Origin of the sequence: Anaeromyxobacter paludicola (genome assembly GCF_023169965.1) — a bacterium.
Classification (GTDB): domain Bacteria; phylum Myxococcota; class Myxococcia; order Myxococcales; family Anaeromyxobacteraceae; genus Anaeromyxobacter_B; species Anaeromyxobacter_B paludicola.
Genome location: NZ_AP025592.1, coordinates 787,413 through 1,011,909, shown reverse-complemented (window position 1 = coordinate 1,011,909; position 224,497 = coordinate 787,413). Strand labels below are relative to the sequence as shown.

Annotated in this window: 218 protein-coding genes and 8 tRNA genes (2 of these 226 only partly in view); 174 read left to right on the top strand and 52 right to left on the bottom strand. The window is 73.7% G+C overall.

What is annotated here, in order from left to right:
• Together clpX and AMPC_RS04705 are read left to right on the top strand one after the other, a co-directional pair.
• Positions 1-969 carry the 3' portion of an ATP-dependent Clp protease ATP-binding subunit ClpX gene (gene clpX, locus AMPC_RS04710; protein ID WP_248344738.1) on the top strand. The gene continues 312 nt to the left of window position 1, outside the view, so 969 of the gene's 1,281 nt are visible here — the last part of the coding sequence; its start codon lies beyond the left edge, outside the window; it ends in the stop codon at positions 967-969.
• Positions 970-1,108: 139 nt separating this feature from the next.
• On the top strand, positions 1,109-2,410 hold the full coding sequence (locus tag AMPC_RS04705) for a DUF6600 domain-containing protein (protein ID WP_248344737.1): 1,302 nt from the start codon (positions 1,109-1,111) through the stop codon (positions 2,408-2,410).
• 127 nt (positions 2,411-2,537) lie between these two features.
• Here AMPC_RS04705 and AMPC_RS04700 read toward each other — a convergent pair whose 3' ends face one another.
• The 3 genes from AMPC_RS04700 to AMPC_RS04690 form a co-directional block, all read right to left on the bottom strand.
• Positions 2,538-3,131 (bottom strand): hypothetical protein, encoded by a 594-nt coding sequence (locus tag AMPC_RS04700; protein ID WP_248344736.1) that lies wholly within the window; start codon positions 3,129-3,131, stop codon positions 2,538-2,540.
• Positions 3,132-3,229: 98 nt separating this feature from the next.
• Positions 3,230-3,826: an outer membrane protein gene (locus tag AMPC_RS04695; protein ID WP_248344735.1), complete on the bottom strand. Its 597-nt coding sequence runs from the start codon at positions 3,824-3,826 to the stop codon at positions 3,230-3,232.
• Positions 3,827-3,915: 89 nt separating this feature from the next.
• Positions 3,916-5,463 carry an Hsp70 family protein gene (locus AMPC_RS04690; RefSeq protein ID WP_248346402.1) on the bottom strand — a complete coding sequence of 516 codons (1,548 nt, stop codon included), beginning with the start codon at positions 5,461-5,463 and terminating at the stop codon, positions 3,916-3,918.
• Positions 5,464-5,558: 95 nt separating this feature from the next.
• Between AMPC_RS04690 and AMPC_RS04685 the strand changes: the two genes are divergently transcribed.
• A complete protein-coding gene (locus AMPC_RS04685) occupies positions 5,559-6,425 on the top strand; it encodes a S1C family serine protease (RefSeq protein ID WP_248344734.1) in 867 nt (288 codons plus the stop codon).
• Between the two features lie 11 nt (positions 6,426-6,436).
• On the opposite strand, the gene AMPC_RS04680 is transcribed toward AMPC_RS04685, so the two are convergent.
• On the bottom strand, positions 6,437-7,003 hold the full coding sequence (locus AMPC_RS04680) for a hypothetical protein (protein WP_248344733.1): 567 nt from the start codon (positions 7,001-7,003) through the stop codon (positions 6,437-6,439).
• 138 nt (positions 7,004-7,141) lie between these two features.
• Here AMPC_RS04680 and AMPC_RS04675 point away from each other — a divergent pair, with 138 nt between their 5' ends.
• Positions 7,142-7,624, top strand: a complete 483-nt coding sequence (locus tag AMPC_RS04675) for a deoxycytidylate deaminase (protein ID WP_248344732.1) — start codon at positions 7,142-7,144, stop codon at positions 7,622-7,624.
• Here the strand turns inward: AMPC_RS04675 and AMPC_RS04670 are convergent.
• Positions 7,614-8,969: a CapA family protein gene (locus tag AMPC_RS04670; RefSeq protein ID WP_248344730.1), complete on the bottom strand. Its 1,356-nt coding sequence runs from the start codon at positions 8,967-8,969 to the stop codon at positions 7,614-7,616. The genes AMPC_RS04675 and AMPC_RS04670 overlap by 11 nt on opposite strands.
• 118 nt (positions 8,970-9,087) lie before the next feature.
• Here AMPC_RS04670 and AMPC_RS04665 point away from each other — a divergent pair, with 118 nt between their 5' ends.
• Together AMPC_RS04665 and AMPC_RS04660 are read left to right on the top strand one after the other, a co-directional pair.
• Positions 9,088-9,735, top strand: a complete 648-nt coding sequence (locus tag AMPC_RS04665; RefSeq protein WP_248344728.1) for a histidine kinase dimerization/phospho-acceptor domain-containing protein — start codon at positions 9,088-9,090, stop codon at positions 9,733-9,735.
• Entirely contained in the window at positions 9,732-11,150 is a 1,419-nt protein-coding gene (locus AMPC_RS04660) for a sigma-54-dependent transcriptional regulator (RefSeq protein WP_248344727.1), read from the top strand. Before AMPC_RS04665 ends, AMPC_RS04660 begins: the two co-directional genes overlap by 4 nt.
• Before the next feature lie 74 nt (positions 11,151-11,224).
• On the opposite strand, the gene AMPC_RS04655 is transcribed toward AMPC_RS04660, so the two are convergent.
• Positions 11,225-13,027: a diguanylate cyclase gene (locus AMPC_RS04655; RefSeq protein ID WP_248344726.1), complete on the bottom strand. Its 1,803-nt coding sequence runs from the start codon at positions 13,025-13,027 to the stop codon at positions 11,225-11,227.
• Between the two features lie 183 nt (positions 13,028-13,210).
• On the opposite strand from AMPC_RS04655, the gene uxx1 reads away from it, so the two are divergent.
• Positions 13,211-13,426: a UXX-star selenoprotein family 1 gene (gene uxx1 / locus AMPC_RS04650; RefSeq protein ID WP_318654315.1), complete on the top strand. Its 216-nt coding sequence runs from the start codon at positions 13,211-13,213 to the stop codon at positions 13,424-13,426.
• A gap of 82 nt (positions 13,427-13,508) precedes the next feature.
• Here uxx1 and AMPC_RS04645 read toward each other — a convergent pair whose 3' ends face one another.
• Together AMPC_RS04645 and AMPC_RS04640 are read right to left on the bottom strand one after the other, a co-directional pair.
• Positions 13,509-14,231 carry a tetratricopeptide repeat protein gene (locus AMPC_RS04645; protein ID WP_248344724.1) on the bottom strand — a complete coding sequence of 241 codons (723 nt, stop codon included), beginning with the start codon at positions 14,229-14,231 and terminating at the stop codon, positions 13,509-13,511.
• Between the two features lie 65 nt (positions 14,232-14,296).
• A tRNA-Leu gene (locus AMPC_RS04640) sits at positions 14,297-14,380 on the bottom strand.
• Between the two features lie 129 nt (positions 14,381-14,509).
• Here AMPC_RS04640 and AMPC_RS04635 point away from each other — a divergent pair.
• Genes AMPC_RS04635 through AMPC_RS04625 form a run of 3 tightly spaced genes read left to right on the top strand, consistent with a single transcriptional unit; the run spans position 14,510 to position 17,674 of the window.
• Positions 14,510-14,881, top strand: coding sequence for a hypothetical protein (locus AMPC_RS04635; protein ID WP_248344723.1), 372 nt, complete (start codon positions 14,510-14,512; stop codon positions 14,879-14,881).
• 19 nt (positions 14,882-14,900) lie between these two features.
• Entirely contained in the window at positions 14,901-16,115 is a 1,215-nt protein-coding gene (locus tag AMPC_RS04630) for a periplasmic substrate-binding domain-containing protein (protein WP_248344722.1), read from the top strand.
• Entirely contained in the window at positions 16,112-17,674 is a 1,563-nt protein-coding gene (locus AMPC_RS04625; RefSeq protein WP_248344720.1) for a sensor histidine kinase, read from the top strand. The genes AMPC_RS04630 and AMPC_RS04625 overlap by 4 nt, the downstream gene beginning before the upstream one ends.
• On the opposite strand, the gene AMPC_RS04620 is transcribed toward AMPC_RS04625, so the two are convergent.
• Positions 17,675-17,893 (bottom strand): FmdB family zinc ribbon protein, encoded by a 219-nt coding sequence (locus AMPC_RS04620; RefSeq protein WP_248344718.1) that lies wholly within the window; start codon positions 17,891-17,893, stop codon positions 17,675-17,677.
• A 23-nt stretch (positions 17,894-17,916) separates the two neighbouring features.
• Entirely contained in the window at positions 17,917-19,311 is a 1,395-nt protein-coding gene (locus tag AMPC_RS04615; RefSeq protein WP_248344717.1) for a Fis family transcriptional regulator, read from the bottom strand.
• Positions 19,312-19,401: 90 nt separating this feature from the next.
• Here AMPC_RS04615 and AMPC_RS04610 point away from each other — a divergent pair, with 90 nt between their 5' ends.
• The 11 genes from AMPC_RS04610 to AMPC_RS04560 all read left to right on the top strand — a co-directional run bounded on the left by AMPC_RS04610 (position 19,402) and on the right by AMPC_RS04560 (position 29,388).
• Positions 19,402-20,022, top strand: a complete 621-nt coding sequence (locus AMPC_RS04610; protein ID WP_248344716.1) for a HEAT repeat domain-containing protein — start codon at positions 19,402-19,404, stop codon at positions 20,020-20,022.
• 86 nt (positions 20,023-20,108) lie between these two features.
• On the top strand, positions 20,109-20,609 hold the full coding sequence (locus tag AMPC_RS04605; protein WP_404800629.1) for a Fur family transcriptional regulator: 501 nt from the start codon (positions 20,109-20,111) through the stop codon (positions 20,607-20,609).
• On the top strand, positions 20,606-22,663 hold the full coding sequence (gene feoB / locus AMPC_RS04600) for a ferrous iron transport protein B (protein ID WP_248344714.1): 2,058 nt from the start codon (positions 20,606-20,608) through the stop codon (positions 22,661-22,663). Before AMPC_RS04605 ends, feoB begins: the two co-directional genes overlap by 4 nt.
• Positions 22,663-22,878 carry a hypothetical protein gene (locus AMPC_RS04595; protein WP_248344713.1) on the top strand — a complete coding sequence of 72 codons (216 nt, stop codon included), beginning with the start codon at positions 22,663-22,665 and terminating at the stop codon, positions 22,876-22,878. The genes feoB and AMPC_RS04595 overlap by 1 nt, the downstream gene beginning before the upstream one ends.
• Positions 22,879-22,880: 2 nt before the next feature.
• Positions 22,881-23,543, top strand: a complete 663-nt coding sequence (locus AMPC_RS04590; RefSeq protein WP_248346400.1) for a metal-dependent transcriptional regulator — start codon at positions 22,881-22,883, stop codon at positions 23,541-23,543.
• A 107-nt stretch (positions 23,544-23,650) separates the two neighbouring features.
• Positions 23,651-24,385, top strand: coding sequence for a hypothetical protein (locus tag AMPC_RS04585; RefSeq protein WP_248344712.1), 735 nt, complete (start codon positions 23,651-23,653; stop codon positions 24,383-24,385).
• A gap of 61 nt (positions 24,386-24,446) precedes the next feature.
• On the top strand, positions 24,447-24,737 hold the full coding sequence (locus tag AMPC_RS04580) for a c-type cytochrome (protein ID WP_248344711.1): 291 nt from the start codon (positions 24,447-24,449) through the stop codon (positions 24,735-24,737).
• A gap of 66 nt (positions 24,738-24,803) precedes the next feature.
• Positions 24,804-25,097, top strand: a complete 294-nt coding sequence (locus AMPC_RS04575) for an FtsB family cell division protein (protein WP_248344709.1) — start codon at positions 24,804-24,806, stop codon at positions 25,095-25,097.
• Positions 25,094-27,433, top strand: a complete 2,340-nt coding sequence (locus AMPC_RS04570; protein ID WP_248344707.1) for a sensor domain-containing diguanylate cyclase — start codon at positions 25,094-25,096, stop codon at positions 27,431-27,433. Before AMPC_RS04575 ends, AMPC_RS04570 begins: the two co-directional genes overlap by 4 nt.
• Positions 27,434-27,523: 90 nt before the next feature.
• On the top strand, positions 27,524-28,846 hold the full coding sequence (locus AMPC_RS04565) for a PhoH family protein (protein ID WP_248344705.1): 1,323 nt from the start codon (positions 27,524-27,526) through the stop codon (positions 28,844-28,846).
• Between the two features lie 251 nt (positions 28,847-29,097).
• Positions 29,098-29,388 carry a DUF493 domain-containing protein gene (locus AMPC_RS04560; protein ID WP_248344703.1) on the top strand — a complete coding sequence of 97 codons (291 nt, stop codon included), beginning with the start codon at positions 29,098-29,100 and terminating at the stop codon, positions 29,386-29,388.
• Between the two features lie 15 nt (positions 29,389-29,403).
• Here the strand turns inward: AMPC_RS04560 and AMPC_RS04555 are convergent, their stop codons facing one another.
• Positions 29,404-30,468 (bottom strand): diacylglycerol/lipid kinase family protein, encoded by a 1,065-nt coding sequence (locus AMPC_RS04555; protein ID WP_248344701.1) that lies wholly within the window; start codon positions 30,466-30,468, stop codon positions 29,404-29,406.
• A gap of 261 nt (positions 30,469-30,729) precedes the next feature.
• Here AMPC_RS04555 and dnaK point away from each other — a divergent pair, with 261 nt between their 5' ends.
• From dnaK to AMPC_RS20460, 23 genes are all read left to right on the top strand, one after another.
• Positions 30,730-32,637, top strand: a complete 1,908-nt coding sequence (dnaK, locus tag AMPC_RS04550; protein ID WP_248344699.1) for a molecular chaperone DnaK — start codon at positions 30,730-30,732, stop codon at positions 32,635-32,637.
• 209 nt (positions 32,638-32,846) lie between these two features.
• The gene (locus tag AMPC_RS04545; protein WP_248344697.1) at positions 32,847-33,761 is read left to right on the top strand and encodes an ATP-grasp domain-containing protein; all 915 of its coding nucleotides are present in this window, start codon (positions 32,847-32,849) and stop codon (positions 33,759-33,761) included.
• Positions 33,762-33,818: 57 nt separating this feature from the next.
• Positions 33,819-34,244 (top strand): hypothetical protein, encoded by a 426-nt coding sequence (locus AMPC_RS04540; protein WP_248344695.1) that lies wholly within the window; start codon positions 33,819-33,821, stop codon positions 34,242-34,244.
• Positions 34,245-34,264: 20 nt separating this feature from the next.
• Positions 34,265-35,008, top strand: coding sequence for a 23S rRNA (guanosine(2251)-2'-O)-methyltransferase RlmB (rlmB, locus tag AMPC_RS04535; protein WP_248344693.1), 744 nt, complete (start codon positions 34,265-34,267; stop codon positions 35,006-35,008).
• 105 nt (positions 35,009-35,113) lie between these two features.
• A tRNA-Thr gene (locus tag AMPC_RS04530) sits at positions 35,114-35,189 on the top strand.
• A 37-nt stretch (positions 35,190-35,226) separates the two neighbouring features.
• Positions 35,227-35,309: transfer RNA gene (locus AMPC_RS04525), tRNA-Tyr, on the top strand.
• A gap of 52 nt (positions 35,310-35,361) precedes the next feature.
• Positions 35,362-35,437 (top strand) — tRNA-Gly (locus AMPC_RS04520).
• 29 nt (positions 35,438-35,466) lie between these two features.
• A tRNA-Thr gene (locus AMPC_RS04515) sits at positions 35,467-35,542 on the top strand.
• A gap of 43 nt (positions 35,543-35,585) precedes the next feature.
• Positions 35,586-36,776 carry an elongation factor Tu gene (gene tuf / locus AMPC_RS04510; protein WP_248344263.1) on the top strand — a complete coding sequence of 397 codons (1,191 nt, stop codon included), beginning with the start codon at positions 35,586-35,588 and terminating at the stop codon, positions 36,774-36,776.
• 48 nt (positions 36,777-36,824) lie between these two features.
• Positions 36,825-36,980 (top strand): 50S ribosomal protein L33, encoded by a 156-nt coding sequence (gene rpmG, locus AMPC_RS04505; protein WP_248344692.1) that lies wholly within the window; start codon positions 36,825-36,827, stop codon positions 36,978-36,980.
• A 37-nt stretch (positions 36,981-37,017) separates the two neighbouring features.
• Positions 37,018-37,093 (top strand) — tRNA-Trp (locus AMPC_RS04500).
• Positions 37,094-37,227: 134 nt separating this feature from the next.
• Positions 37,228-37,626, top strand: coding sequence for a preprotein translocase subunit SecE (gene secE / locus AMPC_RS04495; RefSeq protein WP_248344691.1), 399 nt, complete (start codon positions 37,228-37,230; stop codon positions 37,624-37,626).
• 135 nt (positions 37,627-37,761) lie between these two features.
• The gene (gene nusG, locus AMPC_RS04490; protein ID WP_248344690.1) at positions 37,762-38,340 is read left to right on the top strand and encodes a transcription termination/antitermination protein NusG; all 579 of its coding nucleotides are present in this window, start codon (positions 37,762-37,764) and stop codon (positions 38,338-38,340) included.
• A 128-nt stretch (positions 38,341-38,468) separates the two neighbouring features.
• Positions 38,469-38,915 carry a 50S ribosomal protein L11 gene (gene rplK / locus AMPC_RS04485; protein ID WP_248344689.1) on the top strand — a complete coding sequence of 149 codons (447 nt, stop codon included), beginning with the start codon at positions 38,469-38,471 and terminating at the stop codon, positions 38,913-38,915.
• 19 nt (positions 38,916-38,934) lie between these two features.
• Complete coding sequence (gene rplA / locus AMPC_RS04480; RefSeq protein WP_248344688.1) at positions 38,935-39,639, top strand: 50S ribosomal protein L1; 705 nt, start codon at positions 38,935-38,937, stop codon at positions 39,637-39,639.
• A gap of 274 nt (positions 39,640-39,913) precedes the next feature.
• Positions 39,914-40,438 (top strand): 50S ribosomal protein L10, encoded by a 525-nt coding sequence (rplJ, locus tag AMPC_RS04475; RefSeq protein WP_248344686.1) that lies wholly within the window; start codon positions 39,914-39,916, stop codon positions 40,436-40,438.
• An 87-nt stretch (positions 40,439-40,525) separates the two neighbouring features.
• Positions 40,526-40,900 carry a 50S ribosomal protein L7/L12 gene (gene rplL / locus AMPC_RS04470; RefSeq protein WP_248344684.1) on the top strand — a complete coding sequence of 125 codons (375 nt, stop codon included), beginning with the start codon at positions 40,526-40,528 and terminating at the stop codon, positions 40,898-40,900.
• Between the two features lie 222 nt (positions 40,901-41,122).
• On the top strand, positions 41,123-45,376 hold the full coding sequence (gene rpoB, locus AMPC_RS04465; RefSeq protein ID WP_248344682.1) for a DNA-directed RNA polymerase subunit beta: 4,254 nt from the start codon (positions 41,123-41,125) through the stop codon (positions 45,374-45,376).
• A gap of 63 nt (positions 45,377-45,439) precedes the next feature.
• Positions 45,440-49,600 (top strand): DNA-directed RNA polymerase subunit beta', encoded by a 4,161-nt coding sequence (rpoC, locus tag AMPC_RS04460; protein ID WP_248344680.1) that lies wholly within the window; start codon positions 45,440-45,442, stop codon positions 49,598-49,600.
• Positions 49,601-50,040: 440 nt separating this feature from the next.
• Entirely contained in the window at positions 50,041-50,769 is a 729-nt protein-coding gene (locus AMPC_RS04455; RefSeq protein ID WP_248344679.1) for a sigma-70 family RNA polymerase sigma factor, read from the top strand.
• Between the two features lie 204 nt (positions 50,770-50,973).
• Positions 50,974-51,576 (top strand): FliH/SctL family protein, encoded by a 603-nt coding sequence (locus AMPC_RS04450; protein WP_248344678.1) that lies wholly within the window; start codon positions 50,974-50,976, stop codon positions 51,574-51,576.
• A gap of 52 nt (positions 51,577-51,628) precedes the next feature.
• A complete protein-coding gene (locus AMPC_RS04445; RefSeq protein ID WP_248344677.1) occupies positions 51,629-52,939 on the top strand; it encodes a FliI/YscN family ATPase in 1,311 nt (436 codons plus the stop codon).
• Positions 52,936-53,316 (top strand): hypothetical protein, encoded by a 381-nt coding sequence (locus tag AMPC_RS20460; protein WP_263009632.1) that lies wholly within the window; start codon positions 52,936-52,938, stop codon positions 53,314-53,316. Before AMPC_RS04445 ends, AMPC_RS20460 begins: the two co-directional genes overlap by 4 nt.
• 41 nt (positions 53,317-53,357) lie before the next feature.
• Here AMPC_RS20460 and AMPC_RS04435 read toward each other — a convergent pair whose 3' ends face one another.
• Together AMPC_RS04435 and AMPC_RS04430 are read right to left on the bottom strand one after the other, a co-directional pair.
• On the bottom strand, positions 53,358-53,849 hold the full coding sequence (locus AMPC_RS04435) for a hypothetical protein (RefSeq protein WP_248344676.1): 492 nt from the start codon (positions 53,847-53,849) through the stop codon (positions 53,358-53,360).
• 45 nt (positions 53,850-53,894) lie between these two features.
• Positions 53,895-54,707, bottom strand: coding sequence for a lysophospholipid acyltransferase family protein (locus AMPC_RS04430; protein ID WP_248344674.1), 813 nt, complete (start codon positions 54,705-54,707; stop codon positions 53,895-53,897).
• A gap of 51 nt (positions 54,708-54,758) precedes the next feature.
• On the opposite strand from AMPC_RS04430, the gene AMPC_RS04425 reads away from it, so the two are divergent.
• A complete protein-coding gene (locus tag AMPC_RS04425; protein WP_248344672.1) occupies positions 54,759-55,628 on the top strand; it encodes a ribonuclease D in 870 nt (289 codons plus the stop codon).
• Here the strand turns inward: AMPC_RS04425 and AMPC_RS04420 are convergent.
• Positions 55,625-57,859, bottom strand: a complete 2,235-nt coding sequence (locus tag AMPC_RS04420; RefSeq protein ID WP_248344669.1) for a transglycosylase SLT domain-containing protein — start codon at positions 57,857-57,859, stop codon at positions 55,625-55,627. The two genes, AMPC_RS04425 and AMPC_RS04420, sit on opposite strands and share 4 nt — an antisense overlap.
• 246 nt (positions 57,860-58,105) lie before the next feature.
• On the opposite strand from AMPC_RS04420, the gene AMPC_RS04415 reads away from it, so the two are divergent.
• Positions 58,106-58,327, top strand: coding sequence for a hypothetical protein (locus AMPC_RS04415; RefSeq protein ID WP_404800628.1), 222 nt, complete (start codon positions 58,106-58,108; stop codon positions 58,325-58,327).
• Here AMPC_RS04415 and AMPC_RS04410 read toward each other — a convergent pair whose 3' ends face one another.
• Complete coding sequence (locus tag AMPC_RS04410) at positions 58,328-59,446, bottom strand: CAP domain-containing protein (RefSeq protein WP_248344663.1); 1,119 nt, start codon at positions 59,444-59,446, stop codon at positions 58,328-58,330.
• On the bottom strand, positions 59,443-59,742 hold the full coding sequence (locus tag AMPC_RS04405; RefSeq protein ID WP_248344661.1) for a DciA family protein: 300 nt from the start codon (positions 59,740-59,742) through the stop codon (positions 59,443-59,445). The genes AMPC_RS04410 and AMPC_RS04405 overlap by 4 nt, the downstream gene beginning before the upstream one ends.
• Positions 59,743-59,889: 147 nt before the next feature.
• Here AMPC_RS04405 and trxA point away from each other — a divergent pair, with 147 nt between their 5' ends.
• Positions 59,890-60,267 carry a thioredoxin gene (gene trxA / locus AMPC_RS04400; RefSeq protein ID WP_248344658.1) on the top strand — a complete coding sequence of 126 codons (378 nt, stop codon included), beginning with the start codon at positions 59,890-59,892 and terminating at the stop codon, positions 60,265-60,267.
• 142 nt (positions 60,268-60,409) lie between these two features.
• Here the strand turns inward: trxA and AMPC_RS04395 are convergent, their stop codons facing one another.
• Positions 60,410-61,087 carry a hypothetical protein gene (locus AMPC_RS04395; protein ID WP_248344655.1) on the bottom strand — a complete coding sequence of 226 codons (678 nt, stop codon included), beginning with the start codon at positions 61,085-61,087 and terminating at the stop codon, positions 60,410-60,412.
• Positions 61,088-61,328: 241 nt separating this feature from the next.
• On the opposite strand from AMPC_RS04395, the gene AMPC_RS04390 reads away from it, so the two are divergent.
• From AMPC_RS04390 to AMPC_RS04375, 4 genes are all read left to right on the top strand, one after another.
• A complete protein-coding gene (locus AMPC_RS04390) occupies positions 61,329-62,003 on the top strand; it encodes an ImuA family protein (protein WP_248344652.1) in 675 nt (224 codons plus the stop codon).
• Positions 61,993-63,561 (top strand): Y-family DNA polymerase, encoded by a 1,569-nt coding sequence (locus AMPC_RS04385; protein WP_248344649.1) that lies wholly within the window; start codon positions 61,993-61,995, stop codon positions 63,559-63,561. Before AMPC_RS04390 ends, AMPC_RS04385 begins: the two co-directional genes overlap by 11 nt.
• The gene (locus AMPC_RS04380; protein ID WP_248344647.1) at positions 63,561-66,779 is read left to right on the top strand and encodes an error-prone DNA polymerase; all 3,219 of its coding nucleotides are present in this window, start codon (positions 63,561-63,563) and stop codon (positions 66,777-66,779) included. The genes AMPC_RS04385 and AMPC_RS04380 overlap by 1 nt, the downstream gene beginning before the upstream one ends.
• Before the next feature lie 89 nt (positions 66,780-66,868).
• Positions 66,869-67,228: a cupredoxin domain-containing protein gene (locus tag AMPC_RS04375; RefSeq protein ID WP_248344644.1), complete on the top strand. Its 360-nt coding sequence runs from the start codon at positions 66,869-66,871 to the stop codon at positions 67,226-67,228.
• A gap of 281 nt (positions 67,229-67,509) precedes the next feature.
• On the opposite strand, the gene AMPC_RS04370 is transcribed toward AMPC_RS04375, so the two are convergent.
• Positions 67,510-70,290, bottom strand: a complete 2,781-nt coding sequence (locus tag AMPC_RS04370; RefSeq protein WP_248344641.1) for a vitamin B12-dependent ribonucleotide reductase — start codon at positions 70,288-70,290, stop codon at positions 67,510-67,512.
• Positions 70,291-70,755: 465 nt separating this feature from the next.
• Here AMPC_RS04370 and lepA point away from each other — a divergent pair, with 465 nt between their 5' ends.
• From lepA to AMPC_RS04275, 19 genes are all read left to right on the top strand, one after another.
• Positions 70,756-72,561 carry a translation elongation factor 4 gene (gene lepA / locus AMPC_RS04365; protein ID WP_248344639.1) on the top strand — a complete coding sequence of 602 codons (1,806 nt, stop codon included), beginning with the start codon at positions 70,756-70,758 and terminating at the stop codon, positions 72,559-72,561.
• A gap of 7 nt (positions 72,562-72,568) precedes the next feature.
• Positions 72,569-73,606, top strand: coding sequence for a signal peptidase I (gene lepB, locus AMPC_RS04360; protein WP_248344637.1), 1,038 nt, complete (start codon positions 72,569-72,571; stop codon positions 73,604-73,606).
• 19 nt (positions 73,607-73,625) lie between these two features.
• On the top strand, positions 73,626-74,093 hold the full coding sequence (locus tag AMPC_RS04355; protein WP_248344635.1) for a hypothetical protein: 468 nt from the start codon (positions 73,626-73,628) through the stop codon (positions 74,091-74,093).
• Between the two features lie 3 nt (positions 74,094-74,096).
• Entirely contained in the window at positions 74,097-74,627 is a 531-nt protein-coding gene (gene pyrR / locus AMPC_RS04350; RefSeq protein WP_248344633.1) for a bifunctional pyr operon transcriptional regulator/uracil phosphoribosyltransferase PyrR, read from the top strand.
• A complete protein-coding gene (locus AMPC_RS04345; protein ID WP_248344631.1) occupies positions 74,624-75,583 on the top strand; it encodes an aspartate carbamoyltransferase catalytic subunit in 960 nt (319 codons plus the stop codon). Before pyrR ends, AMPC_RS04345 begins: the two co-directional genes overlap by 4 nt.
• Entirely contained in the window at positions 75,580-76,890 is a 1,311-nt protein-coding gene (locus tag AMPC_RS04340; protein WP_248344629.1) for a dihydroorotase, read from the top strand. Before AMPC_RS04345 ends, AMPC_RS04340 begins: the two co-directional genes overlap by 4 nt.
• Complete coding sequence (gene carA, locus AMPC_RS04335; RefSeq protein WP_248344627.1) at positions 76,887-78,002, top strand: glutamine-hydrolyzing carbamoyl-phosphate synthase small subunit; 1,116 nt, start codon at positions 76,887-76,889, stop codon at positions 78,000-78,002. Before AMPC_RS04340 ends, carA begins: the two co-directional genes overlap by 4 nt.
• Complete coding sequence (locus tag AMPC_RS04330; RefSeq protein WP_248344625.1) at positions 77,999-78,664, top strand: hypothetical protein; 666 nt, start codon at positions 77,999-78,001, stop codon at positions 78,662-78,664. The genes carA and AMPC_RS04330 overlap by 4 nt, the downstream gene beginning before the upstream one ends.
• Positions 78,665-78,673: 9 nt before the next feature.
• Positions 78,674-79,783: a PAS domain-containing sensor histidine kinase gene (locus AMPC_RS04325; RefSeq protein WP_248344622.1), complete on the top strand. Its 1,110-nt coding sequence runs from the start codon at positions 78,674-78,676 to the stop codon at positions 79,781-79,783.
• Positions 79,780-80,430, top strand: a complete 651-nt coding sequence (locus tag AMPC_RS04320) for a carbohydrate deacetylase (protein ID WP_248344620.1) — start codon at positions 79,780-79,782, stop codon at positions 80,428-80,430. The genes AMPC_RS04325 and AMPC_RS04320 overlap by 4 nt, the downstream gene beginning before the upstream one ends.
• 162 nt (positions 80,431-80,592) lie before the next feature.
• Positions 80,593-81,906, top strand: coding sequence for an NADP-dependent isocitrate dehydrogenase (gene icd / locus AMPC_RS04315; RefSeq protein WP_248344617.1), 1,314 nt, complete (start codon positions 80,593-80,595; stop codon positions 81,904-81,906).
• 30 nt (positions 81,907-81,936) lie between these two features.
• Complete coding sequence (gene mdh / locus AMPC_RS04310; protein WP_248344614.1) at positions 81,937-82,872, top strand: malate dehydrogenase; 936 nt, start codon at positions 81,937-81,939, stop codon at positions 82,870-82,872.
• An 83-nt stretch (positions 82,873-82,955) separates the two neighbouring features.
• Positions 82,956-84,122, top strand: a complete 1,167-nt coding sequence (gene sucC, locus AMPC_RS04305) for an ADP-forming succinate--CoA ligase subunit beta (protein WP_248344612.1) — start codon at positions 82,956-82,958, stop codon at positions 84,120-84,122.
• Positions 84,123-84,139: 17 nt separating this feature from the next.
• Positions 84,140-85,165: a succinate--CoA ligase subunit alpha gene (gene sucD / locus AMPC_RS04300; RefSeq protein WP_248344611.1), complete on the top strand. Its 1,026-nt coding sequence runs from the start codon at positions 84,140-84,142 to the stop codon at positions 85,163-85,165.
• 34 nt (positions 85,166-85,199) lie between these two features.
• Positions 85,200-85,637, top strand: coding sequence for a nucleoside-diphosphate kinase (ndk, locus tag AMPC_RS04295; protein WP_248344610.1), 438 nt, complete (start codon positions 85,200-85,202; stop codon positions 85,635-85,637).
• A 140-nt stretch (positions 85,638-85,777) separates the two neighbouring features.
• Positions 85,778-87,115 carry a hemolysin family protein gene (locus AMPC_RS04290; RefSeq protein WP_248344609.1) on the top strand — a complete coding sequence of 446 codons (1,338 nt, stop codon included), beginning with the start codon at positions 85,778-85,780 and terminating at the stop codon, positions 87,113-87,115.
• Between the two features lie 14 nt (positions 87,116-87,129).
• On the top strand, positions 87,130-88,218 hold the full coding sequence (gene rlmN, locus AMPC_RS04285) for a 23S rRNA (adenine(2503)-C(2))-methyltransferase RlmN (protein WP_248346398.1): 1,089 nt from the start codon (positions 87,130-87,132) through the stop codon (positions 88,216-88,218).
• A gap of 77 nt (positions 88,219-88,295) precedes the next feature.
• Positions 88,296-89,231, top strand: a complete 936-nt coding sequence (locus tag AMPC_RS04280) for a PfkB family carbohydrate kinase (protein ID WP_248344608.1) — start codon at positions 88,296-88,298, stop codon at positions 89,229-89,231.
• A gap of 9 nt (positions 89,232-89,240) precedes the next feature.
• A complete protein-coding gene (locus tag AMPC_RS04275) occupies positions 89,241-89,975 on the top strand; it encodes a metallophosphoesterase family protein (RefSeq protein WP_248344607.1) in 735 nt (244 codons plus the stop codon).
• A gap of 3 nt (positions 89,976-89,978) precedes the next feature.
• Here AMPC_RS04275 and AMPC_RS04270 read toward each other — a convergent pair whose 3' ends face one another.
• Positions 89,979-92,216, bottom strand: a complete 2,238-nt coding sequence (locus tag AMPC_RS04270; RefSeq protein WP_248344606.1) for an outer membrane protein assembly factor BamB family protein — start codon at positions 92,214-92,216, stop codon at positions 89,979-89,981.
• 81 nt (positions 92,217-92,297) lie between these two features.
• On the opposite strand from AMPC_RS04270, the gene AMPC_RS04265 reads away from it, so the two are divergent.
• The 7 genes from AMPC_RS04265 (at position 92,298) to AMPC_RS04235 (ending at position 98,910) form a co-directional block, all read left to right on the top strand.
• A complete protein-coding gene (locus AMPC_RS04265) occupies positions 92,298-94,079 on the top strand; it encodes an HTH domain-containing protein (RefSeq protein WP_248344604.1) in 1,782 nt (593 codons plus the stop codon).
• Between the two features lie 184 nt (positions 94,080-94,263).
• The gene (locus tag AMPC_RS04260; protein WP_248344601.1) at positions 94,264-95,154 is read left to right on the top strand and encodes a HEAT repeat domain-containing protein; all 891 of its coding nucleotides are present in this window, start codon (positions 94,264-94,266) and stop codon (positions 95,152-95,154) included.
• 85 nt (positions 95,155-95,239) lie between these two features.
• Positions 95,240-96,550, top strand: coding sequence for a homoserine dehydrogenase (locus AMPC_RS04255; RefSeq protein WP_248344598.1), 1,311 nt, complete (start codon positions 95,240-95,242; stop codon positions 96,548-96,550).
• An 11-nt stretch (positions 96,551-96,561) separates the two neighbouring features.
• Complete coding sequence (locus AMPC_RS04250; protein WP_248344597.1) at positions 96,562-96,969, top strand: acyl-CoA thioesterase; 408 nt, start codon at positions 96,562-96,564, stop codon at positions 96,967-96,969.
• A 24-nt stretch (positions 96,970-96,993) separates the two neighbouring features.
• Positions 96,994-97,959, top strand: coding sequence for a class II fructose-bisphosphatase (glpX, locus tag AMPC_RS04245; protein ID WP_248344594.1), 966 nt, complete (start codon positions 96,994-96,996; stop codon positions 97,957-97,959).
• Between the two features lie 6 nt (positions 97,960-97,965).
• On the top strand, positions 97,966-98,409 hold the full coding sequence (locus AMPC_RS04240) for a type II toxin-antitoxin system RatA family toxin (RefSeq protein WP_248344592.1): 444 nt from the start codon (positions 97,966-97,968) through the stop codon (positions 98,407-98,409).
• 318 nt (positions 98,410-98,727) lie between these two features.
• Positions 98,728-98,910 carry a hypothetical protein gene (locus AMPC_RS04235; protein ID WP_248344590.1) on the top strand — a complete coding sequence of 61 codons (183 nt, stop codon included), beginning with the start codon at positions 98,728-98,730 and terminating at the stop codon, positions 98,908-98,910.
• Positions 98,911-98,957: 47 nt separating this feature from the next.
• Here AMPC_RS04235 and AMPC_RS04230 read toward each other — a convergent pair whose 3' ends face one another.
• The gene (locus tag AMPC_RS04230; protein ID WP_248344587.1) at positions 98,958-99,809 is read right to left on the bottom strand and encodes an SDR family NAD(P)-dependent oxidoreductase; all 852 of its coding nucleotides are present in this window, start codon (positions 99,807-99,809) and stop codon (positions 98,958-98,960) included.
• A gap of 157 nt (positions 99,810-99,966) precedes the next feature.
• On the opposite strand from AMPC_RS04230, the gene eno reads away from it, so the two are divergent.
• The 3 genes from eno to AMPC_RS04215 all read left to right on the top strand — a co-directional run bounded on the left by eno (position 99,967) and on the right by AMPC_RS04215 (position 103,135).
• The gene (gene eno / locus AMPC_RS04225; protein WP_248344586.1) at positions 99,967-101,262 is read left to right on the top strand and encodes a phosphopyruvate hydratase; all 1,296 of its coding nucleotides are present in this window, start codon (positions 99,967-99,969) and stop codon (positions 101,260-101,262) included.
• Positions 101,263-101,377: 115 nt separating this feature from the next.
• Positions 101,378-102,766 carry a phosphomethylpyrimidine synthase ThiC gene (gene thiC, locus AMPC_RS04220; protein ID WP_248344584.1) on the top strand — a complete coding sequence of 463 codons (1,389 nt, stop codon included), beginning with the start codon at positions 101,378-101,380 and terminating at the stop codon, positions 102,764-102,766.
• Positions 102,767-102,853: 87 nt separating this feature from the next.
• Positions 102,854-103,135, top strand: a complete 282-nt coding sequence (locus AMPC_RS04215) for a rhodanese-like domain-containing protein (protein ID WP_248344582.1) — start codon at positions 102,854-102,856, stop codon at positions 103,133-103,135.
• A 150-nt stretch (positions 103,136-103,285) separates the two neighbouring features.
• Here the strand turns inward: AMPC_RS04215 and AMPC_RS04210 are convergent, their stop codons facing one another.
• Entirely contained in the window at positions 103,286-104,359 is a 1,074-nt protein-coding gene (locus AMPC_RS04210) for an HD domain-containing phosphohydrolase (RefSeq protein ID WP_248344580.1), read from the bottom strand.
• A 211-nt stretch (positions 104,360-104,570) separates the two neighbouring features.
• Between AMPC_RS04210 and lipA the strand changes: the two genes are divergently transcribed.
• The 12 genes from lipA (at position 104,571) to AMPC_RS04150 (ending at position 119,376) form a co-directional block, all read left to right on the top strand.
• Positions 104,571-105,464: a lipoyl synthase gene (lipA, locus tag AMPC_RS04205; RefSeq protein WP_404800664.1), complete on the top strand. Its 894-nt coding sequence runs from the start codon at positions 104,571-104,573 to the stop codon at positions 105,462-105,464.
• 29 nt (positions 105,465-105,493) lie between these two features.
• Positions 105,494-106,720, top strand: a complete 1,227-nt coding sequence (locus AMPC_RS04200; RefSeq protein ID WP_248344577.1) for a thiamine pyrophosphate-dependent dehydrogenase E1 component subunit alpha — start codon at positions 105,494-105,496, stop codon at positions 106,718-106,720.
• Positions 106,721-106,724: 4 nt separating this feature from the next.
• A complete protein-coding gene (locus tag AMPC_RS04195; protein ID WP_248344575.1) occupies positions 106,725-107,699 on the top strand; it encodes an alpha-ketoacid dehydrogenase subunit beta in 975 nt (324 codons plus the stop codon).
• A 32-nt stretch (positions 107,700-107,731) separates the two neighbouring features.
• Positions 107,732-109,060 (top strand): dihydrolipoamide acetyltransferase family protein, encoded by a 1,329-nt coding sequence (locus AMPC_RS04190; RefSeq protein ID WP_248344573.1) that lies wholly within the window; start codon positions 107,732-107,734, stop codon positions 109,058-109,060.
• A gap of 8 nt (positions 109,061-109,068) precedes the next feature.
• Positions 109,069-110,205: a thiamine pyrophosphate-dependent dehydrogenase E1 component subunit alpha gene (locus AMPC_RS04185; protein WP_248344571.1), complete on the top strand. Its 1,137-nt coding sequence runs from the start codon at positions 109,069-109,071 to the stop codon at positions 110,203-110,205.
• 25 nt (positions 110,206-110,230) lie between these two features.
• Entirely contained in the window at positions 110,231-111,679 is a 1,449-nt protein-coding gene (lpdA, locus tag AMPC_RS04180) for a dihydrolipoyl dehydrogenase (protein ID WP_248344569.1), read from the top strand.
• The gene (gene lipB, locus AMPC_RS04175) at positions 111,676-112,761 is read left to right on the top strand and encodes a lipoyl(octanoyl) transferase LipB (protein ID WP_248344568.1); all 1,086 of its coding nucleotides are present in this window, start codon (positions 111,676-111,678) and stop codon (positions 112,759-112,761) included. Before lpdA ends, lipB begins: the two co-directional genes overlap by 4 nt.
• Before the next feature lie 82 nt (positions 112,762-112,843).
• Positions 112,844-114,232, top strand: coding sequence for an aspartate kinase (locus tag AMPC_RS04170; protein WP_248344567.1), 1,389 nt, complete (start codon positions 112,844-112,846; stop codon positions 114,230-114,232).
• Between the two features lie 106 nt (positions 114,233-114,338).
• Positions 114,339-114,779, top strand: coding sequence for a ComEA family DNA-binding protein (locus AMPC_RS04165; protein ID WP_248344566.1), 441 nt, complete (start codon positions 114,339-114,341; stop codon positions 114,777-114,779).
• Between the two features lie 63 nt (positions 114,780-114,842).
• Positions 114,843-116,303: a zinc-ribbon domain-containing protein gene (locus AMPC_RS04160; protein ID WP_248344565.1), complete on the top strand. Its 1,461-nt coding sequence runs from the start codon at positions 114,843-114,845 to the stop codon at positions 116,301-116,303.
• Between the two features lie 141 nt (positions 116,304-116,444).
• Positions 116,445-117,626: a glycosyltransferase family 2 protein gene (locus tag AMPC_RS04155; protein WP_248344562.1), complete on the top strand. Its 1,182-nt coding sequence runs from the start codon at positions 116,445-116,447 to the stop codon at positions 117,624-117,626.
• A gap of 31 nt (positions 117,627-117,657) precedes the next feature.
• On the top strand, positions 117,658-119,376 hold the full coding sequence (locus tag AMPC_RS04150; RefSeq protein WP_248344559.1) for an amidohydrolase: 1,719 nt from the start codon (positions 117,658-117,660) through the stop codon (positions 119,374-119,376).
• Positions 119,377-119,435: 59 nt separating this feature from the next.
• Here the strand turns inward: AMPC_RS04150 and AMPC_RS04145 are convergent, their stop codons facing one another.
• Positions 119,436-120,095 (bottom strand): C40 family peptidase, encoded by a 660-nt coding sequence (locus tag AMPC_RS04145; protein WP_248344557.1) that lies wholly within the window; start codon positions 120,093-120,095, stop codon positions 119,436-119,438.
• A 99-nt stretch (positions 120,096-120,194) separates the two neighbouring features.
• On the opposite strand from AMPC_RS04145, the gene AMPC_RS04140 reads away from it, so the two are divergent.
• From AMPC_RS04140 to pheA, 6 genes are all read left to right on the top strand, one after another.
• The gene (locus tag AMPC_RS04140) at positions 120,195-122,324 is read left to right on the top strand and encodes an ATP-dependent helicase (RefSeq protein WP_248344554.1); all 2,130 of its coding nucleotides are present in this window, start codon (positions 120,195-120,197) and stop codon (positions 122,322-122,324) included.
• Positions 122,321-123,937 carry an Hsp70 family protein gene (locus tag AMPC_RS04135; RefSeq protein ID WP_248344552.1) on the top strand — a complete coding sequence of 539 codons (1,617 nt, stop codon included), beginning with the start codon at positions 122,321-122,323 and terminating at the stop codon, positions 123,935-123,937. Before AMPC_RS04140 ends, AMPC_RS04135 begins: the two co-directional genes overlap by 4 nt.
• A complete protein-coding gene (locus AMPC_RS04130) occupies positions 123,934-124,368 on the top strand; it encodes an SCP2 sterol-binding domain-containing protein (RefSeq protein WP_248344550.1) in 435 nt (144 codons plus the stop codon). The genes AMPC_RS04135 and AMPC_RS04130 overlap by 4 nt, the downstream gene beginning before the upstream one ends.
• Entirely contained in the window at positions 124,365-124,646 is a 282-nt protein-coding gene (locus AMPC_RS04125) for a hypothetical protein (protein ID WP_248344548.1), read from the top strand. Before AMPC_RS04130 ends, AMPC_RS04125 begins: the two co-directional genes overlap by 4 nt.
• Positions 124,647-124,718: 72 nt before the next feature.
• Positions 124,719-124,790 (top strand) — tRNA-Val (locus AMPC_RS04120).
• A 91-nt stretch (positions 124,791-124,881) separates the two neighbouring features.
• Positions 124,882-125,715: a prephenate dehydratase gene (pheA, locus tag AMPC_RS04115; RefSeq protein WP_248344546.1), complete on the top strand. Its 834-nt coding sequence runs from the start codon at positions 124,882-124,884 to the stop codon at positions 125,713-125,715.
• A 9-nt stretch (positions 125,716-125,724) separates the two neighbouring features.
• Here pheA and AMPC_RS04110 read toward each other — a convergent pair whose 3' ends face one another.
• Positions 125,725-126,525, bottom strand: a complete 801-nt coding sequence (locus AMPC_RS04110; protein WP_248344544.1) for a homocysteine S-methyltransferase family protein — start codon at positions 126,523-126,525, stop codon at positions 125,725-125,727.
• A gap of 78 nt (positions 126,526-126,603) precedes the next feature.
• Between AMPC_RS04110 and AMPC_RS04105 the strand changes: the two genes are divergently transcribed.
• The 5 genes from AMPC_RS04105 (at position 126,604) to AMPC_RS04085 (ending at position 131,746) form a co-directional block, all read left to right on the top strand.
• Positions 126,604-126,993: a (deoxy)nucleoside triphosphate pyrophosphohydrolase gene (locus AMPC_RS04105; RefSeq protein ID WP_248344541.1), complete on the top strand. Its 390-nt coding sequence runs from the start codon at positions 126,604-126,606 to the stop codon at positions 126,991-126,993.
• A 148-nt stretch (positions 126,994-127,141) separates the two neighbouring features.
• A complete protein-coding gene (gene ftsH / locus AMPC_RS04100) occupies positions 127,142-129,193 on the top strand; it encodes an ATP-dependent zinc metalloprotease FtsH (protein WP_404800627.1) in 2,052 nt (683 codons plus the stop codon).
• Complete coding sequence (locus AMPC_RS04095; RefSeq protein WP_248344540.1) at positions 129,190-129,411, top strand: RNA polymerase sigma factor region1.1 domain-containing protein; 222 nt, start codon at positions 129,190-129,192, stop codon at positions 129,409-129,411. The genes ftsH and AMPC_RS04095 overlap by 4 nt, the downstream gene beginning before the upstream one ends.
• Before the next feature lie 66 nt (positions 129,412-129,477).
• On the top strand, positions 129,478-130,050 hold the full coding sequence (locus AMPC_RS04090; RefSeq protein ID WP_248344539.1) for a nucleotide exchange factor GrpE: 573 nt from the start codon (positions 129,478-129,480) through the stop codon (positions 130,048-130,050).
• 115 nt (positions 130,051-130,165) lie between these two features.
• Complete coding sequence (locus AMPC_RS04085) at positions 130,166-131,746, top strand: trypsin-like peptidase domain-containing protein (protein WP_248344538.1); 1,581 nt, start codon at positions 130,166-130,168, stop codon at positions 131,744-131,746.
• Between the two features lie 51 nt (positions 131,747-131,797).
• Here AMPC_RS04085 and AMPC_RS04080 read toward each other — a convergent pair whose 3' ends face one another.
• Positions 131,798-133,318: a Glu/Leu/Phe/Val family dehydrogenase gene (locus AMPC_RS04080; protein WP_248344537.1), complete on the bottom strand. Its 1,521-nt coding sequence runs from the start codon at positions 133,316-133,318 to the stop codon at positions 131,798-131,800.
• A 225-nt stretch (positions 133,319-133,543) separates the two neighbouring features.
• A complete protein-coding gene (locus AMPC_RS04075) occupies positions 133,544-133,855 on the bottom strand; it encodes a hypothetical protein (protein ID WP_248344536.1) in 312 nt (103 codons plus the stop codon).
• Between the two features lie 108 nt (positions 133,856-133,963).
• On the opposite strand from AMPC_RS04075, the gene AMPC_RS04070 reads away from it, so the two are divergent.
• Positions 133,964-134,039: transfer RNA gene (locus AMPC_RS04070), tRNA-Thr, on the top strand.
• 104 nt (positions 134,040-134,143) lie between these two features.
• Here the strand turns inward: AMPC_RS04070 and AMPC_RS04065 are convergent.
• Positions 134,144-134,950: a hypothetical protein gene (locus AMPC_RS04065; protein WP_248344535.1), complete on the bottom strand. Its 807-nt coding sequence runs from the start codon at positions 134,948-134,950 to the stop codon at positions 134,144-134,146.
• 110 nt (positions 134,951-135,060) lie between these two features.
• Here AMPC_RS04065 and AMPC_RS04060 point away from each other — a divergent pair, with 110 nt between their 5' ends.
• Positions 135,061-136,098 (top strand): glycoside hydrolase family 16 protein, encoded by a 1,038-nt coding sequence (locus tag AMPC_RS04060; protein ID WP_248344533.1) that lies wholly within the window; start codon positions 135,061-135,063, stop codon positions 136,096-136,098.
• A gap of 9 nt (positions 136,099-136,107) precedes the next feature.
• Here the strand turns inward: AMPC_RS04060 and AMPC_RS04055 are convergent, their stop codons facing one another.
• Genes AMPC_RS04055 through AMPC_RS04040 form a run of 4 tightly spaced genes read right to left on the bottom strand, consistent with a single transcriptional unit; the run spans position 136,108 to position 139,676 of the window.
• A complete protein-coding gene (locus tag AMPC_RS04055; RefSeq protein ID WP_248344532.1) occupies positions 136,108-136,764 on the bottom strand; it encodes a DsbA family protein in 657 nt (218 codons plus the stop codon).
• On the bottom strand, positions 136,761-138,326 hold the full coding sequence (locus tag AMPC_RS04050; RefSeq protein ID WP_248344531.1) for a hypothetical protein: 1,566 nt from the start codon (positions 138,324-138,326) through the stop codon (positions 136,761-136,763). The genes AMPC_RS04055 and AMPC_RS04050 overlap by 4 nt, the downstream gene beginning before the upstream one ends.
• The gene (locus AMPC_RS04045) at positions 138,323-138,739 is read right to left on the bottom strand and encodes a cyclic nucleotide-binding domain-containing protein (RefSeq protein WP_248344529.1); all 417 of its coding nucleotides are present in this window, start codon (positions 138,737-138,739) and stop codon (positions 138,323-138,325) included. The genes AMPC_RS04050 and AMPC_RS04045 overlap by 4 nt, the downstream gene beginning before the upstream one ends.
• 40 nt (positions 138,740-138,779) lie before the next feature.
• Positions 138,780-139,676: an alpha/beta fold hydrolase gene (locus tag AMPC_RS04040; RefSeq protein WP_248344527.1), complete on the bottom strand. Its 897-nt coding sequence runs from the start codon at positions 139,674-139,676 to the stop codon at positions 138,780-138,782.
• Between the two features lie 212 nt (positions 139,677-139,888).
• Here AMPC_RS04040 and AMPC_RS04035 point away from each other — a divergent pair, with 212 nt between their 5' ends.
• From AMPC_RS04035 to AMPC_RS03975, 13 genes are all read left to right on the top strand, one after another.
• Entirely contained in the window at positions 139,889-140,743 is an 855-nt protein-coding gene (locus AMPC_RS04035; RefSeq protein WP_248344525.1) for a cation diffusion facilitator family transporter, read from the top strand.
• Between the two features lie 167 nt (positions 140,744-140,910).
• On the top strand, positions 140,911-141,447 hold the full coding sequence (gene rsmD, locus AMPC_RS04030) for a 16S rRNA (guanine(966)-N(2))-methyltransferase RsmD (RefSeq protein ID WP_248344523.1): 537 nt from the start codon (positions 140,911-140,913) through the stop codon (positions 141,445-141,447).
• 17 nt (positions 141,448-141,464) lie between these two features.
• On the top strand, positions 141,465-141,968 hold the full coding sequence (gene coaD, locus AMPC_RS04025) for a pantetheine-phosphate adenylyltransferase (RefSeq protein ID WP_248344521.1): 504 nt from the start codon (positions 141,465-141,467) through the stop codon (positions 141,966-141,968).
• Positions 141,969-142,094: 126 nt separating this feature from the next.
• A complete protein-coding gene (locus tag AMPC_RS04020) occupies positions 142,095-143,294 on the top strand; it encodes a pyridoxal phosphate-dependent aminotransferase (protein WP_248344519.1) in 1,200 nt (399 codons plus the stop codon).
• 78 nt (positions 143,295-143,372) lie between these two features.
• Entirely contained in the window at positions 143,373-146,630 is a 3,258-nt protein-coding gene (carB, locus tag AMPC_RS04015; protein ID WP_248344516.1) for a carbamoyl-phosphate synthase large subunit, read from the top strand.
• 107 nt (positions 146,631-146,737) lie between these two features.
• On the top strand, positions 146,738-147,244 hold the full coding sequence (greA, locus tag AMPC_RS04010; protein ID WP_248344514.1) for a transcription elongation factor GreA: 507 nt from the start codon (positions 146,738-146,740) through the stop codon (positions 147,242-147,244).
• Between the two features lie 76 nt (positions 147,245-147,320).
• Complete coding sequence (gene recG / locus AMPC_RS04005) at positions 147,321-150,056, top strand: ATP-dependent DNA helicase RecG (RefSeq protein WP_248344513.1); 2,736 nt, start codon at positions 147,321-147,323, stop codon at positions 150,054-150,056.
• Positions 150,057-150,120: 64 nt separating this feature from the next.
• Positions 150,121-150,768, top strand: a complete 648-nt coding sequence (locus AMPC_RS04000; RefSeq protein ID WP_248344512.1) for a protein-L-isoaspartate(D-aspartate) O-methyltransferase — start codon at positions 150,121-150,123, stop codon at positions 150,766-150,768.
• 9 nt (positions 150,769-150,777) lie between these two features.
• Entirely contained in the window at positions 150,778-151,320 is a 543-nt protein-coding gene (locus tag AMPC_RS03995; protein ID WP_248344510.1) for a hypothetical protein, read from the top strand.
• Between the two features lie 118 nt (positions 151,321-151,438).
• On the top strand, positions 151,439-152,797 hold the full coding sequence (thrC, locus tag AMPC_RS03990; protein ID WP_248344509.1) for a threonine synthase: 1,359 nt from the start codon (positions 151,439-151,441) through the stop codon (positions 152,795-152,797).
• 12 nt (positions 152,798-152,809) lie between these two features.
• Positions 152,810-153,175, top strand: coding sequence for a hypothetical protein (locus AMPC_RS03985; protein ID WP_248344508.1), 366 nt, complete (start codon positions 152,810-152,812; stop codon positions 153,173-153,175).
• Positions 153,172-153,816, top strand: a complete 645-nt coding sequence (gene tmk, locus AMPC_RS03980; RefSeq protein WP_248344507.1) for a dTMP kinase — start codon at positions 153,172-153,174, stop codon at positions 153,814-153,816. The genes AMPC_RS03985 and tmk overlap by 4 nt, the downstream gene beginning before the upstream one ends.
• Before the next feature lie 33 nt (positions 153,817-153,849).
• Positions 153,850-154,599 (top strand): competence/damage-inducible protein A, encoded by a 750-nt coding sequence (locus tag AMPC_RS03975; protein WP_248344504.1) that lies wholly within the window; start codon positions 153,850-153,852, stop codon positions 154,597-154,599.
• Position 154,600: 1 nt separating this feature from the next.
• On the opposite strand, the gene AMPC_RS03970 is transcribed toward AMPC_RS03975, so the two are convergent.
• Positions 154,601-154,810, bottom strand: coding sequence for a hypothetical protein (locus AMPC_RS03970; RefSeq protein WP_248344501.1), 210 nt, complete (start codon positions 154,808-154,810; stop codon positions 154,601-154,603).
• A gap of 60 nt (positions 154,811-154,870) precedes the next feature.
• On the opposite strand from AMPC_RS03970, the gene AMPC_RS03965 reads away from it, so the two are divergent.
• A complete protein-coding gene (locus tag AMPC_RS03965; RefSeq protein WP_248344499.1) occupies positions 154,871-155,719 on the top strand; it encodes a hypothetical protein in 849 nt (282 codons plus the stop codon).
• 23 nt (positions 155,720-155,742) lie between these two features.
• Here AMPC_RS03965 and AMPC_RS03960 read toward each other — a convergent pair whose 3' ends face one another.
• Complete coding sequence (locus AMPC_RS03960; RefSeq protein ID WP_248344497.1) at positions 155,743-156,144, bottom strand: hypothetical protein; 402 nt, start codon at positions 156,142-156,144, stop codon at positions 155,743-155,745.
• A 183-nt stretch (positions 156,145-156,327) separates the two neighbouring features.
• On the opposite strand from AMPC_RS03960, the gene AMPC_RS03955 reads away from it, so the two are divergent.
• Positions 156,328-157,263, top strand: coding sequence for an acyl-CoA desaturase (locus tag AMPC_RS03955; RefSeq protein ID WP_248344496.1), 936 nt, complete (start codon positions 156,328-156,330; stop codon positions 157,261-157,263).
• Positions 157,264-157,354: 91 nt separating this feature from the next.
• Positions 157,355-158,737: a hypothetical protein gene (locus AMPC_RS03950; RefSeq protein ID WP_248344495.1), complete on the top strand. Its 1,383-nt coding sequence runs from the start codon at positions 157,355-157,357 to the stop codon at positions 158,735-158,737.
• A 17-nt stretch (positions 158,738-158,754) separates the two neighbouring features.
• Here AMPC_RS03950 and AMPC_RS03945 read toward each other — a convergent pair whose 3' ends face one another.
• Positions 158,755-160,053: a lysophospholipid acyltransferase family protein gene (locus AMPC_RS03945; protein ID WP_248344494.1), complete on the bottom strand. Its 1,299-nt coding sequence runs from the start codon at positions 160,051-160,053 to the stop codon at positions 158,755-158,757.
• Between the two features lie 91 nt (positions 160,054-160,144).
• Here AMPC_RS03945 and mutL point away from each other — a divergent pair, with 91 nt between their 5' ends.
• Positions 160,145-161,971, top strand: a complete 1,827-nt coding sequence (gene mutL, locus AMPC_RS03940) for a DNA mismatch repair endonuclease MutL (protein ID WP_248344493.1) — start codon at positions 160,145-160,147, stop codon at positions 161,969-161,971.
• 671 nt (positions 161,972-162,642) lie between these two features.
• Positions 162,643-163,164: a hypothetical protein gene (locus tag AMPC_RS03935; protein WP_248344492.1), complete on the top strand. Its 522-nt coding sequence runs from the start codon at positions 162,643-162,645 to the stop codon at positions 163,162-163,164.
• 181 nt (positions 163,165-163,345) lie between these two features.
• On the opposite strand, the gene AMPC_RS03930 is transcribed toward AMPC_RS03935, so the two are convergent.
• From AMPC_RS03930 to lon, 6 genes are all read right to left on the bottom strand, one after another.
• Positions 163,346-163,930 (bottom strand): hypothetical protein, encoded by a 585-nt coding sequence (locus tag AMPC_RS03930; RefSeq protein WP_248344491.1) that lies wholly within the window; start codon positions 163,928-163,930, stop codon positions 163,346-163,348.
• On the bottom strand, positions 163,927-165,738 hold the full coding sequence (locus AMPC_RS03925; protein WP_248344489.1) for a sigma 54-interacting transcriptional regulator: 1,812 nt from the start codon (positions 165,736-165,738) through the stop codon (positions 163,927-163,929). The genes AMPC_RS03930 and AMPC_RS03925 overlap by 4 nt, the downstream gene beginning before the upstream one ends.
• Before the next feature lie 8 nt (positions 165,739-165,746).
• Positions 165,747-166,598, bottom strand: coding sequence for a tetratricopeptide repeat protein (locus AMPC_RS03920; RefSeq protein ID WP_248344486.1), 852 nt, complete (start codon positions 166,596-166,598; stop codon positions 165,747-165,749).
• Positions 166,595-168,376, bottom strand: a complete 1,782-nt coding sequence (locus AMPC_RS03915) for a serine/threonine-protein kinase (RefSeq protein ID WP_248344484.1) — start codon at positions 168,374-168,376, stop codon at positions 166,595-166,597. The genes AMPC_RS03920 and AMPC_RS03915 overlap by 4 nt, the downstream gene beginning before the upstream one ends.
• Positions 168,377-168,500: 124 nt before the next feature.
• On the bottom strand, positions 168,501-169,568 hold the full coding sequence (locus AMPC_RS03910; RefSeq protein WP_248344483.1) for an NAD-dependent epimerase/dehydratase family protein: 1,068 nt from the start codon (positions 169,566-169,568) through the stop codon (positions 168,501-168,503).
• Positions 169,569-169,653: 85 nt separating this feature from the next.
• Positions 169,654-172,143 carry an endopeptidase La gene (lon, locus tag AMPC_RS03905; protein WP_248344482.1) on the bottom strand — a complete coding sequence of 830 codons (2,490 nt, stop codon included), beginning with the start codon at positions 172,141-172,143 and terminating at the stop codon, positions 169,654-169,656.
• Between the two features lie 515 nt (positions 172,144-172,658).
• Between lon and AMPC_RS03900 the strand changes: the two genes are divergently transcribed.
• The gene (locus AMPC_RS03900; protein ID WP_248344481.1) at positions 172,659-173,966 is read left to right on the top strand and encodes a hypothetical protein; all 1,308 of its coding nucleotides are present in this window, start codon (positions 172,659-172,661) and stop codon (positions 173,964-173,966) included.
• Between the two features lie 25 nt (positions 173,967-173,991).
• On the opposite strand, the gene AMPC_RS03895 is transcribed toward AMPC_RS03900, so the two are convergent.
• From AMPC_RS03895 to AMPC_RS03885, 3 genes are all read right to left on the bottom strand, one after another.
• Complete coding sequence (locus AMPC_RS03895) at positions 173,992-174,210, bottom strand: hypothetical protein (RefSeq protein ID WP_248344480.1); 219 nt, start codon at positions 174,208-174,210, stop codon at positions 173,992-173,994.
• A 68-nt stretch (positions 174,211-174,278) separates the two neighbouring features.
• Positions 174,279-174,968 (bottom strand): transcriptional repressor LexA, encoded by a 690-nt coding sequence (gene lexA, locus AMPC_RS03890; RefSeq protein ID WP_248344479.1) that lies wholly within the window; start codon positions 174,966-174,968, stop codon positions 174,279-174,281.
• Between the two features lie 55 nt (positions 174,969-175,023).
• Positions 175,024-176,754 (bottom strand): ABC1 kinase family protein, encoded by a 1,731-nt coding sequence (locus tag AMPC_RS03885; protein ID WP_248344477.1) that lies wholly within the window; start codon positions 176,752-176,754, stop codon positions 175,024-175,026.
• Between the two features lie 72 nt (positions 176,755-176,826).
• On the opposite strand from AMPC_RS03885, the gene mutS reads away from it, so the two are divergent.
• Entirely contained in the window at positions 176,827-179,469 is a 2,643-nt protein-coding gene (gene mutS / locus AMPC_RS03880) for a DNA mismatch repair protein MutS (RefSeq protein WP_248344475.1), read from the top strand.
• 140 nt (positions 179,470-179,609) lie between these two features.
• Here mutS and AMPC_RS03875 read toward each other — a convergent pair whose 3' ends face one another.
• Entirely contained in the window at positions 179,610-179,882 is a 273-nt protein-coding gene (locus AMPC_RS03875) for a cytochrome c3 family protein (RefSeq protein ID WP_248344472.1), read from the bottom strand.
• A 356-nt stretch (positions 179,883-180,238) separates the two neighbouring features.
• On the opposite strand from AMPC_RS03875, the gene AMPC_RS03870 reads away from it, so the two are divergent.
• The 12 genes from AMPC_RS03870 (at position 180,239) to AMPC_RS03815 (ending at position 193,061) form a co-directional block, all read left to right on the top strand.
• Positions 180,239-181,648, top strand: a complete 1,410-nt coding sequence (locus tag AMPC_RS03870) for an N-acetylmuramoyl-L-alanine amidase family protein (protein ID WP_248344470.1) — start codon at positions 180,239-180,241, stop codon at positions 181,646-181,648.
• A 103-nt stretch (positions 181,649-181,751) separates the two neighbouring features.
• Positions 181,752-184,520: a [protein-PII] uridylyltransferase gene (glnD, locus tag AMPC_RS03865; protein WP_248344469.1), complete on the top strand. Its 2,769-nt coding sequence runs from the start codon at positions 181,752-181,754 to the stop codon at positions 184,518-184,520.
• 211 nt (positions 184,521-184,731) lie between these two features.
• The gene (locus tag AMPC_RS03860; protein ID WP_248344468.1) at positions 184,732-185,649 is read left to right on the top strand and encodes a RimK family alpha-L-glutamate ligase; all 918 of its coding nucleotides are present in this window, start codon (positions 184,732-184,734) and stop codon (positions 185,647-185,649) included.
• On the top strand, positions 185,642-186,025 hold the full coding sequence (locus tag AMPC_RS03855) for a general stress protein B (RefSeq protein WP_248344467.1): 384 nt from the start codon (positions 185,642-185,644) through the stop codon (positions 186,023-186,025). The genes AMPC_RS03860 and AMPC_RS03855 overlap by 8 nt, the downstream gene beginning before the upstream one ends.
• A gap of 67 nt (positions 186,026-186,092) precedes the next feature.
• Positions 186,093-186,299 (top strand): hypothetical protein, encoded by a 207-nt coding sequence (locus AMPC_RS20555; protein WP_248344466.1) that lies wholly within the window; start codon positions 186,093-186,095, stop codon positions 186,297-186,299.
• 103 nt (positions 186,300-186,402) lie between these two features.
• Positions 186,403-187,026, top strand: a complete 624-nt coding sequence (locus AMPC_RS03845; protein WP_248344465.1) for an L-threonylcarbamoyladenylate synthase — start codon at positions 186,403-186,405, stop codon at positions 187,024-187,026.
• Between the two features lie 94 nt (positions 187,027-187,120).
• Positions 187,121-188,017 carry a site-specific tyrosine recombinase XerD gene (gene xerD / locus AMPC_RS03840; protein WP_248344464.1) on the top strand — a complete coding sequence of 299 codons (897 nt, stop codon included), beginning with the start codon at positions 187,121-187,123 and terminating at the stop codon, positions 188,015-188,017.
• A gap of 123 nt (positions 188,018-188,140) precedes the next feature.
• The gene (locus AMPC_RS03835; RefSeq protein WP_248344462.1) at positions 188,141-188,785 is read left to right on the top strand and encodes a site-2 protease family protein; all 645 of its coding nucleotides are present in this window, start codon (positions 188,141-188,143) and stop codon (positions 188,783-188,785) included.
• A gap of 11 nt (positions 188,786-188,796) precedes the next feature.
• Positions 188,797-189,789 carry a tryptophan--tRNA ligase gene (gene trpS, locus AMPC_RS03830; RefSeq protein ID WP_248344460.1) on the top strand — a complete coding sequence of 331 codons (993 nt, stop codon included), beginning with the start codon at positions 188,797-188,799 and terminating at the stop codon, positions 189,787-189,789.
• Positions 189,790-189,858: 69 nt separating this feature from the next.
• A complete protein-coding gene (locus tag AMPC_RS03825) occupies positions 189,859-190,719 on the top strand; it encodes a segregation and condensation protein A (protein WP_248344457.1) in 861 nt (286 codons plus the stop codon).
• Between the two features lie 14 nt (positions 190,720-190,733).
• Positions 190,734-191,903 carry an SMC-Scp complex subunit ScpB gene (scpB, locus tag AMPC_RS03820; RefSeq protein ID WP_248344454.1) on the top strand — a complete coding sequence of 390 codons (1,170 nt, stop codon included), beginning with the start codon at positions 190,734-190,736 and terminating at the stop codon, positions 191,901-191,903.
• The gene (locus AMPC_RS03815; RefSeq protein ID WP_248344452.1) at positions 191,904-193,061 is read left to right on the top strand and encodes a pseudouridine synthase; all 1,158 of its coding nucleotides are present in this window, start codon (positions 191,904-191,906) and stop codon (positions 193,059-193,061) included.
• 63 nt (positions 193,062-193,124) lie between these two features.
• Here AMPC_RS03815 and AMPC_RS03810 read toward each other — a convergent pair whose 3' ends face one another.
• The 4 genes from AMPC_RS03810 to AMPC_RS03795 are packed head-to-tail and all read right to left on the bottom strand — an operon-like array spanning position 193,125 to position 197,081.
• Positions 193,125-194,594 carry an STN domain-containing protein gene (locus AMPC_RS03810; protein WP_248344450.1) on the bottom strand — a complete coding sequence of 490 codons (1,470 nt, stop codon included), beginning with the start codon at positions 194,592-194,594 and terminating at the stop codon, positions 193,125-193,127.
• A 9-nt stretch (positions 194,595-194,603) separates the two neighbouring features.
• Positions 194,604-195,125, bottom strand: coding sequence for an anti-sigma factor (locus AMPC_RS03805; RefSeq protein WP_248344448.1), 522 nt, complete (start codon positions 195,123-195,125; stop codon positions 194,604-194,606).
• Entirely contained in the window at positions 195,122-195,790 is a 669-nt protein-coding gene (locus AMPC_RS03800; protein WP_248344446.1) for an RNA polymerase sigma factor, read from the bottom strand. The genes AMPC_RS03805 and AMPC_RS03800 overlap by 4 nt, the downstream gene beginning before the upstream one ends.
• 52 nt (positions 195,791-195,842) lie before the next feature.
• A complete protein-coding gene (locus tag AMPC_RS03795) occupies positions 195,843-197,081 on the bottom strand; it encodes an ArsB/NhaD family transporter (protein ID WP_248344444.1) in 1,239 nt (412 codons plus the stop codon).
• A gap of 108 nt (positions 197,082-197,189) precedes the next feature.
• Here AMPC_RS03795 and rtcA point away from each other — a divergent pair, with 108 nt between their 5' ends.
• From rtcA to AMPC_RS03620, 36 genes are all read left to right on the top strand, one after another.
• Positions 197,190-198,281 carry an RNA 3'-terminal phosphate cyclase gene (gene rtcA, locus AMPC_RS03790; RefSeq protein WP_248344441.1) on the top strand — a complete coding sequence of 364 codons (1,092 nt, stop codon included), beginning with the start codon at positions 197,190-197,192 and terminating at the stop codon, positions 198,279-198,281.
• A gap of 10 nt (positions 198,282-198,291) precedes the next feature.
• Complete coding sequence (locus AMPC_RS03785; RefSeq protein ID WP_248344439.1) at positions 198,292-199,377, top strand: Mrp/NBP35 family ATP-binding protein; 1,086 nt, start codon at positions 198,292-198,294, stop codon at positions 199,375-199,377.
• A 22-nt stretch (positions 199,378-199,399) separates the two neighbouring features.
• The gene (locus tag AMPC_RS03780; protein ID WP_248344436.1) at positions 199,400-199,852 is read left to right on the top strand and encodes a hypothetical protein; all 453 of its coding nucleotides are present in this window, start codon (positions 199,400-199,402) and stop codon (positions 199,850-199,852) included.
• Complete coding sequence (locus AMPC_RS03775; protein ID WP_248344434.1) at positions 199,849-200,193, top strand: hypothetical protein; 345 nt, start codon at positions 199,849-199,851, stop codon at positions 200,191-200,193. The genes AMPC_RS03780 and AMPC_RS03775 overlap by 4 nt, the downstream gene beginning before the upstream one ends.
• Positions 200,194-200,355: 162 nt before the next feature.
• Positions 200,356-201,210, top strand: coding sequence for a 3-hydroxyacyl-CoA dehydrogenase family protein (locus AMPC_RS03770; RefSeq protein WP_248344432.1), 855 nt, complete (start codon positions 200,356-200,358; stop codon positions 201,208-201,210).
• A gap of 4 nt (positions 201,211-201,214) precedes the next feature.
• Complete coding sequence (locus AMPC_RS03765; RefSeq protein ID WP_248344431.1) at positions 201,215-202,006, top strand: enoyl-CoA hydratase-related protein; 792 nt, start codon at positions 201,215-201,217, stop codon at positions 202,004-202,006.
• A gap of 12 nt (positions 202,007-202,018) precedes the next feature.
• On the top strand, positions 202,019-203,161 hold the full coding sequence (locus AMPC_RS03760; RefSeq protein WP_248344430.1) for an acyl-CoA dehydrogenase: 1,143 nt from the start codon (positions 202,019-202,021) through the stop codon (positions 203,159-203,161).
• A gap of 8 nt (positions 203,162-203,169) precedes the next feature.
• Complete coding sequence (locus AMPC_RS03755) at positions 203,170-204,312, top strand: acyl-CoA dehydrogenase family protein (RefSeq protein ID WP_248344429.1); 1,143 nt, start codon at positions 203,170-203,172, stop codon at positions 204,310-204,312.
• 55 nt (positions 204,313-204,367) lie between these two features.
• The gene (locus tag AMPC_RS03750; protein ID WP_248344428.1) at positions 204,368-204,868 is read left to right on the top strand and encodes a helix-turn-helix domain-containing protein; all 501 of its coding nucleotides are present in this window, start codon (positions 204,368-204,370) and stop codon (positions 204,866-204,868) included.
• Positions 204,869-205,338: 470 nt separating this feature from the next.
• Positions 205,339-205,806, top strand: a complete 468-nt coding sequence (locus AMPC_RS03745) for a hypothetical protein (protein ID WP_248344426.1) — start codon at positions 205,339-205,341, stop codon at positions 205,804-205,806.
• The gene (locus tag AMPC_RS03740) at positions 205,803-205,997 is read left to right on the top strand and encodes a hypothetical protein (RefSeq protein WP_248344424.1); all 195 of its coding nucleotides are present in this window, start codon (positions 205,803-205,805) and stop codon (positions 205,995-205,997) included. Before AMPC_RS03745 ends, AMPC_RS03740 begins: the two co-directional genes overlap by 4 nt.
• Positions 205,994-206,314 carry a hypothetical protein gene (locus tag AMPC_RS03735; protein WP_248344422.1) on the top strand — a complete coding sequence of 107 codons (321 nt, stop codon included), beginning with the start codon at positions 205,994-205,996 and terminating at the stop codon, positions 206,312-206,314. The genes AMPC_RS03740 and AMPC_RS03735 overlap by 4 nt, the downstream gene beginning before the upstream one ends.
• Positions 206,311-206,547 carry a hypothetical protein gene (locus AMPC_RS03730; protein ID WP_248344420.1) on the top strand — a complete coding sequence of 79 codons (237 nt, stop codon included), beginning with the start codon at positions 206,311-206,313 and terminating at the stop codon, positions 206,545-206,547. The genes AMPC_RS03735 and AMPC_RS03730 overlap by 4 nt, the downstream gene beginning before the upstream one ends.
• On the top strand, positions 206,544-206,747 hold the full coding sequence (locus AMPC_RS03725; protein WP_248344419.1) for a hypothetical protein: 204 nt from the start codon (positions 206,544-206,546) through the stop codon (positions 206,745-206,747). Before AMPC_RS03730 ends, AMPC_RS03725 begins: the two co-directional genes overlap by 4 nt.
• A complete protein-coding gene (locus AMPC_RS03720) occupies positions 206,744-208,060 on the top strand; it encodes a hypothetical protein (protein ID WP_248344417.1) in 1,317 nt (438 codons plus the stop codon). Before AMPC_RS03725 ends, AMPC_RS03720 begins: the two co-directional genes overlap by 4 nt.
• Positions 208,057-208,356, top strand: coding sequence for a hypothetical protein (locus AMPC_RS03715; protein ID WP_248344415.1), 300 nt, complete (start codon positions 208,057-208,059; stop codon positions 208,354-208,356). The genes AMPC_RS03720 and AMPC_RS03715 overlap by 4 nt, the downstream gene beginning before the upstream one ends.
• Complete coding sequence (locus AMPC_RS03710) at positions 208,353-208,604, top strand: hypothetical protein (protein WP_248344413.1); 252 nt, start codon at positions 208,353-208,355, stop codon at positions 208,602-208,604. The genes AMPC_RS03715 and AMPC_RS03710 overlap by 4 nt, the downstream gene beginning before the upstream one ends.
• Before the next feature lie 121 nt (positions 208,605-208,725).
• A complete protein-coding gene (locus AMPC_RS03705; protein WP_248346425.1) occupies positions 208,726-209,001 on the top strand; it encodes a hypothetical protein in 276 nt (91 codons plus the stop codon).
• Positions 209,002-209,149: 148 nt separating this feature from the next.
• A complete protein-coding gene (locus AMPC_RS03700; protein ID WP_248346423.1) occupies positions 209,150-209,452 on the top strand; it encodes a hypothetical protein in 303 nt (100 codons plus the stop codon).
• Positions 209,449-210,027 (top strand): hypothetical protein, encoded by a 579-nt coding sequence (locus AMPC_RS03695; RefSeq protein ID WP_248344412.1) that lies wholly within the window; start codon positions 209,449-209,451, stop codon positions 210,025-210,027. Before AMPC_RS03700 ends, AMPC_RS03695 begins: the two co-directional genes overlap by 4 nt.
• A 46-nt stretch (positions 210,028-210,073) precedes the next feature.
• Complete coding sequence (locus AMPC_RS03690; RefSeq protein WP_248344411.1) at positions 210,074-210,223, top strand: hypothetical protein; 150 nt, start codon at positions 210,074-210,076, stop codon at positions 210,221-210,223.
• 97 nt (positions 210,224-210,320) lie between these two features.
• Positions 210,321-210,449 (top strand): hypothetical protein, encoded by a 129-nt coding sequence (locus AMPC_RS20415; protein WP_256466119.1) that lies wholly within the window; start codon positions 210,321-210,323, stop codon positions 210,447-210,449.
• A gap of 11 nt (positions 210,450-210,460) precedes the next feature.
• Positions 210,461-211,579 (top strand): hypothetical protein, encoded by a 1,119-nt coding sequence (locus AMPC_RS03685; protein WP_248344410.1) that lies wholly within the window; start codon positions 210,461-210,463, stop codon positions 211,577-211,579.
• A 3-nt stretch (positions 211,580-211,582) separates the two neighbouring features.
• The gene (locus AMPC_RS03680) at positions 211,583-211,792 is read left to right on the top strand and encodes a hypothetical protein (protein ID WP_248344409.1); all 210 of its coding nucleotides are present in this window, start codon (positions 211,583-211,585) and stop codon (positions 211,790-211,792) included.
• 4 nt (positions 211,793-211,796) lie between these two features.
• Entirely contained in the window at positions 211,797-212,291 is a 495-nt protein-coding gene (locus AMPC_RS03675) for a hypothetical protein (RefSeq protein WP_248344408.1), read from the top strand.
• Positions 212,292-212,421: 130 nt separating this feature from the next.
• Positions 212,422-213,009, top strand: coding sequence for a lysozyme family protein (locus AMPC_RS03670; RefSeq protein WP_248344407.1), 588 nt, complete (start codon positions 212,422-212,424; stop codon positions 213,007-213,009).
• 3 nt (positions 213,010-213,012) lie between these two features.
• On the top strand, positions 213,013-213,900 hold the full coding sequence (locus AMPC_RS03665; protein ID WP_248344406.1) for a hypothetical protein: 888 nt from the start codon (positions 213,013-213,015) through the stop codon (positions 213,898-213,900).
• Positions 213,900-215,567, top strand: a complete 1,668-nt coding sequence (locus AMPC_RS03660; RefSeq protein WP_248344405.1) for a hypothetical protein — start codon at positions 213,900-213,902, stop codon at positions 215,565-215,567. The genes AMPC_RS03665 and AMPC_RS03660 overlap by 1 nt, the downstream gene beginning before the upstream one ends.
• Positions 215,567-215,749 (top strand): hypothetical protein, encoded by a 183-nt coding sequence (locus tag AMPC_RS03655; RefSeq protein WP_248344404.1) that lies wholly within the window; start codon positions 215,567-215,569, stop codon positions 215,747-215,749. Before AMPC_RS03660 ends, AMPC_RS03655 begins: the two co-directional genes overlap by 1 nt.
• An 18-nt stretch (positions 215,750-215,767) precedes the next feature.
• Positions 215,768-215,977: a hypothetical protein gene (locus AMPC_RS03650; protein WP_248344403.1), complete on the top strand. Its 210-nt coding sequence runs from the start codon at positions 215,768-215,770 to the stop codon at positions 215,975-215,977.
• A gap of 2 nt (positions 215,978-215,979) precedes the next feature.
• Positions 215,980-216,255: a hypothetical protein gene (locus AMPC_RS03645; protein WP_248344402.1), complete on the top strand. Its 276-nt coding sequence runs from the start codon at positions 215,980-215,982 to the stop codon at positions 216,253-216,255.
• Positions 216,256-216,264: 9 nt separating this feature from the next.
• Positions 216,265-216,828, top strand: a complete 564-nt coding sequence (locus AMPC_RS03640; RefSeq protein WP_248344401.1) for a hypothetical protein — start codon at positions 216,265-216,267, stop codon at positions 216,826-216,828.
• A gap of 9 nt (positions 216,829-216,837) precedes the next feature.
• Positions 216,838-217,233, top strand: a complete 396-nt coding sequence (locus AMPC_RS03635; RefSeq protein ID WP_248344400.1) for a hypothetical protein — start codon at positions 216,838-216,840, stop codon at positions 217,231-217,233.
• A 526-nt stretch (positions 217,234-217,759) separates the two neighbouring features.
• Positions 217,760-218,554 carry an SDR family NAD(P)-dependent oxidoreductase gene (locus AMPC_RS03630; RefSeq protein ID WP_248344399.1) on the top strand — a complete coding sequence of 265 codons (795 nt, stop codon included), beginning with the start codon at positions 217,760-217,762 and terminating at the stop codon, positions 218,552-218,554.
• Positions 218,555-218,576: 22 nt separating this feature from the next.
• On the top strand, positions 218,577-219,143 hold the full coding sequence (locus AMPC_RS03625; protein WP_248344398.1) for a hypothetical protein: 567 nt from the start codon (positions 218,577-218,579) through the stop codon (positions 219,141-219,143).
• Positions 219,140-220,141 (top strand): AraC family transcriptional regulator, encoded by a 1,002-nt coding sequence (locus AMPC_RS03620; protein ID WP_248344397.1) that lies wholly within the window; start codon positions 219,140-219,142, stop codon positions 220,139-220,141. Before AMPC_RS03625 ends, AMPC_RS03620 begins: the two co-directional genes overlap by 4 nt.
• 271 nt (positions 220,142-220,412) lie before the next feature.
• On the opposite strand, the gene AMPC_RS03615 is transcribed toward AMPC_RS03620, so the two are convergent.
• Complete coding sequence (locus tag AMPC_RS03615; protein WP_248344396.1) at positions 220,413-221,090, bottom strand: hypothetical protein; 678 nt, start codon at positions 221,088-221,090, stop codon at positions 220,413-220,415.
• Between the two features lie 185 nt (positions 221,091-221,275).
• Between AMPC_RS03615 and AMPC_RS03610 the strand changes: the two genes are divergently transcribed.
• A complete protein-coding gene (locus AMPC_RS03610) occupies positions 221,276-221,893 on the top strand; it encodes a hypothetical protein (RefSeq protein ID WP_248344395.1) in 618 nt (205 codons plus the stop codon).
• Positions 221,894-222,001: 108 nt separating this feature from the next.
• On the opposite strand, the gene AMPC_RS03605 is transcribed toward AMPC_RS03610, so the two are convergent.
• From AMPC_RS03605 to der, 4 genes are all read right to left on the bottom strand, one after another.
• A complete protein-coding gene (locus AMPC_RS03605) occupies positions 222,002-222,403 on the bottom strand; it encodes a (deoxy)nucleoside triphosphate pyrophosphohydrolase (RefSeq protein WP_248344394.1) in 402 nt (133 codons plus the stop codon).
• The gene (locus AMPC_RS03600; protein WP_248344393.1) at positions 222,400-223,494 is read right to left on the bottom strand and encodes an outer membrane protein assembly factor BamB family protein; all 1,095 of its coding nucleotides are present in this window, start codon (positions 223,492-223,494) and stop codon (positions 222,400-222,402) included. The genes AMPC_RS03605 and AMPC_RS03600 overlap by 4 nt, the downstream gene beginning before the upstream one ends.
• Positions 223,495-224,223, bottom strand: a complete 729-nt coding sequence (locus AMPC_RS03595; protein ID WP_248344392.1) for a tetratricopeptide repeat protein — start codon at positions 224,221-224,223, stop codon at positions 223,495-223,497.
• Between the two features lie 61 nt (positions 224,224-224,284).
• Positions 224,285-224,497: the 3' portion of a ribosome biogenesis GTPase Der gene (gene der, locus AMPC_RS03590; RefSeq protein WP_248344391.1), read on the bottom strand. The gene runs 1,236 nt beyond the window's last position; the window shows 213 of its 1,449 coding nt (coding positions 1,237-1,449); its start codon lies beyond the right edge, outside the window; the stop codon is at positions 224,285-224,287.

Below are 224,497 nucleotides of genomic sequence, written 5' to 3'. Positions count from 1 at the left end.
CAGCGGCCGGGCCAGAAGCCGGGGCAGGACGACGTCGAGCTGCAGAAGTCGAACATCCTGCTCATCGGGCCCACGGGCTCGGGCAAGACCCTGCTCGCCCAGTCGCTCGCGCGCTTCCTGAACGTCCCGTTCACCATCGCCGACGCCACCAGCCTCACCGAGGCGGGCTACGTCGGCGAGGACGTCGAGAACATCATCCAGAACCTGCTCCACAACGCCGACTACGACGTGGAGAAGGCGGCGCGCGGCATCGTCTACATCGACGAGATCGACAAGATCGCGCGCAAGGGTGACACGCCGTCGCCGACCCGCGACGTGGGCGGGGAGGGGGTCCAGCAGGCGCTCCTCAAGATCATCGAGGGCACCCGGGCCAACGTCACGCCGCGCGGCGGCAAGAAGTACAACCAGCAGGAGTACATCCAGGTCGACACGAGCAACGTGCTCTTCATCGTCGGCGGGGCCTTCTGCGGGATCGAGCAGGCGATCCGCCGCCGGGTGGGCGTGCGGGGCCTCGGCTTCGGCGCCAAGATCGACAAGAAGGAGGACGTGTCGCTCGGCGAGCTGCTCGCCAAGGTCGAGCCGACCGACCTGGTGAAGTTCGGGATGATCCCCGAGTTCGTCGGGCGCGTGCCGGTCATCGCCACGCTGGCGGATCTCTCCGAGGACGACCTCGTCACCATCCTCACCCAGCCCAAGAACGCCCTCACGAAGCAGTACGTGAAGCTGTTCGAGATGGAGAAGGTGAAGCTCTCCTTCACCAAGGAGGCGCTGCGCGCCTCGGCCCGCGAGGCGATGCGCCGCAAGTCGGGCGCCCGCGGCCTGCGCGCCATCCTCGAGCAGGCGATGCTCGACATCATGTACGACGTCCCCTACCGGGAGGGCGTGAAGGAGTGCAAGGTGACCGAGGGCGTCATCCTGAACAAGGAGCCGCCGCTGCTCTCCTTCGAGAAGGAGAAGAAGCTCGCCTGACACACCGTGCCGCCGAGCAACGCCCGAAGGCCTGGAAACCCCAGGCCTTTCGCGTTTCTGGACCCGGCACCCCGCTTGCTTTAGTGCAGGTGTGAAGCTTCGGGGAGCCTCCGCCGTCCCCGAAGCGAGGAGGTCCATCATGTTCCGGCATCTGGCCGTCGTCGCCGCCCTCGCCGCCCTGGCCGTCCCCCGCTGGGCACGGGCCCAGAGCGACGAGTATCCGTACCCGCAGGGTGAGGAGTACGGCGACTACCAGGGCGAGGTCGAGTACCCGCAGGCCCCGCCCCCGCCGTCCGACCCGCAGGTGGACGTCCACGTGGACATGTCCACGCCGGGCGCCTCGATCGGCTTCGAGACCTTCCACGACGGCCTCGCGCCCTACGGCGAGTGGGTGTCGGTGGGGGCGTACGGCCGGGTCTGGCGGCCCCTCCGCGTCGCCGCCGGCTGGCGGCCGTACTACTACGGCCGCTGGGAGTGGACCAACGAGGGCTGGTTCTGGCAGTCGGAGGAGCCCTGGGGCTGGGCCGCCTACCACTACGGGCGCTGGGCCTATGACGGCTACTACGGCTGGGTCTGGGTGCCCGGCTACCAGTGGGCGCCGGCCTGGGTGACCTGGCGGTTCGGCGCCGACGCGATCGGCTGGGCGCCGCTGTCCCCGGGCTTCTCGGTCTACGTGACCAACTACCCCGCGTACTACAGCTACTGGACCTTCGTGCCGTGCGGACGCTTCGCCGGCTACCCGGTCTACAGCGCGGCGTACGCGCCCTCCTACGTCCCCCGCTGGTTCCACGCCACCCGGCCCGCGCCGCCGCGCAGCGCGCAGTTCGGCGCGCCCGCGCCGGCCTGGGGCGGCCCCGGGCACCGCTTCGTCGAGCAGCGGGTCGGGCACGCCATCGCCCCGGCTCGGCTGGTCGGGGTGGCGAGCCCTGGCCACATGGCCGGCGTCGCCCGCCCGGGCGTCGTCCCCGTCTACCGTCCGGAGGCGCGCGCGGCGCCGGTACGGCCCGGCGCCCCCGGCTCCTCCTTCGCGCCGCAGCGCCCGGGGAGCGCCGCGCCGGTCGCCCCGGCGCGCCCGGCGCCGGCCCAGCCCTGGACCGGTCGCCCCTCGCAGCCGCCCGGCCAGGTCGCGCCGAACCGCGCGTCGCCGTCCGCGGCGCAGCCGGTGCCCGCGCCTGGCCGGCCCCAGGGCACCATCGCGCCCCGCGGGGACGGCAACCGGCCGGCCGCCATCGCCCCGCCGCGCGCCGTCCCGGCGCCCCAGGGCGTCGCGCCGCGCGGCCCCTCGGCGGGCGCGAGCCGCGCGCCGGGCGGTGGGCCGGGCTTCGCCGCGCCGCGCGCTCCGGGCGGCCCGGCCGCCTCGGCTCCGCGCGGCGGTGGCAGCGGCGGCAGCGGCCACGCGAACGGCGGGGGAGCTCACGCGGCCCCGCCGCGTCACGACTGAGGCCTCTCCCGGGCGGCCAGCCCGGTGAGAGGCGTCTCCGGGCGCCCTCCCTCCTCGCCCGGAAAACGGAGCGGCCGCTCGTCCAGCGAGGACGGGCGGCCGCTCTCTCACTTCTCGCGACGAAGCGCTAGCTCTTGAACTGCAGCCCGATCGCCACGTTCATGATCGTGTGCGAGCCGCTCTTCAGGTAGATGTTGAAGCCGAGCGGCTCCACGAGCAGGTTCACCTTGTTCGAGAGCGCGTAGGTGCCGCCGAAGCCGAAGCGGAGCACGCCGGCGAGGCTGTTGTCGCCACCGCCCGTGAGCAGCGCCAGCCCGAGCCCGGTCTCGCCGTAGAGCTTGAGCCTCGGCCCGATGGGCGTCGAGAGGCGCGCCTCGGGGACGAGCTCGAAGATCGAGATCGGGTCCACGTAGGTGAACGAGAAGCGGCCGCCGGCGTCGAGGTCGAGCTTGGGGGCGATCTCGCCGAAGGCGTAGAGCGCCTCGACGCCCATCTTCGGGCCGGAGCTCAGACCGTCGTCGGAGAGGGGGATGGCGAGCTCGAGGCGGGGGGCGATCTGCCAGTAGTCGGAGCCGGCCGCGCGGTGGGCGCCAGCGCCGGAGCCGGCGTAGAGGTCGGGGGTGGCCCGCAGGTCGTAGTCGCCGGCGAACGCCGGTCCAGCGAGGAGGCAGGCGGCGGCGAGGATCGGCAGCCGCAGGGCGCGAGACAGGAACGTGTGCAAGGGGGTCTCCAGGCAGACGAGGATGGACGGGGCGGCCCGAGCGGGCCGTCGGCTTCGCTCAGCATTCTACTAACGACCGCGGGGCGCTGGCAGGACTTCTACATCTTCCACTGGACGCCGACGGTCGGGATCGCGATGTGCGTTCCGAGCCCGCTCTTGGCGTTGATCCAGAAGCCCACCTCGCCGAGGAGGTTCAGGTTCGGGCCGAGGGCGTAGATCACGCCGGGCGCGATGAGGAGGTCGAACATGAGGCCGCTGTCCGAGACCGATCCGGCCCCGACGTCCACGCTCCAGTGGTAGTAGCCGAAGCCGAGCCCGGCCTCGCCGTAGACGGAGAGCCGCGGATCGAGCGCGTAGCTCAGGCGTCCCACGCCCAGCGCGTCGAGGGTCCAGAGGCTGGCGTCGCCGCCGTTGTAGGTGAAGGCGAGCCGGGGGCCGACGTCGAGCCGCAGGTTGGGGGCGATCTCGCCGATGCCGTACATGCCCTCGCCGATCAGGCGCGGGCCGACGTTGCTCCCGCTGGCCGTCGGGATGTCGATGGCGCCGAGCACGCCCCAGGCCATCGCGCCGGGGGCGAGGGTGGTGTCGCCGCCGGTGGCGGCCGGGGCGCGCGCGCCGGCGACGGCGGGGAGGAGGAGGAGGCCGGCCAGGAACGCCGGGCCGAGACGCTTCGCGAAGGGGGCGAGGAGGTTCATGGGGCGGGAGACTCTTCCGTCGCGCCCGGTCCTTCAAGCGCGACGGCGGGGGCTCCCCGTTCGAGGCCCCCCGTCGAGGCCGCGCGCCATCAACTCTCGGTGACGCGGACCGTGGTCCGCATCTGCTTCCCGGTGTCGAGGTCGCGCGCGCTCACCGTGAGGATGCCCTCCACGCTCACCTCGAACAGGATCTCGAGCCGGACCTGGCCCGCCGGGCTGGGGCGGACGCCGCCGAAGGTGAACTCGCCGAGGAGGTCGTTCCGGACGGCCTCGGGGTGGTCGCCCTGGTAGATGCGCACCGAGAGCTCGCGCTGGCCGTCGAGCGAGCTGGTCGCGGGGATCGCCTTCGCGTTCGGGATCGGCGCGTTGCGCGGCAGCACCGTCCGCATCGCCCCGCCGGCCGCCTCGATGCCGATCGCCATGGGGATGACGTCGAGGAGCTGCAGCTTGAGATCGCTGTCGTCCTGGAGCGACCAGGCGTAGAGCGCCGCCCCGATGGCGACCGCCTCGTCGGGGTGGACGCCCTTCGACGGCGGGCGCCCGAACCAGTCCCCGAGCATGCGCTGGATGAGCGGCATCCGGGTCTGGCCGCCGACGAGCAGGACCTCGTCCACGTCGTGGGGGGCGAGGCCGGCGTCGCGCATCACGCGCTCCACCATCCGGAGCGCGCGCTCGACGAGCGGGAAGGTGAGCCGCTCGAGCTCGCGCCGGCCGAGCCGCTGCTCCAGGCTGACCGGCCGCCCGTCGTCGGTCATGGTGACGAAGGGGATCGAGAAGGGCACCTCGCTGCGGCTCGAGAGGTCGATCTTGCTCCGCTCGGCGAGGTCGCGGATCCGCTGCATCGCCACCGGGTCCTGCGTGAGGTCGAGCCCGTGCTCGGCGCGGAAGCGCTCCAGCACCTGGCCCACGATGGCGTCGTCGAAGTCGAGGCCGCCGAGGAAGATGTCGCCCCCGGTCGCCTTCACCTCGAACACCCGGTCGCGGATCTCGATGATGGAGACGTCGAACGTGCCGCCGCCGAGGTCGAACACCAGCACCCGCTCCCGGAGCCGGCGGCCGATGCCGTAGGCGAGGGCCGCCGCGGTGGGCTCGTTGATGATCCGCACCACCTCGAGCCCGATGAGCCGGCCGGCGGCCTTCACCGCCTGCCGCTGGCGGTCGGTGAAGTAGGCCGGCACCGTCACCACCGCGCGGGCCACGCGGAAGCCGAGGAAGTCCGAGGCGACGTCGCGGATCTTGGCGAGGATCCGCGCGCTCACCTCCTGCACCTGGAAGCGCTGGCCCTGGCAGGCGAGCGCCACCTCCTCGCCGGGGCCGGGCACCACCCGGAACGCCACCGAGCGCTGCACGCCCGCGACCACCTCGTCGTGCGGCGAGCGGCCGATCAGCCGCTTGGTCGCGTAGAGGGTGTTGCGCGGGTTGAGCTGCCACTGCCGCTTGGCCTCGTGGCCGACGAGCTCGTGCCCCTTCTCGTCGATGGCGAAGACCGACGGCACGATCCCGTCCCCGCTCCGCTGCGGGACGATCTTCACCTGCCCGCCCGGCATCACCACGGCGCCGCAGGAGTTGGTGGTCCCGAGGTCGATCCCGAGGATGGTGTCCGGCCGGAGGCGGTCCACCGGCGGATCGTACCGCATCGACCCCGGGCGGGACATCACCCCCTCGACGGGGTGCCGCCTCGGTGAGCGTCCGGCGCTGGAATACCGCGCGGGGCCCATTCCTTGTCCGTGGCGTGACCACGCTCCGACCCAAGCTCGTCCGTATCGCCGCCGGTCTGGGGACCGCGCTGGCGCTCGCCGCGGCCGGCACCCACCTCGCCTCCGCCCAGGGCCGGGGGAACCCCCGCTCCGCCACGGTCCAGAAGGTCTTCCCCGCCGCGCTGCGCATCCAGCTCGTCGGCGCCTCGGGGAAGGTGGTCCGGAGCGCCTCCGGGATCGCCTTCGCCCGCGAGGGCGGGGAGACCTACGTCCTCACCAACGCCCACGTGGTGGACCCGTCCCCTGCCTGGAGCGAGCCGGTGAAGGTCCGGGTCCTCGCCGCCGGCCGCGCGAAGCCGCTCGAGGCGCGCGTGGTGGCGCGGGGCAAGGTGCCGGAGGTGGACCTGGCCGTGCTCGAGGTGGACGACGGCGCGCTCGCGACGGCAGAGCTCGCGGGCGACGACGGCCTCGAGCTCGGCGACGACCTCGTCGTCATCGGCGCGCCCTTCGGGAAGGGGCTCTCGGTCGCCGCGGGGATCGTGTCGCAGGTCGAGTACGACTTCCCCGAGGGCGCCGGCGCGCCCCGGATCCCGCGCACGCTCAAGACCGACGCCGCCATCGGCTACGGCAGCTCCGGCGGCGGCGTGTTCGAGGTGCCGAGCGGGCGGCTGGTGGGGCTCGTCGAGGGCTACCGGACGGCGCGCGTCGCCTTCGGCCAGAAGGACGAGTACGCCTTCGACGTGCCCATGCCGGGCGAGACCTTCGTCGCGCCCGCGGCCAAGATCCGGCGCTTCCTGTCCGAGCGGGGCCTCGCGAAGCTGCTCCTGCCGGGCGGGCCGGCCGAGGCGTCGGCCCGCGCCGAGCCGAAGCGCGCGGCGCCGCCGCCCGCGAGCGGCTCCTAGCGGAGCGCTCGCTAGCCGCCGCTCTTCGGTCCCGGCGTGGTGCGGCCGGGGCCGGGCTGCTCCGGCCCGCCCGCGGACGGCGGGGTCGCGCCGGAGTCGGGCGGCGCCGCGCCCTCGTCGCCGTCCTCCGCGGCGGGCGGGGTGGCCGGGCCGGAGGGAGGGGGCTTCACCTCGAGCGCGGCGCGGCCGGGCTGCACGCCGCGCGCGTGGACCTCCACCCAGAACGCGGTGCGCTCGGGATCCGCGTAGCAGGCGCGCACCGGGAGCCCGGCGGACAGGCTGCGCAGCGTGCCCATCCGCTTCTCGAGGAAGACGCCGGTGTTCCGGTCCACCTGGAGCTCCACCGGTCCCGAGGGGGCGTCCACTATGAACCGGCCGCGGGCGAGGTCCACGGCGGCGATCTTTCCGGAGACGGTGAGCACGCCGCCGCCGGGCGCGGCGGCCCGCTCGGCGCCGCCGGTCGCGGGGAGGGCGGCGGCCCCCTCGACGTCGGCCGGCGCGTCCTCGGGGGTCGCGAGGGCTGGCGCCGCGAGCGCCGCGAGGAGGAGGGCGGCGAGCTCCAGCGGGTGACGGATCATGGCTCGAGCTCCTCGGAAGGCGACGCCGGGGCGGCCGCGCCGCCGGGCGAGGGGGGTGGAAGGATCGCGTTCCCGCCGGCGCCGCCTTGGGCGCGGGCCGGGATCGGGTTAGCATGCCGCCCTTCGCGGAGGGCAGCAATGGATCGACGCGCCAGCTGGGACGAGTACTTCATGAACATCGCGCGGGTGGTGGCCACCCGGGCCACCTGCGACCGCAAGCACGTGGGCGCGGTGGTGGTGAGGGATCGCACCATCCTCTCCACCGGCTACAACGGGTCCATCCGCGGCCTGCCGCACTGCTCCGAGGTGGGGCACATGATGGAGGACGGCCACTGCGTGGCGACGGTGCACGCCGAGGCGAACGCCATCATCCAGGCCGCCAAGAACGGCGCGTCGATCGACGGGTTCACCATCTACACCACCGCCTCCCCGTGCTGGCCCTGCTTCAAGCTCATCGCCAACTCCGGCTGCAGGCGGATCGTGTTCGGCGAGTTCTACCGGGACCACCGGATCTTCGAGTACGCCCAGAAGCTCGGGATCGAGCTCTGCGAGCTCCAGGTGCCGGAGAAGCCCGATCTGCAGCCCGAGGACACCGGCCGGGCCCGCCCGGTCAGCGGGTAGCCGCGGCCGACTCGGGGGGCGGCGGGGCCACCTCGCGGGCCAGCTCCTCCCCGAGCGTCGCCAGGATCTCGGCCCGGCGGGCGGCGTAGGCGGCCTCCCGCCGGCGCAGCTTCACCCACGCCGGGCGCTCCGGCGCCGGCAGCGGCTCCGGGAAGCGCGCCAGCTCGGCCCGCACCTCGGCGAGCGCGCGGTCGAGCGCGACGACGCGGATCGTGGGGCGGGCCTCCGGGTGGCGCTTCCGGTCGAGCTCGACCGTGTCGTTCTCCGTCCAGAGCGGCACGTAGTCCACGCCGGCGAGCTCCACCAGCTCCACCCCGCGGCCGTAGTCGCGCCGGGCGAGCCGGACCCGCAGGAGGGCGCCCTCGCGCGGCGCGGCCACCGCGTCGGGCGTCACGCCGGGCACGAAGTTCCGCGACTGGTTCGAGACGAAGTTCCCGAGCGAGTAGGCGATGGCCGCGACGCGCCCGTCCTCGCGCCGGTAGAGCTCGAGCGGCTGCAGCACGTGGGGGTGGTGGCCGAGGACCACGAGCGCGCCGGCGTCGGCCAGCCGGTGCGCCAGCGCCACCTCCGCCTCCCGCGGCTGGCCGGTGTACTCCACGCCCCAGTGGATCGAGACCACCACGGCGTCGCTCCGGGCGGCGGCCTCGCGCACCGCGGCGACGGCGCGCTCGGGGTCGAGGAGCGAGGCCTTCACGCACGGCCCCTCGCGGCGCGCCGGGCAGTCGTTGCCCGACTGGTTGAAGAACTGCGCGAAGCCGAGGAAGGCCACCCGGAGGCCGTTCAGCTCGACGAGGCGCGGCCCGGCCTCGTGCGGGGCCGGCCCGGCCCCGACGAAGGGCATCCCCAGCCGATCGAGCTCGGCCACCGTCTCGAGGAACCCGTCCCGCCCCTGGTCGAAGATGTGGTTGTTGGCCACGCTCACGAGCTTCACCCCGGCCGCGCCCAGGGCTCGGACCGCGGCCGGCGGCGCGTTGAAGACGAAGCTGCGGGCGCCGGTGCCGGTGCGCGGGGCGACCGGGGTCTCGAGGTTCGCGAAGGTGAGGTCGTTCGAGCGCAGCAGGTCGGCGACCGGCGCCCAGAGGAAGCCGTAGTCGCCGCCGTGGGCCGCCGCGGTCTCCTTGACCGCGGCGTGCATGAGCACGTCCCCGACGGCGCCAATGGTGGCCTCGGCGGTCGTCCGCACGCCGGGGGCGGCGGGCGGGAGCGGCCGGACCGGGGGGAGCGCGGGGAGCGCCGCCGGCTCGACCCGCGGCGCTGCGCCGGTGGGCTCGGCCGGGCTGGCCTGCGGCGAGTCGGCCCGGGCCGGGACGACCCCGGCGAGGGAGAGGCACAGGGCGAGCCACACGGCGGGCGCCCGGCGCGCTGCCCGGCACAGGGTCGCGGAATAGCGGCGGTTTTGCCCTTTTGGGGTGAAAATTCTACCGTGCATGGCGGAGGGGACGCGGTAAAACCTACCAGACATTATGGCCGAGGATGCTGCCACGCTCGAAGGACTCCACGTCGAGGCGCTCACGCGACTCGCGGGGGGCGTCGCACACGACGTGAAGAACCCGCTCAACGCCATGGCGCTGCAGCTCGCGCTCCTGGGCGACAAGGTGGCGGGCGGCGGCGACGGCGTGGCGCAGGCCTGCGCCCAGAACCTCGCCTCCCTGAAGACGCAGATCGGGCGGGTGGACGAGGTGATGCGGCGCTTCCTCTCGGTCGCGGATCCGTCCGCGGAGGGAAACTGGCTCGACCTGGCGGCCTACGCGCCCGACGCCGTCACGCTCTTCGGGCACGAGGCGCGCCGCCGCGGCGTGGAGCTGCGGTGCGAGGCGCCGTCCATGCCCCTGCGCGCGCGCTGCGCCCCGTCCGCCGGCGCGCGGCTCGTGCTGGCGCTGCTGCTCGAGGCGGTCTCGAGCTGCCCGCCGGGGAGCAGGATCCTGCTCAGCGCCTCCGCCGCGGGGGGAGAGGTGCGGGTGGCGCTGACGCGGCCCGCCGGCGGGAGCTTCCCGGGGCTCCTCGACGCGGTTCGCGCCGGCGCGGAGCAGCTCGGGGGCCGGCTCACGGTGACGGCGGAGGGGGACGTCGCCACCCGGGTGCTCAGCCTGCTGGGTGAGAGGACCACATGAACTACCGGCTCCTCATCGTGGACGACGAGAACGACAGCCGGGAGGCGCTCGCCGAGCTCGCGCAGCGCTGGGGCTACGACGTGCAGACCGCCTCCGACGGCACGGAGGCCCTCCGGCGCGCCATCGAGTGGCACCCCGACGTGATCCTCACCGATCTCGTCATGCCCAACATGGATGGGCTCTGGCTGCTGCGCGCGCTGCGGGCCGAGCTGCCCGACTGCCCGGTGGTGCTCCTCACCGGGCGCGGCACCATCCAGACGGCGGTGCAGGCGATCAAGGAAGGGGCCTACGAGTTCATCGAGAAGCCGCTCGAGGTCTCCCGGCTCCGCATCGTGCTCGACCGCGCGCTCGAGAAGAAGGAGACGATGCGCGAGGTCCAGCTGCTCCGGCGGCGCCTCGCCGCGCTCGCGCCCGGCACCGACATGATCGGCTCCGGGCCCGCGATGCAGCGGGTCTTCGAGCTCGTGAAGAAGGTGTCGCCCTCGAACGCCAGCGTGGTCATCGGCGGCGAGAGCGGCACGGGCAAGGAGGTGCTGGCGCGCGCCGTCCACAGCCTCTCGCCGCGCAAGGACAAGCCCTTCGTGGCCCTCAACTGCTCCGCCATCCCCGCCACGCTCATCGAGTCCGAGCTGTTCGGGTACGAGCGCGGCGCCTTCACCGGCGCCGACCAGCGCCGGCTCGGCAACTTCGAGCTCGCCCACGGCGGGACGCTCTTCCTCGACGAGGTGGGCGAGCTGCCGCTCGAGATGCAGGGCAAGTTCCTCCGCGTGCTCGAGGAGCGGAAGTTCCGCCGGCTCGGCGGCAAGGCCGAGGTCGAGGTGGACGTGCGGGTCATCTGCGCGAGCAACCGCGATCTGAAGGACGAGATCCGCAAGGGGCGCTTCCGCGAGGACCTCTACTTCCGCCTCCACGTCTTCACCATCGTGCTCCCGCCGCTGCGGGAGCGGCGCGAGGACATCCCCATCCTCGTCCAGCACTTCATCGAGAAGTTCAACGGTGAGACCGGCAAGCACGTGCAGGGGGTGTCCGCGCAGGCGATGGAGACGCTCCAGAGCTACGCCTGGCCCGGCAACATCCGCGAGCTGCGCAACACGGTCGAGCGGGCCATGATCCTCGTGGACCACGACCTCATCGGCGAGGAGCACCTCCCGCCGGACATGCGCCCCTCGCGCCCCGAGGCGGCGGCGCTCCGCGTGCCGGTGGGCATCCCGCTGCGCGACGTGGAGAAGGAGTACATCCTCGCCTCGCTGCAGCGGAACGGGGGCAACAAGGCCCGCACCGCGGAGGTGCTCGGGATCAGCGAGAAGACGCTCTACAACAAGCTGAACCGCTACGCCGCGAGCGCGCGCGACCGCGCCGGCGAGGGCTCCGAGCCGGGCGACGGCCACGGGGCCGCGGCGGGCGCGAAGCTCTGAGGCACGCCCCGGACCGACCCGGGCTCCCAGGTCGCCGAGGGCGCCGCGGCCGGGGCGGGGCCACGCCGGGATGCTCAGTGGGGCGCGGCGACGTCGGCCTCGGGCGGGGAGGGGTGCCCGTGCACCGCCACGCCGCCTCGGCCGGTCCGCTTCGCCTGGTAGAGCGCCGCGTCGGCCCGGCGGACGAGGTCCTCGCCGCTGCCCTCGCCGCCCTCCTCCAGCGAGGCCACGCCGAAGGAGGCCCGCAGCGGGACCGCGTGCCCCTCGAGGTCGAGCACCGTCGCGAGCAGGCGCGAGCGGACGCGCTCGGCGAAGACCCGGGCCTCGGCCGCGCCGGTGTGGGGGAGGAGGACCACGAACTCGTCGCCGCCGTAGCGCGCGCCGAAGTCGGTCTCGCGCAGCTCGGTCCGGATCGCCTCGGCCATCGAGGCGATGGCGCGGTCGCCGGCGGCGTGGCCGAGCGTGTCGTTCACCGGCTTCAGGTCGTCCATGTCGATCATCACGCACGAGACCGGCCCGTAGGCGCGGCGGGCCCGCTTCAGCTCCTCGGCCAGCTGGGTGCGGAAGGCGCGCCGGTTGGGCAGCCCGGTGAGGGGATCGGTCTGCGCCAGCTCGCGCAGCTGCCGCTGCCGCCGGGTGAGCCGCAGGGTCCGGTCGATCCGGGCCTTGAGCTCGCGCTCGGAGAAGGGCTTCTGCAGGAAGTCCACCGCGCCGAGGTCGAGGCTGCCGGCGCGGGTGAGGTCGTCGCCGCGCCCGGAGACCAGGATCACCGGCACCTCCGCGGTGCGGGGATCGGTCCGGAGCGCCGCCAGCGCGGCGAACCCGTCCATGCGCGGCATGAACACGTCCATGAGGACGAGGTCCGGCAGGTCGGCGCGACAGCGGGCCAGGCCCTGCTCGCCGTCCTCGGCGCTCTCGACGTCGTAGCCGCTCTCGAGCAGGAGCTCCAGCGCCGCGCGGGCGTCGGGGTCGTCCTCGACCACCAGGATCCGCGCGCGCTCGCCGTCGCGCGGCCGCGCCCGGCCGGGCGGCGGCGCCTCCGGCAGATCCACCCGGACCGCTTCCGGGTGGAGGGGATCGCCGTCCACCTCGAGCGTCCCGCCGTGCAGCTCCACGACGGCGCGGGCGAGCGCGAGCCCCAGGCCCCCGATCCGGGCGAGCAGGCGGACGGGGGCGCCGGCGGGCGGCGGCTCCCCGGCGCGCTGCGGCCGGCGCGCGCCCGAGGGGGCCGGGGTGACGTGGGGCTGCCGCGCGGCCGCGAGGGTGACCCGCGCGCCCGCCGGGAGGGGCGACACGGCGAGCTCGAGGACCGCCCCGGGGCGGGCCTGCTCGACGGCGCGGGCGAGCAGGGTCCCGAGCGCCTCCCGCAGCCGCAGGGCGTCGAGGGAGAGCGGCACCGGATGGGCCGGCAGCTCGGGCGCGAGCCGCACCTCCCGCTCGCGCGCCAGCGGCTCCACGAGCGCGCACGCGCCCTGCGCGACCTCCCGCAGATCGGCGGGGGCGCGCTCGATCGGCTCGGCGCCGGAGTCGAGCGCGCGCAGGGCGAGGAGGTCGTCGGCGAGATGGAGCAGCTGCCGGGACTCCCGCGCGATCGCCTCGATGGCCTCCGCCTGCGGGGGCGCGAGCGGCCCGGCGGCGCCCTGCAGGAGCGCCCGGGCGTGCAGCAGGAGCTGGTCGGCGGGGCCGCGCAGGTCGCGCGCGCAGGTGGCGAGGATCTCCTCGCGCCGCTCCGCGGCCTCGCGGAGCCGGCGGTTGGCGTCGATCATCTGGGCGCAGTCGGCCTGGCTCCGGGCGAGATCCTCGCGCAGGGCCCGCGCGCCGGCGTCGCCGTCGCCGCGGTGGCCGTCGCCCCGGCTCCCTTCCTCGCCTCGCTGCATCGAACCCCCCGCCGCGTCGAGGCGCGGCGACCCCGAGGCCACGTTACAGCGGCGCGCAGGGCCGCATCCAGACGCCGCGGTGGGACTGCCCCACGCGAGTCGGCGCCGGCGTCCTTGCCTCTCGAGACGCCCGATCCGACAATGGTGGCCGAACGGGGGATGTGCCAATCCCTGGAGGAACGGATGCCCGCCAAGGTCGAGATCTTCGGTAAGGACACCTGACCCTACACCAACGCCGCCCGTGTGGACTTCGGCAAGCGAGGGATCGGGTTCGAGTACCACGACGTGCGCAAGGACGCCGAGGCGATGCGGCGCTTCCTCGACTATTCGCTGGGCGACCGGCGCGTCCCGCTCATCGTGGAGGACGGCCGGGTGACGCTCGGCTTCGGCGGCACCTGACACGTCTGACCGGGTCCCCGGCGGGGACCCCGACGCTCACGGACGAGGGCAGGGCGGCCGGCGGGGCGGCCGGTCGCTGGCCTCAGTGCCGCTGGTACATCTGCCGCCGGAAGCCGCGCGGCGGCGGCCCCATCACGGTGGGCGGCGCCTCGAGGTGGAGCGCGAACCACTCCTGCCCGTAGGTCTTCCCGAGCTTGAGCCGCTTCCCGTTGGCCAGCGATTGCTGCGCCGACTTGAGCTTCTCGTCGCTGGGATTGGCCGCCACGCCGCGGCCGATGACCTTCACCGCGTCGGCGTGCCGGCCGGCCTTCTCGAGGCACCAGGCCCAGGCCGCCCAGAGCAGGCCCTCCTTCTTGGAGACCTTGGTCGCCTCCTCGAAGACCTGCTCCATCCCGGCGAGGTCGTTCCGGCGGAAGCGCGAGACGGCCCGCATGGCCTGCGCGAGCCAGTGGCGCGAGAAGCTCTTCTCGAGGTGCGGCGCCGCCTCGTCGAAGCTCTTCTGGACGTAGAGCAGCACGCCGATCTGCGAGTGGAGCTGCGAGGCGACCAGGAACTGCCAGGGGGCGAGCGCGAAGCCGCCCTTGAGGAGGGCGATCGCCTTCTCGGGGCGCTGCGCCTGCACCTCGCGCTGCATGCCCTCGAAGAGCGCCTCGAGCTGCTTCTGGGAGCGGCGGGCGAGCACGATGTAGGCGGCGACGGCGGTGATGAGCCCGGGGACGACGGCGGCGACCCAGCTGCCGAAGCCGAGCCGCACCGCGGCCGTGACCACCACTCCGACCGCCAGGCTGATCAGCAGGTTGTACATTCGACCTTCTCCGGAGTTGGGGCCGGTACCGATACACAACCGGCTCGCCCCGCTGCAAGTGAAATTGGCCCTCCCCGGGCTCGAACCGGGACGGGGGGTTGCCCCACTCGATTTTGAGTCGAGCGCGTCTACCGTTCCGCCAGAGGGCCGCTCGGGCTGGAGCGCGCAGCCTAGCAGAAAATAATTTCAAATTGCAGGCCGAAACGAACAATGGTAATGCCAACTCAATCATCGAGATTAACCACGCAAAAGAGTTGTCCTCGCGTGAAGGAGCGAACATGCCTCGCGAAGCCGCCCAGCAGACGATCGACGACGTCGTCCGAGCCGCCATGGAGGGCGTCGTGAAGCGGGCGTCCAAGGCCATCGCCAAGGCCGTCGCGACCATGGCCGCCGAGCGCCTCGACAAGGAGCTCCAGGACGGGATCGCCCGGGCCCGCGGCGGCGCCCGCGGCCGGGCCGCCAGGCCGGCGCCGTCCCGCGGCGCGCGCCCCCGCGTGGAGATCACGCGCTGGGTGGCGGATCGCCGGGCCCGCCGGGTGCCCAAGTTCGTCATCGAGTCGACCAATCTCAAGACCAAGAAGGCCATCGTCGCCAAGTACGGCGAGGGCGTGGCCTTCGAGAAGGGCAAGCCGCTCCCCAAGCCCAAGTAGGACCGCCCGGAGGACGCGCGTGCGGCTCCTGCCCGTGCTCCTCCTGCTGGCGGGATGCCGCGCGGCCCCCGCGGCCCCCCCGTTCACGCTGCGCTTCGCCGTGCCCGGGGTGGTCGGGACCTTCGGGCCGGCGTCGGCCGAGGGGGTCGCCGCGCTGGCGCGCGACCTCGCCTTCGAGCCGCTGCTGCGCCCCGACCCGTCCGGCCACGCCTCGGAGGTGCTCGCCTCCTGGGCTCGCGCCGGCGACGGGCTGCGGGTCGTCCTCCTGCCCGGGGTCCGGCTCGCCGATGGCGCGCACGCCACCCGCGACGACCTCGCCGAGAGCCTCCGGGCCGCCGGCTTCCAGGTGCGGATCGACGGTGACGAGGTGTTCCTCTCGTCGCGGCGCGGCGCCGTGGCGCCGGGCGACCTCTACCACGTCGGGCTCGGGCGCCGCACCGCGGACGGGTGGATCGGCTCGCGCCCGTTCCGGCTCGCCGCCGCCGGCCCCGGCGAGCTCCTGCTCGAGCGGGTCCGCCCGGCGCAGGGGCGGGTGGAGCGCGTGCGGCTCCTCGCGTTCCCCGACGCGCGCACCGCCTTCGTGCAGCTCCTGCGCGGCGAGGCCGACGCGATGATCGGGCTCGACGACCGCATGGCCCAGCTGGTCGAGGGCGTGGGGCGGCTCCAGCTGGTCCGCGGCGAGTCGCCACTCGGGCTCGCGGTGGTCTTCGGGCCGAGGCTCGGGGCGGCCGAGCGGCGGGCGCTCGCGGCCTGGCTGCCGCGCGGGGAGCTGGCCGCGGCGGCGCACGAGGGCTGCGCGCCGCTGGCGAGCGGCGGGGGCGCGCTCCCGCCGGGACGCCGGCTCGACGTGGTCTCCGCCACCCTCGATCCGTCCGGGACGCTGGCCGGGCTGGCCCTGCGGCGCGCCCTCGGGAGCCGGGGCGGCGCCTACCGGCGCGCCGAGGGCGGCGAGCGGGTCGAGGCGGAGGGCGGCTTCGACCTGCTCGTCGCGAGCGTGCTCGTCTGGCCGGAGGAGGCGGCGCTGCGGCAGTGGCGCGCGCGCCCCTCGGCGCGGGTCACCCCGGGCACCGGCGGCGACGCGGACGAGGTGGCCCGGGCGATCGCGGAGGACCCGCCGCTCGTCCCGCTCTGCCGGCGCCGGCGGCTCGCCGCGGTGGACTCGCGCGTGCGCAACCCGAGGCTGGGCGACTGGGACGTCCTCGGCCGGCTGCCGGAGTGGGAGGTGACCCGATGACCCGCGGCGTGACCGCGGCCCGCCTCGCGGGCATGATCGCGGTGACCGGCATCGTCCCCATCCTCCTCCTCGGAGGGATCGCCATCGAGGTGCTGCGCCAGAGCGGCGAGCGCGAGGTGGAGGAGCAGCTCCGCGCGGTCGCCGACCAGGCCGCGGCGCGGATCGACGACCACCTCGAGGGCGTGCTCGAGACGCTGCGGGCGGTGGCGGGCGCCGTCGGCAGCGAGGAGGACGCCGCGCGGCGGCTCGAGGAGGTGCGGCTCGAGGCGCCCAGCCTGCGGCGGGTCTTGCTGGTCGGCCCCGATCACCCCGCCGACCTCGCCGCCATCCGGCTCACGGGCGACCAGGTGGACGCGGCGCGCGCGGGCGTGGAGCAGGTGTCCGGGTTCCACCTGGAGAGCGATCTCAGCCCGGCCCTCGACGCCTGCGTGCCGGCGCGCCGGCTGCGGGGGCACGCGGTCTGCGCCCACGTGGACCTCCTCGAGCTCTGGAGCTACGTGCAGTCGATCCGGGTCGGCCAGTCGGGCTGGGCCCTCGCGTTCGAGCGCGACGGCCGGCTCATCGCCTCGGGCCTGGGCGCGCTGCGCGGGGCGGTGCTCACCGGGCACCGGGTGGCCGAGTCGGTGGCGGCCGCGCGGGCCGCGCGCGATCCCGCGGCGGCGCCGGTGCGGTTCGAGGGCGGCGCCGGCGAGGACGTGCTCGCCGGCTGGGCCCGCATCGAGCGGCTCGGCTGGACGGTGGTGGTCGAGCGCCCGGCGCGCGAGGCGCTCCGGCCGGTGCGGCGCGCGCGCCTGCTGCTCGCCGGCATCTCGGCCTTCGCCCTGGCGCTCTCGATCGCCATCGGGACCCGCGAGTCGCGCCGGATCCTGGGAGAGCTGGCGGCGGAGGAGCGGTGGCGCACCGCCGGCCGGATCGCCACCGGCGTCACCCACGACATGAACCACCGGCTGGTGGCGCTGCAGCACGCCGCCAAGCTGGCCGAGCGCGGCGATCCGGCGGTGCTGCCCCGGCTCGGCGACCTGCTGCGCATCGAGGTGGGCGCGCTGCGGGGGCTGGTGGACGACTTCGCCGACCTCTCGCGCGAGGGGATCGCGGTCGAGCTGCGGCCGGTCGAGCTCGGCGAGCTGCTCCGGAGCGTGGCGCTCACCGCCGAGGGGTACGCCGAGCACATGGGCGTGCAGGTGGTGGTCGAGGCGGCCGGGGCGCAGCGGATCGAGGCGGACCGCCACCTGCTCGAGCGCGCGCTCCTGAACCTCGTCACCAACGCCATCGAGGCGAGCCCGCGCGGGGGCGAGGTGCGGCTCGTCGCCGAGGTGCACGGCGGGCGGGCCCTGCTCGAGGTGCGCGACCGCGGGGTGGGCATCGCGCCGCAGCGGCTGGCGAGCCTCTTCGACGCCTTCTCCTCGACCAAGGGGAGCGGGACCCACCTCGGGCTCGGGCTCGCCAGCGCGAAGCGGGTGGCGGCCGCGCACGGGGGCGCCGTGCGGGTGGCGAGCCGGCTCGGGGAGGGCTCGACCTTCACCCTGGACCTGCCGGCGGCCGGCGCCGCGCCGGCCTGATCAGTCCGGCTTCTTCTTCTTCGCGTCGGCCCCGGCGCTCGACGCGTAGAGGTCCTTGTACCAGCCGCCGCCCTTGAGCTGGAAGGCGCTGCGGGACACGAGCTTCGCCATCCGCTTGCTGCCGCACTCGGGGCACTTCGCGGGCGGCGGGTCGGTCACCTTCTGCATCTGCTCGGTGACGTTGCCGCACGCTTCACAGAGAAACTCGTAGATGGGCACGGTCGCGGGTCCTCGTCGAGTCTCTAGCGCGGGCGGCGCGGGCCCGCCGGGCGGCCGGGGCGGGCTCCGCCGGGGCGGGGTGGGCCGGAGCGCGTCCCGGGCGCGCCCGGGCGCGCGGAGGGGCCGGACGGGCGCGGCGGGCCGCGCCGCGGGGCTGCGGCGTCGGAGCGGGTGGCGGGCGGGCGCGCGGCGCCGCCGGCGCGAGGTGAGCTCGGGCGGGGGCCGCCGGCGCGGGGCGAGCTCGGCCGGGGGCCGGAGCGGGGCGAGGACGGAGCGGCGCGGCCGGCGGGCCGGGACGAGGACGGGCCAGCGCCGCCGGGACGTGGCGACCGCGGCCTGGGCGCCGGCGCGGGATCGACCTCGTGCCCCTCGCCGGTGCGGGTGCGCGGGCCCGCCGGGCGGGCCTCGCCGACCGAGAGCTGGAAGCGGCGCGCCAGCGACTCGGCGGCGACGCGCGGGACGGAGAGGCTGCGCGCGAGCGCCGGCAACAGGAACCGGGCCGGGGTGGAGGCGCGCAGCGCCCGGAGGTGCTCGGGCAGGCGCGCCCGCAGGTCGGAGAGGACCGCCGGGAGCACGCCCAGCTCCGCGAGCCGCTCCTCGTCGGCCAGCAGCAGGTGGACGCGCTCGGAGAGCGTGGCGGCCTGCCGCAGCACCTGGCGCCCGCGCTCGGCGCGGATCCGCTCGGCCTCCGGGAGGGCGCCGGCGCGCGCGAGCGCCGCGCCCAGCTCCTCCGCAGAGAGCTCGACGCTCCGGGCGGCGCGGGAGAGGACCCCGCCCGCGGCGCGGACGGCGTGGAGGAGGAGCTCGCGCTCCCGGCGGGCGAAGCCGCGGGAGAGCCCGTGCGCCGCGAGGAGCTTCTCGAGGTCGGCTTCGGCCGGCGGGGCGTCGTCCGGGTGGCGCCAGCCGGCCGCGAGGGCGGCCGTGATCGCCTTCCTGCGCGCCCCGAGCCGGCGCTGGAGCCGCTCGAGCACGGCGCGCCCCTCGGGCAGCAGGAGCTCGTCCAGGAGCGGCAACCCCGGTGCGGGGCTGGCCGGGGTCGACTGCCGATCCCGCGCTCGCCGGACGACCGGGCCGGCGGGCTGGCCGCGCCGCTTGCGCGGACGCCGGGCGGGCTTCTCGCCGGCCGCCGCGTCCGCGCCGGCTTCGGCGACCGAGGCGGCCTCCGAGGCGACCGGGCCGCCCGCGAGCTCCCGCTCGACCGCGGCGGCGGGCGAAGCGCCGCGCGCCAGGTCGGCGAGGGCCCGGGGGCCGAGCGGCCGCGCGGGGGGAGGGTCGGCGAGCAAAGCCCTGGCGGCGAGCAGATCGTCCCAGCCGAGAGGGGACAGGGCGGCGCGCACCTCGGCCGCGGTGGTGGGGCGCCCCGCCTCCGCGCACCAGTCCATCACCCGCGCGATCAACTCGTCGTCCAGCTCTGCCATGGCGCTGCGGAACGTGCGTGAAGGCGCGGTCGGAGTCAAGCGGCGCGAAAACATTGGCGGGGGGCGTCCCGGCGTGGCATGAGTCGAGCGATGGCTCCAGAACCGAGGGAGCAGGGGGGGGCCCTGCTCGCGTTCATCCGCGCCGCGCGGCTCCCTCTCTACCTGATCCTGCTCGCGGCGGTCGGCGTCGCGCTCTTCGGCGGACCCTCGCTGGAGCGGGCGGTCCGCGAGGGCGCGATCGGCAGCTGGGTCCTCGTCCTCGCGCCGGCCCTCGTCGCCACCTTCATCGTCGGGTTCGCGGTGTACCGGTTCGCGCTCGTGAGCGCGGGCCGCTACCACGCCGGCAAGGCCATGGTGCAGGTCGCGCTCATGGTCCTGGTCTTCACGTTCGTGCTCCCGACGTCGCTCGAGCGGTACCGCACCGTCGGCACCGCCCATCCGGTGGACCTCTCGCGCTACCTGCGCGCGCCCGACCCGGACGCGCGGGCCATGGCGGCGGAGCTGACGCGGCACCGCTCGCGCGAGGACGCCTTGTCGTACGTCCCCCGCCTGGTCGGGCTCCTGGGCGACCCCTCGCCCGAGGTCCGCCGGCAGGCCCACGCCTCGCTCGCCTCGCTGGCGGGCGAGGACGCGGGCGGTGAAGGCTCGGACGCCGCCGCGCGCTGGCAGGCGTACTGGGAGCGGCAGGGCGTCCGGTTCGGCACCCGGTAGGCCTGGAGCGGACGGGGCAGGGCGCGCGCGACCCGCATCGGGGTTGCGTCGCCTGCCTGCCTGTGATACTGAGAATCACAATCAACATGTCCAGACAGGCGCAATCGCAACACGAGAGCAGCGAGGCCGGAGCGGACCAGCGCTCCCCGGTGGCACTCCTCGGCACGTTCATCGCCGCCCGCGGGCTGAAGCACTCCCGGCAGCGGGACGTCATCGTCGAGACCTTCTTCGAGATCGGCGGGCACGTGCCGGTGGAGGCCCTGGTCGCCCGGGTGCACGAGCGGGACCGGCGCATCAGCGTGGCCACCGTCTACCGGACCATGAAGCTCCTGGCCGAGTGCGGGCTCGCGCTGCCGCGCCAGTTCGGCGACGGGCAGACCCGCTACGAGCCGGCGACCGCCGGGGCCCACCACCACGACCACCTCATCTGCACCGGGTGCGGCGCCATCGTGGAGTTCGAGAACGAGGACATCGAGGACCTGCAGCTCCGGGTCGCCCGGAGCCACGGGTTCGAGGTGGAGAGCCACAAGCTCGAGCTCTACGGCCGCTGCGCCGCCTGCCGCGCCCGCGGGGAGGGCCGGTCGTGAGCCACTGCCCCTCGCCGGCCGCCGCGCTCGACCGCAAGCAGGTCGTCTCCGCCGCCCGGAGCGTGATCCTGGTCGGCAACCCGAACGTCGGGAAGAGCGTCCTCTTCGGCGCGCTCACCGGCAAGTACGTCACCGTCTCGAACTACCCCGGCACCACCGTGGAGGTGACGCGCGGCTCGGCCAGCATCGCCGGCGCCACCTGGCACGTGATGGACACGCCGGGCACGAACAACCTGCTGCCGATGTCGGAGGACGAGCAGGTCACGCGCGACATCCTCATGTCGGAGCGGGACTACGCCTGCCTGCAGGTCTGCGACGCCAAGAACCTGCGCCGGGGCCTGCTCCTCGCGGTGCAGCTCGCCGAGGCCGGCGTGCCCTTCGTGCTCGCGCTCAACATGTACGACGAGGCGCTCGGCCGCGGGATCGCGGTGGACGCGGCCCGGCTCTCCGAGGAGCTCGGGATCGAGGTGGTCCCCACCGTGGCGGTGCAGCGGCAGGGGCTCCCGCAGCTCTGCGAGAGCCTCGCGCGCGCCCGCCCGTCGCGCTTCCTCGTGCGCTACGACGACGCCATCGAGGCGGCGGTCGCCGCGGTGGAGCCGCTCCTGCCCAGCCACGGCGGCCTGGGGAAGCGCGCGCTCGCGCTGATGGCGATCGTGGGCGATCCGTCGCTCGGGGCGCAGCTCGCCGGGCGGATGTCGGAGGTGGACCTCGCCACGATCGAGGCGGAGCGGCGCGGCCTCGCGGCGCGCTACCCGGAGTCGCTCCGCTTCGTGGTGTCGCGCCAGCGGCTCGCGGCGGTGGATCGGCTCCACGACGCGGTGCTGTCGCGCGCCGGGGCGAGGTCGATGGGCTCGAGCCTCGCCCGCCGGCTCGGCGGCTGGTCCACCCACCCGGTCCTGGGCCTCCCGGTCCTCGCGGCCGTGCTCTTCGCCTGCTACGAGTTCGTGGGCGTCTTCGGGGCCAAGACGGCGGTGGACTTCCTCGAGAACACCGTCTTCTACGAGCACCTCGTCCCCTGGTTCGACCGGCTGGTGCGCCTGCTCGTGCCCGCCCGCGGGGTGCAGGAGTTCCTGGTGGGCCCGGCCGGCGTGCCGTTCCGCGAGCACGGCGGGCTCCTCGTCGGCCGCTACGGCGTCTTCTCGATGGGGCTGTCCTACGGCATGGCCATCGTGCTGCCGATCGTCACCACCTTCTTCCTCGCCTTCAGCTTCCTCGAGGACTCGGGCTACCTGCCTCGCCTCGCCGTGATGGTGAACAAGATCTTCAAGCGGATGGGGCTCAACGGCAAGGCGGTGCTGCCGATGGTGCTCGGGCTCGGCTGCGACACCATGGCCACCATGACCGCGCGCATCATGGAGACCCGCAAGGAGCGGGTCATCGTGACGCTCCTCCTGGCGCTCGCGGTCCCGTGCAGCGCGCAGCTCGCCGTCATCTTCGCGATGCTCGGCGGCGTCACCCCGGGGGCCGCGCTCTGGTTCGCCGGCACGGTGCTGGCGGTGCTCTTCCTCGTCGGCTGGCTCGCCGCCAAGGTGATCCCCGGCCGCGGCTCCGACTTCATGCTCGAGCTGCCGCCGCTCCGGCTGCCGCAGGCCGGCAACATCGCCGTGAAGACGCTGGCGCGGATCGAGTGGTACCTGCGCGAGGCGCTCCCGCTCTTCATCCTCGGCACGCTCATCCTGTGGGGGCTCGATCGGATCCACGGCATCGCCGTGCTGGAGCGCGTCGCCGCGCCGGTGGTGGTGAACCTGCTCCACCTGCCCAAGGAGGCGGCCACCGCCTTCATCCTCGGCTTCCTGCGCCGCGACTACGCCGCCGCCGGGCTCTTCCTGCACTACGAGCCGTTCATGAAGGCCGGCACCATGACCCGCGAGATGAACATCGAGGTCACGGTGGCGCTCGTCACGGTGACCCTGTTCATCCCCTGCATCGCCAACTTCTTCATGATCCTGAAGGAGCGCGGCTGGAAGACCGGCGTCGCGGTGGCGGGCTTCATCCTGCCGTTCGCCATCGGCGTGGGCGCCGTGGTGGACGGGCTCATGCGGTGGCTCTACTGATGGGCGCCCCGGCGAAGCGGCTCGAGAGGTGCCCGCTCTGCGGGACCGAGTTCGACGCGGAGGGGCAGGGCTGCCGCCCGAGCTGCCCCCTCGCCAAGGGCTGCCGCGTGATCTGCTGCCCGTCCTGCACCTACAGCTTCCCCCAGGAGACCGGGCTCGCCGGACGGCTCCGCGGGTTCCTCGACCGGCGCCGCGCCGAGAAGGATCGACCGTGACCATGCAGCAGCACAAGCTCGAGGAGCTCCTCGAGACCGTCTTCACCGAGCGCGAGGCGGGCCGCAACGACGCCGGGGGCGTCCTCGCCAACGCCGGCCACCACGCCGGGGACCGCGCCGAGGGCGACCTCGCCGAGCTGGAGGCCCTCGGCCTGCTGCGCCGCGAGGGGGGGGGCGTCCACCTCACGCCCGCCGGCGAGGAGCGCGCCCGCCTGGTGGTGCGGCGGCACCGGCTCGCCGAGCGGCTCTTCCACGATCTGCTCGAGCTCGGCGAGGCCACGATGGAGAGCCAGGCCTGCGAGTTCGAGCACATCCTCTCGCCGGAGGCGACCGACTCGGTCTGCACGCTCCTGGGCCACCCGCCGACCTGCCCTCACGGCAAGGCCATCCCGCCGGGCGCCTGCTGCAGCGCCGTGGCCAAGGCGGTCCGCCCGCTCGTCACCGGGCTGCCCAGCTTCGAGCTCGGCGCGGCCGGCCGCATCGTCTTCATCGCGCCCAAGTTCCACGACCGGATGGACCGGCTCGCCGCGCTCGGGGTCATCCCGGGCAGCGAGATCCGGCTGCACCAGCGCTCGCCGTCGTTCGTGATCGAGGTCGGCGAGACCACCATCGCGCTCGACCCGGAGATCGCGAGCGAGATCTACGTGAAGCGGGTCGAGGCCTGAGGCCAGTCGACGCCGACCCGACCACCCCCGATTCCCCCGCGGGCGGCGCGCCGCCCGCACCCCGCAGTCACCAAGGACAGAGGCCGCCCGAGCCCACAGCCAGGAGAATGAAGCACCTCGTCACCATCGCCGCACTCGCCGCCGTCCTCGCCCCGCCGCTCGCCCGCGCCGACCAGCGCTACTACGGCGAGACCTACAACGCCTCGATCGCGCCGAAGGGCGCCCTCGACGTGGAGCTCTGGTCCACGCTGTACCAGCCGAAGAGCGGCCACGGCCCCCAGTCCTGGGTGCACCAGCTCGAGCTCGAGACCGGCCTCACGGACCACTGGGACATCGCCCTCTACAACATCTTCCGGTACGAGCAGGGTGACACCACCCGCTACCAGGCCACCCAGGTCGAGTCCCGGTACCGGCTCTCCGACCCCGGCGAGTGGTTCGTCGATCCGGTGCTGTACCTGGAGCTCCGCAAGGAGTGGATCGAGGACAAGCCGTGGGCCGTCGAGGAGAAGCTCATCCTCGGGAAGGACATCGACCGGCTCAACCTCTCGGTGAACCTGACCGCGGAGCAGGAGTTCATCCCGGACGGCGGCGGTCAGGAGCTCGAGTACGGCTACGCGGCCGGCGCCTCCTGGGAGCTGCTCCCCTGGCTCCGCGCCGGCGGCGAGGCGTTCGGCTCCTGGAGGCACAGCACCGCCGAGGACCACACCGCCTCCCAGCACTACGCCGGCCCCGCGATCTCGCTCGCGGTCGCCCGCTCGTGGCTGGTCCTGGCCGCCGGGTTCGGCCTGACCGACGAGAGCGACAAGCTCCGGGCGCGCGCCATCCTCGCCTTCCAGTTCTAGGCGCCGGAATCCCCCACCTGCGGCGCGGCCCCCGCGCCCGCGGCGATTAGGAAGAGGCCCCATGCGAACGACGCTCCTCGCGCTCTCCTTCTCCGCCGTCCTGATCGCGGCCGGCCCGGCCCGAGGCGCCGACGAGGCGCCCGGGCCGGGCCCGGGCCCGCAGGAGGTGGAGCGGCTCTACCGCAAGCGCTGCGCCTCCTGTCACCGGCTGCGCGACCCGGGCGAGCGGACCCGGGCGAGCTGGGCCGACGTGATGGGGCGCATGGCGGCCCGCGCCCACCTCTCGGACGCCGAGCGCGCGGCGGTCCTCTCCTGGCTGCAGTCGCGGGCGAGCGACGGCGGCGCGCGATAGCGGCCGATTACTTTACAGATCCCGGGCCGCTGCTAGCTTTCGGGGCGAGGCCGACCAGGCCGCGCCATGCCCTTGCGCCCGCAGCACAAGTCCCTGCTCGTCGCCGGCGTCGCCGGGGCGTTCCTCGCGTACTCGGCGCTGGAGGGGCGGGGCCTGCGGCAGCACCTGCGGCTGCAGCGCGAGATCCAGGCGGTCTCCACCCGCAACGAGGCCCTCCGGCAGGAGAACCTCCGGCTGCGGCGCGAGGCGCGCGCGCTGACCGGCGATCCGGCCGCCCTCGAGCGCGCCGCGCGGGAGGAGCTCAACTACGTCCGCCCCGGCGAGCTCGTCATCCGGCTCGACGAGGGAGGCGGCCGGTGAGCCGCCGCGCGCCGAGGCCGCCGCGCCCCGCGCCGCCGGCGCCGGCCGCCGCCCCCGCGCCGCTGCACCGCCACGCCGATCCGGGGAGGCCGCCCATCGGCCGGGTGGCCGAGGTGCGCCGCCGGCTCCCGGCGCAGCAGTCGCGGCCGCTCCTCGTGAGCCTGTACGCGGCGATCGCCTGCGAGGGCGGCGTGCTCGGCCCCTCCGAGCGGCGCCGGCTCGGGCGGGCGCTGCTGCGCGGGGTCCCCGCGGCCGTCGCGGCGGCGCTCGCCGGCGCCCTCGCGACCGGCCTCTTCGCCGATCCTTCCCGGCTGCGCGCCCAGGCCGCCGCGCTCGCGGCCCTCTCCCTCGCGCTCGGGGCGGTGCTCTGGCGCCAGGCCCGGCGCGACGGGGCGCGGGCGGCGGGGCTCCGGCACGAGCTCGAGCTGGGCGCGCTCCTCCTGATCGCGGCGCACGCGGTGGCGCAAGCCTCGGAGGGGCTGGACGGCGCGGCCGGCGCGCCGCTGCAGCCGCTCGTCTACCTGGTGCTGGCGTTCCTCGTGGCCTCGTCGTCGCGCCCCGCGAGCCTCGCCGCCGTCGCGCTCGCCCTCGGGCTCGAGGCGGCCGTCTGGTGGGGCCGGGGCGGCGGGCGGGCGGCGCTGGTCGCGGCCCTGGCGCACGCGGCCTTCCTGGCGCTCTTCGCGGTCCTCTACCGCGGGGTGCTGGCGGGCCGGGTGGCCGCGGCGCGGCGCGCCGAGGAGGCCGCCGTGGCCCGCCGCCGGCGCGAGCTCGACGAGCGGGCCCGCGAGTTCCGGCTGCTCGCTCCGGAGGGCGGCGAGGCGGCCGAGGCGCGCTGGGCCGAGGGCGCCGTGGTCGAGCTCGAGGCGGCGGTGCGCGGGGTGGTGGAGGTGGGCGAGCAGGCCCTGCGGAGCCACACCTTCGCGGTCTTCCTCCTGAGCGACGACGACCGGGAGCTCCGGCTGCGCGAGTGCCGCTCGGCGAGCGACCGGGTCGCGCGCGAGCCCATCCCCGCCGGCGAGGGGCCGCTCGGGGCCGCCGTGAAGGGGCGCACCGCGGTGCGGCTCGCCGGCGGCGTGAAGGAGCCGGGCTACTACCTCGACGGCACGCGGCCGGGGGCGCTGCTCGCCGTGCCCATCGTGGAGCGGCGGGGGGATCTCGTCCGCGGCGTGCTGGTGGCCGACCGGTTCGGGGACGAGCCCTTCGGCGACGCCGACGAGCAGCTCCTCGCGCGGCTCGCCACCGAGCTCGTCCGCGCGGTCCAGGCCGAGCGGCTCATGGGCGACCTGCGACGCACCCGGGACGAGAGCGAGCGCTTCTACCAGGCCATCGAGCGGCTCAACCGGACCGCCAAGCCGCGCGAGGTCTTCGACGCGCTCCTCGAGCTGGCCGGGGAGATGATGCCGCTCGACTTCGGCGCCGTCACCCTGTGCGAGGAGTCGGGCGGCAAGCGGGCGCACCGCGTGGTCCGGGCCCGGGCCGGCGAGGAGGCCCGGGCGCTCTCGCAGCTCGAGGGGCTCTGCTTCGAGGACAACCCGGGGCTCGTGTCGGGCGCGGTGCGCCTCTCCTCGAGCCTGCCCGGCAAGGAGCTCAAGGCGGCCGAGGCGATGGTCTTCGACGAGGGGACGCGGCTCAAGGGGCTCGCCTCGCTCAAGGTCATCCCGCTCAAGACCGGCGGCGAGGTGCTCGGCACGCTGGTGGTCGGCTCCCGGCGCCGGGCGGCGCTCGACCCGGTCACGCTGCGGCAGCTGGAGGTGGTCTCGATCCAGGCCGCCGAGTCGGTGCTGCGCGCGCGCCTCTTCGAGCAGACCGAGCGGCTCGCCACCACCGACGGGCTCACCGGCCTCATGAACCACCGCACCTTCCAGTCCCGCTTCGACGAGGCGCTCGGGCTCTCGGCGCGGTACGGGAAGAAGCTGTCCTTCATCCTCTGCGACGTGGACCACTTCAAGAAGGTGAACGACACCTACGGCCACCCGGCCGGCGACGTCGTGCTGCGCGGGGTGGCCCGCATCCTCTCGCGCGAGGCGCGCTCGACCGACGTGGTCGCCCGCTACGGCGGCGAGGAGTTCGCGATCGTGATGCCGGAGACCGACCAGGCCGGCGCCGTCGCCATCGCCGAGCGCATCCGCGAGAAGGTGCAGGGCGCCAGCTTCGAGACCGAGCAGGGGAGCCTCCGCGTGACGCTCTCCCTCGGCGTCGCGACCTGCCCGGACGACGGGACGGTCAAGGCCCAGCTGGTCGAGCTCGCCGACGGCGGGCTGTACTGCGCCAAGCGGAACGGGCGCAACCAGGTGGTCACCGCCGAGGCGGTGCGGGCCGCGCGCCGCGCCGGCTAAGCGCCGTCCGCGGGGCCAGTCTCGTGCTAGACTGCGCGGCGTCGGGCGCGCAGGCGGCGGCCGACCGGCGCGCTGCCAGGGGAACCCGAGTTGAAAAAGAACTTCGTCCTCGACACCAACGTCCTGCTGCACGATCCCCGCTCGATCTTCGGCTTCGGCGACAACGACGTGGTCATCCCGATCCACGTCATCGAGGAGATCGACCAGTTCAAGCGCGACCTCTCGACCCTGGGCCGCAACGCCCGGCAGGTGGCGCGGTTCATCGACGAGTTCCGCGCCCAGGGGCAGCTCGCCGACGGCGTGGCGCTGGGGGAGGGGAAGGGGCGCCTGCGGGTGCTCTTCACGACCCGCCACCTGCCGGCGGAGCTCGCCGACGGCCACGCCACCGACAACAAGATCCTGGCGGTGGCCCTCGACGTCCGCGACCGGGAGCAGGACCGCCCGGCGGTGTTCGTGACCAAGGACACCAACCTGCGCATCCGCGCCGACGCCCTCGGGCTCCACGCCGTGGACTACGACGTGGAGCAGGTGGACCTCGACGAGGTCTGGAGCGGCGTGGCGGAGCTCGACGTCCCCCCCGAGGACGTGAACGCCTTCTACGCGCAGGGCAGCGTGGGGCTCTCGCCCGGGGTGGATCCGCCCCCGCCCAACGCCTTCGCCGTGCTGCGCGACCGGACCAACCCGCAGCACAGCGCGGTCGGCAAGTACAGCGCCTCGCGCCAGGCGTTCGTCCCCCTCATCAAGGCGAGCAAGGAGGGCACCTGGGGCATCCGCCCGCGCAACAAGGAGCAGTCCTTCGCGCTCGACCTGCTGCTCAACGACGAGGTCCGGCTCGTCACCATCGTCGGCAAGGCCGGCACCGGCAAGACCCTGCTCGCCATCGCCGCGGGCCTCCAGAAGACGATGGAGGAGGGCGTCTACCAGAAGCTGCTGGTGTCGCGCCCGATCTTCCCGCTCGGCCGGGACATCGGCTACCTGCCCGGCAGCGTCGAGGAGAAGCTCAACCCCTGGATGCAGCCGATCTTCGACAACGTCGAGTACCTCATGAACCTGTCGCACTCCGAGAAGAAGTCGGGGCGCGGCTACCACGAGCTCATCGACCTCGGGATCGTCGAGATCGAGCCGCTGACCTACATCCGCGGCCGCTCCATCCCGAACCAGTTCATCGTGGTGGACGAGGCGCAGAACCTCACCCCCCACGAGGTGAAGACCATCATCACCCGCGCCGGCGACGGGACGAAGATCGTCCTCACCGGCGACCCCTACCAGATCGACAACCCCTACGTGGACCAGACCAACAACGGCCTCATCCACGTGGTGAACCGGTTCAAGGAGGAGCGGCTGGCGGGGCACATCACCCTGTCGAAGGGCGAGCGCTCGCCCCTCGCCGAGCTGGCCGCGAACCTGCTGTGACCGCCAGACGATCCTCCCGGCCGAAGGCCGGCGCCGGGCGAGCTTCGCCGCAGGCGAAGCGCAAGGGACCCGGCGAACCGGGGCGGGGCCCCGACGGCTTTGCCGACGGGGCGGGGCAGCATGCCCCGTGCAACCTCCGGCTGGCGGGGCACATCACCCTGTCGAAGGGCGAGCGCTCGCCCCTCGCCGAGCTGGCCGCGAACCTGCTCTAGCCTCCTGCGCGGGCCCGCCCCCGGAGTTACGCCCCGTCCATGCACCCCGAGAACCCTGGCGCGCCGGGCAGCCCGGCCATCGCCTACCCGCTCGACTACAGCTTCAAGATCATGGGGCTCGCCGCCGACGACTTCGCCGAGCACGCCCGGCGGCTCGTCGCCGCCGTGGTGGGCCCGGCCGGCGCGCCGCCGGAGCGGGTCCGCGCGCGGGCGTCGAGCGGCGGCAAGTACCACTCGATCACGGTGGTCGCCCGGCTCGAGTCGGAGGAGCAGCGGCGCGGCGTCTACCTGGCGCTGCACCGGGACGCGCGGGTCGTCTACTACCTCTAGCCCGGCGCGGAGCGCCTAGGCCGCGAAGCGCGGGGCGCCGCCGAGCCGGAGGCTGCCCGGCCCGCCGGCGAAGTCCACGAGGTCGATGGGCCGCGGGGCCATCGCGAAGCGGACCTCGTCCCGCCAGCCCTCGGCGTCCCCGCCGACCTGCAGCGGGACCGGGCGCTCGAAGCGGAGCGAGACCGACTCGGCGTGGAAGTCGAGGAGCCCGGGGTGGGAGAAGCTCCCGTCCCAGATCTGGCGCAGGTTCATCAGCACCGACGGCACGCTCACCTGGGTGGCGACGCGCACCTGCATCATGCCGGGGCGCTGGTCGGCGAAGGGGAAGGCCCGGAGCTTGAGGCCGTAGTAGGGGACGGTGCTCGCGGCCGCCATCATGCAGGGGCCGGCGTAGAGCAGCTCGCCCTTGCGGATGGCCTGGCCCACCGGCGCGCCCGTCGCGTCGAGCTGCCAGGCGGCGCGCCCCTCGTTCACGATCTCGCAGTAGGCGGGCCGGCGCTCGGCGAGGTACCGCGGCACGGTCCGGAGGGCGACGGCGAGCCCGTACCCCTGGGCGCCGAGGCCGAGCCGCGAGAGCCGCGTGTCCTTCACGTGCCCCTTCCACCAGTTGTAGTCGTTGATGACGGCGGCATCGAGCCCGACGCCGGCGAAGGGGGTGCGGCGGCCGTTGCAGGTGAGGAGGCCGATGGGCCGCACGAACGGGACCTCGCCGCCCATGTAGCGGCGCAGCGCATCGACGTGACCGTCGGCGCGGGCCCCGACCACCTCGGCCACCGCGTTGCCGGTCCCGAGGGCCAGCACGCCGAAGCGGGGCGGGGGCGCCGAGCGCCGCTCGCTGTGGTCGAGGATGTGGTTCACCCAGGAGACGAAGGTCCCGTCGCCGCCGCCGGTGAACACGGTGCCGTAGCCCCGGCGGATGACCGTGTCGGCGATGCGGCGGGCGTCGTCCGGGTCGCGCGAGAAGAAGAGGTGCTCCTCGGGGACCACGTCCGAGAGCTCCCGCCGCACCCGCCCGTTCACCTGCTTGGCGTTCGCGTTGAGGAGCACGGCCGTCTGGCGGTGCGCCGCGTCGATCCGCATGGCCTGCAACCCTCGCCCGCTGAGCCCGGTGTCTGACATTCGCGTCGTTCCCTGCTCGCAAGGTCGGTGCCACGGTGCGTCAGGGAACGCTTGCTCGTGATATCGGGGGGTTGGGCTGCGAGGGCTCGCCGGGCCGTCCCTCCCGGGCGGGTAGCCAGGGTGGCGATGTGCGTAGCGCGCTTCGCACCGAAAAAGGCGAGCGGCCGGTTTGACACGCGTTCGCGGGGTCTTACCTTGCCCCCGTCCCAGGAGGATTTCTAAATGGCGAAGATCATCGGCATCGACCTCGGCACCACCAACTCGGTGGTCGCGGTGATGGAGGGCAAGGAGCCCGTCGTCATCACCAACGAGGAGGGCTCGCGGCTCACTCCGTCCGTGGTGGCCTACACGAAGGAGAGCGAGCGCCTGGTGGGGCAGGTGGCCAAGCGGCAGGCCATCACCAACCCGGAGAAGACCGTCTACAGCATCAAGCGCTTCATGGGCCGCCGCTACGGCGAGGTCCAGGAGGAGGCGCGCCGGGTCCCGTATCACGTGGTGGAGGGGCCGAACGGCGACGCCCGCGTCGAGATCGACGGCAAGCAGTACAGCGCGCCCGAGATCAGCGCGCAGATCCTGCTCAAGCTGAAGCGCGCCGCCGAGAACTACCTCGGCGAGAAGGTGACCGACGCGGTCATCACCGTCCCCGCCTACTTCAACGACGCCCAGCGCCAGGCCACCAAGGACGCCGGCGAGATCGCCGGCCTGAACGTCCGGCGCATCGTCAACGAGCCGACCGCGGCGGCCCTCGCCTACGGCCTCGACAAGAAGAAGAACGAGAAGATCGCGGTCTACGACTTCGGCGGCGGCACCTTCGACATCTCGATCCTCGAGGTCGGCGAGAACGTGGTCGAGGTGCTCGCGACCAACGGCGACACCCACCTCGGCGGCGACAACGTCGACCAGCTGGTGATGGACTGGCTCATCGCCGAGTTCAAGAAGGACACCGGCATCGACGTCTCGCGCGACAAGATGGTGCTGCAGCGGCTCAAGGAGGCGGCCGAGAAGGCCAAGATCGAGCTCTCCTCCACCATGGAGACCGAGATCAACCTGCCGTTCCTCACGGCGGACCAGACCGGCCCGAAGCACCTCGCCATCAAGCTCACCCGCGCCAAGCTCGAGCAGATGATCGGGCCGCTCGTGGAGCGCTCGCTCGAGCCGACCCGCAAGTGCCTCGCCGACGCCAAGCTCGAGCCGTCGCAGGTCGACGAGGTGGTGCTCGTCGGCGGCTCGACCCGCATCCCGCTCGTGGGCCAGGCCGTGAAGAAGCTCTTCGGCAAGGAGCCGAACCGGTCGGTGAACCCCGACGAGGTGGTCGCGGTCGGCGCGGCCGTCCAGGCCGGCGTGCTCTCGGGCGAGGTGAAGGACATCCTCCTCCTCGACGTGACCCCGCTCTCGCTCGGCGTGGAGACGCTGGGCGGCGTCATGACCAGGCTGATCGAGCGGAACACCACCATCCCGGGCAAGCGGTCGGAGACCTTCTCCACCGCCGCCGACGGCCAGACCTCGGTCGAGATCCACGTCCTCCAGGGCGAGCGCGAGATGGCGCGGGACAACCGCACCCTCGGCCGCTTCCACCTCGAGGGCATCCCGCCGGCGCCGCGCGGCATGCCGCAGATCGAGGTGACCTTCGACATCGACGCGAACGGCATCCTCAACGTCTCGGCCAAGGACAAGGGCACCGGCAAGGAGACCAAGATCACCATCACCCACTCCTCGGGCCTGGCCAAGGACGAGGTGGAGAAGATGGTGGCCGACGCCCACAGCCACGAGGCGGAGGACAAGAAGCGCCGCGAGGAGGTCGAGCAGCGGAACCGGGCGGAGAACCTCGCCTACCAGATGGAGAAGCTGCTCAAGGAGAACAAGGAGAAGCTCGCCGCCGACACCGTGAAGGAGATCGAGTCGGCCGTCGAGGAGGTCCACAAGGTCCGCGAGAAGGGGAGCGCCGACGAGGTGAAGGCCGCCATGGAGCGGCTCGAGAAGGCGAGCCACAAGGCGGCGGAGGAGCTCTACAAGACCGCCACCCCGGGCGGCGACGGGCAGCAGGCGCAGCCCGGCCAGCCGGGCAGCGCGAAGCCGGAGGGCGAGCCCAAGAAGGACGACGTCGTGGACGCGGAGTTCAAGCAGGTCTAGCGGAGGGGGGCGCTCCAGCCGGGGCGCCCCTTGCCCCGCCGGCCCCGCGAGAGGACAATGATGACTCCTCTCCCTCCTGGGAGAGGTGGTGGCGCGCCCAACCGCCTCGGGCGGACCGCGCCCCGTCAGACGGCGACCCGCCAGCCGGGTCGCCGTCGCTATTTCCAGGCCTCGCTTTCGGTGCCCGGCGCCCTTACCATCCCGGCCCGATGCACCTCACCGTCCTCAGCCGGTCGCCGGCCATCTACACCACCCGCCGCCTCGTCGAGGCCGCTCGCGAGCGCGGGCACCGTCCGCGCGTGGTCGATCCGCTCGAGGTCGAGCTGGGGCTCGGCGAGCGGCCGGCGCTCTACCACCGCCACCGCCGCTTCCCCCGCACCGACGTGGTGGTCCCCCGCATCGGCCTCTCGGTGACGCAGTACGGGCTCGCGGTGGTGAACCAGTTCGAGCTCCTCGGCGTGCCCTCCATCAACGGCGCGAAGGGGATCGCCGCGAGCCGGAACAAGATGCGGTGCCTGCAGACCCTGGCGCGCAAGGGCGTGCAGGTGCCGAACACGGTCATGGCGAGCGACGCCTCCAAGCTCCGGCAGCTCGTGAAGCACGTGGGCGGCGTGCCGGTGCTGGTCAAGCTGCTCTCCAGCTCGGACAAGGGCGGCGTCATGATCTGCGAGACGCTGGAGTCGCTGGAGGCGGCGCTCGAGGCGATCCTGGGGCTCGGCCAGAACATCCTCGTGCAGCAGTACCTGCGCGGCCAGGACCTGCGGGCGCTGGTGGTCGGGGGGCGCGTCGTCGCGGCCATGCGGCGGCGGGCGCGGGTCGGGCGCTTCGCGCGGAGCCTCGCCCAGGGCGCCAAGTTCGAGCGGGCGGGCCTCGCGCCGGCGCAGGAGCGGGCCGCCCTCGAGACCGCCCGGATCGTGGGGCTCGACGTCTGCGCGGTGGACCTGCTGGACGCCGACGGCGCGCCGCTGGTCTTCGAGGTGAACAGCTCGCCCGGCATCCGCGACGCCGAGGAGGTCTGCGGCGTGGACGTCGCGGCCGAGGTGATCGCCTGGGCCGAGGCGCGGTTCGAGGCGCCGCCGCGGGCGCGCGCGACGGCCGCGCGGCGGGTGCCTCGAGAGGCTTGAATGGTTGGCCGCTCCCGGCCGTCTCTGCTATAGCAGCGCCCCTCGGAGGTCCCCCGCATGCTGCGCATCCTCGTCGCCACGCTCGCCCTCGCCACCGCCGCCCCGGCCCTCGCCGACGCGGCGTCCGAGGCCGCCGGGAGCTACACGCTCGAGACCGCCGGGACGACGGAGCAGGTGAGGCCGGGCGCGCCCGGCAAGCTCGTCCTCTTCATCCACCCCAAGGCCGGGACGCACGTCCACCCCCAGGCGCCGCTCGCCATCGCCCTCGAGGCGCCCGCGGGCGTGAAGCTCGCCAAGGAGAAGCTCGGGCACAAGGACGCCGTGGATCCGAAGGCCGAGGCGCCCCGCTTCGAGGTGCCCTTCACCGCGGCCGCCGCCGGCCGGTACGAGCTCAAGGCGGCCATCGACTTCTTCATCTGCAGCGACACCTGGTGCGTGAAGCAGAGCCGCGCGCTCTCCGTGCCGGTGGTGGCGAAGCAGTAGCGAAGGGCCAGGCGACCCGCGTGCGCGTCCTCTACGGAATGAACCCGGTGCGGGAGCTCCTCCGCGCCGGCGGGGAAGGGCTCTCGGAGCTCTGGCTGGCGGAGGGGGCCGAGCGCGGCCGCGCCTTCGCCGAGCTCGAGCGGCAGGGGCGGGCGGCGGGCGCCAAGGTGCGGCTCGCGCCGCGCCCCAAGCTCGACAAGCTCGCCGGGACCGGCAACCATCAGGGCGTCGTCGCCGTGGTGGCCGACTACCGCTACCGCGCCCTGGAGGACCTCCTCGACGCCGCGAAGGCCTCCGGCCGCCCGCCGCTCCTGGTCGTCCTGGACGGGATCGAGGACCCCCAGAACCTCGGGGCGATCATCCGTTCGGCGTACGCGCTCGGGGCGCACGGCGTGGTCATCGCCAAGGACCGGGCGGTGGGCGTCACCGGGGCGGCGGCCAAGGCCTCGGCCGGCGCGGTGGAGCACTGCCCGGTGGCCCGGGTCACGAACATCGCCCAGACCATCCTCGCCCTGAAGGAGGAGGGGCTCTGGTCGGTGGCGGCCGTGGCCGGCGGGGACGCCGATATCGCCTCCCTCGACCTGTCCGGTCCGACCGCCCTGGTCATCGGCTCCGAGGGAGAGGGGATCCGTCCGCTCGTCCGCAAGAATTGTGACCACCTGGCCCGCATCCCGATGTCCGGGAAGCTCGGAAGCCTGAACGCCTCGGCGGCGGCGGCCGTCTGCCTTTACGAGGCGGCGCGACAGCGGAATTCTCGTGCTTGACAAGCAGGCGGGCCTCGTTTACAAGCAGCCGCTCCGAACGCGGCAGTCCCGGTTCGGAGCGCGTGGAACCGCCGCCGGCAGCGGGCGGAAAATTCGAACGATTCGGCTGGCGTAGCTCAGCAGGTAGAGCAGCTGCCTTGTAAGCAGCAGGTCGCGGGTTCGAATCCCACCGCCAGCTCCAGTGGCTGGCGGCGGGAGCGGTGAGAGGAAGAGGAGACGGAGGGGTTCCCGAGCGGCCAAAGGGAGCAGACTGTAAATCTGCCGGCTTACGCCTTCGGTGGTTCGAATCCACCCCCCTCCATCAGAAATTCTTTGCGTCGAAGCGGTTTTGCGGTACCTGACACGGAAGGTTTGCGGGAATAGCTCAGTTGGTAGAGCGTCAGCCTTCCAAGCTGAATGTCGCGGGTTCGAATCCCGTTTCCCGCTCCAGTGAGGAACGCAGGACACAATAGGAATAGGCCCACTTAGCTCAGTTGGCAGAGCGCGTCCTTGGTAAGGACGAGGTCTCCAGTTCAATCCTGGAAGTGGGCTCCATCTTCAACCGCAGTCGCAGTCGCCGCCGATACCGGGAGCGCACATGGCCAAGGAAAAGTTCGAACGCAGCAAGCCGCACGCGAACGTCGGGACGATCGGTCACGTGGACCACGGCAAGACGACGCTGACTGCCGCGATCACGAAGGTGCTCGCGCAGAAGGGCTGGGCGGAGTTCAAGGCCTACGATCAGATCGACAAGGCTCCGGAGGAGCGGGAGCGCGGCATCACGATCGCGACGGCGCACGTCGAGTACCAGACGGAGAACCGCCACTACGCGCACGTGGACTGCCCGGGCCACGCCGACTACGTGAAGAACATGATCACCGGCGCGGCGCAGATGGACGGCGCGATCCTGGTGGTGTCGGCGGCGGACGGTCCGATGCCGCAGACGCGCGAGCACATCCTGCTCGCGCGGCAGGTGGGCGTGCCGTACATCGTGGTCTTCCTGAACAAGGTGGACATGGTGGACGACAAGGAGCTGCTGGACCTGGTGGAGCTCGAGGTCCGGGAGCTGCTGACCGAGTACGACTTCCCTGGGAACGAGATCCCGATCGTGAAGGGGTCGGCGCTGAAGGCGCTCGAGGGGGACAAGTCGGAGATCGGCGAGCCGGCCATCCTCGAGCTGATGAAGGCGGTGGACAGCTACATTCCGACGCCGAAGCGCGCGACGGACAAGCCGTTCCTGATGCCGGTCGAGGACGTGTTCTCGATCTCTGGGCGCGGGACGGTGGCGACGGGGCGCATCGAGCGCGGCATCGTGAAGGTGGGCGAGGAGATCGAGATCGTCGGTCTGCGCGCGACCACGAAGACGGTGGTGACGGGCGTGGAGATGTTCCGCAAGCTGCTCGACGAGGGGCAGGCGGGCGACAACGTGGGGTGCCTGCTCCGCGGCCTGAAGCGCGAGGAGGTGGAGCGCGGTCAGGTGCTGGCGAAGCCGGGGTCGATCACGCCGCACACGAAGTTCAAGGGTGAGGTGTACGTGCTGACGAAGGAGGAGGGTGGGCGTCACACCCCGTTCTTCAACGGCTACCGCCCGCAGTTCTACTTCCGGACCACGGACGTGACGGGCTCGGTGAAGCTGCCGGACGGCGTCGAGATGGTGATGCCGGGCGACAACATCTCGGTGGAGGTGGAGCTCATCACCCCCATCGCGATGGAGAAGGAGCTGCGCTTCGCGATCCGCGAGGGCGGCCGCACGGTGGGCGCGGGCGTCGTCGCCGAGGTCATCGCCTAGCCGAGAGGCCGGGCCGCAAGGGCATTCGCAACACAGGAAGAAGGCGTCATGGGAAATCGCACCATCATCACGCTCGAGTGCACGCAGTGCAAAGAGCGGAACTACACGACCACGAAGAACAAGCGCAAGACGCAGGACAAGCTGTCGCGCTCCAAGTACTGCCCCCGGTGCCGCAAGCACCAGGCGCACAAGGAGACGAAGTAGTCCAGGGCGCGCCGGCGACCCCGGCGCGCACCCCCGAAGGCCAGTAGCTCCAACGGCAGAGCAGCGGTCTCCAAAACCGCGGGTTGGGGGTTCGAATCCCTCCTGGCCTGCCAGTAATCGAGGAGGCGAGGCCCGCAGGCACCGGCCTCGGCTCCGATAAACGCGCCGAAGCCCGAGACGAAACCCCCGCGAGGGTGGTATGGTCCGCGGGTTTGCAGCCTCCTCAACGGAACGCGGGTCCCGACAGATGACGACGGAACAGACTCCCGGGGTCGAGCCGAAGCGCCTGGTGGCGATCTTCTACGTGCTCGCCGCCATCTTCCTCGGCATCTTCCTCGAGAAGGTGCTGGGGATCGTCTTCTCCTACGCCCGCTGGAACGACTTCGCGGTCTTCGGCGAGGACTGGACCCTCACCACCGTCATCGGCTACGGCATCGCCATCGCCGCCGCGGTGGTCGCCTGGCGCACCGCGCGCAGCCGCGAGGTCTCCTTCGAGATCGCCGCCGAGCTGAAGAAGGTCACCTGGCCGACCCTGCGCGAGACGCGGGCCGCCACGGTCGCGGTGGTGGTCGCCACCTTCATCTCCGCGCTGCTGCTCGGCGTGTTCGACTTCGTCTGGGCGAGGCTCTCCGAGCTCATCTACTGACCGGCAAGGCCGGTAAACCCGGGGCGACCCGGCGGGCAGGCGAGCCGAGGCGGGGAGGGGACCCCGCTCCCGGCGTTTTTGACTTTGAAAACCAGGCAGCAGGCGGCCTCGGCGGCGCTTACGGAGAAGGGTGTCATGGCCAAGAAGTGGTATGCGGTCCACACGTACTCGGGCTTCGAGAACAAGGTGAAGAAGTCGCTCGAGGAGCGCGTGCGGCAGTTCCACCTCGAGGAGAAGGTCGACGAGATCCTCATCCCCATGGAGCAGGTCGTGGAGATGGTCCACGGGGAGAAGAAGACCTCGAAGCGCAAGTTCTTCCCCGGCTACATCCTCGTCCACATGGAGATGGGCGACGAGACCTGGCACCTCGTGAAGGACACCGCCAAGGTGACCGGCTTCGTCGGCGCGAACAAGCCGCCGGTGAGCGAGGCGGGTGACAAGGCCCGCCGCCAGGCCTGGGAGTACGTGCCGGTCGTGAAGGACGCCGAGGTCGCCCGGCTCACCAACCAGATCTCCGAGGGCACGTCCCGCCCCAAGCCGAAGGTGCAGTTCGAGGACGGCGACCAGGTCCGCGTCATCGACGGCCCCTTCCAGAACTTCAACGGCACGGTCGAGGAGGTCAAGCCCGAGAAGGGCAAGCTCCGCGTGCTGGTCTCCATCTTCGGCCGCGCCACCCCGGTCGAGCTCGACTTCATGCAGGTGGAGAAGACGTAGCTTCGCAGCCGCAGCACCCGCGGGGCCACCCGGTCCCGCGGCGAACCACGAGCGTGGGAGGGCGCGTCAACGCCCGGTAGACCACGCAGGGGCCGCGGCGAGCGCCGCCGGCTCCGGAAGGAAGAGCCATGAAGAAGATCACGGGGCAGGTCAAGCTCCAGATCCCGGCCGGCAAGGCCAACCCGGCGCCGCCGGTCGGCCCGGCGCTGGGCCAGCACGGCGTCAACATCATGGAGTTCTGCAAGCAGTTCAACGCGCAGACCCAGGCCCAGGCGAAGGAGAGCCTGATCATCCCGGTCATCATCACCGTCTACGCCGACCGGTCGTTCAGCTTCGTCCTCAAGACCCCGCCCGCCGCCGTCCTCCTCAAGAAGGCCGCCGGCCTGCACACCGAGAAGAAGAAGGGCTCGGGGGCGCACAAGCCCGGCAAGGAGCTGGTCGGCCAGGTGACGCGCAAGCAGCTCGAGCAGATCGCGAAGACCAAGATGCCCGACATGACCGCCGGCAGCGTCGAGGCGGCCATGAACACCATCGAGGGCACCGCGCGCTCCATGGGGATCGAGATCGTCGGCTAACCGGCGGAGGACGAACGAAATGGCTCACATCGGAAAGAAGTTCAAGGCTGCCGCCGAGAAGGTCGATCGCAACAAGCGCTACAAGCTCGACGAGGCCCTCGGCCTCGTGAAGGCCACCGCGACCAAGAAGTTCGACGAGTCGGTCGACGCCGCCATCAACCTCGGCGTCGATCCCAAGCACGCCGACCAGGTGGTCCGCGGCGCCGTCGTGCTGCCGCACGGCATGGGCAAGACCGTCAAGCTCGCCGTCTTCGCGAAGGGCGACAAGGCCCGCGAGGCCCAGGAGGCCGGCGCGGACATCGTCGGCGCCGAGGACCTCGCCGAGAAAATCCAGGGCGGCTTCATGGACTTCGACAAGGTCATCGCCACCCCGGACATGATGGGCGTGGTCGGCCGGCTCGGTAAGGTCCTCGGGCCCCGCGGCCTCATGCCGAACCCGAAGGTCGGCACGGTCACCATGGACGTGACCCGCGCGGTCAAGGAGCAGAAGGCCGGCAAGGTGGAGTTCCGCGTCGAGAAGGCCGGCATCGTGCACGTGCCGTTCGGCAAGGCCTCCTTCGAGCCCGAGAAGCTCCGCGCCAACTTCAGCGCGATCATGGAGATCATCTTCAAGGCGAAGCCGCAGACCGCCAAGGGCGTCTACCTGAAGAACGTCACCGTGAGCACCACGATGGGCCCGGGCATCAAGCTCGACCTCTCGGAGCTCACGGCGAGCCACGGCTAGTCGCAGCAGGCCTCAAAGGCATTGCCCGGCGGCATGTCGCCGCCGGGTATTCCTGGTTCAAGACAGCGGGCCCGCCGGCCCCTCCCGTGCGAGCAGTCTGGGAGGGACGGTGGCCAAGCGGACCGAGGTGGTCCGACCCGCCGAGACGGGAACGAGTCGTCGCAGCGTCCCCTGCTTGGTCCAGGGGGTTTTCGTACCGGCCGTCCGGCCTGGAATGGAAGCCCAGCACGCCGAGCCCGCACGAGCGGGCCGGTCGGAAAGGTGGTGAATCCAGTTGAATCGGACGGAAAAGGAAGAAGTCATCGGCCAGCTTCACGAGAAGATGGCCAAGGCCAAGGCCGCCATCCTGGCGGAGCCCCGGGGTCTCGACGTCGCCACGGTCACCGAGCTTCGCAGGAAGTGCCGCGAGGCGAAGGTGGAGTACCGGATCGTCAAGAACACCCTGGCCATCCGTGCCGCCAAGGGCACGTCGGTGGAGTCGCTCTCCGACAAGTTCGTCGGGCCGACCGCGCTCATCATGTCGTACGACGACGTGGTGGCGCCGGCGAAGGTGATCGCGGACTTCGCGAAGGATCGTCAGAACTTCGCGATCCGCACCGGCGTGGTGGAGGGCAAGGTCGTCGACGCGAAGGGCATCGAGGCCCTCGCGAAGATGCCCGGTCTGCCTGAGCTTCGTCAGCAGATCGCCAGCATGGTCGCCCAGCCGGCGACGATGCTCGCGCGCCTGCTCAACACCCCTGGCCAGCAGCTCGCTCGCGTCCTCGGCGCTCGCAAGGAGCAGCTCGAGAAGGCGGGCTAGTCGGTACGAGAACCGGCCCGCGCGAGCGGGCCATCACACGCAACCGGGCGGCCTGGCCGCCCGCGACACACGAAAAGAGAAGAAGAAATGGCTGATCTGAATGCGATCGTTGAGCAGCTCTCCGGCCTGACCGTGATGGAGGCCGCCGAGCTCGTGAAGCAGCTCGAGACCAAGTGGGGCGTCTCCGCCGCCGCCGCTCCCGTGATGGTGGCCGGTGGCGCCGCCGCCGCCGCTGCCCCCGCCGAGGAGAAGACGGAGTTCACCGTCGTCCTCGTCGAGGCCGGCGCCAACAAGATCAACGTGATCAAGGAGGTCCGCGCGATCACGGGCCTCGGCCTCAAGGAGGCCAAGGATCTCGTCGAGGGCGCCCCCAAGGAGGTCAAGGCGGGCATCTCCAAGGCCGAGGCCGAGGAGCTCAAGAAGAAGCTCACCGACGCCGGCGCGAAGGTCGACATCAAGTAGCACCCGAAGTTGCTGGGACGCGGCGGGGCGGGGCCGACGAGGCCTCGTCCCGCCGTGCTCTCATTGAGAATTTGACGGATGGGGCGGTTCTCGTTATGAAGCTGCCCCCCATCCATACGAGCGCGCAGGACCCGGCCGGTTGGCCGGGACGATGAGACGGTATGCCGGCCGGGTGCCGGCTCCATGCATTTGTGGGTTTCCGGCGAAAGAGGACCGATCGCGATGGCGCCGACGATTCAGAGCAACTTCCGCGTCCGCAGAAATTTTGGAAAGATCAACAAGATCGCTGAAATCCCCAACCTCATCGCGATCCAGAAACACTCCTACGACAAGTTCCTCCAGGCCGACATCGCGCCCGAGAAGCGCGACGACACCGGCCTGCAGGGGGTGTTCAAGTCCGTCTTCCCCATCAAGGACTTCAACGAGACCAGCTCGCTCGAGTTCGTGAGCTACCACCTCGAGAAGCCCAAGTACGACGTGGACGAGTGCCACCAGCGCGGGATGACCTACTCCGCGCCGATCAAGGTGGTGGTGCGCCTGGTCGTCTGGGACAAGGACGAGGAGACCGGCGCCCAGTCCATCCGGGACGTCAAGGAGCAGGAGGTCTACTTCGGCGAGATCCCGCTCATGACCGAGAACGGGACCTTCATCATCAACGGCACCGAGCGCGTCGTGGTGAGCCAGCTGCACCGGTCCCCGGGCGCTTTCTTCGACCACGACAAGGGCAAGAGCCACTCGTCGGGCAAGCTCCTCTACAACGCCCGCATCATCCCGTACCGCGGCTCCTGGATCGACTTCGAGTTCGACCACAAGGACCTGCTCTACGTGCGCATCGACCGGCGGCGCAAGCTGCCCGCGACGGTGCTGCTGCGCGCCCTCGGCGCGGTGCCGGACACGGCCAAGAAGGACCCGGTCGACTTCCGCGGCTCCTCCGAGGAGATCCTCAAGTACTACTACGACACCGAGGTCATCCGGATCGAGGGGAAGGGCAAGTTCGAGAAGGACCTCAACCCCGACCTGCTCGTCGGCCAGCGCGCCACCCGCGACATCAAGGATCCGAAGAGCGCCGAGGTCATCGTCAAGAAGAACCGGAAGTACACCAGCAGCGCCATCAAGAAGCTGGTGGCCGCCAAGCTGAAGAGCCTCCCCATCGAGGCCGAGGAGGTCTACAGCAAGATCTCCGCCGAGGACGTGGTGGACGAGTCCACCGGCGAGGTGCTCCTCGAGGTCAACGAGGAGGTCACCGAGGAGAAGCTCGAGGAGCTGCGCAAGCGCGGCATCAACGAGTTCAAGGTCCTCTTCATCGACAACCTGAACGTGCTCCCGTCGCTCCGGGACACGCTCATGACCGACAAGATCGCCTCCCCCGAGGAGGCCATCATGGAGATCTACCGGCGCCTGCGCCCCGGTGATCCGCCGACGCCGGAGACGGCGACCAACCTCTTCCTGAACCTGTTCTTCAACCCGGAGCGCTACGACCTCTCGAAGGTCGGCCGCCTCAAGCTGAACTTCAAGTTCACGATCGACGAGCCGCTCGACAACGCGGTGCTGACGAAGCGCGACATCCTCGAGGTGGTCCGCTTCCTCATCGACCTCAAGAACGGCAAGCCGAACAAGGACATCGACGACATCGACCACCTCGGCAACCGCCGCGTCCGCGCGGTGGGCGAGCTGCTCGAGAACCAGTACCGCATCGGTCTCGTCCGCATGGAGCGCGCGATCAAGGAGCGCATGAGCCTCCAGGAGATCGAGACGCTCATGCCGCACGACCTCATCAACGCCAAGCCGGTCACGGCGGTGATCAAGGAGTTCTTCGGGTCCTCGCAGCTCTCGCAGTTCATGGACCAGACGAACCCGCTCTCCGAGGTCACGCACAAGCGGCGCCTCTCGGCCCTCGGGCCGGGCGGCCTCACCCGCGAGCGCGCCGGCTTCGAGGTGCGCGACGTGCACCCGACGCACTACGGCCGCATCTGCCCGATCGAGACGCCGGAAGGCCCGAACATCGGCCTCATCGCGTCGCTCTCGACCTACGCCCGCGTCAACGAGTACGGCTTCGTCGAGACCCCCTACCGCAAGGTGGAGAAGGGCCGCGTCACCGACGAGGTGAGCTTCTACTCGGCGCTCGAGGAGGAGAAGCACACCATCGCGCAGGCCAACGCGCCGGTGGACCGCAAGGGCGTCTTCCAGGGCAACACCGTCTCCTGCCGCAAGGAGGGCGAGTTCGTCCAGGCGAAGCCCGAGGAGGTGGACCTGATGGACGTGTCGCCGAACCAGCTGGTCTCGGTGGCCGCCTCCCTGGTCCCGTTCCTCGAGAACGACGACGCCAACCGCGCCCTCATGGGCTCGAACATGCAGCGCCAGGCGGTGCCGCTGCTCCGCACCGCCGCCCCGCTGGTCGGCACCGGCATCGAGGCCATCGTGGCCCGCGACTCCGGCGTCACCGTGGTGGCGAAGCGCGACGGGACCGTGCAGTCGGTCGACGCCGGGCGCATCGTCGTCAAGGCCGACGTCCCCACCTCGACCACCGACGTGGCCAACGAGGTGGACATCTACAACCTCATCAAGTACCAGCGCTCGAACCAGAACACCTGCATCAACCAGAAGCCCATCGTGAAGCCGGGCGAGCGGGTGCGGAAGGGCGACGTCATCGCCGACGGCCCCGCCACCGAGATGGGCGAGCTCGCGCTCGGCCAGAACGTGGTGGTCGCGTTCATGCCGTGGCAGGGCTACAACTTCGAGGACTCCATCCTCCTCTCCGAGAAGCTCGTGAAGGAGGACGTCTTCACCTCGATCCACATCGAGGAGTTCGAGTGCATCGCGCGCGACACCAAGCTCGGCAAGGAGGAGATCACGCGCGACATCCCGAACGTCGGCGAGGAGGCCCTCAAGGACCTCGACGAGTCGGGCATCATCCGCATCGGCGCCGAGGTGAAGCCGGGCGACATCCTCGTCGGCAAGATCACGCCGAAGGGCGAGACCCAGCTCTCGCCTGAGGAGAAGCTGCTCCGCGCCATCTTCGGCGAGAAGGCCGGCGACGTCCGCGACAGCTCGCTGCGCGTGCCGCCGGGCGTGACCGGCACGGTCATCAACGCCAAGGTCTTCAGCCGCAAGGGCGTGGACAAGGACGACCGCGCCAAGGCCATCGAGGAGATGGAGGAGGCGAAGCTCCTCAAGGACCAGAACGACGAGATCCGGATCGTGCAGGACTCGGCGTTCCAGAAGATCCGCCGCCTGGTCGTCGGCAAGGAGGTCTCGGCCCGCCTGGTGGACGACAAGGGCGAGCAGCTCCTCAAGAAGGGCGACGTCCTCTCCGACGAGCTGCTCGACACAGTCCCGCAGCGCTACTGGGGCGAGATCGCCATCTCGGGCCAGGCCGACCTGCAGGACAAGGTCCGCAAGATCATCGAGAACTTCGAGGAGCAGAAGGAGCTCGTGAAGCTCCTCTTCGGCGAGAAGATCAGCCGCCTCAAGAAGGGCGACGAGCTCCCGCCGGGCGTCATCAAGATGGTGAAGGTGTACGTCGCCATCAAGCGCAAGCTCTCCGTCGGCGACAAGATGGCCGGCCGCCACGGCAACAAGGGCGTGGTCTCGCGCGTGCTGCCCGAGGAGGACCTGCCGTACCTCGAGGACGGCACCCCGGTGGACATCGTCCTCAACCCGCTCGGCGTGCCCTCGCGCATGAACGTGGGCCAGATCCTCGAGACCCACCTCGGCTGGGCCGCCCGCAACGTGGGCAAGCGCATCGAGGAGATGATCGAGAAGAAGTTCGGCCCCGAGCCGATGCGCAAGAAGCTCAAGGAGCTCTTCGACGGCGCGGCCCCGAACACCGAGAAGATGGCGGCGCTCATCGACGAGCTGCCCGACCGGGAGGTCCCGAAGCTCGCCCAGAAGCTGCTCCGCGGCGCGCACGTGGCCACGCCCGTCTTCGACGGCGCCCACGAGACGGAGATGATGGACCTGTTCGACGTGGGCGGCGCGACCATGCAGTCGACGCTGTTCGACGGCCGCACCGGCGAGCCGTTCGACCACGACGTCACGGTCGGCGTCATGTACATGCTGAAGCTGCACCACCTCGTGGACGAGAAGATCCACGCCCGGAGCATCGGGCCGTACTCGCTCGTCACCCAGCAGCCCCTCGGCGGCAAGGCCCAGTTCGGCGGCCAGCGTCTCGGCGAGATGGAGGTCTGGGCCATGGAGGCCTACGGCGCCGCCTACTCGCTGCAGGAGTTCCTCACCGTCAAGTCGGACGACGTGGTGGGCCGCACCCGCATGTACGAGGCGATCGTCAAGGGCGAGAACACGCTCGAGTCGGGCCTCCCCGAGTCGTTCAACGTGCTCATCAAGGAGCTGCAGAGCCTGGCGCTCGACGTGGAGCTGCTCGAGTCGCCCGAGGCCCAGAAGCAGCGCGAGCTGGCCGAGGCCGAGAAGGCCGCGGCGAGCCCGCTCGGCGAGCCCGCCGAGAAGAAGAGCGCCTAGCGACCCGGCAGAGTCCCAGAGAGCAGCGAAGAAGACCTTTCGAGCAGCACGAAGGACGGAACCGTGAAGGACATCTTCAATTTCTTCGAGAAGCCCAAGGACCCGCTGTCGTTCTCGGCGATCCGCATCTCGCTGGCCAGCCCGGACAAGATCCGGCAGTGGTCGCACGGCGAGGTGAAGAAGCCGGAGACCATCAACTACCGCACCTTCAAGCCGGAGCGGGACGGCCTCTTCTGCGCCAAGATCTTCGGCCCGGTGAAGGACTACGAGTGCAACTGCGGCAAGTACAAGCGCATGAAGCACCGCGGCGTGGTCTGCGAGAAGTGCGGCGTCGAGGTGATCCAGTCGAAGGTCCGCCGCGAGCGGCTCGGCCACATCACGCTCGCCACCCCGGTGGCGCACATCTGGTTCCTCAAGAGCCTGCCGTCGCGCATCGGCAACCTGCTCGACATCACGCTCAAGGACCTCGAGAAGGTCCTCTACTGCGAGAGCTACATCGTCCTCGATCCGAAGGAGACCACCCTCGTCAAGGGTGAGCTCCTCTCCGAGGAGCGCTACGGCAAGGCGCAGGAGGAGTTCGGCGACGACGGCTTCGTGGCCGGCATGGGCGGCGAGGCGGTGCTCGAGCTCCTCCGGGGCATCGACATCATCAACCTCTCCGAGCAGCTCCGGAAGGAGATGAAGGAGGCCACCAGCGACGCCAAGCGGAAGAAGATCGCCAAGCGGCTCAAGGTGGTGGACGCCTTCCGCGAGTCGGGCAACAAGCCCGACTGGATGATGCTCGAGGTGATCCCGGTGATCCCGCCGGATCTCCGCCCGCTGGTCCCGCTCGACGGCGGCCGCTTCGCGACCTCCGACCTGAACGACCTCTACCGGCGCGTCATCAACCGCAACAACCGCCTGAAGCGGCTCCAGGAGCTCAACGCCCCCGACATCATCATCCGCAACGAGAAGCGGATGCTGCAGGAGGCGGTGGACGCGCTCTTCGACAACGGCCGCCGCGGCAAGACCATCACCGGCCCGAACAAGCGCCCGCTCAAGTCCCTCAGCGACATGCTGAAGGGCAAGCAGGGCCGCTTCCGCCAGAACCTGCTCGGCAAGCGCGTCGACTACTCGGGCCGCTCGGTCATCGTGGTCGGCCCGGAGCTCAAGCTGCACCAGTGCGGCCTGCCGAAGATCATGGCCCTCGAGCTCTTCAAGCCGTTCATCTACAACAAGCTCGAAGAGAAGGGCTACGTCACCACCATCAAGAGCGCCAAGAAGATGGTGGAGAAGGAGCGCCCCGAGGTCTGGGACATCCTCGACGACGTGATCCGCGAGCACCCGGTGCTCCTCAACCGCGCCCCGACCCTGCACCGCCTCGGCATCCAGGCGTTCGAGCCGGTCCTCATCGAGGGCAAGGCGATCCAGCTGCACCCGCTCGTCTGCACCGCCTTCAACGCCGACTTCGACGGCGATCAGATGGCCGTGCACGTGCCGCTGTCCATCGAGGCCCAGATGGAGGCCCGCGTGCTCATGATGAGCACGAACAACATCCTGTCGCCGGCGCACGGCAAGCCGATCATCGTGCCGAGCCAGGACATCGTCCTCGGCATCTACTACATGACCCGGGAGCGGGCCTTCGCGAAGGGGGAGGGCAAGTTCTTCGCCAGCCCCGACGAGGTCCGCGCCGCGTACGATCAGGGCGAGGTCGCCCTGCAGGCCAAGGTCACCGTCCGCATGGACGGCCAGCGGGTCGAGACCACCACCGGCCGCGTGCTGCTCTACGACATCGTGCCGAAGCAGCTGCCCTTCAGCTCCATCAACAAGGTGATGGACAAGAAGCAGCTCCAGAACCTCATCGACCTCACCTACCGCCTCTGCGGCGAGAAGGAGACGGTGCTCCTCGCGGACCGCGTCCGCTCGATGGGCTACGGCAACGCGACCAAGGCCGGCATCTCGATCGCGCTGTCGAACATGATCATCCCGAAGAAGAAGCAGGAGCTGCTCGGGCGCGCCACCAAGGAGGTCGACGACATCCACGCGCAGTACGCCGAGGGCCTCATCACCTTCGGCGAGCGCTACAACAAGGTCATCGACATCTGGGCGCAGGTCACCGAGGAGGTGGCCAAGGAGATGATGGACGAGATCTCCACCGAGGTCGCGGTGGGGATCGGCAAGGACGGCAAGCGCGAGGAGCGCAAGCAGCCCTCGTTCAACGCCATCTACATCATGGCCGACTCCGGCGCCCGCGGCTCCGCCCAGCAGATCCGTCAGCTGGCCGGCATGCGCGGCCTGATGGCCAAGCCTTCGGGCGAGATCATCGAGACCCCGATCACGGCGAACTTCCGCGAGGGCCTCAACGTCCTCCAGTACTTCATCTCGACGCACGGCGCCCGCAAGGGCCTCGCCGACACCGCGCTCAAGACCGCCAACTCCGGCTACCTGACGCGGCGCCTCGTGGACGTGGCGCAGGACGCCATCATCACCGAGTACGACTGCGGCGCCATGGACGGCATCACCATGGGCTCGCTCGTCGAGGGCGGCGAGATCATCGAGCCGATGGGCGAGCGCATCCTCGGCCGCGTCGCGCTCGACGACATCCTCGATCCCTTCAGCGGCCAGGTGCTGGTGAAGACCAACGAGGAGATCGACGAGGCCAAGGTCAAGCTCATCGAGAACGCCGGCATCGACAAGGTGCGCATCCGCTCGGTGCTCACCTGCCAGGCGCCTCGCGGCATCTGCGTCGAGTGCTACGGCCGAGACCTGGCGCGCGGGCGCAAGGTCAACATCGGCGAGGCGGTCGGCGTCATCGCCGCCCAGTCGATCGGCGAGCCGGGCACCCAGCTCACGATGCGGACCTTCCACATCGGCGGCGCGGCCTCCCGGCGCGCCGAGCAGTCCACCCTCGAGAACCGCAACGCCGGCCTCGTGAAGTTCGTCAACGTGAACACCGCCCAGAAGAAGGACGGGACGCTCATCGTGATGAACCGCAACGGCGAGATCCTGGTCACCGACGAGCAGGGTCGCGAGCGCGAGCGCTACCAGGTGGTGTACGGCGCCAAGCTCAACGTCAAGGAGGGCCAGCGCGTCGAGGCCAACACGCTGCTCGCCGAGTGGGACCCGTACTCGATGCCGATCATCACCGAGGTGGCCGGCCGCGTGAAGTACGGCGACCTCGTGGACGGCGTGACCATCTCCGAGCAGGTGGACGAGGTCACCGGCCTCGCCCGCAAGGTCGTCATCGCGTCGAAGGACCCGGACGCCCGCCCGCGCCTCTCCATCAAGGGGGCCGACGGCCAGACCCGGAAGCTGCTGCACTCCGACGCCGACGCCCGCTACATGCTGCCCGAGGGCGCCAACATCGTGGTGACCGACGGCGACGAGGTGGACGCCGGCGAGATCCTCGCGAAGATGCCGCGCGAGACCACCAAGACGAAGGACATCACCGGCGGTCTCCCCCGCGTCGCGGAGCTCTTCGAGGCCCGCAAGCCGAAGGAGCACGCGGTCATCTCCGAGATCGACGGCGTGGTGGCCTTCGGCAAGGACACCAAGGGCAAGCGCAAGGTGGTCATCACGCCCGAGGTGGACGGCAAGCTGCGGCCCGACCTCGCCAAGGAGTACCTGATCGGCAAGGGCAAGCACATCAGCGTCCACACCGGTGACCGCGTCCGCGCGGGCGAGGCGCTCATGGACGGCGCCGCCAACCCGCACGACATCCTGCGGGTGCTGGGCGAGAAGGAGCTGGCGCGCTACCTCGTGGACGAGGTCCAGGAGGTCTACCGGCTCCAGGGCGTGAAGATCAACGACAAGCACATCGAGACCATCGTGCGCCAGATGCTGCGCCGCGTGCGCATCATGGAGGTCGGCGACACGAGCTTCCTCGCCGACGAGCACGTCGAGAAGTTCGTCTTCGAGGAGGAGAACGAGAAGGTGATGCGCGACGGCGGGAAGCCGGCGCAGGGCGAGCCGCTGCTGCTCGGCATCACCAAGGCCTCGCTCTCGACCGAGTCGTTCATCTCGGCCTCGTCGTTCCAGGAGACCACCAAGGTGCTGACCGAGGCCGCCATCAGCGGCAAGGTCGACTACCTGCGGGGACTGAAGGAGAACGTCATCATGGGCCGGCTCATCCCGGCCGGCACCGGCCTCGGCGCCTACAAGCACCTCGACATCGAGGTGGAGACGCCGGTGGACGCGGTCGAGCAGGCGGAGGAAGCCCTGGCCGTCGCGGGCGGCGAGGAGTAGCCGCCCGGCCGCTCGTCGAGAGGTCCGTTTCGCGCGATGGCCCGGTTCCCGAGAAGGGGACCGGGCCATCGCTTTTGTGGCGTCCGGCGATGGCGCGGTGGGGTCCCGGCCCCCGATATCACTGTACGTGTTGGGGCCCAACAGGGGCGCCACCGGGTTGATCGGCAACAAAACCAAGCTCTTGCGCTCGATCAGTCCGGGGAGGGCGCATCCGGGGTCCTGCACGAGCGCCTTGCATGCACATATTGCAGGCTCCTAGCCCCCTTCCAGATGGTGTGCGCGCCGCACAGCCCGGACGAGAACCCCAGTCGAACAGCGTAGATCCCGAGTAGTTGACTGTAGCAGTCCACTTCTATAAGGTGACGTTACGTAACCTACCCCACGGAGCTCGCTCCTCCCGGCGAGCCCGGAAGCCGGGTGGGTGAGAGTGAGAGGATGTGATGAGGACGGCGACCCCCCAGCGCGGCAGCAGAGAGTTCGAAGAGCTCGCTCCCTACCTCAAGGCCGTACGCGACTTTCCACCGCTCTCTCGAGAAGAGGAGCACGCCCTGGCCCTCCGCGCCCGCAAGGGTGAGGTGAAGGCCAAGCAGAAGCTCGTCCGCCACAACCTCGCGTTCGTGGTCGCCATCGCCCGCAAGCAGCGGCGCGGGACCGTCCGCCTGGACGATCTCATCCAGGAGGGGAACGTGGGGCTCATGCGCGCGGTGGAGAAGTTCGATCCCCACGCCGGGACGCGCTTCTCGACCTACGCCGTCTGGTGGATCCGGGCATACATCGGGAAGTACCTCAAGGAGGCGCGCAGCACCGTCCGGCCCCAGAGCGGCATGGTGGCGCAGCCGGACCTCTCGCTCGACAGCGCCATCGACGAGGAGGGGGACGTGACCCACCTCGAGCGGATCGAGGACGAGGGGCCGGGCCCGGAGGACACCTACCTGTCCTCCGAGGGAGACCGCGAGGTCCGCGAGGCGCTGTTGAAGGTCCGCAAGCGCGTGGGCGAGCTCGGCTGGGACATCGTGCACAACCGGCTCGAGCAGGACTCGCCCAAGACGCTCGAGGAGATCGGCAAGCGCTGGGGCGTGTCGCGCGAGCGCGTGCGCCAGGTCGAGCTCAAGACGAAGCAGTTCCTCAACCGGTACCTCGAGCCGGTGGAGCGCGAGGCGGCGGCGTAGCCCGCGCCCGCGTCGGCACCTCCGGGGCCCGCTGCCGCGCTTCGCGGTGGCGGGCCCTCTCGTTTCCGGCGGGACGAGCCCGAGCGCGCGTCCGCCGCCCGGCCGCCGCGACCGCCGCCCGGCCTGGGGTCGCGGTCGCGCTGCGCGTGCCGGGGCGTAGCCGAGGAGGCACGCGCGCTGCAATCCCACGCGGACATGGGGAGCGTGCTCAAGTTCGGCGCGGCGGGGGCGACATCGGCGGCGTCGTCCGGGCGCCTGGAGGCGGAGGCCTACCAGGCGCGGTTGCGGGCGGCGCACGAGGAGGCGGAGGCGCGCGCGGGGGCGCTCCTGGAAGCGGCCCAGGCGCAGGCGGCCGCGATTCGCGAGGCGGCGCGCCGGGAGGGGCTCGCGGCCGGACGGGGCGAGGCGGCGGCGCTGCTCCTGGAGGCGGCGGCCCGAGGGGACGCGCGGCTCCGGGAGGCGGAGGCGGAGCTCCTCGAGCTCGCGCTGGCGATCGCCGGGAAGGTCCTCCGCGCCGCGCTCGCCGCCGATCCAGGGGCGGTCCGCGAGCTCGCGGCGGCCGCGGTGGAAGCGGCGCGGGGCCGGAAGCGCGCGCGCCTGCGCCTCCACCCCGAAGACCTGCCGGCGGTCTCGCGGGAGCGGGACCGGCTCGCCGAGCTCGCCGCCGGGGCGGCGCTGGAGCTCGCCGCCGACGCGAGCCTGTGCCGGGGAGACGCGGTCGTGGAGACGGAGGCGGGCGCGGCCGACGCCCGGATCGAGGCGCAGCTCGCCGCCATCCGGCGCGCGCTCCAGGAGGCGGCGTCTTGAGGCCGGCCCGGGAGCTCGCCGCCATCCGGCGCGCGCTCCAGGAGGCGGCGTCTTGAGGCCGGCCCGGGAGCTCGCCGCCGCCGTCGCCGCGGTCCGGACGGTGCCGCTCCGCGGCAGGGTCGCGGCGCTCACCGGCCTTTCCATCCGGGCCCGGGTGCCCGCCGTCCGCGCCGGCGAGCTCGTCCGCGTCGAGGCGGCGGGCCGGGCGCCGCTCGCGGCGCAGGTGGTCGGGTTCGAGGGGGACGAGGCGGTGCTGCTGCCGCTCGGCGATCCGCGGGGCGTGGGGCCGGACAGCGCCGTGCTGACCTCGGGGCGGCCGCTGGAGGTCGGGGTGGGGCCGGCGCTCGTGGGGCGCGTCCTCGACGGGCTCGGCGCCCCCATCGACGCGAAGGGCCCGCTGGCCGGGCTGTGCGCCTGGCCGGTGGAGCGCCCGGCCCCGCCGCCGCTCTCGCGCGCGCCGGTCCGCGTCCCGCTGCCGCTCGGGGTCCGGGCCATCGACGCCGTGGCGACCGTCGGGGAGGGGCAGCGGGTCGGGCTCTTCGCCGGCGCCGGGGTCGGCAAGAGCACGCTCCTCGCCCGGATCGCGCGGGACGCGGCCTGCGACCTGGCGGTGGTCTGCCTCGTGGGCGAGCGGGGGCGGGAGGTGCGCGACTTCGTCGAGGACGCGCTCGGCGCGCCGGGGCTGGCGCGCAGCGTGGTGGTCGCGGCGACGAGCGACGCGCCGGCCCTGGTGCGGCTCGCCGCCCCGCGCGTCGCGACCGCCATCGCCGAGTGGTTCGCCGAGGTCGAGGGCCGGCGCGTGCTCCTGCTCGTGGACAGCCTGACCCGGTTCGCGCGGGCGCAGCGCGAGGCCGGCCTCGCGGCGGGGGAGCCGCCGGTCCGGCAGGGCTACCCGCCGAGCGTCTTCGCCGAGCTGCCTCGGCTCGTCGAGCGGGCCGGCGGCCGCTCCGGCGGCGGCGCCGTCACCGCGGTCTACACGGTGCTCGTCGCGGGCGGCGATCTCGAGGAGCCGATCGCGGACGAGGTGCGCGGGCTCCTCGACGGCCACGTGGTGCTCGACCGGCGGCTGGCGGAGCGGGGCCAGTGGCCCGCGGTCGATCCGCTCCAGAGCCTCTCCCGGCTCATGCCGGCCCTGGCGAGCCCGGCGCACCTCGCGGCGGCGGGACGCCTCCGGGGCCACCTCGCCGCCTACGAGCGGCACCGGGACCTCATCGCGCTCGGGGCCTACGCCGCCGGGTCGGACCCGCGCACGGACGAGGCGATCGCGCGCATCGGCGCCATCGAGCGCTTCCTGGCGCAGCCGCTCGGCGAGACCGCCCCGTTCTCCGAGACCGTCGAGCGGCTGGCGGAGGTGGTCGGGTGACGCGGTCAGGGGAGGGGCTCGCGGCGCTCCTGCGGCTCCGGCGGAGCGAGGAGGAGCGCGCGGCCCTGGCGCTCGCGCGCGGCGCGGCCGAGGCCGAGGCCGCTTCGCGCCGGGCCGCGCTCGCCGAGGCTCGTGCGGAGGCTCCGGACGGGCCGGGGCCGCTCCTCGCCGTCGCCGCCCGGGGGCTGGCGCGCCGGGGGCGGGAGGTCGCCCGCGCGGCGGCGCTGGTGGAGGAGGCCCGGGAGCGCCTGGCGGGCGCGGTGGCGAGGCGGTGCGGGGTGGAGCGGCTCGCCGAGCGGCGCGCGGTCGAGGCCCGGCGCGAGGCCCACCGGCGCGAGGAGGCCGAGGGCGACGATCGCCCGGCGCGAGCCCGGTGAGGGGCGGCGAGCCGGACGCGACCGGCCGGGCGCCGCGCCAGCTAGCGCAGCTCGAAGCGGTGCCGGCCCTGCCGGCAGCGGACCTCGAGCGTCCGGGGCCGGTGGTCCGGCGGTGGGGGCACGCCGTCCTGCCGGAACTGGCTCACCAGGAGCACGACGTAGTCGCGGGGCCGGATCGTCGCCTGCTCGTAGCGCCAGGCGCCGTCGAGCTTCAGGACGACGTCGGTCCAGATGTCGTCCGACTCGTTGCGGATCATGATCTTCGCGCTGCCGACGATCTGCCCCTCGCCGGGAGCCTGCTCACCGGGGACCGGGTCGGCCTTCAGGATCGACACCTCGGCGCCGAGCCCGTTGGACGGGCCCGCGGACGGGCACGCGCCGAACACCGTGGCCACCGAGACGAGCGCCCAGGCGGCGACCACTCCCGCCCGCAGCTTGAAGAAGCGGTCCGCGCGGCGAAAGTCGTCGGCGAGCGCCCGAAGCTTCTCCGCGGCGAGACCGGCGAGGCGGGCGAGGGTCGCGGGGAGTGGCATCGGGCCGAGGTTAGCCCCGGGCGGGCACCACTCACAAGCGGGCCGTCACCCGGCCCGCGCCGCCCCCTCGACGCCGGGGGGCGCCACCGCGTCCTCCTCGTCGCCGCCGAGCCCGCCGTGGGCCCGGTGAAGCGCGATGATCCGGCGCCGGACCTCGCGGAGCAGGTCGTTCTTGTCCGGCCAGGCGGCGGGGTCCACCGGCTCGCCGGTGACCACGAGGATGGTCCCGGGGTGGACCTCGATGCGCGCCTTGGGCGTGACCGCCCCGGCGCCGATGAGCGCCACGGGGACCACCGGGACGCTGGCCTGCTGCGCGAGGACGAACGGTCCCCGCTTGAACGGGCCCACGCGCCCGTCCCGGCTGCGGGTGCCTTCCGGGAAGACCACGAGCGAGGTCCCGCCGCGAAGCCGGCCGGCCGCGGCGCCCAGCGACGACAGCGCCTGGGTCCGATCCCGCCGGTCCACCTCGACGAACCCGGCGAGCCGCAGGTACCAGCCGAAGACCGGGATCCGGAAGAGCTCGCGCTTGGCGACGAAGCGCAGATCGCGGGGGATGGAGACGAGGAGCGCGAACACGTCGAGGGCGCTCTCGTGGTTCGAGGCGTAGACGGCGGGCCCCTCCGGGAGTGGAGCCGTGCGCCGCAGCGCGAGCCGCACGCCCGCGAGGCGGAGGGAGGACGGGGACCAGACCCGGCGCGCGAACCACAGGGAGAGGTCGGGGCGCCCGGTCGCGAGCATCGCCGGCAGGGAGGCGAGGAACAGCGCGGCCATCGAGAGCGCCGCCCAGGCGAGGACCGCCCAGCCGCGCAGCCGCGCGCCGGGTGGGCTGCCTGTGGGCGGAGCGTCCGGGGGCGCCATGGCGTGGTTCTACCACCCGGACCGGGGCGCGCGCGGGTTACAATCCCTCCGATGAAGACCCACGCGAAGGGCGCCCCCGCGCTCGTCTCCGAGCCGGGCGCGCTCCGCGCCCTCGCCGACAAGCTGCGCGCCGAGCCGGTGGTGGCGTTCGACACCGAGTCGAACAGCTTCCACGCCTACCGGGAGCGCGTCTGCCTCCTCCAGCTCTCCACCCGCGACGCCGACTACATCCTCGATCCCCTGGCGGTCGATCCGTCGCCGCTCGGCGAGGTGCTCTGCGACGGGCGGGAGCTGGTGCTGCACGGCGCCGACTACGACGTCCGCTGCCTGAAGCGCGAGTACGGCTGGAAGTTCCCGCGCCTCTTCGACACCATGGCGGCGGCGCGCCGCCTCGGCCGCCCGGGGCTGTCGCTCTCGGCCCTCGTCGAGGCGCGCTTCGGCGAGCGGCTCGCCAAGGAGCACCAGCGCTCCGACTGGGGGCGCCGGCCGCTCACCGCCGAGCAGCTGCGCTACGCCGCCCTGGACACCCACTACCTGCTCGAGCTGCACGCCGAGCTCTCGGCGGAGCTGGCCGAGCGCGGGCTCCTCGAGGAGGCGCGGCGCGAGTTCGACCGGATCGCCGCCGTGGAGCCGCGACCGAAGGTCTTCGACCCGGAGGGCTGGCGCAAGCTCAAGGGCAGCCGGGAGCTCGGCCCGGAGGGGCGGCAGGTGCTCCGGGCGCTCTACGTGGCGCGCGAGGAGCGCGCCAGCGCCGCGGACCGGCCCCCGTTCAAGGTCATGGCCGAGTCGGCGATGCTCGAGATCGCCCGCCGGCTGCCGCGCGGCCCCGAGGATCTGGCGCGCGTGCCCGGGGTGACCCCGCACGTGCTGCGCAAGATGGGCGCGGCCATCGAGGCGGCGCTCGGGGCGGTGAAGCGCTAGAACCCGACGCCCTCGACCGGGGCCGGGACCGGGCGCGCCGGGTCGAGCGGGACGGGGGCGCCTCCCCAGAGCGCGCGGTACAGGGCCGCGTCGGCGAGCACCGTCTTCACGTAGTGGCGCGTCTCGCGGTAGGGGATCGCCTCCACCCATTCGTCGAGGGGCATCCCGGCCCGGGCCGCGGCCCAGCCGGCGGCGGCGCCGGGACCGGCGTTGTAGGCCGCGAGGACCACCGCGGGGTCGGCGAAGCGCGACTGCAGGAGCCCGAGGTAGGACGCGCCGAGCCCGACGCTCACCTCGGGATCGCCGAGCCGCCGCGCGAGCGGGGAGGGCACGCCGTTCACAGCGACCAGCCGGTCGGCGGTGGGCGGGATGAGCTGCAGGAGCCCTTCCGCCCCGGCGCCGCTGCGGGCCCCCGCCTTGAAGGCCGACTCCCGCCGCATCACCGCCAGGAGCAGGTGTGGGTCCACGCGCGCCCCCTCGGCGAGGCGCGGCAGGAAGGAGGGCCAGGCCTCGGGGTGTCCCCAGCGCTGGGCGCGGCGCGTCGGCAGGAGCGCGTCGCGCGAGAGCCGGTGCGGCAGCTCCGGGTCGCCGGCCCACGCGGCGAGCTCGGCGACGAGCGGCGCCGCCGCGCGCCCCCGGCGCGAGGAGGCGAGCCCCCGGAGCTCGGCGAGGCCGGACTCGCGCTCGCCCGCCGAGAGGAGCAGCGCCGCGCGCGCGAGCGCCGCGCCCGCCTCGCGGTCGGAGGCCTGCTCCGGGACGGGGAGCGCGGCGGGAGGGGGAGGTGAGCTCGGGGCGGCCTCTCCCAGCGCGCGCAGCCGCGCAGCGGAGAGGAGCCCGTACCAGCCGGAAGGCGCCTCGGCCCAGGCGGCGCGGAAGAGCCGCCGCGCCTGCGAGGAGCCGGGCGGCGAGAGCCGGGCGCGCCAGTAGAGCGCGCCGGCGGCGAGCGGCCCCCCGGAGAGCGGCTCCAGCGCCGCGCGGGCTCGCTCCGGCGAGCCACCGCGCCAGAGCGCGAAGGCGAGGAACCAGCGGGCGTCGTCGGCGTGGCGGCCGGCGGGGTGGAGCCGGGCGTACTCGCGGAAGCCGGCAGCGGCGGCGCGCCACTCGCCGCCCTCGAAGCGGAGCCACGCGGTGAGCCAGGCCGCCTCGTCGGGCAGGTCGCGCGCGAAGGCCGGAGAGAGGCCCGGGATCTCGACGGGCGCCGCGGCCGCGAGCCGCGCGTAGCGGGCCACCGCCTCCTCCGTCCGCCCGGACCGGGCCGCGGCGCGGGCGAGCACCACCTCGGCCCCGCGGCGCACGCCGGCGGGCGTCGCGGGCGCCCCGGCGAGCGCCCGGGCGCGCTCCTCCGCCTCGGTCCGCCGGCCGCGCTGGGCGAGGGCGAGCGCGCGGAGGAGCTCGGCCCTCGGCCTCAGCGCGTCCGGGAGCGGCTCGGCCTCGAGCCGGTCGAGGGAGCGAAGCGCCTGGCGCGGGCGCGCGAGCTGCAGGAGCCGCTCGGCGCGGGCGAGCCGCTCCTCCGGCGCGGGCGGCGGGACGGCGCCGCCCGCCTCGCGCCAGAGGCGCAGCGCGTGCGTCGCGGCCCGAGAGGCGGGGCTGCCCGGCTCGTCGCGCCAGGCGTTCCGGTACTCGGCGATGGCGCGGGCGCTCTCGCCGAGGAGCCGGTGGGCGCTCGCGAGGCCGACCCGCGCCATCGGGGCGCGCGGGCTCGCCGGCTGGTCCCGCACCAGGCGCTGGTACTGCGCGGCCGCCACCGCCGCCTCTCCCGCCGCGAGCCGGGCGTCGGCCTCGTCCCAGGCCGCCTCGGCCGAGATCGTCCCCTCGCCCCGGGCGGCCGCGTCCCGGAGCGCCGCCGCCGCCTCTCCCGGACGGCCGCCGGCGAGCAGCGCGCGCCCCTGGGCCGCCCGCGCCGACGCGCCGAGCGGGCCCGGGAGGACGGCGGCGGCGGCGCCGAGCGGCAGGGCGGCCTCGTCCGGCTGACCGGCCTCGAGGAGGGCCAGGCCGAGCGCCAGATCGGCCCTCGCGCCGGCCGCTCCCCGGGGGAGCGCGGCCCGCGCCGCCAGGGCGGCCCGGACCGCGTCGGCGCTCCGTCCGTCGGCCAGCGCCTGGGAGGCCTCCCCGAGGCCGGTGAGGAATCGCGAAAGCGGCTCGTCCGCGCGCGCGGAGGCGCCCGGAACGCAGAGCGCGACGACGAGGGCCGCCGGGAGAAACGCCCGTGCCGGCAGGTGGTTGCCCGTCATCGCTCGAGGCTCTCCAGCATAGCTCGGCAGGGTGCCCTCCGTTCGGGGGGGCGGGGGCTTGACACTTCGCGCCGCGAGGCGCGATATAGCCCACACGGACGCGAACTTCTGTAGCACGCCCGCGCCCGGCAAAGTTCCAAACGTTGCTCGTCGCTGCGCTCTCCGAGGGGGGAAGGCGGGAGGACCAGCGACTCCAAGCGCCGGCCGAGAGGGCCGCCGGAGCAACCGCTCAAGGAGATAGACGTGGTGGCCAAGCCGAGCCCGACCGAGCTGACCGCGCCCATCAACCCCGACCGCGGAGTCGAGGGGCACCGGAACCTGTTCTGCAACAACTACGACGGCTGCCTCGACGAGGCGGTCAAGAAGGGCTGGAACAGCTGGACCTGCACCCAGTGCCAGCTCTTCGCCGTCGAGCCCGATCTCGAGGTCGGCCTCGAGGACTACGCCACCCAGCGCCGCCTCGGGTGATCAGTCGCCGGGGTCCGCCAGGATCTCGGTGAGGAACACCTCCACCTCGCCCGCGGGCAGCCGCCGGCGGGCGATGCCCACGCCCACTTCCCGGACGCTCCGGTCGAGCAGGTTCGCGCGGTGCGCGGGGCTCTCCTCGGCCGCGTCGTGCGCCGCGAGCGCGCTCGGGCCGCGCGCCACGTTCTCGAGCGCCCGCCGATAAGGGACGCCCTCGAGCCGCGCCGGCAGGTCGCGTCCGCCCGGGAGCACGTGGGCCACCTCGCCCGCGCGCGCCATCGCCTCGCTGTGGCGGCGCGCCACCTCGTCGAGCGCCGGGCTGCGACCGAGGGGCACGAGGCCGTGCCGCGCCCGGAGGGCGTCGATGGCCTGCGCGACCGCCGCTTCCGCGCCGCGAGCCGTCGCCGGCTCGCGCGGGCGGGGCGGGGGCGGCGCCTCCTCCAGCGACGCGGCGCCGCAGGCCACCGGGAGCAGCGCCGCCACGGCCGGCCCCCCCGGGCCGCTCCCCGTCACCTCGAGCACGTAGCGCCCCGGGCCCTCGAACGCGACCTGGGCGTCGAACGCCGGCCCCGGCCCGAGCGACGCCTCGCGCACCGCGCCCGAGGGCGCGGTGACGTGCAGGCGGGGCGCGGTGAGCTCCCCGAGCAGCGTCCCGCGTAGCCGGACCACCGCCCCGGGCGCCACGCTGCCCGGGAACGGGGCGAGCGACGCGCGGCGCACGGAGGCGAGCACCACCAGGTGAGCGGCGCCGCCCTCCAGATACGCGCCCGCGCCCACGTCGGTCGCGGCGAGCTGCCGGAGCGCGAGGCCCGCTCGCGCGGCCGCCTCGTCGGGCGCGGCGCGCTCGTAGTGCGCCACGGGGGCGGGATCGAAGGCGCCGGCGCGGGCCAGGGCGGCCCGCAGGTGGCGCGCCGAGAGCGCCGCGGCGCCGTCGCGGGCGGCGTCGCGCGCGAGCGCTCGGGCGGCGCGCGACAGGGCGGCGTCGGGCCGGGGCGCCGGCCCTGCGCGCGGGGCGAGCGAGAGGTCGAGGACGCGCGCCTCCAGCCGGGCCGCCGCGGCGTCGTCGCCGCGGGCGGGGGCGCTCGCCGACAGGAGGAGCGCGAGCGCGACCGGGAGGCTCACGGCCGGCCCGAGGGCGGCCGGCGAACCTCGACCGCCGTGACCGCACCCTCGCCCAGGCGGGCGTTCATCTTGTCGCAGATGGCGCCCGCGAGCGCCTCGAGCTGGTCGGCCCAGGCGCCGCTGCGCGCCTCGACGATGATGCGGCCGTCGCGGGTGTGGGCGCGGAGCCGCGCCTCGCGGGAGAGGGGCCATCCGACCGCCTCCGCGAACGCCGCCGCCGACGCGGGGCCGCGGGGGCCCTTCCGCGCGAGGGTCTCGGCCAGCAGGCTGGCGATGGTGCGCTGGCGGCCTCGCATGCGGGCCGAAGGTAGGTGGGAGGACGCCCCCCGGTCAAGCCGGGCCCGCGCGGAGCCCCTAACTTCCCGGAACGAGCGGCTCGAACCCTTTTGCCCCGGCGCCGCATCCCACCTGCGCCGCGAGCGAGAGCCGAAAGGAACCCCGAGATGAAGGCCACGGTCGACGTCACCGCGAAGAGCTTCAAGGAACTGGTCGAGAAGGAGGGGATCGTCCTCCTCGACTGGTGGGCCTCCTGGTGCGGCCCCTGCCGCGCCTTCGCGCCGGTCTACGAGAAGGTCGCGGGAGCCCACCCCGACGTCACCTTCGGGAAGATCGACACCGAGGCCGAGCAGGAGCTCGCCGCGGCGTTCGACATCCGCTCGATCCCGACCCTCATGATCCTGCGCGACAACGTGCTCCTCTTCTCGCAGGCCGGCGCGCTGCCGGAGGCCGCGCTGGAGGATCTCCTCCGCCAGGTGAAGGCGCTCGACATGGACGCCGTCCGCGCCGAGCTCGCCTCGGAGAAGAAGCCACAGGCAGGGTAGGGACCCTGCCACAGGCAGGGTAGGGACCCTGCCACAGGCAGGGTAGGGACCCTGCCACAGGCAGGGTAGGGACCCTGCCGAGCCCGCAGACGCGGTAGGCAGGGCAGGGACCCGAGGGTCCCCACCCCCCCCTCGCCTCGCGCTACTGGGTCTTCTGCTCGGTGGTGCTCTTCTGCTTGGTGGTCGTGCTGCTGGATTGGTCCTCGGTCTTGCTCTTCGACGACCCGCTCATGTCGTCCTTCGAGCCGGTCCCGGACATCGTGCCCGTGCCGCTGCCGGTGGTGTCGCGGTCCATGCTGCCGCCGGTCGCGCCGCCCGTGGTGCCGCTGGCGCCCGTGCCGCTCGAGGCCGGGCCGCTCATGACGTCGAGCCGCTGGACGTGGAGCATGTCGCCGGAGCCGGAGAAGCTGGCGCGCACCTGATCGCCCTCCTTGATGTCGTCGAGCGAGGCCCGGGATCCGTCGCGCAGGACGCGGGTGCTCGAGTCGATCTTGAGCGCCTTGTCACTGCCGGAGAGGGTGAGCGTGTTGTTGGTGCGATCGAAGCTCTGCACCTTGCCCTGGAGCTGGGTCGCGTCGCTCGGGCTCGTGCTGGCGCTCGTGTCGCCAGTGGTCGGGCTGCTCGCGCTCGAGCCGGTCCCCATGGCGCCCGTGCTGCTCTGGCTCGTGCTAGAATCACTGCGGCTCGAGTCGGTGCTCGTGCCGGTGTAGCCGGTCCCGGCGCTGCCGCCGCCACCGCCGCCTGCCTGGGCCGCGTGCGCCGTCAGGAGTACGACCGCTCCGGCCAGCACCGCGCCGCCCAACCATCGCATCTGCTTCATGGTGTCCTCCCGTTCTCGGGGTCTCGGAAGTCGCGCTTCTGCGCGGCGCGCACGCCCCGGGCCGCTCGCCCCGGGCGCGCTGCGAGGGTTAGGGTAGTTATGCAGATCGCGAGGGAACACCGTGGGTTGGCGATCGCCAGGCCGGCCGTGGAGGCGCCGGGCGGCCGTCGAGCGGCGCGTGTCAGACCGGCTTGATACCTGAACCGATGATCAGTAATGTTCAGGGAGAAAGAGTCGCCGCATGTCCCTCGCCGCCACCCGTCAGCAAGCCGTTCTCGAGGGACTGCGCGCGCAAATCCGCCAGCTGGAGGACCGCCCGGCCCGGCGGGTGGGCGCGCTCGGGAGCGGTCGTCCGGAGATCGACGAGCTCCTCGGCGGGGGTTTCCCGTGCGGCGCGCTGTCCGAGCTCGCGGGCGGGCCGGCGAGCGGCAAGACGGCCCTCGCCCTCTCCACGATAGCCACGGCGGGGCAGGCGAGTGCCTGGATCGACGGTCGAGGCGAGCTCTACCCGCCCGCCGCGCGCGCCCTCGGCGTGGACCTCTCTCGCCTGCTCATCGTCCGCCCCGCCCCGGGCGATCCCGTCGCCCCGCTCTGGGCGGCCGAGGCGCTCCTGGCGAGCGGCGCGTTCGCCGTCGTCGTCATGGACCTCTCGCCGGAGCCGTCGGCGCCGCGCCGGGGCGCCAGCCCCGAGGCGATGCTGCGGCGGCTGCGGGCCGCCGCCGAGAAGGGCGGCGCGGTGGGGCTCTGGCTCGGGCCACCGGAGGCGCCGGTGCGGGTGCCTGCGACGGTCCGGCTCGAGCTCGCGGGAGGGCGAGCGCGGGTGGGGGCTGGCGGGATCGCGGGAGGGCTCCCGCCCCGCGGGGCGGGCGGAGCCGGGCGCGCCGGCGCGGGTCGGGGAGGCGGGCATGCAGCTTGAGCTCGCCATGGCGCCCCGCGCCCCGCGGGTGCTGGCCCTCCACTTCCCGGCGCTCCCGCTCCAGCGCGCGCTCGCGGCGCGTGGCGGCGCAGGCGGGCCAGCGGCGCTGGTGCGCGACGGAAAGGTCGCGCTCGCGAACGGGCGGGCGCGGGCGGCCGGGGTCCTCCCCGGGAGCTCGGCGGTGCAGGCGGAGGCGGCCTGCGCCGGCCTCCTCCTCGTCGCGCACGACGAGGCGGCCGATCGCGCCGCGCTCGTGGGGCTCGCCGAGGCGATGCTCGGGCTCGCGCCGGCGGTGGAGCCCGCCTTCCCCGAGGCGCTCCTCCTCGACGCCAGCGGCGCGCACCTGCACGCGCCGCGCGGTGCCGCCCTGCTCGAGGCGGAGGGGGTGCTCGCGGCGCGGGCGCGCGCGCTCGCCGCCGGCCTCGGCTTCCGCTGCCGGGCCGCGGTCGCGAGCGGGCGCGGGGTGGCCCGGGCGCTGGCGCGCTCCGGCCGGGAGGAGCTCGTCGTCGTGCCGCGCGGGCAGGAGGCGGCCGCCCTGGCGGCGCTGCCGCTCGCTGCGCTCGAGCTGCCGGCGGAGGTGGAGGGGCGGCTCGCCGCGCTCGGCCTGCGCGACGTGGGCGGGCTGGCCCGGCTCCCGGAGGGATCGCTGGCGCACCGGTTCGGCCCCTGCGGCCCGGCGGCGGCCCGGCTGGCCCGGGGAGAGGACCCCTCGCCGCTCACGCCCCATGTCCCCCGCGGCCTGCCGTCGGAGCGGGCGGAGCTCGAGGCGCCGGTGGAGGCCGCCGAGCCGCTCCTCTTCGTGCTGCGGCCGCTCGCCGAGCGGGTGGCGGCGCGCCTCGCCGGGCAGGGGCTCGGGGCGAGCCGGCTCGAGCTCGTGCTCCGGCTCGATCCGCGCGGCGAGGAGCGGCTCGCCATCCCGTTGGCCCGGCCCGGCGCCGACGCGGCGGGCTGGCTCCTGGTGCTGCGCGAGCGGCTCGCCGCCTTGACCCTGCCGGCCCCCGTCGCGTCGCTCGCGCTCGCCGCGGTGGAGGCGGTCGAGGTCGGGGCCGAGCAGCTCGCGCTCGACGATCGCCCGGAGGTCCAGGCGGCGCTCGAGACGGTGCTGTCGCGCCTCGCCGCCCGCTTCGGCGACGGCGCGCTCTTCGCGGCGGAGCCGGTGGAGCGCTGGCTCCCGGAGGGGACCTGGCGGGCGGTGCGGTTCGCGGCCGGCCCGGCGCGCGCGGGGGGTGGCGCGGCGGGCGGCGCCGCGCCCGGCGGCCCGGCTCCCGGCGGCGCCGGCGCGGCGCCGGAGCCGGCGGACGGGCCACGCCCCACGCGGCTGCTGTCCCCGCCGCGGCGGGTGGTGGCGGAGGGGGAGGGCGGCCGGCTCACCGCGGTCCGGCTCGGCGGGCGCGTCCACGCGGTGGCGTCGCTCACCGGCCCCGAGCGGCTCTCGGGGGAGTGGTGGAGCGATCCCTTCCACCGCGACTACTACCGCGCCCGGCTCGAGGGGCTCGGCGACTGCTGGCTCTTCGAGGACGGCGAGGGCGCCCTCTTCCTGCACGGGTTCTTCGACTGATGACGGCGAAGGTCCGCTACGCCGAGCTGCGCTGCCGCTCGAGCTTCTCCTTCCTCCGCGGCGCGAGCCAGCCGGAGGAGCTGGTGGAGCGCGCGGCCGCGCTGGGGCTCTCGGCGCTGGCGCTCGCCGATCGCTTCGGGCTCTACGGCGCGGTGCGGGCCCACGCGGCCGCGAAGGCCTGCGGGCTCCCGCTCCTGGTCGGGGCCGAGGTGGCCTGCGACGGGCTCGGTCCGGTGGCCGGGGGGGCCGCGCCGCTGGTGCTCCTCGCCGTGGACCGCGAGGGCTACGCCGGGCTGTGCCGCCTCCTCACCCGGGCCCACTGCGGCGCCTGCCCGCCGGGCGAGTCGCCGCGGCGGCGGGAGGAGCCGACGCTCTCGCTCCGGGAGGTGGCGGAGGCGGCGCGCGGGCTCTTCGCCCTCTACCCCGGCGCCGACGCCGCCGGGGCGGAGCGGCTGCGCGACGCCTTCGGGCGCCGGCTCGCGCTCGCCGTCTCCCGCCACCACGTGGCCGGCGAGGAGGTGCGCATCGCGGCCGCCCGCGCCGTGGGGCGCCGGCTCGGGATCCCGGTGGCGGTGGTCAACGACGTGCACACGCACGAGCGGCGGCGCCAGCCGCTCCAGGACGTCCTCACCTGCGTCCGGCTCGGGGTGACGGTCTCGCGCGCGGGTCGCCGGCTCTTCCCCAACGCCGAGCGGACGCTCAAGGGGCCCGAGGAGATGGCGCGGCTCTGGGCCGACTTCCCGGAGGGGCTCGAGCAGGCGGCGGAGATCGCCGAGCGGTGCCGCTTCCGGCTCGACGAGGTGAAGGGGGAGCACCCCTTGCCCCCGGTGGAGCTCGAGCCGGCTCCCCTGCCGGACCCGCCGGACCGGGCGGCCGACGCCGCCCGCGCGCTGGGGCTCCTCCGCCGGCTCGTCGAGGACGGCGTGCGCTGGCGCTACCCGGACGGCGTCCCGGCCGACGTGCGGCGCCAGCTCGCTCGCGAGCTCGAGCTGGTCGGCGAGCTGGGCTACGCGAGCTACTTCCTCACCGTCTGGGACATCGTCCGCTTCGCGCGGTCGCGCGGGATCCTCTGCCAGGGGCGCGGCAGCGCCGCCAACTCGGCCGTCTGCTTCGTCCTCGGCATCACGTCGATCGACCCGGTGCGCATGGGGCTCCTCTTCGAGCGCTTCATCTCGGCCGAGCGGGGGGAGCCGCCGGACATCGACGTGGACTTCGAGCACGAGCGGCGCGAGGAGGTGCTGCAGTACGTCTACGAGCGCTACGGGCGCGACCGGGCCGGCATGGTCTGCGAGGTCATCAGCTACCGGGCCCGCTCGGCGCTGCGCGACGTGGGCAAGGCGCTCGGGCTCTCGCTCGCGCAGGTGGACCGGCTCTCGAAGCTGGTGGGGAGCTTCGAGGGGCTCGAGGCGGTCACGCCGGAGCTGCTGGCGCAGGCCGGGCTCGACCCGCGCGGCTCCCCGGCGGTGCGTCAGGCGCTCGCCCTCGCCGGCGAGCTCTGCCGCTTCCCGCGCCACCTCTCCATCCACGTGGGCGGCTTCCTCGTCACCCGCCGCCCGCTCTGCGAGACCGCGCCCATCGAGCCCGCCGCGATGGAGGGGCGCACGGTGGTGCAGTGGGACAAGGACGACGTGGCCGAGCTCGGCCTCCTCAAGGTGGACCTGCTCGGCCTCGGGATGCTCACGGCGCTCTCGCGCTGCCTCGCGCTCCTCGCCCGCCACCGGCCGCGGCCGGCCCGCGACACGCCGGTGCCGCACCCGGAGGATCTCGCCCGCATCCCGGCCGAGGCGCCGGCGGTCTACGAGATGATCCAGCGCGCCGACACCATCGGCGTGTTCCAGATCGAGTCGCGCGCGCAGATGTCGATGCTGCCGCGCCTCAAGCCGGCCCGCTTCTACGACCTCGTCATCTCGGTGGCCATCATCCGCCCCGGCCCGATCCAGGGCGGCATGATCCACCCCTTCCTGCGCCGCCGGGACGGGCTCGAGGAGGTGCGCTACCCGTACCCGCCGCTCCGGGCGGTGCTCGGGAAGACGCTCGGGGTGCCGCTCTTCCAGGAGCAGGCGATGCGCCTCGCGGTGGTGGCCGCCGGCTTCACGCCCGGGGAGGCCGACGAGCTGCGCCGGACCATGACCCACAAGCGCTCCCACGAGCGCATGGCGCAGCTCAAGGCCCGGCTCCTCTCCGGCATGGCCGAGCGGGGCATCTCGCCGGCGGAGGGAGAGGAGATCTACCGGCAGCTCCTCGGGTTCGCCGGCTACGGCTTCCCCGAGTCCCACGCCGCCTCGTTCGCGCTGCTGGTCTACGCCTCGGCCTGGCTCAAGTGCCACCACCCGGCCGCCTTCACCTGCGCGCTGCTCGACAGCCAGCCGATGGGCTTCTACGCCCCCCACACGCTCGTGGAGGACGCGCGTCGGCACGGCGTGGAGGTGCGCGGCGTGGACGTGCGCCACAGCGGCTGGGAGTGCGGCCTGGAGGGGCCGGCCGAGGGCGCCCCGGCGGCGGAGGGGGAGGCGCCGGCGCTGCGGCTCGGCCTCTCCCGGGTGCGCGGGCTGCCGCGCGCGGTGGGCGAGGCGGTGGTGGCGGCCCGGCTCGGCGGCCCGTTCGCCTCGGTCGGGGACCTCGCGCGCCGGGCCGGGCTCTCCCGCGCCTGGCTCTCCCGGCTCGCCGAGGCGGGGGCGCTCCGGGGGCTCGGCGGCGGGCGGCGCGAGGCGCTCTGGCAGGCGCTCGGGGTGGACGGGACGGGGGGAGGGCTCCTCGACGGGCGGGCGCCGCCGGAGGGCGAGGCCCGGCTCGAGCCGGCCACCGCGGCCGAGGAGGTGGCCCAGGACTTCGCGCGGCTCGGCCTCTCCGAGCGGGCCCACCCGGTGTCCCTCCTCCGGCCGGCCCTGGCGCGGCGCGGGGTCCGCTCGGCGCAGGAGCTCCTGCGGGCGCCGGGGGGCGCCTGGGTGGAGGTGGCCGGGCTCGTCATCGTGCGCCAGCGCCCGATGACCGCGAGCGGGCTCACCTTCGTGAGCCTGGAGGACGAGACCGGGATCGCGAACCTGGTGGTCATGCCCGACGTCTACGAGCGCTTCCGGGCGGTGGTCCGGGGCGAGCCGTTCGTGCTGGCGCGGGGAAGGGTGGAGCGGAACGGCCGGGTGGTGAACGTGAAGGTGCGCGCCCTCGAGCCGCTGGCGCTCGCCCCCGCGGTGCCGCCGCAGGCGCGCGACTTCCGCTGAGCGCGCCCGCCGGTTCCGTGAAAGGTGAATCGGCCCCCGGTATCATCCGTCGGCTCTCCGAAGTCCCTCGCGGTCCCACAGGAGCCTCCATGCGCGCCCTCTCTCTCGTCTTCGCCCTCTGCCTCGCGGCGCCGGCTCTCGCGGCCGACAACAAGCCGGGCGGCGGCATCCCGCAGGGCGGGGTCCGCCGCGAGATCAAGGTGACCGAGCGGGGCTTCGAGCCGCGCGAGGTGACGGCGAAGCAGGGTCAGCCGCTCACGCTCGTCTTCACCCGGACGACGGACAAGACCTGCATCACCGCCATCGACATCCCCGACGAGCAGGTGAAGGGGTTTCAGCTCCCGCTCAACAAGACGGTCGAGCTCGTCATCACCCCGAAGAAGCCGGGCGTCGAGCGGTTCCACTGCTCGGCCATGGGGATGGGGAACGGGAAGATCCGCGTCGAGTAGCGGAGCCCGCCAGCGCCCCGAAACGGCGACGGGAGCGCCCGCGCGGCGGCGGACGCTCCCGTCTGGGAGGGAACTTCAGGCCCGGCGAGCCGGGGTGGGGCCCCGACGGCTCCGCGCCGCCGGGGAGGGGTCCCACCGCAGGTGGGGAGGGGCGTCAGCCCCTCCAGGCCGGGAGAGCCAGCGCGACCTGCGAATGCAGGACGCGCTGGCGTAAGGGCCCCGGCGAGCCGGGGTGGGGCCCCGACGGCTTTGCCGGCGGGGCGGGGCAGCATGCCCCGTTCCTAGGAACAGCCGGTCGTGCTGCCGCAGTTCACGCACTTGTAGCAGGCGCCGTTACGCACCGTGATGCTCCCGCAGGTCGGGCAGGCGGGCGCGTCGGTGTCGCCGGTGTACGTCCGCTGCGAGCCCTCGGCAGGCTGCGCCTCGACGGTCCGGGTGGAGGCCGGGAGCCGCGCGGCCGACGGGGACGCCCCGGGCGGCAGGTTGTTGGTCCGGGAGACGGTGGCGCCGTCCTCGCTCGGCAGGAACTTGAGGGAGAGCCAGCGGAAGATGTAGTCGGTGATCGACTTGGCGATCGGGATCTCCGGGTTCCCGGTGAAGCCCGAGGGCTCGTAGCGCGTGTGGCTGAACTTGTCGCAGAGCACGCGCAGCGGCACGCCGTACTGGAGCGCCATCGAGACCGAGGTGGCGAAGCTGTCCATGAGGCCCGACACCACCGAGCCCTCCTTCGCCATGACCACGAAGAGCTCGCCGGGCGAGCCGTCCTCGTACATGCCGACGGTCATGTAGCCCTCGTGGCCGCCGATCGAGAACTTGTGGGTGATGGCGTGCCGCTCGTCGGGCAGCCGGCGCCGGGCGAGCCGCTCCGGCCGCTCCGCCACGCCGTGGACCTCCTCGGGCTCGACCTCGGCGGCCTTCTGCGCCTTGTCCTTGCCGGAGTTGAGCGGCTGGCTCCGCTTGCAGCCGTCGCGGTAGACGGCGATGGCCTTGAGCCCGAGCCGCCAGGCCTCCACGTAGGCCTGCTCGATGTCGGCCGAGGTGGCGTCGGACGGCATGTTGACCGTCTTCGAGATGGCGCCGGAGAGGAAGGGCTGCACGGCGCCCATCATCCGGATGTGCCCCATGTAGTGGATGGTCCGGTTGCCGTTGCGCGGCTTGAAGGCGCAGTCGAACACCGCGAGGTGCTCGGGCCGGATGGCCGGGGCGCCCTCGATGGTCTCCATCTCGTCGATGAACTGCAGGATGGAGCCGATCTCCTCGCCGGAGTAGCCGAGCCTCTGCAGCGCCAGCGGGACCGTGTTGTTCACGATCTTGAGGACGCCGCCGCCCACCAGCTTCTTGTACTTCACGAGCGCGATGTCGGGCTCGATGCCGGTGGTGTCGCAGTCCATCATGAAGCCGATGGTGCCGGTCGGGGCGAGCACCGAGACCTGGGCGTTGCGGACGCCGTTCTTCTGGCCGAGCTGCACCGCCTCGGCCCAGCAGGCGCGCGCGGCGGCCACCACGTCGGCCGGGGCGAGCCGCGCGTCGATGGTGTCGACCGCGGCCGCGTGCTTGCGGAGCACGGCCAGGCAGGGTTCGCGGTTGGCGGCGAAGCCGGCGAAGGGGCCGGTGTGGCCGGAGATGCGGGCGCTCATCGCGTACGCCTCGCCGGTCATGAGCGCGGTGATGGCGGCGGCGCAGGCGCGCCCGGCGTCGCTGTCGTAGGGGAGGCCGCTCGCCATGAGGAAGGCGCCGAGGTTGGCGTAGCCGAGCCCGAGCGGGCGGTACGCCTCGCTGTTCCGGCCGATCGCCTCGGTGGGGTAGCGGGCGTTCGAGACCAGGATCTCCTGGGCCAGGATGGTGAGGTCCACCGCGCGCTTGAAGGAGTCGGCGTCGAAGCCGCCGTCGATCGAGCGGAAGTGCATGAGGTTCAGCGACGCCAGGTTGCAGGCGCTGTCGTCGAGGAACATGTACTCCGAGCACGGATTGGAGGCGTTGATCCGGTCGGTGGACGGGCAGGTGTGCCAGGCGTTGATGGTGGTGTCGAACTGCACGCCCGGATCGCCGCAGAGCCAGGCGGCCTCGGTGATGCGGGCCATGAGCGCCCGCGCCTTCACCTTGCCGAGCACCTTGCCGTCGGTGCGGGCGGTGAGCGCCCAGTCGGCGTCGTTCAGCACCGCGCGCATGAAGTCGTCGGTGACGCGGACCGAGTGGTTGGCGTTCTGGAAGAAGACCGAGTCGTAGGCGCCGCCGTGGACGTTGAAGCCGCCGTCGTAGCCGGCCTCGATGAGCGCCCAGGCCTTCTTCTCCTCCTCGGCCTTGCAGGAGACGAACTCCTCGACGTCCGGGTGGTCGGCGTCGAGGATCACCATCTTGGCGGCGCGGCGGGTCTTGCCGCCCGACTTGATGACGCCGGCGAAGGCGTCGAAGCCGCGCATGAAGGAGACCGGGCCCGACGCCTCGCCGCCGCCGGACAGCATCTCCTTGCTGGAGCGGATCTTGGAGAGGTTGGAGCCGGCGCCCGACCCGTACTTGAAGAGCATGCCCTCGGTGTGGGCGAGCTTCAGGATCGAGTCCATCGAGTCGTTGACGGCGTTGATGAAGCAGGCGGAGCACTGGGGGTGCTCCTCCACCCCGACGTTGAACCAGACGGGAGAGTTGAAGCTCATCTTCTGCCGCAGGAGCAGGTGCGAGAGCTCGGACTCGAAGGTGGCCGCGTCGTCCTCGGAGGCGAAGTAGCCGTCCTTGCGCCCCCAGGCGCCGATCGACTTCACCACGCGTCCGACCAGCTGCCGGACCGACCGCTCCCGCTTGGGGGAGCCGAGGGCGCCGCGGAAGTACTTGGAGGCGACCACGTTGGTCGCGAGCGCCGACCAGCTCTTCGGCACCTCCACGTCCTTCTGCTCGAAGACCATCTTCCCGCCCTCGCCGCTGATGCCGGCGGTCCGGGTCTCCCAGGCCATCTCGTCGGCGGGGTCCACCCCGGCCGTCGTGAAGTACCGCTCGATCACGAGCCCCTTGTGCGCGCGCCGGCTCCCGCGCGACCGCTTCGACCCGGCGATGCTCTCCCGCTCCATCATTCGTCCTCCAGACTCTCCAGGCGCAGCCGCGCCCTACCGTGCCGTCCGCCAGGCGGACGACGGATCACATCCCCCGGCCGGCCCTCGAAGTGGGCCGGGGGTTACCTACTCGTCAAGATTGAGGAAATTGGCCCCCGCCACGACGCGGCATCTCCGGACCCTACCCGACCACCCTGACATCCCGTTCCGCCTCCGCGTCGTCCGCCGGCCAGCCGCTCGCACGGCGGGCCGGACGTGGGGCGCACTCTAGCAAGGCCCTCCGGAGTGTCAAGGCAGCACCACAACATGTAGTGGGTCTAATCAGGGGGCGGCACAAGATGCTGTCATTTCGCCGCTTTTTCGGGTCGTCCATTCCCTCGTTGACTTCCGTCGAAATGACCCACCCCCCGGGTGCCGGTCTGGCCCCGCCGCCCGCCGTGGAAAACTCCGCGCCGCGCAAGTGCTCGTGTTAAAAGCCCATCCCCCGTGTCCGAAGCCAACAAGCACATCCGAAACTTCTCGATCATCGCCCACATCGACCACGGGAAGTCGACGCTCGCCGACCGCCTCCTGGGGGAGACCGGGACGGTCACCGCCCGCGAGGAGAAGGCCCAGTTCCTCGACAACATGGACCTGGAGCGAGAGCGCGGGATCACCATCAAGGCCCAGACCGTCCGGATGAGCTACCGGGCCGACGACGGCCTCACCTACCAGCTCAACCTCATCGACACCCCCGGCCACGTGGACTTCGCCTACGAGGTCTCGCGCTCCCTCTCGGCCTGCGAGGGGGCGGTGCTGGTGGTGGACGCGAGCCAGGGCGTCGAGGCCCAGACCCTCGCCAACGTCTACCAGGCCCTCGACCACGATCTCGAGATCGTGCCGGTCATCAACAAGATCGACCTGCCGTCCGCCGACGTGGAGGGGGTCCGCCGCGAGATCGAGGACGTCATCGGGCTCGACGCCTCCGGGGCCGTGCCCTGCTCGGCCAAGGAGGGGATCGGCATCCGCGAGATCCTCGAGCAGGTGGTGAAGAAGGTGCCGCCGCCCAAGGGCGACCCGGCGGCCCCGCTCAAGGCCATCATCTTCGACTCCTGGTACGACAGCTACCGGGGCGTGGTGATGCTGGTGCGGGTGTTCGAGGGGACGCTCGCGCCCCGGCAGAAGATCCTCTTCTGGTCCACGAAGAAGGAGTACGAGGTCCAGGAGCTGGGCGTGTTCGCGCCCTTCTCCCGGCCGGTGCAGGCGCTCGCCGCGGGCGAGGTGGGCATCCTCGTCGCCAACGTGAAGGACGTCCACGAGGCCAAGGTGGGCGACACCATCACCGAGGCCGGCCGGCCGGTCGAGGCGCCGTTCCCGGGCTTCAAGGTCGTGAAGCCCATGGTCTTCTCGGGCGTCTTCCCGATCGAGGCCAAGGACTACGACCAGCTCCGCGACGCCCTCGAGAAGCTGGCGCTCAACGACTCGGCGTTCACCTTCGAGCCGGAGAACTCCCAGGCGCTCGGGTTCGGCTTCCGCTGCGGCTACCTCGGGCTCCTCCACATGGAGATCGTCCAGGAGCGGCTCGAGCGCGAGTACGGGCTGTCGCTCATCACCACCGCGCCGTCGGTCGTGTACCGGGTCACCGACACGCAGGGCCAGGTGATCGAGATCGACAACCCCGCCAAGCTGCCGCCGGTGCAGAAGATCGCCAAGCTCGAGGAGCCGCACCTCACCTGCCACATCCACGGCCGCACCGACGACGTGGGCGCGATCCTGAAGCTCTGCCAGGACCGGCGCGGGCTGCAGCGCGACATGAAGTACATCGGCACGAAGCGGGTGCAGATCACCTACGACATCCCGCTCGCCGAGGTGGTCTTCGACTTCTTCGACAAGCTGAAGAGCGTGTCGCGCGGCTACGCCAGCCTCGACTACGAGCTCAAGGGCTACGAGGAGGCCGACCTCGTGAAGCTCGACATCCTCATCAACGGCGAGCCGGTGGACGCGCTCAGCGTCATCGTCCACCGCGAGAACGCCTACCATCGCGGCCGCGACCTCTGCCAGAAGCTGCGGGAGGAGATCCCGAAGCAGATGTACGAGGTGGCAATCCAGGCCGCCATCGGCGCCAAGATCATCGCGCGCGAGACCATCAAGGCCTTCCGCAAGAACGTCATCGCCAAGTGCTACGGCGGCGACATCAGCCGCAAGCGCAAGCTCCTCGAGAAGCAGAAGGAGGGGAAGAAGCGCATGAAGCAGGTCGGCTCGGTGGAGATCCCGCAGTCGGCCTTCCTCGCCGTGCTGAAGGTGGAGGAGTAGCCCGGGCGTGCCGGCCCCCTCGCCCGCCGAGAGCGCGCCCTCCCGCAGGGCGCGGCGCGAGGCCGAGCGGCTCCTGCGCGAGGTGCGGCGGCAGGGCTGGCGGCACCGCAAGCGGCTCGGGGCCGAGGCGCGGCTGGCCCTGCAAGACGGCGCCCTCGACCTCGAGGCGGCGCTCCGGGCCGGCGACGCGGGGAGGGTGGAGGAGGCGAGCCGGGCGCTGTCGCAGCTGTGGGAGGCGCACCTCTCCTTCACGCGCAAGGGGCTCCTGCGCGAGTACCTCGAGTCGATCGGGATCGCGGTCGCGGTGGCGCTCCTGCTGCGCACCTTCGTGGTGGAGGCGTTCCAGATCCCCTCGGGCTCCATGGTGCCGACGCTCCTCGTCGGCGACCACATCTTCGTCTCGAAGCTCGCCTACGGCGTCCGCTTGCCGCTGCTCGATCGCGTCGTGCTGCGCTCCGCGCCGCCGCGGCGCGGGGACGTGATCGTGTTCGCGAACCCGCGCGAGAAGGGGAAGGACTACATCAAACGGGTGGTGGGGCTCCCCGGCGACGTGGTCGAGCTGCGCGACCAGGTGCTGTACGTCAACGGCGTGGCCCAGCCGCGCACGCCGCAGGGCGACCTCACCTACGACGAGCAGAGCGAGCAGACCGGGAGCTGGTGGTCCGACACCTGCCTCGCCTTCGAGGAGGAGCTGTCGCGGGCGCCCCTCGCCCGCCCGGCGGCGGCCGTCGCCGGGCCGCCCCCCCCGCCGGCGGCGCCGGCGCCGGACGCAGGGGTGGTCCGCCACGAGGTCCTCCAGTGCCGGCGGGCCCGGCCCGGCGAGCGCGAGGGGCCGTTCCGGCAGGTGGCGCCCGGCCACCTCTTCGTCCTCGGCGACAACCGCGACCGCTCCGCCGACAGCCGGAGCGAGGGCGGCTGGGAGGTGCCGCTCGACAACGTGAAGGGCCGGGCCTCGCTCGTCTGGTGGAGCTGGGGGCGGGGCGGGCTCTGGCCCACCGGCGACGAAGGGGTCCGCATCGAGCGGCTTTTCAAACGGATCGAGTAGCGCTACAACCCTGCCTTCGATGGAGTCCAAGCGCCGGGCGCCCCCCGGTTTCCCGAGCCAGCGCGGCGAGATCACCTGGGTGACGGCGGTGCTCGTGCTGGCGCTGGCCGTCGCCGGCTACGCGGTCTGGGTGGTCTTCCCCGTCTACTACACCCACCTCGAGGTGAAGCAGGTGGTGAAGGACTACGGGAACCGGGCCATCCAGGCCCGGGACGACGCGGCGCTCAAGTCCGGGCTCCTGCGAGACCTCGCCGCCCTGGGGAAGGATCCCGGCGAGGAAGACGGGACCGAGCGGCCCGCCGTGGACGTCGCGCCGGCCGACCTGGTCTGGGAGCGCGCCGGGTCGGCGGAGGCCCCCACGCTCCACGTCGCCTTCGGCTACGATCGGCACGTGGCGCTGCCCTTCCTCGAGCGCTACCTCGACCGGCACTTCGACGTGGACATGGAGCTCGACACCTCCCGGGCGAACTGGGGAAAGGAGCGCTAGACCGTGGACTCGGAAGCCATCGGACGGGCCCTCTCGCGACTGGCGCGGGAGATCGCCGAGCGCTCGCGGAACGGGGGCGCGGACCTCGCCATCGTCGGCATCCGGCGGGGCGGCGTGCACCTCGCGCGGCGGCTGCGGGGGGAGCTGACCCGGCTGCTCGGCCAGGAGCCGCCGCTCGGCACCCTCGACATCGCGCTCTACCGCGACGACCTCTCGCGCGGCGGCGCCGCGCCGGTGGTCGGCCCCACCGACATCCAGTTCAAGGTGGAGGGGCGGGACATCCTGCTCGTGGACGACGTCCTCTACACCGGGCGCACCATCCGCGCGGCGCTCGACGAGATCGTGGACTTCGGGCGGCCCCGCCGCGTCTGGCTCGCGGTCCTCGTGGACCGCGGCGGGCGGGAGCTGCCCATCGCCGCCGACTTCGCCGGCGAGACGGTGGCGGTCGCGCCGGGCGACGACGTCGAGGTCCGGCTGGTGGAGGGCGGCGCCGCCGCCGACGAGGTGGTCGTCAAGCCCAGGGGGACGCCGTGATCGGACGCCATCGCCACCTGCTCGGCCTCGAGGGGCTGTCGCGCGAGGAGATCCTGCAGGTCCTCGACCTCGCCACCTCCATGAAGGAGGTGCTGGCCCGGCCGCTGAAGAAGGTCCCGAGCCTGCGCGGCAAGCTCGTCGTGAACCTGTTCTTCGAGGCCTCGACCCGGACCCGCTCCTCCTTCGAGATCGCCTCGAAGGTGCTCTCGGCCGACGCCGTCAACTGGACCGCGAGCGCCTCCTCGGTCACGAAGGGCGAGACCCTCGTGGACACCGCGCGGAACCTCGAGGCGATGCGCCCCGACGTCCTCGTCATCCGCCACGCGGCGGGCGGCGCGCCCCAGCTCGTCTCGGAGCACGTGGCCTGCGCCGTGGTGAGCGCCGGCGACGGGGCGCACGAGCACCCGAGCCAGGGGCTCCTCGACTGCTTCACGCTGCGGGAGAAGCTCGGGACGCTGGAGGGCAAGACCGTCGCCATCGTCGGCGACGTCTCCCACTCCCGGGTGGCCCGCTCCGACCTGCACGCCATGCCCAAGCTCGGCGCGAAGGTGCGGCTCTGCGGACCGCCCACCATGATCCCGCAGGGGATCGAGCGGCTCGGCGGCTGCACCGTCCACCACGACCTCCGCGAGGCGGTGGAGGGGGCGGACGCGGTGGTGATGCTCCGGATCCAGCACGAGCGCATCGGCGACCCGCTCATCCCGGGCACGCGCGAGTACTCGAAGCTCTGGGGGCTCAACGCCCGCAAGGCCGCGGAGTGGCTCACGCCGGGGTGCGTCATCCTCCACCCCGGCCCCATCAACCGCGGCGTGGAGCTCTCGCCCGAGGTGGCCGACGGCCCCCGCAGCGTGATCCTCGACCAGGTCCAGAACGGCGTGGCCGTCCGCATGGCCATCCTCTATCTCCTCGCCGGGGGAAGCCCGGCCGAGGTCTCCGCGGCCGGAGCGCGTTCATGAGCGAGTCGAGCGAGGTGCTCTTCATCGAGGGCGGACGGGTCATCGACCCGGCGAGCGGCGTGGACGGCGTCCGCACCGTGGTGCTGCGCGGCGGCCAGGTGGCCGAGGTGGCCGAGCGGGTGGAGCGCCCGCGCGACGCCCGGGTCATCGACGCCCGCGGCCGCTGGGTCACCCCCGGCTTCATCGACGCCCACGTCCACCTGCGCGAGCCCGGGCAGGAGTACAAGGAGACGGTCGAGACCGGCGCCCGCGCCGCGGTGGCGGGCGGCTTCACCGCCGTGCTCGCCATGCCCAACACCGTCCCGCCCAACGACAGCGTGGCGGTGACCGAGCTCGTGCTCGCCCGCGCCGCCCAGGCCGGCCTCGCCCGCGTCTACCCGGTGGGCTGCATCAGCAAGGGGCAGAAGGGCGAGGAGCTGGCCGAGATGGGCGAGCTCTTCCAGGCGGGCTGCGTCGCCTTCTCGGACGACGGCCGGCCGGTGTCGTCCTCCGGGCTCATGCGGCGGGCGCTCGAGTACGCGCGCACCTTCGGGGCGCCGCTCGCGGTCCACGAGGAGGACCTCGCCCTCGTGGGCAAGGGCGTGATGAACGAGGGGCCGGCCGCGACGCGGCTGGGGCTCAAGGGCAACCCCGCGCAGGCCGAGGAGGTCATGGTCTCGCGCGACGTCGCCCTGGTGGAGCTCACTGGCGGGCGGCTGCACGTGTGCCACCTCTCCACCGCCGGCGCCGTCCGGGCGGTCCGGGACGCCAAGGCGCGCGGGCTGGCCGTGACCGCCGAGGTCGCCCCGCACCACCTCGCCCTCACCGACGAGGACGTGGCCGCCTCGGGCTACGACACCGACTTCAAGATGGCGCCGCCGCTCCGCAGCGACGCCGACCGGGCCGCGGTCCGGGCCGCGCTCGCCGACGGCACCATCGACTGCATCGCCACCGATCACGCGCCGCACTCGGCCGTGGAGAAGGCGGTGGAGTTCGACGTCGCGCTGAACGGAATCCTCGGCCTCGAGACCGCGTTCTCCGTCTGCCTCGCGCTCGTGCGCGAGGGGGCCCTGGGCGAGCGCCGCCTCGTCGAGGCCCTCACCGCCGCCCCGGCCCGGATCTTCGGGCTGCCGGGCGGCAGCCTCGCCGCCGGCTCGCCGGCCGACGTGGCCATCCTCGACCCGGGCGCGGAGTGGCGCTGCGACCCGGAGCGCCTCCACTCGAAGAGCCGCAACACGCCATGGAAGGGAAAGACGATGATCGGTCGCTGCACCCACACGCTGGTGGGCGGAAACCTGGTGTACGAGCTCGCCCGGGGTGAGCGGTGAAGCGCGCCATCCTGGCGCTGGCCGACGGGTCGGTGTTCGAGGGGCGGGCCTTCGGCGCCACCGGCGAGGGCGCGGGCGAGGTGGTGTTCAACACCTCGATGACCGGGTACCAGGAGATCCTCACCGATCCCTCGTACGTCGGGCAGATGGTCTGCATGACCTACCCGGAGCAGGGCAACTACGGCCTCAACCCGGCCGACGAGGAGTCGGCGAAGCCGCACGCCACCGGGTTCATCGTGCGCCACTACGCCGAGGAGCCCTCCAGCTGGCGCGCCCGGGAGTCGCTCGACGCCTACCTGAAGCGGCACGGCATCGTCGGCATCCACGGGATCGACACCCGCCGGCTCACGAAGCACCTGCGCACCGCCGGCGCGCAGATGGGCGTCATCTCCTCCGAGGGGAGCGCCGCGGCGCTCGTGGAGCGCGCCCGCGCCCTCCCGGGGATGGAGGGGCAGGACCTCGCCACCCGGATCTCCACGAAGGAGCGGTACGTCTGGAGCGAGACCGGCGCCGACTCGTTCGACGCCCACGGCCAGCTCGACCGGCCGCGCTTCCACGTGGTGGCCTACGACTGGGGGCTGAAGCGCGCCATGCTCCGGCTCCTCGCGGAGCAGGGCTGCCGGATCACCGTGGTCCCCGCCGGGACCAGCGGCGAGGAGACCCTGGCGCTCCGGCCCGACGGCGTCTTCCTCACCAACGGCCCCGGCGATCCGGCGGCGGTGAAGGGAGCGCAGGGCGCGGTGGCGTCGCTCCTCGGCAAGGTGCCGGTGTTCGGCATCTGCCTCGGGCACCAGATCCTCTCGCTCGCGGTCGGCGCCCGGACCTACAAGCTCAAGTTCGGCCACCGCGGCGCGAACCAGCCGGTGAAGGACCTCGCCACCGGCAAGGTGGACATCACCTGCCAGAACCACGGGTTCGCGGTGGACGACAAGGCCATCGGCAAGCGCGCCCGGGTCACGCACGTGAACCTGAACGACGGCACGGTGGAGGGGATCGAGGTGCTCGACGCCAAGGCGTTCAGCGTCCAGTACCACCCCGAGTCCTCGCCCGGTCCGCACGACGCCCGCGCCCTCTTCGGCCGCTTCGTCTCCATGATGGAGCAGTCGCGATGAGCCTCCAGGAGCTTCAGGAGAAGCTCCTCGGGTGGGCCACCGCCGAGCCGCGCAAGGAGTGGCTGCTCGCCTCTCGGGCCGAGTACTTCGGCCGCTACGGCGAGCCCCACGAGGAGGACAAGAGCTTCGAGAGCCGGATGAACGGCATGCTCGACGCCTACCTCTACGACTTCCACCCGGACGGCGGGGAGGAGCGGACCATCGAGCGCTTCCTCGCCTCGCAGGGGGCCGTGCTGGGCCCCGAGGAGCTCGCGGCCTACCGCGACCTCGCGCGGAACGTGCACGCCCTCTTCGAGGTCCGGCGCATCAAGCCGGGCGAGATCCGGCTCCGCGAGGTCTTCAGCGCCGGGGACTACGACGTCGCGGAGCGGCGGCAGCTGGTCGGGCTGGCCAAGGGCGACCTCATCGAGGCGCGGCTGCTCCCGTTCGAGGGCAAGCTGGTCTTCTCCGGGGCGTTCATCTACCACCCGCAGGCCGCCCGCAAGCGCGTGCTCGCCGAGGTGAAGCGGCTCAAGAAGATCGCGGCCAGGGAGGGGCAGCCGGTCGATCCGACCGCGTTCCTGGCGCGCCTCTCCCGGATGGCCTTCAAGCTCGAGCGCTACCGGAACGTGAAGCTCGAGTCGATCTACGACTTCGAAGCGCCGGCGCGGACCGGGAGCTAGACTCCGGGGGTGGACTTCTCGCTCCTCGAGTCCGTCCCCGACGCCATGGTGATCGCCCACCGCGATGGGCGGATCGCCTGGGTCAACGGGGTGGCCGAGCGGCTGTTCGGCTACGAGCGGGGCGAGCTGGTCGGCCAGCCGGTCGAGGTGCTCCTCCCGGCCCGCTTCCGGGAGGACCACCACCTCCACCGCGAGGCCTACCACGCTGCGCCGCGCGCCCGGCCCATGGGGCTCGGGCTCGACCTCTTCGGCCTCCGCAAGGACGGCCAGGAGTTCCCGGCGGAGATCTCGCTCGCCCCCATGCGCGACGGGGACGCGGTCTACGCGGTCGCCGCCGTCCGGGACGTCACCGAGCGGAAGAAGATCGAGGCCCGGGCGCTGCTCTACCGGAAGGCGCAGGCGGAGGTGCGGGAGCGGGACGAGTTCCTCTCCATCGCCTCGCACGAGCTGCGCACCCCGGTGACCGCCCTGCAGCTGCAGCTGCAGATGCTCCAGCGGGCGGCGGCGCGCTCGGTGGGGACCTTGCCTGCCCTCCTCGCCGGGAAGGTGGACGGGCTCGAGAAGCAGTGCCGCCGGATCTCGGTGCTGGTGAACGAGCTGCTCGACGTGTCGCGGATGCGGCTCGGCCGGCTCGAGCTCAAGCTCGAGGAGGTGGACCTGGCGGAGCTCGCGGCCGAGACGCTCGCCAACCTGCGCGAGCAGATCCGGAGCGCGGGTTGCACCGTGCGGCTCGACGCGCTGGCGCCGGCGGTGGGGACCTGGGACCGGCTCCGGCTCGAGCAGGTCTTCACGAACCTGATCGCGAACGCCATCAAGTTCGGGCAGGGCAAGCCGGTCGAGGTGCGGGTCAGCGCCGATCGGGACCGGGCGCACCTCGCCGTGATCGATCACGGCATCGGGATCGCGCCCGAGCACCAGAGCCGGGTCTTCGACCGCTTCGAGCGGGCGGTGTCGTCGGTCAACTTCGGAGGGCTCGGGCTCGGGCTCTACATCAGCCGGGAGATCGTGGAGGCCCACGGCGGCCAGATCCGGCTCGAGAGCGAGCCGGGGGAGGGGACCACCTTCACGGTGGACCTGCCGCGGACTCCCGCGCCCGTCCCGGCGTCCGAGGCGGCGTGACGCGCCGGCTCGTCGTCAACGCCGACGACCTCGGGTACGACCCGGAGATCGACCGCGGCATCCTGGAGGCGGCGCGCGCCGGCGCGGTCACGAGCGCGACCGCGATGGTGGACACGCCCTTCGTCGCCCGGGCGCTCGCCGAGGCGCCGGCGTCGCTCGGCGTCGGGCTCCACCTCGTGCTCGCGCCGGGGCTCGAGGGCGACGCGCTGGCGCGGGAGGTGGCGCGGCAGCTCGCGCGGTTCGAGGCGCTGCGCGGCCGGCCGCCCACCCACCTCGACGGGCACAAGCACGCCCACCTCCGGCCCGGCGCGCTCGAGGCGGTGGCGGCCGCGGCGAAGGCGAACGGGCTGCCGGTCCGGTCCACCGACGCCGCGAGCCGCGCCCGGCTGCGGGACCTGGGCGTCCGGACCGCCGACGCCTTCCTGGGCGACGCCGCCCTCCGCCCGTGCTGGACCGCCGACCGGCTGCTCGCCGCGCTGGCCCGGGTGGGGGAGGGCACCACCGAGCTCATGGCCCACCCCGGCTACCGGCCGGCCGTCGCCCGCACCTCCTTCGGTGCCGAGCGGGAGGAGGAGCTGAGGGCGCTGCTCGACCCCCGGCTCCCTTCGGAGATCGCGCGCCTCGGCCTGGGGCTCGCGCACTGGTGACCGCGCTGGAACGCCCCGCCGCCGCAGTCGAAATCGGCGATGGGCCGCTTCTCTCCGGGTGCGGGTGACCACTTGGGGGTGCGTCTTTACAGGCGGCAGGTCGCGGCGGTACGAAGACCCGACTCTCCCCCACAGAACCCCCCACGCTGCTGAGGAGGCCGCATGCCCGACGCGAAGCCGGTGGTGCCGAAGGACGGCGCGAAGATCACGCTGGTCAACGGGAAGCTGAACGTCCCGGATCGCCCCATCCTCCCGTTCATCGAGGGCGACGGCACCGGGCGCGACATCTGGCGGGCGAGCCAGCGCGTGCTCGACGCGGCGGTGGAGAAGGCGTACGGCGGCAAGCGGAAGATCGCCTGGATGGAGGTCTACGCCGGCGAGAAGGCCTTCACCAAGTTCAACAACTGGCTGCCCGACGAGACCATCGAGGCCTACCGGGAGTTCCTCATCGGCATCAAGGGCCCGCTCACCACGCCCATCGGCGGCGGCATCCGCTCGCTCAACGTGGCGCTGCGGCAGCTGCTCGACCTGTACGTCTGCCTGCGGCCGGTGCGCTGGTTCAAGGGCGTGCCCTCGCCGGTGAAGGCGCCGCAGAAGGTGAACATGGTCATCTTCCGCGAGAACACCGAGGACATCTACGCCGGCATCGAGTGGGAGTCGGGCAGCGAGCAGGCGAAGAAGCTCCTCGCCTTCCTGGAGAAGGAGTTCCCGAAGGAGTTCAAGAAGATCAGGTTTCCCGGGACGTCGGGGCTGGGCGTGAAGCCGGTGTCGCGGGAGGGGACCGAGCGGCTCGTGCGCGCCGCCCTCGAGTACGCCCTCGCCAACCGGCGCAAGAGCGTCACCTTCGTGCACAAGGGCAACATCATGAAGTTCACCGAGGGCGCGTTCCGGAACTGGGGCTACGCGCTCGCGGAGAAGGAGTTCGGCGACCGGGTCTACACCTGGGAGCAGTGGGAGCGGACCAAGGCGGCCAGGGGCGAGGAGGCGGCCAACGCCGAGCAGAAGGCGGCGCTCCAGGGCGGCAAGCTCCTCGTGAAGGACGCCATCGCCGACATCACGCTGCAGCAGGTGCTCACGCGGCCGGACGAGTTCGACGTCATCGCCACGCTCAACCTGAACGGCGACTACCTCTCCGACGCGCTGGCGGCGCAGGTGGGCGGCATCGGCATCGCGCCCGGCGGCAACGCCAACTACGTCACCGGGCACGCCATCTTCGAGGCGACGCACGGCACCGCCCCCAAGTACGCCGATCTCGACAAGGTGAACCCGGGCTCGGTGATCCTCTCGGGCGAGATGATGTTCCGCCACCTCGGCTGGAACGAGGCCGCGGACCGCGTCATCCAGGGCATGGACGGCGCCATCGGGGCGCACCGCGTCACCTACGACTTCGCCCGCCTGATGAAGCAGGAGGGGATCGCCGACACCGTCGAGGTGAAGTGCTCCGAGTTCGGGGACGAGATCATCAAGCACATGTAGCGGCCGCTGGATCAAACGGAGGGATCGACAATGGCCAGAAGGAAGATCGCGCTCATCGGCGCCGGACAGATCGGCGGCACGCTCGCGCTCCTCGCCGCGCAGAAGGAGCTCGGCGACGTGGTCCTGGTGGACATCATGGAGGGCGTCGCCAAGGGCAAGGCGCTCGATCTGCAGGAGACCCGCGGGATCCAGTCGTTCGACGTGAGCCTGACCGGCGGCGGGACCACCGACTACTCGGTGATCCAGGGCGCCGACGTCTGCATCGTCACCGCCGGCGTGCCCCGCAAGCCGGGCATGAGCCGCGAGGACCTGCTCAAGGTGAACCTCGACGCCATCACCAAGGTGGCGCAGGGCATCAAGCAGTACGCCCCGAGCGCGTTCGTGATCGTGATCACCAACCCGCTCGATTCGATGGTCTACGCCATGTACAAGGTCACCGGCTTCCCGAAGAACCGGGTGGTCGGCATGGCCGGCGTGCTCGACTCGGCCCGCTTCCAGTACTTCGTGGGCGAGGCCGCCGGCGTGTCGCCGCAGGACGTGACGGCGCTCGTGATGGGCGGCCACGGCGACGACATGGTGCCGCTGCTCCGCTACTCCTCGGTCAACGGCGTCCCGCTCACCAAGCTGCTCGACAAGGCGAAGCTCGACGCCATCGTGGAGCGCACCCGCAAGGGCGGCGGCGACATCGTGGCGCTGCTCGGGACCGGCTCGGCCTTCTACGCGCCGGCCGCCTCGGCCATCGCCATGGCCGAGAGCTTCCTGCGCGACAAGAAGCGGGTGCTGCCCTGCTCGGCGCTGCTCGAGGGGCAGTACGGGGTGAAGGGGCTCTTCGTGGGCGTCCCGGTGGTGATCGGCGCCGGCGGCGTGGAGCGCGTCCTGGAGGTGGATCTCAACGACGAGGAGCGGGCCATGCTCGCCAAGTCGGTGGAGAGCGTGAAGAAGTCGGTCGCCGAGACCAAGCTCTAGCAGAACGTTATGGGTGCGGGGGCCGGCGCCTGCTATGGTGCCGGCCCCCACGTCTATTCTCATCGGGCCCAGGACGGCGCACAGTGAAGATCCACGAATACCAGGCCAAGGAGATCCTTCGGAAGTACGGAGTGGCCGTGCCCCGCGGGTACGTGGCCGTCACCCCGTTCGAGTCCGAGGGCGCGGCCCGCCAGCTCGGCGGCGGCATCGTCGCCGTGAAGGCCCAGATCCACGCCGGCGGCCGCGGCAAGGGCGGCGGCGTCCGGCTCGCCCGCTCCCCGGAGGAGGCCCGCTCGCACGCCGAGGCCATGCTCGGCATGAAGCTCAAGACCCCTCAGACCGCGCCCGGCGGGCAGCTGGTCCGGAAGGTCTACATCGAGGAGGGCTGCCGGATCGCCCGCGAGCTGTACCTCGGCATGACGCTCGACCGCGAGTCCGGGCGGGTGACGGTGATGGCCTCGTCGGAGGGCGGCGAGGACATCGAGGCGGTGGCGGCGCACCACCCGGAGAAGATCCTCAAGGTCGCGGTGGACCCGCTCCTCGGGCTCGTGCCGTTCCAGGCCCGCCAGCTCGCCTATGGCCTCGGCCTCACGGGCGACACCGTGAACGCCTTCGTCCGCTTCTCGAGCGGCCTCTACAACGCCTACATGGCGACCGACGCCTCGCTCGCCGAGATCAACCCGCTCGTGGTCACCGTGGGCGGCGAGGTCCTGGCGCTCGACGCCAAGATGAACTTCGACGACAACGCGCTCTTCCGGCACCCGGACATCGCCGCCATGCGCGATCCGGACGAGGAGGATCCGAAGGAGTCGCAGGCCAAGGAGTACGACCTCTCGTACATCGCCCTCGACGGCGACATCGGCTGCATGGTGAACGGCGCCGGGCTGGCGATGGCGACGATGGACATCATCCAGCTGTCGGGCGGCCGGCCGGCCAACTTCCTCGACGTGGGGGGCGGCGCCGACGAGGACAAGGTCACCGCGGCCTTCAAGATCCTGCTCTCGGATCCGCACGTGAAGGCGGTGCTGGTGAACATCTTCGGCGGCATCATGAAGTGCGACGTGATCGCGAACGGGATCGTCACCGCCGCGCGGCAGGTCGGCCTCTCCATCCCGCTCGTGGTCCGGCTCGAGGGGACCAACGTGGAGCTCGGCAAGGAGATCCTGGCCCACAGCGACCTCGAGATCACCCCGGCCGACGACCTCGGCGACGCCGCGCGCAAGGCGGTCGCCGCCGCCCGCGCCGCCTGAGCCGCGAGGACCCCGCCATGAGCATCTTCGTAGACAGGAACACCCGGGTCGTCGTCCAGGGCATCACCGGCTCCGCCGGCAGCTTCCACGCCGAGCAGATGCTCGAGTACGGCACGCGCGTGGTGGCCGGCGTGACCCCGGGGCGCGGCGGCACCCGCTTCGCCAACGTGGTCCCCATCTTCCACACCGTGGAGCAGGCGGTGCGCGACACCGGGGCCAACGCCTCGGTGATCTTCGTCCCGCCGCCGTTCGCCGCCGACGCCATCATCGAGGCGGCCGAGGCGGGCGTGACCCTGGTGGTCGCCATCACCGAGGGGATCCCCATCCTCGACATGGTGAAGGTGCGCCGGTACCTCGCCGACCGCCCCGGCGTGCGGCTCATCGGGCCGAACTGCCCCGGCGTGATCACCCCGGGCCAGTGCAAGATCGGCATCATGCCGGGCCACATCCACCGGCCGGGCCGGGTCGGGATCGTCTCCCGGTCCGGCACGCTGACCTACGAGGCGGTCGATCAGATCTCCCGGCTCGGGATGGGGCAGTCCACCGCGGTGGGCATCGGCGGCGATCCGATCCACGGCACCGACTTCATCGACTGCCTGTCCCGCTTCGAGGCCGACCCGGAGACCGAGTCCGTCATCATGATCGGCGAGATCGGCGGCTCGGAGGAGACGCTCGGCGCCGAGTGGGTGAAGAAGAACATGACGAAGCCGGTGGTCGGCTTCATCGCCGGGCGCACCGCCCCCCCGGGCAAGCGGATGGGGCACGCCGGCGCCGTGATCTCGGGCGGGGCCGACACCGCGCAGGCGAAGCTGGAGGCCATGCGCGAGGCCGGGATCGTGGTCTGCGAGGGGCCGCACCTGCTCGGGCAGGCCATGAAGGACGCGCTGTCGCGCCGCAAGGGCCGGGTGAAGGCCAAGCCGGCGGCGGAGCGCCGCCCGGCGCCGGGCCGGGCGCCGGCGCAGAGGAAGTCGGGCGGGGCGCCTCGCGGCGCGCCGCCCACGCAGCGGGGCGGAAAGGCCGTCAAGAAGGCGGCCAAGCGGTAAACCACGCAGACGCTAACGAGGGAGAACACAGCACATGGCAGTCGAGCGCACCCTTTCCATCATCAAGCCGGACGGCGTCGAGAAGGGCGTCATCGGCCAGATCATCGCCCGCTTCGAGTCGAAGGGGCTGAAGCCGGTCGCCGTCCGGATGGCGCAGCTCTCCCAGGCCGAGGCCGAGGGCTTCTACGCGGTCCACAAGGCGCGGCCGTTCTTCAACGACCTCGTGAAGTTCATGACCAGCGGCCCGGTGGTCCTCATGGTCCTCGAGGGCGAGAACGCCGTCCTCGCCAACCGCGAGATCATGGGCGCGACCGATCCGAAGAAGGCGGCCGAGGGCACCATCCGCCGCGACTTCGCGACCGACATCGAGAAGAACACCGTCCACGGCTCGGACAGCCTGGAGAACGCCGCCGTCGAGGTGGCCTACTTCTTCCGCACCATCGAGCAGCACGGGTACGCCTGGAAGAAGTAGCGCAGGCAACCTGTTGAACTCACGGCGGTTCTCTCGGGCGCCTGCCCGGGAGGGCCGCCGTGTCGTTTCGCGGTTACAATTTCGCGAGAGCGAGAAAGGCTCCGGACGGCTTGCAGTTCGTGGACACATGGGAATGGGTGATGGCGGCCGCCTTCCTGGTCGCCTCCGCCCTCTGCTCGGGGGCGGAGACCGCGCTCACCGCCCTCGGCGACGCGCGCGCCCGGCAGCTCCTCGACTCGGGGGGGCGGCGCGCCGCGCTGCTCGCCATCTGGGTGCGGCACCCCGAGCGCGTGCTCTCCTCCCTGCTCATCGGGAACACCCTCGCCAACATCGGCGCGGGCGCGCTGGCCGGCCGCATCGCCTCGCAGGCGGCGGGGGGCGGGGACACCGGGACCGCGCTCGCCATCGCCACCGGCGTCACCACCAGCGTGATCCTCTTCTTCGGCGAGATCATCCCGAAGACGCTCGCCAAGCGCCACCCGGTCAAGATCGCGCTCGCGGCCATCCCGCTGGTGCAGGCCATGTACTGGGCGCTCTGGCCGCTCTCGACCGGGCTCGTGCGGCTCACCGGCCTCGTCGTCGGCGCCTTCGGCGGCGGGCACACCCCGACCCCCGCCGTCACCAGCGAGGAGATCGAGTACCTCATCGAGATGGGCACGCGGGAGGGCGTGCTCGACGAGGTCAAGGAGGAGCTCCTCAACAGCGTGCTCGAGTTCGCCGACCGGGTGGTGAAGGAGGTCATGGTCCCGCGCACGCGCATGGTGGCCATCGACAAGGACGCGCCCCCCGAGGAGATCCTGCGGATCGTGACGGAGAACCCGTACAGCCGCATGCCGGTCTACGAGGGCTCGGTGGACAACGTGATCGGCATCCTGCTGGTTCGCGACATCGTGCGCGAGCTGCGCGAGCCGCCGCCGGCCGGGAGGCCGCGGGCGGTGCCGCTGACGCGCCACCTCAAGCCGGCGTTCTTCGTCCCCGAGCAGATGAAGATCTCCCGGCTCCTGAAGGAGATGCAGAAGCGCAAGATGCACCTCGCGGTGGTGGTGGACGAGTTCGGCGGCACGAGCGGCATCGCCACCCTCGAAGACGTGATCGAGGAGATCGTCGGCGAGATCCAGGACGAGGGCGACGTGGAGCAGGCCCCGGTGAAGGCGCTCGGCGTGGGCGTCTACCTCGCCGACGCAGGCATCCCGCTGCGCGAGCTCGAGGAGTACCTGAACGCGCAGGAGGGGGAGGGCGACCCCCGCGAGATCCGGTTCCCGGAGGAGGGCGACTACGAGACCCTCGGCGGCTTCGTGACCGCCACCGCCGGCCGCGTGCCGCCGGTCGGCGCGCTCGTCACCTGGGACGGCCTCACCTTCACCGTCCGCGCCGGCGACGAGCGGCGGGTGGCGCGGGTGGAGATCGCGCGCCGGCCGGGCGTCGAGCCGCGAGGCCCCGGGGCGGCGCAGGAGCCGCGGCGGGAGGCGGCCCGGTGAGCGCGGCCCTCCCCATCGCCGGCGAGCCGGTGGACCTGCGCTCCCTGCCGCTCGCGTCCCTCGAGGCGCTGGTGGCTTCGCTGCGCGAGAAGCCGTTCCGCGCCCGGCAGCTCTTCCGCTGGCTGCACTACCGGGGCGCCGCCTCCCTCGAGGAGATGACCGACCTCCCCCGCGCCTTCCGCGAGGAGCTCGCGCGCCGGACGGCGCTCCTCACCCTCTCGCTCGCCGAGGAGCACCGCTCGCAGGACGGCACCATCAAGTGGAAGTGGCGCACCCACGACGGCCAGTTCGTCGAGTCGGTCTACATGCCGGAGGAGGATCGCAAGACCCTCTGCGTCAGCTCGCAGGTGGGCTGCGCCGTCGGCTGCACCTTCTGCCTCACCGGCACCATGGGGCTCGCCCGCAACCTCGGCCCGGGGGAGATCACCGACCAGGTGCACCGGGCCAACCGGCGCCTGGTGGAGCTCGGGTTGACCCCGGCGCCGCGGCCGCTCACCAACCTCGTCTTCATGGGCATGGGGGAGCCGCTCGCCAACTACCGCTCCCTCAAGGCGGCCCTCGACCTGCTCCTCTCGCCCGACGGCCCCGACTTCTCGCACCGGCACGTGACGGTCTCCACCTCCGGGCTCGTGCCCGTGCTGCGCCAGCTCGCCCAGGAGACCGAGGTGAAGCTCGCGGTCTCGCTCAACGCCACCACCGACGCGCAGCGCGACCTCCTCATGCCCATCAACCGGCGCTGGCCCATCGCCGAGCTGCTGGCGGCCTGCCGGGAGGTGCCGCTCCCGCGCGGCAAGCTCATCACCTTCGAGTACGTGCTGCTCGCCGGGGTGAACGACGCCGACGAGGACGCGGAGCGGCTCGCCAGGCTCCTGCGCGGCATCCCGTCGAAGGTGAACCTCATCCCCTACAACGAGAACCCCGGGCTGGGCTTCCGCGCGCCGGCCACCGAGCGGGTCGAGGCCTTCCGCCACCTGCTCATCCGGCGGGGCGTGACGGTGGTGGTCCGCAAGAACCGCGGGCGGGACATCGGCGCCGCCTGCGGCCAGCTCGCCGCCGAGGGCGGGCCGGGCGATCCCCGGCGCCGCGCGCCGGCCGGTCCGTGATCCCGGCGAATTGACCCACCGCCCGGCGTGGGCTAGAAGCGCCGGTCGCGCGGGCCGCCGCCCGCCAGGGAGGCTGGATGTCGCTGCTCGTGGTCGGCTCGGTGGCCTTCGACTCGGTCGAGACCCCCTTCGGTCACCGCCCGGAGGTGCTGGGCGGATCGGCCACCTACTTCTCCGCCGCCGCGAGCTTCTTCGGCCCGGTGCGGCTCGTCGCCGTGGTGGGCGACGACTTCCCCGAGGCGGAGGTGGCCTTCCTGGCCGAGCGCGGCGTGGACGTGACCGGCCTGACCCGGCGCGCCGGCCGCACCTTCCGCTGGAAGGGGCGCTACGACTTCGACCTCAACAACGCGCACACCCTCGAGACGCACCTCAACGTCTTCGCCGACTTCAACCCGGTGCTGCCGGACGGCTACCGCGACTCGGAGTTCGTCTTCCTCGCCAACATCGACCCCGACCTGCAGCGGACGGTGCTCGACCAGGTAAGGAGCCCGCGCCTGGTGGCGTGCGACACGATGAACTTCTGGATCACCTCCAAGCGCGAGAGCCTCCTCAAGACGCTCAAGCGGGTGGACCTGCTCTTCGTCAACGACGCGGAGGCGCGGCAGCTCGCCGGCGAGCACAACATCGTGAAGGCGGCGCGCGCCATCCTCACCTACGGCCCGCGCGCCCTGGTGGTGAAGCGCGGCGAGTACGGCGCTCTCTTCTTCTCGGGCGAGCAGGTCTTCGCCGCGTCGGCCTACCCGCTGCCGGCCCTCTTCGACCCGACCGGCGCCGGCGACAGCTTCGCCGGCGGCTTCATGGGCTACCTCGCCCGCACCGGGAAGCTCGAGCCGGCGGTGATGCGCCGGGCCATCGTCCTCGGCGGGGTGGTGGCGAGCTTCGCCGTCGAGCAGTTCAGCCTGGACCGGCTGCGCTCCCTCACCCCCGACGAGATCCGCGTCCGCTACGCCGAGTTCAAGCAGCTGTCGCACTTCGACGATCTCGAGCTCGACCTCTTCCCCGCGGGGAGCTGACCGGGCGCGATGCGCATCGCCATCCTGAGCGACGTCCACGCCAACCTCGAGGCGCTCGAGCGGGTGGTGTCGCGCCTCAAGCTGGTGCGCGTGGATCGGGTCGTCTGCCTGGGCGACGTGATCGGCTACGGGGCGAGCCCGCGCGAGTGCTGCCGCATCGTCCGCGAGACGGCCGAGGTCACCCTGCTCGGGAACCACGACGCCGCCGTGTCCGGCCGGATGGACTACCGCTTCTACTACGAGGCGGCGCGGCGGGCCCTGGACTGGACCCTCGAGCAGCTCGACCCGGAGGACGTGAACTGGCTGCGCGGCCTGCCGTACGCGCACCGGATCGGCGAGGCGGGGTTCTGCCACGGCTCCCCCATCGACCCCCCGGAGTACGCCTACCTGTTCGCGCTGGAGCAGGCCCGCGAGCTCCTGCCGCACCTCGACTGGCTGCCCGCGGTGACCTTCATCGGCCACTCGCACCTCTGCAAGTCCTTCGCGATCGGCGCGCCCGACGTGGTCGAGGACGTCTCGGGGACCCCCGTCGTGCTCCGCAAGGACCGCAAGTACCTGGTCTCGGTCGGCTCGGTGGGCCAGCCGCGCGACGGCGACAACCGGGCCTGCTTCGCGGTCTGGGACGACGAGGCGCGCACCGTCAGCTACCACCGGGTCACCTACGACGTGGACGCCGCGGCCCGGCGCATCTTCGACGCCGGCCTGGCCCGGAACTTCGGCCGGCGGCTCTTCCTCGGCGTCTAGCCGCTAGACGACGCTGAGGTGCGTCGCCACGCGCACCGCGGTGACCACTCCCGCGGCGTCCGCGGCGACGAGGTCGAGGGCGTCGTCCACCAGCAGCCGCACCGGCGCCGCGAGCGGCGCGACGCCCACCTTCTCGCCGCCGGCCGCACGGTGGACGGCGACCTCCTCGGCCGCCGAGACCACGAGCCCGCGGGCCGCGTGCGCCGGCAGGTTGCCCGGGGGCGGGTGGCGGGCGGTGGCACCGGCCGACCAGCGGGTGGCGCCGTCGGGGGAGAGGGCCGCCAGCGCGCCCTCGGACCCCTTCGCGACGAGGCCGTCGCCGAGGGGGGAGAGCGCGGGGGCGCCGCCGGCCAGCCCGGGCGCGGTGGTCCAGGCCACGCCCCCGCCCGGATCGACCGCCGCCACCACCGGGTCGCCCGCCACCGCGCCGGCGACGGCGAGGAGCCGGGCGACGGGCAGGGGCGCCCCCTGCGGCGAGAACTGGAGCGGGGCCTCGAAGCGGCGCCGTCCGGTCGCGGGGTCGAGCGCGAGCGCGTAGCCGTCCCGGTCGCCGCGGCAGAGCGCCACGAGCGCCCCCTCCCAGGCGCCGGGCGGCTCCACCAGCGGGGCCGGCGCGTGGACCCGCCACGCCACCCGGCCGCCGCGCTCGACGCCGTAGAGCGTGCCGGAGGAGCCCGCCGCCACGGCGAGCGCGCCGAAGGCGGCGACCGAGGCGAGCGGCGCCGCCGGCCGCTCGAGCCGCCAGCTCACGCCGCCGCGCGCGGGGTCGAGCGCGAGGAGCGAGCCGCCGGTGAGCAGGAGCACCGGCCCGGCCTCCATCCGGGCCGCCGCGACGACCGGCTCGGCGCCGCCGCCGAGCGTGAGCCGCCAGCGCAGCGCGCCGTCCTCCGGCTCCCGGGCGCAGATCGCCTCGCCCTCGACCGCCAGCCAGAGGTCCCCGAGCAGCGCGGCCCAGGTGGCGCCCGGGGCGCGCCAGGCGACGCGCCCCGAGGCGGCCTCCACTGCCGCGGTCGCGCTCTCGCCCGAGGCGAGCACGAGCCCGCCTCGCCGCGCCAGCCCCACGCCCGCGGGCGGGCCGACCTCGAGCTCCCAGGCGCGCCGGAAGGTGAGCCGCTTCATGCGCCCCGGCCCGAGCGGATCGGGGGCGAGGGCGGCGCGCGCGGGGGGCACGAAGGGCCCGCGCACCTCGCCGGCCACGTCTCCCTGCGACAGCTCGCGGGCCACGGTGAGCTGGGCCGCCGCGGCGTCGCGCAGGTCGTAGAGCCACGGGTTGCGCGCCTGGCGCGGGTTGCGGGCCACGAGCGCGCCGGCGAGCGCGAGGGCGCCCTCGCAGACCGCCGCGGCGAGGCGGAGCGGGTCCACCGGCCGCGGCGGCGCGGCCCCGACCGCGAGCGTGCGCCGCGCGAGATCGAGGGCCAGCGGCACCGAGCGGCCGCGGGCGGGGAGGGGGATCTCCGCGCGGACCTCGCCCACGCCCCGACGCACCGCGTCGAGCACCTCGGCGGCCACCCGCGCCAGCTCGCGCAGCACCAGGAAGGGCGGCGCCTCGAGGACGATCGGCGCTCCTCCCAGCGCGAGCCGCACCCGGCCCGGCGCGAGCAGGGAGCCCAGGTCGGCGCCCGGGCCCCGATAGCTCCCGACGAGCCCCTCCTGGTCCTCGAGCTCGAAGTCGCAGGTCGGCCGCGCGGCGGGGGCGGGCTCGCGCCCGCCGGACGCGCCGGGGTCGTCCGGGGGGGCGGCGCCCGGGGCGAGGCGGGCGGAGGCGAGCCGCGCCGCGGCGCGCCGCAGCGCGCCCGGCCCGGGCCCCCGGGCGAGCCCCGGCGCCGCGACGGCGAGCGCCTCCAGCAGCGCCTCGGCCGCCTCGGCCGCCGCCGCGGCGAGCTCGCGCAGGTCCACCTCGACGTCCCGCGCCAGGAGCCGCGCCGGCGGGGAGAGGGCCACCACCGACAGGAGCGCCGCCCCGCCGCGCCGCCGGAGCAGGAGCTGCGCCTCCCCCTCCGGGAACGCGACCTCCGCGCTCGCCTCGCCGGCCATGAGCCGCGCGGCCGCGTCCACGAGGTCCCGGGCGGCGGAGAAGGCGTTCCGCTCGGCGCGCCCGGCGGCCAGGTCCACCCCGTCCACCTCGATCGCGACCGCGTCGAGGAGCCGCCCCGGCTCGTCGAGCGACGTCTCGCGCGCGGTGGCGACCTCCCGCAGGAAGGGGTCGTGGGCCCAGCTCTGGCCGATGCGGATCCGGATCATCCCCGAGACCGAGAATTGCTGTGAAAAAGCCCACTTTCAACGTTGACACCGAGTGGCACGGGCACCAAGATAGCCGGCCCGATGACTTTTACCGAAGCCGCCATCGAAGTGCTGAGGCGCGAGGGAAAGCCGCTCCATTTCAAGAAGATCGCCGAGATCGCGATCCGAGAGAACCTGCTCGATCACGTGGGCAAGATCCCCGAGGAGATCCTCGGTGGTCAGCTCATCGCGCACTGCAAGCTCCCCAAGGCCGACCGGCGCGTCTTCGCCGTGCAGCCGGGGACCTTCGCGCTGGCCGAGTGGGGCCTGGACGAGGACCCTCACGGGCTCGACGGGATGATCGAGCTGCCCCCCGACAGTGAGCTGCCGTACCGCCCGCGCGAGCGCCACCCCGTCCCGTCCAAGGACATGGCGCGGAGCGTGGGGCGTGGCGAGGCCGGCCGCGGCCGCCGCCGCGAGGAGGGCGAGGAGCGCCGCCGGCGCTTCCCGCCGCCGGCCGAGGTGGCGTACGAGCTGCTCGCCGGCGCCGGGCGCCCGCTGCCGCTCTCCGAGATCGCGGTCCAGGGCGCCGAGCGCTCGCTGCTGCCCGACGCCTTCGTGCGCGACGTCGCCGCCCTCCGGGCGGCCCTCGTCGAGGACAACCGCCGCCGCGAGTCGAGCGGCCGCACCGCGCTCTTCGCGCTCGAGGGCGAGCAGGTCTCGCTCGTGGCGCAGCCCGAGCCGGGCGAGCGCCCCGCGGCGCCCGTCGCGGCCGCCGCCGCCCGCGCCGCGCCGTCGGCCGCGGAGCTGCGCCGGACCGGGCTCGCCGCCCTGCGCCGCAAGCTCCGGGAGAGCGACGGCCCGACCGTGGAGCACGTCTGCGCCCTGCTGCTCGAGCGCAAGGGGCTCCGCGAGCTCAAGGTGGCGAAGCGCGGCCGCGATCACGTCGTCTACACCGCGCGGCTGCGGATGGGGCTCGCCGACGTGCGTCACTGCGTCCGCGTGGTGCGCGCCGGCGCCGACGTGACCCGCCGCGACGTCACCGACACGCGGCGCGACCTCGGACACTACGGCGCCCAGATCGGCCTCGTGCTGTCGGCGGGCGACGCGGCGCGCGACGCGCGGGGCGAGGCCGGCGCGGCCGGCCAGCTGCCGGTGCTGCTGCTCTGCGGCGAGGCGCTGGCCGAGGCCTTCGCCGAGATCGGCCTCGGCTGCACGCCCATCGTCATCCCCGAGGTGGACGAGGGCTTCTTCACCGCGGCGGCCGAGACCGCCGCCGCCGAGGAGACCGCGCGGCGAGCCCGGCGCGAGGAGCGCGATCGGCGGGAAGGGCGTGAGCCTCGTGAGCCCCGTGAGCCCCGTGAGCCCCGTGAGCCGCGTGAGCCGCGCCCCGAGCGGCGCGAGCGCCCCCAGGGCGAGGCCGCCCCTGCGCCGGAGGTCGTCGCTCCGGTCGCCGAGCCCGGCGCCCCGGAGGCCCCCGAGGCGCCCATCGTCGAGCTCTCGCTCGAGAAGCCCTCCGAGCCGGTCCTCGAGGAGGACGAGGTCGAGGGCGACGAGGACGACGGGGAGGAGCCCGCCGCTCCGGCCGAGGGCGCCCAGCCGGGCCAGCCCGGTGGCGAGCGGCCCGAGGGCGAGGGACGGCGGCGCCGTCGTCGTCGCCGCCGGCGCGGCGGCCGGGGTCGCGGTCGCGGCGAGGGCGCCGCGGCCGGCGCCGGACAGCCGGTCGCAGAGGGTGGCGTCGCGGCGGCGCCCGGCGCGCCGCCGGAGCCGGGCGGGCAGCCCGCCTCCCGCCCCGAGCCCGAGCCCGCGCCCGCGCCAGAAGCCCCCAGCCCCGCGCCGCCGCAGGGCGTCCCGGGCGGCGAGGGCGGCGGCGCAGAAGGCTAGTGCTTCTACCCAGGCACGATGACGTGACGAGAGCGACGAGACCGAAGCGAGGTGGGCGCCCGAGGAGGGAGCCGCGGAGGCGTAGCAGCGCTACGCCGAGCAGCGCACCGACGAGGCCGCCCGCCGCAGCGAGAGGATCGTCGCTCGGAGTAGGCAGCATGCCTGGGTGGGAGCACTGAAGGGCGTGGCTCGGCCCGCCGCCCTGGTGGTCGCGCTCGGGCTGCTCCTGTGCGGGGGCTGCCGCCGGGCGCCTCACCTCGGGCTGGAGCGCGTCGTGGTGTCGCAGAGCGCGGCCGGCGATCGGCTGCTGCTCGTGGGCGTCGGCGCGGAGGCGGTCCGCGAGGCGGCGCGCCAGGCGCTGCTCGGGGCGGGGTTCGAGCCGCTCCCGGCGTCGGGAGAGGCGGCGCGCGACTGGCGTCCCTTCTTCGGCCGCGCGGCGGTGCTCGCGAGCGCGGCGGAGCCGGGCGCGGCCGGCAGCGTGGCGGTGGTGGTGGAGCTCGAGGCGTCGCCGGCCGACGGCGACGAGCCGGCGCTGCGCGCCCGCGCCCGCGGCGCCAGCGCGCCCGAGCCGGGCGAGGCGGGGCTCGGGCCGGCGTTCCGCCGCGCGCTCGCGAGCGCGCTCGGCGGGGCCGCCCAGTCGATCGCCCTCGACCTGCTCGAGGAGCGGAAGTCGGACCGCGACCTCCTCGCGGACCTGCGCTCGCCGGAGCGTCGGGTGCGCGACAGCGCGGTCCGGGCGCTGGCCGATCGCAAGAACGCCGCCGCCGTCCCCGGGCTCATCGAGCGGCTGCGCGACGACGACCCGGAGCTGGTGGAGCGCGCCGTCGGGGCGCTCGGGCAGCTGGGCGACGAGCGGGCGGTCGATCCGCTGATCGAGCTCTCGCTCCGGCGCGGTCCCGAGCTGACGGCGCGGCTGGCGCGGGTGATCGGGGATCTCGGCGGGGTGGAGGCCCAGGCGTACCTGCTCACCGTCGCCTCGGGGCATCCGGACGAGGGCGTCCGCGTGGCTGCGGCCGAGGCGCTCGGCGAGGCGCGGTCGCGGGCCGCGGCGCGCGGCGGGGCCGCCGGTCGTTGACCGGTCCGCCGCGCCCGCCGTTCTGGTAAAGAGATGGGTCCCGGCGGCTCCTTCGGCCGCCGGCGGCAAGGAGGAGAGGAGCGCCATGCGCGAGGTGGGAATCGGGATCGCCGGGTTCGGCACGGTGGGTGGCGGGGTGCTCTCCATCCTGCAGCGCCACGCGCGCGACATCGAGTCCCGGCTCGGCGCGCGGATCGTGGTGCGGCGCGTCGCCATCCGCGACCCGGACAAGGCGCGGCCCGTGGAGCTCGACCCGGCCCTCCTGACCACCCGCTTCGAGGATCTGCTCGAGGATCCGTCGATCGAGGTGGTGGTGGAGCTGGTGGGCGGCGTGGAGCAGGCGTTCCGGCTGGTCCAGGGGGCGCTCGAGCGCGGCAAGCACGTCGTCACCGCCAACAAGGCGCTGCTCGCCGCGCGCGGCGACGACATCTTCAAGCTCGCGCTCGAGAAGGGCGTGGACGTCTACTTCGAGGGCGCGGTCTGCGGCGGCGTCCCGGTCATCCGCACCCTGCGCGAGGCGCTCGCCTCGGACCGGATCACGGCGCTCCACGGCATCGTGAACGGCACCACCAACTACATCCTCACCGCCATGGCCGAGAAGGGCGAGCCGCTCTCGACCGCGCTCGCCGAGGCGCAGCGGCTCGGCTACGCGGAGGCCGACCCGACCCTCGACGTCTCCGGCGGCGACGCCGCGCAGAAGCTCTGCGTCCTGGCGCAGCTCGCCTTCGGGGTGCGGGTGAAGCCGGCCGACGTGCTCACCGAGGGGATCCTGGCGCTCACGCCGGAGGACTTCGCCTGGGGCGAGGAGTTCGGCTACGCGCTCAAGCTCCTCGCGATCGCGCGGCGGGTCTCCACGCCCGGCCAGCCCGACGCGGTCGAGGCCCGGGTGCACCCGGCCTTCATCCCCGCCGGCTCGCTCCTCGCCGGGGTGCGCGGCGCCATGAACGCGGTGCTGCTCCACTCCGAGGCGCTCGGCCCCTCCATGCTCATCGGGCAGGGCGCGGGCGCCATGCCGACCGGCAGCGCGGTGGTGTCCGACATCATCGACCTCACCCGCAACGTCGTGGCCTCGAGCCCGGGGCGGGTCCCGCTGCCGCACGGCGACGCCCGGGTCGGGCTCCTGCCGCACGGCGAGGTGCGGGCCGGCTACTACCTGCGCTTCTCGGTGAAGGACGAGCCGGGCGTGCTGGCGCGGGTCGCGAGCACGCTGGCGCAGCGGAACATCTCCATCGCCGCCGTCCAGCAGCGCGAGCAGGGGACCGCGGGCGCGGCGGTGCCGCTCGTCATCGTCACGCACGACGCGCGCGAGGCGGACATGTCCGCCGCCATGGCCGAGATCGCCGGGTTCGGGATCACCGTCGCGCCGACGCGGCTCATCCGCATCGAGGCGATCTAGGCCCCGCCCCCATGGTCGCGACCGAGCTCCGCGTGATCTACGGCGATACGGACAAAATGGGGATCGTATATTACGCGAATTATTTGAGATTTTTCGAGGCGGGGCGGAACGAGTTCATCCGGGCGAAGGGGCTGCGCTACCGCGACTTCGAGGAGCTGCACCGGCTGGCCCTCCCGGTCGTGGACGCCCAGGTGAGCTACCGGTCGCCGGCGCGGTACGACGATCTCCTCCGGGTGGAGGTCCGCCTCACCGAGGTGCGGCGCGCCTCGGCCCGCTTCGGCTATCGAGTCCTCCGGGGCGAGGAGCTGCTCGCCACCGGGCACACCGTCCACGCCTGCGTGGACCTCGACGGGCGGGTGCAGCGGATGCCGCGCGCGCTGCTCGACCGGCTCCTGCCGGGCGAGGACGTCGCCACCTAGGATCAGGACACGGGGGAACGAACCATGGACCGCAACCTCGCGCTCGAAGTCGCCCGAATCACCGAGGCCGCCGCGCTGGCCTCGGCCCGGCTCATGGGCCGCGGCGACCGCAACGGCGCCGACCTGGCCGCCGTGGAGGCGATGCGCAAGGCGTTCAACGACCTGCACATCCACGGCGAGGTGGTGATCGGCGAGGGGGAGCGGGACGAGGCCCCCATGCTCTACATCGGGGAGCGGGTGGGGCGCTGCCACCCGGGGGACCTCGAGATCGAGATCGCGGTGGATCCGCTCGAGGGGACGAACCTCTGCGCCACCGGCGCCGCCAACGCCATCAGCGTCATCGCCATGGGGGAGAAGGGGAAGCTGCTGCGCGCCCCCGACTGCTACATGGAGAAGATCGCGGTGGGGCCCGGCGCGCGCGGCTGCGTGGACCTGACGAAGAGCCCCACCGAGAACCTGCGCCGCGTCGCCGACTGCCTCGACAAGTACGTCGAGGACCTCACGGTGGTGATCCTCGACCGGCCGCGGCACGAGAAGCTCATCGCCGAGGTGCGCGCCGCCGGCGCCCGCATCAAGCTCATCGGCGACGGCGACGTCTCGGGCGCCATCAACACCTGCTTCCCCGACACCGGCGTGGACGTGCTCATGGGGATCGGCGGCGCGCCCGAGGGCGTCATCGCCGCGGCCGCGCTCCGCTGCGTGGGCGGCGACATGCAGGGGCGGCTCGTCTTCCGGAACGACCGGGAGCGGGAGCGCGCCGCGCAGATGGGCGTGCGGGAGCCGGAGAAGGTCCTGTCCATCGAGGAGCTGGCCGGCGGCAACGTGATGTTCGCCGCGACCGGCGTGACCAACGGCGACTTCCTCAAGGGCGTGCGCTTCACCGGCGAGGGCGCGCGCACCCACTCCGTGGTGATGCGGTCGAAGAGCGGGACCATCCGCTACATCGAGACCGAGCACCGGTTCCGTCACAAGCCCAACTACGGCTGGTAGGAGCGCATGTCCTCTTCGGCGTCCCGCGAGGTGGTGGTCGAGGTCCCGGTCGAGCGGTTCTTCGATCTCATCGTGCAGTACGAGCGCTACCCCGAGTTCGTGCCCCAGGTGAAGGGCATCCGGGTCACGCCGGCGCCCGGGGCGCGCGACGTCGAGTACCAGATCGACCTCGGCATCCGGCGCATCCGCTACACCCTGCGCCACGTGGAGGTGCGGCCCACCCGCGTGAGCTGGTCGCTCGTCGGGGGCGAGATGATGAAGGTCTCCAACGGCTCCTGGGAGCTCTCCGACGAGGGCGGCCGTACCCGCGCCCGCTACACGGTCGAGGTCGAGATCGCGAAGCCCGCGCTGGTGCCGCAGCTGGTCGTGGACAAGCTGACGGACGAGCTCACGAAGGTCTCCCTGCCGAGGATGCTGGCGGCCTTCAAGGCCCGGGCCGAGGGGGCGTAGGCTCGCCCGCTCGGCGCCCGTACGCTCGGGGGGCGCCGGAAGGAGCGGGTGGAAGGGGCCCCGGGTGCCGCTCGGTGGTCCGAGGCGACCCACGACGAAGGTGTGGTGGCGCGCGTCCGCCCGTCGCATAAGTTCACACGCGAGGGTGACATGGAACCACTGGCGCGCCGCGCCGTTGGTCGCCTTGACCACCCCATACCGCGGGTGTTAGAGCAGGCCGAGGTGGGTTCCTGGCATGGTGCCGGCCCCGCACGGAGGGCGAGGAGACGAAGGGAACGCGGTTTGCAGTCCCAGGGGTCCGGAGGGGCGGAGAGAGCGATGCTCGACGCGTTCATCATCGAGGAGATCAAGCGGCGCCACCCGGAGCAGCACCGGGAAGAGCGTCCCTCGATCGAGCTGCCGGTCCCGGAGCCACCCGCCCGCTCGCCCAACCGCTCCAACGACGACCGGGAGGGTCCCGGCGGCGACCGCGGCGTGGTCATCATCGACTACTCGGCCTGACCGGCCGGGGGCGGGCTTCCACGGGTCGCGCCGGGGCGAGGCGCGCCTCACCCGGTGATCCGGACCCACGCCTCCGCCAGCTCCGCCGCCGTCCAGACCCCCGCGCCCGGGGGACGCTCCACCCCGGCGGTGGCCTCCATCCGCCAGGCGAACACCTTCCCGCCCTGCACTCCCACGACCTGGCCGGTCACGGTCCGGGCCAGCTCGCTCGCCAGGAAGACCACCACCGGCGAGACGTGCTGCGGCCCCAGCTCCGCCTCGCTCACCCCCTTCATCATGGGGAGATCGCTCGTCATGCGGGTGAGCGCCACCGGGGCGACGGCGTTCACCGTCACGCCGATCCGCTCGAGCTCGATGGCGCAGACCCGGGTCAACGCGTAGATGCCGGCCTTGGCCGCGGCGTAGTTCGCCTGGCCGAAGTTCCCGACCAGTCCCGAGAGGCTGGTGGTGTTCACGATCCGGCCGCCACGCCCCTGGACCTTCATCGCCCGGGCCGCCGCCTGCGTGCAGAAGAAGGTCCCCTCGAGGTGGACCGCGAGCACCCGCCGGAAATCCTCCTCGCTCATGTTGAGGAGGGTGCGGTCGCGCAGGATCCCGGCGTTGTTCACGAGCACGTCGAGGGCGCCGAACTTCGACTGCGCCGTCCAGACGATCCCGTCCGCCCCCTCGCGCGTGGCGACCGAGTCGTAGCTCGCGGCCGCCTCGCCGCCCGCGGCCCGGATCTCCGCGACCACCGCGTCGGCCATCTCGGCGCCCCGGCCGCCGCCGTGCCGGTCGCTGCCGACGTCGTTGACCACCACGCGGGCGCCCTCGCGGGCCAGGGCGAGCGCGTGCTGCCGCCCGATGCCCCCGCCCGCGCCGGTCACCACCGCCACCTTGCCTTCGAGCAGCCCTGCCATCCGGCACCTCCTCGCGCGCGGGCAGCCTGCCGTCTAGCCGCCGGGGACGGGCGCTTCAAGCCTCGCCCGGGCCCCACTTCCTCGTTGACGACCCCGGGGTGGAGCCGTCAGATTGCCCCCCGTTCACGCACCTCTCACCACCACTGCGGAGGCAGGCATGACCGAGATCATCAACGTCCACGCGCGAGAGATCCTCGATTCCCGCGGCAACCCCACCGTCGAGGTCGAGGTGGCCATCGCCTCCGGAGAGATCGGGCGCGCCGCGGTGCCGTCGGGCGCCTCCACCGGCGAGCACGAGGCGCTCGAGCTCCGCGACGGGGACAAGGGGCGCTACCTCGGCAAGGGCGTCCGCAAGGCGGTGGCGAACGTCATCGACCAGATCGCCCCCACGGTCATCGGGATGGACGCCTCCGAGCAGGCGGCGCTGGACGCGCGGATGTGCGAGCTCGACGGCACGCCCACCAAGTCGAAGCTGGGGGCGAACGCGGTGCTGGGCGTGTCGCTCGCCGCCGCCCGCGCCGCCGCCCTGGCCCACGGGCTGCCGCTCTACCGCTACGTCGGCGGGGCCGGCGCGCGCACCCTCCCGGTGCCGCTCATGAACATCCTCAACGGCGGCGCCCACGCCGACTCGAACGTGGACATCCAGGAGTTCATGGTCGTCCCGCTCGGCGCACCGACCTTCGCCGAGGCGCTCCGCTACGGGGCCGAGGTGTTCCACGCGCTCAAGAAGGTGCTGAAGGGGAAGGGGGCCTCCACCGGCGTCGGCGACGAGGGCGGCTACGCCCCGAGCCTCGGCTCGAACGAGGAGGCGCTGCAGGTGATCCTCGAGGCCATCTCGCAGGCGGGCCTGAAGGCCGGCGCGGACGGGCAGGTGGCCCTCGCGCTCGACTGCGCCGCGAGCGAGTTCTACGACCAGGCCCAGGGCAAGTACGTGCTCGAGGGCGAGGGCAAGAGCTTCGACGGCAAGGGGCTCGTGGAGTACTACGCCGGCCTGGCGGACCGGTACCCCATCGTCTCCATCGAGGACGGCTGCGCCGAGGACGACTGGGCCACCTGGAAGCTCCTCTCCGAGAAGCTCGGCGGCAAGCTGCAGCTCGTCGGCGACGACCTCTTCGTCACCAACGTCGCCCGGCTCTCGCAAGGGATCGAGCAGGGGATCGCCAACTCGATCCTGGTGAAGGTCAACCAGATCGGCTCGCTCACCGAGACGCTCGACGCGGTCCGCATGGCGCACCGCGCCGGCTACACGAGCGTCATGAGCCACCGCTCCGGCGAGACCGAGGACACCACCATCGCCGACCTCGCCGTCGCCTGCGACTGCGGGCAGATCAAGACCGGCTCGGCCTCCCGCACCGACCGCGTCGCCAAGTACAACCAGCTCCTCCGCATCGAGGAGGAGCTCGGGAAGACCGCCCGCTACGCGGGCCGCGACGCCTTCCGGGCGCTGCGGTAGCCGCGGGCGGTGGCCGGCTCGACCGGCGGTCCACACATCGACGGGCGCGCGTTGACACGAAAACGCGCGCCCGTTAGTTTTCGCAGTCCCCGAAACACCCAAGGAGGTCGAGCGCATGCGCGCCGATTGGATCTCGAAGCGCAAGGGGCAGCCGAACGTCTCCCAGATGCACTACGCGCGAAAAGGCGTGGTGACCGAGGAGATGGCCCACGTGGCCCGGCGCGAGCACCTCGCCCCCGAGCTGGTGCGCGACGAGGTCGGGCGCGGCCGGATGATCATCCCGGCCAACGTGAACCACCCCGAGCTGGAGCCGATGGCCATCGGGGTCGCCGCGACCTGCAAGATCAACTCGAACATCGGCAACAGCGCGGTGGTGAGCGACATCGCGACCGAGCTCGAGAAGCTCCGCGTCAGCATCAAGTACGGCGCCGACACCGTGATGGACCTCTCGACCGGCGGCGACATCCCGCAGATCCGGGAGGCGATCCTCCGGGCCAGCCCGATCCCGGTGGGCACGGTGCCCATCTACGAGTGCCTCGCCCACGTGAAGGACGTGGTGGACCTCACCCCGAAGCTCCTGCTCGAGATCATCGAGGCCCAGGCGCGGCAGGGCGTGGACTACATGACCATCCACGCCGGGCTCCTCGCCGACTTCATCCCGCTCGCCGCCCACCGCATCACCGGCATCGTCAGCCGCGGCGGGGCGCTCATGGCGCAGTGGATGCTCGCGCACAAGGCCGAGAACCCGCTCTACACGCACTTCGACGAGATCTGCGAGATCTTCAAGCGGTACGACGTGGCCTTCAGCCTGGGCGACGGCCTGCGCCCCGGCTGCCTCGCCGACGCCTCCGACGCCGCCCAGTTCGCGGAGCTGAAGGTGCTCGGCGAGCTCACCCGCCGGGCCTGGAAGCACGACGTCCAGGTGATGGTGGAGGGGCCGGGCCACGTGCCGCTCGACCAGATCCCCATGAACATGCAGAAGGAGCGGGAGCTCTGCGACGAGGCGCCGTTCTACGTGCTCGGGCCCCTCGTCACCGACGTCGCGCCCGGCTACGACCACATCACGAGCGCCATCGGCGCCACGGTCGCCGCCCAGCACGGCGCGGCCATGCTCTGCTACGTGACCCCGAAGGAGCACCTCGGCCTCCCGGACATCGACGACGTGCGCCAGGGGATCATCGCCTACAAGATCGCCGCCCACGCCGCCGACGTGGCGCTCCACCGGCCGGGCGCCCGCGACCGCGACGACGAGCTCTCGCGGGCCCGCTACGCCTTCGACTGGAAGAAGCAGTTCGCGCTCTCGCTCGACCCGGAGACCGCCCAGCGGATGCACGACGAGACCCTGCCGCACGAGGCCTTCAAGTCGGCCGAGTTCTGCTCGATGTGCGGGCCGAAGTTCTGCTCGATGAAGATCCACACCCACCTCGCCGAGGCGGCGCTGAATGGGGGCGAGCAGGAGCCGGCGGCCGCGCCGCCCGCCAAGGGGCTCCCCATCGCGCCGTAGCCCTTGGCCCTGGCCGCCCGCACGCGGAGCCGCTACCCGGCTCTCCGGGCTGGCGTGCGAGCCGCCCACCCGCTAAAGAACGACCCCATGCGCAACCTCCTGCTCATGCTCGCCCTCGCCTGTCCGCTCGCCCTCCCGCTCGCCGCCCGCGCGGCGGGAGGGGAGGGGTTCGAGGTGGCCGACGTCGCCCGCGTGGCGTCGCTCGTCGGCAAGCCCGGCGTCTACGTCTTCGACGCGAACCCGCCCGAGATCTTCGCGAAGGGGCACGTCCCCGGCGCGAAGCACGTCCACTACAGCGACTACCCCGCCTCGGTGCTGCCCGCCGACAAGGGGGCCGTGCTCGTGTTCTACTGCGCCAACAAGCTCTGAGGCGCGAGCCACGAGGCCGCCCGGCGGGCGGTCGAGATGGGGTACGCGAAGGTGCTGGTGCTCGGCGACGGGATCGAGGGCTGGAAGAAGGCCGGCAAGGCGGTGGAGAAGGGCTAGCCGCCCCGGCCTGAGCCGGCCCTGCCCGGCCGGTCAGGCCACCCGCGGCTGCGCGGTGCGGAGAGCCACCAGCTCCTCCTCGCCGATGGCGAGGAAGGCCTCGACGCAGCGCGGGTCGAACTGCGTCCCGCTGCAGCGCGCCACCTCGGCGATGGCGGCGGCGAAGCTCTGCCGCTGCCGGTAGGGGCGGTCGCTCGTCATCGCGTCGAGCGTGTCGGCGATGGCGAAGATCCGCGCGCCGAGCGGGATGGCGTCGCCGGAGAGGCCGCGGGGATAGCCGCGGCCGTCGTACCGCTCCTGGTGGGCGAGGACGATCTCCGCCGGCGCCTCGAGGAACGGGATCGACCGCAGGATCGTCCAGCCGACGTGCGGGTGGCGGCGCATCTCCTCCCACTCCGCGGGCGTGAGCTTGCCGGGCTTGAGGAGGATGGCGTCGGGGACGCCGATCTTGCCGATGTCGTGCAGGAGGGCGCCCCGGGCGATGTCCGGGAGCTGCGACTGCGGCAGCCCGAGCCGGTCGGCGATGGCGAGGGTGTACCGGACCACGCGCTGGGAGTGGTCGCTCGTCTCGTGCTCCCGGGCGTCGAGGGCGGCGACCAGCGCGTCGAGCGTGGTCTGGTAGCTCTGCTCCACCTGGCGCAGCGCGTGCGAGAGCTCGGCGGTCTTCTCGAGGACCCGCGTCTCCAGGCTCTTGCGGTAGCGCTGGCGCGCGAGCTCGAGCCGGCGCCGGGCCAGGGCGCGCTCGATGGAGCGGACGAGCTCGGTGAGCTTGGGCGGCTTGAGCAGGTAGTCGGAGGCGCCCTCGCGCAGGCACTCGACCGCCGCCTCGGTCTCGCCGTAGGCGGTGAGCATCACCATCGCGAGGGAGGGGTGCTCCGCCCGGAGCCGCTCCAGGAGCCAGAGGCCGCCCTTGCCGGGCATCTTCATGTCGCTGATGCAGAGCTCGAAGTCCCCGCCCCGCGCGCGCTCCAGCGCCTCGTCGGCGGAGGAGGCGGTCGTGCAGGCGTAGCCCTCCTCCGTGAGCAGCACCGCGATGACGTCCCGGACGGAGGCGTCGTCGTCCACGATCAGGATTCGGGTGGCCGGCGCGGCCTGGGCAGTCGTCAAGCAGGCGTCCTCTGGAGCGGCTCCGGTTCACCCCCGCGGGGGAGCGCTGGCGCAGCATATCATGCGGCTTTTTTTCGGAAGAATGAGTAAGGGTACGAGGACCATGACGACCCCTTCCCGAACGCGCCTCCCGGTACTCGGCGGCCCGGCCGAGGTCCCGCCTTCGGATCGCGCGGAGATCGTCGCCCGGATGCGCGCCGAGGGCGTGCCGATGGGGGCGAAGAAGCCGCCGTGGCTCCGGGTGGGCGTCCCGGGCGGGGAGCGCTACCGGACGGTGAGCGAGACCCTGGGCCGGGAGAAGCTCCACACGGTCTGCCAGGAGGCCCACTGCCCCAACGTCGCCGAGTGCTGGGGCGGCGGCACGGCGACGGTGATGCTCATGGGCGACACCTGCACGCGCGGGTGCCGCTTCTGCAACGTGAAGACCGCGGCCGCGCCGCCGCCGCTCGATCCCGACGAGCCGCGCCACCTCGCCGAGATGGTCGGCCGCCTCGGGCTCGAGTACCTCGTCGTCACGAGCGTGGATCGCGACGACCTGCCGGACGGCGGCGCCGGCCACTTCGCCGAGGCGATCCGTCACCTGCGCGCCATCCCGGGCCTGCTCGTGGAGGTGCTCACGCCCGACTTCCGCGGCGACGCCGAGGCGGTGCGGACCATCGGGCGCGCCCGCCCCGACGTCTTCGCGAACAACCTCGAGACGGTGCGGCGGCTCACGCCGGTGGTGCGGGACGCCCGGGCCGGGTACGACCAGACGCTCGGGGTGCTCGACCGGATGAAGCGCGAGTTCCCGTCCATCTTCACCAAGTCCTCCATCATGCTCGGGCTCGGCGAGACCCCGGAGGAGGTGGAGGAGGCGATGCGCGACCTGCGGGCCGTCGGCGTCGAGATCCTCACGCTCGGGCAGTATCTGCGCCCGTCCGCCTGGCACCTGCCGGTCATGGAGTTCGTGACGCCCGAGCGGTTCGAGACCTTCAAGGGCCTTGGGGAGCGGCTCGGATTCAGGTACGTGGCGAGCGGGCCCCTCGTCCGTTCGAGCTACCGGGCGGCGGAGCTCTTCCTGCGCGGGGAGATCGGCGCCCCGCGACGGCCGGCTGGCGGTCCCTGAGCGTCCTCACCCTGGATTCGGAGCGACCGATGCGGCGAGAGATCCACCAGAACCTCGTGAAGCGGAACGGGCACGGCGGCCAGAACGGCCACGCCATGCCGGAGCTCCCGCCGTTCGCCCAGCGCCCCGCGCCCCATCGGCCGGAGAAGGAGTTCCCGCTCGAGACCGTCCTCGCCGACGACGGGAGCGCCGACCTCTCGCGCTTGCACCTGCCGGCGGAGCGGCTCGTATCGCTCTACCGGCTCATGGTGCTGAACCGGCTCCTCGACGAGCGGATGATCCAGCTGCAGCGGCAGGGCCGGATCGGCTTCTACATCGGCTCCATCGGCGAGGAGGCGACGGTCCTCGGCGCGGCGGCGGCGATGGCCGACCAGGACTGGATCTTCCCCTGCTACCGCGAGCACGGCGCGGCGCTGCTGCGCGGCCTGCCGCTCCAGAGGTTCCTCTGCGACCTGCTCGGCAACTCGGGCGATCTCATGCTCGGCCACCAGATGCCGTGCCACGAGGCCTTCGCCGCCGGGCGCTTCGCCTCCATCAGCTCTCCCATCGCCACCCAGATCCCGCAGGCGGTCGGCGCCGGCTGGGCGGCCCGCATCAAGGGGGACGACATGGTGCCGCTCGTCTACTTCGGCGAGGGGGCCACGAGCGCCAACGACTTCCACACCGGGCTCAACTTCGCCGGCGTGCGGAAGGTCCCGGTGGTCTTCGTCTGCCGCAACAACGGCTGGGCCATCAGCGTGCCGCGCGAGCGGCAGACCGCCGCCGTCACCTTCGCCGAGAAGGCCCTCGGGTACGGCATGCGGGGCGAGCGGGTGGACGGGAACGACCTCCTCGCGGTGTACGAGGCGACCCGGCTCGCCCGGGCGCGCGCCCACGCCGGCGAGGGCCCCACCCTGATCGAGTGCGTCACCTACCGGATGGAGGGTCACTCCACGAGCGACGACCCCCGGGCCTACCGCGCGCCCGAGCTGGTCGAGCCGTGGCGGAAGAAGGACCCCATCCTGCGCCTCAAGGCGCACCTCGCCTGGCGCGGGCTCCTCTCCGAGGCCGACGACGCGGCGCTCCGGGAGCAGGCCCAGGCCGAGATCCTGGCCGCGATGCGGGAGGCCGAGGCGCTCCCGCCGAAGCCGCCGCTCGAGAGCCTCTTCCAGGGCGTCTACGCCGAGCCGCTCTGGCAGCAGCGCGAGCAGCTCGAGGAGCTGCGGGCGGCGGTGGACGCGGACCCGCGGGCCGCCCGGCTGCGCGAGGAGGGCTAGCGCCGTGCCCACGATGAACGTGATCCAGGCGGTGAACGACGCGCTGCGCACCGAGATGCGGCGCGACGCGAACGTGGTCGTGCTCGGCGAGGACGTGGGGCGGTTCGGGGGCGTCTTCCGCGCCACCCAGGGGCTGCACGACGAGTTCGGCGCGGACCGGGTGATCGACACCCCCCTCGCCGAGGGCGGCATCATCGGCACCGCGGTCGGGATGGCGCTCTACGGCCTGCGCCCGGTCCCCGAGATCCAGTTCGCCGACTTCATCTTCCCGGCGATGGACCAGCTGGTGAACGAGGTGGCGAAGTACCGGTACCGCTCCGGCGGCCAGTACGCCTGCCCCATGGTGATCCGCAGCCCCTACGGCGGCGGCATCCGCGGCGGCCACTACCACTCGCAGTCGCCCGAGGCCCACTTCATCCACACCGCCGGGCTGAAGGTGGTGGTGCCCTCGAACCCGTACGACGCCAAGGGGCTCCTCATCTCCGCCATCCGCGATCCGGACCCGGTGCTCTTCTTCGAGCCGAAGCGGGTCTACCGCGCGGCCAAGGGGGAGGTGCCCGAGGGCGAGTACGAGATCCCGCTCGGCCAGGCCCGGGTGACGCGCGAGGGCTCGCAGATCACCGTCATCGCCTGGGGCGCGATGTGGCACGAGGCCGACCAGGCGGTGCGCGAGGCGGCCGAGGCGGGCCTCGACTGCGAGCTCCTCGACCTCCGCTCGCTCCAGCCGCTCGACGTGGACGCCATCGAGCGATCGGTCAGGAAGACCGGGCGCGCGGTGATCGTCCACGAGGCGCCCCGGACCTGCGGCTTCGGCGCCGAGCTCTCGGCGCTCATCCAGGAGCGCTGCTTCCTCTCGCTCGAGGCGCCCATCACCCGGGTCACCGGCTTCGACACCCCCTTCCCGTACACGCTCGAGGCGGAGTACCTGCCGCGAGCCCCCCGCATCCTGCGCGCCCTGCGCGAGGTCGCCGCCTTCTAGGCTCCACACCCGAGCACCGCACCGAGGGACGCATGGCCTACCAGTTCATCCTCCCCGACATCGGCGAGGGCGTGGTCGAGGCGGAGATCCAGCAGTGGTTCGTGAAGCCCGGCGATCCGGTCCGCGAGGACCAGCCGCTCGTCGAGGTCATGACCGACAAGGCCACCGTCACCATCCCGTCGCCGCGGCGGGGGAGGGTGACCCGGCTCCTCTGGAAGGAGGGCGACCTCGCCAAGGTGCACCAGCCGCTCCTGGAGATCGAGATCGAGGAGGCGGCGGGGGCGTCGGCGCCGGAGGCCGGCAGCGCGGTGCCCCTGGCCGCCCCTCCCCAGCCCTCCCCGCCCGAGCGGGGAGGGAGCACCGCAGCGCCCGCGTCGCCTGAATCGCCGGCGGTTCTCCCCCTCTCCCGCGCGGCGGCAGAGGGTCGGGGAGGGGCCGCGCACCGCGCCCTCGCCGCCCCGGCCGTACGCGCCCTGGCCCGCCAGCTCGGCGTGGACCTCCAGTCCGTCCCCGGCACCGGACCCGGCGGCCGCGTCACCAAGGACGACGTGAGCGCCGCCCGCGACGGCGTGGACGGGCGACCTGCCGCCGCGGCCCGCCCGGCCGCCGCGCCCGCCGGGGAGGGCGCGCCGGCGGCCGCGCTCCGCGGCGCCGCGCCGGACGACGAGGTGGTGCCGCTGCGCGGGCTGCGCCGGAAGATCGCCGAGCACATGGCGGTCTCGAAGCACACCGCCGCCCACTTCACCTTCGTCGAGGAGGTGGACGTCACCGAGCTCACCCGCGTGAAGGACCGGATCGCCGGCGCCGCGCGCGAGCAGGGGGTGAAGGTCACCTTCCTCCCGTTCATCGTGAAGGCGGCGGTGGCCGCGCTGAAGAAGCACCCCGCGCTCAACGCGCTCGTGGACGAGGGGCGCCAGGAGGTCCGGCGCAAGCGGACCTTCCACCTCGGCGTCGCCGCCGCGACCGAGCAGGGGCTGGTGGTCCCGGTGGTGCGCGACGCCGACCGGCGATCGCTCCTCGACCTCGCGCGAGAGATCGAGCGGCTCGGCGCCGACGCCCGCGGGGGGAAGCTCCGGCTCGAGGACCTCGGCGGCTCCTCCTTCACCATCACCAGCCTGGGCGCGCTGGGCGGGCTGTTCGCCACCCCGATCATCAACCACCCGGAGGTGGCGATCCTCGGCGTCCACCGCATCCGGCCCACGCCGGTGGCCCGCGACGGCCAGGTGGTGATCCGGGACGTGATGCACGTCTCCCTCTCCTTCGACCACCGGATCGTGGACGGGCACGTCGGCGCCGCCTTCGCCTACACGCTCATCGGCTACCTCGAGGACCCGAACCTGCTCTTCATGGAGCTGGTCTAGGCGTCCCCATGGGCGACCCCTCGCCCGAGCTCGGCCTGTTCCGCGTCCTCGACGAGGAGGGGCGGGTGGTCGGGCCGCCGCCGGAGCTCGCGCCGGAGCGGCTCCTGCGGCTCCACCGCGCCATGGTGCTGCAGCGGGTCCTCGACGAGCGGATGCTCACGCTGCAGCGCGAGGGGCGGGTGAGCTTCTACGGCGCCTGCACCGGGGAGGAGGCGGCCTGCCTCGCCAGCGCCGCCGCCGCCGAGCCGGACGACTGGATCTTCCCGGCGCTGCGGCAGTCCGGGGCCATGCTCCTGCGCGGCTTCGACCTCGTCACCTGGCTGTGCCAGGTCTTCGGGAACGCGGGCGACGCGCTCAAGGGCCGGCAGATGCCCTCCCATATGTCCGGGCGGGAGGTGAACCAGGTCTCCTGGTCCTCCTGCATCGGCTCGCAGCTCCCCCAGGCCGTCGGCGCCGCGCTGGCGATGAAGCTCCGGGGGGACCGGCGGGTGGCGCTCGCGTACATCGGCGACGGCGGCACCGCCAGCGCCGACTTCCACGCCGCCATGAACTTCGCCGGGGTGCTCGAGCCGCCGGTCGTCATCCTCTGCCAGAACAACCACTGGGCCATCTCCACCCCCACCGCGGCCGAGTCGGGCTCCGCGACCATCGCCGTCAAGGCGCGGGCGTACGGGCTGCCGGGCGCGCGGGTGGACGGGAACGACGCGCTCGCGGTCTACGCCGCCACCCGGACCGCGGTGGAGCGGGCGCGGGACGGCGGCGGGCCGAGCTTCCTCGAGCTCGAGACCTACCGGATCGGGGCGCACTCCACCTCCGACGACCCGCGCGTCTACCGCGACGAGGCCGAGGTGGAGGTCTGGCGACGGCGCGACCCGCTGGCCCGGCTCGGCGCGTACCTGCGCGGGCGCGGCCTGCTCGACGACGCCGCCGCGGCGGCGCTCCGCGTCGAGCTCGAGGCCCTGGTGCACCGCGCCGTCGCCGAGGCGGAGGCGCTCCCGGCGCCCGCCCGCGAGACCCTCCTCGAGGACGTCTACGCGCGCCCGCCCTGGCAGCTCGCCGACCAGCGGCGGTGGCTCGACCCCGAGCCCCCCGGCCCGGCCCGGGCGCGCGAGAGCGCTGGCGAGGGCGGCCGTCAGGCGCTATGACTGCGGCGCCTCGGGAGGGGCACGCATGGACACCAAGACCTTCGACGCGGTGGTGATCGGCGCAGGGCCGGGCGGCTACGTGGCCGCCATCCGGCTCGCCCAGCTCGGCAAGAAGACGGCGCTCGTGGAGAAGGAGTCGCTGGGGGGCGTCTGCCTGAACTGGGGGTGCATCCCGTCCAAGGCGCTCATCGCGGTCGCCAACCTGGTGGACGAGATGCGCGGCGCCGCCGATCGCGGCATCATCGCGGACCAGCCCCGGATCGACGTCGAGAAGCTGCGCGCCTTCAAGAACGAGGTGGTGAAGAAGCTCGTGGGCGGCGTCGGCACGCTCGAGAAGGGGAACGGCGTCGAGGTCCTCCGCGGCGCGGGGCGCTTCGTGGCGCCGAACGCCATCGAGGTGAAGGGCGAGAAGGGCGAGTGGCGCGTGGAGGCGCCGGCCTTCATCGTCGCCACCGGGGCCCGCACCATCCAGATCCCCGGGTTCGAGTTCGACGGCAAGGACGTCTGGAGCGCCCGCGAGGCGGTGGACCTCCCGGAGATCCCGAAGCACCTCGTGGTCATCGGCGGCGGCATCATCGGCCTCGAGCTCGGGAGCACCTACGCCCGGCTCGGCTCCAAGGTCACGGTGGTGGAGGCCCTCCCCCAGCTCCTCACCGGGATCGATCCCGAGGCGGTGCGGGTGGTGCAGAAGAACCTCCGCCAGCGCGAGGTCGCGGTCCACGTCTCGGCCAAGGCCAAGGGGCTCGACCGGGGCAAGGACGGGCTCGCGGTCCGCATCGAGGTGGACGGCAAGGAGCAGGCCATCCCCTGCGACAAGGTGCTGGTGGCGGTCGGGATGCGGCCGGACGCGTCCGGGCTCGGGCTCGACGCGGTCGGCGTGAAGATCGGGCCGAAGGGCTTCGTGGAGGTGAACGAGCGCTACCAGACGAGCGTGCCGTCCATCTACTGCGTCGGCGACCTCTCCGGCCCGCCGCTCCTCGCCCACAAGGCGTCGAAGGAGGGCGAGATCGCCGCCGAGGCGATCGCCGGCAAGAAGTCGGTGCGCGACTGGGTGGCCATGCCGGCCGCCATCTTCACCGAGCCGGAGGTCGCGAGCGTCGGGCTCTCCGAGGAGGAGGCCCGCAAGGCGGGCTACGAGCCGGTGGTCGGCAAGTTCGGCTTCGGCGCGCTCGGCCGCGCCATCGCCATCGACCACACCGACGGCTTCGTGAAGGTGGTGGGCGACAAGGGCTCGGGGCTGCTCCTCGGCGCGACCATCGTCGGCCCCGAGGCCTCCGACCTCATCGCCGAGGCGGCCCTGGCGCTCGAGATGGGCGCCTACCTCGAGGACGTCGCGCTCACCGTCCACGCGCACCCGACGCTGCCGGAGGCGCTCATGGAGGCCTGCAAGGCCGCGCTCGGCGAGGCCATCCACGCGCTCAACCGGCCGGAGCGGCCGCGCAAGGCCGACGCGCGGGCGGCGGCGCAGGCGTGAGGACCCTCGCCGTCCACAAGCTCGGCCGCGTCGAGTACGAGGACGGGCTCGCGCTGATGCGCCGGGCCGGCGCCGCCGTGGCGGCCGGCGCGCCGCCCGGGGAGGACCACCTCTTCCTCCTCGAGCACCCGCCGGTCCTGACGATGGGCCGGAGCGCCAGCCAGCGGAACATCGTCGCCTCCCGCGACTGGCTCGCCTCGCGCGGCTTCGAGATCCACGAGACCGACCGCGGCGGCGACGTCACCTACCACGGGCCCGGGCAGGTGGTGGGGTACCCGATCCTCGACCTCTCGGATCGCCCCGACGTCCGCCGCTACGTGGGCGACCTCGAGGAGGCGATGATCCGGACCTGCGCCGACTGGGGCGTCGAGGCCGGCCGTCACCCGGAGCACCGCGGCTGCTGGGTAGGGACCCGCAAGGTCGGCGCCGTCGGCGTGCACCTGTCGCGCTGGATCACGAGCCACGGCTTCGCCTTCAACGCCGCGCCCGACCTCGGCCACTTCCAGACCATCGTCCCTTGCGGCATCGCCGACCCGCGGCTCGGGGTGACGAGCCTGGCGGCCGAGCTGGAGGCCCGCGGAAGGGCCGCCCCGCCGCTCGCGGAGGTGGAGGAGCGGCTGGCGCACCACCTCTGCGCGCTCTTCGGCCGGGCCCGGCGCGAGGCGCCGCCCGACGTCCGCACGGTGGCGGTGGTGCCCGTCGCGCCCGACGGCAGGGTGCTCCTGCTCCGCCGGACGGCCGAGCGCGGCGGGTTCTGGCAGCCGGTCACCGGCCGGATCGAGCCCGGCGAGTCGGCGGCCGCCGCCGCGGCGCGGGAGCTCCGGGAGGAGACCGGCGCCGCGAGCGAGGTCGCGCCGCTCGACTACCGGCACGCCTTCTCGGTCGATCCGGCGCTCCTGGCCCGGCCCCCGGAAGGCCTGCTGCTCGTCGAGGAGACCGCCTTCGCCGCCCGCCTGCCGGACGGGTTCGCCTGGCGGCTCTCGGCCGAGCACGCGGAGGCGGGGCTCTTCCCGCTCGACGAGGCGCTCCGGCTGCTCCCCTGGGCCGGGCTGCGCAAGGCGGTCCGCCTGGCCCTCCGGTAGCGGCGTGGCGGAGTTGCCGCCGACCGCACTTCAAGTATCATCGACGGGCTTCGCTCCACCCCCACCGCCCGCGTGAGGCCAGATGATCAGCGTCGAGAAGATCGGCGGCACCTCGATGTCGAAGTTCGAGGACGTGCTCGCGAACATCATGCTGCGGGAGCCCGAGCGGATCTACGGGCGGGTGTACGTCGTCTCGGCCTACGCCGGGGTGACGAACCAGCTGCTCGAGCACAAGAAGACCGGGGAGCCGGGCGTCTACGCCCGGTTCGCCTCCGGCGCCGACTTCGCCGAGGCCCTCGGCGCGCTCACGAAGAGGCTCGAGGACCTGAACGCCGGGCTCGCCCCGCTGGGGCTCGACCTCGGCCGGGCCAACGGCTTCATCGAGACCCGGATGCGCGAGCTCGAGGGCTACCTCGACTCGATGCGCCACGTGCTCGGGTCGGGCTACGTCCGGCGCGAGAACGTGCTCCTCGCGGCCCGCGAGATGCTGGCGGCCATCGGCGAGGTCCACAGCGCCTTCAACAGCGTCGAGATCCTGAAGGCCAAGGGCGTGCGGGCGCGCCTCCTCGACCTCTCCGGCTTCGACGACGACGAGCCGCTCACCATCGACGAGCGGATCCACGAGTCGTTCCAGGGGGTCGATCCGCGCGAGGAGGTGCTCGTCGTCACCGGCTACACCAAGGGCGTCGAGGGCATCATGCGGGAGTTCGACCGGGGCTACTCCGAGGTGACCTTCAGCAAGGTCGCGGTGGAGCTCAAGGCCGACGAGGCGGTGATCCACAAGGAGTACCACCTCTCCTCCGCCGACCCGGAGATCGTCGGCCCGGCCAACACCGTGGTGGTGGGCGCGACCAACTACGACGTCGCCGACCAGCTCGCCGACGTCGGCATGGAGGCGATCCACCCCAAGGCGGCGAAGCCGATGGAGCTCGCCGGCATCGCCATCCGGCTCAAGAACACCTTCGAGCCCGAGCACCCGGGCACGCTCATCACCAAGGACTACGTGGGCGAGAAGGCCCGCATCGAGGTGATCGCGGGCACCACCAAGGTGAGCGCGCTCGAGATCCACGATCCCTCGATGGTCGGCACGGTCGGCTTCGACCTCGGCGTCATGGAGATCTTCCGGCGCCACGGGGTCTCGTACATCGTCAAGACCACCAACGCGAACTCGATCACCCACGTGGTCTGGGAGAAGGCGGTCACCTCGGCCTTCGTGGAGGAGCTCGAGAACCGCTACGAGCTCGTCACGGTGGTGCCGGCGGCGGTGGTCTGCGTGATCGGCTCGAACATGGCCATCCCCGGCGTCCTCGCCCGCGCCACCCAGGTGCTGGCCGAGAACCAGATCAACGTGAACGCGTTCTCGCAGTCGCTGCGGCAGGTCAACATGCAGTTCGTCATCGACCGGGCCGACTACAAGAAGGCGGTCACCGCGCTCAACCGGGCGCTCTGCCTCCGGCCCGTCGCCGGCTGACGCCGGCCGAGGCTCCCTCCCGGACGCCGGGAGGCCCGCCCGCGCACGCCGCGCGCTCCGCGGCGCGCGCGACGGCTTCGGCGCGGAACTTGCTCCCCGCGGTCGCGTGGCCCGCCGCCTCGCGCTCCTCCTGCTCGCGCTCCTGACGCTCGCGCCCGCCGCGGCGCGGCGCGTCCTCTTCCACCCCGGCCGCGGGCGGGAGTGCGCGCCGGAGGGGAGGGGAGCGCCGCCACGCGGCTGGGTCGGCTGCGCGACGGACCCCGGGCCGCGGCGCGGCCTCTCCGGGCGCGAGGCGCGCCTCGCCGGCGCCCCCATCGACCTCGACCGGGCCACCGCCGAGGACCTGGCCGGCGTGCCCGGCCTGAGCGCCCGGCTCGCCGCGGCGGTCGTCGCCGACCGGGAGGAGCGGGGGCCCTTCCGCTCGGTGGACGACCTCGCCCGGGTGCGCGGGATCGGGCCCGCGCGGCTGGCCCGGGCGAGGCCCTGGCTCCGCGCCGGAGCCGAGGGCTCGCCGGGGAATCCTCGGGCGCTTTCGGGGGGCTCGTGAACGTGGCGCGAGCCGTTGACCTGCGCTACGCTGCGCCTCCCGAGAGGTTCCTGGGAGACGCCTTTGCACATCCGCTGCGAACGATGCTCCACCGTCTACGAGCTCGACGAAAAGCTCGTCCCGGCGGAGGGGGCCCTGGTGCAGTGCACGCGCTGCGAGCACGTGTTCACGGCGATGCGTCCGGCCGGCGCCGAGCCCGCCGCTCCGCCGGCGCCCGCCTCCCGCCCCGAGCCGAGCCCGCAGCCGCCCCCGTCCGCCGCAGCGCCAGCCAGGAATGGGGCGATCGACGAGTCCGGCGAGGCGCCCAGCTCCGCGGAGGCCGCTCCGGAGCCCGCGCCCGAGCCGCTCCCGGAGCCGCCCCGGCTCTCCACGCTGGAGGGCTCCGACGACGAGCTCGCGGGCCCTCCCCGTCGCGCCGGGCCCGCCCCGAAGGCGGAGGGGCAGGGCGCGCCGGTGCCGCCCTGGGCCCGGCCGACCTCGGCCGGCGCCGCGCCCGGCCCTTCCGTGCCGATGTCGAGCGCCTACCGCTCTTCCGTGCAGCGGATGCGCTCCACCCGCCGCGGCGGCGGCGCCTCGCTCCGCTGGGTCGGGGTGGCGCTCCTCGTCATCGCCCTGCTCGCGCTCGGCGCCTGGGCGGTGCACGCCTTCCTGGGCCGGCAGACCGACCCCGGCGCCGCGACGAAGCGGAAGGAGGGGCACACGCTGCTCCTCCGCGACGACCCCGGCAGCCTCGCCGCCGCCGCCGACGCCTTCGCCGCCGCCTCGGCGCTCGACGGCAACCTCTTCCAGGCCGAGGCCGACGTGGCGCTGGCGCGCGTCCTCGAGCTGTCGGATCTCTCCTGGGAGGCGGCCCGGCTGCAGCGGGAGTACGCCCGGGACGGCGCCGAGCTGGCGCAGCTCAAGTCCGACCGGCCGGCCGGCTGGGAGCGGCGCGAGGCGGAGCTCTCGGCCCGCGTGAAGGCGCTGACGGCCCGCTACGACGACCTGCGGGAGCAGGGGAACCGGCGCGAGGCCTCGGCCAAGGGGATCCTCTCCTCGCTGGTGCGCGACCACCCCGGCGATCCCGCCGTCTTGCGCGCGCTCGCCCTCTACGACGCCCTCGGCGGCAACCGCGAGGGCGCGGCGCAGGCCCTGGCCCGCGCCGACGCGCAGAAGCTCTCCGATCCCTGGCTCGAGCTGGCGCGCGCCAGCGCCAACGCCGGCGCGAAGGACGCCGCCCGGCGCGAGCGGGGGCTGACCGGCCTCCTGGACCTCTCCCGCGCCCACCCCGAGCTCCTCCGGGCCCGGCTCCTCGCCGCGCGCGCGCTCGTCGAGGCGGAGCGGCGCGACGACGCGCTGCGGATCCTGTCCGAGCTGGTCCGCTCCAACCCGCAGCACGCGACCGCCGCGGCGCTGGCGCAGGCGCTCGTGCCCCCGCCTTCTCCGCCAGCGCCGGCGGCGCCCGCCGCGTCGGCCGCCCGCCCGGGCCCGGTCGAGCCGCCGCTCGCGACCGCCGCGCGGAACCCCGCGTCTCCGGCGCGGTAGTCTTTTTCCCAGCCCCCCGGACCGCCTGGCCGCTCGCCCGTCCGGAGCGTCGCCGCGCCGCCGCGCCTGCCGGCCGGCCCCAGAGCGCTCTTCGCTCCTGCCGTGGCCGCGGTGGCGCGCCTCTTGCTGTCAGCGCGGGGCATGGAATTCGTCTTCTGGGCCTCGCTGGCCCTGGTCGGGTTCAGCTACGTCGGCTACCCGCTGCTGCTCGCCGCCCTGACCGGGCTCCGCGAGGCGCTGTCCGGCCTGCGGTACCTGACGGGCGGCGGCGACCGGCGGCGTCGGCTGCGCGAGGACCGCTGGCCGTCGATCTCGATCGTCTTCTCCGCCTTCGACGAGGAGGGCTGCATCCGGCAGAAGCTCGAGAACTGCCTCGCGCTCGACTACCCGCCGGACCGGATCGAGGTGCTCGTCGGGTGCGACGGCTGCACCGATCGGACCGCCGCCCTGGCCCGCGAGGTCGGCGACCCCCGCATCCAGGTGCGGGAGCTCCCGGTGCGCGCCGGGAAGTCCGCGGTGCTGTCGCGGCTCGTGCCGGAGGCCCGCGGCGAGCTGGTGGTCTTCACCGACGCCAACGTGATGGTGGAGAAGGGGGCGCTGCGCGCGCTGGTGCGCCACTTCCAGGATCCGGAGGTGGGCGCCGTGGTGGGGCGGCTGCGGCTCTACAACCGCGTCCGGCGCGACTACGAGGAGAGCCTCTACTGGAGCTACGAGACCCTCCTCAAGTACTACGAGGGGAAGCAGGGGCTGGTGCTCGGCGCCAACGGCGGGATCTACGCCATGCGCCGGCTCCTGTTCCGGCCGCTCGACCCCGCCACGATCACCGACGACTTCGTCGCCTGCGTGCAGGTGGCGGCGCGAGGGTGGCGCGTGCCCTTCGAGCCGGAGGCGGTGGCGTTCGAGGAGACCACCGAGGACTACGGGCGCGAGTTCGGGCGCAAGGCCCGCATCGGCGCCGGGAACTGGCAGGCGCTCACGCTCGTGCCGCAGCTCCTCGATCCGCGGCAGGGGTTCCTCTGCTTCGCGTTCGTCGCCCACAAGCTCCTGCGCTGGCTGACGCCCTTCCTGCTGGCTGGCGCCCTGGTCGCCTCGGCGGCCCTCGCCGCGCGCGGGCTGCTCGGGTACCAGGCGCTGCTCGCCGCGCAGGTGGCCTTCTACCTGCTGGCGCTCGGCGGGCGGCTCGGGGCCGGCGGCCCGGCCCGCCGGCTCATGTCGAGCGCGCACTACTTCGTGGCCATGAACGCGGCGCTGGCGGTGGGGCTCTGGCGCTTCCTGCGCGGCACCCAGGCGGCCGCCTGGGCCCGGACCGCCCGGAACGCGTGACGGCGCGCCGGGGGCCTGATACGACGGCGGCATGCGCCGCCTCTTCCTCGCCGCCCTCGTCATGGCCCTCGCGGCCTGCGCCGCCGCGCCGGTGAAGCGCGCCCTCACGGAGGAGCAGATGAAGGACGACTACGTCGTCGCCGGCCGGCTGCTCGCGCCGGACGGCTGGGCCGCCGCCGCCCTCGTCCGCGACGGCAAGTTCGCCTGCGTGGGGACGCTCCCCGACTGCCTCGCCCAGACGCGCCCCAACGTGCCGGTGCTCGACCTCGGCAGGGGAGTCGCCGTTCCCGGCCTGGTGGACGCGCACGGGCACGTCTACGGCTTCGGCCGCTCGCTCCTCGAGGTGCACTGCGAGGGGACCCGGGGCGAGGAGGAGTGCGCGGCGCGGGTCGCCGAGCGGGCCCGCCGGGCGCCGCCCGGGACCTGGATCCGCGGCCGCGGGTGGAACCAGGAGGAGTGGCCGGCCTCGCGGTTCCCGTCCGAGCGCTCCCTCACCGTGGCGGTGCCGGAGCACCCGGTGCTCCTCATGCGGAACGACGGCCACGCCGCCTGGGTCAACGAGGCCGCCCTGGCCGCCGCCGGGATCGACGCCGCGACGCCCGACCCGGACGGCGGCCGCATCCTCCACTACCCCGACGGCCGCCCCAGCGGCGTGCTCGTGGACAACGCCGTGGATCTCGTGGCGCAGCGGCTCGCGAAGCCCGCGCCGGCCGAGCTGGAGGAGGGGATCCTCCGCGCGCTGCGGGAGCTGCTCGCGCTCGGGCTCACCGAGGTGCACGACGCCGGCTGCGACGGCGACACCCTCGAGGCCTACCGCCGGCTCGCCGAGGCGGGGCGCCTGCCGATCCGCGTCTACGCCATGATCGACGGGCAGCAGCCGATGCCGGAGGTCGAGCGGCTCATGGCGCTCTGGAAGGCGACCCCGGAGGTCGGCCGGCTCACCGTGCGCGCCGTGAAGCTCTACGCCGACGGCGCGCTCGGGAGCCGCGGCGCGGCGATCTCGTCCGAATACGCCGACGACCTCCCCGGCAACCGCGGCCTCTGGATGACCCCGCCGGCCGAGCTGCGCGCGCGCATCGAGGCGGTGGCGCGGGCCGGGTTCCAGCCGGCGGTGCACGCCATCGGGGACCGGGCCAACGCCGAGGTGCTGAAGGACTTCGCCGCGCTCGCCGAGGCCGGGATCGCGCTCGAGCCGCTCCGCCCCCGCCTGGAGCACGCCCAGTTCCTCCCGCCGGAGGACGTCCACCTCCTGAAGGACCACTGGTGCGTCGCCTCCATGCAGCCCCTCCACGCGGTGCGGGACGCCCCCTGGGTGGAGAAGCGGCTGGGGAAGGACTCGCCCATCCTGGCGGGCGCCTACGCCTGGAAGACGGTGCTCCGCTACGGCGTGCCGCTCGCGTTCGGGTCGGACTTCCCCATCGAGTCCCCCGACCCCCGGCTCGGCCTGCTGGCGGCGGAGCTGCGGACCCCGGAGACCGGCGCCCCCTGGCAGCCGGAGCAGCGCATCACGCGCCTGGAGGCGCTGCGGGCCTACACCCGCGGCGCCGCCGTGGCCGCGCTGGCCAGCGGGCGGCGCGGCGAGATCCGGGCCGGCCAGGACGCCGATCTGACGGTGTTCGCGGCCGACCCGCTCACGGTCACCCCGCGGGAGCTCTCCCGGCTCCGGGTGCTCCGGGTGGTGGTCGGCGGGCGCACCGAGCTCGGCGGCACCGCGGCCGGCCCCGCGCCCGGGCCGGGAACCCAGCCCTGAACCGTCGGCCCGTGATCCGCGGGGGGAGGGGCGCAGCCCCTCCCTTGACCTTCGGACCGTCAGGGCGCCAGCAGCGAGGCCGAGTCGATCACCAGGCCGCCCGCCGGCAGCGCGCGCCGGTCCACCACGAGCGCGTCGTTCACCTTGCGTCCGCTGGCGTCGGCCATGCGGGTGGGCCAGGCGGGGTTGGCCCGGAGTCGGACCACGCCGCGCCGCGTGCGGTGGATGACGAGGAGCGTGCCATCCGCCTCGCGCCGGGCCACGATGGCCGCGTGCATCGGAGGGCCGCCCGGCCGGTCGGCCAGGAAGAGCACGTCGCCCGGCTCGGGCGCGTGGGCCGGCCCGTGGAGCTGGCCGCGCCGCTCGGCGAGGGCGTGGATCGCGGCGGCGTCGGACGCCTCGGGGGGGAGGGGGCGGCCGGCCCGCGCGTAGGCGAGCCGGACCAGCGCCGCGCAGCCGGGCTCGTCCTCGAGCCCGTCCGCGGGGACCCGACGACGCCCGAGGAGGCTCGCGGCCGCGTCCACGGCCCGCTCCGCCTCGGTCGAGCCGGGGAAAGCGCGGGCCGGGCCGGCGCCGCGGACGTCGCGGACACCGGCCCGGCTCACGCCGGCGGGCGGGGGCAGGTTGGAGTGGCGGGCCCGGCGTGCCATCCCCTCCGAGGCGCAGCCCGTGACGACCAGGGCGAGCGCGGCGGCGAGGCACTGCCGGACGGCCAGCATGCGAGAACTCTAGCGGGCTCCGGCCGCGCGTAAAGAAATCGACCGCCATCGGCCGCGCGTTGACCCGCGTCGGCCCGCGCTGCTACGGTCCCTGAACGCATGTCACGGGTGTACCAGCTGAAGCCGGCGGCGCGAGCCGAGGCCGCTCTCGACCTCGCGGGGCAGCTCAACGAGCAGCAGGCGGCGGTGGTGCAGGCGGGTGGCGGGCCGCTCCTCGTCATCGCCGGCGCCGGCTCGGGCAAGACCCGCACGCTCACCTTCCGGGTGGCGCGCCTGCTGCGCGAGGGTCTGTCTCCCGACGCGCTGCTGCTCCTCACCTTCACCAACCGGGCGGCGGGAGAGATGCTCCGGCGGGTGGAGGAGGTGGCGCGGCTCGACACGCGGCAGATCTGGGGCGGCACCTTCCACCACGTCGCCCACCGGGTGCTGCGCGAGCACGCCCCCGTCCTCGGCTACGCCAAGGGCTACAGCATCCTCGACCGCGAGGACGCGAAGGAGGTGATGGGGGCCGCCATCGCCTCGGCCGGCCTCTCGGTGGGCCCGCGCCGCTTCCCCAAGGCCGACCTGCTCCTCGACCTCGTGTCGATGGCGATCAACACGCAGACGCCGCTCGCGGACCTGCTCGCCACCCGCACGCCGCAGTTCGCGCCGCTCGAGGAGGACGTGCTCAAGGTCGCGCGGGCCTACGCGGAGCGCAAGCACGCGCTCAACGCCATGGACTTCGACGACCTCCTCCTGAACTGGAAGATCCTGCTCGCCGAGCACGAGCCGGTGCGCCGCGCCCTCGCGGAGCGGTTCCGGCACGTGCTCGTGGACGAGTACCAGGACACCAACCGGCTCCAGGGCGACATCGTGGACCTGCTCGCCTCGGCCCACCGGAACCTCTGCGTGGTGGGCGACGACGCCCAGAGCATCTACGCCTTCCGCGGCGCCCACTTCGCCAACATCCTGCACTTCGAGAAGCGCTACCCCGACGCGCGGCGGTTCGACCTCACCGTCAACTACCGCTCCACCCCGCAGATCCTGTCGCTCGCCAACGCCTCCATCGCCATGAACGTGCGCCAGTTCGAGAAGGAGCTCTCGAGCGTGCGCGCCGACGGGCCGCTCCCGGCGCTCGTGCCCTGCCGCGACGTGCAGCAGCAGGCCGGGTTCGTGGCCCAGCGGGTGCTCGAGCTGCGCGACGAGGGGATCCCGCTGAAGGAGGTCGCCGTCCTCTACCGGGCCCACGGCCACGCCATGGAGATCCAGTTCGAGCTGGCCCGGCGCGGCATCCCCTTCGTGGTCCGCAGCGGGGTGCGCTTCTTCGAGGCGGCCCACATCAAGGACGTCCTCGCCCACCTCCGCTTCGCGCAGAACCCCGGCGACGAGCTGGCCCTGCGCCGGGCCCTGAAGCTCCAGCCCGGGATCGGCGGCGCCACCGCCGAGGCGGTCTGGAACGCGCTCGACGCGCGGCGGCGCGGCGGGGCGGGCACCCTCGACGACCTGCTCGCGCCCGACGTGGCCGGGCAGGTCGCGCCCAAGGGGCGGCCCGGCTACCGCCGCTTCGTGGACCTGGTGCGGGCGCTGGCCCGGCCGCCCACCCGCGACCTCCCCGGCGAGGCGATCGAGAAGGTGCTCGAGGGCGGCTACGAGGACCACCTCCGCGCCGAGCACCTCGACGCCGACTCGCGGGTGGAGGACCTCCGCCAGCTCGCCGAGTACGCCCGGAGCTACGAGGACACCGAGCAGTTCCTGGCCGAGATCGCGCTCCTCACCGAGCTCACCGCCGAGACGGTCTCGGAGGGGAGCGAGCCCGACGAGAAGATGGTCCTCTCGTCGATCCACCAGGCGAAGGGGCTCGAGTGGCGGGCCGTGTTCGTGGTGTGGCTCGCCGACGGGCGGTTCCCGAGCGCCCAGGCGCTGCGCGACCGGGACGGCGAGGAGGAGGAGCGCCGGCTCTTCTACGTCGCCTGCACGCGCGCCAAGGACGAGCTCTACCTCGCCTTCCCGGTGATGGCCTCGCCCAAGGACCGGGAGCGGGTGGTGCTGAAGGCGTCGCGGTTCCTCGAGGAGCTGCCCGGCGAGCCGGGCGTCTACGAGCGCTGGCAGCTCGACGAGGGGATGGGGCTGGCGCTCCCGGCGGCGCCGGCGACCGCCGCCCTGGCGGGCGAGGCCCCGCGCGCCCTCGCCGCCGCCCTGACCGTGCCCGCGCTCTTCGGCCCGGCTGTGGTAAAAAAGGGCTCCCCATGACCCTCGCCCCGGCGCGCGAGAAGCCGATCATCGGCATCGATCTCGGGACCACCAACACCTGCGTGGCCCACGTCCGCAACCGCATCCCGCGGGTGGTCCCGACCGACAAGGGCAGCCTCATCCTCCCGAGCGTGGTGGCGCTGTCCGAGCGCGGCGACCTCCTCGTCGGGGGGGTCGCCAAGGACCAGCTCCTCGTCAACCCGAGGAACACCATCTACGGCGCGAAGCGGCTCATCGGGCGCAAGTACGCCTCGAAGGTGGTCCAGGAGCTCCGCAACTACTACTCGTACGAGATCGTGGAGGGGCCGCAGGGAGAGGCCGCGGTGCTCCTCGGCGGGCAGGTCTACTCGCTCCCGCAGGTGAGCGGGATGGTGCTCGGCCAGGTGAAGCGCGTGGCCGAGGCCTTCCTCGCGCACCCCATCGGCCAGGCGGTGATCTCGGTCCCGGCCTACTACAACGACAACCAGCGCAACGCCGTGAAGGAGGCGGGGCGGCTCGCCGGCTTCGAGGTGAAGCGGATCGTGAACGAGCCGACCGCCGCCGCGCTGGCCTACGGCTTCAACCGCGGGCTCGACCAGAAGATCCTGGTCTACGACCTCGGCGGCGGCACCTTCGACGTCTCGGTGCTGCAGCTCTCCGGCAACGTGTTCGAGGTGCTGGCGACGGGCGGCGACACCTTCCTCGGCGGCGTGGACTTCGACAACCGGATCATCGACCACGTCCTCGAGGACTTCTGGCGGGCGCACAAGGTGGACCTCGCCGCCTCGCCCATCGCCATGCAGCGCATCAAGAAGGGGGCGGAGGCGGCCAAGATCGACCTCACCCTCATCCCCAACGTGATGATCGAGCTGCCCTACGTCGAGGAGAAGCGCGGGCGGCCGCTCGACGTCCGCGCGGCGCTCTCGCGCGGGCAGCTCGACGCGCTCACCGGCGACCTCGTGGACCGCACCTTCGAGATCTGCGACCGGGTGCTGGCGGAGAAGCGGCTCGACCCCGGCGACATCGACGAGATCATCCTCGTCGGCGGCCAGAGCCGGATGCCGCTCGTGCAGGAGAAGATCCGCGAGCACTTCGGCAAGCCGCCGCGCCGCGGGGTCCACCCCGACGAGTGCGTGGCGCTCGGGGCCGCGCTGCTCGGCGACTCGCTCGACGAGATCGACTCGGTCACGCTCATCGACGTGCTCTCGATGCCCATCGGCATCGCCACCGGGTCGAGCCACTTCCGCCGCATCCTCGAGAAGAACCAGCCCATCCCGTCGGTGAAGAGCTTCCGCCTGCCGCCGCCGCGCGAGCCGGGGCAGCCCATCGAGATCGACATCTACCAGGGCGAGAGCGACCTGATCGTCGACGACGAGTTCCTGGGCTCGCTCCGCTTCCCGGCCGCCGCGACCGGGCGGCGCATCGACTTCCGGCTCGACGAGGAGTCCCTCCTGCGGGTCTCCTTCGACGAGCCGGGGCAGGGGATGCGGCAGGTGAACTTCGCGACCCGCGACACGCCCGAGGCGCTGCGCCGCGCGCTCGCCCAGGAGTCCCGGCAGCGCCAGCGCGAGGAGGCGGCCCAGCCGGGCGAGAAGCGCGGCCTCTTCGGCTGGTTCCGGCGGGGCGAGCGGTGATCTTCCCGTCCGCCGAGTGGCTCGCCGCCGCGGTCGCGCAGGTGAACGCCGAGCCCGACCTCGCAAAGGCGCTCGCCGGGCTGGGGCGCGACCTCGGCGCGGTGGTGGAGCCCGACCCGCCGCACTTCCGCGGCGCCTTCGCCGTCTGGGGGCGGCAGGAGTCGGGCCGGATCGCGGAGGCCCGCGTCCTCGCCGATCCGGACGACCTCCTGGAGCTCGAGCCCGAGTACGTGCTCCGCGCACCGTACCGGCTCTGGAAGGAGCTCCTGCTGGGCCGGCTCGACCCGGTGAAGACCGCGCTCTCCGGGCGGCTCCGGGTCGAGGGCGATCTGGAGGCGCTGGTCCGGCGCAGCGGCTACCGTTACGTGGCGGAGCGGGCCCTGGCCCGGCTCGACACCGAGTTCGCCGACGAGGCGAGGAGGGACGGATGAGGAAGCCACCCGGAGCGGACCTCCTCGGCCTGGGCGCGCGGGCGGTGGCGCGCGCGGCCCGCGCGGTGCTCGAGGATCCCCGCGGACAGGAGGCCGTGGCCCGGGCGGTCGGGGCCGCCCAGCGCGGCGTGAAGCGGCTCGAGTCGGCGCAGGAGACGGTGCTCCACGCCTTCGGCTTCGCGGCCCGTCCGGACTACCAGGACCTGCAGAAGCAGGCGGCGCGCCTCAAGCGGAAGGCGCGCGAGCTCTCCGAGAAGCTCGGCAAGAGTTCGCGTTGACAGCCGCCCCCTCCGTAGGCATACTCCGCCGCCGTTTCGACGTCGCGGCGACGCGGCTCTGAAATGGCGAAAGGGCGCCTAGCTCAGCGGTAGAGCACCGCCTTCACACGGCGGGGGTCGCAGGTTCGAAACCTGCGGCGCCCACAACGAAGGGCCGGAATCCTGCGAGGGGTTCCGGCCCTTCACTTTTTCGCCGTCCTCGCGCCGGCGCGGCGCGCCTGCTACAAGCAGACGCATGCGCGTCGCATACCTCGGGCCGCCCGGCACCTTCAGCGAGGAGGCGGTGGGCCGCTGCGATCTGGCCCGCGGGGGCGAGCACGTCCCGTACCCCTCGATCCCCGACGCCTACGAGGCGGTGGCGAAGGGCGAGGTGGACGCGGCGCTCCTGCCCATCGAGAACTCGATCGAGGGGAGCGTGAACGCCACGCTCGACCTCCTCGTCCACCGGCCCGGGCTGCGGATCCGCCGCGAGGTGCTCCTGCCCATCGAGCAGCAGCTCATGGCCGCCCGGGGGACCCGGCTCGAGGACGTGAAGAAGGTCCTGTCGCACCCGCAGCCGCTCGGCCAGTGCGCCGGGTTCCTCCGGGAGCGGCTGCGCGGGGTGCCGCTCGAGGCCACCGCCTCCACCGCCGAGGCGGCCCGGCTCGTCGCGGCGCAGGGGGAGGGGGCCGCCCTCGCCGCCCTCGGCCCGCGCGCCGCCGCCCTCCGCTACGGCCTCGAGATCCTGGCGGAGGACGTGCAGGACGCCGAGGCCAACACCACCCGCTTCGTGCTCGTGGCGCGCGAGGACGAGGCCCCCACCGGCCGGGACAAGACCAGCATCGCCTTCACGCTCGACCGCGACCGCCCGGGCGGCCTGTACGAGGTGATGGGCGAGCTCGCGCGCCGCCAGATCAACCTCTCGCGCATCGAGAGCCGCCCGATGAAGCAGGCCCTCGGGCACTACGTCTTCTACCTCGACTTCGAGGGGCACCGGGCCGACCCGGCCTGCGCCGAGGCGCTCATGGGCGCGCTGCAGCGCGTCCACGCCCTGCACCTGCTCGGCTCCTACCCGCGCGCGCAGGGCTGACCGGCGCGCCTAGAGCCGCAGGCTCAGCGCGGCGAGGTGCTCGGGGCTCGCGCCGCAGCACCCGCCGAGCCAGTCCGCGCCGAGCGCCGCCAGGCGGGCGACCCGCTCCGCCCACTCCTCCGGCGGCAGCACCTGCCCCGGGAGCCCGGCGCTCGGCTTCACGACGAGCGGCACCGGCAGGGTCCCGGCGACGTCCGAGACGAACCGCTCCAGCGCCGGCCCCACGAAGCCGCAGTTCAGGCCGACCGCCGCGGCCCCCTCCGCGGCGAGCGACCGGAGCGCGCCGGCGAGGTCGCCGCCGCCGGGCAGGAGCAGCCTGCCCGCGCGGGCGACCGGGGTCAGGGTGACCACCGTGCGCAGGCCGGTGGCGAGGCCGGCCAGGAGCGCGGCCCGGGCCTCCCCCGGCTCCCACTGGCTCTCGGCCCAGAGCAGATCGGCGCCGGCGCCCGCCAGGGCGCGGAACGCCTCCCGGTACCGCCCCGCCTGGCCGGCGTCCCCCGGACCGACCGCCCCGGCCACCTCGGTCACCGGCACGGTGCGCCGGGCGAGCGCGAGGGCGCGGGTGCAGATCTCGAAGAGGGAGGACTGGACGCCCCGGCGCGCCAGCCGCTCGGAGGCGCAGTTGAAGGTGCACGAGAGCAGGATCCGGGCGCCCGCCGCGGCGTGGGCGGCGTGCACCGCAGCGATCTCCTCCGGCCGCGTGAGCAGCCACTCCTCCGGCAGGACCCCGTCGGGGAGGCCCCGGGCCTGGAGGGTGGTCCCCATGGCGGCGTCGAGGAGGATCGGGCCGGTCGAGTGGATGGACGCCATCGGGTCCAAATTCTAGAATGACCCTTCACGCCCTGGAAAGTTTAGGACAGCGCGGCGACCGAAGAGAGCGAGGCGGAGATGCGCCGTAAGATCCGGGTGGTGGGGGCCATGATCGAGGAGGAGGGCCGCTACCTCATCACGCAGCGGCCTCCGACCGCCTCCCTGCCGCTGCTCTGGGAGTTCCCCGGAGGCCGCGTCGAGCCGGGCGAGACCGACGAGGAGGCGCTCGCCCGCGAGCTCCGCGAGGAGATGGCCATCGGCGTGGCGGTCGGTCCCCGCGTCATCCACGTCGAGCACGGCTACGAGAACTACGACGTCGACTTCTGCGTCTACCGCTGCAAGGTGATGGAGGGGCGCATCCAGCACGTCCGCGTCCACTCGCACCGCTGGGTCCGCCCCGACGAGCTCGACCAGTACGAGTTCCCGGCCGCCGACGAGAAGACCATCGCGAAGCTGCTCGGCCTGTAGGCTTCGTGAGCAGATTCCTCCTCGGGCGCTGAGCCCGCGCAGCCCCCTCGACGCCCCATCCGCGTCGTGCCCGCCATGCCGGCCCCCAGGCATTTGCCAAGGGGGCGGGCGTGCACACATTCCCTGAAAAGGTGGGCCGGAGGGTTGCGTGAAGAAGACCGAGAAGGTGCCTGGCTCCAAGTCCGACAAACCCAAGCTCGGTCAGCCCGGCCGGTCTCCGTTCTCCTCGCCGGCCGCCTGGCTCGTCCTGATCGCGCTCGCCGTCTTCCTGTTCCGCGCCTTCCAGGACGTGGGGGTGCGGCGCATCGGCTACTCCCAGTTCAAGGAGATGCTCCGCCAGAACACCTTCGAGAAGGTGGTGGTCGGCCCGGACTGGGTGCGCGGCTATCCGAAGGCGGGTGAGGCGGGCCAGGACAAGGGCCAGAAGCTCACGGCGCCGCCGCAGTCGCTCCCGTACGTCGCGACCCGCATCGCCGGCGACGAGGACCTGCTGAAGCAGATCGAGAGCTCCAAGGTCGAGTACGACGCGGTGGCCGGCGGCGGGGTGGGCGACTTCTTCTGGGTCTGGATCGCGCCCATCGCCATCGGCCTCCTCTTCTGGAGCTGGGTGATGCGGCGCATGTCGGGGCAGATGGGCCAGGGCCCGCCGGGCGTGATGGCGTTCGGCAAGACGCGCGCCCGCGTGCACATGGAGCCCGACACCGGGATCACCTTCAAGGACGTCGCCGGCATCGACGAGGCGGTCGAGGAGCTGCAGGAGATCGTCGAGTTCCTGAAGACGCCCGAGAAGTACCGCCGCCTCGGCGGCCGGATCCCCAAGGGCGTGCTGCTCGTGGGGCCGCCCGGCACCGGCAAGACGCTCCTCGCGCGCGCCACCGCCGGAGAGGCGGGCGTGCCCTTCTTCTCGCTCTCCGGCTCGGAGTTCGTGGAGATGTTCGTGGGCGTGGGCGCGGCCCGCGTCCGCGACCTGTTCCAGCAGGCCACCTCGAAGGCGCCCTGCATCGTCTTCATCGACGAGCTCGACGCCCTCGGCAAGAGCCGCAACGCCGGGATCATGGGCGGCCACGACGAGCGCGAGCAGACCCTGAACCAGCTCCTCGCCGAGATGGACGGCTTCGACAACCGGGCCAGCCTCATCGTCATGGGGGCGACCAACCGGCCGGAGATCCTCGACCCGGCGCTCCTGCGCCCGGGCCGCTTCGACCGCCAGGTGCTGGTGGACCGGCCCGACAAGCGCGGCCGGGAGAAGATCCTGCAGATCCACGCCCGGAACGTGAAGCTCTCGCCCGACGTGGACCTGCGCTCCATCGCGGCCCGCACGCCCGGCTTCGCCGGCGCGGACCTCGCCAACGTGGTGAACGAGGCGGCGCTGCTGGCGGCGAGGCGGAACAAGAACGCGGTGGGCCGCTCCGAGTTCGAGGAGGCCATCGAGCGGGTGGTCGCCGGGCTCGAGAAGAAGAGCCGGCGCATCAACGAGCGGGAGAAGGAGATCGTGGCCTTCCACGAGTCCGGGCACGCGCTCGTCAACTGGCTGCTGCCGAACGCCGACCGGGTCTCGAAGGTCTCGATCATCCCGCGCGGCCTCGGCGCCCTCGGCTACACGCTCCAGCTCCCCATCGAGGACCGCTACCTGCTCACCCGCAGCGAGCTGCGCGACCGCATGTCGGGCCTCATGGGCGGCCGGGTGGCGGAGGAGGAGGTCTTCGGCGAGCCGTCCACCGGCGCCTCGAACGACCTCCAGCAGGCGACGAGCCTGGCCCGCCTGATGGTGCGGGACTACGGCATGAGCGAGAGCCTCGGGCCGGTGGCGCTGTCCGACTCCTCGGGGCCGACCTTCCTCGGGATGAAGGTGCCGGAGAACCGGACCTACTCCGACCAGACCGCGCTCGACGTGGACCGCGAGGTGCAGCGGCTCGTGCTCGAGGCGCAGGAGCGGGCCCGGGAGATCATCCGCGAGCACCGGGACAAGCTCGACGCCATGGCGGCCCGGCTCCTCACGGCGGAGGTGATCGAGGAGGAGCAGATCCAGCGCATCTGGGGCCCCAAGGCCGAGCGGCCGGGGGGCATCGAGGGGCACGGGCACACCGAGGCGCCGCCGGAGAACCCGAGCCGGCCGGTCTCGGTGGGCCGGCCGCTGGCCGCGGCGCCGGCGGTGGCCGCGCCCGCGGTGGACCGGCCGCCGGACACCGAGGGGCAGTGAAGTCGAGCGACACCCACCGGGCGCGCAAGGCGCTGTTCCAGCGGGGCATCCAGCGGGGCGCGCTCACGCTCCGCGAGATCGACGCCGCGCTCCCGGACGACGCGCTCTCCCCCGCGGAGCGCTGGCTGCTCTTCTACAGCCTGCGCGCCGCGGGGGTGGAGATCCGGGACGAGAACGGCGTCGAGGTGCCGGTGGACGATCGCCCCCCGACCGGCTGAACCGCTGGCGGGGCGGCGTTTGACAGCCCCGGAGGGCTGGTTAGGTTACGCCGCCGGAGGAGCTTCATGCCCGAAGAGCAGCAGCCCGGAGCGTTCCAGAACGACCCCCGACAGGACCCCGAGCCCGGCGCCGGCGCGCCGCCCCGGCCGGAGCAGGGCGGCGCCCCGCCCGACGACCGCGACGCGCGGCTGTCGGCCCAGGCCGCCCGCATCGACGAGCTCACCCGCGCCTACGCGGCGCTGGTGGAGGAGACCAAGGCCTACCGGGCCCGGATGGAGCGGGAGCGCACCCGCGTCCTCGAGGCCGAGCGGCTCAAGATCGTCGAGGCCCTGCTGGAGGGGCTCGACGAGCTCGACCGGGCGCTCGCGGCCGCGCACGGCAGCCAGGGGCCGCTGGCGGAGGGGGTCCGCCTGACGCACCAGGCGCTCTCGAAGCGCGTCGCCGAGCTCGGCGCCACCCGGCTCGCGCTGGTCGGCCAGCGCTTCGACCCGGCGGTCGCCGAGGCCGTCGACGTGGTGCCGGTCGCCGACGAGTCCCAGGACGACCAGGTCGTGCAGGAGGTCCGGAGCGGCTGGCGCATCGGCGAGCGGGTGCTCCGCCCGGCCCGGGTCCGCGTCGGACGGCTCGCCCGCGCGTGACGGATTGTCACGAGCCCTGCACCCGGAGAGGTCCGGGAATAGAATCTCGGCTCGACTGTCTACCGGCTGTCTCCCACGGTCGGACGACCACCTGAACACCCACAGGAGCAGGACCATGCGGCGCTTCGCCATCCTCTCGTTCCTCCTCACGCTCGCCCTCGTGGCCTGCTACTCGGCCGCCCAGGGCCGCGCCGACGCCGGCGGGCAGCAGCTCTGGCGCGATCCCGGCCAGCAGGCCGCGCCCGCCGTCCAGGTCCCGAACCAGGGCTCCCTCGCCCCGCTCATCAAGACGCTGAAGCCGGCGGTGGTGAACATCTCGGTCACCACGGTGACCAAGAACCCGCACCGGACGCTGCGGCGCGGGGGCGGCGCCGCGCCCCACGGGATGCCGGGCCAGCCCGGCGGGCCGGGCGGGGAGGGCGACTGGGAGCAGTTCTTCGAGCGGTACTTCGGCCAGCCGCAGCAGCCGGAGGACTTCAAGTCGAACAGCCTCGGCTCGGGCTTCATCATCAACGCCGACGGCTACGTGCTCACCAACAACCACGTGGTGAAGGACGCGACCGACATCCGGGTGAAGCTCTCCGACAACCACGAGTACGCCGGCAAGGTCATAGGCAAGGACCCGCAGACCGACGTCGCGCTCATCAAGCTCGAGGACGCGCCGAAGGGGCTGCCCACGGTGGTGCTCGGCGACTCCGACCGGCTCGAGCAGGGCGACTTCGTGCTGGCCCTCGGCAACCCGCTCGGCCTGCGCGAGTCGGCCACCTTCGGCATGGTCTCGGCGAAGGACCGCGCCATCAACCCCGGCTCGTCCGGCACCTACGACGACTTCATCCAGACCGACGCCGCCATCAACCCCGGCAACTCGGGCGGCCCGCTCTTCAACCTGCGCGGCGAGGTGGTGGGCATCAACACCGCCATCGTCTCGCCGCAGATCGGGCAGGGCATCGGCTTCGCGGTGCCGGTCAACATGGCGAAGCAGATCATCCCGCAGCTCCTCGCCAAGGGGAAGGTGACCCGCGGCTACCTCGGCGTCTCCGTCAGCGAGCTGTCGCCCGACCTCGCCGAGGGCTTCGGGCTCAACCCCGACACCCGCGGCGCGGTGGTGCAGCAGGTGGTGCCGAACGCCCCCGCCGCCAAGGCCGGCATCAAGGCCGGCGACGTGGTGGTGGCGCTGAACGGCAAGCCGATCGAGTCCTCCGGCCAGCTCACCCGCGGCGTGGCGGTGATCCCGCCCGGCGGCAAGGCCTCGCTGAGCGTGCTCCGCGGCGGGTCCAAGAAGGACTTCCACGTCACGGTGGCGACGCGGCCCGAGAGCGACGAGGCGCTCGCGCGCGGCGAGTTCGGCGGCGAGGAGGAGGGCGACGAGGCCGGCGCGCCGGCGGCGAAGAGCCAGGCCAAGCTCGGCGTCAAGGTGACCTCGCTCACGCCGGAGATCGCGAAGCAGCTCGGGGCGGCCGGGGACGGCGGCGTGGTCGTCTCCGACGTCGTGAGCGACGGCCCGGCCGAGCGCGCCGGCCTGCAGCGCGGCGACGTCATCCTCGAGGTGAAGGGGCAGGCGGTGTCGGCGCCCGACCAGCTCGCCAAGGTGCTCGCCGGGCTCAAGCCCGGGCAGACCGTGGCGCTCCGGATCCGGCGCGGCCCGAACGCCTTCTTCGTGCCGGTGAAGCTGGGCGGCGGCGAGACCAAGAAGTAGCCCAGGCCCGAGCCCGGGGTGAGGAGGGGGGCGGCCCTGGCCGCCCTCTTCCTATTGGCTGAACCCCTCCAGCTCGTAGTGCGCCGCGATGCGCTTCAGCGCGAGCACCATCGACGCCGTCCGCATGTCGAGCTTCCGCCCCACGCAGTACGACCGCGAGTCGTGGAGCGCCGTCTTCTGCGGCGTGTCCCGGGCGATGTCGCGGATGAGCCCGTAGTTGGCCTTGATGGCCCGCTCCAGGCGCGCGTCCACCTCCGCCTCGCTCCAGTGCTCGAGCCGCTGGTTCTGGAGCCACTCGTAGTAGGAGACGGTCACGCCGCCGGCGTTGCAGATGACGTCGGGGATGAGGTCGATCTTGCGGGAGGCGAGGACGCGCTCCCCGTCCGCGGTGGTGGGGCCGTTGGCCGCCTCCGCCACGAGCCGAACCTTCAGGACCTCCGCGACCCGGCCGTCGATCTGCTGCCCCAGGGCCGCCGGGATGGCGATGTCGGCCGGGGCGGCCCAGAAGTCCTCCCGCGAGATCGCGGTGGCCCCCGGGAACCCGAGGACGGTGCGCCGCAGGTTCTCGGGGTTGTCGTACACCCAGCGCACCAGCGCCGGCACGTCGAGCCCGGCCTCGTTGGCGACGGAGCCGAAGGCGTCGTTCACCGCCACGATCTTGCAGCCCTTCTCTGCGAGGATCTCCGCCGCCCAGGAGCCGACGTTGCCGAAGCCCTGGATGATCACGCGCGCCGAGGCGAGCGGGAACTGGCGCTCGCGCGCCCACTCCTCGATGCAGTAGACCACGCCCTGGCCGGTCGCCTTGACGCGCCCCTCGGAGCCGCCGATGCGCACGTCCTTGCCGGTGACGACGCCGCGCATCGAGTGGCGCTCGCGCTCGCCGTCGGTGTACTGGCGCATCATGATGGCCATGATCTGGCCGTTGGTGTTCACGTCCGGCGCGGGGATGTCGAGGTACGGGCCGACGAGGTTCTTGAGCTTGTACATGTAGCGGAGCGTGAGGTGCTCGAGCTCCTCCTTGGAGTGCTGGAGCGGATCGACCCGGATGCCGCCCTTGGCGCCGCCGAAGGGCACCTCGGCGATGGCGGTCTTCCAGGTCATGTCGGCCGCGAGCGCCTTGAAGAGGTCGAGCGAGACCTCCTTGTGGTAGCGCACGCCGCCCTTGTACGGCCCCCGGGCCTGGTTGTGCTGGATGCGGTAGGCCTTGAAGCTGCGCGGGCCGCCCTTCTCGAACCGGAAGAGCCCCTTGCCCGGGATGCGGATGACGCCGCGGCGCATGGTGATGTCGGCGTCGAGCAGGGCGCGGCGGTGCAAGACGAAGCTGCCGTTCGCGAGCGGCTCGAGCGCGTCGGCCGCCTGCATGGACGAGGCGGGGAGGTCGCGGTAGCTCGCCTCGTCCTCGGGGCCGAGCGGCACGAGCCGGTCCCGCAGCTCGATGGTGACGTAGAAGATGTGCTCGAAGTCGGGCTCCTCGAGCTCGAGCCTCACGCGGGGGTTGAGGCGGATGAGATCGGCGGCGCGGTGGAACGCCTCCATCGCCTCGTCGTAGAAGGACTTCCGTTCCTTGCGCATGGACGCTCCCTCGGGCGCGCGGAACGGGCTGGCGGCGGTATTTGCACCCTGCGCCAGAAAGCCCGTCGAACCGGGCGCTGCCCTAGTTCTAAGGCCAGCCGGCGCAGTCCGGCAGTTCGAGCCGTGTGCCTCGGGGGGAGGGGTCGTCCTCCACCCGGTCCAGCGAGCGGTCGGCCCACCCGATCGGGCCGGGCGCGCACCGCCTGAGCTCCGGGGCGGCCCCCCTCAGGCCGGCGCCCGCTGGCCGCGCCGCGCCACCGCCTCGAGCACCCGCAGCGGCAGCCGCAGCCAGGCCATCGCGAGGCGCACGCTGTCGCTCGCGAGGTGCCCCACCAGCCGGACGATCGGCTCCTGCGACAGCCGCTCCGCCCGCTCGGTCGCCTCCGCGACCTCGCGCATCCGGTGAACCCGATCGCGCATCGCCTCCCGGGCCGCCGAGCTCCCCGCGTCGTCGCCGACGTGCTGCTTGCCGTAGGCGCCCCGCCTCACCTCCGCGCGCTGCTGGGAGAGGGCCGCCTTCGAGTCGTTCCTTCGCATCCTGGCCATGCCACAAGGTAGGTCCCGCCGCGCCGCGGCAAAGGGTGAGGAGGCGTGCGACGGACCCTTGCGGCCCCGCGCGGGCGATGCTAAACAACGCGGCGCTTCGCCGACATAGCTCAGTTGGTAGAGCAACTGATTCGTAATCAGTAGGTCCCCAGTTCAAATCTGGGTGTCGGCTCCAGGTTTCGAGCACTCCGAAGGCGGTCACGGGTCCCATTCGGGCCACCTGTGGCCGCCTTCTCCGTCTCCGGGGCGCCCGCGCCCCCCCCGGCTCCCGGCAGGCCGCTACGGCAGCAGCCCGAGCGCCACGGCCCGCCGCATCACCTCGGCGAGCACGTCCAGGGAGCCCCGGCTGTCGGTGCGCGTCACCGTCGTGGTCCCGAGCGTGCTCCGGGACTCCCCGCCGGCGACGAAGGGCAGCGGGCGGCGCCCGAGCCGCAGGAGCCGGTCGTCGTGGAAGGCCGCCGGGGCCCTCGCCCGGAGCAGCCGCGCCACCTCGGCCATGTTCGCGGCGCTCGACGGGTGGAGCCCCGGCCCCAGGCACGAGACGTCGAGCCGGTGCTCGGACACGAGGAAGCACCTGCCGTCCCGCGCGTAGACCAGGATGACCTGCTCGGCCGTCTCCTCGGACGAGCGGACGGTCTTCTCGGTCTGGCGCGTCATCCGCAGACCGCCGGTGGCCACCGCCAGCCCGACCGAGAAGCTGCGGGTCGCCTGGTCCCGCTCGACCTGGGTGCGCGAGGCGCGCAGGCCGCGCAGGATCGCCAGCACCTCGGGCCACGGGAGGAACGCGTCCTCACCGAACGCCGGCCGGACGGACAGCCCGGCGCTCTCGAGGCTGAACCGGTCCGCCACGACCCGGTCCGCGTCGGTCGGGACGGCGGCGTCCACGGCCAGCGCGGCCACGCCGCACCGGGTGAGCGCGGCCACGAGCGACTCGGCCGGCCCTTCCTCGGCCCGGGTCACGAGGGCAGGGGGCTCGGGGGCCAGCCGCATCCTCCCCTCGGCCAGCGTCACGCCGGTGGCCGCGGCGACCGCCCTGGCCGCGTCCTCGGGGTGCTCAGGCGTCCGGACCACCGCGACGAGCTTCATGTCGAGAGCGTAGCGCAACGGGCTCCCCGCGGCTGGGGCGCCCGCGATCGGGAGCCGAGGGGAGACGCTCGCGCCTCCGGGTGGGGCCGGTCGAGCGTCGGATGCGTACCGTGCCGGGCAGGGAGGCGCGGATGCGGAGCGGGCCGGACGGACTGGCGTGGAGGGACCGGGCGCTCGCCCTGGGGCTGGCCTCGCTCCTGGCGTGCGGGGGCGCGGGCTCGACCGGGACGGAGGCGGCCTCCTCGCCGCCGCAGCCCGGCCCCCCACCCGCGCCCGCCGCTCCCGCGACCCCCACGCCAACCGCTACGCCAACCCCCACGCCGAGCCCGACGCCACCCCCGGCCCCTGCGGCGAGCGCCACGCCGGCGCCCACCCCCGCGCCCTCGCCGACCGCGCGGCCCACCGCGGTCCAGCCGGCGGTCGCGCTGCCGGCGGGCTACCGGCTCGTCTGGGCGGACGAGTTCGACGGCGCCGAGGTGGACGGCACGCGCTGGAACGTCTTCGACTGGCGGCGCGGCGAGGCCCGGGACACGCCGGACGCGGTCACCGTGAAGGACGGGGTGCTGCGCATCTCCACCTACTCCGAGAACGGCGTCCAGAAGACCGGGTTCCTCTCGACCGAGTACGGCAAGTACGACGCGACGCGCGGTTACTTCGAGGCCCGCATCAAGTTCCACGGCGTCTCGGGGCAGTGGTGCGCCTTCTGGCTCACCTCGCCCACCATCGGCGATCCGCTCGGGGACCCGGGGCGTGCCGGGACCGAGATCGACGTCGTCGAGCACCGGCTCATCGACGAGAGCGGCTGGAAGCTCGGGGACTGGGTCTCGCAGAACGTCATCTGGGACGGCTACGGCGCCCACCGCTCCGACGTGCACCACGGGTCGCCGCTCCCCGACGGCGGCCCCGTGAACGGCGTCTGGCACACCTTCGGCGTCCTCTGGGACGAGTCGCAGTACGTCTTCTACGTGGACGCGAACGAGCTCTGGCGGACCAGCACCGCGGTGTCGCAGCGGAGCGAGTACCTGCTGCTCACCTGCGAGATCCTGAACCACGACTGGGCGGGCAACGTGCCCGACGGCGGCTACGGGCCGAAGGGCGACTCGAGCCCCGGGATGGAGGTGGACTGGGTGCGCGTCTGGCAGCGATGAGGCGCTGCCTCACTCACCCAAGATGGCCCGCCGGTAGTAGTCGGCCGCGGGGATCCCGCTCGCCTGCGCCGCGGCCAGCGCCCGGTCCACCGCCGCGCGCAGCACCGCGTCCGGCACCGCCCCGACGACCAGCTCGCCGTTCACGACGAAGGTGGGCGTCCCGGGCACGCCGACGCTCGCGCCGAGCGCCGCGTCCGCGTCCACCTGCGCCGCCGCCTCGGCCGAGGCGAGGCAGGCCTGCCAGGTCGGGACGTCGAGCCCGGCCACCTGCCGCGCGTCGGCGAGGAGCGCGTAGTCGTCGAGGGCCGTCTGGAGGAGCAGGTCGTGCAGCTCCCAGAAGTGGCCCTGCTCGAAGGCGCACTGCGCCGCGATGGCGGCGGGGCGCGCGTTGGCGTGCTGCGGGAGCGGGTAGTGCTTGAAGGCGAGCCGGATGTAGGGGCCGTAGCTCGTGAGGATGTCGTCCAGCACCGGCTCCTCGGCGCGGCAGTAGGGGCACTGGAAGTCGGCGAACTCGACCACCGTGACCCAGGCGTCGGCGGGGCCGCGCTGGGGCGCGCCGTCCACCGGGACCCGGGCGAGCGTCGAGGGGGTGGCCGCGGTCGAGCCGCAGGCGGCGAGGGCCGCGGCGAGCGCGGCGAGGACGATGGTGCGGAACGGCGTGCTCACGCGAGCTCCCTCCGGCGCCGGGCCCGGCGCCTCCGTGCGACGACGACGGCCACGAGCGCCAGCGCCGCGGCGAGGCCGGCCGCGCCGCAGGGCCAGGCCCAGGCGATGCCCTGCGCCTCGGGCGGGCGGGGCTTCCAGGCGGCGAGCCGCGCCTCGCGCGCCTCGAGGGCCTCGAGCCCTCCCGAGACGAGCCGCCCCAGCGCCAGGTCGCGGAGCCGCTCGCGCCCTCCCGGCGAGCGCTCCGCCCCGGCCACCGCGGCGCGGAAGAGGGCGGCGTGCCGGCGCAGCGCGGTGCCGGCGCGGGCGAAGCCGCGTCCCTCGAGCGCGTGGAACCGCGCCAGGGCCGCGGGGTCGGGCGGGCGGCGCAGCCACGCGTCCGGATCCCCGGCGAACTCGACGCCGGCGCGCGAGAGGCGCGGGGAGGCGATCGCCCGGGCGGCCTCGTACACCGGCCCGCCCTCGAAGCTCGAGGCGTCCACCACCGCGCGCCCGATCTCGAGCGCGAAGGGCCCGTCGGGCGAGAGCCCCCGCGCGTCGAGCGCCGCCTCGAGCGGCGCGTCGCCGCGGCCGAGGGCGCGCAGCCCGTCCTCGACCTCGGGCGAGGCCGGCCGCCCGGCGATCGCCTCGGCCATCCGCTTGGCCCAGAGCGACTCGAGGAACAGGTGGTGGTTCTTGACGATGCCGAGGCCGAGGGCGAGGAACCCGGGGCGGGCCCGGAGCAGCCCGCCGAGCGAGAGCGCCTCCTCCTTCAGCGACTCGAGCTTCGCCGAGACGAAGAACGGGTAGATGACCTGGATGGTGTGGATCTGGTTGGCGACGTCGGCGAGGTAGTGCTCCGCCTGGCCGAGGTAGGCGAAGGAGAGCGCCCGCGCCCCCGGCGTGCCGAGCGCCGCCGCCGCGAGCGCGAGATCGGTGTGCAACTGCGCCTCCTCGGGCGCGAGGGCGCGGGCCGTTCGCGGCCAGGCGAACCGGCGCGGGTCGCGCTTCAGCACCTCCGGGTCCTCGGAGAAGGCGATCCGGGGCAGGCCGTAGTGGGCCCAGGCCTGGCTGGAGAGCCCCGTGAGCGCCCCCATGTCGAGCTGGGTCGGATCGGCGGGCAGGGGCCGGCCCCAGGCGTCGCGCCGCACGTCGCGGGCGGCGTCGTGCGCGAACCGCTCCTGGTTGCGCCGGTCCTCGTCCGGCTCGCGGGCCTCCTCGGCGGCGAGGGCGCGCGCGTCGGGCTGCGCGGGGGGCAGGGCGTCGATCCCGCTGACGCGCGCCTCCGGCGTGAGCCCGAGGAGCTCCTTCCAGGCCCAGGCGTCGAACGCGGCCTCCGTCGGCCAGCGCGCCAGGAAGCGGCGCCGGACGGCCGGGTCGGGGTGACCGGCGCCCGCCGCCCAGGTGGCGCGCCGCAGGGCCTCGAGGTCGCCGCGGGACGGGGGCGCGAGGTCGCGGGGGAGGTCGGCCGGGAGCGCCTGCTGCCCGATGAGCTGGTGGACCCACTCGTCGTAGGCGCGGGCCGGGAGGGCGCCCAGGAGCGCGGCGGCGAGCGCGCCGGCCCGCCAGGCGTCGCGGCGCCTCACGGCGGCCCCGTCCGCGCCGAGCGGACGCGGGCGGCGAGCGCCGCGAGCAGGCGCAGCGAGAGGGCGGGGCGGCCCGCGAGCAGCCGCTCGAGCGCCGGGCGGGAGAGCCGGAGCAGCCGGCTCGCGGCGGCCGCCTCGACGGTGGCGGTCCAGGGTCCGGGCGCGAAGAGCTCGAGCGCCCCGAAGGCGCGTCCCGGCGGGACCTCCACGCTGGCGCCGCCGGCGCGGACCCGGAGCCGGCCCTCGACGAGCAGGTGGAGCGCGTCCCCGGGCTCGCCGGCGCGGGCCAGCACCTCGCCCGCCGCGGCCTCCACCTCGGCGACGGCCGCGGCCAGGGCGAGGAGGTCGTCCTCCGGCGCCCCGGCGAACAGGTCGAGCTTGCCGAGCCACTGCCCCTTGTCCACCGGCGTCACCGGCCACCTCCCGCGCCGCGCCCGGCGCGGCCGACGAACGTTAGCACGCGGCGCGGGCCCCACCGAGCCGTTCGCGCAGGAACCGCTCCATCCGCTCGGCCAGGAGCTCGGGCCGCTCCAGCGGCCCGACGTGGGTGCCGCCGGGGAGGACGAGCAGCTCGCTCCCCGGGATGCAGGCGTGCATGTGCAGCGAGAGCCACATGGGCGTGAAGGTGTCGTGCTCGCCGGCGACCACCAGGGTCGGCACGTCCACCTGCGGCAGGTGGTCGGAGGCGTCGTGGACCGAGGCGGTGGCGAGGAGCTTCACGAAGAGGACCGGGTCGATCTGCGAGAGGTCGGCGAGGTAGGGGAGGAGGTCCTGCCGCCGCACCAGCCTCCGGTTCACCTCGAGGTAGCGGCCGTACTGGAAGAGCAGCTCGGTCGGGACGAGCTTCTCGAAGGTGAAGCGGGCCGCGCCCGGGAACCGGTCCACGAGCCGCCGCGCGTAGGGGAAGGCGCGGGCGAGGAGGTCGTTCCCGTGGAAGGTGTCGAGCGGCCGTCCGTAGCTGCCGCAGACCAGCGCGAGCGCCGCGACCCGCGAGCGGTCCCGCCGGTGCGCCTCGAGCGAGACCTGCACGCCCATCGAGTGGCCGGCGAGCACCGCGCGGTCGATCCCGGCGTCGTCGAGCACGCGGAAGAGGTCGTCCACGCAGTCGAGGAGCGAGATCCGGTCCGGGTCGCGCGGGCGCTCGCTCCGGCCGTGGCCGCGGTAGTTCCAGTGCAGGACCCGGCGGCCGCCCGCGAGCGCCGGGAAGAGCCGCTTCCAGATGAAGCCGGCGCAGCCGATCCCGTCGCTGAGCACGATCGGGGGATCCCCGGCCCCGGCGTCGCGCCAGAAGAGGCGGGTGCCGTCCCGCGCGGAGGCGAAGTGCACGCTGTCGGAGGGCTCGGGGGTCATTCGGGAGGGCGGCGCGGGTCGTGCTGACGCGAACCGTGGGCGATCTTAGGACACGGGGGTACACTGCGCCAACGGAGAGCGACGCGGCGGAGGCGATCACGGCCGGGCACGGACACCACCCTCATCACCACGCGGGTCACGCGCACCACGACCACGCCAGCGCCCATCACGCCGGTGCCCACGGTCCCTCCGAGCACGGGAGCGCCCGGAACATGGCGGTCTCGCTCGGCGTGGCGGCCGTCATCATGGTCGCCGAGGCGGTGGGCGGCTGGCTGTCCGGCTCGCTGGCCCTCCTCTCCGACGCGGGGCACATGCTCACCGACGTGGCCGCGCTGGCGCTGGCGCTCCTCGCCATCGTCTTCGGCTCCCGCCCGGCCGACCCCCGCCGGACCTACGGCTTCCGGCGGCTCGAGGTGCTGGCGGCCCAGGTGAACGTGGCCACGCTCCTCGCCATCACCGGGTGGATCGCCTGGGAGGCCGTGGAGCGGCTCCGCACCCCGCACCCGCACATCGACCTCGGGGTCATGGCGGGCATCGCGGTGGTGGGCGTGGCCGGGAACGGCGTCATCCTCTTCTGGCTGCAGCACGACCACGGCATCAACGCCCGCTCGGCGTTCCTGCACGTGCTCGGGGACGCGGTCGCCTCGGTGGCGGTGCTCTGCGGGGCGGGGCTGATGTGGCTCCGGCCCGACCTCGCCTGGGTGGACCCGGTCCTCTCGCTCGCCATCGCCCTGCTCATCCTCTGGGGCGCCGGGCGGCTCGTGCTCGAGATCACCCACATCCTCATGGAGGCGGTGCCGGCCCACCTCGACGTGGACCGGGTGGAGCGGGAGATGGCGGAGGCCGACGGGGTCATCGCCGTCCACGACCTCCACATCTGGACCATCTCCAGCGGCCTCTACGCGCTCTCCGCGCACGTGGTGGTCCACGCCGAGTCGATCGGCCGCAACGACGCCATCCTCCAGGACGTGAAGTCGCGCCTCCGCCGCGCCTTCGCCATCGACCACACCACCATCCAGATCGAGAGCGCCGAGTATGCCCACGTCGACGACGTCCACGAGCACTGAGAGCCTGTGAAGACACCCCCTTCCGTCGCCGCGGCGAACGATCCGCGTCGCATCGCCGCCTTGCTCCTCCCTCACGTACCTTCCGGCATGCTCGGTCGTCGCGCCTTGCGCTGCTCGCGTCTCGCTCGCCTGGCTCGGTCCGAGGATTCCCTCACAGGCTCCGACCCATGAGGATCGTCGCCGGCAGCGCCCGGGGGCGCGCGCTCGTCGCGCCGCGCGGGGCGGGGACCCGCCCCACCAGCGACAAGGTCCGGGGCGCCGTGTTCAACGTGCTCGGGCAGTTCTTCGACGGGGGCGAGGTCCTCGATCTGTACGCCGGGACGGGTGCGCTGGCGCTCGAGGCGCTCTCGCGGGGGTGCGCGGCGGCCGTCTGCGTGGACGCGGACCGCGGGGCGGCCGACGCCATCCTGCGCAACGCGCGGGCCTGCGGGTTCGAGGACCGGGTGGAGGTGCGCCGGGCGGCGGTGGAGCGCGCCCTCGCCGCGCTGGGGGAGGGGCGCTTCAGCCTCTGCTTCATCGATCCGCCCTACGCCGACGGCCCGGACGCGGCCCTGGGCCTCGTCTCCCGCGTCATGGCGCCGGGCGGGACGGTGGTCGCCGAGCACGACGCGCGGCGGCCGCCGGCGGACCCGGTGGACGGGCTCGCGCTCGAGGACCGGCGGGCCTGGGGCGACACGGGAATCTCGATCTACCGCCGCGCCTGATCCATACTCCCCGTCCCATGCCGTCGCGCGTCGCCATCTACCCCGGTTCCTTCGATCCGCTCACCAACGGTCACCTCTCGCTCATCCACCGCGGCCTCAAGATCTTCGACGGTCTGGTGGTGGCGGTGGCGAACAACCGGGACAAGTCCCCGCTCTTCACGTTCGAGGAGCGGATGGCGCTCATCCGCGGCGCGCTCGGCGACGAGCAGCGGGTGGAGGTGGACAGCTTCGACGGGCTGCTCACCGACTACGCGAAGCGGCGGGGCATCCACACGGTGCTCCGCGGGCTGCGCGCGGTGTCCGACTTCGAGTACGAGTTCCAGCTCGCCAACATGAACCGCAAGCTGGACCCCGAGTTCGACAGCGTCTTCGTGATGACCGGGGAGCGGTACTTCTACGTCTCGGCGCGGCTCGTCCGCGAGGTGGCGAGCTACGGCGGCGACGTCTCGAGCATGGTCCCCCCGAACGTCCTCGCCGGCCTGAAGGCCCGCTTCGCCGAGCGGGGCGGCAAGCGCCCCTGAGGGCCAGGCCCCTCGCCGCTCGGAGCCGCTTCCCGGTCCCGCGGGAATCGGGTAATCTGGTCGGCCGTTTCCCCACATAGGCCGGGCGACCGGCCCCCACGCCCCCCCCGAGGAGAACCCACGGCCATGAAGCTTGCCCAGCGTCTCGACGGTGTGAAGCCTTCCCCCACGCTCGCCATCACCGCCAAGGCGAACGAGCTCAAGGCCAAGGGCGTGGACGTGGTGGGCTTCGGCGCCGGCGAGCCCGACTTCGACACGCCCCAGGCCATCAAGGACGCGGCGGTGAAGGCCATCGGGGCGGGGTTCACGAAGTACACGCCCACGGGCGGCATCCCCAAGCTCCGCGAGGCGGTGGCGGCCCGCATCCAGGCCGAGCACGGCGTCGCCTACAAGCCGTCCGAGGTGCTCGTCTCCTGCGGCGGCAAGCACGCCCTCTACAACCTCTTCCAGGCGCTCCTCAACCCGGGCGACGAGGTGGTGATCTTCACCCCGTACTGGGTCTCGTACGCCGACATGGTGCGCCTCGCCGAGGGCACCCCGGTGCTGGTCCAGACCGGGCCGGAGAGCGACTTCGAGCCGACCCCGGCGCAGATCCAGGGCGCCATCACCGCCCGCACCAAGGCCGTCATCGTCAACAGCCCCTCCAACCCGACCGGCGCCATGTTCTCGCGCCGCACGCTCGAGACGGTCATCGCCGCGGTCAAGGGCAAGGACATCCTCGTCGTCTCCGACGACATCTACGACAAGCTCGTCTACAAGGGGAAGTTCGAGAACGTCCTCGACCTCGACCCCTCGCTGCGCGAGCAGGTGGCCATCGTGAACGGGGTCTCCAAGACCTACGCCATGACCGGCTGGCGAATCGGCTGGACGGCCGGCCCGCAGGCGCTCGTCAGCGCGATGCAGAAGCTCCAGGACAACTCCACCTCCAACGCCTCCTCCATCGCCCAGCACGCCGCCCTCGCGGCCCTGACCCTGCCGCTCGAGGCCGAGATCGAGAAGATGCGCCAGACCTTCGACGGCCGGCGCAAGCACATCGTCCAGCGGCTCAACGCCATCCCGGGCGTGAAGTGCAACGAGCCCTCGGGCGCGTTCTACGTCTTCCCGGACGTCCGGGCGCTCCTCGCGCGCAAGGCGCCGGGGCAGGCGGAGCCGCTCGGCAACGACGAGCGCTTCGTGGCGCAGCTCCTCGAGGCCCACAAGGTGGCGGCCGTCCCCGGCTCCGCCTTCGGCGCCCCCGGCTTCATGCGCCTCTCGTTCGCCACCTCGATGGAGCAGATCGACAAGGGGCTCGACCGCCTGGCCGAGATGGTGAAGTCCCTCGGCTAGACCCCTCCGCCGTCCCGCTCAACCCCCGGGGCCGTCCGCGCTGCGGAACGGCCCCGCTTCATGCTAGGTTCCGCCGCCATGCCTCGCCGCACAGACATCAAGAAGATCATGATCGTGGGCTCGGGTCCGATCGTCATCGGACAGGCCTGCGAGTTCGACTACTCCGGCACCCAGGCCTGCAAGGCGCTCCAGGAGGAGGGGTACGAGGTCGTGCTCCTCAACTCGAACCCGGCCACGGTGATGACCGACCCGGGCTTCGCCGACCGCACCTACGTCGAGCCCATCACGCCCGAGTACGCCGAGCAGATCCTGGCGCGCGAGAAGCCCGACGCGCTCCTGCCCACCCTGGGCGGCCAGACGGCGCTCAACCTCGCGGTGGCGCTCGCCAAGAACGGCGCGCTCGAGCGGCACGGGGTGCAGCTCATCGGCGCCTCGCTCGAGGCCATCGAGAAGGCCGAGGACCGGCAGCTGTTCAAGGCCGCCATGGCCCGCGTCGACGTGGAGATGCCGAAGAGCGGCTACGCGGCGAGCTTCGAGGAGGCGAAGGAGATCTCCGAGCGGATCGGCTTCCCCATCATCATCCGCCCCAGCTTCACCATGGGCGGGGAGGGCGGCGGCGTCGCCTACAACCGCGAGGAGTTCGACGAGCTCGCCCGGCGGGCCCTGATGCTCTCGCCGACGCACACCATCCTGGTCGAGGAGTCGATCATCGGCTGGAAGGAGTACGAGCTCGAGGTGATGCGCGACCGGGCGGACAACGTCGTCATCATCTGCAGCATCGAGAACTTCGACCCGATGGGCGTCCACACCGGCGACTCGATCACCGTCGCCCCCATCCAGACGCTCACCGACAAGGAGTACCAGCGCCTCCGCGACATGTCGGTCCGGATCATCCGCGAGATCGGCGTGGACACCGGCGGGTCGAACATCCAGTTCGGCGTGCACCCCACCACCGGCCGGGTGGTGGTCATCGAGATGAACCCGCGCGTGTCGCGCAGCTCGGCGCTGGCCTCCAAGGCGACCGGCTTCCCCATCGCCAAGATCGCCGCCAAGCTCGCGGTCGGCTACACGCTCGACGAGATCCGCAACGACATCACCCGCGAGACCCCGGCCTCCTTCGAGCCGACCATCGACTACGTGGTCACGAAGGTGCCGCGCTTCGCCTTCGAGAAGTTCAAGGGCGCCGACGACACCCTCACCACCGCCATGAAGTCGGTGGGCGAGGTGATGTCCATCGGCCGCACCTTCCAGGAGAGCCTCCAGAAGTCGCTCCGCGGCCTCGAGATCGACCGCTGCGGCCTCGAGTCGCCGCTCGGCAAGCGGCCCGGCGACGGCTGGACGCAGGCCGAGCTCGACCGGATCCGCGAGGAGATGCGGGTCCCGCGCGCCGGCCGGATCTTCTGGGTCGGCGAGGGGCTCCGCGCCGGCTTCACCGTGGACGAGGTCCACGCCATCACCCACATCGACCGCTGGTTCCTCCGGGAGATGGCGGGGATCGTGGCCCACGAGGCGCTCCTCGCCGAGGGGCTCCCCGCCGGGCGCGAGGCCTGGCGCGAGACGAAGCGCATGGGCTTCTCCGACAAGCGCGTCGCGCAGCTCGCCGGGAAGACCGAGCGCGAGGCCCGCGAGGCCCGCCACGCCGCCGGGGTGCGCCCGGTGTTCAAGCGCGTGGACACCTGCGCCGCCGAGTTCGAGGCCTACACCCCGTACCTCTACTCGACCTACGAGGAGGAGTGCGAGGCCGCCCCCACCGACCGCGAGAAGGTGATGATCCTGGGCGGCGGGCCGAACCGCATCGGCCAGGGCATCGAGTTCGACTACTGCTGCGTGCACGCCAGCTTCGCGCTCCGGCAGGCCGGGTTCGAGACCATCATGGTCAACTGCAACCCGGAGACGGTCTCCACCGACTACGACACCAGCGACCGGCTCTACTTCGAGCCGCTCACGCTGGAGGACGTGCTCGAGATCGTGCACGTGGAGAAGCCGTTCGGCCTCATCGTCCAGTACGGCGGCCAGACCCCGCTCAAGCTGGCGGTGCCGCTCCACGAGCTCGGGGTGCCCATCCTCGGCACGAGCCCCGACGCCATCGACCGGGCGGAGGACCGCGAGCGCTTCGCCGCCCTCATCGAGCGGCTCAAGCTCCGCCAGCCCGAGAACGGCGTGGCCCGTAGCGCCGACGAGGCGTTCGCGGTGGCCCGGCGCATCGGCTACCCGACCATGGTGCGCCCCTCGTACGTCCTCGGCGGCCGGGCCATGGAGGTGGTCTACGACGACGCCGACCTCGGCGCCTACCTCACCGAGGCGGTGCAGGCCTCCAACGAGCGCCCGGTCCTGGTTGACCGCTTCCTCAAGGACGCGGCCGAGGTGGACGTGGACGTGGTCTCGGACGGGACCGACGTGGTGGTGGGCGGCGTCATGGAGCACATCGAGGAGGCCGGGATCCACTCCGGCGACTCGGCCTGCGCCCTGCCGCCCTACAGCCTGCCGCAGCACCTCGTCGCCGAGATCGAGCGGCAGTCGATCGCCCTCGCCCGCGAGCTCGAGGTGAAGGGGCTCATGAACGTGCAGTTCGCCATCCAGGGCGAGACGGTCTACGTGCTCGAGGTGAACCCGCGCGCCAGCCGCACGGTGCCGTTCGTCGGCAAGGCCACCGGGGTGCAGCTCGCCAAGGTGGCGGCCCTCTGCATGGTCGGGAAGACCCTGCGCGAGCAGGGGCTCACCGAGAGCCCCCGCCCGAAGCACACCTCGGTCAAGGAGGCGGTCTTCCCGTTCGCCCGCTTCCGCGGCGTGGACACCGTCCTCGGCCCCGAGATGCGCTCCACCGGCGAGGTGATGGGCGTGGCGAGCGATTTCTACAGCGCCTTCTGGAAGTCGCAGGCGGCGGCGGGCAACGCCCTGCCGCTCCCCGGCGCCGGCGGCAAGTCGCGGGTGTTCGTCTCGGTGAAGGCCGCCGACAAGCCCGGCATCGTGGAGCTCGCGAAGCGGCTCGTCGCGCTCGGCTTCGAGGTCATCGCCACCAAGGGCACGGCCGCCTTCCTGGCGGAGCGCGGGCTCGAGGCGAGCGTGGTCCTCAAGGTGAAGGAGGGGCGCCCCAACGTGGTGGACCGGATCAAGGACGGCGAGGTGGCGTTCGTGATCAACACCACCGCCGGCAAGAGCGACATCGCCGACAGCTACCCCATCCGCCGCGAGACGCTGATGAAGGGGCTGCCGTACTTCACCACGCTCACCGGGGCCCGCGCCGCGGTGGGCGCGATGGAGGCGGCCAAGGCCGGTCGCGCCGGCGTCCGCTCGCTGCAGGAGTACCACGGCATCTCCCCGCGCCGTTCGAGTTGACAGGGCAGGGCCCCTCCTGCACTATTTGCGCAGTTGCGGCCGCTCCGTGCTCCGGGGCGGCCGCTAAAGTTTTTTGGCAGCATCGATCTGCTGGGAAGGACATCGAGATGGCTGACGCGCGCGTTCCCATGACCAAGGCCGGCCTCGCCCGGCTCAAGGACGAGCTGAAGCGGCTCAAGTACGTCGAGCGGCCCAAGATCGTGAAGGAGATCGCCGAGGCCCGCGCCCACGGCGACCTCTCCGAGAACGCCGAGTACCACGCGGCCAAGGACAAGCAGTCCCACGTGGAGGGGCGCATCCTCCAGGTCGAGGACTGGATCGCCCGCGCCGAGGTGATCGACGTGTCGAAGCTCTCGGGCGAGCGGGTGGTCTTCGGCGCCACCGTCACCCTCGACGACTCGCAGTCCGGCGACGAGGTGGTCTACCGGATCGTGGGCGAGCTCGAGGCCGACCTCAAGCAGGGGAAGATCAGCGTCACGAGCCCCATCGCCCGCGGCATCATCGGGCGGAGCGAGGGGGACGAGGTGACCATCCAGGCCCCCGGCGGCGCCCGCAAGTACGAGATCGTCTCGGTGGAGTTCATCGAGGAGGAGTACGAGGCGGAGCCGGAGTAGCGGCTCCGACCGGGCCATGACCGGGCCGCGGCGCCCCGACGGCGGCTGTCACCCCCGCCCGCTAGACTCGAGCGGCGTGAACGAACGGGGGGAGGATCTCCTGCAGGAGGGGGCGCGGGAGTCGCCGGGGCGCCAGCTCGAGGCGCTCGTGGCGCCGCTCCGCTTCGCCGTGCGCGACGACTTCGCCGCGCTGCCCCGCCTGCACGGCTTCGGCGAGCTGGTCCGCGGGGCCGTGACCCGCGCCCGCTCCGCCGGCGCGCCCGACACGCCCGAGCTCCTGGCGCTCGCCCGCGAGGGGGACGCGTTCGAGGCGCGCGACCTCGCCGCCCGCCGGCAGGCGGTCGGGCGCATCGCCGCCCACCTCGCCGCGCTCGTGCCGGTCCCGGGCGACCTGCAGGAGCTGGCGCGGAAGGCCCGCATCGGGCTCACGGCCGCGCGCGCCGGCCCGGCCCCGCGGAGCGCGCGGCCGGCGGCATCCGCCAGCCCCGCCAGCCCCGCCAGCCCCGCCGCTCCCATCGGCCCCGCCGCTCCCGCCAGCCCCGCCGCTCCCGCCAGCCCCGCCGCTCCCGTCGGCCCCCCGCCGGCGCCGCGACGGGAGGCGACGCGCGCCCCGCCCGCCGCCGCGGGAGCCGCCGCCGTCCCGCCGTCCCTCGGGCCCCCGTCCGCCCCCGCGCCCATCCTCCCCGACCCGCGCACCGCCGCCGAGCGGGCCGAGCGGCGCCACCTGCTGCAGACGCCGCTCGCGCGCGTCCCCCGGGTCCACCCGGCGCCCCGCGCGCTGCTCGAGGAGCGGGGCTACCTCACCGTGGAGCAGGCGCTCGAGTTCCTCCCCCGCGCCTGGCAGGACCGGACGCGCGTCGATCCCATCGCCGCCCTGCGGCCCGGCGCGGAGGGGACCGCCTCGGGCCAGGTGACCTACGTCCGGACCCAGCGGATGCGCTCCGGCAAGCCGATGCTGAAGGTCGGCGTGAGCGACGGCGCCGGCAAGCTCGAGCTCGTCTTCTTCAACCCGCCCCCCTGGCGCGCCAGGCAGTTCGCCGCCGGCGAGTCGATCCTCGCCACCGGCAAGGTGACGGAGGGGTTCGGCGGGGCCCGGCAGATGACGCAGCCGGAGGTCGAGAAGCTCTCGGCGGGCGACTCCGCCAACGTGGGCCGGGTGGTGCCCGTCTACCCCGGCCCGGCCGACTACCAGCACCCGGCGCTGCGCAAGCTGATGAAGCGGCTCTGCGACGAGTACGCCGGGCAGGCGGTGGACGATCTCCCGGCTGCGGTGCGCAGCCGGCGCGGCCTCGCCGGCCGGGCCGAGGCGCTCCGCGCCATCCACTTCCCGGAGCCCGGCGCCGACCTCGCCGCCGCCGCGGCCCGCGGCAGCGCCCCCTTCCGCCGGCTCATCTTCGAGGAGCTCTTCTTCCTGCAGCTCGCCCTCGCCCGCAAGCGGCAGGGCGTGCGCCAGGAGAGCGGGATCGCCTTCGCCGCCGGGCCGGACGCGCTCGCGCGGGCGGTGTCCCGGCTGCCGTTCACGCTCACCGCCGCCCAGGCCCGGGCGCTCGGCGAGATCGCCGCCGACATGGGGCGCCCCGAGCCGATGAACCGGCTCCTCCAGGGCGACGTCGGCTCCGGGAAGACCGCGGTCGCCTTCGCGGCCGCGATGCTCGCCGTCGGCTCGGGCTACCAGGTGGCGCTCATGGCGCCGACCGAGATCCTGGCCGCCCAGCACGCGCGCACGCTCTCGGGCTGGCTCGAGGGCTCCGGGGTGGAGGTGGCGCTCGTCACCTCGCAGGCTCGCGGCAAGGGCCAGAAGGCGGTGCGGCAGGCGGTGGCGGAGGGGAGGGCGCGCATCGCCGTCGGCACCCACGCCCTGCTCGAGGAGGACGTCTCCTTCGAGCGGCTCGGCCTCGTGGTGGTGGACGAGCAGCACCGCTTCGGCGTGCTGCAGCGGGCCGGGCTCATCGGGAAGGGGCGGCGGCCGGACGTGCTCGTCATGACCGCCACGCCCATCCCCCGCACCCTCGCGCTCGCCTTCTACGGCGACCTCGACCAGTCGAAGATCACCGAGCTCCCGCCCGGCCGGACCCCGGTCGAGACGGCGGTGTTCGGCGACTCGCAGCGGCGCAAGGCCTACCAGGTCGCTCGCGGCGAGCTCGACGCCGGCCGGCAGGTGTACGTGGTCTACCCGCTGGTGGCCGAGTCGGAGAAGAGCGACCTCGCCGACGCGACCAGCGGCGCGGCGGAGATCGCGAAGCTCTTCGCGCCGCACCCGGTCGGCCTGCTGCACGGCAAGCTCAAGGCCGAGGAGAAGGACGCGGTGATGGGCCGGTTCCGCTCCGGCGAGCTGCGGATCCTGGTGGCCACCACCGTCATCGAGGTGGGCGTGGACGTCCCGAACGCCTCGGTGATGATCGTGGAGCACGCCGAGCGGTTCGGGCTCTCCCAGCTGCACCAGCTCCGCGGTCGGGTCGGGCGCGGGGCGGCGAAGAGCCACTGCCTCCTCATCGCCCACTTCAAGAAGGCCGGGGACGAGGCGCGCGAGCGGCTCGAGGCCATGGCCGCCACCCAGGACGGCTTCGAGATCGCCCGGGTCGATCTGAAGCTGCGCGGCCCCGGCGAGCTCCTCGGCACCCGCCAGTCGGGGCAGCGCTTCCTCGAGGTGGCGGACCTCTACCGGGACGAGGCCATCCTCGACGAGGCCCGGGAGGAGGCGTTCGCCCTGGTCGCCGGCGACCCGGAGCTCGCCCGCCCCGAGCACGCCGCCGCCGCGGAGGCGCTGGCGGAGCGCTGGGCCCAGCGGCTCTCGCTGGCGCAGGTGGGGTAGGGTCCCGGGCTGCCCCGCCGAGGGGTGAGGGGTGGGGGCGGGGCGGGCGCGTTATGCTCCCGGCGTGGGGCCTCACGAGATCGAGCGGCTGCGCGCGCAGGGCATCGCCGACGAGCGCGTGCTCGACGCGCTGGCGCGGCTCGACCGCGGCCGCTTCGTCCCGGGCGCCCGCCGCTCCGACGTGGAGGAGGATCGGCCGCTGCCGATCGGCCACGGCCAGACCATCTCGCAGCCCTTCATCGTGGGCTACATGACCCAGCTCCTCCGGCTCGGCGGGGAGGAGCGCGTCCTCGAGATCGGCACCGGCTCCGGGTTCCAGACCGCGGTCCTCGCCCTGCTCGCCCGCGAGGTCTTCTCCGTCGAGATCGTGCCGGAGCTGGCGGCCCGGGCGGCGCAGGTGCTCCTCGGCGAGCTCGGGCTCCGCAACGTGCGGCTCCGGATCGGGGACGGCAGCCGGGGCTGGCCGGAGCAGGCGCCCTTCGACCGGATCCTGGTGACCGCGGCGCCGGACGAGCTGCCGGAGGAGCTCGCCGCCCAGCTCGCGCCCGGCGGCGTGATGGTCGTGCCGATCGGCAGCCAGGAGGCCGACTCCCAGGTGCTGGCGCTGGTCGAGCGCTCGGGGCCGGGCGAGCTCACCGTCAAGAGCACCATCCCGGTGCGGTTCGTGCCGCTCACCCGTGGGGGAACCGGTCCGGGGGCGGGGCTCTGCTAGGATGGCGCCATGATCGTCTGTCCGGTCTGCGAGCACGCCCAGGTCTCGCCCGACGAGTGCGAGGTCTGCGGCAAGCGGTTCCGGCCCGGGCCCGCCGGCGGGGAGGTGACCGCGCCGCCCGAGGCGTGGCTCGAGCCCACCGCCCTCGACGAGGCGCGGTCGGGAGCGGTGGCCCCGATCGCCGAGCTCGAGCCGACCCGCTTCGAGGCGAGCGCCGCCGCGCCGGCGCCCATCCCCGACCTCGAGCCGACGGCCGCGGCGGCGGTGGAGGTCCCGGCCGAGCGGCTGGCCGACTTCGAGCCCACGCTCGCCGACGTGATCCCGGGCGACCGGCCCACGGCCGTGCCGGCGGTGCTCGTCTGCCGGTACTGCCGCACGCCGGCCAGCCCGGGCGAGCTGCTCTGCGGCCGCTGCGGCATGCGCCTCCCCGTGCTCCACCCGGTCGCGCCCGTCGCGCCGCGCGCCGCGCCGGTCCCGTGCCCGAGCTGCGGCACGCCGGGCGAGGGGGAGCGCTGTATCGCCTGCGGGGCGCGGCGGAGCCGCTCCGGCTAGCGCGCCGCGGCCGCGGCGGCGCCGCGACCGCCCCCGCGCAGGGCCGCGCGGGACCCCCTTGCGCTCGCTTTCCGCTCCCGGCAAAGTGTCCGACCCCCACCGTTCTCCCGGAGCGCGCATGCCCACCCCGACCTTCTCCGCCCGCTTCCGCTGCGCCGACGGCTGCGACTTCCACGCCCCCCTCACCGAGGTGGTCTACCGGTGCGCCCGCTGCGGCGGGCTGCTCGAGGTGGAGCACGACCTCGACGCCCTGAAGCAGCGCCCGGCCGAGGCCTGGAAGGCGCTCTTCGAGGCGCGGTTCCGCGGCGGCGCCTGGCCGCTCGGCTCCGGAGTCTGGGGCAAGAAGGAGTGGGTCTACCCGCAGCTCGCCGAGGAGAACGTGGTCTCGATGTACGAGGGGGGCAGCCCGCTGCTCCGGCTCGACCGCTACGCCGCGGAGCTCGGGCTCGACGACGTCTGGCTCAAGGAGTGCGGCGTCACCCACACCGGCTCGTTCAAGGACCTCGGGATGACGGTCCTCGTCTCGGCGGTGAAGGAGATGCGGGCCCGCGGGAAGGCGATCCGCGCCGTGGCCTGCGCCTCGACCGGCGACACCAGCGCCGCGCTCGCCGCCTACTGCGCCGCGGCCGGCATCCCGAGCGTGGTGCTCCTGCCGCGCGGCAAGGTCTCGACCGCGCAGCTCGTCCAGCCCATCGCCAACGGCGCGCTGGTGCTCGAGCTCGACACCGACTTCGACGGCTGCATGAAGGTGGTCCAGGAGCTCTCGCAGACCCCCGACATCTACCTCGCCAACTCGATGAACTCGCTCCGGATCGAGGGGCAGAAGACGCTCTCGCTCGAGCTCGCCCAGCAGCTCGGCTGGCGCTCCCCCGACTGGATCGTGATCCCCGGCGGCAACCTCGGGAACGCGAGCGCGGTGGGGAAGGGCTTCGCGATGATGAAGGAGCTCGGCCTCGTCGAGCGGCTGCCGCGGCTGGTGGTGGCGCAGGCCGAGCACGCCAACCCGCTCTACCTCGCCGTGACGGCGGCGGGCCGCAAGCCGGGCCCGGAGGTGGAGGTGGTGCCGGTGCAGGCCCGCAAGACCCTCGCCTCGGCCATCCAGATCGGCGCGCCGGTGTCGGCGAAGCGGGCGCTGCGGGCCCTCGCCGCGCTCGACGGGCTGGTCGAGCAGGCGAGCGAGCAGGAGCTCGCCGACGCCGCGGCCCGCGCCGACCGCGCCGGCGCCTTCGCCTGCCCCCACACCGGGGTGGCGCTGGCCGTGCTGGAGAAGCTGGCCGCCCGCGGGACGATCCGGAGGGGCGAGCGGGTGGTGGTCATCAGCACCGCGCACGGCCTCAAGTTCTCCGAGTTCAAGGTCGGCTACCACGAGGGGACGCTCGAGGGCGTGGCGCCGCGCCTCGCCAACCGCTCGGTCCGGGTCGCGCCGACCCTGGCCGGCGTCGAGGACGCGATTGCGGCTCGTTTCGGCCGCGGGTAGAGTCCGCCCCGAATGAGCACCACCCCATCTTCGCAGGCCACCGGCGCCGCCTCGCTGCGCGCCGAGCACGACGCGCTGGCCGCGCGCCTCTCCACCCGCCGCTCGATCGACTTCGTCCGCAAGGGCGCCCTGGTCGGCTTCGCCGCCTTCATCTCCGCCGGGCTGTCGATCAAGCTCGCCTACGACCGCTGGGGGCCGCGGCACAAGGTCTTCTTCAAGGGCCCGCCGCTCTTCTTCTACCTCGCGCTGGCGGCGGCCCTGGTGCTCGCCGCCCTCGCCACGGCCGCCTTCCTGCGGGCGCGCGCGCTGATGCGCGTCGAGGACGCCGAGTTCGTCCGGCTCCAGGCGCTCCGGCGCGAGCTGAGGCTCGACGCGTGAGCCGGGGACGGGGGAAGGGGGCGGGGCGCTTCCTCGTCCTCGAGGGGCTCGACGGCTCCGGGACCACCACCCAGGCCGAGCGGCTCGCGCAGGCGCTGCGGGCCCGCGGCCGCGAGGTGCGGGTCACGGCCGAGCCCTCGCGCGGGCCGGTGGGCCAGCAGGCGCGGCTCGTGCTCTCGGGGCGGCTGCGGGGCGGCGGGGGCGAGGAGCTCGATCCGTCCGCCCTGGCGCTCCTCTTCGCCGCGGACCGGCTCGACCACCTCCAGGCCGAGATCCTGCCGGCCCTGGCGCGCGGCGCCGACGTGGTCTGCGACCGCTACACCCTGTCCAGCCTGGCGTACCAGTCGATCACCACGGGCGACATGGCCTGGGTGGCGGCGCTGAACGCCCGCGCCCGGCCCCCCGACCTGACGCTCTTCCTCGAGGTCTCGCCGCGCACCGCGCTGGCCCGCCGCTACGCCGCGTCGGCGGAGCGCGAGATCTTCGAGGTCCCCGCCTTCCAGCGGAAGGTGGCCCGCGCCTACCGGCTCGCCCTGGCCCGGGTGGAGGCGTCCGGGGAGCGGGTGGCGGTGGTGGACGGGGAGGGCACGCCCGAGGCGGTCACCGCCGCCCTCTTGGAGTCGATCGACGGCCTGCGGTAGCCGGCCGCGCGGGCCTGCGCTATCCACGAAGGCGTGGACCGGGAGACACCGACCGCGGCGCTCCTGGTGGTGGGCAACGAGGTGCTCACCGCCAAGGTGCAGGACGAGAACGGGCCCTACGCGACCCGCGCCCTGCGCGCGGCCGGCGTGCGGCTCGCCGTCATCTGCACCTTGCCGGATCACCTGGACGACATCGTCGAGGCGGTGGACCGGGAGCGGCGCCGCCGCGCCTGGGTCTTCACCTCCGGCGGGATCGGCCCCACCCACGACGACGTGACCGTCCCCGCGGTGGCGCGCGCGCTCGGCCGTCCGCTCCGGCGCGATCCCGCGCTCGTGGACCTCCTCCGGGCCGGGCACGAGAAGTGGACCGGCAGCGCCGAGGCGCCCGAGCCGGTCCTCCGCATGGCCGACGTGCCCGAGGGCACCGTGCTCGTGGGCGGCGGCTTCCCGGTCCTGCAGGTCGAGAACGTGGTGATGCTGCCGGGCGTGCCGCAGTTCTTCCGGGCGCAGCTCGACCGCTTCCTGCCGGCGCTCGCCACGGCGCCCTTCCGCCTCGCGAGCCTCTACCTCGGGCTCGGCGAGGACCGGCTCGCGCCCTTCCTCGACGAGGTGGTGCGGGCGCACCCCGAGGTGGAGATCGGCAGCTACCCGCGCTTCGACGGGGCCGACCACCGGGTCAAGGTCACGATCGAGTCGAAGGACGCGGCGCGGGTGGCGTCGGCCCGGGAGGCCCTGCTGGCGCTCCTGCCGCCGGGCGCGGTGATCCGGAGCGAGGGGCCGTGAGCTACGGCTCGAAGCGGTCGATCTGTCCGGCCTTCTGCAGGACCTCGAGCGCGCCCTTGGCGACCTTCTCCCGGTCCTCGCCCTGCAGCTTCACGACCAGCGGCGCCTTCCCGGAGCGGGGCGGCGGGACCACCGAGACCGCCCAGCTGTCGCCGAGGTCCTTGTCCACGTTCACCTGGCACTCCAGGTCGCCGATGAATGCACGGGCCATTCGCGCTGCTCCTCCGTTCGCGGGCTTGACTCGCGGCGAAGATAACCCGGGAGGCGCGCGGTGAGGAAGCCCTCCGCGCTCGCCGCCGCGCTCGCCGCCGGCGCGCTCCTCGCTTGCGGCGCGCCGCGCCCGCGCCCGCCCTCCGGCGCCCCGGCCCTCACCGTGAAGGGGCGGGTGGAGAACGGCCCCTTCGTCTTCGGGACCTCGGACCTCGGGCGGCTGCCCCGCCGCGCCTTCCGCGCCCAGGACCCGCGGACCGGGCGCGCCGTCGAGGTGGAGGGCGTGTCGCTCGCGGCGGTGCTGCGCGACGAGGTGGCGCTCGAGCGCGGCGCCGACACCGCGGCGGTGCGCGCGCGCGACGGCTACCTGGCCGCGATCCCGCTCTCGGTCGTGCGCCAGCTCCAGCCGGTCCTCGCGGATCGCGCCGACGGGAAGCCGCTGCCCGCGCTGCGCCTCGCCTGGCCCAACCTCGACTGGCCGGGCCTCGAGACGGACCCGCGGATCCGCTTCTGGTGGGTGGAGGGGGCGGTCGAGGTGGACGTGCTCGCGTGGGACCGGAGCTTCGGGCGGGCGCTCCGCCTGCCGCCCGGCACCGGGGACGCCGCCCGGCTCGGCGCCGACGACTTCGCCGGGCAGTGCCTCGGGTGCCACCGCGTCCGGGGGGTGGGCGGCGAGCGAGGCCCGGAGCTGACGCGGGTGGCCGAGCGCCTGCGCGCCGGGCTCGAGCCGCGCATCAAGGCCCACGGGCTCGCCGAGGCCCACCGGCTCGGGGCCGCGCCACCGGCGGAGGGCGCCCCGGCGCGGATCGCCGCCTTCCTGGTCGCCATCGACGCCGCCGGACCGCTGCCGCGCCAGGAGGAGCGGCGCGAGGAGGAGCCCCCCGCCGGGCCGCTCCGCAGCCCCTGGTAGGCGGCCGAGCGAGCGGGCAGGGGTCAGATCGCCCAGATGAAGCCGATGCGGACCCCGACCAGGTCCGCGATCTGCTTCACCACGAGCCGCCCGTCCCGCCCGCCGATCCAGCGCGGCACCACCACGTGGAACTCCCCCTCGGTGAGCTCGGCGGCGCTCGCGAAGAGCTGCCAGCGGCTCGCCACGTCCTCCAGGCTCACCGGCCCCGCCGCCGCGAGCACGTCGAAGTAGACGGTCTTGGGCGACTCGGCGGAGAGGCTGGGGCGGTGGTCCCGCATGGCGCCGTGGATCACCTCCGGCGAGTCCCAGCCCGGAAGGTCGGCGCGGATCCCCCCGTACCCGGCGAGCGGGAGCGTCTCGGCGATGAGCCGGATGGCCCCCTCCACCGGCAGGTTCGCGCCGCCGCTCGCTTGCTCGCCCAGCATCGCGCCCTCCTCCTCCACGCGAAAAGCTGCACCTCGCCGGGCCTGGCTGCACGCGCGCTCGTTCGCCGGCGCCCCGGGTCGGAGCCGGCGGGCGGGCGCGCGCCGCGGACCGGTTGGGGCGTCGGCGCGCGCGCCGGGCGGGATGACGCGGCGGTGACAGCCATCCGTCATACCTGACGCTCGATGACGAGCCAGCCCCTCCGCCCCGCCGCCCCGGACGACCGCCACCTCGACCGCATCCACTGGGGCAAGTCGCTGCCCTTCTTCGCCGTCCACGCCGTGGCGCTCGCGACGCCGTTCCTCGCGCCCTTCGCGTGGAAGTGGGCCGCCCTCGCGGCCGCGAGCTACGCCCTGCGCATGTTCGGCCTCACCGCCGGCTACCACCGCTACTTCTCGCACCGAGCCTACCGCACCGGGCGCGCCTTCCAGTTCGCGCTGGGCTGGCTCGGCGCCACCTGCACGCAGAAGGGCCCGCTCTGGTGGGCGGCGCACCACCGCGACCACCACCGGTTCTCCGACACGCCCGACGACATCCACTCGCCGGTGCAGCGCGGCTTCTGGTGGAGCCACGTCGGCTGGGTGCTGGCGACGCGCTACGACGCGACGAAGCTCGACCGGATCCGGGACATGGCGCGCTACCCCGAGCTGCGCTGGCTCGACCGCTGGCACGTCGTCCCGCCCGTCCTCTACGCCCTCGCCCTCTACCTCGCGGGCGGCTGGCCGGCGCTGCTCTGGGGCTACTTCGTCTCGACGGTCTTCCTCTGGCACGGCACGTTCTGCATCAACTCGCTGGCGCACGTCTTCGGGCGGCGCCGCTACGCGACGGCCGACGACTCGCGGAACGGCCTCCTGCTCGCGCTCCTCACGCTCGGCGAGGGCTGGCACAACAACCACCACCACTACCAGTCCACCGCGAACCAGGGCTGGTTCTGGTGGGAGGTGGACGTCTCCTACTACGCCCTGCGCGGGCTCGCCCTCGTGGGCCTGGTCCGGGACCTCCGCACGCCGCCCTCCGCCGTGCGCGACGGCGACCGGCTCGACCGCCCGGCGAAGGCGCCGCGCCAAGCCGCCCCGGAGCCGGAGGCCCGGCTCGCGGCCGGCGAGCGGCTCTCGGCCTGAGATTCGCCGCGGGGAGCGCGCGCCGCCCTGGTTTCCCGTGGTCGGCGGCCGGGCCGCTCGGCTAGATTGGGCCGACCTTTCGGAGGGGCTCATGGAACGGCTCACGCTCGACGTCAACGGCGCATTCGATCCTGCTGCGGGCGGCCTCGCCCGCGCCGACCTCGACGCGCTCGCCGCGCCGGCGCGCGCCGCGTTCGACGGCTTCGAGGCGCGCCGCCGCGCCGGCGAGGTGGGCTTCGCCGACCTCCCGGCCGACGCCGCCGCCGCGGAGGCCTCGCGCGCCCTCGCGGCCGAGCTCGGGCGCCGCTTCGAGAACCTGCTCGTCCTCGGGATCGGCGGGAGCTCGCTGGGCGGGCGGGCGGTGCTGGGCGCGCTCTGCCACCCGTTCCACAACCTCCTCCCGCAGGACCGCCGCGGCGGGCTGCGCGTCTTCTTCCCGGACAACTCCGACCCGGCCACCTTCGCCGCCCTCCTCGACACCGTCGACCTCGAGCGGACCTGCTTCGCCACCGTCACCAAGTCGGGCGGGACCGCCGAGACCATGTCGCAGCACATGGTGCTGCGGGAGCGGGTGGTCGCCCGCTTCGGCGAGGAGGGCTACCGGGAGCGCTGCGTCCTGGTCACCGATCCGCAGCGGGGCGTGCTCCGGCAGATCGCGGCCGACGAGCGGCTGCGGGCGCTCCCCCTGGGCGCCTCGATCGGCGGCCGCTTCAGCGTGCTCTCGCCGGTCGGGCTCCTGCCGGCGGCGGCGGCGGGCGTGGACACGGCGGCGCTCCTCGCCGGCGCGGCGGAGCTGGAGGCGCGCTGCCGCAGCGGCGCCGTCCTCGAGAACCCGGCGCTGCTCTACGCGGCCGTGCTGCACCTGCTCGACGTCCGCCGCGGCCGGCGGCTCCACGTGCTCATGCCGTACGCCGACGCGCTCCGCGATCTCGGCGACTGGTTCGTGCAGCTCTGGGCCGAGTCGCTCGGCAAGAACCCCGGCACCGGCCCCACGCCCATCCGCGCCGTGGGCGCCACCGACCAGCACTCGAGCCTGCAGCTCATGATGGAGGGGCCGCACGACAAGGTCGTCACGCTGGTGCGGGTCGCCGAGCCCCGCGCCGAGCTCACCATCCCGCTGCCGGCCGGCTACGCCCGCCACCCCGACCTCGCCTACCTCGGCGGCCACACGATGGGCGAGCTGCTCGAGGCGGAGCGGCGCGCCACCGGCGCCGCCCTCCGCAAGAACGGCCGGCCGACGATCTCCATCGAGCTGCCGCGCCTCGAGCCGCGCACGGTCGGCCAGCTCCTCATGTTCCTCGAGCTCGCCACCGCCTACGCCGGCGGCCTCTACGGCGTGAACGCCTTCGACCAGCCCGGCGTGGAGGCGGGGAAGCGCTACGCGCAGGGGCTCCTCGGCCGGCCCGGGTACGAGAAGTACCGCGACGAGCTCCTCGGCGCGCCGGCCGCGGACCCCGCGCTCGTGCTCGGCTGACGTCGGGGGCGGCGCCGCTACAGGAAGATCGAGCGGCGCGCCGCCACGTCCTCGTCGAGCATCCGCTGCACGGCGGCCCGCGCCTCCTCGGCGAGGGCGTTCACCGTGGCGGGATCCGACGCCTTGTCGGCGCCCAGCCCGGCGGTCGGGATCGGATCGCCGAAGCGGATCGACCAGCGGGAGGGGAGGGGCAGCAGCGCGGCCGGGCCGAGCGGCAGCCCCGGCGCGAGCGCCAGGAGCGGCAGCCCGAGCAGGTCCCCTAGCCAGCCGGCCCGCGAGAAGGGCGGGGTGGACTCCTCACTGCCGACCACCGCGCACGGCACGATGGGCGCGCCGGCGCGGAGGGCCACCTTGGCGAAGCCGCCCCGCCCGAAGGTCTGCAGCCGGTACCGCTCGGACCAGGGCTTCGCGCCGCCCGCGCTCCCCTCCGGGAAGGCCGCGACCAGCTTCCCGTCGGCGAGGAGCCGCTGCGCGTTCTCGGGGCTCGCCGGGACCGCCCCGAGGCGCGCCGCCGCCTTGCCCACGACGACCGAGCGGAACGAGGCCTCGTCGAGCAGCGGCCGCAGCTCGCGGTGGGCGGGGTGGTCGCGGAGCAGGGCGAGCCGGAGCACGAGGGCGTCCCAGGGCAGCGCCCCGCCGTGGTTCGCCACGATGACGGCGCCGCCCTTCGACGGGACCCGCTCCACGTGCCGCGCGTCCACGCGCCACCAGGCGGCGTAGAGGAAGTCGAGCAGGGCGAAGGCCCGCTCCGGCAGCTCCGGGTCCATCCCCCAGGGATCGAGCGCGGCCCCGCCCTCGAGGAAGTGGCGGGCCTGCGCGAGCCGCTCGCGGAACGCCGGCAGGAGCTGCGCGAAGACGCGCCGCAGCTCGCCGAAAGGGAAGCCGCCGGGCCCCTCGGCCTTGGCGGCCGGCGAGGAGGGCGCGGCGGCGGGCGCGACGGGCTGTAGCGCCGGCCGCGGCGGGCCGGGCGGGCGCGCGGGAGCGTGGGCGGGGGGCGCCGGAGGAGCGGCGACCGCGGCAGAGGGCGGCGCCGGAGCGCGCTCGACCGGGGCGGGAGCGGGGACGGCGCCGGGGGCGGGCGCGCCCTCGGCGGAACCGGTCGGAGCGGCGGCGGGGCTGGCCGGGGCGGTCGTCGCCGGCTCGGCCGGAGCGGCGGGCGCGGGCGGCGCGATCGTCACCGGCTCGGCCGCAGGCGGCGGCGCGACCGGCCTCGCCGCCGCGCCGCGCTGGAACGGGTCGTTCCCGAGCGCCGGCCGCGAAGGCGGCGCGCTCTCGCGGGCGCGCGCGGGCTTCTTCTGTCGAGGGCGACCCGCCACGGATTGCCTGTATAGACGCCCCTCCGGAGGCCGTCAAAGGCTGTTCGAGGGCGACCTCCCGGGGCGCCGGGGGCGCGTGGTAGAAGGGCGCGTGCCCCGAATCGCCGTCCTCCCTCCCGGACTCGTCAACCAGATCGCCGCCGGAGAGGTCGTCGAGCGCCCCGCCAGCGTCCTGAAGGAGCTGTGCGAGAACGCCCTCGACGCCGGGGCCCGCTCCGTCCAGGTGGAGATCGAGGACGGCGGGCTCTCGCTGGTGCGCGTCGCCGACGACGGGAGCGGCATGGACCGCGAGGACGCGCTCCTCTCGCTCGAGCGCCACGCCACCTCCAAGCTCCGCGATCAGGAGGGGCTCGCCGCCATCGCGACGATGGGGTTCCGCGGCGAGGCCATCCCGGCCATCGCCTCCGTGAGCCGCATGCGGATCGACACCTGCGCCGGCGACGACGGCGCGGGCACCCGGCTCGTGCTGGAGGGGGGCGCGCTCGTGGAGACGACCGCCGTCGCCCGGCGGCGGGGGACCACCCTCGAGGTCCGCGACCTCTTCTTCAACACGCCGGCGCGCCGCAAGTTCATGCGCGCCCCGGCCAGCGAGTCCGGCCACGCCTCGGAGGCGCTGCTCCGGCTCGCCCTGGCCCGCCCCGACGTCGGCTTCACGCTCCGCTCCGCCGGCCGGATCGCCTTCTCCTCCCCGCCGGACGCCTCCCCGAGGGACCGCGCGCTCGCGGCGCTCGGGCGCGAGGCGGCCCGCCACCTGGTCGAGCTCGACGGCGAGCGGGCGGGGGTGCGGGTGCGAGGCCTCGTCACCTCGCCCGACCACTCGGAGGCGACGAGCCGCGCCTTCTACCTCTTCGTGAACGGCCGGTACGTCCGCGACCGGAGCGCCGCGCACGCGGTCCTGCGGGCCTTCGCCGGGACGCTCCCGCCGGGCCGCCACCCGGCGGCGATCCTCTTCCTCGACCTGCCCCCCGGCCGCGTGGACGTGAACGTCCACCCGCAGAAGCTGGAGGTCCGCTTCGCCGAGCCGCGCGAGGCGCAGGACGCGCTCTTCCACGTCGTCGCCGACGCGCTGCGGACCGCGCCGTGGCTGCGACACCGGGCGCCGGCCGGGCCGGCCGCGCTCCCGGGCGTGCCGGGGTCCCCTGGCTCCGGCCTCGAGGAGCTCGTGCTCCCTGCGGCCGGCGAGGAGGTGGCCGAGGTCCTCCAGGCGGCCCGCGCACTCGGCGCCGAGCGGAGCTTCGGCGCGCCGGCCGAGGCCGCGGCGGGCCCGAACCACGCCTTCCGCTTCGACCCGCCGCCTGCCGCCGTGCCCGGCGAGGCGGCCGCCCCGGCCGGCTACTTCGCCTCGCTCCGCTACATCGGCCAGCACGCCCGCACCTACCTGCTCTGCGAGGCGCCCGGCGGCACGCTCGTGGTCATCGACCAGCACGCGAGCCACGAGCGGCAGCTCTTCCACCAGCTCCTCGAGGCGCACCGCGCCCGGGCCATCCCGGTGCAGCCGCTGCTCATCCCGCAGATCGTGACGCTCCCGGCGCCGCTCGCCCGGGCGCTCGAGGGGGCGGCCGAGGAGGTCCGCGCGCTCGGGCTCGACCTCGAGCCCTTCGGCGGCGACGCCTTCGCGGTGAAGGGGGCGCCGGCCCAGCTCGCGGGCGCCGACCTGCCGTCGCTGCTGCGCGACCTCGCCCAGCAGCTCGAGACGGTGGGGAAGGGGACCGCGGTGGACCTGGCCTTCCACGACCTCCTCGCCACCATGGCCTGCCACTCGGCCGTGCGGGCCCACGAGGACCTCACGCGCGAGGAGGCGCGGGCGCTGCTCGACGGCCTCGACGCGGTGAGCTTCAAGGCTCGCTGCCCGCACGGGCGCCCGGTGGTGTTCGAGCTCACCCCCGCCGATCTGGAGCGGAGGGTCGGGCGTCGCTGAGGCTGGGGGGGAAGCTGGCCGCTCCCGGTGCGGGCCTTGTCGGAGAGGTGCGGGCCAGTTGTCGAGCCGCGCACCGGGAGCGCCCAAAAAAAAGAAGCGCAACGATCGTCAGAGAGGTGCGGGGGGGGTCCCCTCGACGACCACGTTGCGCTTCGGACCAGATAACGAGCAAGCGCCAGGCCACCCCGGCGGGTCGGTACAAACGCCCGTCACCACGGGGTTCTCGGTCGTTCCTACGGCTTGCGGCTGCTGTTGACGTCTTTCAATTTCGCAATCGCGTTTCACATCTGAAATAAGTTCCGGGCCGCGCGGGGCGTGTAATCCCTTCTTCGCGCCCACGGGAAATTCGACAGTCGCGGCGACGCCCTGCCCGGGAGCGCGCGCCAGGTGCTCGAAAAGAGCGGGTCAGCGCGGCCAATGCCCCGGCATTGCGTATGCAAAGCAGTCGGACCGTGCAGGGAACCATCACCGGCCGGGACGTGCTCCGTCACTCCTTCACCATCCTCCGCCTCTGGGGGCCGGCCTGCTACCTGCGCTGCCTGCGCGCGGCGGTGAGCCGGCAGCCGAGCACCTTCCTCGCGGTGCTCTACCCGCGGTCACAACACCCGGGCGCGTAGCGGCTCGCCGCCAATCTCCTTTACGCTCCGGGCCCCCGGTGGCACAGTCGCGCGGTGCCGCCGCGCGACCCGAGGCTCCGTCCCTTCCGCGCCGCGATGTGGATCTTCTACTTCGCGGTGATCCTGGTCGCGGCGACCCTGCTCATTGCCAGCATCGTCCAGAACCTGCGCGGCCCGGCGCGGCAGAAGCTCGCCCAGACCGAGCTTCCCACCCGCGCCATGCTGCGGGTCTGCCTGACCGAGCTCGAGGCCCTCCATCGCGAGCAATCCCAGCGGGCCTGGGCGCTCGCGAGCGGCGTGGACCGGCGGGACCCCCTCGGCGACTGGAACCAGTGGGCGCGCGACTGGGAGGTCCGGGTGGACGACCTCTCGGACCGCTGCCGGCTGGACGTGGACCGGGCCGGCGAGTTCGGGCTCACCGAGCGGCGCGAGATGGCCGCCGCGCGTGACGCCATGATGGCCCTGCACCGCGCCTACGCGGCGCAGGTCAACCGCTTCGCGGAGGAGCAGGCGCAGCTCGCCTCCGGCGCGGCCGAGGCCTTCCGCCACGCCCGCGAGGCGGTCGCGAAGGAGTAGCTGGGCGCCGGCTCACCGCGGCGCGGGGAGGGGCCCCACGGAACGCGGGGAGGGCAGCGCCCCTCCCCGCCGGACAGCGCGCAAGCGCCGAGCGGAGCGAGGCGCGCCGCGCGCTCGGCTCCGGCTCAGCAGGGTGGGGCCCCGCCGGGCTTCGCCTGGCGGGGCGGGGCGCAGCCCCGTTCTACGGATAGGCGCAGGTACCGCCGGCGTCCACGTACCCGAAGACCCACCGGAACACCTGGGCCTCGTACCCGGGCTGCGCGCTGCGGTTCGGCGGCACCCCGGGGGGCTCCTGGCCGCTCTGGTAGAAGCCGTTCGAGACCACCACCTCGAGGACGTGCGCCGGGCTGGCCGCGTCGTAGGGCGGCAGCACCACCGTCAGGGGCGGGAGCGCCCGGACGGTGAGGGTGGAGGTCTCGTTCGGATCCGGCGGCGCCAGGACGTCGGAGGGGCGCAGGAGCGCCGCCCCGGCCGACGAGCCGGCGTCGTAGTCGAGGAACCACCGGGCCTCGACCTGCTCCACCACGTTCTCGTCCACCACCGACGCCTGCACCGTGAACCGCGGCGACGACGGGCAGTCCTTGCGCACGCGGATCTGGGTGTCGGCCGGCAGGGCGGTCTCGGCGAGGACGCGCGGCGGCGTGATGGTGCCGCCGTCCACCCGGCTCACCTCGGCGAGCGGCTGCGGCAGCGGGCAGCCGGCGAGGGTGGCGGCGGCGAGCCCCGTCAGCGCCGCGGCGAGGGCGACGCGAGCGGGCCCGGTCACGGCCGCTCCTTGTCGCCCGGGCCGCCGTCCTCGCCGTCGCCCCGCCGCTCCGCCTCGAGGTGGCGGAAGATGGTCCGGGGATCGACGCCCAGGTCCTTGGCGGTCCGGGTGCGGTTGCCGCCGTTGCGGGCCAGCACCTCGTTGATGTAGCGCCGCTGGAAGGCGTCCTTGGCCTCCTGCAGCGGCAGCACCGGGGCGAGGAGGTCGGGGGCGAGGTCGAGGTCCCCGGCGGCGATGAGCGCCTTCTCGGCCAGCACCACCGCCTTCTTCACCCGGTTCTCGAGCTCGCGGACGTTGCCGGGCCAGGCGTAGCGCCGCATGGCCAGCACCGCCCCCGGCGCGAAGCCGCGCGCCCGGGAGCCGTACTCCCGCGCGTACTGCTGCAGGAAGAAGCGGGCCAGGGCGATCACGTCGTCGCCGCGCTCCCGCAGCGGCGGCAGCCGGATCGAGACCACGTTCAGGCGGTAATAGAGGTCCTCGCGGAAGGCGCCGCGCGCGATCTCGTCCTCCAGCACCCGGTTCGAGGCGGCGACGACGCGGATGTCCACCGGCTCGGGCTGGGTGTCGCCGACGCGGGTGACGGCCCGATCGGCGAGCGCCCGCAGGAGCTTCACCTGCAGGAGCAGCGGCATGTCCCCCACCTCGTCGAGGAACAGCGTCCCGCCGCTCGCGGCCTGGAACTTGCCGGGCCGGGTCGCCACCGCGCCGGTGAAGGCCCCGCGGACGTGGCCGAAGAGCTCCGACTCGAGGAGCGCCTCGGGGATGGCGCCGCAGTTCACCGCCACGAACGGACCGGCGGCGCGGGGCGAGCGGCGGTGGATCTCGCGCGCCACCAGCTCCTTGCCGGTGCCGGTCTCGCCCGAGACGAGCACGCTCACGTCGGTGCCGGCCACCTTCTCGATCCGGCGGAACACCTCGCGCATGCTCTCGCCGGCGCTCAGGAGCTCGCCGGCCCGCCGCTCCTGGGCCGCCTCGCGCAGGGCCACGTTCTCGCGCCGCAGCCCGTCGAGCAGGAGCGCGTTCTGCATGAGCAGCGACGCCTGGGCGGCGAAGACGGTGAGCGCCTCGAGGTCCTTCTCCTCGAAGAGGTTCACCACGCTGTCGTTGCCGAGGTAGAGCACCCCGAAGACCTCGCCGCGCTCGAGCAGCGGGGCGCACATCACCGAGCAGAGCTTGAGGTTCACCACCGAGTCGGAGCCGGACCACTCCCGATCGTGCAGGGCGTCGGCCACGATCACCGGCCGGCGGGTCCGCACCACCTTCTGGATGATCGAGTCGGAGACGCGCGCCGCGGCGTCGGCGAGGTCCTCCTGGGCGAGGTTGCGCGCCGCCCGGATCTGGAGCTCGCCGTCCTCGAGGAGGATGAGGAAGCCCTTCTCGGCGCGGGTCACGTCCATCACCGCGTCGAGGAGCGCCGCCGGGAGCCGGGCGGCGTCGGAGTTGCCGAGGAGCCGCTCGGAGAGCCGCACCAGCGAGCGCATCGCCTCCACGCTCGGATCGGGCGGGACGGCGCGCGCGGCCGGCGGCTCGACGAGCGAGAGCTGCAGGTCGGTGCCGCCGATCCGGATCCGGTCGCCGTCGCCGAGGCGGGCGGTGGTCCGGCGGCGGCCGTTGACCGTCATCTCGGCCCCCTCGTGGCAGGCGGCGTTGTAGTCGCGCCCGTCGAAGTGGATGTGGAGCGCCGTGGCGGGGAGCGCCGGGTCGGCGACGACCACGTCGTTCCCGGGATCGCGCCCGACGCTGGTGAGCCGCCGCCCGAGCCGGACGAGGCGCTCGCCGGAGGCGGTCTTGACGAGGAGTGTGGCCACGGGGGTCCTCAGTAGGCCCAGGTCATCTTGAGCGCGCCGCCGCCCTGGGGGGTGATCTCGGTCTCGACGCGGGGCACGTAGTTCAGGTGGGCGTCCACCACGCCGTAGGCGTAGATGGCCCAGAAGAGCGCCGCGCTCGCGTACTTGACCGCGTCGGTGCGGTCGAGCAGGCGCCGGTCGGCGTCGGAGAAGGGCGGGTGGCTGCAGCCGGTCGGCTGGCTCGCCGAGCAGCGGCGGCTCCGGTCCTCCGCGATCTGGTTGTGGAAGAGGATGGCGCCGATGTTGACGAGCCCCATCACCACCTCGCCGGCGGCGATGGCGGTGCCCTTCGAGCCCTGGCCGTTCTGGAACTGGCCGGCGCCGAGCGGGAGCCAGTTGAACAGGTAGATCCGCTCCTGCACCCGGATCACCTTGGTGGGCGGGCCGGAGCGCGCCTGCTCCTCGGCGAGGAGCTTGCGGCGGGCCTCCTCGGCGAGCCGCTCCTGCTCGCGCAGCTGCCGCTTCCGCTCGCGGAGCGGCGCCAGCTCCGGCTCCCGCTCCTTCTTCACCTGGTCGAAGAGCTCGACGATGGACGGCGGCACGAAGAACGGGTCGAGGGCGTAGTCGGGATCGTGCGAGAGCAGGCTCACGAACGCGGCCCGCGCCTGCTCCTTGTCCCCGAGCTGGTACTCGGAGAGCCCGAGCAGCTTGTAGGCCTCGGCGGCCTCGGGATCGGGGAGGTCCGGCTGGCGGGCCAGCAGCTCGCGGACGGCGCCGGCGCACTCGGCGTAGGCGCCGAACTCGTAGCGGTCGCGCGCCCGCTTGAGGTCCGGCGGCGTCGGCCCGGCGGCGAGGGAGAGCGCGAGGAGGAGGGGGATCACGGGGTGGGCTCCAGGGCGGGCGCGGCGACCGAGATCTCCCCGGCGGCGCGGATCTTGAGGGCGGTGCGCCAGGGCTCTCGCCCGTCGCGCTCGATGCGGAGCTGCGCCACGCCCTCGTACGGGCTCTCGCCCGCGGGCGGGAGGACGGCGAAGGGCGCCCGCTGGCTCTCGCCGGCGGTGCCGAGCAGCCGCCCGTCGAGGAAGACCCGGGCCGCGGGATCCCCCTCGACGCGCAGCGAGGCGGGGCGGGGCTCGAGGGGGACCCGGAGCTCGATGCGCGGCGAGCCGGGCGCGGGCTCGAGGTCCTTCACGAAGGGGAAGCAGCAGGCGTGGTCCACCTGGACGCGGTGGCGCTGCCCGGGCGAGAGCTGCAGCGTGATCCGCTGCGCGCCCTGGGCCACCTCCACCCCGTCGAGGAGCGCCCGCTGCGCGTAGGGGCGGACCTGGAGCGAGAGCTCGACGGGGCGCGGCGCGCTGCGGCGCGCCGTGGCCGACTCCGGCTCCGGCGGCGGGGCGGCCGGGGCGGGGGCCCCGCCGGCCTGGGCGGGCGCCGACCTCGCGGCGGGGGGCGCGGGCAGCAGGGCCGCGGGCCGCCGGGCGCTCACGGCGGCGTCGGCGCGCCGGCGGCGCTCCTCGCGGATGGAGCGCACCCCGATCGCCGCCGCCGCCACCGAGCAGACCAGGAGCAGCCCGGCGGTGGCGAGCGTGGCACCGCGCCGGAGCCGCGCGCCGCGGGTCAGTCGGGCGAGGTGCGCGAGGACGGCGGGGTCGCCCGGCGCGACCGCCAGCACCTGGTCGAAGGCGGAGAGCGCGCCGGCGCGGTCGCCCGCCGCCAGCGCCGCCTCGCCGGCGGTCCGGTACCCCGCGGCGAGCCGGGCCGGGAGGGCGGCCTTGTAGGCCCCGGGATCGGCGAGGAACGCCGCCAGCTCCTCCGGCGGCTCTCCGAGCCCCGCCTGCGCCAGGAGCCCGTCGAGCTCGGCGCGCAGCCCGGCGGCGGTCTGGGGCCGGGCCTCGGGGTCGCGCGCCAGCGTGCGGCCGAGCAGCGCCGCGAGCGGGGCCGAGACCAGGGGCGAGAGCTCGCGCGGATCCTGCTGGTCCCCCTCGATGACCCGGCGGAGCACCGCGGTCGGGTTGGGCGCCGCGAAGGGGAGGGCGCCGGTGGCCATCCAGTAGAGCAGCGTCCCGAGCGAGAAGAGATCCGACCGCGCGTCGGCCTCGCGCCCCTCCACGATCTCGGGCGCCATGTGGTTCGGCGAGCCGACGAGCGCGCCGGTCATCGTCATCCGCTCGTCCCCGGCGAGGAGCCGCGCGATGCCGAAGTCGGCGAGCTTCACGGTCCGGCGCGGGCCGGCCTCGCAGACGAGGACGTTCTCCGGCTTGAGATCCCGGTGGATGACGCCGGCGGCGTGGGCGTGGGCGAGCGCATCGGCGAGCGCCCGCGCCACCAGCAGGCCGACCTCCGGGAAGCCGAACCCGACCTCGTCGGAGAAGGCCCGCAGCGTGCGCCCGTGCACGAACTCGGTGACGAGCCAGCTCTCGAGGGCCCCGTCGCCCGAGTAGTCGAAGATCTCGACGATACCGGGGTGGGAGAGCCGCGCCACCGCGCGAGCCTCGCGCGAGAAGCGGGCCCGCGACTCGGAGCGGGCGGCGAGGTGGGGGTGGAGCAGCTTCACCGCCACCTCGCGGCGCAGCGCCGTGTCGCGCCCCCGGTAGACCGCGGCCATGCCGCCGCTCCCCACCTGCTCGAGGAGCTCGTAGCGGTCCACCTTCCGGATCACCGGCGCGCCCTCTCGCCTCTCATCGACCTTTCCCCGCGTGCCTCCGCAACCGCGACAGGCGTGGCGCGAACCCGGGCCTCACTATGACACGAATGGCGGGAGGCAGGGAACGTCGCGCCGCGGCCTACCCGCCCGGGAGGAGGCGGGAGAGCACCGAGGTGGGCCGCGCCGGGAGCAGCGCGCTCTGGATGAGCGACTGCACGGTGGCGGGCAGCGCCGCGGTGGAGATGGGGTGGGCCGGGTGGAAGCCGAGGGCGCCCAGGCGGCGGGTGTCGTAGTAGTGGTCGCCGCTCATCCACTGCAGCGCCTCGCGATCCACCCGCGGCGCCAGCGCCGGGGAGCCGCCCTGGCCCATGAGGCTCGCCCAGGCCGCGGCGAGCCGGCCGTTGATCCGCTCCGAGAGGACGCGGTCGGGCAGGTGCCGGATCCCCCAGAGCAGGAAGGCGGTGAGCCGCGGGGAGTAGGGGAGCACGCGGCCGGGCCGGTAGCCCATGGCGGCGAGCGCCGCCGAGAGGTGCTCCGCGAGCGGGAGCGGGGCGTCGTCCCCGACGTTGAAGGCGCGCCCCACCACGTCGCGATCGTCGCCGTGGTGGGCGAGGTGCACCGCCGCCCGGGCCACGTCCTCCACGTGGACGAGGTGCGTGACCGGGCCGCGGCGGATGATGGGGATGCGGCGCGCCCCCTGCGACAGGAGCGCGATGAGCGACAGCGCCCGGATGACGCCGCCGCGGAGCCCCGGCCCGTACACCAGCGTGGGCCGCAGCACGGTGAGGGGGGCGCCCTCGCGGAAGGCGCGCCAGCCGGCCCGCTCGGCGCGCCAGCGGGCCCGCTCGGCCGCGCTGCGCGGCCGCTTCAGCTCGCCCTCGTCGCAGGGCAGGTTGCGCGGGCGGCCGTAGACCGACGCGGTGGAGACGAGCACGAACCGGTGCGCGCCCGCCCGCCGGGCCGCCATCCCGGCGGCGAACGCGGCGCCCTCCTCGAGCGCGGCGCGCCGCTCGGCGTCCATCAGCCGCGGCGTGCGGACCCCGACGTGGAAGAGGGCCTCGACGCCCGCGGCCGCCTGCTCCATGGGCGGGAGCACGCCCTCGGCGTCGTGCGCGAGGCGCACCGCCCAGCCGCGGCGCGTCAGCTCGGCCGAGATGGCGTCACTGCGGGCGCCGGCCGAGCCGGTGATGAGGGCGATGCGGGGCACGGCGGCGATTCTAGCGCCTGCGCCCCCGCCACCCAACGGACCAGGGGAGACCGGGCGGGGCGGATCGGCCGCCCCGCCCCTGCGCCTAGACGCGGATCTCTGGCTTGGCCTGGCCCTTCTTCTTGTCCTCGCCGCCGGCCGGCTCCTCGGAGGGCGGCTTGCGGTCGAACGGGTTCTGCTCGAGCGCGGCCTTGAGCACCTCGTCCACGTGCGTGGCGAAGACGAAGTCGAGCTCCTTGCGGGCCTGCTCCGGCACGTCCACGAGGTCCTTCTCGCAGCGGGCGGGGATGATGAGCCGCTTGATCCCGGCCCGGTGCGCCGCGAGCACCTTCTCCTTGATGCCGCCGACGGGGAGCACGAGCCCGCGCAGGGTCACCTCTCCGGTCATGGCGACGTCGGAGCGGACGCGGATGCCGGTGAGGAGCGACACGAGCGCGGTGAGGATGGTCACGCCGGCCGAGGGGCCGTCCTTGGGGATCGAGCCCGCCGGGAAGTGCACGTGCAGGTCGGTCTTCTCGAGCACGTTGCCCGGGAGGCCGAGCGAGTCGGCCTTGGAGCGCAGGTAGGAGAGCGCGGTCTGCGCCGACTCCTTCATGACGTCGCCGAGCTGCCCGGTGAGGGTGAGCGACCCCTTGCCGGCCATCTTGGTGGCCTCGATGAAGAGGATGTCGCCGCCGGCGGCGGTCCAGGCGAGGCCGGTCGCCACGCCCGCGATCTCGGTCCGTTCGGCGGTCTCGTTGTAGAAGCGCTCCGGCCCCAGCATCTCGGGCAGGTCCTTCTCCTCGACGAGCCGCTTCGCCCCGGCCTGCACCTTCCCGCTCGCCACCTCCACCGCCACCGCGCGGCAGATGTCGGCGATGCGCCGCTCGAGGTTCCGGACGCCGGCCTCGCGCGTGTAGGCCATGATGACCTTGATGAGCGCCTTCTCCTCGAAGGCGATCGAGTCGGGCGAGAGCCCGTGCTCCTTGAGCTGCTTCGGGATGAGGTGGTTCTGCGCGATGTGGACCTTCTCCTCGAACGTGTACCCGGGCAGCTCGAGGATCTCCATGCGGTCCTTGAGCGGGCCGGGGATGGGGTCGAGCAGGTTGGCCGTGGCCACGAACATCACCTTGGAGAGGTCGTAGGCGACGTCGAGGTAGTGGTCGGAGAAGCTGAAGTTCTGCTCGGGGTCGAGCACCTCGAGGAGCGCCGCCGAGGGATCCCCGCGGAAGTCGGCGCCCAGCTTGTCGATCTCGTCGAGCATCATCACGGGGTTCGACGAGCCGGCCTTCTTCATCGACTGGATGATGCGGCCCGGGAGCGCGCCCACGTAGGTGCGCCGGTGGCCCCGGATCTCGGCCTCGTCGCGCACGCCGCCGAGCGACAGGCGCACGAACTTGCGCCCGGTGGCCTTCGCGACCGACTGGCCGAGCGAGGTCTTGCCGACGCCGGGCGGGCCGACGAGGCAGAGGATCGGGCCCCGCATGTCGTTCTTGAGCTTGCGGACCGCGAGGTACTCGAGGATGCGCTTCTTGATCTTCTGGAGGCCGTAGTGGTCGGCGTCGAGGACGGTGCGGGCGTTCTCGATGTCGAGGTTGTCCTGGGTCTGCTTGGACCAGGGCAGGTCGGCGATCCAGTCGAGGTAGGTGCGGGCGACGGTGTACTCGGAGGAGGCGGTCGGGATGCTCTTGAGCCGGTTGAGCTCCTTCTGGGCGACCTTGTCCACCTCGGGCGGCAGCCCCGCCTTCTTGAGCCGCTCGCCGAGCTCGTCGAGCTCCTCCTCCTCCTCGCCCAGCTCGCCCAGCTCCTCCTTGATCGCCTTGAGCTGCTGGCGCAGGTAGTACTCGCGCTGGGTCTTCGACATCTCGCCCTTCACGGCGGAGTCGATCTTGTTCGACAGCTTCAGGATCTCGCGCTTCCGGTTGAGGAGCTCGAGCACGAGCTTCATCCGGGCCTTGAGGTCGATGGTCTCGAGGACCTGCTGCTTCTCCTCGATGGGGACGTCGACGTTGGCCGCGATGAGGTCGGCCAGGTGGCCGGGGTGGGTGATCGACTCGACGAGCTCGGTCGCCGCGGCCGGCAGCTCCGGCATGAGCTCGATGACCTCGCGGGCGAGCTTCTTGAGGTTGATGGCGAGCGCCTCGACCTCCACCTCGTCCACCGGCGTGCGGTCCTCCACCGGATCGATGCGGGCCTTGAGGTACGGCGTCTCCTGGACCAGGTCGAGCACGCGGAAGCGGGCGAGCCCCTGCACGACGAGCGAGTAGTTGTCCTCGCCCATCTTCAGGAGCTTCACGATGCGGGCCACGGTCCCGACGGTGTAGAGGTCGGCCGCGCCGGGGTCCTCCTCCTCGGCCTTGCGCTGGGTGACGACGCCGATGACCTGCTCGTCGCGGACGGCGTCCTTGATGAGCGCGATGGTCTTCTGCCGGCCGACCGCGAGCGGGAGCACCCCGCCCGGGAAGAAGACGGAGTTCCGGAGCGGCAGGATGGGCAGCACCGCCGGGATGTCCTCCTTGGCGATGAGGCCCGGGGGAACGCCCATCGCCGGGGCGACCTGAGCGCCCACGGCGCCCTTCTTGTCCTTCTCCGACATGATGCCGCTCCTTCTCCCGAGCAGTCGCCCGGTGAGTGAATGGGATACCGACCGCCCCCCACCAAGGCAACAGAAACCTTCGGGCAGACGGAGAGGTACGGCCGGAAACGCCTGCCGCCGGGGGGCGGGGCCTGGGAGGGAATCCCCGGGCCGAGCCGGTCGCCGCGGCGGCGGGAGGGATGGCCCTGCAGGCGCGCTAGCTCTCGTTGAGCGCCGTCCTCCCGGGGATGGGGACGGTCTCGCCGTCGGGCTCCCCACCCGGGCCGCCCGGATCCGACCGGACGGGGCCGTTGCTGGGCGCCCAGAGGCCGCCCGCGGACCGCTCGGTGGTGCCGTCGCCGGCGTACCGGCTCGAGGGTGCGACCCTCTGTTGCGGGGCGGCGGGCGGGCCGTCCGCCGGAGACCAGGCCCGTGGGTGGTGGCTCATGCGTCTTGATAGGGAGGAGGCGCGGTGGCCGCAACCCGGCCCCGCCTTTTGCTTGTGGCGCCGAGGCCGGGCCGCATAGGCTCGCGCCGTGCCGAAGGTCTCGCCCCCGAAGCCCAGGAAGAAGCCCGCCGCGAAGCCCTCCCGGCCGAAGAAGGCGGCGGCGCGCCTCCCGGACCCGTCGGGCGACGCGCCCCTCCACGAGCTCGAGCGGGACCCGCTCTCGGTCTTCCTCTACCTCGCCATCACCCCGGAGGAGAGCCGCGCGCTCGTGAAGGAGCTCGGGCTGCAGGTCCCCGGCTTCCGGCAGGAGGCCCTCGGGGACGTGCAGCGATGCGACGCCCTCGCCGACGAGATCCGGTACCGTCCGGAGGTCCGCGATCGGCCGCTGGCCCTGCTCCGGAAGGCCTTCGGCGGCCCCCCGCTCGCCGCGGCCCCCCTCGACCCGGTCGCGGCCGGCGACCTCCTCGCCGTCGGGGACTCCGAGCACGGCCTCGCGCTCTCCCTCTGGCGCGTGCTCTGCGACCCGGCCCCGGAGGTGCGCGCCACGGCGCTGCCGCTCCTCGCGCAGCTCGCCCGGGAGCTCTACGGTCCGGTCGAAGGGGAGGAGGGGCCGCAGCCGGCGAAGCCCCGGCCGGAGGAGGACGAGCCGGAGGCGCTGCGGCGCAAGCTCGCCGAGGCCGCGGCGGAGCTGGGCCGGGCGGAGGAGCGGCTCGCCCAGGCCCGGCGGAAGTCGGAGGAGCGCGAGGCGAAGCTCCAGGAGTGGCTCAAGTCGGCCCGCGCCCGCGAGGCCCAGGCGGTGGACGACGCCGCCCGCGCCCGCGCCGCGCTCGAGGGCGCGCAGGCGGAGCGGCAGCGGCTCGACGCCGAGCTCCGGGCGGCGCGCGGCTCGGCCGAGGCGGTCGAGGCGCAGCGCGCCCGGGCGGCGCTCAAGGACGCGGAGGCGCGGCTCGCCTCGGTCGAGTCCCGCCTCGAGCGGGCGCGGCAGCGCGAGGAGGAGCTCGAGCGCGCGCTGCGGGACTCGCGGAGCGCGACGGCGAGCGCGCCCGCGGGGGCGAGCACGGGCGCCGAGGAGGAGGCGAGCGAGGCCGAGGCCGCGGCGAGCTGGCTCTTCCCGATCTACACGCGGGAGTTCTACGACTCGCTCGAGGGGTGGGACCGGCGCATCCAGCGGGCCGCCTTCAAGCAGGCCCACCTGCTCGCCCAGGACCACCGCCACCCGAGCCTGCGCGCGCTCCCGCTCGAGGGGCTGCCCGGCTACTACCGGGTCCGCGTCGCCACCGACGTTCGGCTGCTCTACCGCCGCGGCGAGCGGCAGAACGCGGTCGAGATCCTCTCGCTCATCGACCGGGAGGACCTCGACCGGTACGTGCGGCAGGCCAAGACGCGGCAGGCCTGAGCGGGGCAGGGCGCCCCGGCCCCGGCTACTCCAGCGTCTCGATGTCGGGCACGAGCTCCCCCGGCTCGCTCCGGGCCCCCTTGCCGCGCCGGCCGCCCCGCCCGGCCTCCTCGCAGGCGGAGAGCTCCTTGCCGGCCGCGAGGAGCTTCGCCCAGGACTCGGACGACGGCTCGCGGCGAGCCGCTTCCAGGGCCTCCCGGTAGGCCAGTCGCGCCGCTTCGAGCCGGGCATTCACCTTGGGCATCCTCTCTCCCCCACGTCGCAGGTGGTCCAAAAACGCCCCTGCAATCTAGGAGTGAGGATCCCGCGCGGCTAGGAGAGCTTGCGGTAGACCCCGACGACCACGCCGAGGAGCATGGTGCTGCGGAAGTCCTCGCGGCGGACGTAGATGGGCGCCATGCGCGGGTTCGAGGGCTGGAACCGGACGCGGTCGCCCTCGAAGTAGACCCGCTTCACGGTGGCCTCCTCGTCGATGAGGGCCACCACGATGTCGCCGTCCTCGGCGTGGAGCTGCTTCTTCACGAAGATGTAGTCGCCGGAGAGGATCCCGTCCCCGATCATCGAGTCGCCCTGGACCCGCAACCCGTAGACCTTCTTGTTGGTCCCGAGGAAGAACGAGTCCACCTCGACGGTGTCCTCGATCCGCTCCTGCGCCAGGATGGGCTGCCCGGCGGCGACCCGGCCGACGATGGGGATCGACACCGTGCGCGCGCCGCGCCCGGCCCGCGACTCGAGCGAGATGACGTTGCTCGGCCGCTCGTCCTCCTGCTCCCCGAGCGCCTGGCGGGCCTGCCCGGTGGGGATGAGGGCGCGCGACTTGACGCGATCGCGGGTGAGGAACCCCTTGCGCTCGAGCGCCTTGAGGTGGTCGTTGACCCCGTTGGTCGAGCGGATGTCGAGCGCCTCGCCGATCTCGCGGATGGTGGGCGGGTAGCCGTGAGCCTCGATCTGCCGCGCGATGTAGCGGAGCACCTCGAGCTGGCGGTCGGTCAGTCCGTTCATGACGCCTCCTGAACGGGAGTATACTGGCTCCCCGTTCAGTCCGCCAGGAAAGCGCTCAGTGCTTGAAGAGGCGCCGGACCGAGATCTTCCGGCGCGGCCGGCTCGACAGCCAGAGCACGAGGCCGCCGCCGAAGAGCACGCCCGAGAGCACCAGCGCCGCGCCGGCCACGAGGGGCAGCCCCGGCCAGCCCGCCAGGGCGCGCGAGAAGACCAGGAACGCCGCCACCGAGAGCCCCGACGCCACCAGCCCGAGGAAGAGGGTGAGCGAGAGGGTGGAGACGTTCTCGGCGATCCGGTCGAGCGACTCGGAGCGGACGTTCACCCGGAACTTGCCCGACTCGAGGTCCATCAGGATCTGCGAGAGCTGGGCCGGGAGATCCTCGGCGAGCCCCTGCAGCTTGAGCAGGGACTTCATGAGGGTGCCGGAGGCGTCCGTCGGGTTGAAGCGCGAGAGGAGCAGCTCCCGGGCGTAGGGCATCCCCACCTCGAGGATGTCGAGCCGCGGGTAGAGGCGGCGGATGATCCCCTCCACGGTCACGGAGGCCTTGGAGAGGACGGCGTACTCCTTGGGGATCCGGATCTTGTGCTTCACCGCGAGATCGAGGAGGTCGCGCAGCAGCGTGGAGGTCCGGATCTCCTCGAGCTTGAGGCCGAGGTAGCGGTCGAGGATGGCCCCGATGTCGGCGCGGAAGGCGGTGATGGGGGTGTGGTCGGCCGGCACGCCGATCCGGTTCAGCACCCGCGCCACCGTGTTCGGGTCGCGCAGCGCCACCGCCATGATGAGGGTGACGAGCGACTCCTGCATCGGGCGGGTGAGCCGGCCCACCAGGCCGAAGTCGAGCAGGGCGATCCGGTTCCCCGGGAGCACGAGGATGTTGCCCGGGTGCGGGTCGCCGTGGAACAGGCCGTCCTCGAAGAGCTGCCGGAAGGCGACCTCGATGATGGTGCGGGCCACGGCCTCGACGTCGTAGCCCGCCTCGGCGGTCACCTCGGAGAGCTTCACGCCCTCCACGTAGTCGAGCGTGAGCACGGTGCTCGACGAGAGCGCGTCGTGGACCTTGGGGATGACGACGTAGGCCCGCGCCCGCGAGGCCTCGGCCATCTGCCGGGCGTTCTCGGCCTCGTTGGCGAAGTCGAGCTCCTCGTGGATGGCCCGGTCGAACTCCTCGACGATCCCGGTCGGCGTGTAGATGCCGGTCTCCTCGATCACCGACTCGACCAGCTGGGCGAGCGTGTAGAGGAGCTGCAGGTCGGCCTCGATCCGCTGCCGGATGTGCGGCCGCTGCACCTTCACCACCACCTGCGCCCCCTCGTGCGTGGTGGCCCGGTGGACCTGCGCGATCGAGGCCGAGGCGAGCGGCGCCTCCTCGAGCGAGGCGAAGCAGTCCTCGACCCGGCGCTTCAGCCCGCGCTCGATCTCGGCCCGCACCTCGGAGAGCGGGATGGCCGGGACGGCGTCCTGCAGCTCCGAGAGCTCGTCCACCCAGTGGGAGGGGAGGATGTCGGGGCGGGAGGAGAGGAGCTGCCCGAGCTTGATGAAGGTGGGGCCGAGGTCCACGAGGAGCCGCCGGAAGCGCGCGGCCGTCTTGCGGCCGGGCTCGTCCTCCGGGGGCGGCACCGGCTCGCCCGGCCCGCCGGCGCCCTCCACCACCGGGACCGGCACGCCCTCCCGCCGGAGCAGCTCGCCGAGCCGGGTGCGGTCGAGGTAGGCGCCGAATCCGTGCCGGGCGACGATCTGCGCGATCTGCCGCAGCCGGTTCAGGTCCTGGAACGCCTCTCGGAGCATCGGGGCGCGAATGTAGCAGAGCCGGGGAGCGCCGGCCCAACCTTCGCCGGCTCCGTGCTAGAAGGCGGGGCGATGGCGGAGATCGCGACGCAGGCCACCCCCATGATGCGGCAGTACCTCGAGATGAAGTCGAGGTACCCCGACGCGCTGCTCTTCTTCCGGCTGGGCGACTTCTACGAGCTCTTCCTGGACGACGCCCGCCAGGCGGCCGAGACGCTGCAGATCACGCTCACCTCGCGCTCCAAGGGCGACGACAAGATCCCGATGTGCGGCGTGCCCTACCACGCGGCGCGCGGCTACGTGGCGCGGCTCCTCGAGGCCGGGTTCAAGGTGGCGATCTGCGACCAGGTAGAGGAGCCCGGCAAGTCGGCGCTGGTCAAGCGCGAGGTCACCCGGGTGGTCACCCCGGGCATGGTGCTCGACGACCAGGTGCTCGACCCGCGCGAGGCGAGCTTCCTCGGGGCGGTGGCGCTGGCGGAGGGCGGGGGCGGCGGGATCGCGCTGCTCGACGCCTCCACCGGCGCGCTCGGCTGCGGCGAGGCCGGGACCGACGCGCGGCTGGTGGACGAGCTGCGGCGGGCCGGCGTCCGGGAGCTGCTCCTGGCGCGCGGCGCCGCCCGGACCCCGCGCGGCGAGGCGCTGGCCCGCGCCGTGGGGGCGCCGGTCTCCGAGCGCGACGACGCCGACTTCGAGCGGGCCTCGGAGAAGCTCTGCAGGCACCTGCGGGTGGCGGGGCTCGACGGCTTCGGGGTGGGGGACCTCGGGCCGGGGCTCGCGGCCGCCGCCGCCGCGCTCACCTACCTGCAGGACACCCAGCGCGCGGCGCCGATCCACGTGGACCGGCTCTCCCGCCTGCCGGTGGAGGACGTGCTGGTGCTCGACGAGAGCACCCGCCAGAACCTCGAGATCGAGCGGACCCAGCTCGGCGGCAAGCGCAAGGGCTCCCTGCTCGGGCTCCTCGACCGGAGCGCGACGCCGCTCGGCGGCCGGCGGCTCGCGGAGTGGCTCCGGTACCCGCTGCGCGACGTCCCCGCCATCGAGGCGCGGCTCGACGCGGTCGGTGAGCTCTTCGGCTCGACGCTGCTGCGCGACGACCTCGCCGAGCGGCTCCGGCCGGTGGGCGACCTCGAGCGGCTCCTCTCCCGGCTGGCCCTGCGCCAGGGAAACGCGCGCGACCTGCGGGCGCTCGCGGTGGGCCTGGGCGCGCTGCCGCCCCTCGCCGACGCCCTCGAGGGCGCGGCCGCCGCGCGCCTGCGGGCCGCCGGCGCGGCGCTGCGCGGGCTCGAGGAGCTGGCCGCGCTGCTCGGGGCCGCGGTCGCCGACGAGCCGCCGCCCACGCTCAAGGAAGGCGGGATGATCCGCCGCGGCTACGACGCCGAGCTCGACCGGATCGCGACCATCGCCGAGGACGGCAAGGGCTACATCGCGCGGCTGGAGCAGGAGGAGCGCGCCCGCACCGGGATCGGCTCGCTCAAGGTCCGCTACAACCGCGTCTTCGGCTACTACATCGAGGTCACGAAGGCGAACCTCCACCTCGTCCCGCCCGACTACCAGCGGCGGCAGACCACGGTGGGCGGCGAGCGCTTCATCACCCCGGCGCTGAAGGAGTTCGAGGAGCAGGTGCTCACCGCCGAGGAGCGGCGCTTCGCCCTCGAGGAGCAGCTCTTCGAGCGGCTGCGGGAGGCGGTGGTCTCCCGGGCCGGGGCGCTGCGGAACGCGGCCTCGGCGGTGGCCGACGCCGACGCGCTCCTCTCGCTCGCGCGCGTGGCCGCGGAGCGCGGCTACGCCCGGCCGGTGGTGGACGACTCGGAGGTGCTCGAGATCGAGGACGGGCGCCACCCGGTGGTCGAGGCCATGCTGCCGGCCGACTCGGGCGGCTTCGTGCCGAACGACCTCGCGCTCGGGTCGAGCGCGGCGGACGGGGCGGGGCAGCTCCTCGTCATCACCGGCCCGAACATGGCCGGCAAGAGCACGGTGATGCGGCAGGCGGCGCTCATCGCGCTGCTCGCGCAGGTGGGGAGCTTCGTCCCGGCCCGCCGCGCCCGCGTCGGGCTGGTGGACCGGATCTTCACCCGCGTCGGCGCCTCGGACGACCTCGCGCGCGGGCGCTCCACCTTCATGGTCGAGATGACGGAGACCGCCGCCATCCTCCACAACGCCACCCGCCGCTCCCTGGTGGTGCTCGACGAGATCGGCCGCGGCACCTCCACCTTCGACGGGCTCTCCATCGCCTGGGCGGTGGCGGAGCACCTGCACGACGAGACCGGCTGCCGGACCCTGTTCGCGACCCACTACCACGAGCTCACCGACCTCGCCCGCGAGCGGCCCCGGGTGAAGAACCTCACCGTGGCGGTGCGCGAGGTGGGCGACCGGGTGGTGTTCCTGCGCAAGCTGGTGCAGGGCGGCGCGTCGCGCAGCTACGGCATCGAGGTGGCGAAGCTCGCCGGGCTGCCCGCCGAGGTGCTCGCCCGGGCGCGGGAGATCCTGCGGAACCTCGAGTCGCTCGAGGTGGACGACTCCGGCCACGCCGCCATCTCGCGGAGCGGGCGCAAGCGCCCCGCGGGCGCCGCGCCGCAGCTCGCGCTGTTCGCCGGGCCGGCCACCGACCAGAAGCTAGAGGAGGTGGCCCGCGAGCTGCGCGCGCTCGACGTGGACGCGCTGCGGCCGCTCGACGCCCTCAACCTGCTCGCCGGCTGGAAGGCGAAGCTGCGCTAGGGGCCCGGCCGGCGCGCGGGGGGGGCTCGCGCCGGCGCCGCGGCCAATCGCCGCGCGGGCTCCGCGGCGGCGCCCGGAAAGGCAAAGGGGGGCCCCGGTTCCCCCGGGCCCCCCTCGTCAACGACCTGCGGGAAGGCGAGTTACGCCTTCTTGTGGCACTGCGTGCAGGCCTTCTCGCCCGGGCCCTTGCTCATCTCGGTGTGGCAGCTGATGCAGAGCTTGTGGGCGCTGTCCTTGGTGAACTCGATCTTCTTGGGGGCGCCCTCGTGGCACTTCTTGCAGCCCAGCGCCTGGTGGGTCTTGTGCGGGAACTGGACGTCGCCGTTCTTGGCCTTGAGGGTGACCGACTCAGGGGGAGCGGCGAAGACAGGAGCGGCGATGACGAGGGCGGCAAGGAAAGCGAAGAGCTTCACGTGTTACTCCTTCGAGAATGGCGGATCATCCCGCCGGTCGGCGCAAGTTACACCCTTCGAAGTCAGGTCGAGAGTTTTTTTCGAGGGCGTGGCGCCGGCCAAAAACTGGACGGCGATATCGGCCGGCGGGACAGTGCCGGGCAATGTCCGGCCTCTCCTGTGCGCTCGCCGCCGCGCTCCTGCTCGCGGCGGCCCCCCAGCGCTCCAACCCCAGGGGCACAGGGAAAAGCGCGGCGCCCGCCGCGGCCGCGGCGAAGCCGGGCCGCGCCCATGCCGCCCCCGCGCCGGTTGCCGCGATTGGACGTGTGGACAAGGCGCCGCGCCCCGGACCGGCACTTCGTCGGGCGCTCGATCAATTGTCGCAGATCAAGCGCGACCCGGCGCGCCGCCGCTATCGCCACCACTGGGAGAAGGCCATCGCGTCGCTCGAGCGGGCCGCGGTCGGCCGGGACGCGCCGGTCGCGCTGCTCGAGGCGGCCCACGCCCGCTACGCGCTGTACCGCTTCTCGGCCGTGGAGGCCGACCGCGATCAGGCCCTCCGGCTCGCGGCCCGCGCCCGCAAGGCGGGCTCGACCGAGGCCGCCGCCTTCGCCGCCGCCATCCGGCGCGAGGCGGGCAGGGACGAGCCCTCGCCCGCGCCGGCGGTGGCCCGCGCCGCTCGCCCCCGCGCGCCCTTCATCGGACCCCCGCCGCCCCCGCGCGCCGCCCGGCCGGAGCCGTCCGACGAGGACGACGAGGACGAGGATCCGGTGCTGGAGCAGGCGGTGCGCGAGGTGATCGGCGCCCCGGCGCCGGCCCAGGTGCGCACGCCGCTGGCGCCGGGCCGGACCGGCGCGGCGCTGGCGCTCCCCACGCCGGCGCCGCGCGCCGAGCCCAGCCCCTTCGCGCCCCGGCCCGCCGACGCCGCTACTCCCGTCGCGCCCACCGCGCCCGCCCCGCCGCCCGCGCCCAAGGTGGCCGGGGTGACGGCCCCGGCGCGCGCGCCGGCCGAGCCGCCGGAGCGCGTCGCCGGCGCGCGCCCCGGCCCCGCCCCGTCCGACGGGGAGGGGGAGGGCGACGCCCGCCCGGTCCGACGGATCATCGTGGACGCCGGGCACGGCGGGCACGACACCGGCGCCATCGGGCCGCGCGGCGTCCGCGAGAAGGACGTCACCCTCCAGATCGCGGAGCGGCTCGCGCGCAAGCTGCGCGCCGCCAGCTTCCAGGTGGTGCTCACCCGCAGCGACGATCGCTTCGTCTCCCTGGCCGAGCGGACGGCCATCGCCAACGGGGCCAAGGGCGACCTCTTCGTCTCCGTCCACGCCAACGCCCACCCGCGGCGGGACCGGGCCGGCGTGGAGAGCTGGGTCCTGAACGTCTCCGACGACCGCTACGCCAACCGGCTCGCCGCCCGCGAGAACGGGGCCTTCCCGGAGGAGCAGGAGGTCGGGGAGGACCTCGCGGTGCGGCGCATCCTCGCCGACCTCGACGCCAAGGTGAGCGCCGGCGCCTCGCGCAAGCTCGCCCGGCTCGTCCAGCGCGAGGTCTGCGCCGGCGTGCGCGCGCGGGTGGGCGACGTCCGCGACCTCGGCGTGAAGAGCGCGCTCTTCTACGTCCTCGTCGGCGCCCGCATGCCGGCGGTGCTGGTCGAGACGGCCTTCATCTCGAACAAGGTGGAGGAGCAGCGGCTCCAGAGCGCGCGCTACCAGGACGAGGTGGCCCAGGCCATCTCCCGCGCCGTGGTCTCCTACACCGGCCGGGACGACCGGGTCGCCGCCGCGCGCTGAGCGCACCGGCCAGGGCGGCCGCCCCGCCGCCGCGACGAGCGTGGCGCGCGCCCGGCGCCGAAGGTGCGGCACGCGCCACCCCCCGGCCGGTATACTTCGACGGATGCCCGAGCTCGCCCCCTCCGCTCCCGCGCTCCCCGCCGCCGCCCCGTACGAGCTCGAGACCTACTCGGCCCGGATCCCCGCCCTGACCGGGGACGCCAAGGCCGACCTCGCCGCCCTGCGCGCCTTCCTCGAGGGCGCCCACCGCGCCGGCGCGAGCGGCCACACCGTGGTCCGCCTCCAGAGCACCGCCATGGACGGGCTCGTCACCCACCTCTGGGAGCGGGCCCTCGAGGAGGGCGCCCGCGCCGCGCCCCCGAGCCCGCTCTCGCTCGTCGCCCTCGGCGGCTACGGCCGGCGCGAGCTCGCGCCGTACAGCGACCTCGACCTCCTCGTGCTCCACGGCCGCGGCGCGCCCGACGCCTTCGCCAAGGCCGCCAGCGAGAAGTTCCTCTACTCGCTCTGGGACCTCCGGCTCGAGGTGGGCTACGGCGTCCGCGATCTCGCGAGCTGCGAGTCGCTCGCCGCCGAGGACCACACCGCCCGCACGGCGCTCCTCGACCTGCGCTGGCTCGCGGGGGACCGGGCGCTCTACCGCGAGCTCGAGCGCGAGCAGCTCCACGGGCTCTCCCAGGCGCGGGCCGAGGGCTTCGTCACCGACAAGCTCGCCGAGATGCGGGAGCGGCGCGAGAAGTTCGGCGACTCGCTCTACCTGCTCGAGCCCAACGTGAAGCAGTCGGAGGGCGGGCTGCGGGATCTCCAGTCGGCGCTCTGGGTGGCGCGCGTCCGCTTCAAGGTGGCGGGCGTCACCGAGCTGCTCGCCCGGGCGCTCCTCCCGGAGCGCGAGATCCGGGAGATGCGGCGGGCCCGCGACTACATCTGGCGCGTCCGCAACGAGCTCCACTACCTCGCGGGCCGCAAGAGCGACCAGCTCACCTTCGACGTCCAGCCGCAGGTGGCGCGGTTCATGGGGTACGTCGAGCCCGACGGCAAGCCGGCGGTCGAGGAGTTCATGCGGCACTACTACCTCGCCGCGAAGACCATCCGCGTGGCCTGCGACGCCATCGTGGACCGGGCGCTCGAGCCGGCCAACTCCACCGGCTGGCGGCAGGTGCCGGCGCCGGCCACGCTCACCGGCGCCGAGCGGCGCGCCGGCCCGCCGAGCGCGGAGTGGGCGCTGCCGGGCGGCGAGTTCAAGGTCTTCCGCGGCCGGCTCACCGTCGCGAGCAGCGACGTGCTCCAGAAGTCCCCGGCGGCGCTCCTGCGCCTCTTCACCACCGCCGACCGCGAGGGGCTCGAGCTCTACCCGTACGCCCGCGACCAGGCCGCGTCGGTGGCCGCCGAGCTCCCGCCCGAGGCGGCGGACGACCCGGAGCTCAACCAGGAGCTCCTCTCGGCGATGCTGCGCCCCGGCACCCGCGGCCGGTTCCTCTCGGTGATGCACCAGCTCGGCGTGCTGCCCAGGCTGGTGCCCGAGTTCGCGCGCATCACCGCCCGGCGCCAGATCGACGTCTACCACGTGTACACCGTGGACGTTCACAGCCTCTTCGCCGTCCGGCGGCTGCTCGCGCTGCGCGCCGGCGACGTGAAGGAGGAGTCGCTCGCCCCGCTCATGCAGCGGCTCGAGCGGCCGCTCTCGCTCTACCTCGGCACGCTCTTCCACGACATCGGCAAGGGCGGCGGCGCCGACCACGCCGCCCGCGGGGCAGAGATCGCCGCCCAGGCCTGCGTGCGGCTCGGGATCGACCCCGCCGACGCCGCCGACGTGGAGTGGCTCGTCGCGAAGCACCTGCGCATGGCCGCGATCTCGCAGCGGCGCGACCTCTCCGACCCGGAGCTCATCCACTCCTTCGCCGCCGAGTGCGGCTCGACCGACCGGCTCGACAAGCTGTACCTCCTCACCTACGCCGACATCGCCACGGTGGGCCCGCGCACCTGGACCGAGTGGAAGGCCCGGCTCCTGCGCGAGCTGTACGAGAAGGCGAGCGCCGCGCTGGCGGCCGGCGAGGGGCGGCGGCGCGCCGACCCCGGGGCGGCGGAGTCCTCCGGCCGGGCGCGGGTGGCGCAGGCGCTCCAGGCCCGCGCCACCGAGCGGGAGCGGACGCGCTTCCTCGCCGCCATGCCGGCGCGCTACTTCGTCACCGTGGAGCCGCGCCAGGCGCCCACCCACCTGCGCCTCCTGCGGCGGAGCCGCGCGCTCCCGTTCGCCGCCGCGATGCGCCACCACCCGCAGCTCGGCTACTCCGAGCTGACGCTGACCGCGCCGGACCGGCCCGGGCTCCTGTCGCTCGTCGCCGGGGTGCTCGCCGCCCACCGGATCGACATCCAGCACGCCGAGGTCTACTCGACGACGCCGGACGCGCCGGCGCTGGGCTGGCTCTCCGGCCGCGCGCTCGACTACTTCGAGGTGCGCGGGCCGGAGGAGGGCGCCCTCGACCCGGCCCGGTGGCGCGCCGCGCGCGCCGACCTGCGCCGCGTGCTCTCGGGCCAGGAGTCGCTCGAGGCCCTCCTCGCCCGCCGCCTCCGCGCGTCGGGCCTGCTGGAGAAGCCGCTGCCGAGCGTGCCGACGAAGGTCGTCATCGACGACGACAGCGCCCGCGACCGGACCGTCATCGACGTGTTCACCGCGGACCGGGTCGGGCTCCTCTGGCGGCTCTCCCGCGCCTTCTTCGAGCTCGGGCTCTCGGTGGACCTCGCCCGCATCACCACCGAGGGCCACCGCGCCGCCGACGCCTTCTACGTCCGCGCGCCGGGCGGCGGCCACCTCGAGCCGGAGCACGCCCGCCGGGTCGTCGAGGCCGTCCAGGCGGCGCTCGCCGCGCGAAGCTGACGGCCGGGCTCCCTCCGGCGCAGCGCTCTCACGGGGCTGCTCTCGCCCCAGGCGTGGCCTCCCCCGCGCTCGGGAGGGGGCCGGTCGCCTGAGCTTGGGCAAAACCGCTCCCTTGTCCGGCCGGAACACCGTGCCCAGCGTTATGCCCAGGCGGTCGGGGAAGGGGAAGGGGAGCAGGCTTTTGGGACGCGGTGAACGTTGCCGGTTCGGCGTGGTGACGGCCTGGCCGGAGGAGGACTGGCACAGCCAGCGGCTCCTGGAGGCGCTCGGCCGGCGCGGGGCCGCCAGCGCCGTGGACCCCGCGAGCCTCTCGGCCTTCGTGGAGGAAGGTGTCGACGTGCGAGCAGGAGGCGAGCCGGCCGGGCGCTTCGACGCCTTCGTCCTCGTGCGGGGCCTCGGCCGGGCCGGGGACCCCGACGTGCAGTTCGAGATCTACCGCGCCCTCGAGGAGTCCGGGGCGGTGGTGGTGAACGCCATCGACGCGCTCCTGGCTGCCCAGGACAAGTTCCGCACGACCTGCCTGCTCGCTCGGGCGGGGCTGCCGACCCCCCGCGCGGCGGTGGCGCAGCGGCCGGAGGAGGCCGACGCCGCCCTCGAGGCCCTGGGCGACGCGGTGCTGAAGCCCGTCACCGGATCGCTCGGCGAGGGGCTGCTGCGGGTCCGCGACGACGCCGCCGGGCGCGAGGCGCTCCGGGAGCGGCTCGCCCGCGACGGGGCGGTGTACCTCCAGGAGTTCGTGCCGACCGGCGGGACCGACCTCAGGCTCTTCGTGGTGGGGGGCGCGGTGGTGGGAGCCATGGAGCGGGTCGCGCCTCCGGGGGAGTGGCGCACCAACGTGGCGCAGGGGGCGCGCGTCCGCGCCTACGAGGCCGCGGGCGAGGTGCGCGCGGTCGCCGAGAGCGCGGCGGCGGCGCTCGGGCTCGACTATGCCGGAGTGGACCTGGCGGACGGCGGGGAAGGCATGACCGTCCTCGAAGTGAACGGAAACCCGAGCTGGCGCGGCATCCTCGAGGCCACCGGGCAGGACATGGCGGAGCGGATCGCCGATCACGTGCTCGCGAGGGCCACGTGCCGGCTCCGGCGCGGCGTCAAGTCGAAGCTGCAAGAGACGGGAGCGACACATGGCTGAGGAGAAGAAGGGCGGCAACAAGGGCGCGATGACCGTGTCGGAGGCGGGACGCAAGGGCGGCGTCCGGGTGCGCGAGACGCGCGGCCGGAAGTTCTACGAGGAGATCGGGAAGAAGGGCGGCGAGACGGTCAAGGCCGAGCGCGGCCGGAAGTTCTACGAGGAGATCGGGAAGAAGGGCGGCGACACGGTCAAGGCCGAGCGCGGGCCCCGCTTCTACGAGGAGATCGGCAAGAAGGGCGGCGAGACCATCAAGGCCGAGCGCGGCACGCCCTTCTACGAGGAGATCGGTCGGAAGGGCGGACACAAGGTCCGCGAGCTGATCGAGAAAGGCAAGGCCGGCGCCGAGGAGACGGCCGTGACGGATCACGAGAAGTGACCGGTGGAGGCCGGGCGCCGGCTCGCGCCGGTGATCGGCCGAAGCCCGGTTTGGGAAGGGGGGAAGCATGGCGATGGAAGACGGGAAGGTGGGCGGGTCCCAACCGGAGCTGGACGGAGCGGCGCCGCGCCGCGCGATGACGGTGGCGGAGGCGGGGCGGAAGGGCGGCATCACCGTGCGAGACGAGCGCGGGCACGCCTTCTACGAGGAGATCGGCCGCAAGGGCGGCCAGAAGGTGCGGGAGCTCATCAACCGGGGCAAGACCCGGACCTGAGCCGCCGCGCGGGACTCGCCGCGCGCGAGCGAACGGCGCCCGCCCGGTCCCCGGGCGGGCGTTTCGTTTCCGGCGGGCCGGAAGTCTGGTAGAAAACCGCGCCATGGCTGCCGCGCCCATCCTCGAGATCGACCCCCAGCATCCGCAGCCCCGCGCGGTCGAGCGCGCCGTCTCCGTGCTCGCCTCGAGCGGCCTCGTCGCCTTCCCGACCGACACCTACTACGGGCTCGGCTGCGACCTCTTCGACAAGCGCGCCATCGAGCGGATCTACCTGCTGAAGCAGATGCCGAAGGAGCACGAGCTCTCCTTCATCTGCGCCGACCTGGCCGAGATCTCGCGCTACGCCATCGTGGACAACACCGCGTACCGGGTGCTGCGGCGCAAGGCGCCCGGCCCGTACACCTTCATCCTCCCGGCGACCCGGCTCGTGCCGGACCTCGTGCTCCGCCGCCAGAAGACGGTGGGCATCCGCATCCCCGACAGCCCCATCGCGCTCGCCCTGGTGAAGGGGCTCGCGCACCCGATCATCTCCACCTCCGCGGCGGCGCCGGACGGCGAGGTGCTCATCGACCCGCGCGACATCAAGGAGCGGCTCGGCCACGGGCTCGACCTCATCCTCGACGGCGGGTACCAGCCGAACGAGCCGTCCACCGTGGTGGACCTCTGCGGGCCTGAGCCGGTGGTCGTGCGCGAGGGCAAGGGCGACGTCTCCGACCTCCTGACCTGACCTAGGGGGCTGCGCCCTCCCCAGCTTCGCTGGGGCCCCTCCCGGCAGCCGCCTGGAACTGGACCAGATGGGCCGGCGCGCTATCGTCGGCGGGATGAGCGCGCTCGACCCGGCCCTGGACCTCTTCCTCGCCCACGTCCGGGTGGAGAAGGGGCTCTCCGAGCACAGCGTCGAGGGCTACGGCCGCGACCTCCGCCGCTACCTCGACGACCTGGACGGGCAGGGGGTCTCGGACTGGGCCGCGGTCACCCGGCGCCACCTCGCCGCCCACCTCGCCGCGCTCACCGCGAAGGGGCTCTCGCCGCGCAGCCAGGCCCGGGCGCTCTCCGCCATCCGGGGCCTGCACCGGCTCCTCGTCTCCGAGCGGATCTCGCAGGTCGATCCGACCGAGGAGGTGGACTCGCCGCGCAAGGAGCGGCGGCTGCCGGTGGTGCTCTCGCGCGACGAGGTGGTGCGGCTCGTGGAGGCGCCGCCGCTCCGGACCGCCGCCGGGATCCGCGACCGGGCCATGCTGGAGGTGCTCTACGCCACCGGCCTGCGCGTCTCGGAGCTCGTCGGGCTCGGGGTGAACGACGTCAACCTCGAGACCCGGGTGCTGCTCGCGCGCGGGAAGGGGAAGAAGGAGCGGATCGTCCCGCTCGGCGCCCCCGCGGCGGAGGCGGTGAAGCTCTACCTGGCCGCCGCCCGCGAGAAGCTCCTGCACGGCCGGCGGAGCAAGGATCTCTTCGTCACGCCCCGCGGCGCCCGGATGACGCGGCAGGGCTTCTACAAGCTCGTGAACCGGTACGCGCGGGCGGCGGGCATCGCCCGGCGCATCTCTCCCCACAAGCTGCGCCACAGCTTCGCGACCCACCTCCTCGCCGGCGGCGCCGACCTCCGCGCGGTGCAGGCGATGCTGGGCCACGCCGACATCTCGACCACGCAGATCTACACCCACGTGGAGCGCAGCCAGGTCCAGCGCGTGTACGCGCGGACCCACCCCCGCGCCTGACCGGCATCGGGCGATATCTCCTTGAAATTCAAGCTCGTACCGGGGGTCCAGGCAGGCGCCCGAGCGCGTTGACCCCGCGCCCCTGCGCTGCTAAGAACCTCCTTCCCTTATCGAGGCTTACGCTTGAATCTGGATCAACTCCGCCAGGGGGCGATGCTGCTCGTCCCCCTCATCCTGTCGCTCACCGTCCACGAGTTCGCCCACGCCTGGAGCGCCTCCAGGCTGGGCGACGACACGGCGGAGCGCATGGGGCGGCTGACGCTCAACCCGTTCGCGCACATCGACCTGTTCGGCACCATCCTGCTGCCGTTGCTCGGGATCCCGTTCGGCTGGGCGAAGCCGGTGCCCATCGATCCGTCGCGGTTCCGCCGGAGCGTCAAGGTGAGCACCGGGACCATGCTGACGGCCGGCGCCGGGCCGCTCGCCAACGTGGCCCTCGCCTTCGTCTGCCTCCTCCTGCTGGCGCTCGGGCTGCGCTTCGCCCCCGAGCTCGTGGGGCGCCACTCGCCGGGCGCGGCGCTCCTCTCGATGTGCGTGAGCCTCAACGTCACGCTCGCGGTCTTCAACCTCATCCCGGTCCCGCCGCTCGACGGCAGCCGGGTGCTCGAGGGGCTCCTGCCGTACCGGTGGCGGCCCGGCTGGGAGCGCTTCGCGGCGTTCTCGCCGTTCCTGCTCATCGGCGTCATCTTCCTCGGCCCGCGCCTCATCGCCGGCCCGTCCGACCTGCTCCTCTCGCTGCTCTTCCGGCTCGTGAACGTCATCGCCTAGAGGCGCCCTCCATGTCCGAACCGCTCCAGCCCATCGTGGTCTCGGGGATGCGCCCCACCGGGCGCCTCCACCTCGGCCACCTGCACGGCGCCATCGCCAACTGGGTGAAGCTGCAGTCGAACCACCGCTGCTTCTACTTCAGCGCCGACTGGCACGCGCTCACCACGAGCTACGACCGGACCGAGGTGATCCGCGAGTCCCAGCGCGAGATGTTCGTGGACTGGATCGCCGCCGGCATCGACCCGGAGCGCGCCTCGCTCTTCATCCAGAGCCAGGTGAAGGAGCACGCCGAGCTCTACCTGCTGCTCGGGATGATCACGCCCCTCGGCTGGCTGGAGCGCTGCCCCACCTTCAAGGACCAGAAGGAGCAGCTCACCGACCGCGACCTCAACCTCTACGGCTTCCTCGGCTACCCGGTGCTGATGACCGCCGACGTGGTGCTCTACAAGGCCAACGCGGTGCCGGTCGGCGTGGACCAGATCCCGCACCTCGAGCTCTCGCGCGAGATCGTGCGCCGCTTCAACTTCCACTTCGGCGAGGTCTTCCCCGAGCCGAAGCCGCTCCTCACCGAGGCGGCCAAGGTGCTCGGCACCGACGGCCGCAAGATGTCGAAGAGCTACGGCAACGCCATCGACCTCGGCGAGAGCGCCGAGTCCACGACCAAGAAGATCATGGGGATGGTGACCGACCCGTCGCGCAAGCGGCGGCAGGACCCGGGCAACCCCGACGTCTGCGGCATCTACGACCTGCACAAGGTCTACTCGCCGCCGGAGGTCCTCGAGTGGTCGGCGACCGGCTGCCGCTCGGCCGGGATCGGCTGCGTGGACTGCAAGAAGAAGCTGCTCGAGAAGCTCGCCCCCGACCAGGAGCGGCTCCGGGAACGGCGCGAGTCGCTGCTCGCGCGCCCCGGCGACCTCGACGAGCTCATCCGGATCGGCACCGGCAAGGCGCGCGCGGAGGCCCAGCGCACCATGGCCGAGGTGCGCGAGGCGATGAAGCTCTAGCCCCGGCGGTCCGGGACTCCTCGCGTGGCGAAGGCGCCTTCACAGAAGCGGCGAGAGGCCGAGGAGCCGGTGGCGCCGCCGCCGTCGGCCGCCGATCGCGCCGCGCTCGACGCCTTCAAGGTCACGCTCCCGGCCGCGAAGCCGGGCGAGCCGCCCTTCGAGGGGCCGCTGGACCTGCTCCTGCACCTCGTGAAGGAGCACCAGCTCGACCTGTTCGACATCCCGATCGCGCGCATCACCGAGGGCTACCTCGCGACGCTGGAGCGGCTGCGCGAGCTCGACATCGACATCGCCGGCGAGTTCCTCCACATGGCGGCGCAGCTCATGCTCATGAAGAGCAAGCTGCTCCTGCCGCGCACCGAGGTGGCCGAGGACGCGCCGGTGGACGACGCGTCGGGCGTGGACCCGCGCGCCGAGCTGGTCCGCCGGCTGCTCGAGTACCAGAAGTACAAGGCGGCCGGGGAGGACCTCGGCCAGCGCGACGTGCTCGAGCGCGACGTCTTCACGCGCAAGGTGCGCCTGCCGCCGCCCGAGGCGCCGGAGGGGCCCGAGGGGCTCGCCGACATCTCGGTGTTCAAGCTCATCCAGGCGCTCGACCGCGCGCTCAAGAACGCCAAGCCCGAGTTCGGCCACGAGGTGGTGACCGACCGGCTCAGCATCACCGACGCCATCTCGCGGGTGGCCGACCTCCTGCGGGCCCGTCGCCAGGCCACCTTCTCGGAGCTGCTCGAGGGGACCGAGGGCGAGGCCCCGCGCACCCGCTCCAGCATCATCGCCACCTTCCTGGCGCTGCTCGAGATGGGCAAGCTGAAGCTCATCCGCATCTTCCAGTCGGGCGTCGAGGAGGAGGGGCCGGGGGCGGAGATCCTGGTGGAGGCCAAGGACTCCCTGCTCGCCGGCGACGTCTCCGCCGACGTGGACTACCGCTGAACGAGGACCGCTCGATGACCGAGGAGCAGAAGGATCCCGCCGCCCCCGAGGGCGAGGCGCCCGCCGAGGCGGCCCCCGAGGCCGCGCCGGCCGGGGAGGGGAGCGCCGCGAACGCCGGCGCCGAGGCGCAGGGCGCGCCCGAGCCGGCCGGGGAGGACGCCCCGGTCGCCGACGTGCCGCCCGCCGGCGAGGAGCCGCCCCCGCCGGCGCCGCCGCGCGCCTCGCCCGGCGTCTCCGCCGACGAGCTGCAGGCGCTCCAGGCCGCCGAGGAGGCCAAGGGAGACGAGGAGCTCGACGAGGTCGAGGCGGCCAGCATCGACGTCCAGGAGGCGGAGAAGGAGGAGCCGTTCGAGAAGCTCCAGGCCGCCGCCAAGAAGCTCTCCCCGGAGCGGGTGCGGGCCATCCTCGAGACCCTGCTGTTCCTCTCCGAGAAGCCGCTCGCCGTCGAGGACGTCCGCCGCGCCACCGGCCTCGAGCCGGCGCGCATCGAGAAGGCCTTCGACAAGCTCTCCGGCCAGTACCGCGAGGGCGTCTCGGGCATCGTGCTCCACGAGGTGGCCGGCGGCTGGCAGCTCCGCACCAGCCCCGACACCGCCGACTACGCCCGGCGCTTCCTCAAGGTGAAGCCGCAGCGGCTCACCCGCGCCGCCCTCGAGACGCTCGCCATCATCGCCTACCGCCAGCCGGTGACCCGCCCCGAGATCGAGGAGATCCGGAGCGTGGACTGCGGCGCGGTGGTGAAGGCGCTCCTCGAGCGCAAGCTCATCAAGATCCTGGGCAAGAAGGAGGAGCCGGGCCGCCCCATGCTGTACGGGACCACCCGCGAGTTCCTCGAGTTCTTCGCCCTCAAGGACCTGGCCTCGCTACCGACGCTGCGCGAGTTCCACGAGCTCTCCGAGGAGCACCGCGACATCGTCGAGAAGGAGGCCCCGGAGCCCGAGTCCCCCGGCATCGAGGGGATCGTGGCGGAGCTCACCGACCCGGCGCTGCGCGCCGCCCTCGAGGCGAGCCAGGCCGAGAGCGACGCCGCCCTCGACGAGCTCGAGAAGGCGATGGCGGCCGCCGAGGAGAAGACGCGCGTCGCCGCCCAGGCGCTCGACCCGAAGCCCCCGCCGCCCGAGGGGGGAGAGCTCCCGCTCGCGCCCGCGGACGGCGCCCCCCCGCCGCCGAAGCCGGAGAGCTAGATGGAGCGCTTGCAGAAGTACCTCGCCAACGCCGGCGTCGCCTCCCGCCGCAAGGCGGAGGAGATCATCGCCGAGGGCCGGGTGAAGGTGAACGGCGCGGTGGTCACCGAGCAGGGCACCAAGGTCGATCCCGAGACCGACGTGGTGCTCCTCGACGGCAAGCCGGTCGGGGCGCGGCAGGGGCAGCGGTACCTGCTGCTCTACAAGCCCCCGGGGTGCGTCACCACCATGAGCGACCCCCAGGGCCGCCCGACCGCCGCCTCGTACCTCACCGGCGTGAAGGAGCGGGTCTTCCCGGTGGGGCGGCTCGACTACGACGCCGAGGGCGCGGTCCTCTTCACCACCGACGGCGAGCTCGCGAACCGGCTCGCCCACCCGCGCTACGGCCACCGGCGTGTCTACCTCGTGAAGGTGAAGGGCGACGCCTCGGCGGGCGCCGCCCCCGGCAGCGCCGCCGCGCTGGCGCCCCGGCTCGAGGACTCGCTCGCCCGGCTCCGCGAGGGGGTGCGGCTCGAGGACGGGCCGGCGAAGGCGCTCTCCTGCGAGATCCACGAGAAGGCCGAGAAGAACGTCTGGCTCCGGATCGAGGTCGGGGAGGGTCGCTACCACCTCGTGAAGCGGCTCTGCGAGGCGGTGGGGCTCACCGTCCTGCGGCTCTTCCGCCCCGAGTTCGGCGGCGTCTCGGTGCAGGGGCTCCGGTCCGGCCACTTCCGCGATCTCGCGCCGGAGGAGCTGCGCGCGATGCGCGCCCTCGTCGGGCTCGAGGGGCGGGGGGGAGAGCACGACCTCTCCGACATCCCCGAGGCGCGCGAGGCGCCCGTGAAGCGCCCGCTGCCCAAGGCGGCGCGGCGCCACGGCCACGGCCCGCCGGCCCCGCGGGGCCAGGAGCCGAAGCCCAGGCCGGAGCCGCTGGCCGCGCCCTCGCGCCAGCCGCCGGAGGTCGCCGCGCGGCCGGGCAGGCCCGCTCCGTCGGGCCAGCGCCCTGGCTCCGGAAAGCCGGCCGCTCCCGGAAAGGCCTCTTCTTCCGGGAAGCCCACCTCTTCCGGAAGGGCCTTCTCCTCCGGAAACCGCCCCAGCGCCGGCAAGCCTTTCTCGCCCGGCAAGCGCCCCGGCTCCGGCAAGCCTTCCCGCCTCGGGAAGCCCCCCCGCTCGCGCTGAAGTACCGGCGGCCTCTCCCTCCCCACCGCGTGGGGAGGGCAGGGGAGGGGCGATCCCGAGCGGCTACGCCACCGGCGCGCCGGGCGGCGGCGCGGCCGGGGTGGCCGGCGGGAGCGTGGTCGGGAGCGCCCGCTCCCCGCCGAAGCGGGTCCGGAGCACCGCGCCGAACGCGAAGAGCCAGGCCGTCACCCAGACCATCCCGCCCAGCACCGGGACGTGGGTCACCGCCACGAGGAGCGCCGTGCCGAGGGCGAGCTGCACCACCGCCTGGCCGCGGCGCGGGTGGACCGGCAGCCGGCGCCCGAGGGCCAGCGCCAGCGCGGTGAACCCCAGCACCGCGGCCGCGAGCACCGCCAGGACCTGCACCGCCACGAGCGGGATCCCCACTACGGTCACGGTGAGGAGCAGCGCCAGGAGGGGCAGGGCGAGCGTCCCGAGGAGCCCCACCAGCACCACCTTGAGCGGCTGGCCGAACAGCCCGGCGCCGACCCCCTCGACGCGGCGAGGGGCGATCGCCCAGAGCACGAGCCCGAGCAGGAAGAAGATCACGAACTCGGTGAGGGCGCGCGCCGCGCCGAACACCGGCGAGCGGGACCCGGAGAAGAGGAAGGGCTTCGAGCCGGCCAGGGCGGCGATCCCGGCCAGCCCGGGGACGCCGATGCTGGTCTGCTGCCCCTCCACCTCACCGCCCGGGTCCACCACGATCTTGCCGCCGATCGAGACGGCGTCGCGCCCGACGCGCGCCCCGGGGCCGACGTGGACGTCGCCGCCGATGGCCACCACCTCGCGCTCCACCTCCGCGCCGGGGCCGAGGTCCACGGAGCCCATCACCGCGGTCGCCTCACGCGCCCCGCTGCCCGGCTCGAAGCGCACGTTGCCGCGGAGCGCCACCACGCTGCGCGGGTGCTGCCCGGCGGGGACCGTGACGTCCCCGTGCGACACCTGGTCCCGCCCCGAGCCGCCGTCGCCCTCGTCGTCGGCCTCGTCCGCGTCCCCGTCCGGCTCGTCGGCGCCGCGGCCGGCGTCGGGGGCGCCCTGCGGCCCCTCCTTGAGCTCCGCCTTCGAGCGCCGGCGCTGCTCCCGATCCGGCGGGCCGAGCTGGTAGACGAGGCGCCGCTTCCCGGCCTCCAGCACCGCGCTCGCGCCCGGCGCCACCGTGACGATGCTGCCCTTGCGCGTGGCCACGAGCGGCGTGCCCTCGAGCACCGCCTCGAGCGCGTCCTGCACCGGGACGTCCTTCAACGCCAGGGTCACCGACCGCTCCCCGAGGGGGCCGGTGCTCGCGACGAGGTTGAACCCGCCGGCGCCGGCGATCCGCTGCAGCGCCGCGTCGAGCTTCATCGCGCCCGAGAGCGACACCTTGCGGGCGTCCTGCCTCGGCCAGTCCCCGGCGAGCCGCCCGGCGACGCGCGCGGGCGCGGCCGGCACGGCCGGCGGGGCCGGAGGAGCGGGAGGGGGGAGGCCGGCACCGACGCCGCCGCCGGTGGGGGCGAGCAGGGCGAGCGTGGCGGCGAGCAGGGCGGAGGTGAGCATGGTGGTCCTCTAGGCGGCGGGCGCCGCGGCGCGGGCCGGCACGAGCGGTCGGAGCAGGAGCGAGACGAGGAGCACCGCGCACGCGGCGGCGACCGCGATCTGGAGCCGCAGGGCGTGGAGGATGGGCGAGAGGACGTCCCCGCCGATCCGGATCGCCTCCGCCCCGTCGGCGAGGAGGGAGCCGCCGCGGGAGAGGACCGGGGCCCAGGCGCTCGCGCCGGCGAGCGCGAAGAGCGCCGCCGCGGCGAGGGCGGCGACGCCGGCGATGCCGAGGGCGAGCCGCCGCTCGAAGGCGCGGGCCTCCTCGACCGCCGCGATCCGGGACATGACGCCCTGGGTGAAGCCGGGCGGCGGAGGCGGGGCGGGGAGCTCGGCCTCGAGCGCCGCCGCGAGGGCGCGGTAGGACTCGACCAGCGCGGCGCAGGCCTCGCAGGCGGCGGCGTGACGCTCCGGCCCGGCAGCCTCGGCGGGCGGCAGGACGCCGTCGGCGAGGAGCTGGGCGGTCTCGTCGGTCAGGTGCGCGTGGCTCATGGCCGCTCCTCCTGCTGCCCCAGGGCCTCGCGCAGCCTCGCGCGGGCGCGGTGCAGCCAGGTCATCACCGTGCCGATGGGGACCTCCATCGTCACGGCGATCTCCTTGTAGCTCAGGTGCTCGACATGGAAGAGGTGGATGACCTGCCGGTAGTTCTCGGGCAGGGTCGCCACCGCGGCGCCGACGGCCCGCGCGCCCTCCGCGGTGGCCAGCGTGACGTCGGCCGGGGCGGCCGGGTCGGCGAGCTCGGGGCGCTCCGCGCCGTCGCGGGGCGGGGCGTCGAGCTCGACGGTGCGCGACGCGGGCAGCCGCCGGCGGACGAGGTCGATGCAGTGGTTGCGGGCGATGCGCAGGAGCCACGGCGCGAAGGGCTGGGCCGGGTCGTAGCCCGGGAGCGAGGCCCAGGCGCGGACGAAGCTCTCCTGCGCCGCGTCGCGCGCCTCCTCCGGCTGGCGCAGCACGCGCAGACAGAGGCCGTAGACCGCGCGCTGGTGCAGGTCCACGAGGCGGGCGAAGGCCCGCTGATCTCCCTGCCGGGCGGCGCGCGCGACGGCGGCCTCGTCGTCCAGGTCGAGCGTCACGCCGCGGTCGAGCTCCCCAAAGGCCCCCCACTCCCAGACGGTCAGTGCGACGGCGGCCACCATGCCGGAAGTACGGTCGCGCACCCCGTCTATTTCAGGCGAATCCCCGCCCCGCCTCTCGCCGGGGCGGTGAGCCTCATGGGAGCACGCCGAGCGCTCGCTCGGCCAGCAGAATCAGCAGTGATCCCGCGAGCGTGACCCCCGTGACGACCGCGCCGACCCGCAGGAACGGCCAGAAAGGGATGCGCCGCCCGGGCCCGGCCATCTCGAGGACGATGAGGTTGGCGACCGAGCCGACCACGGTGAGGTTCCCCGCCAGGGTCGAGGCGAGGGCGGTCACGAGCCAGCCCAGCCCGGGCTCGGCCAGGCGCGGCACCCAGTGGCCGGCGAGCACCACGAAGGGGACGTTCGAGACCACCTGCGACGCGGCGACGGTGAAGAGCGAGAAGACCGCCGTCTGCCGGACCGGGCCGGCGCCGAGCCAGGGCGCGATGGCCCCGTGCATCCGGTCGGCGAGCCCGGCCTTGCCCACGCCGGCCACGACCACGAACAGCCCGGCGAAGAAGAGGAGGAGCGGCCAGTCCACGCGCTGCAGCGCCTCGCGCGGCGCCCGCCCGGAGATCGCCATGCAGAGCGCCGCGCCGAAGAGCGCGGTCCAGGAGAGCGGGAGGCCGGCCAGGAAGCCCAGGAGCACGAGCGCGGTGCAGGCGAGGGCGCGGCGGAGCGGGCGCGGCTGGATGGGCGGGCGGGGGAGCCGGCGGCCCGCGAGCGGCCGCTCGACGAGCTCGGCCCGGAAGCGCCACTGCAGCAGGAGCGCCACCGCGCAGAGGGAGAAGAGCGCCGGCGCGGCGAGGGCGCCCGCGAAGCGCGCGTAGGGGATCCCGGAGAGCGTCCCCACGATCATGTTCTGCGGGTTGCCGGTGAGGGTGGCGCTGCTCCCGGCGTTGGCGCCGAAGGCGAGCGCCAGCAGGAACGGGGTCGGCGGCAGCTCGGCCTCGTCCACTACCCGCAGCACGAGCGGCGTCATCATGAGGCAGACGGTGTCGTTCACGAGGAAGGCCGAGAGCCCGCCCGCGCCGAGCACCACCGCCCAGAGCAGCGCCCGTGGCGTGCGGACCGAGGTGACCACCTTCCAGCTGGCCCAGCGGAAGAAGCCGGCCTCGGTGAGATAGGCCGTGAGGATCATCATCCCGAGCAGGAGGCCGATGGTGTCGCCGTTGATCGCGGCCCCGGCCTCGGCCGGGGTCAGGACCCGCAGGGCCACCATGAGCGCCGCGCCCAGCAGCGCGGCGGCCGGGCGATCGAGCGAGAGGCCCGGGAAGCGGCCGGCGGCGATGGCGACGTAGGTGAGGACGAAGACGAGGAGCGCGGCCACGGGCTCCTTCTATCCGCTCCCGCGCCGCGGCGGGAGCCTTCTCGCACCCCGAGTGGGCCCGTGCGCGTCGTGTTCACCCCGGGACGCAGGGACTAGAGTGGGCTCGTGATGGACCAATCGATCGTGCTCGACGGCAGCGCCGGCGAGGGAGGCGGGCAGATCCTCCGCACCGCGCTGTCGCTGTCGGCCATCACCGGCCGCCCGTTCGAGATCCACCAGCTGCGGGCCAACCGGCTGAAGCCCGGCCTCCGCCCCCAGCACCGCGAGGCGGCGCGGGCGATCGCCCTCGTGACCGGCGGGGGGGTGGAGGGAGCGGAGGTGGGCTCCTCGCACCTCCGCTTCCGCCCCGGCGGGCCGGTCCGGCCCGGCGACCACACCTTCGACGTCGGCACCGCCGGCTCGACGCCGCTCCTGTTCCAGACGCTCTGCTGGCCGCTCGCCCTCGCCGGCGAGGCCTCGCACCTCACGCTGCGCGGCGGCACGCACCAGGACTACAGCCCGACCTTCCACTACCTGGCGCTAGTCTGGGCGCCCGCGGTGGCGCGGCTCGGCTTCCGCTTCGAGCTCGGCCTCCGGGCCGCCGGCTTCTACCCGGAGGGCGGGGGCGAGTTCACCGCGGTGGTCGAGCCGGCGCACGCGATGCCCCCGCTCGACCTGCGGCAGCGCGGCACGCTGCGCGAGGTCGAGGTGGTCTCGATGGTGGCGGGGCTCGAGTTCGCGGTGGCGGAGCGCCAGGCCGCCCGGGCGGTCCGGCGCCTGCGCGACCAGGGCGTCCCGGCGGAGGCGAGCTGCGTGCCGGCCCCGGCCCGGCTCTCGACCGGCGCGCACCTCATCGTGGTGGGCCACTTCGAGCGCTGCAGCTCCGGTCACGGCGCGCTCGGCGGCCGCGGCGAGTCGCCGGAGCGGACCGCCGACGAGGCGGTGGGGGAGTTCCACGAGTTCCTCTCGGGCGCCGGGGCGGTGGACGTGCACCTCGGCGACCAGCTGCTCCTCCCGGCCGCCCTCGCCGCCGCCGGCCTCCTCTCGCCGCCGCCCGGCGTCGTGCCGCTCACGCAGTTCACCGTCGCCCGGGTGACGCCGCACCTCCTGACCAACGCCGAGGTGATCCGGCGCTTCCTCGACGTGGAGGTCACGGTGAGCGGCGAGCCGGGGCAGGAGGGCGCCGTGTCGGCTGGCCCGCGGCACCCGCCTTCGCTATAAGAAACGGTTCATGGCCCTCGACAACCAGACAGCCCTCGACGCGCTCCGCAAGGTGCAGGACCCCGAGCTCCGCCGCGACCTCGTGACCCTCGGCATGGTGAAGGACCTCCGGGTGGAGGGGGACGCGGTCTCCCTCACGGTCGAGCTGACGACGCCGGCCTGCCCGCTGCGCGAGACCATCGGCAAGGACGTGGAGGCCGCGCTGCGCGGCGCCGGGTTCACCCGCGTCGCGCTCCGCTTCGGCGCGAACGTCCGCTCCGCCCCCGGCACCTCGCAGAGCCAGCTCACCCCCGGCGTGAAGAACATCGTGCTGGTCGGCGCCGGCAAGGGCGGCGTCGGCAAGAGCACCGTCGCCATCAACCTCGCCATCGGGCTCGCCCGCAGCGGCGCGAAGGTCGGCATCCTCGACGCCGACATCTACGGCCCCTCGGTCCCCATCCTGACCGGCCTCGACCGCAAGCCCGAGTCGAAGGACGGCGCGCGGCTCGAGCCGCTCGAGGCGCACGGCATCAAGGTCATGTCGATCGGGTTCCTCATCGACCCCGACCAGGCGCTCATCTGGCGCGGGCCGATGGTCACCTCGGCGCTGGTGCAGCTGCTGCGCGACGTGAACTGGGGCGAGCTCGACTACCTCGTGCTCGACCTGCCGCCGGGGACCGGCGACGTCCCGCTCACCCTGGCCCAGAACGTCCGCGCCGCCGGCGTGGTGCTGGTCTCGACGCCGCAGGACCTGGCGCTCGCCGACGTGATCCGAGCGAAGCTCATGTTCGACAAGGTCAACATCCCGGTGCTCGGGATCGTCGAGAACATGTCCTCCTTCATCTGCCCGCACTGCCGGCAGGAGACGCAGGTCTTCAGCCACGGCGGCGCCCGGGCGGCGGCCGAGAAGATGGGCATCCGCTTCCTCGGCGAGATCCCGCTCGACCTCGCGGTGCGCGAGGGCGGCGATGCCGGCGTGCCCATCGTGGCGGGCCAGCCGGAGGGGCCGCAGGCCCAGGCCTTCCTCGCCATGGCGCGCAACGTGGCCGGCGCGGTGAGCACGCAGGTGATGAAGGCCCCGCGCCTGCCGGTGATCGGCGCGCAGCCGCGCGCCTGAGCGGAGAGGAGGGGGGCTCGACATGTCCGACTTCAAGGACCCCGAGGCGCTGCACGAGGACCCGGAGGCGCCGGGCGATCCCACGGCCTCTCGCGGCTTCGTGGCCGACGCCGTCCGCAAGGCGGTGCTGGCCGGCGTGGGCGCGCTCTTCCTCACCGAGGAGGGGGCGAAGAAGCTGGCCCGCGACTGGAAGCTCCCGAAGGACGTCCTCACCTACGTGCTCGGCCAGGCTGCCTCGGCGAAGCAGGAGATCCTGCGGGTCTTCAGCGAGGAGACCCGCAAGTTCATGGAGTCGGAGGCGCTCCGGCGCGAGTTCCTGAAGCTCCTCACCTCCATGTCGATCGAAGTAAAGGCCGAGATCCGGCTCCGCGAGGCCGGGCCCGGGAAGGTGAAGGCGCACGTCGAGGGGACCGAGGTGAAGCCCCGCTTCCGCAAGCGCCGCGGCGAAGAGGACCCGGGCGGCGGCGAGGCGTGAAGCTGGCCGCCCGCATGCTGTTCCTGGCCGGGGCCATCGCCATCGGCTTCTTCCTCCTGCGCGCCGCGCCGCGCGACCTCGTGCTCGTCTACGCCATCGACGAGCAGCCGCGCCCCACCGGCGTGGCGGTGGACGTGCTCCGCGACGGCGAGACGATCCGCCACGCCGAGTTCCGGTTCGCCCGCGGCGCGCCGGCCCAGGTCCGCCACCCGGTGAAGCTGACCGACGGGAGCTACACGCTCCGGTTCCGGCTCGAGGCGCCCGGGCGGCCGGTGGCCACCGTGGAGCGGCCGCTGACCGTGGACGAGAGCGGGCCGGTGGTGGTGAACGTCGCCCCCTGACGGACCGCCGGGCTCCCGATGGGACGCCCGGGAACTCCGTTTTCGGCGCGCGCCCGCCCCGGCGGCGTGGCACATTCGGACCTGCACGCGGCGCCGTCCGGGTTGACCCCTGGTGTGGCGCCCAGGCCTCGGCGCGCCGCGGCGCGCCCAGGGAGAGACGGCATGGCGATCGAGCGGGTGGCGGTGATCGGCGCCGGGCAGATGGGCGGCGGGATCGCCCAGGTGGCGGCCCAGGCGGGGCTCTCGGTGGTGCTGGCCGACGCGACGCCGGAGCTGGCGGCGCGCGGCCTCTCCCGCATCGCCGCCGGGCTCGGCAAGCTGGTGGAGAAGGGGAAGCTCCCGGCCTCGGGGCGCGAGGCCGTCCTGGCGCGCATCGAGGCGGCCCCCGGGCTCGAGGCCTGCGCCGGGGCCGACCTCGCCATCGAGGCCATCGTCGAGAAGGAGGACGCGAAGCGGGAGCTGTTCCAGCGGCTCGAGCCGCACCTCGGGCCGCGCGCCATCCTCGCCTCGAACACCAGCTCGATCTCCATCACCGCGCTCGCCGCGGCCACGCGGCGGCCGGACCGGTTCATCGGGATGCACTTCATGAACCCGCCGCCGGTGATGCAGCTCGTGGAGGTGATCCGCGGGCTGCAGACGAGCGACGAGACCTGGGCCGCGGTCACGACGCTCGCGAAGCGGCTCGGCAAGGTGACGGTGACCTCGAGGGACGTGCCCGGGTTCATCGTGAACCGGGTGCTCATCCCGCTCATCAACGAGGCCTGCTTCGCGCTGCAGGAGGGGCTCGCCAGCGCCGAGGACATCGACACCGCCGTGAAGCTCGGGCTCAACCACCCCATGGGCCCGCTCACGCTCGCCGACTTCATCGGGCTCGACACCTGCCTCTACATCGCCGAGGTGCTCCACCGGGAGCTCGGCGAGGACAAGTACCGCCCGGCGGCGCTGCTGCGGCAGCACGTCGCGGCGGGGTGGCTCGGCCGCAAGGCCGGGCGTGGCTTCTACCGGTACGACGGGTGACCGCATGGACGTGACCAACCCCGAGAACGTGTCGTTCGAGGTGACCGACGGCATCGGCGTCCTCACGGTGGCGCGCGAGCGGGCGCTCAACGCGCTCAACGACAAGACGCTCCACGAGATCCTGGGCGTCCTCGACCAGGTCCGCATCGACCGCAACGTCCGCGCCCTGGTGCTCACCGGCCGCGGCGAGAAGGCCTTCGTCGCCGGGGCCGACATCGCCGAGATGGCGGAGCTGGGGCCGCTCCAGGCGCGCCGCTTCGCCGACCTCGGGCACCGCGTCTGCGGCCGGCTCGAGCGGCTCGAGGTGCCCACCCTGGCCGCCGTGAACGGCTTCGCCCTCGGCGGCGGGCTCGAGCTCGCGATGGCCTGCGACCTGGTCTACGCGAGCGAGCGGGCGCGGCTCGGCCAGCCCGAGGTGAACCTCGGGCTCATCCCGGGCTTCGGCGGCACCCAGCGGCTGCTCCGGCGGGTGGGGATCATGCGGGCGAAGGAGATGATCTTCACCGGGGCGACCTACGGCGCGGAGCAGGCGCGGGACATGGGGCTGGTCCTCGAGGTGGTGCCGCACGCCCAGCTCCTCCCGTTCTGCCTCGAGAAGGCGCGGCTCATCGCCTCGCGCGGGCCGGTGGCGGTGGCGCAGGCCAAGCGCGCCATCCAGGCCGGCGCCGACGTGAGCCTCGCCTCCGGCTGCGAGCTGGAGCGGGAGGCCTTCGCGCTCCTGTTCGGCACGGCCGACGCGGCCGAGGGAATGCGCGCCTTCGTCGAGAAGCGGAGCCCGTCGTTCCGGGGCGCCTGAGGAGGACACCCGATGCAGATCGACCTCACCGAGGAGCAGCGCCAGGTCCGCGACCTCTGCCGCGAGTTCGCGGAGGCGGAGCTCCGCCCCAACGCCCGGCGCTGGGACGTGGAGCACACCTTCCCGCGGGACGCCGTGCGCAAGCTCGCCGACATGGGGCTCCTCGGCGTGGCGGTCCCGTCCGAGTGGGGCGGCGCCGGGATGGACGCCGTCACCTACGCCGTCGCCATGGAGGAGATCTCCCGCGGCTGCGCCGGGACCGGCGTCATCATGAGCGTCAACAACTCGCTCTACTGCGACCCGGTGCTGAAGTACGGCACCGAGGAGCAGAAGCGCGAGCTCCTGGCGCCGTTCGCGCGCGGCGAGAAGCTCGGGGCCTTCGCGCTCACCGAGCCGATGAGCGGCTCCGACGCCGCCGAGATGCGCACGGTCGCGGTCGCCCGCGGCGACGAGTACGTGCTCGACGGGACCAAGAACTTCATCACCAACGGCCCCCAGGCCGACGCCATCCTGGTCTTCGCGGTGACCGACCGGGCCAAGGCGCACCGGGGCATCACCGCCTTCCTCGTGCCCACCGACGTGGCCGGCTTCAGCCGGGGCAAGCCGGACGAGAAGGTGGGCATCCGGGCCTCGGGCTCCTGCTCCATCTTCTTCGAGGGCTGCGCCCTGCCGAAGCGGCTGCGGCTGGGGCAGGAGGGGGAGGGGTTCAAGATCGCCATGTCCACCCTCGACGGCGGGCGGATCGGCATCGCCGCCCAGGCGCTCGGGATCGCGCGCGCCGCCTACGAGGAGGCGGTCGCCTACGCCAAGGAGCGCCACTCCTTCGGCAAGAAGATCGCGGAGCACCAGGCGATCCAGTTCATGCTGGCCGACATGGCGACCGAGCTCGAGGCGGCGCGGCTCCTGGTCTGGCGCGCCGCCGCCATGAAGGACCGGGGCGGGCGCCACACCGCCGAGAGCGCCATGGCGAAGCTCTACGCCTCGGAGATGGCGGAGCGCGTGACGAGCAAGGCCATCCAGATCCACGGCGGCTACGGCTACGTGAAGGAGTACGACGTGGAGCGCCACTGGCGCGACAGCCGCATCACCGAGATCTACGAGGGGACGAGCGAGATCCAGCGGCTGGTGATCTCGGCCTCGGTGCTGAAGGACTAGGTCCGGCCGTGCTCTTCGAGCCGAGCGAGGCGCAGCGGGCGATCGAGGCGCTGGCGCGGCGGTTCGCCGAGGAGCGGCTGCGGCCCGGCGCCGGCCGCCGCGATCGCGAGGGGCGCTTCCCGCGCGAGGAGATCGCCGCGCTGGCCGAGCTCGGGCTGCTCGCGGTGAACGTGCCCGAGGCGCTCGGGGGCGCCGGCGCGGGGCCCGTCGCCTACGCGCTCGCGCTCGCGGAGATCGCCTGGGGCGACTGCGCGGTGGCGGTGACGATGGCCGTCACCAACATGGTCGGCGAGGTAATCGCCCGGTTCGGCACCGGGCCGCAGCGCGAGCGCTACTGCCCGGGGCTCGCCTCCGGCGCGCTCGTCGCCGGCGCCTTCGCGCTCTCCGAGCCGCAGGCCGGCTCCGACGCGGCGTCGCTCGCCACCCGGGCCCGGCGCACCGCGTCCGGCTGGGTCCTCGACGGGCGCAAGCAGTGGATCACGAGCGGCGACGTGGCCGGGGTGCTCGTGGTCTGGGCCCGGACCGGCGGGGAGGGCGCCGGGGGCATCTCGGCCTTCCTCGTCGAGCGCGGCGCCCCCGGGCTGGTGGTGGAGCGGCACGAGGAGAAGATGGGGCTCCGCGCCTCGACCACCGTGTCGCTCGCCCTCGACGGCTGCGCCGTGCCGGACGGCGCGCTCCTGGGGGCCGAGGGCGAGGGCTTCCGGATCGCCATGGCGGCCCTCGACGGCGGGCGCATCGGCATCGCCGCCCAGGCCACCGGGACCATCCGGGCCGCCCTCGAGGCCTCGGTCCGCTACGCCCGGGAGCGCCGGGCCTTCGGCGTCCCCATCGCCGAGCACGAGGCGATCCGGTTCGCGCTCGCCGACGTCGCCACCGATCACGACCTGGCGCGGCTCCTCACGCTGCGCGCGGCGGCGCGGAAGGAGGCCGGCGCGCCGTTCACCCGCGAGGCGGCGATGGCCAAGCTCTTCGCGAGCGAGGCGGCGCAGCGGGCGGTGACGCGCGCCGTGCAGGTGCACGGCGGCTACGGCTACACCGACGCCTTCCCGGTCGAGCGGCTGTTCCGGGACGCCCGGGTGCAGACGCTCTACGAGGGGACGAGCGAGATCCAGCGGCTGGTCATCGCCCGCGACCTGCTCCGCGGGAGCTGAGCCGCCCCGCGCCAGCGTTGACAGGGCGCGCGGGCCCGGTTAGCGATCCCGGCGCATGGGAGGCGCCCAGCTCACGTCCGGCGACCTGGCCCGGGCGACCGGCGCCACGGTGCGGACCATCCGCTTCTACGAGGAGCAGGGGCTGCTCAAGCCGGCCCAGGTGTCGGAGGGCGGCCACCGGCGCTACACCGGCGAGGATCTCGAGCGGCTCCGGCTCATCGGGGACCTGCGCGAGCTCGGACTCGGGCTCGGCGAGATCAAGGCGGTGCTCGACCTGCGCTCCGGGTGCGCCACCGCGGCCGAGTTCGCCGGCCGCTGCCACGAGCTCCTGAGCACGCACCTCGACCAGGCGCAGCAGCGGATCGAGCGGCTGCGGCGCGTGAAGCGGGAGCTCGCCGACGCGCTCGCGGCGATGGAGGAGCGGCTCGCTTGCGAGACCGCCGGCCGCTGCCCGTGCGCCGTCGCCGACGCCCACGGCACGCCGCGCATCGTGAAGGTGCTGGCGCGCGACGGGCTCTGCGAGCACCGGGGCAGGCGACCGGGGAAGGACGGCTGAGCCGGCGGAAGGGCCCGTGTTTCCAGCGGTTCTCCGCGCCGACCCGGCCCCGCGCCTAGTTGACATAATCCATATTATCGGACTCACGGTCACAGGGGGTTAACCCCCCCGGCCGGAATCCCGAGTCGGGGGGCGGGAGTGCGCGGGGTCGATATCTCGCGTCCCGGGGGGGTGCCGGAGTTGTCAGTTCCTCAGTCCGCGGGGGACCTGGCAGCTCCGGCACCTGCGCGAGCTCGCACGCCGCCTGTTCGGCCGGCGTCCGGCCGGGCGAGCTCGTAACCTGCCCGAGCTGCCGCCGCGTGCTCCGCTCTGTAGGCTCGAGCGTGGGCGCCACCGTCCGCACGAGCGCCCTGCCGTTCGTCGCCGCCGCGGCGAGACTCCCCGAGCACCAGGTCCCGCGCCCGTTTGCTCCGCGCAATCCAGCCGCGCACCGGCCGATTGCGCGGCAATTCCCGGACGGGAGGCGCTAAATGCGCGCCCCGTGCCCCGTGGTCGCGGCCGCCCCCCAGGCGGCCGGGGCCTCCTACAACGTGCGCGCCGCGAAGGCGGCCGCCGTGAACATCGCCCGGGTGGCTGCTCAGCCGCCCGAGGTCGTCGAGGTGCAGCTCGCCCTTGCCGACGCGATCGCCGCGGCCGAGACCGCCGGCGCCGAGCTCGTCGGCAGCATCGCGCGCGCCGACGCCGAGGCTGCGCTCCGCGCCGCCAGGCTGCGCCACCAGTTCGCGCTCGACGCGCTCGCGGCCGAGCTCTTCGCCGTCCGCGAGAACGCGATGGCGCAGCGCCAGGCCACCGCCCTGATGACCGAGCAGAGCGCCGCCGACGGCGTGCGAGCTGCCTACCTCGCCGCCGTCCTCGCCGGCGACGAGGCCACCGCGGACGAGCTCGAGCCGCTCGTTCCGGAACACCAGCGAGTTCCCAGGAACGGAGGGGTCCGATGAACGACGCGAAGAAGTACCCCGTGATGCTCACCCACCAGGTGCCGCTGCGGGCCGAGTCCTCGAGCCACATGGCCGTCGACAGCTCGTTGACGGTCCCGCGCGACCTCACCCCCGAGGAGGCCGAGCGGATCGGCGGCGTCCTCAAGGCCTTTGCGGTGGCCTGGAGCGATCACCCGGAGCCGACGCCGTGAGCGCGCTCGCCTCTGCGGCCGCCGCCACCGTCCTCGTCTACTTCATCACGTCGGCCCTTGCCGTCCTGTGGTCGCTCCGGCCCGCGACGCCGGCGCCGCCTCGATACGCGGTGGGAACCGAGGCCGAGCTCCTCTCTGCGTTCGCCGACGTGGAGAAGGCGCGCGACCGCTACGAGGAGGTGGAGCACCTGATGGCGCTCGCCCCCTGGTTCACCATCAAGCCCTGGCGCGCGTACTGCTCGCAGGTGGCGCGGATGAACGTCGCGTTCTTCGCGCGCCATCCGGACCACCCCGCCGCCCGCACGAGGGCGCGGTGAGCTCGCCCGACGTGGTCCACGTCCGGCACCTGGTCGTCGCCGACGTGCGGCGCCTCGAGCTCGCCCACAGGGCGGTGCTCGAGGCGCCCGCGCTCGAGCGTCAGGCGCGCGAGCTCGAGCTCTCGGCCGCGCTCGCCGCCGTCGTCCGCCGCTGGTCCCCTCCCCCCAAGCCGCTTCGCCTCGACGCGCTGGCGCGCGAGCTGCTCGGCATGCCGGAAGAGGTGGTCGGGTGACGAATCCCCTGCTCGTTCTCTTCGGCGCCCTGCCGGAAGAGCCCGTCACCGTTCACCTGCTCAACGGCGAGCGCCAGGTCATCGAGTACGCCTGCGAGTTCATCGAGATCGTGAACGACACCGGGGACGCGGTCTTCGCCACGTTCCACGCCGGCGAGCAGCTCCGCGTGACGCTCACTCGGGAGCCGCCGGCGCCGTGATCTCCGAGGCCGCTACCCCGCAGCGCTCGCTCTTCCCGGTGCGGCCCGTCCGCGCGCCGCGCCGGGAGGAGCCGGAGCGCACCGGCCCGAAGGAGCGCCAGGTCTACGCCTGGAACGCCTACGCGGCCGAGGAGCTCGAGCACCGGGAGACGCTCGAGGCGATGGAGATGCGCGCGGTGGCGCGCGCCACGGAGGCCGCCGAGCTCGCCAGCGGCTTCGAGCCGGCCTGGGCGGCCCGTGACGCCTTCGACGCCGGCACGGGCTTCCTGGGCCGCGCCAGGGCCGTACCGCGCGATCGCCTTGAGAATCGGCTCGCCCGGTGGGCGCGCCCGCGGGTCGTCACCGACCGTATGGCGTCCGACTGCTCGGATCCCGACTGCGGGCGCGAGGTTGGAGCGAAGGCGAGGCGCATTCAGAAGGCGCCGAAGTGGAACCCGGAGGCGTTCGCCGACGTTGCTTCCCTTATCTCGAAAGCACGGAAAAGCGCGCAACGCTGCGAGACCACTCAGCTGGCGGTGAAGTGCTTGTGCGGGATCAAGTTGGTGACCAAGGGGTGCGAGCGCCGCGACTGCGTCTACTGCGCCCCGGTGGTCTCCCGGGACTCCGGCGAGCGGATGGCCGAGAAGATCCTGGCCAGCATCGACGACGCCCGCAGCCGCTCGCCTCGCGGCGCCAACGCCTCCCTCTGGTCGGTGAAGCGGGCCGTCCTGACCGTGCCGCCCGAGCATCGGGCGCAGTTCATGGACCCCGAGCGCGTGCGCGAGGTGCGCCGCAACCTCTGGAAGTTCCTGCAGCACGGCTCGACGCTCAACGCCGCCTGGGCCTGCGTCGTCGTGCACCCGGTGGGCGACGAGGACCCCACCGAGTTCTCGCCGCACTTCAACGTCTTCTGGATGGAGCGCGCCGCCCACGCCTCGGCCTGGCGCCGCGGCCACGTGCCCCGGGGCATGCTCACCGAGGGCGAGCTCGAGAGGCTCCGCGAGGCGTGGGCTCAGATCATCGGCGCCGAGTACCGCGAGCGCTGCTCGCCCGACGTCTGGGTGCAGTTCGACACCCGGGACAACGAGGCCGCCATCTTCGAGCACGCCACGTACATGGCTCGAGTCTTCGCGGGCTGGTCGGGCTGGAACGCGAAGTGGATTCAATGGTTCGGCGACTTCTTCAAGCGCCTCGAGCCGCCGCCGAAGGTCTGCCCGAAGTGCGGCGCGCAGCACTCGATCGTCGCCGACGGCGCCGACGCCGCCGAGCTGTACGAGCGGCTCGCCGCCGCTCAGCAGTCCGCCGCAGGTCCACCCGAGGAGCCGCCAGCGTGACCCCCCAGACCCTGAACCGCTGCCCGTACTGCCACCAGCCCTTCGCCGTGCGCCGGCACCGCCGCGGCCGCGCCCGCGTGTTCTGCGGCTCGGCGCCGTGCGCGCTGAAGCGCAAGCACGAGCTCCGCGGCGGCGCGCGCCGGCCGGGCTACCGGCGCCAGCTCTGCGACGGGTGCGGCGACCACCGCTTCCCGCTGCAGCTCGGCCGGGAGGGGCTCGAGCTCTGCCCGACGTGCCGAAAGTCCGAGAACGACTCCCCTGCCCTGCCCCCGCTGCAGCTCGAGTCCCGGCCGTGAGAGTCGGCGATCCGGTCCTCCTGCAGCGCGAGCTCGAGTGGTCGCCGGTCGGCCTCGAGCCGCTCCCCGAGCACTGCGCCGGGTACGTGTTGGAGCTGCTCGACGTCGGCGGCGTGCCGTCGGCGCGGGTCTCGTTCGGCTGCCTCCGCGGCGGCGGGGTGCCGGTGCTGGTGGCGCTCGCCGACCTCGAGCTCGACCAGGCCGAGGTGGATGCCAGCGGCGCCAGCATTTCCGGACGCCCCGTTTGACGTTTCCGGTGGGTGAGGGAAATTCCCGAGCGAAGAAACTCGGAACGAAAATCCCACGCCTGTAAGTGGTTGATTTTCCAGGGGTTCCAAAATGGATGCTGAGAACCGCAATTCCTCCGCCTTGGCCGACTTCCTGTTCGGCGAGGAGACCACCACCGATGCCCTCCCCGACGCCCACCCGGAAACCCTCGCCGACGCCTCCGCCGGCCAGGAAAACCCCTCCCCCGAGCTCCAGATCAACGACTCCGGCCCCGCCGGCGGCGACCCCGTCGACCCCCCTCCCTCCGACGACGGCGACCACGCCGCCGGCGGCGGCCGAGAGACTCCCGAAAGCGCCGGACCCGACGGCGAACCCACTGGCGAGCCTGCCGGCTCCGGAGCTGGCGCCGAAGCGTAAGCCGGGCCGCCCGCCCGGCTCGAAGAATGCCCCCAAGCCGCCCGACGCTGCGACGTCGCCGGCGGCGCCCGCGCAGGCTGGCGAGGCGCCGCCGGCGCGGCGGGAGCTCCCCGAAGACCCGGCGGCGCGCGAGGCCGCCCGGGCGAGCGTGCGGAGCGAGGCCGACTTCGTGTTCGGCCTGCTCGACGTGGCCGCGGCGCGCCTGCCGCCGCACCAGCCGCTGAGCGCCGAAGAGAAGACCTCGATCCGGACGCCGCTCGAGGAGACGATCTACAAGTACGGCGGCAACATGGACCCGGCCGTCGCGCTCGCCATCGGCCTGACGATGATCGGCGTGAACCGCTACGTCTGCTGGAAAATGCTCGAGGCGGAGAAGAACAAGCCGCCGGAGCCGAAGGCCGCGCCCGCGAGCTCGCCGGCGCCGCACAGCCAGGGAGCGATCGCGGCGTGAGCGTCGCGCTCTACCTCGGCGAGCCGCGCTGCGGCAAAACCACGCTGATGCGCTCGCACGTCTACGGCTCCCGGGCCGGCGTGCGAGCGTTCTTCATCGTGGAGCACCGCCCGGGCGACTGGGATGGCGCGCCGTTCACGGTGGCGCAGCTCCGCGCCGCGGAGAGCATCCCGAGGTTCTGCCGGTTCCCCGGCGCCGACCCGCGCGAGGTGGCGCAGCTCGCGATCGACGTCGGTGACGTCGTCCTGGTGGACGACGAAGCCGACGGGCTCTTCAGGTCCGGGAAGTGGCACGAGAACCCGCTGCTGCAGATCCTGAAGCGCGGCGAGGGCGGCATCCCCAACGCCGCCGGCGACAACTGCGCCGTGCATGCCCTCCTCGCCACCCACCGGCCGGCGAACCTGCCGGCGGACGTGGTCTCGCTCTCCCAGCGCATCTACATCGGACGGCTGCGCTCCTTCGTGGACGCGGAGCGGGTCTACCGCGAGGGCTGGCTCCCCGACGCCACCAGCGCTCTCGCCGCGCAGCGCCTCCTGAGCTCGAGGGCCGTCGGTGCATTCACGACCTGGCCGTAGCCGCACGCTCCGCTGCGCCGAGTGCCGCCGCACGTTCCGGTGGTCGGTGCGCCGCAACGCTCCGCCGCGCTACTGCAGCGCCGAGTGCCGCCTCGAGGCGCGCCGCCGCTCCTGGCGCGACCGCTGGTCGTTCCTCCGCTCGCGCTGCATCTGCCCGCGCTGCGGCAACGAGCACCAGGCCGGCTCTGAAACCTGACTTCCTGCTTGCTCACCACTAAGTCGCGGCGCCCGTTCTGAGGTGCGAGCGTGCCGGCATTCACTTCGAGTGCCTTGTCACTCAGGAGAACCATCGCATGCCGCGCAACATCGCCGCCCTCGCCACCTGTGCCGCCGTGACCGTGGCCGTGATCGTCATCCTGAAGACGACCGGCCTCGAGTCGAAGCTCGACCTCTCCACCCTCTTCGCGTCGAAGAGCGCCTAGGAGCCGCCCCCATGTTCCGTGGTCAGTCCTTCTTCAAGCTCGAGCAGAAGGCCCTGGCGATGCCGGGGTCGATCCAGGTCTCCCTCAAGGAGACCCCCCAGGGCGTTCGCGCCCCGGCCATCATGGCCGTCCTCGACCTGGTCATCACCCAGGGCGGCGCCGCCGTCGCCATCGCCGGCGAGCAGCTGCACCGCATCTTCAAGAACATCCAGCTCGGCGACAAGATCCTCTCGACCGGGCAGCACTTCCGGATCCTGAGCCACCACGTGCGCGGCCTGCAGTTCTCCCAGCCGGCCGACGTGCCCGCCACGAACGCCGGCGTCTTCAACCGGCGCGTCGCGGTCATGATCCCCTTCTCCGACCCGCGCGCCGCGAGCCCCGGCGACAGCGCCATGCGCCCCGAGCTCTTCGCGCAGAAGCCGCTGAGCATCGACTTCAGCGACCTGCCGAGCCTCTTCCCGAACGTCGCCAGCATCACCGGCACGCTCACCACCTACCTCGTGAACGAGCCGGCCTCGCCGCTCGTGCTCCCCTCCGACGTCGAGATCGGCAAGCTCGACTGGAACGGCCAGCACATCGTGATCGAGGGGTCGCGGCTGTACACGCACCTCGCCATCTTCAACGAGGACGGCTCCTCGATCGACGACACCCAGGTCTCGACGGTGCAGCTCACCGCCGACGGCCAGGTGCTCTCGAACCTCCCGGTCCGACTCGCCGACCTCGTCCGCTACTTCGACTGGCTCAACGCCGAAGGCGGCTCGCTGCAGGTGAACAGCGCCACCGCGCCCGTGGCCGGCGAGGCCCTGCCGGACGACCCGCTCGTGGGCAACGGCGCCGCCAACACGGTCTCCGTGCCGTGGATTCCGCTCCTCACCCCGCCCCCGCGCTACGGCCTGAGCCGCTGCCTCCAGGTCAACAAGAACCTGGTGATCGACGTCACCGGCTCGAAGACCGCGTTCCGCGTCGGCTGGCGCTCGGTCCCGCCGCGCACCGAGGCGCAGCGCCAGCAGGCGAACGCCCAGCTCGGCTTCCCCCGCCCGTCCGGCTCGTTCGACATCAAGACGGCCGACGGTTCCACCTCGAGCTCGCAGCGCCTGGCGCAGTACCTCCCGCTGCAGCACAAGGGGTAGCCCGTGAAGCCGCGCACGCTCATCCTGCTCGGCGTCGGCGGCGTGGTGGTCGCGTACTTCCTGCTGAAGCCCTCGACCACCACCCTCCTGCCGGCCCCCGGCTCCACGCTCTTCGGCGGCACCTTCAGCGCCGTGCCCGGCACCGTCCAGGCCGCCGGCAACGCCGCCTCGAGCATCCTCAACGCGATCGGCAACCTCACCTCCGACGAGTGAGCGCATGACGCAGAGCGAACAGATCGCCGCCATGGTGCAGGTGAACGACGGTCTGTTCGCTCTGCCCCAGTACCAGTCCGACGAGCGGATCCACGACATGGTGGACTCCTGGCACTCCTCGGCCTTGTACTGGGAGCAGCTCGCCGACGCGGCGGCGCAGGACTCCGCGAAGCTCTCGGCCTGGCAGCAGACCGGCCGGAAAATCGCGCAGAACGCCCGCGAGATCGCCGACCTCGCCAACGACGCCACGCTCTCCGCTCGAGCGGCCGCGTTCCTGGCGAGCTTCCCGACCTCGCTCAGCACCGTCGTGACCGACGCCGTCCAGGGCGTCGGGCACGTCGCCGAGACCGTGGCCGACACCGCCGGCGACGTGCTCGGCTCCGCCTCGCTCGGCGTCGCGAAGCCCCTCATCATCCTCGGGGTGGTCGCGGCCGGGCTCATCTACCTCCTCACCCGGAGCGGGCTGAAGGTCCGCGCCGGCGTCGTCTCCGCAGGCTAAACCCGCAGTCAAGGAGTGTCCCATGATCCCCTTCGGCAAGTACGGCGGCATGATCGTGTTCGCGGCGGCCGCGCTCACCCTCGGCCTCACCGTCTACGGCTTCATGAAGAAGTCGGCGTAGGAGCCGGCGATGAAGGGCGCTGACCGCTGGGTCTGGTGGCTCGCCGGCGGCGCCCTGCTCGCGGCGATCCTCTGGGGAGGCAAGAAGGTGAAGGACATCTACGAGTCCACCGCCCAGAGCGTCCACCCCGAGCTGGAGCCCTTCCGCGAGCTCGTGTGCCGCGAAGTGCTCCGCGTCTTCTGGGACTACGACACCGCCACCCAGGTCGAGATCGCCCGGCTCCTCATGAGCCAGATCTGGGTGGAGTCGCACGGCAACCCCGTCGCCGTCGGTGACATGAACGCGGCCGTCGGCCCCTCCGTCGGCCCGATCCAGGTCAGCCGCGGAACCGCCAAGGACCTGAAGCTCTGGGCGCCGCCGGCCGGCGCCACCGCGGCGCAGGAGCGCGCCGCCTACGCCGCCATGGCGACCGACCTCAGCTTCTGCATCCACGCCGCGGCCGTCGTGTGGCGCGCAAAGCTCAACGCCGCCGGCGGCGACATGTACGACGCCGTCCGCCGGTACAACGGCGGCGGGCCGGCGGCCTCCATCTACCAAGACAAGGCGCTCGCCACCGAAGCCGCCATGTACCCCGACAGCCAGGACGCCGAGAGCTGAGCCATGCCCGAGATCCGCCAGAACGCGCCCCCCACCTTCCGCCGCGTCTTCCTGCCCGACGACCCCAGCCTCAAGCGAGGGAAGACGAGCTACGCCGCCTGGGGCACCGCCGCCGTTCCGGCCGTGCGCCAGGCGCCCGGCGTCCGCGTGGACTGCGGCGGCGCGGTGTACTCCATCACCCTCGACCCCGAGTACACGACGCCCGGCGTGGTGATGGCCGTCGATCCGAACGGCTCCGGCAACCCGGTGCTGCTCCGCCCCGGCGAGACGCTCCCGGTGCCCCAGGGCTGCTCAAGCTTCCAGGCCTGGAACCCCGTCGGCCTCTGGGCTCGGTTCGGCGACGCCGCGGGCCCCCAGCTCGGCTACGTCGGCTTCCTCGTCGGGACCGAGCTCGGCTTCCGGCCGACCTTCGACCCGCAGCGCGCCGGCCGCGCCCGCGTGCAGGAGCTGCTGGGCTGCGCCACCCTCACCGCCGCCGACCCGAACGCCGGCAACCCGCCGGTGGCCGTCGTCACGAGCGGCCTGAAATCGCTCCGCGTCACCGTCGTGCCGAGCTCGGGCGCCGCGGCCGACCCGGCGGCAATGCTCCGACCGGCCGACCTCGCCGCCACGATCCGGCTCTGGAAGCTGCTCCCGTACTTCCAGGTGTACGTGAACCCCATCGGCCTGGTCACGTACACCAACGGCTTCGACGTGGACGACCCCCGCCTCTCCGACCCGGCGCAGCAGTCGCTCTGGGTGCCGGGCGGCGCCTCCGACCTGGCGGTCTCCCAAACCAGCCTCGTGTTCGATCTCGACGTCCCCGTCGGCGCCGACGTCCTCGGATTCACCCTGCCCTCTCGCGCCGGCACGGGCGTGACCCAAATCGGCATCCACGTGGAGGGCCGGTAATGCACTCGCTCCGCCGCTTCCTGCCCCTGCTCGCCGTTCTCCTGCCCGGCCTGGCGCTGGCGCAGTTCCGGCCCGCGTCGCAGCCCAAGGTCTTCACCCTCTACGCCCCCACCGCGTTCTACGTGGACTCGGTCAACGGCTCCGACAGTAACGACGGCCTGAAGCCCTCCACCGCGCTCGCCACGATCGCCGCGGTGAAGGCCAAGCCCCTCTCCGTCGGCGGAACCGTCTACCTGGCGCGCGGCGGCTACTGGCGCGAGGAGCTCTCCAGCCTGCCGATCGGCACCAGCGTGGCAGCCTTCGGCCAGGGAGCCCGCCCGGTGCTCGACGGAGCGGACGTCGCGGCAAACGCCGGGTTCACCAAGACCGGCGGCTACACCAACGTCTACCAGGTCACCTGGACGAGCTCGCTCGCCGACTCCGCCAAGACGAAGATCAGCGTCTGGGAGGACGGCGCCCGCCTCGTGCGCGCCACGAGCATCGCCAACTGCGACGCCACGCCCGGCAGCTTCTATGCGGTGGTCAGCGGCACCGGCACCGACACCGTGTATGTCAACGCCGTGGGGAGCACGGCCGTTCCAAGCGACGGGCACCTCTACGAGATCAGCCGGCGCAACTTCGGCCTCTCGGGGGCGATCGGCGGGACGGAAGTCAGCGTCCACACCCGGCGCCAGGGGCACAACAACGGCTCCCTGCTCAACTACGGCACGGCGCGCGACTGCGTCGCCGAAGACGGGACGGTCCACAATTTCTGGAACGCCGGCACGGCCGAGGACTGCATCGCCTGGAAGAACGAGGGCTACGCGAGCGCCGGCGCCGCGACGATGTTCGTCACGTACTCCGACTACGGCGACGGAGGGGCGGTCTACCGCCGCTGCAAGGCGATCGCCTCCACCCCCAGCGGCACGCTCGGCTTCTACTTCCACACCTCCGGCGGCTCCTACAAGCACGCCCGAATGGTCTTCGAGGACTGCGAGGCGATCGGGCTCTCCGGCGGCTTCTCGGGCATCAACGCGGCCCGCGTGCTCTACCTCCGGTGCAAGACGTACCGCTGCACCCAGGGCATCACCTCCGGCGCCGACAAAGTGTGGATCATCGGCGGCGTCCTCAACGGCTACACCTACGCCGCCGACGGCACGCTGATGAACCGCGCCGTCAACCCGTCCGCCTCGACCACGCTGGTGATGCGCGGCGTTCGGATCATCGCCCGAACGGCGAGCGGCGCGCTCGTCTGGGCCAACGGCACCGTGGACGTCCAGCGCTGCACCTTCGTCTGGGTGGACACGACGGGCTTCCCCTTCGTCGCGATCAAGACCGACACGGGCTCGCTCACCGTCAAGAACAACATCTTCTCGGGCGGCCGCGACGCCATCCAGGCCGCCGCTGGCACCACCCTCTCCTCCGACTACAACGCCTTCTCGGCCAACACCCTCGCGGTGACCTGGAACGGCACCTACTACTCCTCGGTCTCGGCCTACGTGACCGCCTCGAGCCAGGACACGCACAGCACGACCACCGCGCCCACCTTCGCCGGCCAGGTCCGCAGCGGCGACACCCGCACCGCCAACGGCTCCGCGGACTGGGCTCTCTCCGCCGGAGCCGACTACGAGGCCGACTACGACCTCACCGCCCTCAGCCTCGGCCTGACCAACTCCGCGGGGTACTGATGCCGGCCTTCCTCATCGCCCTCTCCGAGTCCGCGCCGCGCTGGGGTCCACTCGTTGGCGCCTTCCTGGGCGCCTTCCTCGGCAAGCAGGTCCGCGCCTCCCTCGTCCGCAAGCAGCTCGAGCTTCACCGCAAGACCTGCCCCGGCGCGCAGCTCGCCGAGCGGCTCATGACCGACCCGTAGTCCCCCAAGGAGCACCGCATGAACTCCGACCTGTTCAAGAAGCTCGCCTTCGGCATCGGCCTCGTCTGCTCTGGCGTTCTGGCCTTCGCCGCCCCCTGGACCCTCGCCTACAAGGCCGCCGCGATCCTCGCCCCCATCCTCGCCGGCGGCGGCGTGATCTCCGGCGGCACCGCCGGCGCGCAGCCGCAGAACGTGATCACCACGACCCCGCCGTACCAGGTGCGGTAGCCATGTCCGACGGCCTGCTCACCCTCGAGATCGACAGCCGGATCCTCCCGCCCATCGTGGTGGACCCGAGCTCGGCCAGCACGCCCGGGAGCCCGCTGGCCGACCTCATCATGCGGTTCGCCGCGCCCAAGATCACGGTGCGGACCCCGCTCGGCGACCAGACCTCGTCCCCCTGGGGCGAGCCGCCGGCGGAGTACTCGCCGCTGCCGCTCATCGGCGCCGTGCTCGTCGTCCTCGGGACGCCGTTCCTCGTCGGCTACATGCTCGGCCGCGGCTAGGAGCTCGTCATGAACAAGCTCGACGGCGGCGCCGGGCTGATGCGACCGGAGCTCGACTCGCCCACCTACGCGGACTTCGGCGACTACCTGAAGGTCGTCGGCGTCACCGCGGTGATGCTCGGCGGGCCGATCGCTGTCGGCACCCTCGCCGGAGGCGCCGCCGCGGGCGCGGCCGGCGAGGGCGCGATCGCCGCCATCGACTCCGTGCCCGAGCTCGCCGCCATCCCCGAGGCCGCGCTCGTGCCCGCCAGCGCCGTGCCGGAGGCGATCCCCGTCATCGCCACCGGCACCGTCGCGGCCGACGGCACGGTGAGCGCCGCCGGCGTGCTGAGCTCCATCGGCGGCGTGGCCAGCGCCGGCGCGGGCGCCGCCGGCGGCATCGGCGGCGCGCTGCAGACCGCCGCCCAGCTCGGCGGCGTCGTCAGCGCCGCGGGGAAGGCCGCCGGCATCGTCACCGGCGCCACCGACGCTCCCACCACCACCGTCGCCGTCCAGGAGCAGCCCCAGGTCTCCGGCACGGCGATCCTGGCCCTCCTGGCGCTCGGCGCCCTCGTCCTCTTCGTCGCGAACTGAGGTGCCCCCGTGTTCGTCCTTCCGCTCGCCGTCGTCGGCATGACCTGGTGGTTCGGGAAGAAGCGCGCCGCCCAGCGCACCGCGCCGGCCGCGGCCACCTCGAGCACGAGCTCCGCGCTCAGCTCCGGCGCCGGGCAGCTCCTCGAGCTCGCCGGCGGCGTCGCCTCGAGCGCGGCGCCAGGCCTGCTGGGGGCGATCGCCTCCAACGGCGGCTCCGACATCGGCGTGCGCCTCCCGATGCAGACGGCGCAGACGCCGGCGGCCCCCGCGACCGGCCCGACCACCGGCAAGGACTTCGGGACCGGCATCGCTCAGGACGTCGCCCGGTTCACGGGCGGTATCAGGATGTTCTCGATCGGCGCGCCGCCGGACAAGGCCGCCGCGACCTCCTACCGGCCGCTCTGAACAGGGGGCTCGGCAATGAGCTTGACCAATTCGGGCGGCCCGAATATTGTCCGCGGAGTTCGGGCTGTCCGGCCCGAAAGAAGCGCCCCGCCTCACCCCCTACCGTCTCGCAGCGGCCAGGGTTACAAGATCCGAAGCATGGCTGAGGGCGGACGCGGACACGTCCTCCGAAGCCTGCAGGGCCCCTCCACCGAGTCTGCGAGCTCGGAGCAGGGGCCTTGCTTTTTGGGGTGTGCGATGCCGTCTCGCAGCGGCGTAGCTGTCCAGCAGGGGAGGGCTTGCCTACAAGCCCGTATTTGCGGTAGTAAATCCATATTATCGGACTCCCGGACGCCTTCGGGGCCGTTGCGTTCCGTCGCTCACCACCCAGCCCGACATTGGCGCGATCCGTTGGTGACTTGGCGCGTTCCGTCGGAGCCACGGCGCGGCCCAATACCCTAGTCTTGCTGCGTGACGCGACGACCTCGCGTTTCGCCGCCCGGACAGCGAGCCGTCGGGACGGCCACCGCCCACAGGAGAGAGAACCATGGCAAGCAACGAGAACAAGCCGAAGGTCGCCCTGATCACCGGCGCGTCCTCCGGCATCGGAAAGGAGCTGGCGCACCTTCACGCCGCGCGCGGCGGCGACCTGGTCGTGGTGGCTCGCAGCGAGCAGAAGCTCGCCGAGCTCGCCGCCGAACTGAGGAAGGCGCATTCCTGCCGCGTGATCGTCATCGCGAAGGATCTGACCCGGCCTTCCGCCGCGAGAGAGCTCTACGACGCGGTGAAGGCCGCTGGGATCGAGGTGGACTACCTCATCAACAACGCCGGCTTCGGTGGGCGCGGCGCGTTTCACGAGCGGCGCTGGGAGGACGACCTCTCGATGATCGACCTCAACGTCGTCGCCCTGACGGCGCTGACCCGCTTCTTCCTCCCCGACTTCGTGGCGCGCAACAGCGGGAAGGTCCTCAACGTCTCCTCGACGGCGTGCCTGATGCCCGGCCCGCTTCAGGCCGTGTACTACGCCACGAAGGCCTACGTGACATCGTTCAGCAACGCGATCTCCGAGGAGCTCCGCGATACGGGCATCACCGTCACGGCGCTCCTGCCCGGCGCCACCGAGACCGAGTTCGCCCGCGTCGCCGACATGGACAAGACGCCCCTCTTCGCGAAGATGGCGAGTGCCGCGGACGTCGCCAAGGCGGGCTACGAGGGGATGCTCGAGGGCAAGATGGACGTCGTCGCCGGAATGACCTTCGCCCAGAGGCTGATGCTCTCGCTCGTCCCGTTCACGCCGAAGAAGCTGCTCATGCGCCAGATCCACGAGATGCAGAAGGTGTAGCCCTCCGGGTGTCGAGGCCGTCATGGACTTCGTCCGTCATTCCGTTCAGTGGGCGCGCGGTGAGATCCTGGAGATGACTCTCATCGCTGCAGCCGGGCTCACGGTGGCCGTGATCGGGGTCGCCTTCGGGCGACTCGGCTCGACGCCGCTCGCCAAGGCGATGCTCGTCCCGCTCGTGGTGCTCGGGCTCTTCTTCGTCGCCATCGGCGTGTCTGGTTACGCAACGAACCGCACCCGCATCCCGGCGTACGAGCAGGCCTACCGCGAGGATCCAGCAGCCTTCGTCCGGGCCGAGCAGAAGCGGGTCGAAGGATTCCAGTACATGTACCGGATCACGAACGTCCTCGCGCCCATCTGCTTCGCGGTGGCAGCTGGATTGTTCTGGCTCACGCTCGACGCGCGCGCACGCGCCGCAGGGATCGCGCTGGTGGTCTTCGGCCTCTTCGGCTTCATCGTCGACGGGTTCTCCAAGGAGCGCGCGGGCATCTACCACTCGGCGATCCTCGAGGCGCTCCCCGGCGGCCCTCCGGCGGAACCCACGCACGAGGCTCCGGGATCCCGCACGCAGCATCGCGGAGGAGCCCGATGACGACCATCGGCACGTACACGTTCGATCAGTCGTGGCGGGTTGTCCTGGCGGATCTGGGGGTCTCTGCGGCAGATGTCCTCCGCCGGGCATCGCTGCCGGGGGACCTCCTCTCGCGCGAGCGGGTCACGCTCACGCAGCCGGAGTACTTCCGCCTCTGGCGGGGGTTCGAGGAGGAGGTCTCCGACCCCACCCTGCCCCTCCGGATCGGCGCGACCATCAAGGCGGAGTCGTTCGACCCCCCGCTCTTCGCGGCGCTCTGCAGCCCGGACCTCGACACGGCGCTCGGCCGGATCGCCCTCTACAAGGTCCTGACGTGCCCGATGCGGCTCGACGTGCAGGCTCGCCGTGACACGACGACGCTCGTCCTGTCGTGGCTCGACGCGCTCGAGGCCCCTCCCGCGCTGCTCGTCGCCACCGAGCTGGTGTTCTTCGTGGCGCTGGCTCGACTCGGCACGCGATCACGAGTGCAACCCCTGGCGGTGGAGGCGCCCGTCCGCCTGGAGCCAGCGAACGCCTATACCTCCTGGTTCGGCGTCGCACCCCGCCGCGGCCGCCGCGCCGCGCTGACCTTCGCGGCCGCCGACTCCAGGCGCCCCTTCCTCACCTCCAACGAGGCGATGTGGCGGTCGTTCGAGCCGGAGCTAAAGCGCCGGCTCGCCGAACTCGACGCCCGCGCCTCGACCGCCGAGCGCGTTCGGGCCTCGCTCCTGGAGCTGCTCCCGGGCGGCGCGGCGTCGATCGAGGCGGTTTCGGCGAGGCTCGGCGCCAGCAGCCGCACCCTGCAGCGTCGCCTCCACGACGAGCAGACCTCCTTCGCGACGGTGCTCGCCGAGACCCGGGCGGAGCTGGCGCGTCACTACCTCGGGAAGACCGCCCTCACCGCGGCGGAGATCTCCTTCCTGCTCGGGTTCGAGGACCCCAACTCCTTCTACCGCGCGTTCCATGCGTGGACCGGAGCCACGCCGGAGCAGGCCCGCAGCCGCCTGACGTCGCACTGACGCCGTGGGGCAACGCCACCGTCGTCGACACGCCGTTCAAGACGCTCAAGGGCTCCGAGGCTACGTCGCGAGCCTGACGCCCTGATGCGTGGTGCGGGTGAGTCGAGTTGCCCGACTCCATCACCGAGCGGGGTCTCGGCGTCCCACGCGGGGCCAGGCAAAAACGCAACATCGGCACCACGGTGCGCTCCACAACGCTCCGCCTCCACCACGCCCCGTTCCCGGTACTCGTCGCCGCCGCGCCCGGGCTCCGGCCGCCCCGCGGCGCCCGCTACATCGGCGGCACCACCCCGTCCTTCCCTACGTTGAGCCGCTCCGCGACGAGGGTGCCGTCGGGCCGGCGCGAGGCGACCGCGAAGACGTGCGCGCCGGGCACGAGGCTCGAGCGATTTCCCGGCTCCACCTGGAGCACCGGCGTGCCCTCGGGCACGAGCACCTTCTTCTCGCCGCCCGGGTACTGCAGCGACAGCTCGCGCGCGCCGCCGCTCTCGCCGACCTTCGACACGGTCGCGTTGGTCATGCTGCTCCCGGTGCCCTGCGACCCGGCGCCGCCGGGCCCGACCTCGGCCACGGTGGCGTTGGTCATGGTGCTGCCCGGCTTCAGGTCCCAGGGATGGTGCCCCTCGCCGGTGCCGCGCATCGAGCTCGGGAACACGTGCACCTCGAGCGCCCGCAAGCGGCCGTCGGGCTCGGGCACCGCCGCGGTGCCGACGAAGGCGCCGCTGCGCAGGAGCTTCGGGTCGCCCTTCGACACCAGCGCCACCTTGGCGTTCTCGGGGAGCTGCAGCGCGACGAGGTCGCCCGAGCGCGTCCGGAGCTGGAGCGCGCCCCCCTGGAGCGACACCACGTCGCCCCGCACGTGGACCTGCGCCGACCCCGGCTCCGCGGCCCCCGCCGCGCCCCCCACGACCAGCGCTCCCACGGCAGCCCACCACGACAGTCGAGCCATGAAGACACCTCCCGCCGCCGGCCACCTCGGGCCGGCGCGCCGCGCGAAGCATGGCCATCGAGCGACCTCCCGGCAGGCCCGCCGCACCGGGGTCACGCGACGGCGCCGACCCGACCGGGCGGGCCGCGCCGGATTCCTCGCGGCGAATTGCTGTCCGGCCCCGCCGCCTCTGATACTTTCGCCGGATGCTCCGCCGCCTCGCCCTCCTGGCCGCCCTCGCCGCGCTCGCCTGCCGCCGGCACGACCCCGACCAGGCAGCTCCTGCGCCGCAAGCGCCGGCCACGCCTGCCGCGACGGCGACGGCCGAGGCCTCCAGCGCCGCTCCCGCAGCCCCGGGCGCCGGGACGGCCACCCCGGCCGCGCAGCCCGCCCCCACCCCGACCCCCGCCGGCCCGCTCCCCCTGCCCGTCCAGGCCTTCGCCGTGGAGGGCGCGACCGAGGTACCCCTCGGGCCCGGCGCGGAGCCGACCGCCGTCGAGCCGCGCAGCACGTTCCGGCTCGCCGCCGGCGCCGCCCTGGTGGACGCCCACGCGGTGCTCCTCGACGAGAAGGGCGACATGGTCCCCTCCACCGGGACGACCGAGCTCGGCCAGGAGGCGCTCTTCCGCGTCTCGCCCCGCGAGCCGCTGCGGCCCGGGTCGCGCTACACGCTCAAGGTCGAGACCGCCGGAGGGAAGGAGCTGCGGGACGCGCAGGGGCGCGTCTACGCGCCGGCTGCGGTGGCCCTGCGGACCACCGGGACGAAGCCGGCGGCGCCCGCCGCGGCCAAGCCGTCGAAGCGCGGTCACCGGCGGCACCGGTAGCGGCCGGGGCGACCGGGCCGAGACATCGGGGGCGCCTGGCGGCTCGCCCGCGCCCGCTGCCGCCTGGGAAGGCGCCGCGGTCACCGGGTCAGGCCGCCTCGGCGGCGCCTACGTCGCGCGCAGGCGCGCCGCGATGACCGGGAGCGCCGGCAGGTCCGCCTCGCAGAAGTCGTAGGTCGGGAGCGCGTCCGGGCCGCTCCACTCGAGGGCGTCGGCGCCGAGGCAGCGCGGCTCGGCGCCGGCTGCGAGCGCGCAGTCGTAGAAGGCGAGCTCGACCTCGAGATCGGGGTAGCGGTGGCGCGCCCGGCAGAGCAGCTCCCCCACCGCGACCTCGCAGGCGAGCTCCTCGGAGATCTCCCGGCGCAGGGCGTCGGGCTCGGGCTCCCCCGGCTCCACCTTGCCGCCGGGGAACTCCCACTGGCCGCCGCGCGGCCCGCCCGGGAAGCGGCGGGTGACGAGCACCCTGCCCCCGCGCCGGATCACCGCCGCGACCACCCGCACCGACCTCATCTCAGGTCCAGCGCGACCAGCTCCCCGGCGTTCGAGATCACGTAGGCCCGGCCGGCCCGGACCGCCGGGCTGGCGGTGACGCCCGTGCCCGGATCGAAGATCTTCACGAGCCGCCCGGTCGCCGGATCGAGCCAGCGCAGACCGGTGCCGGCCGGGACCACCACCGCCCCGGCCGCCATCACCGGGTCGCCGCCGACCATGCCGTCGAGCGGCGCGTTCCAGTAGACCTTGCCGTCCCGCGGCGAGAGCGCGACCACGCGGGTGGTGGTGACGGCGACGAGCCGGCCCTGCAGCAGGGAGAGCCGCGTCGGCCCGGGGAGCTTCGTCTCCCAGGCGGCGTTCCCGGTCTCGGCCTCGAGGCCGTACACCGCGCCGGAGAAGGCGGTCACGTACACCCGGCCCTCGTCCACCTGCGGGGTCGAGTCCACGTCGAGGAAGTCGCCCGCCGGGGCGACGCGCCGCTCCCACTTGACCGCGCCGGTGGCCGCGTCGAGCGCCGCCACGAAGCCGTCCGAGTAGCCGGCGTAGGCCACGCCGCCCGCCACCGCCGCGCCGCTGGCGCCGTGGATGGTGAAGCCCTCCTTGCCCTCGCGGCGGTGGTGCCACTTGAAGGCGCCGGTCGCGGCGTCGAGCGCGAACAGGGTGTCCTGCTGGCTGGTCACGTAGACCAGCCCCTTCGCGAGGACCGGCGTGCTCCCGAGCGGCTCCTGTGCGTCGTAGCTCCAGCGCACCTTCCCGGTGCCCGCCTCGACGGCGTAGAGCTTCCCGTCGTCGCACGGGGCGTAGACGGTGTCGCCCTCGACCCGCGGCGCCGCGTCGAACGGCCCGCCGGTCTTGAGCTCCCAGAGCACCTTCCCCTTGTCGGAGAGCGCGCGCAGGATGCCGTCGCGGGCGCCCACGACCACGTTCCCGCGCTGCGGGTCGATGGCCGGGCCACCCGGCTCACGGGGCTTGTACTCGAGCAGTCCGGGGGGGACGAGCGGGCGGGTCCAGGCGACCTGCCAGAGCTGGATGGGGGCCGGCGCGAGCCGGGCGCCCGCGCCCGGCGCCTGCGAGAGGGCCAGGGCGAGCGCGACGCTGGCGGCGTTCATCTACTTGCCGCCCAGCCTGGCGAGCCGCTCCTGCGCCTCGGTCTTGAGCGGCGACTCCTTGAAGTCGTCGGCGAAGGTGGCGAGGATCTTCTTCGCCTCGTCGGCCTTGCCGGCCTTGGCGAGCACGCGGGCCCGCTCGAGCGCGGCGCGATCCTTGTAGAACGTCACCTCGCGGCCGAGCTGCTCGTAGTCCTTGGCGGCGGCGTCGAGGTCGTTCTTGGCCTCGTGCGCGGCGGCGAGCCCCTCGAGCGCGGCGAAGCGCAGCGCGTCGCCCTTGCCGGCCGCGTCGAGCCAGGCCCGGTAGGTGGCGATCGACTCGTCCGGCTTCCCGAGCCGGAGCTGCGCGTCGGCCGCGAGCAGCGCCGCGGTGCGGGCGGCGTCGCTCGACGGGTACTGCTTGCGGACGTCCTCGGCCGCGGCGAGCACCGCCTGCTGCCTCTCGGACTCGCTCTTGAAGAGCGGCTTCTGCACGCCCGGGAGCGGGACGGTCGAGATCTCGCCGTCGGCGGCGTCGAGCGCGCGGTAGAGCAGCGCGCCGGCCTTGAGCTCGCGCCCGTGGAGGTACTGCCCGATGCCGAGGATGACGCCCACGACCACGAGGGCGCCCACGACGCCCGCCACGATCTGCTTCTCGTGGGACCTGGCCCAGCCCGCCGCCTCGCCGGCCGCGACCTGGAACTTGTCCGGCCCCTTCATCTCCTTGCGGGTGATGACCTCGGTCTTGGACATGCTGCCTCTCGGAAAAGTTGAGGAAAAATCGCGCCCAAATTAGGCGGGTCGAACCGCACCGTCAAGCGGAAGGCTTCCCGCGGCGGCGCGCCCGGCGCCGCTCCTTGAAGAGGAAGCGGATGGGCACCTCGAGGCCGAACGCCTCGCGCATCCGGTTCTCGAGGAAGCGCTTGTAATCCCCCGAGATCGCCTCGGGACGGTTGCACTGGATGGCGAAGGTCGGCGGGGCGTAGCCGACCTGGGCCATGTAGTACAGCTTGACCGGCTTGCCGCG

What these genes read in the sequence shown, in the direction of transcription:
- AMPC_RS03770 (WP_248344432.1), top strand. Translation starts at nt 200,356, where the DNA reads ATGGCGATCGAGCGGGTGGCGGTGATCGGCGCCGGGCAGATGGGCGGC.
- AMPC_RS04555 (WP_248344701.1), bottom strand. Translation starts at nt 30,468, where the DNA reads ATGCGGATCGACGCGGCGCACCGCCAGACGGCCGTGCTCCTCAACGCG.
- AMPC_RS04390 (WP_248344652.1), top strand. Translation starts at nt 61,329, where the DNA reads ATGTCCCTCGCCGCCACCCGTCAGCAAGCCGTTCTCGAGGGACTGCGC.
- AMPC_RS04255 (WP_248344598.1), top strand. Translation starts at nt 95,240, where the DNA reads ATGCGCGAGGTGGGAATCGGGATCGCCGGGTTCGGCACGGTGGGTGGC.
- mdh (WP_248344614.1), top strand. Translation starts at nt 81,937, where the DNA reads ATGGCCAGAAGGAAGATCGCGCTCATCGGCGCCGGACAGATCGGCGGC.
- rplA (WP_248344688.1), top strand. Translation starts at nt 38,935, where the DNA reads ATGGCTCACATCGGAAAGAAGTTCAAGGCTGCCGCCGAGAAGGTCGAT.
- lipA (WP_404800664.1), top strand. Translation starts at nt 104,571, where the DNA reads ATGGGGGCGAAGAAGCCGCCGTGGCTCCGGGTGGGCGTCCCGGGCGGG.
- AMPC_RS03855 (WP_248344467.1), top strand. Translation starts at nt 185,642, where the DNA reads ATGGCTGAGGAGAAGAAGGGCGGCAACAAGGGCGCGATGACCGTGTCG.
- AMPC_RS04705 (WP_248344737.1), top strand. Translation starts at nt 1,109, where the DNA reads ATGTTCCGGCATCTGGCCGTCGTCGCCGCCCTCGCCGCCCTGGCCGTC.
- AMPC_RS04265 (WP_248344604.1), top strand. Translation starts at nt 92,298, where the DNA reads ATGACTTTTACCGAAGCCGCCATCGAAGTGCTGAGGCGCGAGGGAAAG.
- AMPC_RS04280 (WP_248344608.1), top strand. Translation starts at nt 88,296, where the DNA reads ATGTCGCTGCTCGTGGTCGGCTCGGTGGCCTTCGACTCGGTCGAGACC.
- AMPC_RS04605 (WP_404800629.1), top strand. Translation starts at nt 20,109, where the DNA reads ATGTCCAGACAGGCGCAATCGCAACACGAGAGCAGCGAGGCCGGAGCG.
- rtcA (WP_248344441.1), top strand. Translation starts at nt 197,190, where the DNA reads ATGGACCAATCGATCGTGCTCGACGGCAGCGCCGGCGAGGGAGGCGGG.
- AMPC_RS04080 (WP_248344537.1), bottom strand. Translation starts at nt 133,318, where the DNA reads ATGCGCAAGGAACGGAAGTCCTTCTACGACGAGGCGATGGAGGCGTTC.
- trxA (WP_248344658.1), top strand. Translation starts at nt 59,890, where the DNA reads ATGAAGGCCACGGTCGACGTCACCGCGAAGAGCTTCAAGGAACTGGTC.
- AMPC_RS04110 (WP_248344544.1), bottom strand. Translation starts at nt 126,525, where the DNA reads ATGGCGTCCATCCACTCGACCGGCCCGATCCTCCTCGACGCCGCCATG.
- AMPC_RS04405 (WP_248344661.1), bottom strand. Translation starts at nt 59,742, where the DNA reads ATGCGAGGCCGCCAGCGCACCATCGCCAGCCTGCTGGCCGAGACCCTC.
- AMPC_RS03845 (WP_248344465.1), top strand. Translation starts at nt 186,403, where the DNA reads ATGGCTGCCGCGCCCATCCTCGAGATCGACCCCCAGCATCCGCAGCCC.
- pheA (WP_248344546.1), top strand. Translation starts at nt 124,882, where the DNA reads ATGCGCGTCGCATACCTCGGGCCGCCCGGCACCTTCAGCGAGGAGGCG.
- AMPC_RS04540 (WP_248344695.1), top strand. Translation starts at nt 33,819, where the DNA reads ATGCTGCGCATCCTCGTCGCCACGCTCGCCCTCGCCACCGCCGCCCCG.
- thiC (WP_248344584.1), top strand. Translation starts at nt 101,378, where the DNA reads ATGCGCGCCGATTGGATCTCGAAGCGCAAGGGGCAGCCGAACGTCTCC.
- scpB (WP_248344454.1), top strand. Translation starts at nt 190,734, where the DNA reads ATGACCGAGGAGCAGAAGGATCCCGCCGCCCCCGAGGGCGAGGCGCCC.
- carB (WP_248344516.1), top strand. Translation starts at nt 143,373, where the DNA reads ATGCCTCGCCGCACAGACATCAAGAAGATCATGATCGTGGGCTCGGGT.
- AMPC_RS04230 (WP_248344587.1), bottom strand. Translation starts at nt 99,809, where the DNA reads ATGGCAGGGCTGCTCGAAGGCAAGGTGGCGGTGGTGACCGGCGCGGGC.
- glpX (WP_248344594.1), top strand. Translation starts at nt 96,994, where the DNA reads ATGGACCGCAACCTCGCGCTCGAAGTCGCCCGAATCACCGAGGCCGCC.
- rplL (WP_248344684.1), top strand. Translation starts at nt 40,526, where the DNA reads ATGGCTGATCTGAATGCGATCGTTGAGCAGCTCTCCGGCCTGACCGTG.
- AMPC_RS04560 (WP_248344703.1), top strand. Translation starts at nt 29,098, where the DNA reads ATGCACCCCGAGAACCCTGGCGCGCCGGGCAGCCCGGCCATCGCCTAC.
- glnD (WP_248344469.1), top strand. Translation starts at nt 181,752, where the DNA reads ATGCCCGAGCTCGCCCCCTCCGCTCCCGCGCTCCCCGCCGCCGCCCCG.
- AMPC_RS04635 (WP_248344723.1), top strand. Translation starts at nt 14,510, where the DNA reads ATGCCTCGCGAAGCCGCCCAGCAGACGATCGACGACGTCGTCCGAGCC.
- AMPC_RS04665 (WP_248344728.1), top strand. Translation starts at nt 9,088, where the DNA reads ATGGCCGAGGATGCTGCCACGCTCGAAGGACTCCACGTCGAGGCGCTC.
- AMPC_RS04290 (WP_248344609.1), top strand. Translation starts at nt 85,778, where the DNA reads ATGGCGGCCGCCTTCCTGGTCGCCTCCGCCCTCTGCTCGGGGGCGGAG.
- sucD (WP_248344611.1), top strand. Translation starts at nt 84,140, where the DNA reads ATGAGCATCTTCGTAGACAGGAACACCCGGGTCGTCGTCCAGGGCATC.
- AMPC_RS04575 (WP_248344709.1), top strand. Translation starts at nt 24,804, where the DNA reads ATGCCCTTGCGCCCGCAGCACAAGTCCCTGCTCGTCGCCGGCGTCGCC.
- AMPC_RS04185 (WP_248344571.1), top strand. Translation starts at nt 109,069, where the DNA reads ATGGGCGACCCCTCGCCCGAGCTCGGCCTGTTCCGCGTCCTCGACGAG.
- AMPC_RS03595 (WP_248344392.1), bottom strand. Translation starts at nt 224,223, where the DNA reads ATGTCCAAGACCGAGGTCATCACCCGCAAGGAGATGAAGGGGCCGGAC.
- AMPC_RS03640 (WP_248344401.1), top strand. Translation starts at nt 216,265, where the DNA reads ATGAACAAGCTCGACGGCGGCGCCGGGCTGATGCGACCGGAGCTCGAC.
- AMPC_RS03955 (WP_248344496.1), top strand. Translation starts at nt 156,328, where the DNA reads ATGACGAGCCAGCCCCTCCGCCCCGCCGCCCCGGACGACCGCCACCTC.
- AMPC_RS03600 (WP_248344393.1), bottom strand. Translation starts at nt 223,494, where the DNA reads ATGAACGCCGCCAGCGTCGCGCTCGCCCTGGCCCTCTCGCAGGCGCCG.
- AMPC_RS04355 (WP_248344635.1), top strand. Translation starts at nt 73,626, where the DNA reads ATGGAGTCCAAGCGCCGGGCGCCCCCCGGTTTCCCGAGCCAGCGCGGC.
- xerD (WP_248344464.1), top strand. Translation starts at nt 187,121, where the DNA reads ATGAGCGCGCTCGACCCGGCCCTGGACCTCTTCCTCGCCCACGTCCGG.
- AMPC_RS04215 (WP_248344582.1), top strand. Translation starts at nt 102,854, where the DNA reads ATGCGCAACCTCCTGCTCATGCTCGCCCTCGCCTGTCCGCTCGCCCTC.
- AMPC_RS04385 (WP_248344649.1), top strand. Translation starts at nt 61,993, where the DNA reads ATGCAGCTTGAGCTCGCCATGGCGCCCCGCGCCCCGCGGGTGCTGGCC.
- AMPC_RS04240 (WP_248344592.1), top strand. Translation starts at nt 97,966, where the DNA reads ATGTCCTCTTCGGCGTCCCGCGAGGTGGTGGTCGAGGTCCCGGTCGAG.
- AMPC_RS04680 (WP_248344733.1), bottom strand. Translation starts at nt 7,003, where the DNA reads ATGATCCGTCACCCGCTGGAGCTCGCCGCCCTCCTCCTCGCGGCGCTC.
- AMPC_RS03745 (WP_248344426.1), top strand. Translation starts at nt 205,339, where the DNA reads ATGCGCGCCCCGTGCCCCGTGGTCGCGGCCGCCCCCCAGGCGGCCGGG.
- AMPC_RS03785 (WP_248344439.1), top strand. Translation starts at nt 198,292, where the DNA reads ATGGCCCTCGACAACCAGACAGCCCTCGACGCGCTCCGCAAGGTGCAG.
- AMPC_RS03760 (WP_248344430.1), top strand. Translation starts at nt 202,019, where the DNA reads ATGCAGATCGACCTCACCGAGGAGCAGCGCCAGGTCCGCGACCTCTGC.
- AMPC_RS04020 (WP_248344519.1), top strand. Translation starts at nt 142,095, where the DNA reads ATGAAGCTTGCCCAGCGTCTCGACGGTGTGAAGCCTTCCCCCACGCTC.
- AMPC_RS04455 (WP_248344679.1), top strand. Translation starts at nt 50,041, where the DNA reads ATGAGGACGGCGACCCCCCAGCGCGGCAGCAGAGAGTTCGAAGAGCTC.
- AMPC_RS03885 (WP_248344477.1), bottom strand. Translation starts at nt 176,754, where the DNA reads ATGCTCCGAGAGGCGTTCCAGGACCTGAACCGGCTGCGGCAGATCGCG.
- AMPC_RS04655 (WP_248344726.1), bottom strand. Translation starts at nt 13,027, where the DNA reads ATGCAGCGAGGCGAGGAAGGGAGCCGGGGCGACGGCCACCGCGGCGAC.
- AMPC_RS03670 (WP_248344407.1), top strand. Translation starts at nt 212,422, where the DNA reads ATGAAGGGCGCTGACCGCTGGGTCTGGTGGCTCGCCGGCGGCGCCCTG.
- AMPC_RS04590 (WP_248346400.1), top strand. Translation starts at nt 22,881, where the DNA reads ATGCAGCAGCACAAGCTCGAGGAGCTCCTCGAGACCGTCTTCACCGAG.
- AMPC_RS04420 (WP_248344669.1), bottom strand. Translation starts at nt 57,859, where the DNA reads ATGACGGGCAACCACCTGCCGGCACGGGCGTTTCTCCCGGCGGCCCTC.
- rplK (WP_248344689.1), top strand. Translation starts at nt 38,469, where the DNA reads ATGAAGAAGATCACGGGGCAGGTCAAGCTCCAGATCCCGGCCGGCAAG.
- AMPC_RS04675 (WP_248344732.1), top strand. Translation starts at nt 7,142, where the DNA reads ATGGATCGACGCGCCAGCTGGGACGAGTACTTCATGAACATCGCGCGG.
- AMPC_RS04075 (WP_248344536.1), bottom strand. Translation starts at nt 133,855, where the DNA reads ATGCGAAGGAACGACTCGAAGGCGGCCCTCTCCCAGCAGCGCGCGGAG.
- AMPC_RS04610 (WP_248344716.1), top strand. Translation starts at nt 19,402, where the DNA reads ATGGCTCCAGAACCGAGGGAGCAGGGGGGGGCCCTGCTCGCGTTCATC.
- AMPC_RS04090 (WP_248344539.1), top strand. Translation starts at nt 129,478, where the DNA reads ATGCCCGAAGAGCAGCAGCCCGGAGCGTTCCAGAACGACCCCCGACAG.
- lexA (WP_248344479.1), bottom strand. Translation starts at nt 174,968, where the DNA reads ATGAACGGACTGACCGACCGCCAGCTCGAGGTGCTCCGCTACATCGCG.
- AMPC_RS03985 (WP_248344508.1), top strand. Translation starts at nt 152,810, where the DNA reads ATGAGCACCACCCCATCTTCGCAGGCCACCGGCGCCGCCTCGCTGCGC.
- AMPC_RS03815 (WP_248344452.1), top strand. Translation starts at nt 191,904, where the DNA reads ATGGAGCGCTTGCAGAAGTACCTCGCCAACGCCGGCGTCGCCTCCCGC.
- AMPC_RS03630 (WP_248344399.1), top strand. Translation starts at nt 217,760, where the DNA reads ATGGCAAGCAACGAGAACAAGCCGAAGGTCGCCCTGATCACCGGCGCG.
- AMPC_RS03685 (WP_248344410.1), top strand. Translation starts at nt 210,461, where the DNA reads ATGTTCCGTGGTCAGTCCTTCTTCAAGCTCGAGCAGAAGGCCCTGGCG.
- lpdA (WP_248344569.1), top strand. Translation starts at nt 110,231, where the DNA reads ATGGACACCAAGACCTTCGACGCGGTGGTGATCGGCGCAGGGCCGGGC.
- tuf (WP_248344263.1), top strand. Translation starts at nt 35,586, where the DNA reads ATGGCCAAGGAAAAGTTCGAACGCAGCAAGCCGCACGCGAACGTCGGG.
- AMPC_RS03995 (WP_248344510.1), top strand. Translation starts at nt 150,778, where the DNA reads ATGATCGTCTGTCCGGTCTGCGAGCACGCCCAGGTCTCGCCCGACGAG.
- AMPC_RS04150 (WP_248344559.1), top strand. Translation starts at nt 117,658, where the DNA reads ATGCGCCGCCTCTTCCTCGCCGCCCTCGTCATGGCCCTCGCGGCCTGC.
- AMPC_RS04270 (WP_248344606.1), bottom strand. Translation starts at nt 92,216, where the DNA reads ATGATCCGGATCCGCATCGGCCAGAGCTGGGCCCACGACCCCTTCCTG.
- AMPC_RS04085 (WP_248344538.1), top strand. Translation starts at nt 130,166, where the DNA reads ATGCGGCGCTTCGCCATCCTCTCGTTCCTCCTCACGCTCGCCCTCGTG.
- AMPC_RS03605 (WP_248344394.1), bottom strand. Translation starts at nt 222,403, where the DNA reads ATGAGGTCGGTGCGGGTGGTCGCGGCGGTGATCCGGCGCGGGGGCAGG.
- rsmD (WP_248344523.1), top strand. Translation starts at nt 140,911, where the DNA reads ATGAGGATCGTCGCCGGCAGCGCCCGGGGGCGCGCGCTCGTCGCGCCG.
- AMPC_RS04430 (WP_248344674.1), bottom strand. Translation starts at nt 54,707, where the DNA reads ATGGCGCCCCCGGACGCTCCGCCCACAGGCAGCCCACCCGGCGCGCGG.
- rpmG (WP_248344692.1), top strand. Translation starts at nt 36,825, where the DNA reads ATGGGAAATCGCACCATCATCACGCTCGAGTGCACGCAGTGCAAAGAG.
- eno (WP_248344586.1), top strand. Translation starts at nt 99,967, where the DNA reads ATGACCGAGATCATCAACGTCCACGCGCGAGAGATCCTCGATTCCCGC.
- nusG (WP_248344690.1), top strand. Translation starts at nt 37,762, where the DNA reads ATGGCCAAGAAGTGGTATGCGGTCCACACGTACTCGGGCTTCGAGAAC.
- AMPC_RS03620 (WP_248344397.1), top strand. Translation starts at nt 219,140, where the DNA reads ATGACGACCATCGGCACGTACACGTTCGATCAGTCGTGGCGGGTTGTC.
- AMPC_RS03765 (WP_248344431.1), top strand. Translation starts at nt 201,215, where the DNA reads ATGGACGTGACCAACCCCGAGAACGTGTCGTTCGAGGTGACCGACGGC.
- AMPC_RS20415 (WP_256466119.1), top strand. Translation starts at nt 210,321, where the DNA reads ATGCCGCGCAACATCGCCGCCCTCGCCACCTGTGCCGCCGTGACCGTG.
- AMPC_RS04380 (WP_248344647.1), top strand. Translation starts at nt 63,561, where the DNA reads ATGACGGCGAAGGTCCGCTACGCCGAGCTGCGCTGCCGCTCGAGCTTC.
- AMPC_RS03805 (WP_248344448.1), bottom strand. Translation starts at nt 195,125, where the DNA reads ATGAGCCACGCGCACCTGACCGACGAGACCGCCCAGCTCCTCGCCGAC.
- AMPC_RS04595 (WP_248344713.1), top strand. Translation starts at nt 22,663, where the DNA reads ATGGGCGCCCCGGCGAAGCGGCTCGAGAGGTGCCCGCTCTGCGGGACC.
- AMPC_RS03750 (WP_248344428.1), top strand. Translation starts at nt 204,368, where the DNA reads ATGGGAGGCGCCCAGCTCACGTCCGGCGACCTGGCCCGGGCGACCGGC.
- AMPC_RS03780 (WP_248344436.1), top strand. Translation starts at nt 199,400, where the DNA reads ATGTCCGACTTCAAGGACCCCGAGGCGCTGCACGAGGACCCGGAGGCG.
- coaD (WP_248344521.1), top strand. Translation starts at nt 141,465, where the DNA reads ATGCCGTCGCGCGTCGCCATCTACCCCGGTTCCTTCGATCCGCTCACC.
- AMPC_RS03660 (WP_248344405.1), top strand. Translation starts at nt 213,900, where the DNA reads ATGCACTCGCTCCGCCGCTTCCTGCCCCTGCTCGCCGTTCTCCTGCCC.
- AMPC_RS03650 (WP_248344403.1), top strand. Translation starts at nt 215,768, where the DNA reads ATGAACTCCGACCTGTTCAAGAAGCTCGCCTTCGGCATCGGCCTCGTC.
- AMPC_RS04155 (WP_248344562.1), top strand. Translation starts at nt 116,445, where the DNA reads ATGGAATTCGTCTTCTGGGCCTCGCTGGCCCTGGTCGGGTTCAGCTAC.
- rpoB (WP_248344682.1), top strand. Translation starts at nt 41,123, where the DNA reads ATGGCGCCGACGATTCAGAGCAACTTCCGCGTCCGCAGAAATTTTGGA.
- AMPC_RS03895 (WP_248344480.1), bottom strand. Translation starts at nt 174,210, where the DNA reads ATGCCCAAGGTGAATGCCCGGCTCGAAGCGGCGCGACTGGCCTACCGG.
- AMPC_RS03665 (WP_248344406.1), top strand. Translation starts at nt 213,013, where the DNA reads ATGCCCGAGATCCGCCAGAACGCGCCCCCCACCTTCCGCCGCGTCTTC.
- AMPC_RS04250 (WP_248344597.1), top strand. Translation starts at nt 96,562, where the DNA reads ATGGTCGCGACCGAGCTCCGCGTGATCTACGGCGATACGGACAAAATG.
- AMPC_RS03645 (WP_248344402.1), top strand. Translation starts at nt 215,980, where the DNA reads ATGTCCGACGGCCTGCTCACCCTCGAGATCGACAGCCGGATCCTCCCG.
- AMPC_RS04645 (WP_248344724.1), bottom strand. Translation starts at nt 14,231, where the DNA reads ATGTACAACCTGCTGATCAGCCTGGCGGTCGGAGTGGTGGTCACGGCC.
- AMPC_RS04585 (WP_248344712.1), top strand. Translation starts at nt 23,651, where the DNA reads ATGAAGCACCTCGTCACCATCGCCGCACTCGCCGCCGTCCTCGCCCCG.
- greA (WP_248344514.1), top strand. Translation starts at nt 146,738, where the DNA reads ATGGCTGACGCGCGCGTTCCCATGACCAAGGCCGGCCTCGCCCGGCTC.
- AMPC_RS04695 (WP_248344735.1), bottom strand. Translation starts at nt 3,826, where the DNA reads ATGAACCTCCTCGCCCCCTTCGCGAAGCGTCTCGGCCCGGCGTTCCTG.
- AMPC_RS04065 (WP_248344535.1), bottom strand. Translation starts at nt 134,950, where the DNA reads ATGAAGCTCGTCGCGGTGGTCCGGACGCCTGAGCACCCCGAGGACGCG.
- AMPC_RS04190 (WP_248344573.1), top strand. Translation starts at nt 107,732, where the DNA reads ATGGCCTACCAGTTCATCCTCCCCGACATCGGCGAGGGCGTGGTCGAG.
- icd (WP_248344617.1), top strand. Translation starts at nt 80,593, where the DNA reads ATGCCCGACGCGAAGCCGGTGGTGCCGAAGGACGGCGCGAAGATCACG.
- AMPC_RS04145 (WP_248344557.1), bottom strand. Translation starts at nt 120,095, where the DNA reads ATGCTGGCCGTCCGGCAGTGCCTCGCCGCCGCGCTCGCCCTGGTCGTC.
- trpS (WP_248344460.1), top strand. Translation starts at nt 188,797, where the DNA reads ATGTCCGAACCGCTCCAGCCCATCGTGGTCTCGGGGATGCGCCCCACC.
- AMPC_RS04105 (WP_248344541.1), top strand. Translation starts at nt 126,604, where the DNA reads ATGCGCCGTAAGATCCGGGTGGTGGGGGCCATGATCGAGGAGGAGGGC.
- AMPC_RS03615 (WP_248344396.1), bottom strand. Translation starts at nt 221,090, where the DNA reads ATGGCTCGACTGTCGTGGTGGGCTGCCGTGGGAGCGCTGGTCGTGGGG.
- AMPC_RS03970 (WP_248344501.1), bottom strand. Translation starts at nt 154,810, where the DNA reads ATGGCCCGTGCATTCATCGGCGACCTGGAGTGCCAGGTGAACGTGGAC.
- AMPC_RS03675 (WP_248344408.1), top strand. Translation starts at nt 211,797, where the DNA reads ATGACGCAGAGCGAACAGATCGCCGCCATGGTGCAGGTGAACGACGGT.
- ndk (WP_248344610.1), top strand. Translation starts at nt 85,200, where the DNA reads ATGGCAGTCGAGCGCACCCTTTCCATCATCAAGCCGGACGGCGTCGAG.
- dnaK (WP_248344699.1), top strand. Translation starts at nt 30,730, where the DNA reads ATGGCGAAGATCATCGGCATCGACCTCGGCACCACCAACTCGGTGGTC.
- AMPC_RS04580 (WP_248344711.1), top strand. Translation starts at nt 24,447, where the DNA reads ATGCGAACGACGCTCCTCGCGCTCTCCTTCTCCGCCGTCCTGATCGCG.
- AMPC_RS20555 (WP_248344466.1), top strand. Translation starts at nt 186,093, where the DNA reads ATGGCGATGGAAGACGGGAAGGTGGGCGGGTCCCAACCGGAGCTGGAC.
- AMPC_RS04395 (WP_248344655.1), bottom strand. Translation starts at nt 61,087, where the DNA reads ATGAAGCAGATGCGATGGTTGGGCGGCGCGGTGCTGGCCGGAGCGGTC.
- AMPC_RS04170 (WP_248344567.1), top strand. Translation starts at nt 112,844, where the DNA reads ATGATCAGCGTCGAGAAGATCGGCGGCACCTCGATGTCGAAGTTCGAG.
- AMPC_RS04370 (WP_248344641.1), bottom strand. Translation starts at nt 70,290, where the DNA reads ATGATGGAGCGGGAGAGCATCGCCGGGTCGAAGCGGTCGCGCGGGAGC.
- lon (WP_248344482.1), bottom strand. Translation starts at nt 172,143, where the DNA reads ATGTCGGAGAAGGACAAGAAGGGCGCCGTGGGCGCTCAGGTCGCCCCG.
- AMPC_RS04615 (WP_248344717.1), bottom strand. Translation starts at nt 19,311, where the DNA reads ATGGCAGAGCTGGACGACGAGTTGATCGCGCGGGTGATGGACTGGTGC.
- AMPC_RS04625 (WP_248344720.1), top strand. Translation starts at nt 16,112, where the DNA reads ATGACCCGCGGCGTGACCGCGGCCCGCCTCGCGGGCATGATCGCGGTG.
- AMPC_RS04660 (WP_248344727.1), top strand. Translation starts at nt 9,732, where the DNA reads ATGAACTACCGGCTCCTCATCGTGGACGACGAGAACGACAGCCGGGAG.
- AMPC_RS04340 (WP_248344629.1), top strand. Translation starts at nt 75,580, where the DNA reads ATGAGCGAGTCGAGCGAGGTGCTCTTCATCGAGGGCGGACGGGTCATC.
- secE (WP_248344691.1), top strand. Translation starts at nt 37,228, where the DNA reads ATGACGACGGAACAGACTCCCGGGGTCGAGCCGAAGCGCCTGGTGGCG.
- AMPC_RS04690 (WP_248346402.1), bottom strand. Translation starts at nt 5,463, where the DNA reads ATGCGGTACGATCCGCCGGTGGACCGCCTCCGGCCGGACACCATCCTC.
- AMPC_RS04275 (WP_248344607.1), top strand. Translation starts at nt 89,241, where the DNA reads ATGCGCATCGCCATCCTGAGCGACGTCCACGCCAACCTCGAGGCGCTC.
- AMPC_RS03610 (WP_248344395.1), top strand. Translation starts at nt 221,276, where the DNA reads ATGCTCCGCCGCCTCGCCCTCCTGGCCGCCCTCGCCGCGCTCGCCTGC.
- AMPC_RS03810 (WP_248344450.1), bottom strand. Translation starts at nt 194,594, where the DNA reads ATGCTCACCTCCGCCCTGCTCGCCGCCACGCTCGCCCTGCTCGCCCCC.
- AMPC_RS03655 (WP_248344404.1), top strand. Translation starts at nt 215,567, where the DNA reads ATGCCGGCCTTCCTCATCGCCCTCTCCGAGTCCGCGCCGCGCTGGGGT.
- thrC (WP_248344509.1), top strand. Translation starts at nt 151,439, where the DNA reads ATGCCCACCCCGACCTTCTCCGCCCGCTTCCGCTGCGCCGACGGCTGC.
- AMPC_RS04435 (WP_248344676.1), bottom strand. Translation starts at nt 53,849, where the DNA reads ATGCCACTCCCCGCGACCCTCGCCCGCCTCGCCGGTCTCGCCGCGGAG.
- AMPC_RS04135 (WP_248344552.1), top strand. Translation starts at nt 122,321, where the DNA reads ATGACCCTCGCCCCGGCGCGCGAGAAGCCGATCATCGGCATCGATCTC.
- AMPC_RS03625 (WP_248344398.1), top strand. Translation starts at nt 218,577, where the DNA reads ATGGACTTCGTCCGTCATTCCGTTCAGTGGGCGCGCGGTGAGATCCTG.
- AMPC_RS03950 (WP_248344495.1), top strand. Translation starts at nt 157,355, where the DNA reads ATGGAACGGCTCACGCTCGACGTCAACGGCGCATTCGATCCTGCTGCG.
- AMPC_RS04375 (WP_248344644.1), top strand. Translation starts at nt 66,869, where the DNA reads ATGCGCGCCCTCTCTCTCGTCTTCGCCCTCTGCCTCGCGGCGCCGGCT.
- mutS (WP_248344475.1), top strand. Translation starts at nt 176,827, where the DNA reads ATGGCGGAGATCGCGACGCAGGCCACCCCCATGATGCGGCAGTACCTC.
- AMPC_RS04425 (WP_248344672.1), top strand. Translation starts at nt 54,759, where the DNA reads ATGAAGACCCACGCGAAGGGCGCCCCCGCGCTCGTCTCCGAGCCGGGC.
- AMPC_RS04035 (WP_248344525.1), top strand. Translation starts at nt 139,889, where the DNA reads ATGGCGGTCTCGCTCGGCGTGGCGGCCGTCATCATGGTCGCCGAGGCG.
- AMPC_RS04140 (WP_248344554.1), top strand. Translation starts at nt 120,195, where the DNA reads ATGTCACGGGTGTACCAGCTGAAGCCGGCGGCGCGAGCCGAGGCCGCT.
- AMPC_RS04200 (WP_248344577.1), top strand. Translation starts at nt 105,494, where the DNA reads ATGCGGCGAGAGATCCACCAGAACCTCGTGAAGCGGAACGGGCACGGC.
- AMPC_RS04235 (WP_248344590.1), top strand. Translation starts at nt 98,728, where the DNA reads ATGCTCGACGCGTTCATCATCGAGGAGATCAAGCGGCGCCACCCGGAG.
- AMPC_RS03740 (WP_248344424.1), top strand. Translation starts at nt 205,803, where the DNA reads ATGAACGACGCGAAGAAGTACCCCGTGATGCTCACCCACCAGGTGCCG.
- AMPC_RS04330 (WP_248344625.1), top strand. Translation starts at nt 77,999, where the DNA reads ATGAGCCTCCAGGAGCTTCAGGAGAAGCTCCTCGGGTGGGCCACCGCC.
- AMPC_RS04125 (WP_248344548.1), top strand. Translation starts at nt 124,365, where the DNA reads ATGAGGAAGCCACCCGGAGCGGACCTCCTCGGCCTGGGCGCGCGGGCG.
- AMPC_RS04545 (WP_248344697.1), top strand. Translation starts at nt 32,847, where the DNA reads ATGCACCTCACCGTCCTCAGCCGGTCGCCGGCCATCTACACCACCCGC.
- AMPC_RS04040 (WP_248344527.1), bottom strand. Translation starts at nt 139,676, where the DNA reads ATGACCCCCGAGCCCTCCGACAGCGTGCACTTCGCCTCCGCGCGGGAC.
- AMPC_RS03960 (WP_248344497.1), bottom strand. Translation starts at nt 156,144, where the DNA reads ATGCTGGGCGAGCAAGCGAGCGGCGGCGCGAACCTGCCGGTGGAGGGG.